General features: G+C 41.1%; 182 protein-coding genes and 1 pseudogene (2 of these 183 only partly in view). 97 read left to right on the top strand and 86 right to left on the bottom strand.

The features are described 5' to 3' along the window. Both BVC89_RS07165 and BVC89_RS07160 read left to right on the top strand, forming a co-directional pair. Positions 1-142, top strand: partial view of a DUF1800 domain-containing protein gene (locus tag BVC89_RS07165; RefSeq protein ID WP_158657822.1) — the final stretch only. Its footprint begins 1,742 nt before the window's first position; only the last 142 of its 1,884 coding nucleotides appear in the window; its start codon lies off the left edge, out of view; its stop codon occupies positions 140-142. A 10-nt stretch (positions 143-152) separates the two neighbouring features. Next, on the top strand, positions 153-1,574 hold the full coding sequence (locus tag BVC89_RS07160) for a DUF1501 domain-containing protein (protein WP_086930530.1): 1,422 nt from the start codon (positions 153-155) through the stop codon (positions 1,572-1,574). A gap of 96 nt (positions 1,575-1,670) precedes the next feature. Here BVC89_RS07160 and BVC89_RS07155 read toward each other — a convergent pair whose 3' ends face one another. Then, complete coding sequence (locus BVC89_RS07155; protein ID WP_086930529.1) at positions 1,671-1,856, bottom strand: hypothetical protein; 186 nt, start codon at positions 1,854-1,856, stop codon at positions 1,671-1,673. 716 nt (positions 1,857-2,572) lie between these two features. On the opposite strand from BVC89_RS07155, the gene BVC89_RS07150 reads away from it, so the two are divergent. The 8 genes from BVC89_RS07150 to BVC89_RS07120 all read left to right on the top strand — a co-directional run bounded on the left by BVC89_RS07150 (position 2,573) and on the right by BVC89_RS07120 (position 16,263). Beyond that, a complete protein-coding gene (locus BVC89_RS07150) occupies positions 2,573-2,821 on the top strand; it encodes a hypothetical protein (RefSeq protein ID WP_086930528.1) in 249 nt (82 codons plus the stop codon). A 105-nt stretch (positions 2,822-2,926) separates the two neighbouring features. Then, positions 2,927-3,868: an RHS repeat domain-containing protein gene (locus tag BVC89_RS07145; protein WP_086930527.1), complete on the top strand. Its 942-nt coding sequence runs from the start codon at positions 2,927-2,929 to the stop codon at positions 3,866-3,868. After that, positions 3,865-4,191, top strand: coding sequence for a hypothetical protein (locus BVC89_RS07140; protein ID WP_086930526.1), 327 nt, complete (start codon positions 3,865-3,867; stop codon positions 4,189-4,191). Before BVC89_RS07145 ends, BVC89_RS07140 begins: the two co-directional genes overlap by 4 nt. 411 nt (positions 4,192-4,602) lie before the next feature. Then, positions 4,603-4,839, top strand: a complete 237-nt coding sequence (locus tag BVC89_RS29605) for a hypothetical protein (RefSeq protein WP_158657821.1) — start codon at positions 4,603-4,605, stop codon at positions 4,837-4,839. A 510-nt stretch (positions 4,840-5,349) separates the two neighbouring features. After that, entirely contained in the window at positions 5,350-5,601 is a 252-nt protein-coding gene (locus BVC89_RS07135) for a hypothetical protein (protein ID WP_086930525.1), read from the top strand. Positions 5,602-5,759: 158 nt separating this feature from the next. Then, complete coding sequence (locus BVC89_RS07130) at positions 5,760-14,147, top strand: RHS repeat domain-containing protein (RefSeq protein ID WP_103654240.1); 8,388 nt, start codon at positions 5,760-5,762, stop codon at positions 14,145-14,147. Between the two features lie 107 nt (positions 14,148-14,254). Next, positions 14,255-15,586: a polymorphic toxin-type HINT domain-containing protein gene (locus tag BVC89_RS07125; RefSeq protein ID WP_086930523.1), complete on the top strand. Its 1,332-nt coding sequence runs from the start codon at positions 14,255-14,257 to the stop codon at positions 15,584-15,586. 2 nt (positions 15,587-15,588) lie between these two features. After that, positions 15,589-16,263, top strand: coding sequence for a hypothetical protein (locus tag BVC89_RS07120; protein WP_086930522.1), 675 nt, complete (start codon positions 15,589-15,591; stop codon positions 16,261-16,263). Positions 16,264-16,295: 32 nt separating this feature from the next. Here BVC89_RS07120 and BVC89_RS07115 read toward each other — a convergent pair whose 3' ends face one another. Continuing rightward, positions 16,296-16,568, bottom strand: coding sequence for a hypothetical protein (locus tag BVC89_RS07115; RefSeq protein WP_086930521.1), 273 nt, complete (start codon positions 16,566-16,568; stop codon positions 16,296-16,298). Between the two features lie 199 nt (positions 16,569-16,767). On the opposite strand from BVC89_RS07115, the gene BVC89_RS30130 reads away from it, so the two are divergent. From BVC89_RS30130 to BVC89_RS07095, 3 genes and pseudogenes are all read left to right on the top strand, one after another. Beyond that, a complete protein-coding gene (locus BVC89_RS30130; protein WP_216825105.1) occupies positions 16,768-17,700 on the top strand; it encodes an RHS repeat-associated core domain-containing protein in 933 nt (310 codons plus the stop codon). Continuing rightward, positions 17,697-18,041 (top strand): hypothetical protein, encoded by a 345-nt coding sequence (locus tag BVC89_RS07100; protein WP_086930520.1) that lies wholly within the window; start codon positions 17,697-17,699, stop codon positions 18,039-18,041. Before BVC89_RS30130 ends, BVC89_RS07100 begins: the two co-directional genes overlap by 4 nt. Before the next feature lie 127 nt (positions 18,042-18,168). Then, positions 18,169-18,594: pseudogene (locus BVC89_RS07095) on the top strand (RHS repeat-associated core domain-containing protein); the annotation flags it as partial. Positions 18,595-19,096: 502 nt separating this feature from the next. Here the strand turns inward: BVC89_RS07095 and BVC89_RS07090 are convergent. Beyond that, on the bottom strand, positions 19,097-19,591 hold the full coding sequence (locus BVC89_RS07090) for a DUF3237 domain-containing protein (protein WP_086930518.1): 495 nt from the start codon (positions 19,589-19,591) through the stop codon (positions 19,097-19,099). A gap of 247 nt (positions 19,592-19,838) precedes the next feature. Between BVC89_RS07090 and BVC89_RS07085 the strand changes: the two genes are divergently transcribed. Next, complete coding sequence (locus BVC89_RS07085; protein ID WP_086930517.1) at positions 19,839-23,339, top strand: di-heme oxidoredictase family protein; 3,501 nt, start codon at positions 19,839-19,841, stop codon at positions 23,337-23,339. 5 nt (positions 23,340-23,344) lie between these two features. Here BVC89_RS07085 and BVC89_RS07080 read toward each other — a convergent pair whose 3' ends face one another. Next, complete coding sequence (locus BVC89_RS07080; RefSeq protein WP_158657820.1) at positions 23,345-24,259, bottom strand: hypothetical protein; 915 nt, start codon at positions 24,257-24,259, stop codon at positions 23,345-23,347. 151 nt (positions 24,260-24,410) lie between these two features. After that, positions 24,411-25,583, bottom strand: coding sequence for a hypothetical protein (locus tag BVC89_RS07075; protein ID WP_086930515.1), 1,173 nt, complete (start codon positions 25,581-25,583; stop codon positions 24,411-24,413). A 796-nt stretch (positions 25,584-26,379) separates the two neighbouring features. On the opposite strand from BVC89_RS07075, the gene BVC89_RS07070 reads away from it, so the two are divergent. Further along, positions 26,380-27,207, top strand: a complete 828-nt coding sequence (locus BVC89_RS07070) for a cellulose binding domain-containing protein (RefSeq protein WP_086930514.1) — start codon at positions 26,380-26,382, stop codon at positions 27,205-27,207. A gap of 251 nt (positions 27,208-27,458) precedes the next feature. Here the strand turns inward: BVC89_RS07070 and BVC89_RS07065 are convergent, their stop codons facing one another. Further along, positions 27,459-27,890, bottom strand: coding sequence for a hypothetical protein (locus tag BVC89_RS07065; RefSeq protein ID WP_086930513.1), 432 nt, complete (start codon positions 27,888-27,890; stop codon positions 27,459-27,461). A gap of 1,491 nt (positions 27,891-29,381) precedes the next feature. On the opposite strand from BVC89_RS07065, the gene BVC89_RS07060 reads away from it, so the two are divergent. Then, a complete protein-coding gene (locus BVC89_RS07060; protein ID WP_086930512.1) occupies positions 29,382-30,209 on the top strand; it encodes a hypothetical protein in 828 nt (275 codons plus the stop codon). 128 nt (positions 30,210-30,337) lie between these two features. Here the strand turns inward: BVC89_RS07060 and BVC89_RS07055 are convergent, their stop codons facing one another. The 4 genes from BVC89_RS07055 to BVC89_RS30520 all read right to left on the bottom strand — a co-directional run bounded on the left by BVC89_RS07055 (position 30,338) and on the right by BVC89_RS30520 (position 32,493). After that, positions 30,338-31,477, bottom strand: coding sequence for an FAD-dependent monooxygenase (locus BVC89_RS07055; RefSeq protein ID WP_086930511.1), 1,140 nt, complete (start codon positions 31,475-31,477; stop codon positions 30,338-30,340). 232 nt (positions 31,478-31,709) lie between these two features. After that, entirely contained in the window at positions 31,710-31,895 is a 186-nt protein-coding gene (locus BVC89_RS30530; RefSeq protein ID WP_281260994.1) for an SDR family oxidoreductase, read from the bottom strand. Next, entirely contained in the window at positions 31,847-32,311 is a 465-nt protein-coding gene (locus BVC89_RS30525; protein WP_216825104.1) for an SDR family NAD(P)-dependent oxidoreductase, read from the bottom strand. The genes BVC89_RS30530 and BVC89_RS30525 overlap by 49 nt, the downstream gene beginning before the upstream one ends. Continuing rightward, positions 32,284-32,493, bottom strand: a complete 210-nt coding sequence (locus BVC89_RS30520; RefSeq protein WP_216825103.1) for an SDR family NAD(P)-dependent oxidoreductase — start codon at positions 32,491-32,493, stop codon at positions 32,284-32,286. Before BVC89_RS30520 ends, BVC89_RS30525 begins: the two co-directional genes overlap by 28 nt. Positions 32,494-32,728: 235 nt before the next feature. On the opposite strand from BVC89_RS30520, the gene BVC89_RS30515 reads away from it, so the two are divergent. From BVC89_RS30515 to BVC89_RS07035, 3 genes are all read left to right on the top strand, one after another. Next, complete coding sequence (locus BVC89_RS30515) at positions 32,729-34,051, top strand: methyl-accepting chemotaxis protein (protein WP_086930510.1); 1,323 nt, start codon at positions 32,729-32,731, stop codon at positions 34,049-34,051. A gap of 183 nt (positions 34,052-34,234) precedes the next feature. Further along, complete coding sequence (locus BVC89_RS07040; protein ID WP_158657819.1) at positions 34,235-35,797, top strand: methyl-accepting chemotaxis protein; 1,563 nt, start codon at positions 34,235-34,237, stop codon at positions 35,795-35,797. Positions 35,798-36,489: 692 nt separating this feature from the next. Further along, complete coding sequence (locus BVC89_RS07035) at positions 36,490-37,761, top strand: FG-GAP repeat protein (RefSeq protein WP_086930508.1); 1,272 nt, start codon at positions 36,490-36,492, stop codon at positions 37,759-37,761. Between the two features lie 74 nt (positions 37,762-37,835). Here the strand turns inward: BVC89_RS07035 and BVC89_RS07030 are convergent, their stop codons facing one another. Both BVC89_RS07030 and BVC89_RS07025 read right to left on the bottom strand, forming a co-directional pair. Next, positions 37,836-38,285 carry an NfeD family protein gene (locus tag BVC89_RS07030; RefSeq protein ID WP_086930507.1) on the bottom strand — a complete coding sequence of 150 codons (450 nt, stop codon included), beginning with the start codon at positions 38,283-38,285 and terminating at the stop codon, positions 37,836-37,838. A gap of 1 nt (position 38,286) precedes the next feature. After that, positions 38,287-39,192: an SPFH domain-containing protein gene (locus tag BVC89_RS07025; protein WP_086930506.1), complete on the bottom strand. Its 906-nt coding sequence runs from the start codon at positions 39,190-39,192 to the stop codon at positions 38,287-38,289. A gap of 138 nt (positions 39,193-39,330) precedes the next feature. Here BVC89_RS07025 and BVC89_RS07020 point away from each other — a divergent pair, with 138 nt between their 5' ends. Continuing rightward, entirely contained in the window at positions 39,331-39,600 is a 270-nt protein-coding gene (locus BVC89_RS07020; protein ID WP_086930505.1) for a DUF6471 domain-containing protein, read from the top strand. 139 nt (positions 39,601-39,739) lie between these two features. Here the strand turns inward: BVC89_RS07020 and BVC89_RS07015 are convergent, their stop codons facing one another. Then, on the bottom strand, positions 39,740-40,042 hold the full coding sequence (locus tag BVC89_RS07015; protein ID WP_086930504.1) for a hypothetical protein: 303 nt from the start codon (positions 40,040-40,042) through the stop codon (positions 39,740-39,742). 157 nt (positions 40,043-40,199) lie between these two features. Continuing rightward, complete coding sequence (locus tag BVC89_RS07010) at positions 40,200-40,565, bottom strand: hypothetical protein (RefSeq protein ID WP_086930503.1); 366 nt, start codon at positions 40,563-40,565, stop codon at positions 40,200-40,202. A 284-nt stretch (positions 40,566-40,849) separates the two neighbouring features. Between BVC89_RS07010 and BVC89_RS07005 the strand changes: the two genes are divergently transcribed. After that, positions 40,850-41,209 (top strand): hypothetical protein, encoded by a 360-nt coding sequence (locus BVC89_RS07005; protein ID WP_086930502.1) that lies wholly within the window; start codon positions 40,850-40,852, stop codon positions 41,207-41,209. Positions 41,210-41,295: 86 nt separating this feature from the next. On the opposite strand, the gene BVC89_RS07000 is transcribed toward BVC89_RS07005, so the two are convergent. From BVC89_RS07000 to BVC89_RS06975, 6 genes are all read right to left on the bottom strand, one after another. Beyond that, positions 41,296-41,997 carry an SDR family NAD(P)-dependent oxidoreductase gene (locus BVC89_RS07000; protein WP_086930501.1) on the bottom strand — a complete coding sequence of 234 codons (702 nt, stop codon included), beginning with the start codon at positions 41,995-41,997 and terminating at the stop codon, positions 41,296-41,298. A gap of 119 nt (positions 41,998-42,116) precedes the next feature. Next, entirely contained in the window at positions 42,117-42,812 is a 696-nt protein-coding gene (locus BVC89_RS06995) for an aspartate/glutamate racemase family protein (RefSeq protein ID WP_086930500.1), read from the bottom strand. A gap of 117 nt (positions 42,813-42,929) precedes the next feature. Then, entirely contained in the window at positions 42,930-43,181 is a 252-nt protein-coding gene (locus BVC89_RS06990; protein ID WP_086930499.1) for a hypothetical protein, read from the bottom strand. A gap of 1,035 nt (positions 43,182-44,216) precedes the next feature. Continuing rightward, positions 44,217-44,831, bottom strand: coding sequence for a LysE family translocator (locus BVC89_RS06985; RefSeq protein WP_086930498.1), 615 nt, complete (start codon positions 44,829-44,831; stop codon positions 44,217-44,219). A 144-nt stretch (positions 44,832-44,975) separates the two neighbouring features. Further along, positions 44,976-45,311, bottom strand: a complete 336-nt coding sequence (locus BVC89_RS06980) for a hypothetical protein (protein WP_086930497.1) — start codon at positions 45,309-45,311, stop codon at positions 44,976-44,978. Positions 45,312-45,505: 194 nt separating this feature from the next. After that, positions 45,506-46,357: a LuxR C-terminal-related transcriptional regulator gene (locus tag BVC89_RS06975; protein ID WP_086930496.1), complete on the bottom strand. Its 852-nt coding sequence runs from the start codon at positions 46,355-46,357 to the stop codon at positions 45,506-45,508. A gap of 969 nt (positions 46,358-47,326) precedes the next feature. On the opposite strand from BVC89_RS06975, the gene BVC89_RS06970 reads away from it, so the two are divergent. The 3 genes from BVC89_RS06970 to BVC89_RS06960 all read left to right on the top strand — a co-directional run bounded on the left by BVC89_RS06970 (position 47,327) and on the right by BVC89_RS06960 (position 51,963). Continuing rightward, the gene (locus tag BVC89_RS06970) at positions 47,327-48,685 is read left to right on the top strand and encodes an MATE family efflux transporter (protein WP_086930495.1); all 1,359 of its coding nucleotides are present in this window, start codon (positions 47,327-47,329) and stop codon (positions 48,683-48,685) included. A 212-nt stretch (positions 48,686-48,897) separates the two neighbouring features. Further along, complete coding sequence (locus BVC89_RS06965) at positions 48,898-50,664, top strand: two-component system response regulator (protein WP_158657817.1); 1,767 nt, start codon at positions 48,898-48,900, stop codon at positions 50,662-50,664. A gap of 408 nt (positions 50,665-51,072) precedes the next feature. Continuing rightward, positions 51,073-51,963 (top strand): hypothetical protein, encoded by an 891-nt coding sequence (locus BVC89_RS06960; RefSeq protein ID WP_086930493.1) that lies wholly within the window; start codon positions 51,073-51,075, stop codon positions 51,961-51,963. A gap of 63 nt (positions 51,964-52,026) precedes the next feature. Here BVC89_RS06960 and BVC89_RS06955 read toward each other — a convergent pair whose 3' ends face one another. Next, entirely contained in the window at positions 52,027-52,896 is an 870-nt protein-coding gene (locus tag BVC89_RS06955) for an alpha/beta fold hydrolase (RefSeq protein WP_086930492.1), read from the bottom strand. A gap of 249 nt (positions 52,897-53,145) precedes the next feature. Between BVC89_RS06955 and BVC89_RS06950 the strand changes: the two genes are divergently transcribed. The 3 genes from BVC89_RS06950 (at position 53,146) to BVC89_RS06940 (ending at position 54,848) form a co-directional block, all read left to right on the top strand. Continuing rightward, positions 53,146-53,400, top strand: a complete 255-nt coding sequence (locus BVC89_RS06950) for a hypothetical protein (RefSeq protein ID WP_086930491.1) — start codon at positions 53,146-53,148, stop codon at positions 53,398-53,400. A 249-nt stretch (positions 53,401-53,649) separates the two neighbouring features. Then, the gene (locus BVC89_RS06945) at positions 53,650-53,901 is read left to right on the top strand and encodes a hypothetical protein (RefSeq protein ID WP_086930490.1); all 252 of its coding nucleotides are present in this window, start codon (positions 53,650-53,652) and stop codon (positions 53,899-53,901) included. 344 nt (positions 53,902-54,245) lie between these two features. Continuing rightward, a complete protein-coding gene (locus BVC89_RS06940) occupies positions 54,246-54,848 on the top strand; it encodes a hypothetical protein (protein WP_086930489.1) in 603 nt (200 codons plus the stop codon). Positions 54,849-54,976: 128 nt separating this feature from the next. Here BVC89_RS06940 and BVC89_RS06935 read toward each other — a convergent pair whose 3' ends face one another. From BVC89_RS06935 to BVC89_RS06925, 3 genes are all read right to left on the bottom strand, one after another. Continuing rightward, positions 54,977-55,669, bottom strand: a complete 693-nt coding sequence (locus tag BVC89_RS06935) for a cupin domain-containing protein (protein ID WP_086930488.1) — start codon at positions 55,667-55,669, stop codon at positions 54,977-54,979. A gap of 55 nt (positions 55,670-55,724) precedes the next feature. After that, a complete protein-coding gene (locus tag BVC89_RS06930) occupies positions 55,725-56,024 on the bottom strand; it encodes a carboxymuconolactone decarboxylase family protein (RefSeq protein ID WP_086930487.1) in 300 nt (99 codons plus the stop codon). Between the two features lie 492 nt (positions 56,025-56,516). Next, positions 56,517-56,900, bottom strand: a complete 384-nt coding sequence (locus tag BVC89_RS06925) for a hypothetical protein (RefSeq protein WP_086930486.1) — start codon at positions 56,898-56,900, stop codon at positions 56,517-56,519. Positions 56,901-57,268: 368 nt separating this feature from the next. Between BVC89_RS06925 and BVC89_RS06920 the strand changes: the two genes are divergently transcribed. From BVC89_RS06920 to BVC89_RS06910, 3 genes are all read left to right on the top strand, one after another. Continuing rightward, the gene (locus BVC89_RS06920) at positions 57,269-57,958 is read left to right on the top strand and encodes a response regulator transcription factor (RefSeq protein WP_086930485.1); all 690 of its coding nucleotides are present in this window, start codon (positions 57,269-57,271) and stop codon (positions 57,956-57,958) included. Beyond that, a complete protein-coding gene (locus BVC89_RS06915) occupies positions 57,927-59,297 on the top strand; it encodes a sensor histidine kinase (protein WP_158657816.1) in 1,371 nt (456 codons plus the stop codon). Before BVC89_RS06920 ends, BVC89_RS06915 begins: the two co-directional genes overlap by 32 nt. A gap of 232 nt (positions 59,298-59,529) precedes the next feature. Continuing rightward, positions 59,530-60,471 (top strand): surface lipoprotein assembly modifier, encoded by a 942-nt coding sequence (locus BVC89_RS06910; RefSeq protein ID WP_086930483.1) that lies wholly within the window; start codon positions 59,530-59,532, stop codon positions 60,469-60,471. 20 nt (positions 60,472-60,491) lie between these two features. Here the strand turns inward: BVC89_RS06910 and BVC89_RS06905 are convergent, their stop codons facing one another. Together BVC89_RS06905 and BVC89_RS06900 are read right to left on the bottom strand one after the other, a co-directional pair. After that, positions 60,492-61,619 carry a DUF2855 family protein gene (locus BVC89_RS06905; RefSeq protein ID WP_086930482.1) on the bottom strand — a complete coding sequence of 376 codons (1,128 nt, stop codon included), beginning with the start codon at positions 61,617-61,619 and terminating at the stop codon, positions 60,492-60,494. Between the two features lie 53 nt (positions 61,620-61,672). Then, positions 61,673-63,151: a S8 family serine peptidase gene (locus tag BVC89_RS06900; RefSeq protein ID WP_158657815.1), complete on the bottom strand. Its 1,479-nt coding sequence runs from the start codon at positions 63,149-63,151 to the stop codon at positions 61,673-61,675. Positions 63,152-63,372: 221 nt separating this feature from the next. Here BVC89_RS06900 and BVC89_RS06895 point away from each other — a divergent pair, with 221 nt between their 5' ends. Then, positions 63,373-63,864: an RNA polymerase sigma factor gene (locus BVC89_RS06895; protein WP_216825102.1), complete on the top strand. Its 492-nt coding sequence runs from the start codon at positions 63,373-63,375 to the stop codon at positions 63,862-63,864. A gap of 1 nt (position 63,865) precedes the next feature. Next, positions 63,866-64,642 (top strand): anti-sigma factor family protein, encoded by a 777-nt coding sequence (locus BVC89_RS06890; RefSeq protein WP_086930480.1) that lies wholly within the window; start codon positions 63,866-63,868, stop codon positions 64,640-64,642. Between the two features lie 311 nt (positions 64,643-64,953). On the opposite strand, the gene BVC89_RS06885 is transcribed toward BVC89_RS06890, so the two are convergent. From BVC89_RS06885 to BVC89_RS06870, 4 genes are all read right to left on the bottom strand, one after another. Next, positions 64,954-65,616: a hypothetical protein gene (locus BVC89_RS06885; RefSeq protein ID WP_086930479.1), complete on the bottom strand. Its 663-nt coding sequence runs from the start codon at positions 65,614-65,616 to the stop codon at positions 64,954-64,956. A gap of 258 nt (positions 65,617-65,874) precedes the next feature. Further along, a complete protein-coding gene (locus tag BVC89_RS06880; protein WP_086930478.1) occupies positions 65,875-67,326 on the bottom strand; it encodes a carbohydrate-binding protein in 1,452 nt (483 codons plus the stop codon). 1,192 nt (positions 67,327-68,518) lie between these two features. Further along, a complete protein-coding gene (locus BVC89_RS06875; RefSeq protein ID WP_086930477.1) occupies positions 68,519-70,048 on the bottom strand; it encodes a lytic polysaccharide monooxygenase in 1,530 nt (509 codons plus the stop codon). A 306-nt stretch (positions 70,049-70,354) separates the two neighbouring features. Next, complete coding sequence (locus BVC89_RS06870; RefSeq protein ID WP_245929357.1) at positions 70,355-72,148, bottom strand: cellulase family glycosylhydrolase; 1,794 nt, start codon at positions 72,146-72,148, stop codon at positions 70,355-70,357. Positions 72,149-72,740: 592 nt separating this feature from the next. Here BVC89_RS06870 and BVC89_RS06865 point away from each other — a divergent pair. Then, positions 72,741-73,916: a helix-turn-helix domain-containing protein gene (locus BVC89_RS06865; protein WP_086930476.1), complete on the top strand. Its 1,176-nt coding sequence runs from the start codon at positions 72,741-72,743 to the stop codon at positions 73,914-73,916. Between the two features lie 397 nt (positions 73,917-74,313). Here BVC89_RS06865 and arfB read toward each other — a convergent pair whose 3' ends face one another. The 8 genes from arfB to BVC89_RS06825 all read right to left on the bottom strand — a co-directional run bounded on the left by arfB (position 74,314) and on the right by BVC89_RS06825 (position 90,187). Next, entirely contained in the window at positions 74,314-74,727 is a 414-nt protein-coding gene (arfB, locus tag BVC89_RS06860) for an alternative ribosome rescue aminoacyl-tRNA hydrolase ArfB (RefSeq protein WP_086930475.1), read from the bottom strand. A gap of 277 nt (positions 74,728-75,004) precedes the next feature. Continuing rightward, complete coding sequence (locus BVC89_RS06855; RefSeq protein WP_086930474.1) at positions 75,005-77,578, bottom strand: glycoside hydrolase family 3 protein; 2,574 nt, start codon at positions 77,576-77,578, stop codon at positions 75,005-75,007. Positions 77,579-77,886: 308 nt separating this feature from the next. Continuing rightward, positions 77,887-79,716, bottom strand: coding sequence for a glycoside hydrolase family 9 protein (locus tag BVC89_RS06850; RefSeq protein WP_086930473.1), 1,830 nt, complete (start codon positions 79,714-79,716; stop codon positions 77,887-77,889). Positions 79,717-80,667: 951 nt separating this feature from the next. Further along, on the bottom strand, positions 80,668-82,209 hold the full coding sequence (locus tag BVC89_RS06845; protein ID WP_086930472.1) for a tryptophan halogenase family protein: 1,542 nt from the start codon (positions 82,207-82,209) through the stop codon (positions 80,668-80,670). A gap of 4 nt (positions 82,210-82,213) precedes the next feature. Next, positions 82,214-83,767 (bottom strand): tryptophan halogenase family protein, encoded by a 1,554-nt coding sequence (locus BVC89_RS06840; RefSeq protein ID WP_086930471.1) that lies wholly within the window; start codon positions 83,765-83,767, stop codon positions 82,214-82,216. 2 nt (positions 83,768-83,769) lie between these two features. Further along, positions 83,770-85,329: a tryptophan halogenase family protein gene (locus BVC89_RS06835; RefSeq protein ID WP_086930470.1), complete on the bottom strand. Its 1,560-nt coding sequence runs from the start codon at positions 85,327-85,329 to the stop codon at positions 83,770-83,772. A gap of 109 nt (positions 85,330-85,438) precedes the next feature. Then, positions 85,439-88,396, bottom strand: a complete 2,958-nt coding sequence (locus tag BVC89_RS06830) for a TonB-dependent receptor (RefSeq protein ID WP_086930469.1) — start codon at positions 88,394-88,396, stop codon at positions 85,439-85,441. A gap of 615 nt (positions 88,397-89,011) precedes the next feature. Next, a complete protein-coding gene (locus BVC89_RS06825; RefSeq protein WP_086930468.1) occupies positions 89,012-90,187 on the bottom strand; it encodes a helix-turn-helix domain-containing protein in 1,176 nt (391 codons plus the stop codon). A 670-nt stretch (positions 90,188-90,857) separates the two neighbouring features. On the opposite strand from BVC89_RS06825, the gene BVC89_RS06820 reads away from it, so the two are divergent. The 4 genes from BVC89_RS06820 to BVC89_RS06805 are packed head-to-tail and all read left to right on the top strand — an operon-like array spanning position 90,858 to position 97,325. Continuing rightward, a complete protein-coding gene (locus tag BVC89_RS06820) occupies positions 90,858-92,357 on the top strand; it encodes a Wadjet anti-phage system protein JetA family protein (RefSeq protein ID WP_086930467.1) in 1,500 nt (499 codons plus the stop codon). Positions 92,358-92,387: 30 nt separating this feature from the next. Further along, on the top strand, positions 92,388-93,053 hold the full coding sequence (locus tag BVC89_RS06815) for a DUF4194 domain-containing protein (protein ID WP_086930466.1): 666 nt from the start codon (positions 92,388-92,390) through the stop codon (positions 93,051-93,053). Continuing rightward, a complete protein-coding gene (locus tag BVC89_RS06810; RefSeq protein ID WP_086930465.1) occupies positions 93,043-96,681 on the top strand; it encodes an ATP-binding protein in 3,639 nt (1,212 codons plus the stop codon). Before BVC89_RS06815 ends, BVC89_RS06810 begins: the two co-directional genes overlap by 11 nt. After that, positions 96,678-97,325, top strand: a complete 648-nt coding sequence (locus tag BVC89_RS06805) for a DUF488 domain-containing protein (RefSeq protein ID WP_216825101.1) — start codon at positions 96,678-96,680, stop codon at positions 97,323-97,325. The genes BVC89_RS06810 and BVC89_RS06805 overlap by 4 nt, the downstream gene beginning before the upstream one ends. Before the next feature lie 27 nt (positions 97,326-97,352). On the opposite strand, the gene BVC89_RS06800 is transcribed toward BVC89_RS06805, so the two are convergent. Continuing rightward, entirely contained in the window at positions 97,353-98,048 is a 696-nt protein-coding gene (locus BVC89_RS06800) for a hypothetical protein (protein ID WP_158657814.1), read from the bottom strand. A gap of 258 nt (positions 98,049-98,306) precedes the next feature. Between BVC89_RS06800 and BVC89_RS06795 the strand changes: the two genes are divergently transcribed. Beyond that, a complete protein-coding gene (locus tag BVC89_RS06795; RefSeq protein ID WP_086930462.1) occupies positions 98,307-98,780 on the top strand; it encodes an NYN domain-containing protein in 474 nt (157 codons plus the stop codon). A 377-nt stretch (positions 98,781-99,157) separates the two neighbouring features. Next, on the top strand, positions 99,158-101,353 hold the full coding sequence (locus tag BVC89_RS06790; protein ID WP_086930461.1) for a M3 family metallopeptidase: 2,196 nt from the start codon (positions 99,158-99,160) through the stop codon (positions 101,351-101,353). A 194-nt stretch (positions 101,354-101,547) separates the two neighbouring features. On the opposite strand, the gene BVC89_RS06785 is transcribed toward BVC89_RS06790, so the two are convergent. Continuing rightward, positions 101,548-102,243: a HupE/UreJ family protein gene (locus BVC89_RS06785; protein WP_158657813.1), complete on the bottom strand. Its 696-nt coding sequence runs from the start codon at positions 102,241-102,243 to the stop codon at positions 101,548-101,550. A gap of 484 nt (positions 102,244-102,727) precedes the next feature. Between BVC89_RS06785 and BVC89_RS06780 the strand changes: the two genes are divergently transcribed. Together BVC89_RS06780 and BVC89_RS06775 are read left to right on the top strand one after the other, a co-directional pair. Further along, entirely contained in the window at positions 102,728-104,920 is a 2,193-nt protein-coding gene (locus tag BVC89_RS06780; RefSeq protein WP_086930459.1) for a serine/threonine-protein kinase, read from the top strand. Between the two features lie 22 nt (positions 104,921-104,942). Beyond that, entirely contained in the window at positions 104,943-105,647 is a 705-nt protein-coding gene (locus BVC89_RS06775) for a hypothetical protein (protein WP_158657812.1), read from the top strand. Between the two features lie 7 nt (positions 105,648-105,654). Here BVC89_RS06775 and BVC89_RS06770 read toward each other — a convergent pair whose 3' ends face one another. Both BVC89_RS06770 and BVC89_RS06765 read right to left on the bottom strand, forming a co-directional pair. Further along, positions 105,655-106,446, bottom strand: a complete 792-nt coding sequence (locus BVC89_RS06770; RefSeq protein WP_158657811.1) for an HAD family hydrolase — start codon at positions 106,444-106,446, stop codon at positions 105,655-105,657. A gap of 168 nt (positions 106,447-106,614) precedes the next feature. Next, positions 106,615-106,956, bottom strand: coding sequence for an ankyrin repeat domain-containing protein (locus BVC89_RS06765; protein ID WP_086930456.1), 342 nt, complete (start codon positions 106,954-106,956; stop codon positions 106,615-106,617). Between the two features lie 198 nt (positions 106,957-107,154). Between BVC89_RS06765 and BVC89_RS06760 the strand changes: the two genes are divergently transcribed. Continuing rightward, on the top strand, positions 107,155-107,922 hold the full coding sequence (locus BVC89_RS06760) for an exodeoxyribonuclease III (RefSeq protein WP_086930455.1): 768 nt from the start codon (positions 107,155-107,157) through the stop codon (positions 107,920-107,922). Positions 107,923-108,255: 333 nt separating this feature from the next. Continuing rightward, the gene (locus tag BVC89_RS06755; protein ID WP_086930454.1) at positions 108,256-111,204 is read left to right on the top strand and encodes a hypothetical protein; all 2,949 of its coding nucleotides are present in this window, start codon (positions 108,256-108,258) and stop codon (positions 111,202-111,204) included. A 23-nt stretch (positions 111,205-111,227) separates the two neighbouring features. On the opposite strand, the gene BVC89_RS06750 is transcribed toward BVC89_RS06755, so the two are convergent. Beyond that, positions 111,228-111,842, bottom strand: coding sequence for a DNA-3-methyladenine glycosylase family protein (locus tag BVC89_RS06750; RefSeq protein ID WP_086930453.1), 615 nt, complete (start codon positions 111,840-111,842; stop codon positions 111,228-111,230). Between the two features lie 159 nt (positions 111,843-112,001). On the opposite strand from BVC89_RS06750, the gene ptsP reads away from it, so the two are divergent. Further along, positions 112,002-114,524, top strand: a complete 2,523-nt coding sequence (ptsP, locus tag BVC89_RS06745; RefSeq protein WP_086930452.1) for a phosphoenolpyruvate--protein phosphotransferase — start codon at positions 112,002-112,004, stop codon at positions 114,522-114,524. Positions 114,525-114,542: 18 nt separating this feature from the next. Beyond that, a complete protein-coding gene (gene ptsG, locus BVC89_RS06740) occupies positions 114,543-116,363 on the top strand; it encodes a PTS glucose transporter subunit IIBC (protein ID WP_086930451.1) in 1,821 nt (606 codons plus the stop codon). A 197-nt stretch (positions 116,364-116,560) separates the two neighbouring features. On the opposite strand, the gene BVC89_RS06735 is transcribed toward ptsG, so the two are convergent. From BVC89_RS06735 to BVC89_RS06725, 3 genes are all read right to left on the bottom strand, one after another. Then, the gene (locus BVC89_RS06735) at positions 116,561-119,158 is read right to left on the bottom strand and encodes a hypothetical protein (protein WP_086930450.1); all 2,598 of its coding nucleotides are present in this window, start codon (positions 119,156-119,158) and stop codon (positions 116,561-116,563) included. A 200-nt stretch (positions 119,159-119,358) separates the two neighbouring features. After that, complete coding sequence (locus BVC89_RS06730) at positions 119,359-120,216, bottom strand: SDR family oxidoreductase (protein ID WP_086930449.1); 858 nt, start codon at positions 120,214-120,216, stop codon at positions 119,359-119,361. Positions 120,217-120,226: 10 nt separating this feature from the next. Further along, a complete protein-coding gene (locus BVC89_RS06725; RefSeq protein WP_245929356.1) occupies positions 120,227-121,465 on the bottom strand; it encodes an MBL fold metallo-hydrolase in 1,239 nt (412 codons plus the stop codon). Between the two features lie 139 nt (positions 121,466-121,604). Here BVC89_RS06725 and BVC89_RS06720 point away from each other — a divergent pair, with 139 nt between their 5' ends. Continuing rightward, positions 121,605-122,216: a TetR/AcrR family transcriptional regulator gene (locus tag BVC89_RS06720; RefSeq protein ID WP_086930448.1), complete on the top strand. Its 612-nt coding sequence runs from the start codon at positions 121,605-121,607 to the stop codon at positions 122,214-122,216. 77 nt (positions 122,217-122,293) lie between these two features. Here BVC89_RS06720 and BVC89_RS06715 read toward each other — a convergent pair whose 3' ends face one another. Then, entirely contained in the window at positions 122,294-123,343 is a 1,050-nt protein-coding gene (locus BVC89_RS06715; RefSeq protein WP_086930447.1) for a 3-deoxy-7-phosphoheptulonate synthase, read from the bottom strand. A gap of 208 nt (positions 123,344-123,551) precedes the next feature. Between BVC89_RS06715 and udk the strand changes: the two genes are divergently transcribed. Next, entirely contained in the window at positions 123,552-124,178 is a 627-nt protein-coding gene (gene udk, locus BVC89_RS06710) for a uridine kinase (protein WP_086930446.1), read from the top strand. A gap of 123 nt (positions 124,179-124,301) precedes the next feature. Here the strand turns inward: udk and BVC89_RS06705 are convergent, their stop codons facing one another. Further along, positions 124,302-125,471 (bottom strand): endonuclease/exonuclease/phosphatase family protein, encoded by a 1,170-nt coding sequence (locus BVC89_RS06705; protein WP_245929355.1) that lies wholly within the window; start codon positions 125,469-125,471, stop codon positions 124,302-124,304. 448 nt (positions 125,472-125,919) lie between these two features. Here BVC89_RS06705 and BVC89_RS06700 point away from each other — a divergent pair, with 448 nt between their 5' ends. Next, a complete protein-coding gene (locus BVC89_RS06700; RefSeq protein WP_086930444.1) occupies positions 125,920-129,069 on the top strand; it encodes a TonB-dependent receptor in 3,150 nt (1,049 codons plus the stop codon). 89 nt (positions 129,070-129,158) lie between these two features. Here BVC89_RS06700 and BVC89_RS06695 read toward each other — a convergent pair whose 3' ends face one another. Further along, positions 129,159-130,067: a hypothetical protein gene (locus tag BVC89_RS06695; protein WP_086930443.1), complete on the bottom strand. Its 909-nt coding sequence runs from the start codon at positions 130,065-130,067 to the stop codon at positions 129,159-129,161. 385 nt (positions 130,068-130,452) lie between these two features. Further along, positions 130,453-131,967 carry a threonine ammonia-lyase, biosynthetic gene (gene ilvA / locus BVC89_RS06690; RefSeq protein WP_086930442.1) on the bottom strand — a complete coding sequence of 505 codons (1,515 nt, stop codon included), beginning with the start codon at positions 131,965-131,967 and terminating at the stop codon, positions 130,453-130,455. A 389-nt stretch (positions 131,968-132,356) separates the two neighbouring features. On the opposite strand from ilvA, the gene rpiA reads away from it, so the two are divergent. After that, positions 132,357-133,034, top strand: coding sequence for a ribose-5-phosphate isomerase RpiA (gene rpiA, locus BVC89_RS06685; protein ID WP_086930441.1), 678 nt, complete (start codon positions 132,357-132,359; stop codon positions 133,032-133,034). Positions 133,035-133,040: 6 nt separating this feature from the next. Here rpiA and BVC89_RS30510 read toward each other — a convergent pair whose 3' ends face one another. After that, positions 133,041-133,175: a hypothetical protein gene (locus BVC89_RS30510; RefSeq protein WP_281260986.1), complete on the bottom strand. Its 135-nt coding sequence runs from the start codon at positions 133,173-133,175 to the stop codon at positions 133,041-133,043. A gap of 49 nt (positions 133,176-133,224) precedes the next feature. On the opposite strand from BVC89_RS30510, the gene serA reads away from it, so the two are divergent. Then, positions 133,225-134,460, top strand: coding sequence for a phosphoglycerate dehydrogenase (serA, locus tag BVC89_RS06680; RefSeq protein WP_086930440.1), 1,236 nt, complete (start codon positions 133,225-133,227; stop codon positions 134,458-134,460). 54 nt (positions 134,461-134,514) lie between these two features. Here the strand turns inward: serA and BVC89_RS06675 are convergent, their stop codons facing one another. After that, positions 134,515-135,495, bottom strand: a complete 981-nt coding sequence (locus BVC89_RS06675) for an alpha/beta hydrolase (protein ID WP_158657810.1) — start codon at positions 135,493-135,495, stop codon at positions 134,515-134,517. A gap of 79 nt (positions 135,496-135,574) precedes the next feature. Then, positions 135,575-138,625, bottom strand: coding sequence for a MutS-related protein (locus BVC89_RS06670; RefSeq protein ID WP_086930438.1), 3,051 nt, complete (start codon positions 138,623-138,625; stop codon positions 135,575-135,577). Between the two features lie 265 nt (positions 138,626-138,890). Between BVC89_RS06670 and BVC89_RS06665 the strand changes: the two genes are divergently transcribed. Then, positions 138,891-139,886: a cytochrome-c peroxidase gene (locus BVC89_RS06665; RefSeq protein WP_216825100.1), complete on the top strand. Its 996-nt coding sequence runs from the start codon at positions 138,891-138,893 to the stop codon at positions 139,884-139,886. An 8-nt stretch (positions 139,887-139,894) separates the two neighbouring features. Continuing rightward, positions 139,895-141,502, top strand: coding sequence for a methyl-accepting chemotaxis protein (locus BVC89_RS06660; protein ID WP_103654239.1), 1,608 nt, complete (start codon positions 139,895-139,897; stop codon positions 141,500-141,502). A gap of 68 nt (positions 141,503-141,570) precedes the next feature. Here the strand turns inward: BVC89_RS06660 and BVC89_RS06655 are convergent, their stop codons facing one another. The 4 genes from BVC89_RS06655 to BVC89_RS06640 form a co-directional block, all read right to left on the bottom strand. Continuing rightward, positions 141,571-142,641 carry an aldose epimerase family protein gene (locus BVC89_RS06655; protein ID WP_086930437.1) on the bottom strand — a complete coding sequence of 357 codons (1,071 nt, stop codon included), beginning with the start codon at positions 142,639-142,641 and terminating at the stop codon, positions 141,571-141,573. Positions 142,642-142,763: 122 nt separating this feature from the next. Further along, complete coding sequence (galE, locus tag BVC89_RS06650; protein WP_086930436.1) at positions 142,764-143,780, bottom strand: UDP-glucose 4-epimerase GalE; 1,017 nt, start codon at positions 143,778-143,780, stop codon at positions 142,764-142,766. Positions 143,781-143,816: 36 nt separating this feature from the next. Beyond that, positions 143,817-145,301 (bottom strand): glycerol kinase GlpK, encoded by a 1,485-nt coding sequence (gene glpK, locus BVC89_RS06645; protein ID WP_086930435.1) that lies wholly within the window; start codon positions 145,299-145,301, stop codon positions 143,817-143,819. Between the two features lie 76 nt (positions 145,302-145,377). Beyond that, the gene (locus BVC89_RS06640) at positions 145,378-146,991 is read right to left on the bottom strand and encodes a glycerol-3-phosphate dehydrogenase/oxidase (RefSeq protein WP_086930434.1); all 1,614 of its coding nucleotides are present in this window, start codon (positions 146,989-146,991) and stop codon (positions 145,378-145,380) included. A gap of 300 nt (positions 146,992-147,291) precedes the next feature. Between BVC89_RS06640 and BVC89_RS29595 the strand changes: the two genes are divergently transcribed. From BVC89_RS29595 to BVC89_RS06630, 3 genes are all read left to right on the top strand, one after another. Next, the gene (locus tag BVC89_RS29595; protein ID WP_158657809.1) at positions 147,292-147,585 is read left to right on the top strand and encodes a hypothetical protein; all 294 of its coding nucleotides are present in this window, start codon (positions 147,292-147,294) and stop codon (positions 147,583-147,585) included. Positions 147,586-148,045: 460 nt separating this feature from the next. Further along, positions 148,046-150,175 (top strand): alpha-galactosidase, encoded by a 2,130-nt coding sequence (locus BVC89_RS06635; protein ID WP_086930433.1) that lies wholly within the window; start codon positions 148,046-148,048, stop codon positions 150,173-150,175. Positions 150,176-150,329: 154 nt separating this feature from the next. Beyond that, positions 150,330-151,256, top strand: coding sequence for a hypothetical protein (locus tag BVC89_RS06630; protein ID WP_086930432.1), 927 nt, complete (start codon positions 150,330-150,332; stop codon positions 151,254-151,256). A gap of 35 nt (positions 151,257-151,291) precedes the next feature. Here BVC89_RS06630 and BVC89_RS06625 read toward each other — a convergent pair whose 3' ends face one another. Both BVC89_RS06625 and BVC89_RS06620 read right to left on the bottom strand, forming a co-directional pair. Next, positions 151,292-152,749 (bottom strand): SLC5 family protein, encoded by a 1,458-nt coding sequence (locus BVC89_RS06625; protein ID WP_086930431.1) that lies wholly within the window; start codon positions 152,747-152,749, stop codon positions 151,292-151,294. Positions 152,750-153,237: 488 nt separating this feature from the next. Further along, the gene (locus BVC89_RS06620; protein ID WP_086930430.1) at positions 153,238-153,957 is read right to left on the bottom strand and encodes a FadR/GntR family transcriptional regulator; all 720 of its coding nucleotides are present in this window, start codon (positions 153,955-153,957) and stop codon (positions 153,238-153,240) included. 534 nt (positions 153,958-154,491) lie between these two features. Between BVC89_RS06620 and BVC89_RS06615 the strand changes: the two genes are divergently transcribed. The 6 genes from BVC89_RS06615 (at position 154,492) to BVC89_RS06590 (ending at position 160,312) form a co-directional block, all read left to right on the top strand. Then, on the top strand, positions 154,492-155,244 hold the full coding sequence (locus tag BVC89_RS06615) for an SDR family NAD(P)-dependent oxidoreductase (protein WP_086930429.1): 753 nt from the start codon (positions 154,492-154,494) through the stop codon (positions 155,242-155,244). Then, on the top strand, positions 155,241-156,170 hold the full coding sequence (locus tag BVC89_RS06610) for a 2-dehydro-3-deoxygalactonokinase (RefSeq protein WP_086930428.1): 930 nt from the start codon (positions 155,241-155,243) through the stop codon (positions 156,168-156,170). Before BVC89_RS06615 ends, BVC89_RS06610 begins: the two co-directional genes overlap by 4 nt. Further along, positions 156,160-156,798: a 2-dehydro-3-deoxy-6-phosphogalactonate aldolase gene (locus tag BVC89_RS06605; RefSeq protein WP_086930427.1), complete on the top strand. Its 639-nt coding sequence runs from the start codon at positions 156,160-156,162 to the stop codon at positions 156,796-156,798. The genes BVC89_RS06610 and BVC89_RS06605 overlap by 11 nt, the downstream gene beginning before the upstream one ends. Before the next feature lie 484 nt (positions 156,799-157,282). Next, a complete protein-coding gene (locus BVC89_RS06600; RefSeq protein ID WP_086930426.1) occupies positions 157,283-158,326 on the top strand; it encodes a UDP-glucose--hexose-1-phosphate uridylyltransferase in 1,044 nt (347 codons plus the stop codon). Positions 158,327-158,338: 12 nt separating this feature from the next. Beyond that, the gene (gene galK, locus BVC89_RS06595) at positions 158,339-159,496 is read left to right on the top strand and encodes a galactokinase (protein WP_086930425.1); all 1,158 of its coding nucleotides are present in this window, start codon (positions 158,339-158,341) and stop codon (positions 159,494-159,496) included. 489 nt (positions 159,497-159,985) lie between these two features. After that, the gene (locus BVC89_RS06590) at positions 159,986-160,312 is read left to right on the top strand and encodes a hypothetical protein (protein ID WP_086930424.1); all 327 of its coding nucleotides are present in this window, start codon (positions 159,986-159,988) and stop codon (positions 160,310-160,312) included. Positions 160,313-160,682: 370 nt separating this feature from the next. On the opposite strand, the gene BVC89_RS06585 is transcribed toward BVC89_RS06590, so the two are convergent. After that, positions 160,683-160,919 (bottom strand): hypothetical protein, encoded by a 237-nt coding sequence (locus BVC89_RS06585; RefSeq protein ID WP_086930423.1) that lies wholly within the window; start codon positions 160,917-160,919, stop codon positions 160,683-160,685. A 533-nt stretch (positions 160,920-161,452) separates the two neighbouring features. Between BVC89_RS06585 and BVC89_RS06580 the strand changes: the two genes are divergently transcribed. The 4 genes from BVC89_RS06580 to BVC89_RS06565 are packed head-to-tail and all read left to right on the top strand — an operon-like array spanning position 161,453 to position 165,055. Then, on the top strand, positions 161,453-162,154 hold the full coding sequence (locus BVC89_RS06580) for a DUF2306 domain-containing protein (RefSeq protein WP_086930422.1): 702 nt from the start codon (positions 161,453-161,455) through the stop codon (positions 162,152-162,154). Between the two features lie 33 nt (positions 162,155-162,187). Beyond that, positions 162,188-162,904: an AfsA-related hotdog domain-containing protein gene (locus BVC89_RS06575; RefSeq protein WP_086930421.1), complete on the top strand. Its 717-nt coding sequence runs from the start codon at positions 162,188-162,190 to the stop codon at positions 162,902-162,904. A 16-nt stretch (positions 162,905-162,920) separates the two neighbouring features. Continuing rightward, positions 162,921-164,027: a LytB gene (locus tag BVC89_RS06570; protein ID WP_158657808.1), complete on the top strand. Its 1,107-nt coding sequence runs from the start codon at positions 162,921-162,923 to the stop codon at positions 164,025-164,027. Continuing rightward, entirely contained in the window at positions 164,027-165,055 is a 1,029-nt protein-coding gene (locus BVC89_RS06565; RefSeq protein ID WP_086930420.1) for an NAD-dependent epimerase/dehydratase family protein, read from the top strand. The genes BVC89_RS06570 and BVC89_RS06565 overlap by 1 nt, the downstream gene beginning before the upstream one ends. Positions 165,056-165,709: 654 nt before the next feature. Here BVC89_RS06565 and BVC89_RS06555 read toward each other — a convergent pair. Then, positions 165,710-166,885: a phosphoglycerate kinase gene (locus BVC89_RS06555; RefSeq protein WP_086930418.1), complete on the bottom strand. Its 1,176-nt coding sequence runs from the start codon at positions 166,883-166,885 to the stop codon at positions 165,710-165,712. Between the two features lie 259 nt (positions 166,886-167,144). Beyond that, positions 167,145-169,148, bottom strand: coding sequence for a transketolase (gene tkt / locus BVC89_RS06550; protein ID WP_086930417.1), 2,004 nt, complete (start codon positions 169,146-169,148; stop codon positions 167,145-167,147). A gap of 263 nt (positions 169,149-169,411) precedes the next feature. Here tkt and BVC89_RS06545 point away from each other — a divergent pair, with 263 nt between their 5' ends. The 5 genes from BVC89_RS06545 to BVC89_RS06525 all read left to right on the top strand — a co-directional run bounded on the left by BVC89_RS06545 (position 169,412) and on the right by BVC89_RS06525 (position 174,745). Then, entirely contained in the window at positions 169,412-170,389 is a 978-nt protein-coding gene (locus tag BVC89_RS06545) for an ArsR/SmtB family transcription factor (protein ID WP_086930416.1), read from the top strand. Positions 170,390-170,459: 70 nt separating this feature from the next. Then, on the top strand, positions 170,460-171,614 hold the full coding sequence (metK, locus tag BVC89_RS06540; RefSeq protein WP_086930415.1) for a methionine adenosyltransferase: 1,155 nt from the start codon (positions 170,460-170,462) through the stop codon (positions 171,612-171,614). A gap of 60 nt (positions 171,615-171,674) precedes the next feature. After that, positions 171,675-173,090 carry an adenosylhomocysteinase gene (gene ahcY, locus BVC89_RS06535; RefSeq protein WP_086930414.1) on the top strand — a complete coding sequence of 472 codons (1,416 nt, stop codon included), beginning with the start codon at positions 171,675-171,677 and terminating at the stop codon, positions 173,088-173,090. A gap of 62 nt (positions 173,091-173,152) precedes the next feature. Further along, positions 173,153-174,004 (top strand): methylenetetrahydrofolate reductase [NAD(P)H], encoded by an 852-nt coding sequence (metF, locus tag BVC89_RS06530; RefSeq protein WP_086930413.1) that lies wholly within the window; start codon positions 173,153-173,155, stop codon positions 174,002-174,004. A 3-nt stretch (positions 174,005-174,007) separates the two neighbouring features. Continuing rightward, the gene (locus BVC89_RS06525; RefSeq protein ID WP_086930412.1) at positions 174,008-174,745 is read left to right on the top strand and encodes a 16S rRNA (uracil(1498)-N(3))-methyltransferase; all 738 of its coding nucleotides are present in this window, start codon (positions 174,008-174,010) and stop codon (positions 174,743-174,745) included. A 31-nt stretch (positions 174,746-174,776) separates the two neighbouring features. On the opposite strand, the gene BVC89_RS06520 is transcribed toward BVC89_RS06525, so the two are convergent. Next, positions 174,777-175,184 carry a hypothetical protein gene (locus BVC89_RS06520; protein WP_086930411.1) on the bottom strand — a complete coding sequence of 136 codons (408 nt, stop codon included), beginning with the start codon at positions 175,182-175,184 and terminating at the stop codon, positions 174,777-174,779. A 276-nt stretch (positions 175,185-175,460) separates the two neighbouring features. On the opposite strand from BVC89_RS06520, the gene BVC89_RS06515 reads away from it, so the two are divergent. From BVC89_RS06515 to BVC89_RS06500, 4 genes are all read left to right on the top strand, one after another. After that, positions 175,461-176,714 (top strand): hypothetical protein, encoded by a 1,254-nt coding sequence (locus BVC89_RS06515; protein WP_086930410.1) that lies wholly within the window; start codon positions 175,461-175,463, stop codon positions 176,712-176,714. A 117-nt stretch (positions 176,715-176,831) separates the two neighbouring features. Next, complete coding sequence (gene bamJ / locus BVC89_RS06510) at positions 176,832-177,449, top strand: BamJ family beta-barrel-assembly machinery protein (protein WP_086930409.1); 618 nt, start codon at positions 176,832-176,834, stop codon at positions 177,447-177,449. A 163-nt stretch (positions 177,450-177,612) separates the two neighbouring features. Beyond that, the gene (gene rdgC / locus BVC89_RS06505) at positions 177,613-178,530 is read left to right on the top strand and encodes a recombination-associated protein RdgC (RefSeq protein ID WP_086930408.1); all 918 of its coding nucleotides are present in this window, start codon (positions 177,613-177,615) and stop codon (positions 178,528-178,530) included. A gap of 32 nt (positions 178,531-178,562) precedes the next feature. Continuing rightward, complete coding sequence (locus tag BVC89_RS06500) at positions 178,563-178,919, top strand: nucleotide pyrophosphohydrolase (RefSeq protein ID WP_086930407.1); 357 nt, start codon at positions 178,563-178,565, stop codon at positions 178,917-178,919. 86 nt (positions 178,920-179,005) lie between these two features. On the opposite strand, the gene BVC89_RS06495 is transcribed toward BVC89_RS06500, so the two are convergent. Then, positions 179,006-179,497: a VOC family protein gene (locus tag BVC89_RS06495; protein WP_086930406.1), complete on the bottom strand. Its 492-nt coding sequence runs from the start codon at positions 179,495-179,497 to the stop codon at positions 179,006-179,008. Positions 179,498-179,817: 320 nt separating this feature from the next. Between BVC89_RS06495 and BVC89_RS06490 the strand changes: the two genes are divergently transcribed. Then, the gene (locus BVC89_RS06490; protein ID WP_245929354.1) at positions 179,818-180,138 is read left to right on the top strand and encodes a hypothetical protein; all 321 of its coding nucleotides are present in this window, start codon (positions 179,818-179,820) and stop codon (positions 180,136-180,138) included. A 70-nt stretch (positions 180,139-180,208) separates the two neighbouring features. Here the strand turns inward: BVC89_RS06490 and BVC89_RS06485 are convergent, their stop codons facing one another. From BVC89_RS06485 to bioB, 9 genes are all read right to left on the bottom strand, one after another. Then, a complete protein-coding gene (locus BVC89_RS06485) occupies positions 180,209-180,955 on the bottom strand; it encodes a hypothetical protein (RefSeq protein ID WP_086930405.1) in 747 nt (248 codons plus the stop codon). Positions 180,956-181,343: 388 nt separating this feature from the next. Then, positions 181,344-181,520, bottom strand: coding sequence for a DUF3094 family protein (locus tag BVC89_RS06480; RefSeq protein ID WP_086930404.1), 177 nt, complete (start codon positions 181,518-181,520; stop codon positions 181,344-181,346). 136 nt (positions 181,521-181,656) lie between these two features. Further along, positions 181,657-183,438 (bottom strand): acyl-CoA dehydrogenase C-terminal domain-containing protein, encoded by a 1,782-nt coding sequence (locus tag BVC89_RS06475; RefSeq protein WP_086930403.1) that lies wholly within the window; start codon positions 183,436-183,438, stop codon positions 181,657-181,659. Positions 183,439-183,660: 222 nt separating this feature from the next. Further along, on the bottom strand, positions 183,661-184,527 hold the full coding sequence (locus tag BVC89_RS06470) for a putative metalloprotease CJM1_0395 family protein (protein ID WP_086930402.1): 867 nt from the start codon (positions 184,525-184,527) through the stop codon (positions 183,661-183,663). Positions 184,528-184,596: 69 nt separating this feature from the next. After that, a complete protein-coding gene (locus BVC89_RS06465; RefSeq protein ID WP_086930401.1) occupies positions 184,597-184,893 on the bottom strand; it encodes a hypothetical protein in 297 nt (98 codons plus the stop codon). A 155-nt stretch (positions 184,894-185,048) separates the two neighbouring features. Then, positions 185,049-185,753 carry a dethiobiotin synthase gene (gene bioD, locus BVC89_RS06460; RefSeq protein WP_086930400.1) on the bottom strand — a complete coding sequence of 235 codons (705 nt, stop codon included), beginning with the start codon at positions 185,751-185,753 and terminating at the stop codon, positions 185,049-185,051. A 21-nt stretch (positions 185,754-185,774) separates the two neighbouring features. Further along, positions 185,775-187,373 (bottom strand): malonyl-ACP O-methyltransferase BioC, encoded by a 1,599-nt coding sequence (gene bioC, locus BVC89_RS06455; protein ID WP_086930399.1) that lies wholly within the window; start codon positions 187,371-187,373, stop codon positions 185,775-185,777. Continuing rightward, on the bottom strand, positions 187,360-188,529 hold the full coding sequence (gene bioF / locus BVC89_RS06450; protein WP_086930398.1) for an 8-amino-7-oxononanoate synthase: 1,170 nt from the start codon (positions 188,527-188,529) through the stop codon (positions 187,360-187,362). Before bioF ends, bioC begins: the two co-directional genes overlap by 14 nt. Positions 188,530-188,583: 54 nt before the next feature. Beyond that, a complete protein-coding gene (gene bioB / locus BVC89_RS06445) occupies positions 188,584-189,639 on the bottom strand; it encodes a biotin synthase BioB (RefSeq protein WP_086930397.1) in 1,056 nt (351 codons plus the stop codon). 652 nt (positions 189,640-190,291) lie between these two features. Here bioB and BVC89_RS29590 point away from each other — a divergent pair. The 5 genes from BVC89_RS29590 (at position 190,292) to BVC89_RS06420 (ending at position 194,462) form a co-directional block, all read left to right on the top strand. After that, positions 190,292-190,657, top strand: coding sequence for a ComF family protein (locus BVC89_RS29590; RefSeq protein ID WP_158657807.1), 366 nt, complete (start codon positions 190,292-190,294; stop codon positions 190,655-190,657). 46 nt (positions 190,658-190,703) lie between these two features. Beyond that, positions 190,704-191,687 carry a serine/threonine protein kinase gene (locus BVC89_RS06435; protein WP_086930395.1) on the top strand — a complete coding sequence of 328 codons (984 nt, stop codon included), beginning with the start codon at positions 190,704-190,706 and terminating at the stop codon, positions 191,685-191,687. Positions 191,688-192,151: 464 nt separating this feature from the next. Then, complete coding sequence (locus BVC89_RS06430; RefSeq protein ID WP_086930394.1) at positions 192,152-192,394, top strand: hypothetical protein; 243 nt, start codon at positions 192,152-192,154, stop codon at positions 192,392-192,394. Between the two features lie 414 nt (positions 192,395-192,808). Then, positions 192,809-193,699: a DUF3014 domain-containing protein gene (locus BVC89_RS06425; protein ID WP_086930393.1), complete on the top strand. Its 891-nt coding sequence runs from the start codon at positions 192,809-192,811 to the stop codon at positions 193,697-193,699. 31 nt (positions 193,700-193,730) lie between these two features. Next, entirely contained in the window at positions 193,731-194,462 is a 732-nt protein-coding gene (locus BVC89_RS06420) for a DUF3108 domain-containing protein (protein WP_086930392.1), read from the top strand. 12 nt (positions 194,463-194,474) lie between these two features. On the opposite strand, the gene BVC89_RS06415 is transcribed toward BVC89_RS06420, so the two are convergent. Continuing rightward, positions 194,475-195,053 (bottom strand): outer membrane beta-barrel protein, encoded by a 579-nt coding sequence (locus tag BVC89_RS06415; RefSeq protein WP_086930391.1) that lies wholly within the window; start codon positions 195,051-195,053, stop codon positions 194,475-194,477. Positions 195,054-195,461: 408 nt separating this feature from the next. Here BVC89_RS06415 and BVC89_RS06410 point away from each other — a divergent pair, with 408 nt between their 5' ends. The 4 genes from BVC89_RS06410 to BVC89_RS06395 all read left to right on the top strand — a co-directional run bounded on the left by BVC89_RS06410 (position 195,462) and on the right by BVC89_RS06395 (position 198,916). Beyond that, positions 195,462-196,049, top strand: a complete 588-nt coding sequence (locus BVC89_RS06410) for an RNA polymerase sigma factor (protein WP_086930390.1) — start codon at positions 195,462-195,464, stop codon at positions 196,047-196,049. Beyond that, entirely contained in the window at positions 196,016-196,768 is a 753-nt protein-coding gene (locus BVC89_RS06405; RefSeq protein ID WP_086930389.1) for an anti-sigma factor, read from the top strand. Before BVC89_RS06410 ends, BVC89_RS06405 begins: the two co-directional genes overlap by 34 nt. Positions 196,769-196,905: 137 nt before the next feature. Continuing rightward, positions 196,906-197,667 (top strand): leucine-rich repeat domain-containing protein, encoded by a 762-nt coding sequence (locus BVC89_RS06400; RefSeq protein ID WP_086930388.1) that lies wholly within the window; start codon positions 196,906-196,908, stop codon positions 197,665-197,667. Next, positions 197,654-198,916, top strand: a complete 1,263-nt coding sequence (locus BVC89_RS06395; protein WP_086930387.1) for an alginate export family protein — start codon at positions 197,654-197,656, stop codon at positions 198,914-198,916. Before BVC89_RS06400 ends, BVC89_RS06395 begins: the two co-directional genes overlap by 14 nt. A 144-nt stretch (positions 198,917-199,060) precedes the next feature. On the opposite strand, the gene BVC89_RS30110 is transcribed toward BVC89_RS06395, so the two are convergent. Then, the gene (locus BVC89_RS30110) at positions 199,061-199,999 is read right to left on the bottom strand and encodes a hypothetical protein (RefSeq protein WP_086930386.1); all 939 of its coding nucleotides are present in this window, start codon (positions 199,997-199,999) and stop codon (positions 199,061-199,063) included. Positions 200,000-200,484: 485 nt separating this feature from the next. Between BVC89_RS30110 and cysE the strand changes: the two genes are divergently transcribed. Further along, a complete protein-coding gene (gene cysE / locus BVC89_RS06385) occupies positions 200,485-201,327 on the top strand; it encodes a serine O-acetyltransferase (protein WP_086930385.1) in 843 nt (280 codons plus the stop codon). 54 nt (positions 201,328-201,381) lie between these two features. Here cysE and epmA read toward each other — a convergent pair whose 3' ends face one another. Both epmA and efp read right to left on the bottom strand, forming a co-directional pair. Continuing rightward, complete coding sequence (gene epmA, locus BVC89_RS06380; RefSeq protein ID WP_086930384.1) at positions 201,382-202,320, bottom strand: EF-P lysine aminoacylase EpmA; 939 nt, start codon at positions 202,318-202,320, stop codon at positions 201,382-201,384. Positions 202,321-202,425: 105 nt separating this feature from the next. Beyond that, complete coding sequence (efp, locus tag BVC89_RS06375) at positions 202,426-202,995, bottom strand: elongation factor P (RefSeq protein ID WP_086930383.1); 570 nt, start codon at positions 202,993-202,995, stop codon at positions 202,426-202,428. Positions 202,996-203,067: 72 nt separating this feature from the next. On the opposite strand from efp, the gene epmB reads away from it, so the two are divergent. From epmB to BVC89_RS06350, 6 genes are all read left to right on the top strand, one after another. Further along, entirely contained in the window at positions 203,068-204,075 is a 1,008-nt protein-coding gene (gene epmB / locus BVC89_RS06370; protein ID WP_086930382.1) for an EF-P beta-lysylation protein EpmB, read from the top strand. A gap of 126 nt (positions 204,076-204,201) precedes the next feature. Next, positions 204,202-205,929: a hypothetical protein gene (locus BVC89_RS06365; RefSeq protein WP_086930381.1), complete on the top strand. Its 1,728-nt coding sequence runs from the start codon at positions 204,202-204,204 to the stop codon at positions 205,927-205,929. A 114-nt stretch (positions 205,930-206,043) separates the two neighbouring features. Then, positions 206,044-208,137: a GGDEF/EAL domain-containing response regulator gene (locus BVC89_RS06360; protein ID WP_086930380.1), complete on the top strand. Its 2,094-nt coding sequence runs from the start codon at positions 206,044-206,046 to the stop codon at positions 208,135-208,137. Between the two features lie 152 nt (positions 208,138-208,289). Beyond that, a complete protein-coding gene (locus BVC89_RS29580) occupies positions 208,290-208,463 on the top strand; it encodes a hypothetical protein (protein ID WP_158657806.1) in 174 nt (57 codons plus the stop codon). Positions 208,464-208,466: 3 nt separating this feature from the next. Continuing rightward, positions 208,467-208,880, top strand: coding sequence for an AHH domain-containing protein (locus BVC89_RS06355; protein ID WP_086930379.1), 414 nt, complete (start codon positions 208,467-208,469; stop codon positions 208,878-208,880). Between the two features lie 11 nt (positions 208,881-208,891). After that, positions 208,892-209,497, top strand: coding sequence for a hypothetical protein (locus BVC89_RS06350; RefSeq protein ID WP_086930378.1), 606 nt, complete (start codon positions 208,892-208,894; stop codon positions 209,495-209,497). Between the two features lie 21 nt (positions 209,498-209,518). On the opposite strand, the gene serB is transcribed toward BVC89_RS06350, so the two are convergent. Then, positions 209,519-210,733, bottom strand: a complete 1,215-nt coding sequence (gene serB / locus BVC89_RS06345) for a phosphoserine phosphatase SerB (RefSeq protein WP_086930377.1) — start codon at positions 210,731-210,733, stop codon at positions 209,519-209,521. A 90-nt stretch (positions 210,734-210,823) separates the two neighbouring features. On the opposite strand from serB, the gene BVC89_RS06340 reads away from it, so the two are divergent. The 3 genes from BVC89_RS06340 to BVC89_RS06330 all read left to right on the top strand — a co-directional run bounded on the left by BVC89_RS06340 (position 210,824) and on the right by BVC89_RS06330 (position 215,019). Then, positions 210,824-211,951, top strand: coding sequence for a hypothetical protein (locus BVC89_RS06340; protein ID WP_086930376.1), 1,128 nt, complete (start codon positions 210,824-210,826; stop codon positions 211,949-211,951). 237 nt (positions 211,952-212,188) lie between these two features. Further along, on the top strand, positions 212,189-213,919 hold the full coding sequence (olsF, locus tag BVC89_RS06335; RefSeq protein WP_086930375.1) for a bifunctional ornithine lipid synthase OlsF: 1,731 nt from the start codon (positions 212,189-212,191) through the stop codon (positions 213,917-213,919). A 530-nt stretch (positions 213,920-214,449) separates the two neighbouring features. Beyond that, complete coding sequence (locus BVC89_RS06330) at positions 214,450-215,019, top strand: SRPBCC family protein (protein ID WP_086930374.1); 570 nt, start codon at positions 214,450-214,452, stop codon at positions 215,017-215,019. Between the two features lie 99 nt (positions 215,020-215,118). Here BVC89_RS06330 and BVC89_RS06325 read toward each other — a convergent pair whose 3' ends face one another. Continuing rightward, the gene (locus BVC89_RS06325; RefSeq protein ID WP_086930373.1) at positions 215,119-218,007 is read right to left on the bottom strand and encodes a S8 family peptidase; all 2,889 of its coding nucleotides are present in this window, start codon (positions 218,005-218,007) and stop codon (positions 215,119-215,121) included. Positions 218,008-219,248: 1,241 nt separating this feature from the next. Here BVC89_RS06325 and BVC89_RS06320 point away from each other — a divergent pair. Beyond that, positions 219,249-219,512 carry a DUF4404 family protein gene (locus tag BVC89_RS06320; RefSeq protein WP_086930372.1) on the top strand — a complete coding sequence of 88 codons (264 nt, stop codon included), beginning with the start codon at positions 219,249-219,251 and terminating at the stop codon, positions 219,510-219,512. 61 nt (positions 219,513-219,573) lie between these two features. Here BVC89_RS06320 and BVC89_RS06315 read toward each other — a convergent pair whose 3' ends face one another. After that, complete coding sequence (locus BVC89_RS06315) at positions 219,574-220,455, bottom strand: DMT family transporter (RefSeq protein WP_086930371.1); 882 nt, start codon at positions 220,453-220,455, stop codon at positions 219,574-219,576. A 378-nt stretch (positions 220,456-220,833) separates the two neighbouring features. Between BVC89_RS06315 and BVC89_RS06310 the strand changes: the two genes are divergently transcribed. Both BVC89_RS06310 and BVC89_RS06305 read left to right on the top strand, forming a co-directional pair. Continuing rightward, positions 220,834-221,745: a radical SAM protein gene (locus BVC89_RS06310; RefSeq protein ID WP_086930370.1), complete on the top strand. Its 912-nt coding sequence runs from the start codon at positions 220,834-220,836 to the stop codon at positions 221,743-221,745. A 111-nt stretch (positions 221,746-221,856) separates the two neighbouring features. Beyond that, complete coding sequence (locus BVC89_RS06305) at positions 221,857-222,912, top strand: methyltransferase domain-containing protein (protein WP_086930369.1); 1,056 nt, start codon at positions 221,857-221,859, stop codon at positions 222,910-222,912. Positions 222,913-222,935: 23 nt separating this feature from the next. On the opposite strand, the gene BVC89_RS06300 is transcribed toward BVC89_RS06305, so the two are convergent. The 6 genes from BVC89_RS06300 to acs form a co-directional block, all read right to left on the bottom strand. Further along, positions 222,936-224,537 carry a phosphodiester glycosidase family protein gene (locus tag BVC89_RS06300; protein ID WP_086930368.1) on the bottom strand — a complete coding sequence of 534 codons (1,602 nt, stop codon included), beginning with the start codon at positions 224,535-224,537 and terminating at the stop codon, positions 222,936-222,938. Positions 224,538-225,013: 476 nt separating this feature from the next. Beyond that, a complete protein-coding gene (locus BVC89_RS06295) occupies positions 225,014-225,331 on the bottom strand; it encodes a hypothetical protein (RefSeq protein ID WP_086930367.1) in 318 nt (105 codons plus the stop codon). A gap of 100 nt (positions 225,332-225,431) precedes the next feature. Further along, entirely contained in the window at positions 225,432-227,981 is a 2,550-nt protein-coding gene (locus tag BVC89_RS06290) for a DNA polymerase II (RefSeq protein ID WP_086930366.1), read from the bottom strand. 68 nt (positions 227,982-228,049) lie between these two features. Continuing rightward, positions 228,050-228,625: a DNA endonuclease SmrA gene (gene smrA / locus BVC89_RS06285; RefSeq protein WP_086930365.1), complete on the bottom strand. Its 576-nt coding sequence runs from the start codon at positions 228,623-228,625 to the stop codon at positions 228,050-228,052. A gap of 15 nt (positions 228,626-228,640) precedes the next feature. After that, entirely contained in the window at positions 228,641-230,005 is a 1,365-nt protein-coding gene (gene ppnN / locus BVC89_RS06280; RefSeq protein WP_245929353.1) for a nucleotide 5'-monophosphate nucleosidase PpnN, read from the bottom strand. A gap of 359 nt (positions 230,006-230,364) precedes the next feature. After that, positions 230,365-230,686: the end of an acetate--CoA ligase gene (acs, locus tag BVC89_RS06275; protein WP_086934539.1), read on the bottom strand. The gene runs 1,616 nt beyond the window's last position; the window shows 322 of its 1,938 coding nt (coding positions 1,617-1,938); its start codon lies off the right edge, out of view — the gene reads right to left on this strand; its stop codon occupies positions 230,365-230,367.

Raw genomic sequence — 230,686 nt, 5'->3', positions numbered from 1 at the left:
AGACGAAAAAAACGATATTACTGAAGCGGTTACCGCAACAGTGTTGCGCGATGACAGCAATCGTCAGGCAGATATCACATCTCGTGTTCAGCTCGCGGTTAACCTTGTGATGCTATCACCCAATTATATTATTATTCGTTAAAGGTAAAGATATGAAAAAATCAACACGTCGCGAGTTTATTAAACGTTCTGGCGCAGCCCTCGCTCTAGGTGTTGGAACCAGCGTCGCGGCTGGATTGGGGTTTAGTCGTCAGACTTATGCTCAAACGCAGCCTTATCGAGCCACGGTGTTTATATTTTTTAAAGGTGGAATGGATCACTTAGAAACTGTTATTCCATATGACACAGAGTCTTTTAATGAATTAGTCGGACATCGACAAGACATATTTGCTGCCTATGAAAGTGACGCAATCGGCGCGAGCCGTCGTCGTTCAGACTTACTGCCGTTAAACCCCTTGAATGCTTCGGACTTTGGTGGCCGGGAATTTGCGATGCCACGAGAACTTGCTCCGATTCATGAGATGTTTGAAAATGAAGACCTCAGTATTATAAGCGGCATTGGTCCTTTAATTGAGCCTGCGACACGCTCTCAAATTCAATCTAAAACGGTTCGTACACCTACTCGACTTTTTTCCCACAATGACCAGCAATCAGTTTGGGGAACGTTAGGCACTGAAGGCACGCGATTTGGCTGGGGCGGCCGCATTCTCGATGCACTGGTTCCGTCCAATTCTCCAGGGTCAATATTTGCGTCCGTCGCCGCCGGTTCTGGCTCTTCCGACTCATTTTTATATGGTGAGAATTTTTCTCCAATTAGCTATAACGGCGGCGTACCAAGTGTACCGAATATATTACAGGGGCGCTTTATCGGTTTTCGTAACAATGACGCGATGGCTCTGACCGATCAATACATGCGTAAGACTTACCCATTAGCAGATGGTTTGTTCCAACACGATTTTAAAGAAAGGCTTAAAACAAGCTTAGCAACTAGAGATAGATTGCGAGAAGAGCTGTCAGATGTGCCGGCACTAACAACCGAGTTTCCCAACAGTAATTTAGGTAACCAGCTTAAGTCTATTTTAGAACTTATTTCTATTCGTTCAAAAGTGAGTATTGGGCATCAAATCTTTTATGCAAATATCGGTGGTTTTGATACACATGCAAATAATGTTACGCGCGTTCCTGCACTACACCAATCGTTTGCCTCTGAAATAAAAGCCTTTCGAGATGGATTAGTCGCTATTGGAGAATGGAACAATGTCACCACATTTACAGCCTCTGACTTTGGCAGAACGCTGGTAGGCAACGGTTCAGGAACCGATCATGCGTGGGGCAGTATGCATTTTATTATGGGAGGGTCAGTTCGAGGAAAACGTATTGTTGGCCAAGCACCAAGCCTCGATACGAGTTCGCAAAGATACCTTGATAAACGAGGTAGTTGGATACCAGAAATTTCGATCGAACAACTAGGCGCAACAGTCGGTAATTGGATGGGCGCGAAAGGAGTTGATCTGGAACAGATATTCCCTAATTTATCAAATTTTGACAATAGCACCTTAGATCTTTTTACCTAACCGATCTTAGCTTTAGCGGTTTGAAATGAGTAGCTCCTCATTCGAGCTACTCTCATCTAACAGTTCACCGCCCGCTATAACAAGTACCACCACTTACTAGTGTTCTGTTCGGCGATTCAAAGTAATGACAAGACTTGTTGTAATTTCTATTTTAATTTTTGCCATCATCAGCTTGCCATGACCACCCTTAATAATTCTATTACTTGAAAAAATGGGATTAGCAATATCAAATTCGATAAGGTTCACAGCGATTTGAGGCGCTTTAAATTTCCCAAAATCCATTCTCCTGAAAACATATTGCAAATAAAAATTTTCTTTAATGTAGCAACCACCCAAAAATCGTATAGAGATTAATACAATAATTTCCTAGGGCTTTATTTTTATTAAATTTTTAAGGGTACCATTTTACCTGAGAAGCATTGCCTTTAATGACACATTTTATCTTCATCGCCGCTAGATATGTCGAGCAAGGTCGCGTATCAAAATTAAGGCGAGCACACTCAATGAAGAACCATACTTAACAAAGAATGTTTTTTAGGCATTAGAACTATTAGATATGACTACTAAATTAAGGATATGTTACATACTAACCATCTATTAACATGGTAACAAAAAGGAAGACCTATGTAATACACCTCATCAATTATGACATCTAAACTAATATTCAATACACAACAGTGTGTTAAAATGATCGACAGGAAATCAACCAGGAGAAGTAACACACAACTGCAGAATTTTTTATGGACGCGCCAGGAGCAAATAATTCAACAAAATGCAGCCCCACCTGTCTTGCGGCCATTTGTCTTTCTTGCTATATCTTACTGTTGCTGCGATAAAAGACAACACACACTGTTTTTGTATCTGCGCATACTAGCACTCACTATTTTAGTGGCTTGCTTTCGTGTGCGTGTTGTTTTTCGTACCTATTATTTTCCGTGATTTTTTTCATGACTATTGTTGTTCACATGAGGTATCAAAGAATTAAAGGATGTAATCTTATGAAAATACTTAACTCAAAATTATTCTTACTTTTATCGTGTATTATTGCACTCGTATTTATTTCGGTTCAAATATCGTCATTAAATGACCACCTATGGAATTCCGCAAGTAAAGAAGGCTATACATCGAATACAGACATACTTGAAACTGAAAACAATAAAAAAGTGAGTACAGCGATACTATCCAACACTAATATGACGACACAAGAACAGGCGCAGGTAATCAACTTTAGCTCCCCGCTTCATTAAGGGAAAAGTGCAAAAAAATCACTAGAAAATACATAGCAGACACGCCGCCACATCAACATAGATCGAACAGATGTGGCGGCCTTCTATATACGAGTAACAATGATCATGAACAGAATACGTACCAACAACAGCCTACACCTTGTGTTATTCACACTGCTACTGTGGATCACCACCGTTACCGCCACCGCTACTGAGGTAGAAACCCTCACCTTTTTTCACCACGACGCTTCCGGCTCCGTCGTCGCCGCCACCAACGACGCCGGCGAAGAAATCTGGCGCAAAAACTACCGCCCCTACAGCGAACAACAAGCGGGCAGCAACACCAGCGAACAAGTGTCCTACACCGGCCACACCCACGACAACGCCCTGGGTCTTACCTACATGAAAAACCGCTACTACGACCCACATGCAGGCCGTTTTATGGGGATAGATCCGGTACAGGTGGAAGACAGTGTGGAAAGTAATCCGCAAATGTTTAACCGCTATGCCTATGGCAATAATAATCCGTATCGCTATGTTGATCCCGATGGGGGCAACCCAAAACTTATTCTAGATTTTGCGCTAAACGTCGGATTCAATTATATGACAACAGGAAGTCTTGGTTTTTCTACAGCACTACTCAATACCGCTAAAGATGCTGTTAATCCCTTGGCAACACTTAATAAAATACATAAACTAGGCAAGCTGGCAGTAGCGGTTCAAAAGGTTAATAAAAAAATTGCGGCGGCGAAACCGGCGGGGAAGGTGCAAAAGGGAGGAAAGCCCACTTTACCCGATAGTGCGTGGCATAAAAATTCACCTCATCAAGTAACACCTGGTACAAAACCTACAACACATCAAAAGTACAACCCTAAAACGAAGCAGTTAGAAACATCAAAGGTTGAATATGATCAATATGGTAGACAAGTAAAGCGGACTGATTACACTAATCACGGCTATGGTAATACTGATAAGCAAAAAGAGTATCACTCTAACCCTCATATACATACTTACGAGTATGGCCCTGGTTACGGTCCAAAAGGTAAAGAAACGAGGATAAATCAATGATTGATTTGGATGTATTGAATGAAAGGCTAATTCATCATAATTGTGTTATATCTTTGCGCATGGATATGCAAACTGAGTCGTTAAAATATAATTTGCTTTTAACTTTATCAGAGTCTGAGGATACGACTAGCAATAAATTAACTTTATGTTTTTACGATATTAGTGATTTGCAAATATCAGAATTTGGTGGTGGCTTAACCCAATTTATGCACTTAAGTATCACTTGTTTAGATAGTGGATTTGATAGGGTGAATTATGTTCTTAAAGATAAAGAGCATGAAAAAATATCCTTTAATTTTGCTTCTGTAGATGATTTTAGTTAAGAAAAGCCCGAAAAAATAGCGGCCTTTGTTATATTTACTCAGCCGCAACCACTAAGCCTCCCTCCATGCACCTAACCTTTACAGGTGGATTTTACCGGTGAGTATACGTTCAAGGGAGTTTTGGTTTAGCTGATAGGAATGGTAAGCCCCCCTAACTTTTAATTATCGCTGGCGGGCTTTAGTTTTGGGCAAGTACAAAGCTTGTGTATGATGCTCGTTAGTCACTGCCAATAGTCTCGTATTGGTTGTAACGTCCCACTTTACCCTCATACTCTAAACCAAGTTATTCATCATATGATTGCGGTATAAATACACAATATTACCCAATTATTTCAAGACAGCTAACGATCACTGGATGTAAGCGCCAAAGCAAAGCACTGCGATATGGCTCCACAAATACATTATAGCTGAATGACTACAAAACACTCAACAAAAAATGAATATGACTACGTCACCACACGGCACTTTATTAAGGAGAAGCTGACACATTTACCCCTATTTAAATGTGAATCCGATAACTATCTCGGGATCTATTGCCGACACGATTTTAGAGAGACGTTTATGCTTCATAACTTGCGCGGCATTGTTTTTGAAGAAAATATTGCCCTCTCATTTCCCGCTGACCCGGCAGTTTTGGCCGAATACTAATGGACAATAATCAATAATTAATAATCTATGGGGGAGCAAGACCAAGGAAAGCTAATACTCAGCAAGGAAACTTTTTTATCTGTTACACATTATTACTAAAGTCGCATACGCGGCGCAAATCATCACAATCTACACTTATTGTTAACATAAACATTATTCACATGTTTATGAGTTCTTCATATTTTTGTGTGTAAGATGCCATGTTGTATGAGAAAAATCATATAGGTAATCTGTCATCTAAAATACTGTATTTTAATACACCCTATGTTAAAATTTTCGACAGGAAATCAACCAGGAGAAGTAATACACGATTGCAGAATTTTTTATGGATGCGCCGGGAGCAAACAACTCAACAAAATGCAGACGCATCTGTCTTGCTGCCATTCGTTTTTCTTGTTATATCCACACATACTCGCACTCACTATTTTAGTGACTAGCTTTGGTGTGCCCGTTGTTTTCTATATCTGTTTTTTTCACATGAGATATCAAAGAATTAAAGGATGTAATCTTATGAAAATACTTAACTCAAAATTATTCTTACTTTTATCGTGTATTATTGCACTCGTGTTTATTTCGGTTCAAATATCGTCATTAAATGACCACTTATGGAATTCCGCAATTAAAGAAGGCTATACATCGAATACAGACGCACTTGAAACTGAGAACAATAAAAAAGTGAGTACAGCGGTACTATCCGACACTAAAAAACCTACCCAAGCAAAGGCTAGTCAAGGATTTTTAATGACGTCTAAAGCGCAATAATATTCACCCACTTTTCACCATAAGGTACAACGTTGTTGTACCTTATGGTGAATTTTTTTCATTTTTATCACGCACCACATTTAATAAAAATGCGGGAGGCTTTGTTGTGCCTGCATTTTAATAACACTTACACACGCTACCATAGGAGTATGGATAATATGGCGATTGGAAAATATAAAGGAACATTCCTTCATCACATGATGCGACTGTTAGGAATGCTCACATTACTCTCTCAGGCAATGGCGGTGCATGCCGACACCGCTATCCGGGATTATTATGCAGAACCAGGCCTGCACCCTTATAAAGGAGCAGCTAATGATATTTTAAATGAGCACATCGACCCTTTTTCTGGAACACTTCAAATTAAATCTACCGATATTTTAATTCCCGGTAATGGAGGAATGGATATCGCGATTAATCGTGTCTACACCAGCCAACAGATTGATAGCTTACCTAATCAATCCACCTATGGTGTCGGTTGGACAATCCATTTTGGCCGGGTGTTAGCCAATGAAGATATGGTAGAACGCGCGTGTAATCAACGCAATTTCCAAGTGCACACGGGGGACAATCCTACCTTAGAAATGCCCGATGGTGGCAGAGAATTATTAATTTATAACACTACAGAAAATGACAATACCTTTATCACGCGAGGACAATGGCGTGCGAGCTGCTCAACGGCAGGTAATGGAGGTTTTATTGTCACCAGCCCTAATGGTACACGTTACACCATGGATCAATTTGCCAATGAAGGTCAGGGCACCGTTTCCTGGTATACCACGCACATTGAAGATGTCCATGGCAATGCGATCGCGATTAATTATCTTTTTAACCCGGTGGGGCTTTTATATATCGACTCGGTCGCCCGTTCTGAAGAAGGTTTACATACGCCGGTTGTAACATTTGCCTACCGCAACCTCAATAGTGCGCAGATTTCATTAGAATCTATTACAGCCAATAATCGAACATGGCAATATTTCTATGAACCTGTGGCAGGATTAGGCAATGAAAATGTGGCGCAGCTTACACGTGTTGTCCGGCCCGATGGTGAACAGTGGCAATTTAAATATTACCCTTTACTTGCTGATCCAGATCCCAGTGATGGACACGACCTTGCAGGCCCAGGCTCTTTTTCGCTGCATAAATTGACCTACCCTACCGGGGCCGAAGTTACCTATGCTTATCAGTACGTAGACTTTGAACGAACGCCCGTTAGTGATGCGTTTCAATTTCCAGAGTTAACAGCAAGCTTAGCGACAAAAATATTAACCAACCCTGACGGTACAGATGGCACTTGGACATATGAATTTAAGCCGCAAAGTGTAAGAAGTAGTGACCCCCGCTATGGCTCATATTATAAAGATGAAACGCGCATTACTACACCTAATAGTATCGAGGTGTATGAGCATTATGGTAAATGGTTTGAGTTACAAACCAACGGCGTGTATTTACATATTCGACCTAGCTTTGTGGGCTTATTAGAGCAGAAAAGAACCTATAGCCTGTCGAATCAATTACTTGAAGTGATGTACTACGCCTGGGAATTACAGAAAATTTCTGATGAGAATTTCTGGCATGGTAGTGAGCACCGTAACACTTGGTGGCGAGAAGACGCCAGCTATCTGCCTATTTTAATAGGTCAATATCGCAAGCGCGGCAGTGCCTTAACTACTTCGGGGTACTCTGCGCGTGTGGAATATTTTAATCACGATCGCTTTGGCCGTCCTCTTAGCCAAATTGAATATATTAACCGTGCTGGCGAGCCGAATAAACGCACCCGTTTTCGTTATAAACACGATACAAATAAATGGATTATTGGTTTAGTAGAAGAAGAAATTGTGGAAGCGCTTGGTGTTGGTGATAGCAGTAATTCCAAAGTGATTGGGAAAATTATTCGCAAGTACGACGATAATGGCAATCTTACCTCGGAAAATACATATGGCATTAAAACCGGCTATACCTATTCAACAGAAGGCGATGTAAAAACAGCGACTGATGCCTTAGGCCGTACCACGCAATACCTAGAATACCGTCGAGGTATCGCTCAACGAGAAGAATATGTCGATGGTACATTTATCGAGAGAAAAGTAAATAATAATGGTTTAGTTGTCGAGCAAACCAATGAGGAAGCTCACACCACACATTTTAAGTATGACGATCTGAATCGAATAGAGAACATTACTTATCCTATTAAAGCCCCTGTTGTTATTAATTACACTAAAAACACACGAACATTAACCCGTGGCACCTATCAGCAGGTGGATACCTTTGACGGCCTCGGGCAAATGATCAACTCAACCAAAGGGCCACTCGCCTTCACCACGGCATATGATGCGTTGGGACAAGTCATCTTTGAATCTTACCCCAGTTCCACACTAGGTATGCATTTTAAGTTTGATGCCTTAGGGCGTGTTGTACGAGAAGAACATGCCGACGGTGAATTTAAGCAATACATCTACAATGACCTTATCACAACGGTCACCGATGAGCGCGGTAACGAGACCCAATATCATTACAATCAATATGGCCTCGACGAAGGCAGTAAAGCTCTTTATTCCATTATTGCCCCTGAAAATGTCGCGACTTTTTTTTCACGCAATATTTTTAATCAACCTGAAAGTATTGTGCAGGGTAGATTTAGAAATAATAGGGTTTCAGGCCCGCAAAGAAGGTTTTCCTATGATCAACACTTCTATCTTGTGGAAAAATTTGACGATGAAGTGGGCACCACCACCTATATAAATGATGCGCTGGGCCAAACACGCCGTACCTTTGTCAATGGTCTGCCTGAGATTACCTTTCATTACGATACACGTAACCGTTTGGCCTTAGTCGACTACCCTGATGCGACCCCCGATGTGGAATATAAATATTACTCTGATGGTTTGGTCGAGCGTGTAAGTCGTGGCGATGTTGCCTGGAATTATTCCTACGACGAAAACAATAACTTGTTAAATGAAACACTGAATATCACTGGCACTGTAGATCTGACGTTACCACTGAGTTATACCATCAACCCACTGGATCATGTGGCCGATGTCACTTATCCCAATGGTTTAACGGTAGATTACGCCCCAGACGCGCTGGGTCGGCCAACTCAAGTCGGTAGTTTTGCTCATACTGTCGGCTTTCATCCCAGTGGCCAATTACATACCTACACTGCCGCCAATAATCTTGTCACCACCATTACCTTAAATGATCGCCTCTTCCCCGCCAACATTACAGCGGGTAATAGTGTGGATCTCACCTATTCTTATGATGCCGCAGGCAATGTCACAGAAATAAGTAATGCTGTGGAAGCAGCCCAATCCTTATCTATGCTCGATACCAACAGTTATGATGGCTTACACCGTTTGCGTCGTGTCAGCGGTTCCTGGGGAAATGGCACGTTTGACTATGACTTTAACGGCAATATTGAAAACAAAAATCTTGGCGAGGAGCATTACTATTACTATGCCGGTCAACGCTTAAATAGTATTACTTTCGGTAATGGGCGGCGTTCGCATCAGTACAGTTATGACCAGCAAGGAAATGTGAATCATAAACAGACTGTCGTTCGAGGCCTTAATGGACAGCGCCAAGTCACCGATCGTTACTATACCTATAACCGCGCCAACGAATTGAGCTATGCCAATGTGGAAGATGTCAAAAGACTCTATACCTACGATTCGGCAGGTATGCGCGTCATTGCGCGCAGAGAAAAAGGCTACGACATCACCTACAGTGTTTACAGTGGTATGGGCGAGTTAATGTACGAGCATTCACTGCTTGAGTGTAAAACCACGGTACATCTTCATCTGTCTAATTTAACCATCGGCACCTTAGATAAAGGAGAAGGCGACGCTAGTATTGATGAAGACGGCGATCAAATTCCCGACTGTTTAGAAACCCTGTTAGGCCTCGACCCCACTAACGCCAATGATGCCTTAGCCGATAGCGACAACGATGGCTTATCCAATCTCCAGGAAATTCTCGCCGGCACATCCATAACACGGGTGGATACCGATAACGACGGTGTTGAGGATGGCGAAGAAGTCAATAACCTCAATACACATCCATTATTACGCGACAGTGATTTTGATGGATTATCGGATGGTTATGAAGTGACAATGGGCTTCGATCCAAACTCTGGTAGCGATGGCCTCGCCGATAACGATGGTGACGGTCTTATTAATATGCTGGAAGAAAACTATGGATCTAACGCCTTACTTGCAGACAGCGATGGCGATGGACTCAGTGATGCATTTGAAAACACCTATTGGTTTTCGCCCGAAGATAACGACGCCCAGGCCACCGCCGACAGTGATAGCGATGGCCTTAGTGATCTAGAAGAACAAAACCTTGGCACGTCGCCCATCCATCATGATAGTGACAATGACGGTTTATCTGATCATGAAGAAACAAGTCTTTATATGACCAACCCAACCGTTGCCGACAGTGATGGCGACGGCGTGGACGATGGTCGAGAGGTGCTATATGACGGCACCGACCCCAATGATCCTCTCAGCTTTTTTACTGAACAACAAGAAATTACCTTAAGCAGTACACTCCCGTATGACATGACCGATGGCGACGGTTTTACTTGGTCCATAATTAATCGTGGCGCTGGCCTGCAATGGCAAATCCCTGATATTGCAGAAAATCAGCTGTTCGCCGCGCTTGATTATTTCCCGAGTCCTGACCGTCCCTTCGACGGCACTATTCGATCATCGAACACCCATAAGACCGCCTTCCTTGAAGATAATGGCCGCGAGTTTGCCACACCGCAAGCCGCGCTAGAATATTTCGACTTCCCTCGTAGGTATCGCCTTGGCTATACCCGAAAATACTATGTATCTGAAAATAAAAGTTTTGTCCGTATCCTAGACATTTATACCAATGTTGGCGACGAAGTGGTGTCATTTTCTGCTGATAATATGGGCTTTTTCAAATATCAAGAAAATACGGAATATGTGGTGGAAGCCAGTTCTTCTGGCGATAAAGTATTGGCTGCAAATGATGATTTTGTTGTATTAGAAGCACGCGCTATTCAGGATACGCAAGCCCACTACTCAGTATTAGCCTTTGGCGATGCGCGAGATAATAAGGTCGACAAACCCCACGATGCGATCAGTTACGCAGGCAAAGATACCCGTGTTGCATACACAGGTTTTACCACGGATCTTTTGCCGGGCGAAACCAAAATCTTTATGCACATGGTGTCTCGTCACAACGACCGTGATGCCGCGCTCACTGCTGCCAAAAATATGGTACGTATTGATGAGGAAGAGCTTTTTGGTATGACCTTATTTGAACGGCAACATGTGGTCAATTTTGACTTAGTGAATTATCTCGATTCTGATAACGATGATTTAAAAGATATCTATGAAAACCAAGCCGGCACCAATATCACCTTGGTCGACACCGATAGCGATGGTATGTCTGACTTTTATGAAGTTCGCCAAGGTTTAGACCCGCTGTTTAACGATGGCGCTGCTGATCCTGATAATGATGGTTTAACAAACCTGGAGGAGTTTCAAGCACGTACTGATGCCCAAGCCAGAGATACAGACCAAGATGGTTTGTCAGATTTCGACGAAGTGCGAAAGTATGGCACCAACCCATTAGCCGAAGATAGCGACAATGATGGGATGGATGATGCTTTTGAATTACTCATCAATAATAGCGACCCCCTGCAGCCCGATACCGGTGACGCGTTGCCTCCTGGCGAAGATCCCCGTGGGGAGTTCTCGCTACGAGCGACGAATCAACAACAGTGGGTATCCACCGCTCGTGGCTGGTTTGCCAATAACCCGTCGCGAACGGCATTGAGTGACGTTACCAACGGCAACTACTCTGCGGGCTTTTTTTACCGGCAGAATAATAATCGAGAATTAGTACTGACAGGTAGGTATCCCAATAATCAAGGAATTATATTTACACGCAAAATGTACCTGGATGAAGAGCGGCAATTTATTCGCATCCGAGAAATTTTTCACAATACCAGCGACCGCGTTGCAACAGTCAATCCGTTTATTCAGGTAAATTCGCAAATACCCGACAGTGATGTGCTGGACTCATCGAATAACGATAACGTGTTAACGATTGATGACCGCTACGGAATTTTGGGCAGTGAGAATCCCGATGCGCCTGCTGAAGCGTATGTGATCCGAGACATGTCATCTGATGCGTTAAAGCCTAATGCCCTCGAAAAGCAAGTTGACACAAACTACCCCGATAGAAGCCATATGCACTATAACTATGGTTTTTCTATTCCTGCCGGTAGCACACGCACCCTTATGCATTTTATCGCCTATGGCGATAATCTTGAACAGACCCGTCGCCATGCGCAATCCATATCCCGTCTATCTGCTGAACATGTTAAGGGCATGACCCTACGTGAGCGCCGCGACGTGATAAATTTTGACGCCGACTTTATCGACAGTGATGGCGATGGTCTGGCAGACAGCTACGAACAGCAGTTGGGAACCAATGCATTTGCAAAAGATTCAGACAATGACCAATTACCCGATGATTTCGAACTGCGCTACGGTTTTGATCCCACCGTTGCCGGCGACCAGTTAGAAGATCCCGACAACGATGGTTTAACTACCTTAGTGGAACAGCAGCTGGGTTCCAACCCGACTATAGCCGACACCGACCGCGATACCTTAAGCGATGGCGATGAGGTGAATATCTATAATACCTCGCCTATTAACGCCGATACCGATAATGGCGGTGCGCGAGACAATATTGAAATTCAACAAGATTTAAGCGATCCACTCAACGCTAGCGACGATCGTGCTGAACTTACTCTATGGAGCGGCAATAGCCCCAACATTAGAAATGCGAACGGGGAACCTTGGTCTATAAGAACCCTAAGAGGTAAGTGGAGGGGCGGTTATATCAATAACTCAACAGGTAAATTTTACCCCTTTGAATACCGTAATAGCAGCACTAGCACCCCAGGCTTTGTGGAGAATAATCGACGTGAATTCCAGAGTATTACCCACAGCCAAAATGGTATTGAAGCGTACCGTAAAACCTTTGTCTCAGAAGCCTTAAATGTGCTTCGCCATGTGGACTTTTTTACCAATACCAGCACACAAGAAGTAACCATTAAAGTGTGGCTGGATACATCCGTATATCAACTTGTCACATCCTCCGATGGTAACCGCCATATCTCCATAGATGATCATTATTTAATCTTTAATAACGGATATTACCTTAATGGATATGTGTTTGCTGGTAAAGGATTTAACACACTGAGACCCAGTGTGAGTAGCAGTGATGGTGGTCGTTTTATTTATAGCCTCAAGATAGCCCCTGGCGAGACCCAAGCGCTGATGCATATTTATCTAAGGAGCGATGATGGTACAGAGCTGCAAGGCACCGTCGATAAAGTGTTAGCCTTGAATCCGGCGGTATATGAAAGTCTCAATAACCAAGAGCGTGCGCAGGTGGTGAACTTCGACTTGGTCGATACCGAAGATACGGATGGCGATGGCTTACGCGATCAATGGGAAGTGGCACAGGGTTTAATGCCCGATCATCAAGACAGTGATGGCGATACCCTGCGCGATGGTTTTGAAATCCGCTACGGCTTAGACCCACTGGTGGTTAACCTGTTAACCACTGATGAAGATGGCGATGGTCTTTCGGTGTTGCAAGAGCAAGAACGAGGCACCAGCCCTATTCAAGCCGATAGCGATAACGATGGCCTTAACGATAACGACGAGCTAAACCAATACGCCACCGATCCGGCCAACGCCTATTCCGATAGCGGCCTGCTGCACGATGGCCATGAAGTCTTGCGTTTAAACACTAACCCTAACGACGGCAGCGATGACATGGATGAGAACATCCGGAGGGACTACCTGAGTCTGGGCACGCCCTGGCTCGCGCGAGGTCGCAATGGGCTCGACTTTGCCAGTAATACCTCGACGGTGTTAATTGGCGATAACCCCAATAACACCCGCTACGCCGAGAGTAACTACCCCGGCACCTGGAGCGAGCCGTATTTTGTGTCCATACATACGGATAATCGCGAGCTTGAATGGCCCACCGTGCGCATGGACAAGGTCGAACATCGCCGCCGCGTTTACGTACCCACCTCCGGCAGTTTTGGTCGTATTTTGGATACCTTCACCAACCCACTGCCCCAAGTGCAAACCTTGACGGTGACCTTAAGCCTCACTAAACCAGGCGCTAACTACATCATTGAAAGCACCTCCAGTGGTGATGCCACGTTAACCGCCGAGGACACTCACTTTATCAGTCGTCCCAGTCACTATGAGTTTCTGGTGCATCACTATGGGCAAGGGAATACCACCCAAAGTGGCATACAAGGCTACGATCTCGCAGGTCGATCCATAGCCGTGGACTACACCCTCACGATACCCCCAGGGCAAACCCGCAGCATTATGCAATTCTTTGCGTATGCCGGCACTCTGACCGAGGCCACCACCTTGCAAACAGCCCTTGTCCCGTTAACGTCTGAGCACTTAGAAGGTATGACGACACAAGAACAGGCGCAGGTAGTCAACTTTAGCCTGCCGCTTCAGTAAGGGAAAACGCCCACAAAAAATCACTAGAAAATACATCACAAACACGCCGCCACATAAACATAGATCGAATATATGTGGCGGCCTTCTCAATACGAGTAACAACGATCATGAACAGAATACGTACCAACAACCGCCTACACCGTGTGTTATTCACACTGCTACTGTGGATCACCACCACCGTTACCGCCACCGCTGCTGAAGTAGAAACCCTCACCTTTTTTCACCACGATGCTTCAGGCTCCGTCGTCGCCGCCACCAACGACGCCGGCGAAGAAATCTGGCGTAAAAACTACCGCCCCTACGGCGAGCAACAAGAAGGCAGTAACACCAGCGAACCCGTTTCCTATACCGGCCACACCCACGACAACGCCCTGGGCCTTACCTACATGAAAAACCGCTACTACGACCCTCACGCAGGGCGTTTTATGGGGATAGATCCGGTAAGTGTGGAAGACAGTGTCGAAAGTAATCCGCAAATGTTTAATCGTTATGCCTATGGGAATAATAATCCGTATCGGTATGTTGATCCGGATGGGGGGAACCCAAAACTTATTGCCGATTTTGCGCTAAACGTTGCCTTGAACTACGCCACAACCGGAAGTTTAGGCTTATCCAGCGCCTTAGTAGAAACCGCAAAAGGCGCGTTTAATCCCTTGGCAACGGTGAGTAAAGTCAATAAACTCGCCAAGGCTATTCAGCAGGTGAATAAGAAGATTGCTGCGGCGAAGCCGGCGGGCAAGGGTGCAAAGGGTGCAGACAAGCTTTGCTTTGTAGAAGGTACGCTCATTCATACTAAAAACGGCTTGAAACCCATCGAAGAGATACAAGTTGGTGATCTCGTTGCTTCGAAAAATGAGTTTACCAATGAAACTAATTGGAAACCTGTTGCTGATTTATTCCGTAATTACGATAAAGAAATTCTAAATGTTACTTTAGCTGGCACCGAGGATGAGGAATTACTGGGTGTTACGAAAGAGCACCCATTCTGGGTTGAAGGTTTAGGGTGGGTAAAAGCTGGAGAACTTCGGGAAGGCTATGAGATATATAGTGTTAATGGCAACATTTTAACGGTTAAATCGATTGTTCTTGATGAGCAACTACATGATACCTATAACTTTGAAGTTGCTGATTACCACACTTATTTTGTAGGCGAGCAAGGTGCATGGGTTCATAATACATGTAAAACTATAAGTGCATTACAAGACCAAATTACTAGATCGGGAAAAATTCACGGAGACTTAGACGCAGGTATTGTCGATAAAATTCGAAATAATAAAAGTAGTTTAGAAAGCGCAGCTTCGATTTTTAGAACAAGTTTGAAGCAGCGACGAAAGGAGTTTAAAGAAACTTTCGGAGGCGGAGATAAAGGTCACCAGAAACGTATTAAATCAGAGCAAAAAATCCTAGATAAAATAGATCGAGCTTTACGAGAGTTTTAGAGATGAAAATAATAGATAATATGACAGAAGCAGAGTTGATAGATGGTTTTTTGTTTGAATATTGGGAATACAATTCTGAGGATTATGGAGAAGCTCTAAATCAGCTATTATCTGTTCTCTGTAAAAATGTCTCCTATAATAAGGTATTGAAGCTAGTTAATTCACAAGTTGAATCAGCGAAAGTGGCTGGCGTTTGGCTCGCTGCAATGCTTGGTAAGAAGGCCGTTTGCATATTTGATGATATCAAATATTTAATTCGTTCTGAAAACGCAAAAATAAGATATGAATTGATGGAATGTTTTTTAGAGTGTGCAGCTTCCGGGGAGGTAGTGCTCGATCTAGTGAAATGTTTAGATGATGAAGAGTCTGCTATTAGGCTCAGAGCTTTGGACTATTTGAAATTTTTATCCGATGATCAGATTATTTCTGCATATGAATATGCTTTTGGTAAGGGTGATACATACTATAAATACCTTTCAATATTGAGGAGTCAACTTAAGTCAGAGATTACAATAGCTGAAATTGAAGATGGCATTGTATCTGAGGACGTTTTTTGTAAGAGATTTTTTTTTATGGCCGCCGTGCGAGGTGGTAAAGATACTAAAGTGCTGAGTCATTTAGCTCAGATTTCTGATGATACTGATATAAATAAGTATCTTGAGTCCTTTATTAAATAGGATAATTAGTCCCGTAATCCGGGGCTAATTATTTAAACTATAGTAAATACCAACTTATTGTCGTACGCCTCAATTTTACAAGAGCCACCGACAACACCCACTTTATCAGTCGCCCCCGATCTAATCCGTTTGTGGTGCATCACTACGGACAAGGGGATACCACCCAAAGTGGCATACAAGGCTACGATATCGCGGGTCGATCCATAACCGTGGACTACACCCTCACGATTCCCCCAGGGCAAACCCGCAGCATTATGCAATTCTTTGCTTATGCCGGCACCCTGGCCGAAGCCACTACCTTGCAAACAGCCCTTGTCCCGTTAACGCCTGAGCACTTGCAAGGCATGACGGCGCAAGAACAGGCGCAGGTAATCAACTTCAGCCTACCGCTTCAGTAAGGGAAAAGCGCACAAAAAATCATTAGAAAATACATCACAAACACGCCGCCACATCAACATAGATCGAACAGATGTGGCGGTCTTCTCAATACGAGTAATGATTACCATGACTAGAATTCGTACCAACAACCGCCTACACCGTGTGTTATTCACACTGCTACTGTGGATCACCACCAGCGTTACCGCCACGGCTGCTGAAGTAGAAACCCTCACCTTTTTTCACCACGACGCCTCCGGCTCCGTCGTCGCTGCCACCAACGACGCCGGCGAAGAAATCTGGCGTAAAAATTACCGCCCCTACGGCGAACAACAAGCAGGTAGCAACACCAGCGAACCCGTTTCCTATACCGGCCACACCCACGACAACGCCCTGGGTCTTACCTACATGAAAAACCGCTACTACGACCCTCATGCGGGGCGTTTTATGGGGATAGATCCGGTAAGTGTGGAAGATAGCGTCGAAAGTAATCCACAGATGTTTAATCGTTATGCCTATGGCAATAATAATCCGTATCGCTATGTTGATCCGGATGGGGGCAACCCTAAGTTGGTTATAGATTTTGCTTTAAACGTCGGATTAAATTATATGACGACAGGAAGTCTTGGTTTTTCCACAGCACTACTCAATACTGCTAAAGACGCTGTTAATCCATTGGCAACACTTAATAAAATACATAAACTAGGCAAGCTGGCGGTAGCGGTTCAAAAGGTTAATAAAAAGATTGCGGCGGCGAAACCGGCGGGGAAGGTTGCAAAGAAGGGAACCTTGCCTGATGAGGTATTTAAATCGAAGGCACCAAAGCAAACGACTCCCGGCACGAAGACTCTCGAAGGGCAACATATTAACGACAAAGGCAGAGTTGAACCGTGGAAGGCTCACTATGATGAACATGGTCGTCAAATAGGTCGAACAGATTACAATGCTGGAAATAAAACTCAGGGCATTCCAGATACTCATCACCATACTAGAGAATATAATGCTAAATTCCCCGTTGGGCGTAGTACTGGTGATCATATTCCAGGAGAATATCAACCGTGATATACAATAATATTGAAGAATTCCTTGCTTTAAAGCCTCGTCATTATAGATTTTTAAAATCTATAAATTTAAAGAGAAATATCAGTGAAGATAATTGCTCTTTGTATGAAGTTGAAATTGTCTTAAGCAATCTCGGCGATAGCGCCCCTACTGATTTACTAGTACGTTGCACGAATGCATTTGATATTAAAATTGCAAGTGTTGAAGGGATGCCAGGCTTGTTTGTTGATATAGAAGATGTTCGTATCCAGCAGCTTGAGGACGGTGCATATAGAATTGCGGAACAAGAAGAAGGTGCATTTTCTTTTTATTGCGAAGAATTTTTTGCTGAACTGATTTAGCTGTAGTGGATAAAAATTAGCCCCGCAAATACGGGGCTAATTATTTACACTACGGTAAAAATCATAAACACTCACGTTTCCTAACCACGACGCTTCCAGCTCCGTCGCCGCCGCCACCCACGACAACGCCCTGGGTCTCACCTACATGAAAAACCGCTACTATGACCCACATGCAGGCCGTTTTATGGGGATAGATCCGGTAAGTGTGGAAGGTAATCCACAGATGTTTAACCGCTATGCCTATGGTAATAATAACCCGTATCGCTATGTTGATCCGGATGGGGGCAATCCAAAACTTATTGCCGATTTTGCGCTAAACGTCACCTTAAATTACGCAACAACCGGAAGTTTAGGCTTATCCAGCGCCGTAGTAGAAACCGCAAAAGGCGCGTTTAATCCCTTGGCAACGGTAAGTAAAGTCAATAAACTCGTCAAGGCTATCCAGAAAGTTAAAAAAAAGATTGCTGCTACCAAATCCAATAAAAAATTTGCAAAGCAAACGGACTTTGAAATTGTTGATACCAATGACAAACTTATAGGACGTATTGAATGACCTCTTGACTCTCTGAGATCGCCCAAAGCGAACATAGATTTAAGTAGCTCACAGGCAAGCATGGATAGTAGAAAATAGCAATTTATACGAATTGACGGAGGGACAATTGCGTAAGCCCCTCTTGGGATCTGGTTCTTCGGTACCAAAGTCATTAGGCGTGTTTAAAGTTCAGGCAGGAAAATTAATTCTTGGTTCCGACGGGTTGTTTAAGTATGCAAGAATAACAGATATAGCTTCAATAGTACGAAACTACTCCCCAAAAGAATGTATTCCTCGCTTATTAAATTTAGTAAGGCTTCCATCAGGGATGTACTCAGATGATGTTGCAGCCATTGTCTGTGATATTAAATAAAGTAACAAGCCCTACAATCGCAGGGCTTGTTATTTACACAATATTAAAAATCAACTTCTTGCCATACACCTCAATGGTGTAAGGCGCAGCGATCACAAATCCCGCTACCTCAAATTTTAGTATCACCTCTTCTTATTCTGCACATCCCTATTACTTGATCGCATAGACAGAATAAGCGACTCCACCATCAATGAATCGACCTACACCAATTGCAATAGTATGATTCAAGTAGTTGTATTTTTTAGATGATGTTTCAAACACGGGATTAGCTCTAAAATAAAGTGTTCCGTCGTTATTGGTGTGAATATATCCATTATAACTTGAATAAATAATATCACCTTCATCTGTTTCGATTACTGCTCTAACATCTATCTTTGATGTTCTTGCATTGAGCCTCAGCAACCAGTCTCCACCATTTGGAAGTACTCTTCCATTTATTCTAGGCCCTTCTACGACGCCACCACCAATAGGAAAGATTGTTCTACGGCCTAAAGGTGTCTTCCCAACTTCTATTGGTGTGGCTAAGGAAGCTTTTATTTCAAAAAGATACTCATACTCAAGTCCAAACTCTTGTGCCAAAGATGCCTGGCTTAAGCTAAATGATAATATTAAAGTTAGTAATGACATGTATCTTGTGATCTTCATAATCCTGCCTTTTGCTTTTAGCTTGGACGTATAACAATTAAAAATGAATATTTTTGTAATTATACGAACACCTTCAATCTGATATCAAATGAACATGTTAACATTATACAAATTCAATAAACTAGATTTTTATTAAAAACGAACACCTTACTTTTATCACCAAGTTGAATTCAACGACGGAGTTTATCTCAACCTCTTGCATCGCCCTATTATATTGCAACCAACATTAATCAATGTGAGGAAATTGATGTTAAATATCACTCTTTTTTCAAGTAAACGAAGTACTTTGTTTTTACTTATATTCATCATACTTCTACTAGTTAATACACCTAGCCACGCGATTATAGAAAGTGCAGTAAACCTACCTGCGAATAATAAAGTATTATTCATTATGGGGCAGGATTCGTCGACATTGGAAGATTATAAAAACGAAGTTCTTGATCAGAACGATAAAATACCTGTACCTGGAGGTGTCACACTTTATACCTCCATCCTCCCTGTAGCGCTCGATCCTGATAATAAAGCACCTCAAGATGCTGCGATGTATGTATCGGGTATTGAGGGTGCTCCAGTTGATAAAAGTAATGGAGACGTTGATTTTCATACAACACTAGCTACCTACGATGCCGCTAATGATGGCAAAAAAGTAGCTCTCTCAGTCGGCCTTTATCTCTCGGATGAATGGGCGAATTGCAGTAATCAACCGTTACGGGCAATTATTGGTGGTAGCAGGGCAGTACAACTATCAGGGGATCTCAATGCGGGGCAGGATGTTGGAGAAATAAACCAAGTGGATTCTATTTCATATTCATGGAATAATGCAATTAGAAGGATGATCATTTGGTTTAAACATCAACAACGCCCGGTATTTTTGCGTATCGGTTATGAATTTGATGGGCCGTGGAATTGTTACAATCAGGATTTTTATAAAGCGGCCTTTATCCGTATTAAAGATATTATTAATAAGCAAAATGCTAAAAATGTCGCCACCGTGTGGCAAGCTGCAACTTATCCTGATAACGGTGATGCTCAATTTAATTTTGATCCATTTCCTAGTTCAACTAATGTTAATCAAACGCCAATCGCTCACTATAATACCTGGTATCCCATCCGTGAAGACGGCACTGATAATGTAGTAGACTGGATAGGCCTTTCTTATTTTGCCGGGCCTAATTATCTTGACTATCAATGGATGTGTCAGGACTCAACTAAGCCATGGACCATTCCAGATGGTTCACCACGCCATTTACAAAATACCTTATTACAAATAGCTGGTGACCGTGGTAAACCTATATTTATTGCCGAGGCGGCACCACAAGGTTTTGACTTGGTCAATAAGAACTGGAGTTGCATAACATCAAGAAAGGATGATTTGCCAGATTATCAGTTTGACAACGGCCAAGCTATTTGGAATGCATGGTATGTTGATTTTTTTTCATGGATTGAAAGCAACCGTGACATAGTTCGAGCTGTTTCTTATATTAATACCGATTGGCAATCCCAAACTCGTTGGCATTGCACCTCAAAGGCAGAATCCTGTCCTACAGGTTATTGGGGTGTTACGTCTATTCAAGACGACGCTACGGTGTTGCAGAATTTCACATCGGAGCTTAGAAAATCTTTTTATATTAACGGTAGTACACCCAGCTCTTCGCCAGCACCTATCAATAGTTGCCCACCGAGCCATCCTTTTATTTGTGATGGTTTCTGTTATGTAGACCCGTCTCAAGCGCGGTCAGCTGGTTGTACTGCTTCACCGTCTCCAACCTCAACGCCAACTGCTAGCCCTATTCCAACGCCAATACCTATTCCAACGCCAATACCTAGTCCAACGCCAATACCTACTCCAACGCCAATACCTACTCCAACACCCATTCCAAGTACTATGCCAACACCTAGCTCTACGCCGATCCCTACCCCCAGTCCAGATCCCTCAGATACTCCTACACCAGTATTCGTTGACACAACTTGGATGACGTCTGCTGTACCCGCATGTTCTAACCTTTACACAGCAGGCTCGGTACCGACGTGGGGATACCATATTTACACGGAGGGAAATATACTTCAATTTGTAGGTGGGGAACTTTTCGCACGTAATACCTGGGGAAGTAATATTCGGGCAGTATTTTTTCGCAACAATGCTAATGGCCGATTACAACATTTAGGAACCCTTGAGAATAAACGCTCTGGGAATACCGCGACTGTGACAATTCCTGATGATTGGATGAAAGGCAATACTGTTTATTATGTTTCATATGAACGTGCCGTAACACCACTCAAAACGACTCTGGGAGATGCATTGGCCTATCACGACTCCAGTTTGTTTGGTTTTAATAAAGGCTGCATTACAGATATCTATACGGGCACTGCCGAAACATTTGCAGGTTGGATGCGCCTTCAGCATCCACAAGGTTTTTTCAACGACCATAACGTTTTTAATGAGCGTAACGACCCAACCAATAACAGTGCAGGTCATTTCAAAAATGTACCAAGGTTTACAATCACTCTTATTCAAGATCAACCACAAAAAGACTTATTATTTCAGGTTGATTTGCATTATGAATCTTACTCTACTCTCAGTACCACCATCGATATTACGTGGTCAGGAATAGAAGGTGTTGAGGCGCGAGCAGGGGGCAGCCCGAGACACTCTCTAAGTGAGCAATGCGCGCCAACAGACACCTCGGGTAATACTGCCATTTGTAACCTCGGCTCCAATTTTTCTTACGGCCAAAATATCGACTGGGAATTGCGTGTTATCCCAGATCAAAGCGCAGGTTTTAATTTATACTCCCAAATGCTTTACTATATTAAAGGCCAGGGTTGGGGAAAAGAGTCGTCGGACCCGCGAGCATTACTTGGCGGTGAGACCAGCGTCGATACTTTTGGAGCTAACCAATATGAGCGCGCAGCACAATTCATGCAGCATTCAAATACTTCTTCTTTAAAGATTGTTAGGGATTTCGTCGAACAACATGAAGATTTTCGCTTACCTATTGGTACAGATATTACACCAGGTTTTCAAACGTGCGAGAGCTGTCATATTAATGATGGCCGTAGCCAACGTATCTTCAATATCCCAGGTAAAGGTTTGCGGATAGCGCCACCTTTAATAGGTCTTGGTTTACTCGAACGCGTACAGTTTAACGGAAAAACGGGTTTCGGTTGGGAAGGTGACAACAACAGCATTGAAGATTCCGTGCGCTTTGCGTTAAAAACCGATTTTGGTTTGACATTTCCGAGTCCGAAATTGGTAGAGCGACTCACTCACTATTCACAATTCGTCGCGGTACCTCAGCGGGATAAGAGTAAACTTTTTGAAAGAGATGTCATTGCAGGGGAAATTTTGTTTAACGGTCAAATGCTATGCTCATCTTGCCATCAAGAATCTCAAATTATGAATAATGGCGATATTATTCGCCCCTACTCTGATTTATTACGTCACAATATGGGCGACGGCGTATTTCGAACGTCGCCTTTGTGGGGACTAGGGCGAACAGCGGAGGTCGTCGCTTTCAGTATGGATATGATGGTCGACGGCAAACGCAATGCGCAGCATGCCGTTGCTCAGCGTCAGTCTTTACCTGTTGATGAAAGTAAAACTCTATTTATGCACGATGGTCGCGCCAAAGGATTAGATGAAGCAGTACGGGCCCATGGGGGTGACGCAGCTTTAGCACGAGATGCATATATCAGCGCGTCTCAAACTCAACGTAATCAATTGTTGTTATTTTTGCGTTCGCTATAATTTATTTACTGTCTTATTTGCGGGCCATTCAACGCTCTATACATAGTCATTGCACGGCTATCTACAGGCTTTCCTTCTATTAATAATGCTCCAACCTCAGCGACAAACTCCGAAGGGTTTGTCGCTGCGTACGAACTCACACCGCGTGCAATTTTTTTAGCTTCAGGCGTAAATTCCTGCAGTTGGTACTGAAAACCTTGTTCTCGCCCTACCTTTTTGAAGTGAGCAGCATGCATTAATTCATGTGCCATTGCACTTTCTATGGAAGCGCTTACTGTACCTGGAAACTGTTTGTAATCCTCAGGCTTGGTATTTTCGATTAACACTACTTTGGCAGAAGGTAAATACTTCCCTTGCATACCCAACAACTGGCTTTGTACGATATCACCGGAATAAATTGCGGTGCCACTGATGTCAATTTTGTGATGCAAAAATTTTTCTAATACATTTTTCATGGCCAAATTTCTCGTTGCTGATGCTGGCACATGGACAGTAACGCCTAGTTGATTTGCAAGTGCTTTTAGTTGCTTTTTAGCCCTAGTAGCCTCATTTGAGGCTACTAACCTTTCTGAAAGTCTACTAACTGGCTTAGCAATAGACGATTGATTTCTGATAGCCCTGATAGTGCTCTGGTCTATTTGATTTGTGATTCGAATTTTATTGTCTATCTCTTTCTTACACAAAGAGAACGTCAAGTAATTCTTTATAGTGTTTTCTGGTTTTACTAAAGCAGCTCCCACTGTAGGAACATCAGCAGCCGTCCTTGTCCTTGATCTCGACTGGGTCATAACAGGCTCAGTCGCATTTACATAAGAAAGCCATTTTTTGGGCCTATCCTCTTTATCTAATCGCCGATTTAAATGAGCTGATCTAATGCTAAATATTCCAACACCATCAGTGGCCATTAATATATCCGTCACCCGTATTACTAATAATTTTCGCTACTAAATAATTCTACTTATATGTCACAAAAAGTTGATTAAAGTTCGACCGAAAATATGATTATTTTAATCTAGAACAATGAAGCCTAAAGAAGAAAGGGCTCGTATCTGATTATGATTTGATACATATTTAACTTATTGTGCTTGTTACATCTGTGGAATTTTTAACTACCATAGATGAAGGTTTAAATGTAATTTTTTCGCATTGAGAGCCTTGAGTATCGTTATAAATTTGTAAATATTTTTCCGCACCTCGGTAACTCTTTGGCGCTGAATTGGCATAATCATAAACTTCAGCCGTGCTCCGTATAACAGGCTTATCATTTTTCCCCTCTTCTATAGAGAATGACGCACTTACTTTATTCTCGGTTGCACCAATTAACTCGATAACCGAAGGTGCAGAAAAATGCGTCAATTGATTGTGCTCTGGATTTGGGAGCCGAACCCAAGTTTGGTCTTGAGCTTTTTTTATAAATGAAGCACATTTAATTTCTACAGCCCCAGTTTTGGAACATATGTAATCCACAACATCTTGAGCATTACTTGTTTCTGACGCTTGATAGTTTAACGCTTCTTCGGCAAATTCTCTAAGAGCGGCATTTACAATAGTATGAGGCACTGAGATATCTACACCATTATGGCGAATGACGTCACGAGATTCAACTGCCCCCCCTGTGGCTTTATATTTTGATGATTTACTACTCCCATCATCTCCTATTTTTAAGAAAATATTTAACTGCTTCCCTCTTTCCTGAAAGAGAACTTGAGCACCTCCATTGACAAGTTTTCCTCCTAACGTAAATACTTCTTTAAGTTTTGGCTTTAATGTCATTTCGTCTAATGACTTAGGGGTAATCTCTATCATTTTCTTATGTCCATCTTTTGGCACATCATCAGAGATGGAAAATTTACCATAAGAATTTCTGTGTAGAAAAAAAGCTGGAGCCGTAATTGAATCTTGATCTTTTGAAAATGCTTTATTTACTTCACCTTTTGGTGTTATGTCATACTTTTCTACGACAAATATAACATCCTCATCTCTTGTATTGGCCAGTAACCTATCAATATTATCTTTAAGATGGTGGTTTTTATTGATAGCATCTACAACAGGTTGCCTAACTAACGATTTTAATTGTGACATATCATCAATGGAGACATCTGGTTTACGTGTTCTTAAACTCTCCACAGCTTGTGTTTTGTTAAGTGGTAAATCAGGAGCCCAACTGTCTTCATTTTGGTTAGCATTTGCACTTTCAATAGAGTTATTTACGTAAGTGCCTACACTTCTCGATTGGACAAACATATATTCATAAACCTCTTAGTCTAGTGCTGAATTGGTTAATCCAATAAGAATTAAGTTCGATTTAATCGCTTTAAAAGGCAAATCGCGCCTATTGGGCTATTAAGACGTAAGGCATGCCCTCGGTGAATTTTTATCAATTACCGGAGGGATAATAAAAATCATGCTTAATTGGTATTATTTATTACTGATGTCTAAACTGTCTACTTAATAAATAGGCCATGTCAATATACACCTGCTGATTCCACGTATTTCATAAAAGTTAATTTATGCTCAAAATTAACATTTAGTAGATAAATTTTATACTTATTTTTTGTATGTATAATATATGAAAATCCTAAAAATATTTTGTTTAATAAATCTAAATCAATTTACAATACCTAAGATTAATGTAGTTTTAAATTTTTCATTATGTATCCCTTTTACTAGCAAAACTTTGATTTAAAAATTGTTATATAAAGTTCTGGCAATAGAAAGGGCTTTCAGTGCGTATATTTTTTAAATTCTTAAGAAAATTAAAAAATGGGTATAAAAAGACTATTTCAACATCTATTTTAGGTAATATAGTAACCAATGGTATTGAGATAATTTTTTGCACTTTTTAGATAAGCATCTTTAAGCCGTACCATGGTAACCATGTATGGGTTAAATTTCCCCCTTTTGTCACTGTTTCTATTTTAGAACTAGAAAACTATCGCTAGAAAAAAAATGGGAACTTAATACCAACTACGAATACATACGGCTATAGATTTTTTTCGCACTACGTTAACGTGCTTTCTAATTTTCAAAAGGAAAATATATGAATAAATTTTTACACCTAATTATTGCTTTTACTTTTCTTGTTACTAGTAATTCTCCAATCGCTATACCAATTAATGACGTTAATGAATTAGATCGTGGCCATACGAGAATTAATTTTAATGAGCTTCGACCGGATATTATTGTTTCTAATCAATATCAAGCTAGTGGTGTTATCATTAGTGGTTCGCGGGGAATGGATGGAAAAGGAGCTCCCACCGATGTATTTTCTAGCTCTTTGTTTGATTTTACAACCATTGGAATACGCGATAGCCAACTAGACAGTAGTATCATTCTTGACTTTTCTGTGCCTGTTACTCAATTTGCGGCATTTATTATCGACCCAAAACCGGGTAATTTAACTGTTTATGATGATTCGAATAACCTCATTGAGAGCCTTTCACTCACCGAAAATGTAATTGAAGGTTTTGCAGGCGTTAATACTGGAGATCGTTTTATAAGTCGCGCCATCATTTCTGGAAACCGCTTTAGCTTGAATGAGATTCTATTCAATACAGCCAAGCTTAGTACAGGGCTTGAGGTTGATATATCCGTGACATCAGATTGGGGGGAAGGGTATTGTGTAGAACTATTGATCAGCAATACCAGTAGCGACACTATTTCAGAGTGGAGTATCAGCCTAGACACTAATGCTGCAACCCTATCTGAAAGTCGTTGGAACGCGGAATTTTCAGATGTGAGCGGATCTATAATAATTTCAGGCCTATATTGGAATAACACAATTGCGGCAGGAGAAACTGATAACACTATTGGCTTCTGTGCCTATAGAGACAACCCCGATAGCACAACATTACCATTGATCGAGTAAAGAAGAGAATATAGCTACTCTAGTTGATGTCTTCAATTCTTATATCTAGAATAGATGATTTTTGAAGCGTTTTGATTATCGTTAACTATTGTCACGATTTTTCACATAGTCTATTTTTTTAGTAGTAATGCAGACTTCACTAGCGACCAACAAATTCGCCTGATATATTTTTATATCAGGCGACCGTTATTCTACAAAGTCAGCCTATTATGAAGTGGCTAAAAATAAATATCGCTTATAGATTAGAAATGTTACATTCTAAAGTCGACTAACTGGCCACCTGTACAACCTTGTTTGTCGTAGCCAATAACACGCTTACCTTTTCCCTTATTTATCTTAATACTCGCTTCAACATTTTGCCAAGTATGATTATTAGTACTGCCACCTTCAGATATTCCTTTATGATAACCAACATTATTACGCGCAATAACGTCCCCCTTACTATTAAGCACAGCAAAGCAATCAACATGCACAAAGTTTTGGCAATTTGCTAAGTAATTTCGGTTTATGTTGTTACATGATTTATCACACATCCGACCATTATCTCTTAATGCATGTTTCTTTTTTAAAAAAAGTTTGCTCCCAGATGATCTAACACATTGGTCGTTAATAGCGTAGCTGGCACTACTGAACATTAAGGTGCTTAGAATAACGCCACACAACAAAGTAATATTGCTTTTCATAAGTTAGACTCCCACTTTATTTAAGGGTTGAGTGTTAATAATACAATCGGATATATGATCATTTTGTGATTAGCACGACCAAAAATTAATTTTTCTCTTTATTTTCTTACGAAGCTAATTCCATAAAAAAATAAATTCTTTGATATCACCTTAGTTTACTCAACCAAGGGGCTATGATGCTCTGAACTACGGAGAAGGATTATAAATTAAATTAAGTTAATTAAAATAATAGAATGTAGACAAAATATAGAAGAAAGCCGACTTAAATCAAAACCTAAGCCTCGTAAAATAATTATCGCGACAAAACTATGCAAATATGATTTTAAATAGACGTAGGAAAGAACCAAAAAAAAATTATGAATTAGTACTTATCAGTACAACCATAAAGTAATCTACTTATAGTACAAATATTTATATATTTTTTTAACAGCATGAATGATAAGAGTTTTAACTAGTCCAATCATTCCCATCTATTAAAACAAACACTAAATGATGATTTATATGCCCCAAAAAATAATAAACTAACATATTTAGGCACGACACATACTCTTTGCTTATATTTTCAACCAGCCATTGAAATCGAAAATTAAATCTAATAGAGATTTTGATAGTGATGAAACCCAGTAGAAACTCTCCCCTTCCATATGAAGCTTTAACAAGTTTCATAAATGCATAATTTTCGAAAGAGAAAAAAAACTGTAATTATTATTAAAATAAAAACGTAGATGACACCAAAAACAACAACTGTAAATCGGTCTAAAATCTTATTTTATAAGAACCATAATTATGCGAGCAAATAACATATATTTTATTGAAAAGCTCCGGCATTTTAGCTCAACTAATTAAAGTTCATATTAGCAGATATTCCATATGTTTTTCACATTGTGGCAATTATATAAAATTGCCTGCCGGCCATATATTATCTAGTAATATAACGACTTGTTTTATAAAAAGTCATCTCAACTGGTACTATTAATTTTCGGGATTAATTAGTGATAGTCAGAATCTCTACACTTAAGTTTTTTAATAATTTTTTAAAAAAATATTGCTAACGGTTATCATTTCCATAAAGACCAGCGACCAATTACTACATGACTACTAATTTAATAATCAGCAAATGTATTACAATGCCACAATATTATCTCTCAAGACTTTTTCGGTTGATGTACTAGCACAACTCTACTTTAAGCAAATATAATGAACATCTAGATAAAAAAAGATACACACGTGAAAATAAAAAATTGTTTTATAAATAATTTATTAACACAACTAAAACTTCACCCGGAATAATATGAAAGAAAACTAACACTGTTAATACTTTACAGAAACAGAATTTACTAAAAACTTATTTATCAAGATATATTGTGACAAATAACATCAAAAATTTAAAATTAATTTTTCTTAGAATTTATATTTTCTTAAATAACATCCGGCCTAATAAATATTTTTTAGTTTAGCCACCTAAATTTAACATCCCAAATAGGAGAAAATGTGTACAAAAATATTATATTTATCTTATTCATAGTTTTTATTTTCAATCAAGCTCATGCGCAAACCACATTTGGTTCTGAGTTGATCAGCCATCAAAAATTTGGTGATGGGCTTATGGTTGTATCCAGCAAAATTGTTCCGTTATCAGGCACTGTTAGCAATATGTTTTTCTATAACCGGGAGGATAAGCCCTGGGAAGGAAATAGGTGGTATGAGTATGACTGGGAAATTCGCGGTAAGCTCCCGCGAAATGGCTGGTCGCAAATCCGAGTTCGAAACCATCGTGGAGGCCCGCTACGAGACGCACCAGAGAATACAAGAATGGATGTAAATCTTGGCCAAAAATTCTACAACTATATATTAATTCGTAGAGGGGATACCTTAATTTATGATATTCGTTATAACTTTGATCATAAAACATATGATTACATGAATCCATTTAAGCATGGAAAGAACTCAAGATCGGTACTAACTAATGGACCACGATTTTATAAAACCGGAAAGAATGTAAAAAATATTCCCACAAATAAACGTCTAGACTTTAATTTAGGTATTACTGGATTCAATAACAATTGGGCAGGAAAACTACCAAAAGGAGCATTTAGTAGAACATTCCAAATTAAATATGCGAGATTTTACCAATTTAAGTCATCTAATTCACATAAATTAAAAGCAAGACCTTTCTGGTTCGATGAATTTAATGGCAATCATATAGACTATAGCAAATGGCAAGTTGCTAACTGGTTTTCAGGTAATACTCAATTCAGGCCAGAAAATGTCAGTGTATCTTCAGGAAAATTACACTTAAAGATAAATAGAGGTCTGTAAGTTTAATCCGTGCCTGTCGTTAAAAGAGGATAAAATGAGCAGGCACAAATACTATCTAATACAGATTAACTAAAATCTGACGACGATAGCGCTATATAAGTAGTATTATGAATCATTACAAAAAACTTTTAAGAAAAAGAATCTTCTGCTAATTTTTTCCAACCATGAACATTGAGTGGACCTAACTTTCTGACCATAGTGTTGCGAAGCATAGAGCCTAGAAATGATTGGGTAGCTTTTATCTTTTTCAATGGTGCATCGGAAGTATTTAATACCCAGGTATTTTTCTCCTCGCGTCGCAGCTTATAGGCTTCTGCCACTTCTGATATTGGCGTCGTTGCCAATACATCAGACAAACACATAACATCCTCAAAAGCACCGGCAGCTCCCTGTTGGAGCAATGGAGAACAAGCATTCCCTGCATCACCTATAAAAATAACATTACCTTTATTGAGGTACGACCTAGTGACAGATTTCAATCTCCCTGTGACTATATCTTCATTAGATAAAGTAGTTAAAAGTTGAGGTACACCATTGGCATAATGTTGAAAAATAAGTTTAAGGTTTTCAAGCGACTTACTTTCAGTTGTATATATTTTTTTAGGATCGTATATATGTGCATAACAATAAAGTTCATCAGTGCTGATTGGGTACATCATAAATAAATCTGTGCGACCAAGCATATAAATGGGGTTTATCCCATGACAGGGAGACCTGGCGATAAAACGCCAATTCGTCATACCATAGTCAACAATGGTTTCCTCTTCGGGGAACGCCTGCTGGCGTAATAAAGAGTTTATGCCTTCTGCAGAAATTAGTAAGTCAAATTCATCATTGATTTCATTATCGGAAAAGCTAACATGTATTGTACTGCCTTTTTGTGTAGCATTCTCAATTACTGTACCATAGTGAATATTTTTCTGAACATTCGAAGCGAGAGCGTCAAGGAGCTTCGAGCGTGTAAGAGCTACAAACACTTCATCATTAAAAGGATATTCATTTAAGTTACTGGACGCCAAAATTTTACCATTTGGCTTAGAGTAAGTAATTTTCTTTACCTGGTGAGCCTGTTCAAGAACTACATCTCTACAACCGAAATGCTCCAATAGCTTTACCGCATTAAAAGGTAAGGCAATTCCTGATGTATTAGTTCGCATTCGATCTTTTTTTTCCACAATGACATAGTCTATTCCCGCTATGTCTAACCTTATTGCTAAGGCTAAGCCAGCTATTCCTGCACCAGAAATCAAGATCTTGGGTTGCTTCATGATAAATTCTCTATCAAAAATAGTAAGGCAGGAGGATACTAAGATATACACCTAATGGAAAATCTATAAATTGGGTATATAAAAAACATCAATGTTTTAAACAAGTATTTATCTGAATTACGTGAAAATGTCAAAGCTTGCTCACATATTCATATCATATCAGCTTAATAACTTTGCAGAGCTGAATTTGATGCCTATAAATGTCAGTATAATAATAACTTGGTTGGCGCTATCACTTCGCTTGAAAACCTCCATCAATACTTAGAATATGACCTGTCACAAAACTCGCCTCCCCTGATAACAACCATGCAATTCCATTGGCAACTTCCTCAGGTTTACCGAGCCGATTCATGGGATGAATTGCACTTATTATTTCTTCATTATAATTTTCATCATCGCCATCAAGTTGTTTGTCAATAATATCAGTTCTGATAGCGCCAGGGGCTGCCGCGTTAATACGAATACCTTACTGCGCATGATCAATATAGCTGCCGATTTTGTTAAACCTACGACTCCGTGTTTAGTCGACGCGTAGGTAGCGGCCCATGGTATACCGTTGAGACCAGCAACGGATGCTACATTGACAATAGCGCCCTGCTTTTGTTTTAGCATCTGAATAATTTGATGTTTCATACAATAGTACAAGTCTACAAGGTTAGTGTTCACCATGGCACTATAATTATCGCTATTTGAAGCATCAATAGACACTACTTCACTGGAAATCCCCGCATTGTTGACTGCCATATCCAGCTGACCAAATTCTTTAATAATCGTTGCTATCAAACTTTTAACGTGATCTTCATTAGTCACATCATTTTGAATGTATTGAGCCAATGTATTGAACCTTGCCCCCCCCCCCGACAAGCCGCGCCACAAATTTCTTTAGCCGCTGCCTCTCCCACATCTCGCCTTCGACCGCTAATCACAACATGGATACCTAAACTCGCAAGTTTAATGGCTGTGGCTTTACCAATACCGCTGGCTCCGCCGGTAATTAATGCTACTGTATTTGTCACTAAATTCTACCTCGATTAATAAAGATAGAGGAATAATATGAGAAAGCTGCAGATAAAGTATTTCCAGATTACGCCTAGAAAATTGCATCTCTCGCTCGTTTTTCCAGGCACTATTAACACTACCGATAAAACGTTAGGTAGTTGAAAGTAGGAAATTTGGTAGCAAGTGACGACATTGAAATTCCCTCTTATCCAGCTAATATTTATTAGATAAATACTATGGAAATCATGTGCAATGTCTCTATTTAATTTTGGTAATAAAAAACCGGTGGATGATAACCAATCTACCGATGAAAGCCAGGCACTTTTAGCGGCGATCAACAAATCCATGGCAATGATTGAATTCACTGTTGATGGCAGAATTATCACAGCAAATAACAACTTTTTAGATACTGTTGGCTACCAACTCTCGGAAATACAGGGACAACATCATCGGATGTTTTGTCATGATGATATGGCCAACAGCATGGAGTATAGAGACTTTTGGGAAAATCTAAAAAGAGGCAAATATCAGTCGGGTGAATTCAGAAGACGTAACAAAGCAGGCGATGAACTATGGTTAGAGGCTTCTTATAACCCGGTTAAAAATGATCAAGGCGAGATTGTAAAAGTTATTAAGCTTGCCTCAGATATAACTACACGACGAAAAGACGCAAAAGATGCACAAAGCCTTATCAGCGCCCTTAACCTCTCATTGGCTGTTATCGAGTTTAACTTAGATAGTACAATAATTAATGCCAATGATAACTTTTGTAAAACCACGGGATACAGCATAGATCAGATTAAGGGCAAAAGTCATAAAATGTTTTGTAAACCTGATTACGCCAATAGTTCAAACTACAGTAATTTTTGGGCGAGGCTAAATAGAGGGGAATCCTTTGGCGGTCGTTTTGAACGTGTATCCGCTTCCGGTAGTACACTCTGGTTAGAAGCAACCTACAATCCTATCCGTAACGAAAAAGGTGAAATATATAAAGTAGTAAAATTTGCTTCCGACATTACTAAAAACGTAGCTAAACAAATAGCAAATACCGAGAGTGCTATTAAGGCTCATCAACTAGCTCAGGGTACAAATGCATCAACTGAGGAAGGCGCTGAGGTAATCCATCGCGCTACTTCTGAAATGTCGGCAATATCGCAAGCGGTCACGGAGTCATCAACTGTCATTGATGATCTTGCTAGTCACTCAGAGCAAATTACTAATATTGTAAATACTATACGTGGTATCGCCGAACAAACGAATTTACTTGCACTAAATGCGGCAATCGAGGCAGCACGCGCGGGAGATCAAGGGCGCGGCTTTGCAGTAGTTGCCGACGAAGTGCGTCAGTTGGCTGGTCGAACCGCCGAGTCAACACAAGAAATTTCCACCATGATCGATAAAATTCAGGCGATTACGCAGTCGGCTATATCGAGCATGCAATATTGTAAAGAACAAGCAGACAGTGGTACGGAACTAGCTTCACAGGCAGGAAATGTTATTACCGAAATAAAGACAAGTATCTCAGAAGTGGTTAACGCTGTCAGTGTATTTACAGAAAACATTGAGGAAGGATAAATCAAATAAAAATCTTAAATTTTTAAAATATACGATTTACACATTACCTCTGTAGTGTTGTTGATTACTAGTTTTTTGACTTACCTCATATACACTACTTATCTTATTATTTTTTTTGAAGCGACTCGCCGCGACCTCTTACTGATGAGCTACATTTATAGTAAATCATTAGTAATGTTGCGCATGAGAACGAATTTACCTGTAACCCAAAAAAATGTCGACCTAAGACATGATACACGAATTGTCTCAACTACAAATGAGGCAGGCCAGATCACTCATGTCAATCAAGACTTTATAGACATTAGCGGCTTTAGCGAAGACGAACTGTTACTAAAACCTCACAATGTCATTCGTCACCCGGATATGCCCGGGGAAGCTTTTGAAATGATGTGGGATAGTTTAAAAGCTGACAAATCGTGGATAGGTATTGTAAAAAATCGCTGCAAGAACGGCGATCACTACTGGGTAGATGCCTTGGCCACTCCTCTTAAACTAAATGGTAAGACTGAAGGCTATCAAAGTGTTCGAATGAAGCCTTCAGAAGCACAGATAGATCAGGCCGAGAAAGTATACAAAAAAATTAATGAAGGAAAAAATAGCCAACCTATTAATCCTAGCCTGCTAATACAACTTTTGATGCTCATTATCGCTACAGTAATAAGTGCAATCATTCCGATGACTCTGATAGATGAGCAACTTCTTCAAAGCCTGGCGAGTCTTGTGGTAGCTTCTATTGTAGGATGTGCTGGCGCGTTTTGGATAGCGGCTCCTTGGCAACGTGCAGCGGCGGCAAGTAAAGCAATTATTGATGATCCTGTAGCAATGGCCACTTACACTAATCGTTCAGATGAATTGGGGCAGCTACAACTGACCCAACATATGCTTAATGCCAAATTGCAAACCGTGATCTGGCGGCTCAGTGATTCTGCCATTAGCTTAGAAGAGGTATCAAACAAAGCCGTCAATGTCGCCCAAGACACTGCAAATAGCATGAGTCGTCAGAAAAACGAGGTAGAACAAGTTGCAACCGCAATTACGCAAATGGCAAGTAGCGTCGGTGAAGTGGCACAAAATGCATCGGCTGCCGCAGGGGCTACTGAAAATGCAAAACACCAAGTGGCTGATGGTAAAAATGTGGTAGAACAAGCAATTACGACTACGAGTAAATTAGCCAGTAGTGTACAGGAAGCTTCCGGAGTAATTTTAGGACTCGCCGATGTAACAGATGCTATTGGTGGCGTTGTAGAAATGATTAGAAGTATTGCAGAACAAACTAACCTATTAGCCTTAAATGCAGCCATTGAAGCCGCCCGGGCAGGAGAACAAGGCCGAGGTTTTGCCGTTGTCGCCGATGAAGTTCGAAGCCTCGCTAGTAAGACGCAAACGTCTACTGATGAAATTCAGACAATGATTCAGAAGTTACAAACAGCAACAGATAAAGCCGTTAAAGCAATGGAGCAAGGTAAAGAAGTGGCTGAAAATAACGTCGCAAATTCAATCTTGATGGGTGAATCTTTTGATAGTATTGATCAAGCTGTGGATCAACTGTCATCTATGGTGGTTCAAATTGCTAAAAGTAGCGAAGAACAAGGAGCTTTTGCAGAAGAAATTAATCGTAACGTTATTAATATTCACAGCCTAAGTGAAGAAACACAGCAATCGACTCAGGAATCTCATCAGAGTATTAATGAACTACAACAACAGATCCAGCGACTACGGGGAATTGTTAATCAATTTTCTGGTTAATAGATTTAAGTTATAAACTATCCTTCTAGCATCTCATAAATAGACCTTCGTGAACTACTGGAGCGCTCATTTATTACTGGTATACCCGAGATTTTATTCAGCTCATTTGTGGCTGGAACGGCTACCTGATTCTGAAGTCCGAAAGCTTGATCTATCTCAGCCAGGGCTTTAGCAATTGTCGGGTTCACTATCGTTTTATCGGTGTGGACTCTTCGCCTATGCACAGTAACATCATATCTTTGGGTAAATGATTTTTTACAAGTAGGACACATAAAAGGCCGAGCATTTGTTGTATGTTTTATTCGAAAATGCCGTTTAGCAGTATATGGCCTAGCGAATGTTTCATAACAGCTAGAGTAAAGGCATTTATATCTTCCGTTTGGTGTACGTGATGCTCGCATAAAAAATCTTCACTATAAAAGTTAACAAAAGTAGTAGCATAATGTTTATGTGGTATTTTTATACATAAAGTTTTCTAAATAAAAAATTTTATGAGTATAGTCAGCAAACATTTATCGCTCTAACTTCTAAGGTAAATATACAGGGTCACCGTTAGACCATAAATAATCAATTTATGGGATGAAGTGTATATATCTTCAGTTAGGCCGAGTGGCAAGTACAATACTAAGGGTGACAACTTGGTTAAGATGAGAATAATTTTGTAACTAGCCACAGCTATAACAATTAAGATTATGATAAAAATACCACACCGTTTTTTTACATTAGTACAAACAAAAACCCTGTTAGCCATATTGTTTTTGTTTGCTTCTCAAGCATCCTCTGCAAAACCAGCCTTTCCTCAACAAAAAATTGTGGCTAGCGATGGTGCTACTGAAGATTTTTTCAGTTTTAGCGTTGCCATTCACAAAGACACTGCGTTAATTGGGGCTTTTAAAGCCGATAGTAAAAACAAAGAACGTGATACGGGCGCAGCCTATGTTTATACTCGCAAGGCCAATACTTGGCAGCAGCAATCAAAACTAATAGCTAATGACGGTAAACCGGGGGATACCTTGGGGGGTAATCTTGCTATATATGGAAAAGTAGCGGTTGTTGGTGCGATAGGCCATGATCAAAATGGCGAAAATGCAGGCGCAGCTTATGTTTTTGAGAATAGAGGCTCAAAGTGGCAACAGCAAGCTAAACTGATGGCCAGTGATAGTAAACAAGGTGCAGCATTCGGCCAAAGTATTGCAGTGAATGAGGATACTATCGTTATTGGCGCTCCTCACGATAACACAAAGGGCAAAAGTTCAGGCGCAGTATATATATTTTCCCGCACATCTGAAGGTTGGCAACAACAGGCAAAACTTATAGCCAAAGATACTGCAGCGGGTGACGTATTCGGCATCAGTGTTGCTATCTCAGGCACTACAGTACTTGTAGGTGCCGATTTAAATGATGAAAAAGCCAATAATGCTGGCGCTGCTTATGTATTTATTCGAACTAAATCTGGTTGGCGACAGCAGGCCAAACTGATGGCCAATGATGGTGGCGATACTGATATTTTTGGAGTTCGAGTAGCGCTTTCTGGCGATACAGCTTTAATTTCAGCTCGCAGGGACGATCATGGCGCAAAAGGTGTAGATAGCGGTTCGGCCTATATCTTTACTCGATCAGCAAAGACTTGGCGGCAACAAGCAAAGCTTATTGCACCAGACGCTAAGGCGGACGATAGGTTTGGTCGTGATGTGGCGCTGGTAGGCGACACTGCAGTAATTGGGGCAATGCATCGTGATGAAAAAGGTGAGAATGCGGGGGCAGCCTACCTTTATACTCGCTCACACAATTTATGGAAATTCACAGACAAACTCATCGCAGATGATGGCGCAGCAGGGGATTTATTTGGATGGAGCGTAGGCTTGAGTGAAAACTCAGCCGTTATCGGCACTCCTCGCAATGATGATGCCGGCAGCGAATCTGGCTCAGCTTATATATTTGACCTTAGCGCTGAGGATAACTAAGGCTTAAACGAGTAGAGCCCCAGATAGAAAGTAAATTATTCTGGGGCCGACTCTTAACAGGCGAAACAAATATACTAAGGTTTTTGTACAAGCAGAACTATCCCGGTAATTTCAGCGATTACAGCATTTTCTCCTTTTTGCAAAGGCTCGCTACTACCAACAAGTTTTGCATCCCAAACAGCGCCAGACCAAGTCACCTTGCCGGATTTGGCTTGTGAGATCTCTTCTAGTACATTTACATGCTGACCAATAGCATCATTACCCGGCATAGCACCGGGCTTTTGTTGCCATCGCCTAAGAGGTTTATAAAGAGCGATAGATGTTAAAGCTGAAGCGATTACAAAAGTAACGCTAGCATACAACCAACCTACACCAGGTATAAACCAAACGACAACAGCAGCAATAAGAGCCCCAATACCGACGAACAAAAACCAAAATAGGCTCATGTTAAAAATCAATAACTCAGCGGTGATAAGGGCAACACCTGCAATAATAAAAAACAAAAAAGGTGAGGACTCGGCCATGCTATGCTCCTTGGGTGCCTACTTTTGTTTTCAATGTATCAAATGCAGTAAATGCCTTGGCAACGGTACCTGAGATGTCTGTACTATCTGCTGGAATTAAAGCTACGGTGCCCTCTTTGGCTAACTTCTCGAAGGCTGCAATATATTGCTCAGACAATTGTTGAGCGACAGCGGTTTCGCCCCCGTCCCTAATCGCATTGGCAATAATTTTAATAGACTTAGCTCTTGAAATGGCTTCAATTTCGACAGATCTAGCATCGCCTTCAGCACGGAGAATTTTCGCTTGTTTGTCTCCTTCAGCCTCATTGATTTGGGCTGTTTTGTAGCCTTCAGAGGTAGTCACTGCGACTCGACGCTCCCGTTCAGCTGACATCTGCTTCTCCATTTCATCAAGAATCGACTTAGGTGGAGAGATATCTTTCACTTCATAACGCAGCACTTTAGTCCCCCATGCATTTGAAGCTTCATCTATGGCACGGGTAATTTCACCGTTTATGTTATCCCGTGACTCAAAGGTTTGATCCAAGGTAAGTTTACCAATTTCTGCACGCATACTGGTTTGGGCGAGTTGGGTGATCGCAAAACTCAAGTTTTCAACACCGTAGGATGCGGACTTGGGATCCATGACTTTTAGATATAGAACACCATCAATGCCTAGAGATACATTATCTTTTGTGATCGCCTGCTGGGAAGGGACATCAATCGCGAACTCTTTTAGCGAATGTTTATAGGCGACTCGATCAACGAAAGGTACCAACACATGAAAACCCGCTTCGAGAGTCGTCGCATACTTCCCCAAACGCTCTACGATGTAAGCTTCATTCTGTGGAACAATACGTACAAGTTTGCTGAGTAAAACAATACCTATGGTGGCGGCAGCAATAGTAAAAACAAAACCAAAATCCATATATGTCTCCTTATCAATACATATAGCTAATAATTACCACTTTTGTCTAATATAATAGACTTTTGCATTATCTTTGCATATTGATAAAAAGTCAACATTTGTCTAATATTGCAGACAAAAATAATACTTGGATATCACATGGTCGAACGTTACAAAGATCCAGAAATGCAAGAAGTCATCAAACGCTATATACGAGCCGCGATGGCAGAAGAAAATGTCAGCTATAGCAAACTTTCTGAGCGATTGCGTCAAGTTGGCGTTATACAGAATGAGAGCACATTAAGGACAAAGGTGTCCACTGGCTTAATGACAACCTCACTGTACATTCATATTTTAAATGCACTGGACATTGATAACTTATCGATAGCTGATCTTATGCAGCGTTATTCTCGGCTAAGAAGTGAATAAGACTTAGGGTAATTTAAATGCATCTACGAATAGGCCAGGAGTGATATCGAGGGGATTTAGCAAATGGTCTATAACGATCTTTGCTCCCCCCAACATAAAGAAACAAGTTCTTTTATCAAACTATAACATTGCCCGTTGCTTAAAAAGAAATCGGACTATTATTCTTAGGTGATTCTTGCGGAGCATCCTCTACATTACGATTTTTTATCGCGTTGCCTGCCGCACCACCGACGGCACCGGCCGCTGCAGCCCCTAGTACGACAGGTGCTGATATTGGCGCAGTTGCTATACCTAAAGCACCGGCTCCAGCCACTAGCGCACCTTTCTTAAGAACACCCATCGCAGCGCCCTTGGCAACATCACCTCCCAATGATGTACGTTCACCGTTTTTGCCATTTCCGTCGATAAAACTCCTAGGGCTCATAGCTATATCTGTAATCATGAATAATTTCCTCGTGAATTTAGCATTATGTTCGCACACAGGCTTAAGAAAAGCGCCTGGTACGTAGGAGATTGGTGGAAGAGACCGCGGCTATGTTCGATTTAAATTCTATATTTATATGATTTTTATATCTCTTATTAAATGGGAGACATGGAATTCAGTCGACACATATAACGTCATCAACTTTTTCTATCACCCCTGCTTTCATATGAACTTTAAAAAAACAAAACCATGAACCCCACACTGGCGACGTAAAATTATTAGTATGCAGGCTAACTTGTATAGTTTTCCCACTATCATATCGATCAGTTATGACTTGGTGCTTATCTATCAAAGTCTTTACCTCAACTTCTCTCATACCAACGCTTATCAACATTCGCAACTCTAGCAGTGGTACCGCAGCAACCCGGCTACCGATATCATGCATAACCATTGATAAGGCGATAGTTACCAACAAAAAAATGGAGGTATATTTCATCAATAGTTTTAAAGGTATCTTTAAGGAAGTGACTTTAATTTTCATACCCTATTTCGTTACATAACTTATTTTAAAAAAGTGAACTAAATATAGTCACAACATAAAGATTAACGCGCCAAACCAGTGATTAAAAGCCATAATTTTCATTTTCAACATAGAGTTTTCTGATAGAAATTAACAAGAGAAATAAAGTAAACTTAATTCAAACAGTCAATTTATCCTTAGCCATACCTTTTACAATCTGTCAGCACCAACCTGCTCACGCGTAAAGTTAAACAGTAAATTTAAGCAAAAAGAAGATATTAAATACTAGATAAAGGAGTCATAGTATGAAAAGAATTATTTTTGTCATTATTTACAGTATATTCTCACTACTAGTATCCACGCCTATCCATGCGTTGAATTTATCCAGTGGCGACACAATTAGCGGCTATCTTTTTTCAGAACATAGTCACTCTCATAGTTTTATAGGTAATGCAGGAGAAACTGTGACATTAATTGTGGATGAAGCAGTATCTAGTGCAGGACAAATCTCGTTGCATCACCCCAATGAGGCCTATTGGACTTATGCGAATAACTATATCATTGCAACCCTGCCAGATACCGGCACTTATACTGTTATTGTAAACTATTCGAGTATACATCAGTCAGGCCCCTATTCCTTAAGTTATTCAGCTGCACTTCCGTGATAGGCACTCCGCCGTTAAGCGATTTTTTCAACGGCGGAAATTAATCCTGACACTAAAGGAGTTAGTAAGTTTTTGCCACGTACTCTTTACCATGATTCGTGTCGTGGGCGAAGATCTACTTCAAAAGTCCAAGCGCTATCACTCTGTTGTGTCAGGCTATAATATGTTTCGGCAATAGCATCTGGCTTCATATATAGATTATCAGGAAGATCAGGAAACATTTCCCTTGTCCTTGGAATATCGACAATACCATCAATAATTATCAGGGAAACATGGATACCTTGATTGCCAAGTGAGCGAGCTAAAGACTGTGCAAGATTGCGCTGCGCAGCCTTGGCAGAGCTAAAAGCAGCAAATTTGGCACCGCCACGCAGAGACGCAGTTGCACCTGTAATAAGGATATTACCTCCTCCGTTCTCTATCATTGAAGGAGCTATTAACTTACAAACACACAGCAAGCCTAGCGCATTAATCTTCCAAGCACCTTCAAAGTCTTGTAGTGAGGTTTCCAGCGGCGCTGAGAATAAACCAGAACCGGCGTTATAAATTAATACTTGGGGCACACCTAGATTATCAATAATACTCGAAAAGGTAGCTTCTATTGAATCCGGATTAGACAAATCACACGCATAAGGGAAAATATCCTCTGAATCTTCAGCATATTCTTCCATACGTTTAAGACTTCTCGCAACTATTGCAACCTTATAGCCTTCCTTAACAAATTTTTTGCAAAATGCTAAGCCATTCCCTGGACCTACACCAGCAACAATACATAACGGTTTATTCATGGTAATTGACCTCACAATGAAAAATATTAATGGTTGGGAAAGCAATGAAGAGGTATTAGGAACACACCTATCAAAAAAATATTACATATGTATCAACAAAAACTGTAGACGTTAATAAATCACTTAGATATTGCTAATTTGATGGCCTCTTGCGCATGAATTTGCGTCGTGTCATAGAGGGGTATAAAGGTATGCTGCTGTTGTACAAGCAGAGCTATTTCAGTACAGCCTAAGATAATAGCTTGAGCTCCTCGCTCGTGCAGTTGAGTAATAATATCGAGATACTTCTCTCTTGATTTTTCAAGGATCTTACCTAAACAAAGCTCAGAGTATATCACCTCGTGGATCACCTTTCTTTCTCCACTTTCGGGGATCAAAACTTCAATACCATAGTGATCAGATAAACGATCCTTATAAAAACCCTGCTCCATAGTAAACTGTGTACCCAACAACCCAACACATGTAATATTATCGTTTTGGAGGTGAGATGCCGTAGCATCGGCAATATGTAAAATTGGGATACTAATCGCTCTTTCTATTTCAGGAGCGATTTTGTGCATAGTATTGGTACATATTAGCAAAAAGTCGGCACCTCCAGCTTCAACCGACTCGGCAGCTTTAGATAAAATTGTTGCAGCTTCTTCCCACTTTGCTTGATGTTGTAGTTTTTCAATTTCTTCAAAATCTACACTGTACATACAAATTTTTGCTGAGTGAAGTCCGCCCAGTGAACGCTTAACACCTTCGTTCAAAGCCTTATAGTAGCTAACCGTTGACTCCCAACTCATTCCACCTAGCATTCCTATGGTTTTCATAGCGGTCTTTTTATGCTCGCTTGCGTGGGTACAATTTATAAGTGCATATATTTATTATATTCTATCTAATTTCTAAATAGAGATAAATACTCTTAGCATTGGCTAATAAAATATTGTTTATTCTTTTACTTCAGAGCTCATCAAAAATTCCTGACTACTTTCTCTGTTAGGGTTTTGCTGAACAGAGGTAGCGGCACTTCTTGCAGAGTTTATATCACTTTGCTGAGATGTAGTTTGAACAACACCTCCATTGTATTTTTTCGAGGTATTCCACAACATATCCCTCACAGAAAAAAACTGTATAGCTATTAAGATTGCTGCGATAGATAGAGAAAAAGAGAGAAATAGCTTCATATTAAAAGACTGCACTTTTGTACTCCCTACAATAAGTTATTTTAAATATATGACTAATATGCATCCCTATTCAATAATGAAATATGGGAACCTATGATTCACTCAAAGGTTTTAGTTACGTAAAAATGTGCCGCCATACTTAATAACCTTAGGCCATTAACTATATAAATGAAATAAAAAATACATTTATATTTCACGCACAAAAATTAGTTTGTAACTTAATTACTCTTAGTTTCCTGTAAATGTTAAGTGGCACTTATTACAAGCAGCTCAAATAAACAGTGAGAGGCGCAATCTTGGGATAAATAACATTACTCATGTAATCCATTAGACTATTCACTCCCTAAATGTTTCTTAATTATAAAAATTTAACACGCTATCTATACATAAAAATCTACCGAAAGCCTAAATAAGGGCAATACATAAAGTTATGCCGTATATTTTTATGCCACCTGAGGACTTACTGTCGAAAATATTAACACAGCTTGATATTAAAAAAACAGTCCTAGATGACAATTAGTTATTACTCACTATCTTTTGGTGAACTTTTTATCAGAAAAGCGATATTAGTATTTTCATTCGCCATCAGATAATGACTTTTATCAAGCTAAGTATAAAATATTCACTGAAGCCTGTTGCTACCAAAATCTTTCAATATCAGTCTAGAAACAATAGCTAAACGGTATGAAATAAATAAAAATAAATCGGACAAAAATAAGGATAACGAATACAACTGATTAGGGCCAACAGCTAGGCACTACTATTCTAAATAATGAAAAAACATCTATTACAATTTTAGTGAGCGTCAAAGTCAGTACTCGCTATAGGAACATCACTAGTAGCACTCTATTGACCAACAAGAAAGGTATTAGTTACTAATAGATATTAGCCTCATACACCATACCCTATTACCGGGGTAACCTATGGCTATAATGGCTCTACTATTACCCCAAATCGATATTGGACAAAGTGATATCGCCACTCACTCATCATGCAAGAGCAGATGAAGCTTAAGATTATTTCATAACGACTTAAATGATGAAGCACTTACTAAGACTTTACAGCGAGCAATACACCACTGCATGCCATAATGCAGCTAGCTACACGATTTGTACTTTTCTGCGCTCGAGGGCTAGAGATAAGTCGTCGAGTATTACTCGCCACAAAAGCATAGCCGAGCTTGACACTCCCAATAGCAATTGTTGCAATAAAGAGTATGAGTGATACATCTAGTACAGAGATAGTCGATAGATCCAAGAATGTAGGGAAAAAACCAATATAAAATAAAATCGCTTTTGGGTTTCCAAGTGTGGTAAATAGCCCCGTTAAGAAGTTGGACATAAACGAAAAGTCTTTAACTCCTTGAATATCACCAGAATGCACTTCGGCTCGCCAAAGGGAAATCGCTAGCCAAAGAAGATAAGCAGCACCCAAATATTTTAAAATAACAAAGAAACTTCCCATAGTATTTGCAAGGGCAACTAAACCCGATACTGTCAAAACAATAAAAACATAGTCACCAGCGACAATTCCTAAGGTAGTAATTGCACCATGGCGAAACCCCGACGACATTGAACGAGCAACAACAGCAAATACACCAGGCCCTGGAATAAGGGCCAATACAAACATAGCGCCAAATAGAGCAAAAGCGGTTGTTAGTGTCATAATATGATCTCTTAATAGTAGTTATAGGCTGCTGTAAGCAACAATCTATCGCGTAAATCTGTTTTATAAAGGTGCGAAAAATAGCTTAATCAATGAAAATAACTGTTATTCACAAAGTCCCATGAATGAGGCCAACTAACTCCCTTATAGACTTCTAATCCAGGCTATATCTTCCGTACTCGCATGGGAACAAGTGCCAGAGCCGTGAATAGTGATAGCTTCCGAACTTCTCTGTGCCGCCAAAAGTGCCGAATAGAGTTTACCACCTATGTTAGTGCTTGAATCAAAAGAATAGTCAAAACCTGCTCCATTATTAGAACAGGTAGTTTGATTATCATTTACAGTATCGACAAAAATAATATTGCCATGCTGTGGGCCAAACTCAATCTTAACTATTTCAGAGGTAACATCAGCATGTACGTAACCGTACATAAAAAATACAACAATAGTCAGAATGAATTTTAGATGGCACTTAAGCATAATATTTACTCCATTAATTACAAAACCAGATAGCAACTAGAACCATTTTTAGGAATGAGCTTCCACTAGCATCCTGGTCAAAAAAGACACTATAACACACTTTTTTGATACGATAACAAGTAGCTATTAAAGTAATGATATACAGCTTAAAAGCTGCTTTTTGTATACGAAGGCGGGGCTTTCGAGCAAAAAGCTTATACCGAGATAATTTTGAGAGCTAATGCCTTGGCTACCGCATGGGTTATATTTCTCACGTTCAGCTTTTTTCTGATATTCTTTAAGTGAGTTAATACGGTGTTTTCAGAGATACCTAATTTGTCGCCTATATAAGAAGGATTTTTGCCGCATGCAATCCATTGTAAAACTTCTATTTCTCTCGGCGTAAGTACAATTGCAAATTGCGAGTTAGCCTCCATAGCTGGCATTAATAGTCGGCAGTTTTTCTCAAAAATCATACTGCAAAGAAGCGTGACTTCCGAAGTAAAATTATAGATTTCTTTATTATTCATCGGCTCGCCATACATACGTATAAACCTAAGAAGACCATTACTTTTAGTTGGCGAATGAAAAGGGATATTCAGCGCTTGAATCATACCGAAATCAAGGGAGTCATTAACAACTCCTCGCTCATTGATACTAAGATCGCTCTCCAGCTTATCTCTATAACTGTGAGCGTTCCACACGAAGGGAATGGTGTTACAACGCGCAAGTCTAATCATCGGGTCACACGAAAAGTAACCTTTAGCACGATAGTGCATCATGTAGTCCAAATTTCCCTGAGCAATAGAATGTAAGTGTAAATTATTGTTAAGGGAAGTCATTGCTGTAAACATCGAGTAATAGTGAAAACCATGCTGATAAGCAATAGTAGCAATAGCCTTATCTACTGTATCCAAAGAATTGGCGCGAGTGACTTCTTCCATAAAAGAAAAAGAATCTGAAGAGTCATAAGAAAAATGACTTTTCACCTCAGCGCCAATACTAGTCGAAACTTTGAGCTTATCTAACAGTGAATCGGCTTGTCCTTTTACAATATTATGACGCATAAAAACTCCTTTAGTATTATCGACAAATTATTTAGCAACACATTAAGACTTGAGAATGCTCTCAATTTTTAAGTCACTGTATAAAGGCATAGAATTTTATAGATAAGGGGATAACAAATTCAAGTTACGCCAATAAAAACTTTGTAATTACTTTTTAAAATAGAACTTTTATCCAAATTATAAAAAACACACAAAAGTTAACATAGCCGCCAGCTTAATTGCAGAATAAACCGCTTTATAATTAAGCTATAGTGGCGCTATCGATATGTGTGAATATTTACCCATCGTCATTATTTAGAAAAATATTGAGTTAGAATTTTTAAATTCGAATTAAACTTTCAGTCATAACGCAAAACTCAAAAATATATGATTTTGATCATACCAAATTGTTAGCATTGGAATATTTGAGGCTAGAATATTTGAAGCCGAGAGCTTGTTAGCGATTAGTACTTTTGAGCAGAAACAGGACAAATTAAATGTACATCAACAGACGCTAAAACTTTTCAAGTAGCGTTACAGGATAGAAAATATTCTCTACAAGGGAGTTTAGACAAGCATATAACTGATCAACAAAGATGCACAAAAAACACTCGACCGATCAAAGATAATGTCACTGCTAATGGTTGTCCGCTTGTCAATCTTGAAGAGCATAAAGCTAGGTACACAGCAAACCAAGAGAGATCAAAAAACGAACAATCCTGAGCAATTGTTTGGTCATTATTCAATATTATGGTAGTTTGTATAAATAATCGTGAATTTCCATTCAAAAATGCTCGTAAAATGTTGGGTGCCAACCAAAATACTTGCAACCAGTCACCTTATTTGGGGTCAAACTGATCGCATTTAGTTCGCCAACCCAGTCCAAAATGGTAGGCTCTCGATCAAATGCAACTCCAGTGCTTTCACAACTATAGATGAGCGTTAGCGCGTAGAAGAATTTATCGGCTCTAAAATCGTAGATAACAATTAATGGTTAGTAAAACAAACACCAACTCACAGAAGGCCAAGCTTGTAGAGGGTTCAATACCACGCCACGTGATAGAAATGTCGTTAATGGGCTCAGTGGGACTTATTGGAATTTTCTTAGTGGATCTTCTCGATATGTACTTCTTGAGTTTACTGGCCGATGTAGAGCTTACAGCCGCTGTAGGATATGCAAGTTCAGTGACTTTCTTTACTACCTCGGTATGTATCGGCTTATCTATTGCCACAGGCATTATACAGGCAAGAATGATAGGAGCTGATGAACACTTAAAGGCTAAGGAGAAATTTCTAGGCTCGATATTACTAAGCTTTATTGTATCCCTCGTAGTTCTGCTTATACTACTACCGAGTATGCAATATACGCTTGAGGTTCTGGGGGCATCAGGTAGGACCTTGCTCTATGCCAAGCAATACATAGAGATAGTCATGCCTACTTTGCCGTTTTTAGCACTGGCAATGTGTTTCGCAGGAGTATTACGCAGCCTTGGTGCAGCCAAAAGTTCTATGTGGGTTACTCTATGTGGCAGTATTGTTAACGGTATACTCGATCCCATTTTTATTTTCTCTTTGGAGTTAGGTATCGAGGGAGCAGCCCTAGCATCAGCTGCTGCTAGAATAGCAATGTTTATAATGGGAAGCGTCCTTCTCATCAAGCATTATCATTACTATACCAGCACTACGTCGACAGAGTTATACAACAGCGCCTTGGCAACGTTTAAGCTTTCAGTTCCAGCGGTTTTAACTAATTTTGCGACTCCGGTAGGTAACGCCTATGTAGTTTCTGTCATGTCCAACTATGATGATGGTGCGGTTTCAGGCTTCGCGATTATTGGTCGAATAATACCGATAGCATTTGCTATTGTATTTTCTTTATCTGGTGCAGTTGGGCCGATAATTGGCCAAAATCTTGGTGCAAAAAATTATCATCGCATCCAACAAACGATTAGTTTCTCCTATTTATTTGTTAGCGTTTATGTATCAGTAACTTGGCTATTATTACTAATCATAGCGAACTGGTTAGTGGATATCTTTGGCGCTACTGGTGAAGCAGCAAATTTACTTTTACTGTTTTGTAATATTGCCTCCCTATCTTTTATCTTTACCGGTATAACCTTTGTAAGTAATGCAGTATTTAATAACTTAGGTAAACCTCATTATTCCACTGTTATGAACTGGCTAAAAGCAACACTAGGAACAGTTCCTTTTGTTTATATCGGCAGTATATATTCTGGGAGTCAGGGTGTGCTTATTGGACAAGCGATTGGCAGTATTGTCTTTGGTATCGCTTCATTTTTGTTTTTACATTACTTTTTTAATTCATTCAAACAGACAAATATTGAGTAAAGTTTAATTTTACTACTGCGATATTACCCGTCAAATACCATAAGCAATTGCAAGATTAGCTGTCTAGTTATCTTGAGCGACGTGAAACTCTAATATGTGTTTATGACTCTATTGCACCAAAATCAACATTTTAATGAATATTAATCACTATGATTAATTTTAAAACCATCTATGCTTAATATTCCACCAGATTAAATATGAGCATCATATATATGTCTGCCCAGGATGACTATCGAAATAAAAGAGCGTTACTTTTAAAAGATAATGATCTTAATTTCCATGCCATTCATGGTGCAATTAGTAGCGCGGATCTTCCACTAAAGTTTGACCACGCTCCGGCTATGATCAGGGCAAAAGAGCTCATAGAGCAACAACAATATGATGTTATTCTGACAGATATAGATTTACCTGATTCTGCCGGCGTCGAAACCATCACCACACTGTTATCATTGGCTAGCAATACCCCAGTAGTTGTTATATCTAACACAGATAGCGATATGCTCGCTATAGAAGCAGTTCATCTAGGGGCCGACGATTATATACCTAAGCACTATATCTCTGATAGCAGCCTAGTAGGACGCATACTGCGCCACGTAGTCGAGCGTCACCAGTTTAAACTAGATATGGCAAAAGTGCGTGATAGAGAGCGCTTTCTAGCACACTATGACCAGTGCACCGGCCTGCCCAACCGCTTACTTTTTTTAGATCGCCTGCATCAAGCCGTTATGCAAGCCCAACGCAATTCATATCAGTTCGCCATATTTTTTATCGACTTAGATCGCTTTAAATATACAAATGATACAGTAGGTCACACCGCCGGGGATGAAGTGTTACGATGTATTGGCAAACGTATGAAAAAACTAATACGTGATTCAGATACCGTAGCGCGTTTTAGTGGTGACGAATTCGTGTTAATACTTCACTTTAGTCATGACAGAGATGCGATGACTCATCTTGCAGAAAAAATAATTGAAGAAATAAATAAGCCTATCCCCTTTGGCCATAATCTGTGTCATGTGGGTGCGAGTATTGGTATTGCATGCTATCCAAACCATGGCAACTGCCCCGAACATTTAATTAAAAATGCAGATATGGCGATGTATGAAGCCAAGAGTCGAGGGCGAAACCAAATACATTTTTTTACTCAAGAATTATATGAAAAACGTAGTCACTATTTTATTTTGGAAAAAGCACTACGAGAAGCACTACATGAACCAGAAAAAAACTTTGAATTACATTTTCAACCTAGAGTAGATTTAACATCAGGCAAGGTTCACTCGGTCGAATCATTGCTACGTTGGCATCATCCTAAGATCGGGGATATTCCACCTAGCCAATTTATTCCATTCGCAGAAGATGTTGGACTCATCGAGCAAATTGATGCTTGGGTATTAGAAACCGCTTGTAAGAGAGCTTATCAATGGCGTGAAGTAGAAACTAATATCAGTATTGGAATCAATATATCAGGGGTTTCATTTAATCAACCTTACTTCGTTAATGACATAGTTAAACCTTTATTAGAAAAATATCATGTTAAGAAGCATCGTATTGAAATGGAAATAACTGAAAGTGTATTACTAGACGATACACAGCAGATTATCGAACATCTCAATGCATTAAAAGCCCTGGGGGTTGGTTTAGCTATCGATGATTTTGGCACTGGGTTTTCATCTCTAAGTTATCTTAATAACTTTCCTATCGATACATTAAAAATTGATGGTAGCTTTATCTGTGACAAAAACAGCACAAAAAGTGAAAAAGCTTTATTGAAAGCTATTATTGCTTTAGGCAATGCTTTGGATATGAAAGTTGTAGCTGAGTGTGTAGAAACGGCAGCCCAAAAAGAGTATTTACATAGTCTAAATTGTAATGAAGGACAGGGCTACTATTGGTGTAAACCGAGAGCTGACTGGACGCCTGAAAAGAAAGATAACATAATTAAAATGCAACAAAGAAAACATAAGAAAATATCTCACTAAGCTAAATAGAGTCTGTTTTCACAGGCTTTTAAGGCTATAAAGCCCAACCTGAAAGGCATGAGTTTAATTTACAGGTAGAAACTTCTCGCAGCGCTCAAAGGCTCATTGCACTTAAACCTTGAGTAACTATTGCGAATTTCGACGCCAAAAATCTTGTGCATGTAAACTCTAATTGAGATAGATAGGTCTATCACTATGTTTAATTGTTAAAAACACCATGTTTTACTTAATGCATTCAGGCTCTAAGGTTGTCAACCTTAAGGTAAAGATTTCAGTTTCTGATCTGAGAAAAAATCGGTATCATACCGCCGCTTATACAAATGATTAATTTTGAGAATGTTTGCATTGTCGAATACATGTTACAAATAGTGTGAGCGGACTCATCAAAAGCATGCAATAGAATAAGTGATGGACAATATAAAGCCAGTCAGTGATAGCGAATTAGAATACATTAATTCTGAACTTACACAGGTAAATATTAATGTATCTATGTCTATGGCCTATATTCGTAAGACGCAAGGATGGAGCTACACTGATTTAGAACGGCATTTCACTAAGATATCTGGTGGAATGTGGAAGCGTTATTTGCAACCCAGTTATAACAAGATGCGACCGATACATGTTGTTGCTGCATATAGTTGGCTGACTATGGTTCCTATGCCCTCTTTTTATAGGGGTTTAAAGATAAAAGAATCCTATAGAGGTATGGATAATTATTCGGTCAAAGCATTAATTCACTGCGGTATCCTACCAAAAAAACAATTCTCCCTTCTCCTAACCTATATTTACGATATTTTAAACTCATCGCAAAAAGCAAGTGTCGATGCATTGATAAGTGAAGTTCGTCAAAAATATGGCTCCCTTGATGATTATGATGACAACCAATTTTTGTTTCCTGAAGTCTTAGACATGGATATGTTTGCTTATGATTATTATCGCTCTATTGCTTTAGCATTCAGAAATTTCAGAGAGCAATACAATTTGAAAGCAAGCACAGTTGCTAAAATCTTAAATTTGTCTAAGCACCGTTACGCCCAGTGTGAAGATCCAGATAACCCTGTTGTTCTTCCCGTGGAAATTGCAGCTCGACTAAAGTTAGGCTTTCATCTAACTGATGCGATGTCGTTCACTTCTTACATGGAAAAATACCCTCAGTTTCACACAGTGAGACTTGTGCAACATATAAGAGAAACTAAGCTTGTCGAACTAATGAGTCACATTACACGAGATGATAAAGACAGGGTTGTCGCAATAATTATCAATATGGCACAGATATATGTAAAGAGTTTACAAAAGTAGTTTTACCAAAAATTTAGTGCAAAAAACCACTCTATATATACTCACCCATATAGTTTGAATTAATTAGCAAATAGCCTCAAGATTCACACCTGCATTTATATGCCCCTTATTCAAAGGGTAATAGTTAACATGATCGTTAGTTAACTTGAGCATTAACTCAGCAGTCCGTTCAGGGTGCTCTAGGTGAACAAGATGATCAGCATTTTTAACTACAGAGAATTCGCAGTTAGGTAGCGAGTCCACTAATTTTTTTGCATTTGCAACTGTAACATATGGGTCTTTTTCACCAATGAAAAGAAGGCAAGGTATTTTTAAACCTGAAATATCGGAAGGCTTGTATGAAAGTATACGAACAGTATTTTCACAAAAGCACAAAACTTGCTTTTCGCTATATCGATGCACCTTTTGCCTAGCGCTTCTGGCAATAACTTTTCCCCGTGGTATTAGTTCATCCGCACAAGTTAAGCGACTAATAAATTCATCGGCAAACTTTTTTTTATCACGTATTGCATCGCTCAGTATTGCCATAGTGGCGAGGCGGGATTCTGTAGGTATGCCGGCCATACCGCCACACATTGTTAAAGTTATCGCCCCTGCCCAATTAACGCACAATTCTAGTGCGATTGGTGTTGCATACGAAAAGGCTAAAACATGGGCACTATCAATGTTCATTTCTTCGATAAAATCTCTAAGCAAATTTGCCTGCTCCTGTATATTAAATACAGCAGGTAGAGGATTTGTTAGCCCAGTACCGGGAACTTCTACAACAAATAGATTTAGCGATTCTGAAAATTTTTCAGAAAAAAATTTTACTGATTCAATTTCCTGCAAATTACCCATAAGAAAAATTCCAAATGGAGCATGTAACGAATTATTTCTGTAAAAAGCATAACGGTATTCATGACCACCCAAGAAGACATTATTAATTTCCACTGAAAACCTCTTTTTATATTTGGTTGAATGTTGAGATTTAAATATATCAGAGTGGGAATGACATTATTGTTGGGTAAATTTGAATTCAAAAAAACATATAAAACAGACATATCAAATTTGATATTTTTTTATGTCAAGAACAAAAGCAATTGAATATATTAACACTAAAAACTGGCGAATAATTTACAACTAAACATGGTAAATGTTCATAATAAAAACTAATTTCAATATAATTCTATGGTAAAGATAATGCTGCAAAAAAAGATTGTAAAATGTAACCCAGAAAATGAACCATTTGATAACAACATTGAAGGGAAAGATTATTCAACGACGGTTATGCACTATGTTGTTGACGATTTACTAGAAGAAATTGCCGATGGTATCGAAATGATAAATAATGGCCAATATTTTCAGTGTAAGAAGCTTCTTGAGCAGATAAGAAAGGATATGCAAATATCTATTTCAGACAACAATAAATTGTCTACAGAGAATTCGCTTCAATAGAATTTAAACGCTTAAAAATATTTCGGAGCACCTATCAATATAGCTTTCGTAGTAAATAACGGTGCTTTTCATCAAGACAAAATATCAACACCGTTTTAAAACTACTCGAACGAAAAATTGCTGCTGTATTATTTTAAAAATTAATGGCAACTACTCCCACTCGTAGCATATCTAGTTTTTTTATTACGAAAGTAGACCTGCATCAAATAATCTAATCGAACTCTGATTTTATATAGCCAAGGTAGACCTGTGATAAAAGTTTTTGGTAAAGATCAAATGACTTACTATGAAAAACTCCGTCTGAGAAGATTTTGTAGCGAACTAGGAGAGATCTCAAAAAAACATGGTGTTGTGATAACATTAAGTGAATACGAAGCCACTATCGAAGTCGTACCTATGGATAATAGGATGCTTAAAAATATCCAATATTATATTGAGTATTCTTGTAGGGGACTTATACCTAAAAACTGGCGCTGGTCATTTATCAATTCAGATTCATAAGCTTTATATAGCCTCCCCTATTTGATCCAAATAAACTAATATAGAAAAGCCATAATACCCCTAATGCTATTGCGAAATAGCCTATATAACATAGGCTGTTTACATACACAGTTGTACGACACATAAACCTCAATCTCTGGCGATAAGTTAGAGAGCTCGGTGGCCAATAAAATACTATTTTTAGCTAATAAAACCTGTTTTTTGATAACCTAATTCTAGTGAAAGATATCTAGCACAAGAGTACAATATTTGCTCAAGCATTTTGAGAGCAGAGAATTTCATACAGTATCTGAAATCTGTCTGAGCAGATTTAAGTAAAGAATACGATAAATGAGGATGTGCATATGTACACAGAATTCGATTTTAAAGAAGAAATTTCACATTACCTCCCTGATGAGTTTAACAATAATCAACATAAGGATGCCTGCTGGATAATTTATAATAATGCGTACCACACAGATAATAGACGCTTGATTGCCGGCTTAATGAAAGATTTGGACATTGCTCTGGATAGGTTAGGAAGAACCAACTTACACCAAAAAGGCAGCGTGCTGCGCTCCTCTTCGTGGTCAATCATTCTCAATGATTCTTGGGTACTAGGCGGTATACACGGCCATATTAATTTTGAATTAATTTCAAAGCCTTCTAGTAGTTCCATAATTAACAGCAGTTATAAATCTGGTGAACCTATCGATAGAATATTTAGAGTGACCGGGCGCGAACTTATTGGTTTAACAAGTTTTGGCTATGCTCAAGTCTACGGCCCTGTGGAAAAAATTAGCCACGATATCAATCCCAACCGACTTGAACACTGCAACTCACTTATTCAATGTATCAATAAGTCACTTGCAAGCTCTGCAACCTTTACAGCCTACCATCAAGCTATTTACGCTAAGGCAGGTAAAGTCCAAGATAAGGGCTGGAAAGTGATTGATGGTTTGCTATAAACAATGAGTTTAGCCACGCTTATTCCGTTTAACATCGCTAATTTCTATGGCTCAGCATATTGAGCACACGTGTCATCACAAAACTACAGAGAAGTGATGACACACATTAGCTCTTACCTTTAACAAACCTAGGCATTAGTGACACGAGTAATTTCCTGATCAACACGATCAAGGTGTCTGGTCTTCATCCAAACTTTCGCACCTTTTCCACCAGCTTTTGCTTGTATTTTCTCATTTTGTGGCACTCGTAACCAACTATGCTGCACAAGCAAATCATCACCCTCTTTTACTTCGCCTTCTAATACAAGTATTTCTGCCCCATTTTTTACATCAAGATTTAATTCGGCATTAGCATCAAAATCCATCACAACGACATCCTCATATTCATCGTTGTAAAGAGGAGCAAAAGAAATACCTTCAAATGCTTTGTGAGGTATGGTTTGCATATAGTTCATATTAAGGCGTACATGAGTTCTATCTTCTGGCTGAAATTGCCAAAGCTTTACAAAAATAACGCAACCATCATCTGAGCCAGGCTTATGTTTAGACTCTGGAGGATTTCGAATATAGGAGCCCGCAGGGAAGTCTCCATGCTCATCCTGAAACACCCCAGAAAGTACGATAAACTCCTCGCCGCCAGTATGAACATGGGGTGAAAAGTGGCTGTTAGGTTCATATTTTACAATAGTTGTCGCCCGGGCAACCTCCCCCCCCACACGGTCAAGAGCGCGTCTTGATACGCCAGGCATCGGCGATTCTACCCATTCCATTTCCTGGCTATGGACGACAACGCGCTGGTCAAATTCCGCATTAATTTTCATAATAAGATTCCTGTTAGTAAGCATTAACGTTTCAAAATAGAATATAGATATACACTTATACTAGGTGTGTACCATGAGTAAGTGCAGCACCCGCTCGAAGTGCAACAGCCACAAAAGTGGTTTCTGCCAACTCCTCTTCAGTTGCGCCCGCTTTTAATGCTGCTTTACGGTGAACCTCAAGACAATAACCACACTGAGTTGTCAGCGCTACGGCAAGCGCCATCAGTTCTTTGTATTTCTTAGGTATAGCACCTTCTTTCAGGGCTGCTTCATCCAATGCCAAAAATCCAGCCATTGCCTCAGGGGCATTCTCTTTCAAATTAGCAATCTTCTGTAAGTTCTTCATATCAAACATAATTAGTGCTCCTGTTTCAAACCAATTTAAACAAATCAAAATATATATCTATCTACTGATAGATATATATTCACATCAAACTCTTCTGTTGTCAAGAAAAACCTACCTAGTGATAGACAATTTACGCATGCCTGCTCGGAATTTGCTTAGATGCTGATATATGCCCCATTTTAGGCAGTAGAGGCAAAAAAGAGGGATAGCAACAATACAGGGGTGTATTTAGTGGCTATTAGTGCCAAGCTCTGACCGCAGCATACCCCCCATAACCATAGACCGGATTCTATAGTTTGCGATAATACAGCGCAGAGCTTGCTTAGGACGTTAGAGAACATGAGACCGCTAATATGTTCTCATTTATCACATGCATTCAAATGCACTAGAAAGTATGTTTTGTATTAACCCTTTTCGCAAAAATTTAATTTACGTTTGAACATCCGTGTTCTCAGTAAATACCCTGCAAGCTCATTAGCCCGATATAGGTGCCTACTAAACTCAATCGTTCAGATGAACATCATAATTTGCCAATTTTTCGACCTGCTCGGGACGTAACATACGCTTAAACTTTTCGAGAAACTCCATTTCCCCCATAACAATATCTTTATCCAACTCAGCGAGTTCAAACTGCAATTCAAGCTGCCTAAATAGGCTAACCGAGCTCTGTTCCAGAGCTAAGAATAATTTATCTTGTTTTTTGCCTTTTTCTAATACAAATTTTTGCCACTCATCCAATAGTTTTTGCTGGCTTGAATTTAAATCTAGATCGCTTAAGAATGGCTCTACTATAGTTTGCCTTTCATAAGACACAAGATCCTCGGATGAATCATCAATAATAAAAGTTTGGTTATCATCAAAACAGCTACTTGCATGATATGTCATGCAATATTCCATTTCTTGTTGACACTGATTGTTATTGGCCAAGACGCTTGTGCTACAAACTGTTACAAAACTAATTAGTCCTAGATACATTTTTTTCACTTTACTTTCTCCAGAAATTTTATTAAAACACTATTGCCTTAGCTTCTATAAAAAAGAAGAGCAAATTCAAGACCTTGCATAATCTTATTTACCGCACTCAAGGCTCTTTACCCATTAACATCAGGCTAAGAATAAAAAACTAACGGGTAGTAAACCCATAGTACGCAATGTCGAATTACCAAATACTTACCTAAACATTAATTATTTTTAATATTTTGTAGATGGCCAAAAATGTTATTCTTCTGCGAGCTATGATGAAGGTTTAACATATGAAAGTACTAGTAGTTGAAGACGACGGCGAGGTATCATCTTTCATCCGCTCAGGACTTGAACAGGCAGCCTATACCGTCGATGTATGCACCTGTGGCAAAAGTGGCCTGTTACAAGCTTCAAGTGAAAACTATGACGTGATTATTCTTGATCGTATGTTGCCTGGAGTGGACGGAATTGCTGTTACTACAACATTACGCACCACAGGGGTCAATACACCTATTCTAATACTCAGTGCTCTAGGCGAAGTCAGTCACCGTGTTGAAGGCCTTAAAGCCGGTGCCGATGATTACCTAACCAAACCTTTTGCCTTTTCTGAACTGCAGGTGCGCCTTGAAGTACTATCGCGTAGAAAACGAGACCCTGTAAAACAATGTACAGAGCTTTACTGTCATGACCTGCGCCTTAATTTACTGACACACGACGCAATACGTGCTGGAAAAATTATCAAACTTCAACCACGTGAGTATCGATTACTGGAATATTTATTGAGGCATCAGAAACAAGTTGTTACACGTACTATGCTATTGGAAAACGTGTGGGATTATCATTTTCATCCTCAAACAAATATTATTGATGTTCATATATCTCGTTTGCGCAATAAAATCGATAAGCCATTTGAGAACCACCTAATACATACTATTAGAGGTTATGGGTATGTTCTTGGCCCAGACAAAAAAGTTAGTTAGCAGTTCAAATTTCCGTTTTACCTTTTACGTGATGGGAAGTGCATGGTTAATATTTACTGTTGTATTAGTTATGTTATATCAAATTTCCCTGGTAACACTGTGGGAAACCAGTGTGATGGAGAACCAGGAGTTAGAAGCAATAGAAAATGTATTATACAGTAAAGATGCACCCGACTCCTTTGCAGCAAAAGAAAAAGCCTTACAAGAAATCAAACAACAAAGAAATTTACAATTCACGATAATTAATTACGACGATCATGCTCTGAGGGATATCGAGGGTGCTATTTACGTAGAAAACGAAGTAGTTGAAAATTATGAGCCATCGTTCTTTCACTCGTTCTTATCTCGCTTTATTTTGCCAGAAAGCTACAACTTTGAATTCCCTATAGACGACACCAAATTAATATCCATCACTATGAGTGACGAGAGCTTTCTCAGAGCAAAGGGAGTTCTTAAAAGCGCACTTATTTCATTTATTATTGCAACATTTTTATTATTCTTACTGGCTATGTTTTATTACACGAAACGCACGGTTAACCGTATCAATGATATTAATCAAACGTGTAATAATATTATTCAGGGGAACCTTGGCAAAAGAGTTCCTCTTACTCGCCATAATGATGACTACGATAGTTTAGCTGAGAATATCAATATTATGCTAGACAAAATACAAAGCTTATTACAAGGAGTTCAGCAAATCTCAGATAATATTGCCCATGACCTTAGAACACCATTAACACATTTGAGAAATAAACTTGAGCATTTGGAATACGAAGACGAGGAGAAGCAAAAACTTATTGCCAGTGCCGACAATATATTATCTCTATTTAACAGTATCTTAAGTATTACTAAGCTGGAATTTCATACCATGGAAGTGACGAAGCAAGAGGTAGATATGGATACCTTGATATACGACCTAGTAGAGCTATACGAACCTATCGCAGAAGAGAAAAACATTAGATTACTAAGCTCCCTTAACCCACTTGTAGTAAAAGCTAATAAAGACCTAATCTTTCAAGCACTGTCAAATCTTATCGAGAATGCAATAAAGTATTCTCGCAAAGATGGAGATATTAGTATAAAAGTTGAAAAGCTTGTTGATAATACTCATCTTATTACGATACAAGATTCAGGCGAAGGAATACCAATAGAAGAACAAAAAGCCGTGTTTAGAAGGATGTATCGTGCAGAGAAACACCGTGGCAGTGTAGGCCACGGCTTAGGTTTAACTATGACAAAAGCTATTCTTGACCATCACCAGTGGAAGATACAACTACAAAATATAGCAAACGGGTTACAAATAAAAATTCATATCCCTCCTACTCTCATGAAGACCTAACATTTATATCAGTTTGTATGGAATAAAAACTCAGGTTTAAACGTATATCTTATATAGCGATAGACGTTAACATGCACGTGCAAAAATGCAACAAATAGGCTCTAATATTAACCTGGCAAACTTGTTTTCATATTTTCCAGGTTGATCAGCTAGGGCTAAGATCAACTATTCGATTTCTATGTTGATAGCACGCCAAACACACAAATTTATTCAAAACGGTTAGGTAATCAATATGATAGGTTCGGCCCTAATAAAGGTTTTCAGAAAGACTTATCGCCTATTAATACCTGCAATAACGGTAATTATCTTATATTCGCGGAGTGAAATAGCCTTTGCTAAATCCCCATTTCAGTTTAAGGCCAGTGTTGGCGCTGAACACGATAGTAATGTTTCAGTAAATGAATTGGACTCAAATACAGCTCAAGGGGATAACCTTGCCAGCCTAGGCGCAGACTTGAGCTATAAAACACGGTTAAACAAAAAGTTCACAATATCAGCCAATGTGGGTGTGGATCAAACATTACACCACACCTTTGATAACTTTGATCTGCAAATTCGCAAAGCCTCCTCCGGACTATCATACAAACAAGATAAAACAACTTTTGGGCTGACGGGCTACTATATTGATATCACTTTAGGGAATAACGACTTCCTGACTATACGTAATCTCTCTCCCTCTATAAGCCATAATTTCACATCGCAATCCTTCATCAGAGCAAATTTCACCGCTGCCGATAAGTCGTTTAGTGGTCGCTCAGAGCGGGATGCAGAATCAGGTGCCGTGGGCCTGGATTACTATTACTTTATGAGTGGAACCAATCACTACATATCTCTTGGCATCAAATATAAGCAGGAAGATTCCCTATCTTCTATTTTTGATTATGACGGCAATACCTTTAAGGTACGTTGGATAAAAAGTATTGAAGCATTTAACAAAAAAACCAAGCTTCGTATCGGCTGGAGTTTCGAAAACAGAGACTATAACGATGCTTTTTCTGCTGGAGATGAACGACGTCATGACGACAGAAATAAAGCATTTATTGCATGGAAAGTTCCTTTTAATAAAAACACAAATGTTACATTTAAATATGAATACGCCGATTTTACCTCGACCTTACAAGCTGCAGATTACCTGCAGCATACAACCAGTATTACCTTTGATTTCGCATCCTGATATTCTTTTAGTAATGTTGATCAATCAAACTTCAGTACATTAAGTTCAGCATTACTTAAACTACCCTGCAAACCAAATTGGTAAACTTTTTGAATTGCCTCAGCGCCACTATAGCTAGCTACTTTGAGATTATCACCTAGCTGGGTAGCAAAACCTTGCCACGCTTGAGCATACTTAACAGAAAAACCTTCCTTCCCCCATTCGTGCATCCGTTTTTTCACTTGGCTAGGAGCGAAGAAAAATTCACTATTCAGGTTACCATCAGGTTTATCCTGTTGCGCTTCAACATCAGTCGAGCCAATTAATAACAATTTACCTAACTTATCTCCCAACAGCACCTGTAGCTGTAATAGCAATGATTTATTGCCAGCAAAATCTAACACCCATGAGTTTTGCTCAAAGGACAAGGCATCTACTTCATCATAAGCAAAAACTTTATCGTAGCAGCCTAAGCTAGAAGTAAACTCCTTATTTGCAGGAGAGGTCAGTCCAATGACTTGATAACCCAAATCGCTCTCGGCCTTATGTTTTAAAAGTAGATGGGCTGCGCCGTAGGCAGTTTTACTCGAAGCACTGGTTAGTATCACCTGCCGAACATCGCTACTGTTTTGTTGGGCTTCACATAAACCTTCGCGTACAAAGTCATCTAAAACGAAAGAAGTCATAAATAATGGGCGATAATTAAGCTGCCACGGCTCTCGATCCTCCCGATACCCCGGATCAGCCGCGCAATAAAGATAGTTATCGTATACAGGCGAAATACTTTTGCGCTTTGGATGAACATCGATAAAACCTGTAGCAGATTCCTTGCCGACTTGCACAATCCAATGTGAAGCCATTGGCAAATAACCGTACATTCTTTCGCCTACTTTAAGAGCAGGGTGAGTAGAGGCTATCACGGTAGCAAAACCCCATACCGGTACTATCCCCCATTGTTCATTGGCGGGGAAAAAGCCCCAATACCCCATTTTATCTCCGAACATTGCATAAGTAATATTATTAGCCGAAAAACCAAAGCTATCAATTTTTAGCAATACTTCTCCCTCTGAAAGATTTTCCACAGCAAGTTCTTGCTCCACAATTTTACTATTGGCGACATTGGTTTTTTCAACCCATATTTCTGTCGCTTTAATTAGTTGCTCGGTCATTCATTGATACCTTTGGCTATGTAGAGTTAATTAAATATAAATAGAGTTTAAATTTATGGTAATGCTTGTATTAAACCATGTCCATAGATGGGATCTGGTCCTGGTACGCCTAAATCTTGCGCTCGCTCTAATACACTTTTCAATATTGCTTTGGGGTTTTGCTCCTGCAAAGAAAGAGTCGCAAGTAAAACACTTACGAAAGGAGAGGCAAAAGAAGTTCCCGAAGACTGCCCAAATAGGCCTCCCGGGACGGCATGAGAGATATCGACACCTGGCGCGGATAAATCGATATGATTTCCGCGATTGGCGAGGTAATAGGCATTTAATTGATCATTAACTGCAGTAACAGCAACCACTCCACGATACGCCGCCGGATACAAAGGTGCACTTGCCGGCCCTGCATTACCAGCAGCAGCGACGACAAGAATGTCTTTCTCAGTAACTTTTTGAATAGCTGCCTGCAATACACGATTAGGGGGCCCTGATAAACTCATATTAATAACAGGCACCTTAATTTGAACAAGCCAGTCTAAAGCAAGTACTAAGCTGGTAACAGCTGCTTGCTGACCAAGAGCTGCATGATTGTAAAACACGCTCCCAGCAAACAGCTCCATTTTTGGTAGTAATCCTTGATATTCCTTGCCTGCACCACACATAATCGAAGCGACTGCAGTGCCATGATCCACTAACACTTTGGCACTAGGCTCATAAATAAAATTTTTAGCGTGTATGTTACAGGTATTAAAAACAGAGTGAGAGGCATCAATTGCCGAGTCTATCAGGCCAATTTTAGGAGAAAGTTTACTGGTATTGCGAATTTTCATAAGTATACCAGGATGGCTACTCACCGGGCCTGAGGGAACATTAGGCTTTACAATATTACGACGTTTAAACACGCTGTTAGGACGATATAAATGGTTATAATCAATTTCCGTTTCGGCAGAAAGTACCTGTATTTGTGTATTGCGAATCACCGATAAATCAACACCTTCAGGCTCAATTACCTCAGCTAAAATATTACCTAGCCCCTTTAAGGGTGTTTGCTTATCGATAACGTAGCCACTATTTTGTAAAAGCTCAAGTGATTGTTTGTCTGTAAAAATAATCAGGCGATCTCGAATACGATAAAAGCCATTCTGATCCTGCTCATAATTTTCCATAATACTATCTTCAACTTGTTGAATATTAGCTTCCAACTCTTCATCAATATCATCCTGCTCCTCATCAGTATCTGTATCAGTATCCTCATCTTCGAGTTTCTCAAGATGTTCATCTATCGTATCCTGAGTCTCATCTTCTGCTTCGTCTTCTACATCTTCTTCCAAATCATTTTCTACTTCGTCCTCAACATCCTCCTCCACAGAATCTTCCACATCTTGCTCGATTGCATCCTCTACCTCATCTTCGATGGAATCTTCCACCTCCTCTTCAATAGCATCCTCGACATCTTCTTCGATCGCATCTTCCACATCTTCTTCAATCTCTTCTTCAACACCTTGAGCCCAAGCGCTTGCATAAGGCAAACTGAACATAGCGCCGTTGAAAATGGGGAAAAACAACAGTGCTAAACAAAGCAACATAGAATTTGTGATACGTTTACAGAGCATTAAAACCTCAGGTGCGGAATAATCGAATATATTGTGTACTTTATATATACGTGCAGAGACTTTCTATCATTCCAAAAAATTATTTTTTTATGGAATAAACCTCGAAGCCGAAACGTCTACACAGCGAAACCATAGAAGAGATTGCCGTGAAAGATATCAAACAGATTATAGAGCAGGAATTTGTTCGCTTACGGAGATTCGCGTATTCCCTCACGGGATCCAAGGCTGATGCAGAAGACTTAGTGCAAAACCTGATTGTGAAGCTTCTCAAATCGGAAATTCCAGATAATAGAGAGCCGATTGCTTGGATGTTCACTGTATGCAAAAACTTATGGATAGACGAAATTCGAGCCAGGGGTGTAAGAATGAAAGCAGCCAACGACGAACGTATCATCGTTCCCAATGATGACAATAACGAGCAACATGTACATGCGCAAATGGAGATGTCAAAGGTAATGGAAAAAATGTCGTTATTGTCCGATAGCAATAGAATTGCGTTAAGTTTAGTTGCCATAGAAGGTATGAGTTACGCTGAGGCTGCAGCAGTAGCAGGGGTACCAACAGGGACAATCATGAGCAGAGTTGCGCGGGCAAGATCTAGCCTTGCCAACTTATTAAACCGCAAAGGACACGAATAAAATGAATACAGAGATAAACGACGATATAGCTATACTTAGTGCCTATATTGATGAAGAATTATCTGCTGACGAACGTGCAGCCTTCGAACAACGTCTAACAGAATCGGCAGAACTTAGGGAACAATTGGCAGTATTAAAAAATAATGACCGTATTTTACAAGCAGCCGCTAGAGAACTAGACAATGAACCTATGCCCGACAATATTCAACGTCTTTTAAACGATGATAGGGCGCTACTAGAGCAGCTCGATAAACAATATACGGAAACGGAAAACGCTGTGCCTGCTCCTCGTCAGTCATGGTGGAACTGGCAACGCTCACTCGCCGCCAGTATTACTCTAGCTATTGGAATATTAGGAGTTCAACAATATTTAACCTACTCACCATCTGAAGCCGAGTTACTAGTGAGCGATACCCGTGAGCCTTTGCCAGCTTTACAAAAAGTGCTGAGTACAACTCTATCTGGTAATACTATTGAGCACCGCGATACTAAGGTTACACCGGAGTTAACATTCAGCAGACAAGACGATGTACTGTGCCGCCAATATCGCATTCAAAGTCGTCACGATTCTATAAGGGGGCTTGCATGCTTGGAAAATAACACGTGGAAAAATAAAGTCGTTGCTTCGATTCATATTGCTGACGAAAGTAGCAATAACAGCTATCAACCTGCTAGCAGCAAAACTGAAAAAGATATTAGTCGTTATATACAAGACGAAATTAAGGGTATCCCTTTAAATATCGAGCAAGAAACAGAAGTCTTGAATTATGAACAATAGAACAAAGACTAAAAGTTATGTCATAACAGCTGCACTTGCCGTTGCCGCGTTAAAAGTCTCCTCTCAATGCTCATTAACTTTATGTAAACTCCGCTTTTTCGGCTATTTTTGACTAGTCTTGTCTACACTGACAAGTTATGAAACAGCTGCTTGTAAGCTTTCTATGAAACGGGGGAATCCCCCGCTTTAATAAAAACTGTTATTATATGTAAAAAATTTAGACATCGAATCAATCAGATACCACGTTTTTGTCGTCGACAAACTTTACAAGCGGGTAATTGGAATACCACCTTATGAAAGTAGCTATAGGCTTATACCGACTTCATTTTATCCATTAACAGCTGTACAACAACATCATGCTCTAAACCAGCCATGATATTCATCTCCTCTTCACTGTAGAGCTCTCCTACAATCGAATCTGCCAGTAAGCAGCCGCCTCGTAAAAAATGTCGAGCAAGCACAGTGGAATAATATTCACGGTTTTTACCAGCTGTTCCTTTTGCGTATTTGTAGACTTTTTTCAGCGCTGCGCGAGTCACCTCGATATTACTATAAAGCCCTGCTGTACCTGCTACCGCTACCTTTCGATGAAGTTTAGTGCGCTTTTTCTCAATAATATACGGTAATATCGTATGTACTAAGCAGGTGTGATCATGGCCATGTTTATGGATACAAGAATAGCCTGAAGCATCACTTTGGATTTGTTTTAAGTTATTGATATGCCTGTTCGTCTTCGCGGCAGACACACCTGCTTGAATGGCATAGCCTGTGTACATTGCAGCAGTGCCAACCAGCAGTCCCACACCTGTAGCACCAACAGCTGCGCCTGCTGCAAGAGCAGAAACCGTGGCAGTAGTACTAGTTTTGGTGGCGTAGCCGGCGACAGATAAACCGTAAAATGCAGCGTTTGCGCTCATATTAGCCGCAAATTTAGCGTTACGATTTCGGCGTTTGTATATTATTTTTGCTGACATAGTATTCCAATTTCTGTTATCACAATAAATAGATCTAACTCTAGAACATAGAGCTCAATATGTTATAGCTATCATCTTGCATCAGTTTGGGGAGGTAGATGATAACGTGCACTATGACAACACAGCAATTATCGCGCCAAAAAGAGAAAGGCTATTGTACAGAGTAAAGGAATGGAATAATTCGTTGGCAGATAGTAGCGCGTTAAAAATCTTCGTGGATAATTAGTCCACGAAGATTTTGTAATAATTTACTAGAACTTAAAAACCAAACTCATCAAAGAAAGCTTTAACATTACGCAAATTATTAAAGCCAGTGAAAGAGGCTAATTCAGCGCAGTCGGAAAAATCCATTCCGCCGTCAGCCATACCTCGATTTCGTGTTGGATTGCGATTAACCTGATTAGCATAGTCACGTGACAATTTCCAAACCTCACCGATACCAGGCTTGGCAATTGCCCGCGCCCACTGACTGCTATCACCGTAATTATTGAAGCCTGGAGAACTGTTGTTAGCACTATTACCGTCGTCAATTTTTCTATAATCTGTATTATTGCGAACGTAGTTCAAGTCGTTGGGTGTGGTTTGATTTTCATTCCAATTACTGTGTTGCACCACATGAACTCGATTGACGGTATTAATAGCTGGTCGCGCAGCCTTCACACGACGCAACACGTCGGCAGTAAAATCGGATTGGCCACCCTCTGCTACCCAGACATCACCACCTCGATCTAAGGCTGTTAACATTTTGTTGACTATGCGGGTCTCTGTAGCGGCTTTCACCGCCGGATTTCGACCAGGCCCTGTGCCATTACCTCTGATCGCAGCATCTGACCAATTATTACCAAAAGCCAAATCGTACAGAGGCTTGGACCATTGAGCCCATCCTCCCTGACGACCATTCACACCTGTAACGGCATGATAATCAATGCCAGCAAAGCGAGGGTCACGAACCATAGTAGCACCACAAGCATTGGCATGGTTGTCGTCTGGATCCATCGTGTGATCATAATGAAGTAACAGTAGATCCTTGCTCAGGTCAAACTCTCCTAACATACCGACGCCGCCACCACCACCGCTAGTACTGGCAAGCTCGATCCAGTTGAGATTAAAATTACCCGCCTGTACCTGGATTCTCAAGGTTTGATTACCTGGATTTAGCTCTCCAAGGTTAATGGACTTAGTCTGCCAATTTTGCCAGCCTCCGGTGGGGTTAACTGTGGTTGCAGAGCCATGAGTTATGCCATCTATTTCTAACGTAAACATACCATTACCAGGTGCCGACGCCACACGGAAATCTGCACGATATTCGCCAGCAGCCGCGACATTAATAGGATATTCCAGCCACTCATTCGCCGCAATCCAACCGACATTAAAACCGCCACCAACATCCGTCGTCGGTTGAATATCTACATCATCAGTACGATGGGCGTTACCCGCATTTCCTGGTGAGGTATCATAAAAACCAACATAATCTTCAGCCTCTATTTTTCCTGGAATATTTACACCGCTCGCGCCCCCACCTAATGTGTCACACTGTTGAGAACTGCACATGCAGATACTGTTATTACTAGCACTATTAAAACAATCCGTCGCAGCTGACCATGTTTGCCGGCATTGTGCAGTGGAGTCACATTGATCTAGTGCACTGGCTAATGGAGAAAGAGAAAACTCAAACGCCAAACACGTTATTACGTACATTATTTTTTTCATAGAACCACCATTTAATAAATTTAACCAAGAGAATATAAAAATTAAATCAAGTTTTTTATTGGCACATTAAAAACCCAGAAATACAAAACGAATTTTTAAGAAAATATTCTTTTTATATACCTTACTTTTATTATCCTTACATCCTAATCTTCAATATTTTTCAACTCTAATTTTCTTAAAAAAACCCGAAAGATAAATTTGAATTAACTTTCAAAAAATTAACTATTTTAAAAAACATCAATCAAACCAAAACATTAAAAATAAGGAATTTTTATTCTTAAAAAATGAAAACTTAATTAGCCAGAAGAATTTATCGCTCTCATGTTAATTCTCACACTAGATATTTGATTGATAGTGCTGCAAAAATCTGCAACACAACTAATTTTCAATAGACGTTATTAGTCTCCCGTAAAAAATGAACATATGTAAAGATCTGTTAAGTTGTATTTTATTTTTTTGCTTTTGTTTTTCCCTGCACAAAAAGACGGATTACACCGACTTAATAAAGCGAGTTAATTTAATTACAATTAATTAGCTGATTCATTGATGAGATTCACATATATAACCGCACATTTTATAAATGTCGTGTGACACTGCTGGTAACGATTACAATTAAATATTTAATTAAAACGAAAATATCGCATCAACAAATTTAATTGCTTTATAGATTTTCCAAAAAAATTAAAACAAATGATTTAAATAAAATTTAATATTATTTGGAAGAATATTAAATTTTTAATTTTGGCACACTTGTTACTAAAAGTTATTTCTTGAGAATGAATGAAATTAACCCTACTGAACTTAATTTTGACACAAATCAAAAAACATTAAGTTATAGTCGTTAGGATAGAATCATTTAAAAAATCGACAAAATCAAGTAACACCCGACTCAGACTTTATAATAAGGCGCTAACCATCAATTACAAAAAACTAATGCCACAATTATTTTTTTGAGAATTCTAATGTGAGATTTTCACACTAGAAAATTAAGAATAAAAAGAAAAATGTGCTTAAAATAATAAACCACAATTGGAACAGAAAGTTCGAACTCGTTTGAAAGAAGGGTATTCTACTATAGGTTAACAAATAGATATAAAGCTAAAATGACTCTGTGGAAAAAGTAACTGCATAAAAAAAGCCGGCCCATTGGGCCGGCTTTTCAACTACGAAATGTAATTTCGACTACCTTAGCTTAATTACAAACAGAACCACTAATAGTGGGTATTTCTGGTGAGGCACCATTAGGCAGGCTACCTTGAACACCAAACTCTACCATTTCTCCTGGTGCAATTGTACCATTCCAATTTAAGTTCTCAGCGCTATAAGGGCCACTACCTGCGACCGTTGCATTCCACGAGCTGGTAACAGTTTGATTGCTTGTATAATCCCAATTAACAGACCAGCCGTTTATCGCTTCGGTACCGGTATTAATAATACGTATAGAAGCAACGAAGCCACTACTCCAACTATTAGCAACCACATATTCACACTTACCACCACCAGGCGTAGGAGTAGTAGCATCTGCCACAGCAAAAGTAATATCGGTACTGGAACTAAGTGCACCATCGCTTACAGTTAAAGTCGCCGTGTAAGTACCTGCTGCCGCATAAGTATGAGAAACCGTTGCACCTGATCCTGTTTGGCCATCTCCAAAATTCCATTGATAAGTTAAACTGTCGCCATTAACATCACTAGAACCTGTAGCATCAAAACTCGCCACCAAGCCATCAGCGATATAAGTAAATGACGCTTGAGGTGCAACATTACCGTCCAATACATTAATATTAACTGTCGCAGGTGTCGATACTTGTCCGTCGTTATCAGTAACAGTATATGTAAAGCTGTCGTTGCCAACAAAGTCTTGTGTTGGAGTATAAGTGCGATCAGCACCAGTACCAGCTAATACACCATTTACGGGGGCATCGACTATTGTATAACCTGTTACTTGACCATCGGCATCAGTGCCGCTCAAAGTAATTGCTAGATTCGAATTTTTCTCAAGATCATAAGTTTTACTCTGAGCACTCGGTGGTGTCGGCCCAGTATTTCCATAGGTAACATCAATACAGCCATGGAAGCGCTCAAAGGTAAAGCGGTTACGTCCCCATTCACCGTAAATTACATGACGACCTGAACGCGCAGGCAACTCACATTTTGTGGTAAATAGTGTATTTATTTGATCCGGAATTACATTAGGATTTGCATCAGGGTTTTTATCATCGTATTTTAAAACACAAAATTCTGTACTTTCAAAATCATCCCAAGTGAGTTCTCGGGTAGGATCAAATTGAAAATCTGGTTTGGTAATCCAATAACGAAATTCTTCAGTATCGTCATAATGGGGCCCCCAGGAAATATTCCAAACAATATCTAAAGGCCCTGCAGAAACATTGCTTGTCGGCCAATCTGTAGGGGTATCCCAAGGTGTTGGCCCACCCTGGAAAGTTTCGCTACCGAAACCACACACGTGAGGTGGTAAAGGATCGACGCCTGTACGACCGACGTCATGAGTTAATACACTCATGAATTGATAACCACCATTAGAGTCTTGGGCAAAGGCGTCAATACAACCTTGGGTAGTAGCATTGTGAGGTTTTTCATTTAAACCGCAATGAGCATTTCTTGAAGGTGGGTCGACCATTAACCCGTGGCCGAAAGTAATACTTGCAGTAAGCAATAAAGGTACTGCACCTAAATACTTGAAGTGTTTATTAGTTAACATTTTAAATTATCCTGTATTTTAAAAATAAGAATCGCAAGATAAAAATGCGATTAATAAATATTATTAGCGAAAGTAATCTTCGTATAATTAAAGGTCGATATTGCTGAGATTAAAATAATTTATTTTAGTAATTTATAGCTCATTATATATATCGACGATTAAAGAAGGTAAACCCCAATATAAAAAGTCTAGTTAAAAGCTACATTTTTTTATTTTATTATTATAATAATTAAGTAGAGAATGCCACTACTAGCATTCCCTACTTAAAAAACTAAAGACTTAAAAACCGATAAAGATTTACGATTTTTACAAACCGATAGGCTCTAGTCCTCCATTAGCATAATGCTCAGAAACGGTTATACCATTTGCCCCCAACGGTACTTCATGATCCAAGCCAATATATTTTCCTTCACTGTTTTGCCATAACACAGCTTCGAGAATATTATATTTCTCTTCGTCCCAGGTAACCCAGTCATGCATTAGCAGACCACCAGTGTCACCAGAATTTGGATTAAGCGTCCAGAAGGTATGGTGAATTTTATATTCATCCATTAGCTCTCTAAGCGCTAACATCCATTTTTGGTTATCGCCGCCATCGAGGAAACCTCCCCATTCTCCCATTAGAAGTGGTGATATTTCTTCTCTATGAATATAGAGCCAATTTTCATCCCAAACATCAGCAATAAGCGTATCTTTATTAAATCCAGGATAAAACCAAGTCTGCTGGAAAACCGCAGGGCCATAGTCATGAGGCGAGTACATGATTTGATTTTGGTGGCCTGGCACAATAACAGGGTAATCTTTGACACCACGTAAATTTCCTCCCCACCAAGTAAAGTGGTAATCCTTACTATCTTTTGAAGTCCAAGTGACACCATCGGTAGGATAGACCTCAATACCTTCAACAAGGATGAGTAAGTTAGGGTTTACCGCAAGAATGCGCTTTGAAGCTTCTTCAGCAACACGCTTCCAGTTGTTGGCATCACTGGAATCATCCCACTTAGCAAAGTTGGTATCAGAGTGTGCCTTGCCATGAGGTTCATTCTCTAAATCAAAGCCAATAACGGTATCATCATTTTTATAACGCTCGGCTAACCACACCCATGTGTTATAGAACACTTCTTCAGTGATATCACCCCTTGTCCAGGTTGGGTAAACATGGCCTGAGTTATCGATATGAGGAGAGTGAGCATCAAGTAATACTTTCATACCATGACGTTTGGCAGATGCGATAAATGCATCAAATATTTCTAGGCTATTCTTACCAACCAAATCAGGATTTGTGAACTCGTTAAAACTAACAGGTACGAATTCGTTATTCATCCATTCGTCAATTAACTCTGTCGCAAAAGGCACACGAATTAAATTAATACCTCGATCAGCCATAGACTTGATTGTGTCGTCTAAATTAACACTCCAAATACCGTGGAAAATTCGCTCTGTGGTATTGAAGCCGAACCAGTTAGCACCGGTTAACCAAACAGCATTACCTTCTTTATTAATAATGGTATTACCTGAAATACTCAGCCAGTCATCACCAGGAAGTGCATTGCCTGGATTGGGATTAGGTGTTGGGCTTGGTGTCACTGTAGGTATTGGCGTAGCTGTAGGTGTTGGAATCGGTGTTGCGGTAGCAGTGGGTAACGGTGTTGTGGTCGGTGTCGCTGTGGGTGTTGGCGTAGCTGTAGGTGTTGGCGTAGCTGTGGGCGTGGCCGTGGGTGTTGGCGTAGGGTTGCCTCCACTACTATTCTCGCCATTGAAAGAAAACATTGTTGGCAGCATGGAATTACCAGGAGATGCGATAAAACCAAAGTTAATTTTTTCTCCTGGATTGATCACACCCGTATGGTCTAAGCTTCCTAATACATAAGTATCGCCGATGTGAGAAATAATCTTAGCATTCCATATCTGATCGATTGTGAAACTCGCTGCAAACTCTAGAGTCCAGCCTTCAACTGTCGACGCTTCGTTATTAGTGATATCAGTACTGGTTTGAAAAGCACTATTCCAGTCACCGGTACTGGTCATTGAAACCTGAGCTGCATTCAGCCAAGGAGCGAAAATTAATGCCATCGCTGAAACTAAAAGTTTTTTCTTCACTGCTGTTCTCCTATCAGAATCTTCGTTTATTACATATTTGAAAAATTACTACTGAAAAGTGGAGAAAGAGCGAGATATTCATAAGCGAAAATCATAATATTAATTGGCTTCACCACATTCCAATTTCCAGGTTAAAAGAGACGATAAAAATGTACTTGGGAATAATATTGTGGTCGTCCAATTTGAGGGGTTGCGTTAAACAAAACTTGTAAATACACGCAAATTGGTTCTACATCTCGCATATTTGGCGTGAATTTTCGCGTCAAATATATCTTTGTCGCAAATTTGTGACGCTTTCTACAAACATGTAATGCTCTATTTTCCTTGTCACAAAAACGAGATCAGTAGCAGGAAAATCATTTGAAAAACTACCCGGATTTGCCTTATAGTCTCTCACATGCAGTGACCATCCAGGAAGCATGTTCAAACATCGCAAGACGCTGATTTTTTTGTATAGCGAAAAGTAACTATTTTGCAAATAAACACTTTTTATTCGTACAAGATTTCGGCTGCATAAAAAAATAATAAAATAATAAGCAAGTTAAAAAACTTAAAAAGCAATAAGCAATTTTGTGTTATAGAGGTAAGCTTTATGGATGCAGTATTATTTAATACCCATGATGTCGTTTTATTGTTGACAATGAGCTGTTGTTTTATCTCGATATTTATTTTCCTGTTGCAACGCAGCGATAAGAGATATTACAACCTGATCCTAACGTTATTTTTTGTATCTTCCGCTTGTATCCCGCTTGACACACTCATTAATTATGGCGCTGCCGTCAGGCCCTGGGCACTGCATAACCTGCCGAATATATTCTTTGTTTTTGAATTCGGTACCTGGATTCAAGCTCCATTAGCCTATTGGCTTATAAAAAGTATCGTTGAGAAAGATTTTAGTTTTAATCGTTTTGACTACTGTTTGGCGCTGCCTTTTTTGTTAGCTGCGTCACACCAATCTATGGCCTATCACTCGTTACCAACAGAAACTAAAATCGTAATCTTACAGACTTTAAATATTTCTAATGAGTCTATCACTGTGTTTTTTGTGCAATTTTCTCGTGACGCATTCCGCACTTACGTCGCATGGCTATGTGTAGTTACAGTTCGCACTTACTTCGACTCCGTACACCCTCGCCAAAACAATAAAATTGTTGCAGGTTATGAGTGGTTGGCGTTGTTTGCTGTAGGTTTTTTAGTGATGAACGTGTGGAGTTCGCTCATATCGCTAACGCTGTTAACTAATGCATATTTGGGCTTTAATATTCCTGTTGCGATTGTAGGGCTATTACAAAACTATGCAATCTTAGTGTTTTTCGCCAGCGTCATTGTTTTATATTCCCGCAACGGCGTTAGGGTGAAGGATATCAAACCTCTTACTAAAAAGGCGCATAAACCTCAGACAACATATGCAATTAACCCTGCATATATAAGTTCTTTAGAACCATTAATGGAGAAAGACAAAATCTTTACAAACCCTGACCTGACACTAGACTTACTTGCAGAAAAAATGGGTATATCACCGAGAACCTTATCGGGCGTAATTAATGGTCACTATGGATGTAATTTTTTCGAATATGTTAATAAACATCGTATTCAAGAAGCGAAGCGCTTACTTGAAAGCCAGGAGTTTAATAAAACTTCAATGTTAGACATCATGTATGAAGTAGGCTTCAACAGTAAAGCAACCTTTAATGGATTTTTCAAAAAAATTGAAGGTATGACACCGTCTCAGTATAGAAAACAAAACCTTGAAAGCGCTAAGGGTTAATAGGCTGTAATTAACTCTGGAAATAAAAATTATGCGATCTAATAGCGATTGTATTGCTTTTTATTTCCAGAGCCATTTTAAAGCGAATAGTTTTATGATTTAGCAATATAATTAATAGACATTTTTATGAAAACGTTTATTTTTTATAAAAATTTTGCACTACAAAAAAGATAACTAGGGTTAGTCTAAAGTTTTCTATATAACCCCGCGGCAGTATATATCGTGTGAATAGTAACTGCAGCGAGTACGATTTGCTGCAAAAACATAAGCTAAATCACAGCACAAATTTACTATACAACTAACAAAAGTCTAATGGATAGCGAGTAATAAACAATCATATATAAGTCAATTGGAATATGGCGTTTATAACAATATTACGATTTATAATGACCATAGATTAGTAGTCTACTTTACCTCTCAGACTTTTAGTTTTTCCGTGCCGCGTTTTTTTGTCCATACGTTTCTTTTGCGAAGAACGGCTTGGCTTGGTAGCTCGTCTAGTTTTTTGCACCACTGTTGCTTCTTGAATCATCTTCACCAAACGTTCTTGTGCGACCTGACGATTCATATCTTGACTGCGATACTCTTGCGACTTGATCACAATAACGCCTTGCTGAGTCAAACGATGATCACGCAAAGTGAGCAGTCTCGATTTATAAAAAGAAGGTAATGAAGACGCATGAATATCGAAGCGCAATACTACCGCTGAGGAAACTTTATTAACGTTCTGTCCACCAGGCCCTTGGGAACGAACAGCAGTAAACTGAATTTCACTGTCGGGTATAGAAACATTATTGGAAATAACTAGCATAATAATTGGTCATACATCATCTTGGCGCCAAAATAGATATTATTATGAGACCTCGATCCGACTATAGCAATCTTCTGCACTTTTGCAGATTGAAAAATGTATTTGGCTAAACGAGTCTAAATAAAGAATAAAGATGACAAAAGAAAAACGAATGAAAAATAGGGAACGGAAAAATAAACGACAGCGAGACGGAAAGTGTTATAAACACTAATCATTATTTGCCCACATCCTTGCGGGCAATAAGTATTGGGGGGCTGCTAACTCTATGAGTGAGCCGTTATAGTGCGCAACTAGCGTCCCCTTGATTACTGACAATGTTAATGGAACTTATCTGTAGTTGCATATTTCCTGATACTTTAAAAATGACAGGAGAGCTTACTTTCGTCATATCTGTTCCTTTGTCAGCAAAACAGCTCAATTTTAAACGCGTTTCCTGCCAACCCTGACCGCGCTTAGCTTTTAATCCTTCTGTAATATTCATTGAGCCTAAGCAATCTTCACCGCAGCCAATGCTGAGAACCGTATCTGCAACTGCATCACCGACAACCTGATATTGAATCTCCATCGCCATATCACCATTAGACTCTCGAGATATATCAATCGGCTCACCTTCAATGGTTAATATAGCATCGCCGGAGAATGCAAACAGACGAGTATCCTCCTGGGCTTTATGGTCAAGCGCCGTCATGGTCAATGCGCCAGCAGCACTCACAGCTTTTGAGTTTGTGATTTGTACAGTACCTCCAGAGTCACGCATAACTAGGCGCCAGGGAGAAACAGGCTCACCAGCTTTCAAAAAATTCTTACCTTGAGATTGCGCCCGATCTCCAAGCTGTGGGTCTTCTGATAGAGCTTTGACACTGGTCTTATCGCTATATTTAAGTCCATAACCATAGGCAAAGAGAGGGTCATAGTCGGCATCACCGACGTTGACTGCCGTTTGAATGCCTGTTTTAGGCCATGAAAAAGAAAGCTTACCATGGAAGTCATATTGAATATCACCACTAGCCTTGCGCAGTATTACATCGGCAATACCACCGCCTTCTGAACCGGGTAACCAAGCAGCCACAAAGGCATCAGACGCATTTATTTCAGGATTCATCCACATAGCGCGCCCAGAGAGAAAAATGGCGACAGTAGGAATATTCTCTGCCTTAAATTTGCGCAATAAATTTAGACCATCTTCAGATTGAAAATCGACATGAGGTCTATCACCTTGAAACTCAGCATAGGGATTTTCACCAAATACTACGATCGCAACGTCAGGTTTGCTTTTATACTCACCCTTTTCACTCAGTACTGCTTTTCCTCCCGCAGCATCCACTTGTTCTTTGATGCCATCAAAAATGGACATGCTATTTGGAAAATGTTCTTTACTGTTTCCTGTGCCTTGCCAAGAAAGTGTCCAACCACCAGTTTGTTTACCAATATTATCAGCGCCATCACCTGCCACCAAAATATTCATTTTTGGCGAAAGGGGTAAAATTTGCTTTTCATTTTTAATCAGGACAAGAGACTGACGTACAGCTTTACGAGCAACAGCTCGATGTTCTGGAGCACCGAGAAGTTGGTAACGTCCCGCGTGCTTACGTTTCGATGGTAACCCAGCTTCAAACAAACCAGCACGTATTTTCACACGCAAAATACGACTTACAGCCTGATCCAGCCGCTGCATTGGAATCTCACCACTTTTTACCTGTGCCAAGGTATTGGCGTACAATTCCTTCCAGCTATCAGGTGCCATAAACATATCCAGCCCATTATTAAATGACGCCGCACAGGAAACATTACTACAACCTTCGACCTGACCGTGCCCGTTCCAATCCCCTACAACAAAACCACCAAAGCCCATCTGATCAACTAAAACATCACTTAATAGCTCTTTGTAGCCATGCATTTTTCTGCCGTGCCAACTATTAAAAGATGCCATAACAGCTTGCACTCCGCTGCTAATCGCCACAGGATAACCCGCGCCTTGAATATCACGCAGTTCTTCTTCAGAAGAAATATTGTCACCTTGGTCACGCCCCCCAACAGTGCCGCCATCACCAATAAAATGTTTTGCCGTTGCAATAAGGTGATCGTCATTTAAAAAGGTATCATCACTAAGCTTGCCTTGGATGCCTTCCACAAGATATCCCGCATACTCTCTTACAATGGCAGGATCTTCGGAGTAGCTTTCGTAGGTGCGTCCCCAGCGATCATCACGCACAACGGCAATGGTAGGAGCAAAAGTCCAATCTAAGCCCGTTACCAATAACTCTTTTGCCGTCACTTTACCGATTTCATGCATTAGGTCTGGATCATGAGCAGCACCAAGCCCAATGTTATGTGGAAAAATGGTGGCGCCGACAATATTGTTATGGCCATGCACCGCATCAGTCCCCCACAAAGCGGGAATTCCATTATGGCCATCTGTCGTATCTGTCGATGCTCGCCAAAACTCATCTGCAAGTGCAACCCACGCTGCTGGGGTTGTGCGATTGTCACCACCTGGAGCAGAGTTACCACCATTTAATATTGAACCTAAATGATATTCTTGTACCTCTTTCGGCGTCACAGAAGCGATATCAGCTTGAATGACCTGTCCGACTTTTTCTTCCAGGCTCATTTTGCCTAATATAGTAGTAACACGTTGCTCTAATTTTGCGTCATGAGCAAATGGAGAATCTTGCTTAGGCCAAATTTCTGGATGGATTGTAGCGGCCTTTTTATCCGTCTTATTATCTTGTGTTTCAACAGTCGATTTATCTTGTGCATCAGCGCGGTTATTGTCGACGGAAGAGCCAGAGTCACAACCGGCAACTATCGATAGCACTAACCCCGCAATCAAGTAATGTGGAACATTCATTAAGAAACTCCATTCGTTATAAAAAATAATTTATCGTTTATTTCTGCTTACCAATTAGTAGGTAATGAATTAAGGCCGACACCAGGCTCCTAATTCATCACCAACATCCGACCGCACGCTAATAGCTGTTTGGCCGCCCCAATTTAAAAAGAAATCTATACCTATTAATCCGCTAAAACTGCAAAGGCAAAAAGAACCAACAGCATACAATAGATTTTAACTTTCATGCTTTCAATCTCCGCCTATAATAATGAGCTTGCCGCCAACAGCAGTAATTAAGCATAGATAAAATGAAATATGAAAATGCATTAAAAAATGACCTCTAAGGCACCGCTGACATAAACCAGAGGCGCGTTCCAATTAATAGCAATTTCGTTAGTACTGTAACTACACCAATCATCAAGATAAGATTTTGCCGGCAACGCCGATGGATAAGAACAACCATCTTGTTGTCCTGGCTGCGGACCACCGGCAACAAAACCCGGTATCGGTGCCGCGACACTATCGGCAGCTGATGGTCGGTGGTGAATAGCAAGTGGGCTGCGAGTACCGAAACCTGTAACAAAACTGATACCCACACCATTGCGTCCCAAAATGTAATCCATATTAGTCAGCGCAGCATCGGCATAACTGCGTTCACCACTATCACGAAATGCTTGAATAAGCATCATACTTTGATTGAGGGCAACGGCGTTACTTCCCCATACAAACTCAGAGGCTTCACGTCCCATTACAATCCCAAAAGCAGAGGAGTTGACGCCGTTACGCAAATCATCGGCAAAAGATAAGAAGCTCGTGCGGATAGAGGCTATATCAGCCACACCGCTTAAACGTTGAGCATGATGTAACAGTGACATATAACCTAGGGCCACGGTATAGCCCCAGCTAGGAACTGAGGGTTCAGCCCGATATTGGGTAAACTGTTGATAATAGCTATCATCATTTAATGTAATGTAGAGCTCAGCTGCAGCCCAGGCAAACTCATCGCGATAACCAGCAGAGGCATACTCGCCAGTAAACACATCTGAAGGCTGACGATATGCTACTTCTGGATTATTTTTTGCCCACTGCCATGCATTTAACGCAGCGGTGCGGCATTGTTCTGAAAGACCTGGCAGGTGTGTTTCGAACTCAGAAAATATGCGGCTGGCAACAGCCATAACCGCAGCAAAATTGAGCGCCGCAGCAGTAGATTTTTGCACAACATAACGCTGCGCATCAGCGTCTTGTGGCAGGACCTGGCCACTGAATCTTAGGGTCGTTAGTTTATGATATACGCCACCATCGTTAGGGTCTTGCATGGTGAGCATCCAACGTAGATTCCACAATACTTCATCGAGAATATCAGGTAAGGGATTACCACTTTCAGGGATATTATTATTTTGCGTGCGATAGTAATCTGGGTAATGTTCATACGCGGCAAGCAATGTGTAAGTTGAAATCCCTGAGTTTACGATATATTTATTATAATCCCCTGCATCATACCAGCCCATCGGTGAAGTAATACGTGTACCAGTAGGACGTAGTTCTGAGGCTGCTGAAGCATGTATTTTTACTTCTGTATCAGCATGTCCAGCTGTGCGGCTCCAGTCACCAGCATAGGGTGCCGAAATTGCCATGCCAGCACGATTGTAGTAAAAAGCTTTTAACGCTGCACTATTTAAAAGGCGATGAACATTGTCGTCAATCTTAAATGTATCGGAATCAGGTATTCCGTCGATGCGCAAACGATAGTTGCCTGCTGTGTTAAACCCGGAGAAGTCAGCCAAACGAACAGATTCATCGCTGTGGGGCCAGGTGTTTACAGTACCTAGCTGCCCTTGAAAAACTTGCTCGCCATTTTCGTTAAACAAGGCAAAGTTATTTGTAGCATTAGCTGGTACTACAGCAACTTTGTTAGCGTTGGGATAAAAACCCAACTGGTTTAGTTTAATTAACCCATTACCTATATTTGCAGCAGGTGTACTGCTGGGTGTTGGCGTATTAGTTGATGTAGGTGCGGGTGTAGATGAAGTTGCGCCCGTTTCGGATGAGGCAGTGTCTCTAGAGTTACCGCCACTGCCACAGGCATTTAACAGCATACTAAGCACTACGCCCACTAAGTATAAACACAATACTCGTAAAAATTTAACCACCATTCTTTATCCTGTTCATTTTTAGTATTAGCTTTTAATTCTAGTGCCAATAACACGAATTAGTATTACTAGCACCCTAGCTGCTGTTGAATTCTGTTAGCCATTTTTATATTTATATTTTTTGCACATTTTTTCTTATACATCATTTGTTATTTTTTGTGCTTGGGCATTTTTTATGCCTTCTTTTTCTATGTTCTGCTTCTGTATTCTATTTCTATGTTCTGCTTCTGTATTCTATTTCTATGTTCTGCTTCTGTATTCTATTTCTATGTTCTGTGCTCTATTTCTGTGTTCTGCGTTCTGTGCTTTTTATTGTTTGTAGTATTTTCTGTCTTTGATTTATTTATTTTTTTCTCTTTACTTTTTATTTCTTTACTTTTTGTCTCCTTATATTTTTCCTTTTTAAGACTTTAAACCTTCGACACATCAAAGCTTTTAGAAAATTTTTGGTTTTTAGAGTCTTTACTTAATTTTCCCCTCGCTTTTGTTTCTACTATAACTCTGTTTTATTGTAACTCTATTTTATTGTAACTCTGTTTTATTATAACTTTGCTTTATTTGCTTACATTTACCACACAAGTGAAAAGCGATTTAGCTGCCCCTCTCTACTTCGCTCATCACTCTTACAGAATCAATTAGCTTAACTCTTATTAATATTCAACTCTTATTAACATTCAACTCTTAACGAAATCAAGTATCAATAATAATTGGCAACACATCTGGTTAGTTTTTAATTTAAAGAGCCTATTGACTTAAACAACTTGAGATTTTGCTATCTATATAAACCTTCTAAACCACTTAGCATAGTAACAAGTCAAAAAGCCTTTATTAGCACTAACCATAGATATGAATAATTTTGTCCACTTACCGACAAAGTAGTTGTCTTATGAGGACAACTACTTTTCTATATCTAAGGTGACAACATAGCAGAAATCACCCTATTTTTTCTAGCAATTATTTTTCTGAGGCGCAGTTTTTCATAATAAATTGGTTATGACTTGGCATAGAACTGGCGCATCTTTCTAGTGTCTTGCGTATATGACTTAAATCTTTTTGAATTGAGCCTAGATCATGTGTATCTACTAGTGGATGATAACTATCGGCCATAATGTTTTGACCATGAAAAACTGCTAACCAGCTACTGGTAGAAAATAGTTCATCATCTTGCCGATAAATTCGACCGCTCTCTTTGTAAAGTCTAACTTTCTCCGCCAAATAATTGGGAATTGGTATTTGTTGACAAGCAGACCAAAATTGCTCATCGGATCGCTGATTGGCCCAATAATGTAAAATCAGAAAATCTCGAATACGTTCATATTCTAACGCCAATAGCTGATTGTATTTATCACTATTAGCAGCACTAAAGCTTTTGTCGGGAAATAACGCCAGTAATTTTGAAATACCAGATTGAATAAGATAAATACTGGTAGACTCTAGAGGCTCCATAAAACCCCCAGACAACCCCAAAGCAACACAATTTTTATTCCAGAATTTTTTCCTACGACCAGTATTAAAAGCTAAAGTCTTCGGCTCAGAAATAGCATCACCATCTAAGTTATTTAATAAGGTTGCCGTCGCTTCATCCTCACTCATATATTGACTACAGTAGACATGGCCATTACCAGTACGATGTTGCAAAGGAATTCGCCATTGCCAACCAGCTGTTTGCGCTGTCGCTTGAGTATAAGGCAAAAGCTCGCAAGACGACTGGCTTGCAACCGTAACAGCACGATCACACGGCAACAGATGACTCCAGTCGATATACCCTGTATTTAGCGACTCTTTAATGAGTAATCCTCTAAAGCCGCTACAGTCAATAAATAGATCACCTTCAATACTTTGACTATTTTCTAAAGTGACACTCTGAATAAATCCTGTATCTTCTCGTAGCTGCACACTGACAATTTTACCTTCTATACGATGAACACCATGATTTTCAGAAAACTTCCGTAAGTAAGCTGCATATAAGCCAGCATCTAGATGAAAAGCATAGGCAATTCTTGCAAGAGGTGAATTTTTAATAGATAGAGGCCGGGAAAACTTACCTTGCTTACAAGCTTGTACTTCCATCGAATAGTGAAATAAATCTTCATTATTACTTTGAAAAAGCTTAAGCCAATAATGGTGGAATGGAACACCGTTGGGCATATCGGAACCAAAATCTCCAAAGGGGTGGATATAGGACTCCCCTACCTGTCCCCAGTTATTAAACTTAATTCCAAGCTTAAAAGTCGCTTGCGTTTTTTTTACAAACTCATTTTCATCTAAGCCAAGAATATTATTAAATGATCCAATATGTGGGATAGTTGCTTCTCCCACACCTATAGTACCGATATCATCAGACTCAATTAAATAGATATGACTAAAGTCACTACCTAACATCTTAGCAAGCGCCGAAGCCGCCATCCAACCGGCAGTGCCGCCACCGACAATAACAATCTTCTTAATACGATTATTATATTGCTTATTGTTAATATTCGATGAAGATTTCACCATACTACTATTTCATTCCTCTATTAGCTTTTAAGCCTATATGTGTACTTTCAAGGGAGTTTCTGTCGTCACCGCAGTATTGAGCTAAATATTCCCAATGGCTTGGCATTTGCTCAGCTACCTGGGAGATAACCGATGTCATTTTTTTTGCGTGTTGACGAGCATGAATATGATTACTTAGCGGCACAAGTTCATCGTAGTGCTGCGGCCAGTAATTTTGGCCTAGCAAAAAAGATATCCAAGTTTTGCTAGAAAAAGTTTCTCTTTCATAGAAAGGAAAACGACCAAATTGAGAAAATAAATGTATTTTATGAGCTAGCGAAGCAGGCAGACTTTTTCGGTGATAGGCATCCCAAAAAGGGGAATGTAATGCTCTGGCACAGTCATAGTGAGCTGTGTGAAAATCCAAGATACGTGCATATTCTTCAGTCGTAATACGATTATATTCTTCGGCTATAAAAGAAGAACATTCGCGATCCGGGAACATGTCGAGAAAACGCAGAATAGCACTTTGCGTTGTGTGCACACTTGATACACAAAGGCTACCCAAAAAACCTGCAGTCTCACCCAAAGCTAAACAGTTCTTGTACCAAAATCTTTCTCTTCTACCTATATTAAATGCTTGTATTAAAACATCATGCATAGGCTTATCAGCCGTATAGCGCTGCAAATACTGTAAAGCATCGCCATCACTTAAATAGTTAATATCGTAGTAAAATTCATAACATTGACGGTTGCGCAAAGGAACTATTCGCATCCAACCATCTTTATGTAACGACATCTTCGTCGCAGGAAGAGGATTTTTTATTGCATCAGAGCTAAAAATAATACGACGGTCACAAGGTAAATAATCCGACCAATCCATATAACCGACACCTAGAGCTTGTTCGATTAAACGTCCGCTTTTGCCGCTGCAATCAATAAATAAGTCACCTTCTATTTGCTGATGACCACTCGTTACCAAGGCATCGATAAAGCCGTCTTCTGAACGAACAACAACATCAGAGATATTCTCTTTGATTAAACGCACCTGTGCTTGCACTAGACTTTTTAAATAATCGAGATAGTGTTGTACGTCAAAATGTAAAGCATAAGAATAAGGCGCAAGAAAAGCTTTAGCGTTAGTTTTGGGGTGAGCAAAGCGACCTAGCCTAGCTGCACTTGCGCCAAGAGAATATGCATCAAATGGCGTATTATCTCCATCTAATTTAAATTTAGCAGCAAAGTGCTGAAACTCAATGGATTGGATCATAGCACCATAAGGGCTATGAGAATGAAAAAAGCTCTGTTCGGGGAAATTCCACCCATAAAATGCATTGGCTAACTTAAATGTCGCTTCAGTAGCAACCATCACCTCTCGCTCACGGATACCAAATTTACGATGAAAAGAAGACAGAGCGGCAACACCTGACTCCGCTAGAGGCAAGCTTTCCTTTTGCTCACAATCTATCATGGTAATGTTTAAAGAATTCGCATTAAATTGTTTTGTAAGCGCTAAGGCAGCAAGCCAAGCAGTGACTCCTGCACCCACTATAACAATGTTTTCTATATGCTCAGACATAACTAGCGCCTACCATACAAATTAAGTGTTGCTGGTGGCGGCTGGTAGCTACCATGGTTTTCTGTCGCGCAATGCTTAGCGATACTCTTTGCATGGGCAGGTAAACTCTGTGCAGCTTGCGCAATGTGTGTCTGCATACTGGCAAGATAATTCGCTAATTTTTCAAGATCAAAGTCTTCCACTCTGGGATCATAATTCTCAGGCACAATACCCTGCCCTAAATAAACTGCCAACCAACTTGCTTTTAAAAATAAACCTTCAGTATAAGGAGACACATAGCCTGTTTTACGAAACAAGTTAATTTTATGATCCAAACCATCGGGCTTGCTCATATTTTTGCAATAACGCCAAAATTCTGTATCGTCTCTTTCGGTAGCACAGTAATGCAGTACTAAAAAATCACGCAAGCGTTCAAATTCTAGGGTCATCATACGATTGTATTCATCACGCAATACTGAATCACAACGCTTATCTGGAAAAAACTCAATTAACTTCATAATAGCCAATTGAATAAGATGAATACTGGTAGACTCCAATGGCTCTAAAAACCCTGCTGCTAAACCGATAGCAATACAGTTTTTGTTCCAAAATTGTTTACGCATGCCTGTAGTAAAACGCAGATAATTAGCCTCGGTAATTACCTGGCCATCCAGATTATCACGTAGTATAGATTCAGCTTGTTGATCACTCATAAATGAACTGCTATAGATGTGACCATTTCCTGTGCGATGTTGCAAAGGTATCCGCCACTGCCAACCAGCTTCATGAGCGATCGCTTTGGTATAAGGTAATAGCTCGCCCTGACTTTTAGTGGCCATTGCAATCGCTCTGTCGCAAGGTAACCAATGACGCCAGTCGATATAACCTGTTTTTAAATGTTGTTCGATAAGAAGGCCGTTAAACCCTGTGCAATCAATAAATAAATCACCTTCGATATGTTGACCGTTATCCAGTCTAACAGCACTTATAAACCCATCGCTTTGACGTAAATAAACTTCTTTAACTTTACCTTCTTTACGCACCAAGCCCCGTGTTTCGCAGTAAGTTCGCAAATAACGAGCAAACAAATGGGCATCCAAATGAAAAGCGTAGGAATAGGTAGATAAAATAGAACGTGGATCACTGCTGGGATAATCAAAGCGGCCATATTTTGACGCAACAACAGGCAAGGAATAATCACCGATACTGGTATCATCCCCTAGCTGCCTCAGCTTTAGCCAGTAGTGATGAAAGTCAATACCGTTAATACTTTGGCCGAATTCACCGAACGGGTGAATATAAAACTCGCCAATACGCCCCCAATTAATAAACTCGATACCTGTTTTATAACTGGCATTGGTAGCGCGCATAAATTCGTGTTCGTTCAAGCCTAAAGTTTGGATGAAATAACGTAAATGAGGCAGCGTTGCTTCACCGACGCCAACCGTACCTATTTGATCTGATTCTAAAAGCTCAATCGCGCAATATTCTTGCCCAAATAAACGTGTTAACGCGGCAGCGGTCATCCAACCGGCCGTACCACCACCGACAATCACAATGCGTTTAACACGATTCTCATGCATAAACAGCCTCAATATTTTCTACAGACAATACACAAGGGCTTGCGCGTCTATAGAGCTAATTAACTAGCGTTAATTAGCTCTAACAAGCCTTGCAATACATCGCTCTAATTTACAAGCTAGCTCTTATTATAAAAGAGAAGCGTCTATCATTGACAAAAGAAGAACGGGTAACTTTTGTACCTTCTTGATCCACTTGCAATAACGTGTTGGTTTCTTCATTAGTTAAGTTGGATGCCTGTAAACCTATTGCCACAGTTTCGTTAATATCATAGAAGATGGAACCATCCAATTGTCCTCTATCTTCAGCAAATACAGGCAAATTTAAGTTAACATGATTAATGGATAACAGATAATCATCCCGCCAGTTATAAGCCAAGCGTGCTGAAACACCGTGATTTTCATAGATCCCCACAAGATTGTAACTATGCTCAGAGAGCCCTTGTAAAGGCAACCCTTCAAAACGTACAGTAATATCGTTAATATCTTCTTCAGAGGTTAAATCAGTGGCACTGGTATTTTGGTTCGGCACACCACTTTCACTTAAATAGGTATAGTTAAATTGCACTCCTAAACCATCTAAAACTTGTGGCAAGCCTTTAAAGAACTGCTGATAAGCAAATTCAAAACCACGCAACTTAGCTTGGCCGATATTAATCGGTTGGCTAGTTTCTACTGTTTGGGTAACACCGTTGTTAGACACTTGACGATTAACGGTATCAATTGAAAAGAAATTTTCAATATCCTTATAAAAAAAACTTCCAGTTAAAGAACCAGACTCAGCAAAATACCATTCTAAGGAGAGATCCAGATTATCCGCTTCCATGGGTTCTAAGAAGGGATTACCGCTTATTTGTTGGAAACGTTCGAGCCGATCTGGAACAGTATCATCACCGACTGTTTCAATATCTGCAGTAATATTAAAGTTATATCGTAAATCACCTAAATCGGGAAAAGCAATAGCCGCTGAATAGCCAAAACGTGCAATTAAATCATCAACAATTTCATATTTAACATTAAAGCTTGGTAATACTTTTGAGAAATCACTTTCGGCATCCTCGGTATTACTCGCTCCATTGGCGAATGCACGCTGCTCTGGCGTGAGCGGCTCCAACCTAGCTTCATCAATCGGATTAGGGAACACTAGACCACCTTTTACTGTGGTATCCACCTGTACATAGCGCAATCCAACATTAGCGGAAAAACGGTTTTCATCACCACCACCGAAGTTTAAACGCACATAGACGGCTGTATTTTCTTCAGTCACCTCATTTATTTCCGCAGGTAAATAAGGTGTTCCAGGAATCACACCAGGACGCGCAAACAAATCTAGCGGGCCTTGGTTAAAAGGAAAGGAGCTTAGGCTAGCAATAAAATCACTATAATTTTGCACTAAATTAGTCGATGGAAAAAGCGCTGTAAGACCACCACCGGCGTCGCCGCGGAAAAAGTTATCAAAGACAACAGGCATAGAGTCCGGAGTCGGGGCCTCAGTTGAAGTACCTGTTGCATCAACATCACCATTTTCAAATTGACGACCGGCAAAAGTACGAAAGCCTTCATTCCAAGATTCAGAAAGATTTTGCCAATTGAAATTCGCATAACGCGTTGTTTGCTCACGCTCAGCAAAGCGTACTCCCGTTTCAACAGACTCAAAAATTCCCGAATTAATTTCATAATCTACATCAAAACGGATGGCAACTTCGTCCCCTTCATTTTCATCAATATGATCAAGGCCTGCGCGCCAAAAATAATTACTGGGGTCGGAAAAATATTCCTCATCACTTTGATTGGCATTTTCTGGAGCATGGAAGTCAACAATAGGTGAACCGCCATTTGCATTAAATTCTGCGTCAACACCACGCACCAAGCCACCAAATACAGTAAGATCTAAGTTTTCACTCTCAGCATCTACATATTGAAAATCGGCTTCTATACTTAGTCGATCAGTTGCTTGAAATTTTAAATTAAGGGATAGATCTTGAACCAATTCATCAGTGGCATTGCGTCTTGTTTGTGGCCCTAAACCATCACCAATCGTAGATAAACGGCCACTTTGAACCGTATTACCACTAATGATTGCGCCATCATCTAAAGTGCCTTGTGCATCGTCAGAGAAAAAGGCAAATTCATTCCAAGCGATATCTGACTCAGAACGAATGTACTCTAGAGTACCTTCAAATCGGTCATCAGCATCGCGAAATTGGAGTGATGCCGTAAGCCCTTCACGATTACGCTCAGTTCTGTTGGTACGAATGCCAGCATTAATAGGGGCAAATACATTGCTGCCATTTACCATAATCTCATTATGTAAGCCTAGTTCGGCACCATCGGAACGGAACTCTAATTCTGAATCGGCATAACTTAATAGCCAACCTAATTCAGCACCGCTACTAAATTCAAAACGGTCGCTGTATAAGCCTGAAAAAGTTGGCGTAGTCTCTTCTACCAGATCATGATAGTTCGCTTGCGCCGATAGTTTTATCACACGCTCATCAGAATCGAAGGGTTTACGTGTTCGTAAGTCAATAGTGCCTGAAATACCACCTTCGATCATATCGGCAGTTTGATTTTTAAAAACACCAACACTGCCCAGTAATTCCGGCGAAACATCTTCAAAACTCAAACCTCGGTTACTAGTAGCTGAGAAAGTATCACGGCCATTAAAAGATGTTCGTGTTTGAGGTAAGCCTCGCAAAGTCGCGCCGCTACCCTCGGTCGAAAAATGATCGGAATCTCGCGGAGATGCAAATCGCTCAATAGAGATACCTGGCAAACGTTGTAAGGCCTCTAAAACACTGACATCAGGCAGTGAACCTATATCCTTTGCTGAAATCGCATCCACAAACGTGTCCGAGTTACGTTTGATATTTTGAGCGTTTTGAAGGTTGCCTCGAATGCCCGTGACAATTACAACCTCTTCTTCTAGAGCATTAACAGAACCAAGTTCCTCTGAGGAACCTTGTGCAAAAACATAACTGTGGGCACATACACTAATGGATATCGCTAACAGCGTTTTTTTAAATTGGGGGCGAGTTATTTCATTATTGTCACCTTTAAAAATGACCATGCCTCTCTCCTAATTACATACTATTATTTTTAAGATATTTTTTAATGATGAATATGTCGTCACAACAACCTTTTTTTATTCATAATTTATCTGGCATTGCGTACATAATTTATGAGCAAGTGAACGAAGTGTTTAAGTGCTGTCAAAAAATCGACTAAATACTGTGAGTTATAAACTTACATTTTGTTTATTAACAATCCGGCTAGTTAATGTTCATATAGAAACGTGCATCTTGCTTTTATTCTGGTTATCGCAAAATCAACAAACTTATGATCACCGATTTTTGGTATCACAAAGACGAACAAATCTTGAACATACTAGTCATTGATAATCTTATGGTCGTCCCAGTATTTGAAAAACACTTAAACTGGGGCGCTTAAATAAGTGGCACTCCACGTCAAAACCAGAGCTACCAAGGGATAGAGCGCCTCTAATGTTGAGCTGTCTGAACATACATCAAAGTCACAAAAGGTAAAAAGTGATCACAGAACCTAAGAGAAATGAAAGCAAGTTCATCAAGTGCAAGGAAATATATAGTAAGCGAATTACGATTTTTACTGACTTTTCATGAGTGTAAAGTCTGTCTAAATAATAATATTCAAATTGAGATTGAGGCTAAGGTTTTAAATGCATTTTCCGATATTCAGAAGGAGATACACCGGTTATCCGTTTAAAAAAACGATGAAACGCAGATTTGCTGTTAAAGCCCGACTGATAAAGAATATCCAGGATTGTCGCATCTTTGTGCTCTTGTGATGCTAATAAAAACTGCGCTTCCTCGACACGATACTTATTGATAAATTCGAAGAAATTAGAATTAAAATGAGTATTAATTGCATGAGAAGCATCGCGGCTACTGAGCCCAACACGCTTAGCAAACTGCTCCACTGTAATATTTTGCTCGAGAAATAATTTATCGACAAAAATACCATTTTTAACAGAATTGATAACAGCATCAGAAGGTTTGTTATCAGCCACACTTTTCTTGCCACTTACTTGTGCATTCGATGCAGCGGTTTCTTCTTTTACATCCGTTTGCAAGGTAGCAGCGATTAGCTTACGGGCATAAAAAATACTGTATACGAAAAGCAAGTTGACCATAATAAAAGATAAATAATTACCGATTATACCGAAGCTATCAGAAAGCTCGGTGTCAATATTGTTAATGCCATGGATGTGGGTAAAGAGCGCCCAGGACCAATGGAGCATATAACCGATAACCAGCAGATTAGCCCATACCACTCCCATATCATCATTGGAGTAATGGTTCATCAGAGTAGTACCCACATGCCTTATCGTGTAAACACATACTAACGAGTAAACTACCGGAATCACCTTAAAGCTATTCCAGAAATACAACACCATAGTGCTGCTTACTCCAGTATTTGGGACACCCAGTAGTGCTTCACCGCTGACGTTGAAGGCTAAAATCAGTATCGAGGCAATCAAGGCAGGAAGTAAATGGGCACTATGCTTCAGTTTGAGTTTAAACTCCGGCTCACATATTGAGCGTAGGTAAAAATACAGAATTGGCCCCTTAATTAAAGAAGAAGCACTCAGAATCAGAGGAAGCAGCACCCCTTCTCGCAAGCTGAAACGCTGTAAAATCTCGTTCCAAAGCAGCAAAGTCCCTGCCGTATTGATAAATATAAGGACAAAAAAAGCCGTAAGAATGTGGTGGGCAACACGTTTTTGAGTGGGTAAAAGGCCTTGGAAGAGCGCCAATAAAATGCATTGGCTCATTGTCATGATAAGTACAACATCATGCACATTAAACAGGTGGTTTTTCATCCAAAATCTCAGGCAAACATACTCAATAATAGCTCTACGCACTATTATGGTCAGATAGTCTACCTAAGTAAAGGCACACACAAGGCCTACTCAATACCCCCAACAAGCGCTCATGGTAGTAGCCCAACCCCGTATAAGCACCTAAATGAAACTGGGATTTTTCTATACTAAAAAGGGCACCCATAAAAATATGGGCGCCTGCTAAAAATGAAACGCCCAAATCAAGAATGGGTCATCTCGATACATCGTTCAACTAGCCCGTTTAGCTTATACAATTGCTAAAAAAAATCGTCCCAGTTTCCATAAATTTTATAACTAAAAAGTATCACTTTACGTATAGCGGAATAAATAACTTAAGACTTCCTTTATATTTACCTTGCGAGTATTAGGATAAAGATATAAGTGCCTCACCTGTATTTATATTGTGACATAAACCCTAAACACTAGAGGATTTACTATCAATGACTATTGACACCACCGCTTAAGTGAGAATGATCGGTATCAGTTGCACAAGGCACAATGATCCATCACAATCTCGACCGCATTATATATTGCAGCACTGCGATGCATGAGAATACTAAGTAAGAGATACTTAAACAGATAATTCTGTGTAAAATATGCTCAGAAAGGCTGTATTTTTATTATCTAATTGGAGTTATCTTTCGCTTTTATGTTTTTCAGCGATGAACGTTTTCATTTTTTCCGGCCACTTACCAGTAAGTATCGTGAGCAAGCTGTTCAATGTTTGGGCTTATTTTACCAACGCCAATACAGCTCTCACGCGGACTATGGGCAATCTTTGAACAGAGAACAGGTGATTGAGATTTTTGAAGAAGCTCTCACCCTGTCGGCCAATCAAGTATTGGAGAACAATGACGACGACGATCAAGAACAGCGTTTCAAAAATACTCGTGAGCACTCCACTTGGATGCTCAAACAGTTTCTTGAATGTGGTTGGATAGAGCGCCAAGTAGACTCTGCGACGCTGCAATCCACTTTTCCTTTTACGCGGATGGGCAGAGTCTTCTCACAGGCGTTAATAGAAAGTAGTAATACCCAAATCCGCACGCGACATCGCAATACTCGTAACACTTTAAATGCCCTAGAAGCATTTTTATCCCGTGGAGAAATTTACGATCTACTCGATGCTTACGAGTATTCTGAGCGCATTATTACCGACTTTACCGATGTTATTTCAGAGTTAGAAGAACGCAAACGTGAACTTGTCCGCGAAGTGGAGTCACAACAGTTGGTACACCAGGCAACTGACCAATTTTTTGACTTTATGGAAAAACGTTTTCAGCCCGATATATCCGTGCGCTTATCCGCCGATAGTGTCGAGAAACATCGGGCAGATATTGATCGTGCTATTAACAAAATTCGGCGCAAGCAAAAAAGCTTTAAGCGTGATATAGAGAAAGAATTACGACGCACAGTGCCGGGAATTTGCAGCGATGAGAAATCTTATCTGTGGCATATCCTTGATACCATCGAGCGACGCATGCGTAATGCCGCCGAAGTTATGCTGCCCGCCCTTCGCAACGCTTTGCACAGTTTCACTAAACGCGCCGATATTATTATTCGCCAACTGAGTTACTTATCGAGCCAAGCAGACAGTGACTTGGTGGAAGTATGCAAAGAGTTAGCTGATTTATCAGACCAGGATTATAATTCGCGTTTGCAAAAAGCTGCAGCGGAAATGGCAGTGCTTAAGCTGCAACTTATTGACCCCAAACAGGTGCGTTTGCAAGAACGAAGACAACGAGAAAGTGTCGACAGCAGTGTGGGTGAGCAACACTCAGTGGATCAGGGCGCCCAACGAGAGTTGATGGCGCAACAACTTTTAGATCAAGCTTTCGTTATCAACAATGAGAAAGTTAGAGCCTATCTCATTAAGTCTCTGCGAGACGGCCAAAGTATATCCACTAAAGATCTACCCATCACCAATGCTAAAGATCTTTTAGCCTTAGCTCACGTAATAGAGGTGGGTGCAGTCAACACGATGAGTTCGGATTTTATATTTAAAGTAGAGCCCACAGGCAATACGATTACCGAAGGCGAGTTTTATCACTCGCGCGATGAATTCACTATCGAGCTAATCGATAACACATCGCCAAAAGCAGACAAACGAGCCTCCGCTGACAGCGATTTAGCAGCGGAATCAAAATAGGCAAAAGTAAAAGTAAAAACGCACGACTTTATGTTTGAAAATACCCTACAAGAAGCATTAAAAGATTTACATATTAACCAAGATGAGTTTTCAGAGTTAATCATTCGCCTGCTCGATTACGGTGTAATTAATCGTGATGAAAGTCAGGTAGAAAATATTCTTTACGATCGTTATGTACAATGCTCACAATTGGTAGAAGATTATCTATCTATTATGAAAGTGAGAATTTTACACGATAGAAAATTTTGTTTTGTCCGTGTATTTCCCCCAGGATCAGAGGTGCCAGGCTTGGTAGACGACGAACATAGCGCGTTTAACAGTGGCTTTCGTGCCAAACCTACACAGCAAGAAATCGCCGTTATATTAGCCCTGCGAGTGGAGTATGAAAAAGCCTTGCGCGAGGGATTAGTGGACGACAAAGGCTGTGTTATGTTGCCCTTAGAAAGTTTAGCCATTGCACTTAAAAACCTGCTTAAACGTTCACTACCTGAAATCGCAGGTGAGCGTAAACAAATATTTAAACGCCTAAAACAGCTGCGGCTTATCCAGTTTAATAATGAAGTAGATTTAGATTCTGCCGAGAGTTGGATAAGTATTCAACCAAGTATCACAAGTTTTGTTACCGAAGCAGTGCTAAGTCACCTTTATCCACAAGAGCCATCACAGATAAGCCAAGGAAACACAGATGTTTTGTAAGCGCGGTATTTTTGTTAACTGGGGGAACGTGCCTCATTTAGAGTTTGATTTTGGCCCAGTCAATTTATTTTCTGGTGGTAATGGCTCAGGCAAAACCACTGCTGCTGACGGCATACAATCATTGATGACTGCCGCCCATGAAAATTTATTCACTTATAACCCAGGACAAGATGAAACCACTCAAAGAGGTCGAGGCGGTAAACAGGTACGTACCCTAGCCTCGTATGTATTGGGTTGTGATGACGGCAGCTATTCTCGGTTACGCCCAACAGATGGTTACGTAGCAGGAGTCTTTCATCCAACCGAGGGCGAAAACAGCGATGTCTTTACTGCGGTTATGTGCGTGCGTGCGCGATTAGACAACGCATCCACACCGCGCCAAGCACGCCAGGATGAATTATTGTTTTTAATTATTCCGGGCAAAGAACTCCAACTAAGCCATTTCGTGCGCGAAGATAGTGGTGGTAAATATGTGGTTCCTATTAACGAAATCGCTCTGCGCCTACAACAAGAGTGTGGTAAAAATAGTGTCGAAAGCTATGACAAAAAAGGCCCTTATTTACGCAGGCTTTATGGCGCGCTAAGGGGTTTAAAAGGGCCGATAGCAGATAGGGAGGCCAAACACGCTGCTCGAACTTTCTCAAATTTTATGGCCTACAAGCCGGTTAAGAGTATCACGGAATTTGTTGCCCGAGAAATCCTTGATCCGAAAGATCTGAGCGAGGATATTCGTCAAGTTTCAGAGCTGATGAAAACCATCCATAATATGGACGAAGATACACGTCAATTAAAAGGTGCTATTGAGAATCTAGAAAACGCTCAGAACTTATCGAGTCACTATATTAATAACTGGATCGAACATCGTACCGGTGAATACTGCGAAATTACTCGTCAGTTAATCGTCAAACAACACGATTACCTAAAACAGAAAAACGAAGTACGCCTTAATAAAGATAGCATTAGTGATATTGAGAGCCAGATACGGCAAACCGCAGAAAAGAAACAATTATTACACGACCAATTAATCGATCTGCAAGCACAGCGGCAAGGTATCGACGCCCTTAAAGATAAGGACCAACTAGAACGAGACATTAGCCATAATAAAGATGTGTTGGTACAGATGGTTACACCTTTATTAGAACAAGATCAACAGTTCGGCAAAAACCACCACGTAGTTTCTCTGTTGCAGAAAAAACTTAGCCAAGTGTCGATAGCTGTAGATATTCCTGCACTAGAAAGTAAAGCCTTTCAAAAGGCTATTAAAGCCCTACTCGCTACACCTCAGGATACAGGCTTAAATACGCAAGAACTGTTAACCAAAGACTGGGTGGGTATAGCAGCGCTGGAAGATAAACTAGAGCAGGTATCGCAACAGGAAAATTTACATACTGAACTTGTTAGGCTGCTACAAAACGAGGATAACTTAGATAGCATAAGCATTCGTGATCAAGTTTTTGCATGCACTAATAAACGTAAAGACTTGATGGAAAAAATACAATTACAATGTAATAGCAAACAACTGGATATCCAACGTTTGCAAAATAAAAAGGCAACATATCCGCCTCATGTTGAGGCAGCTGTTAAGGCTATCATTCAGCAATACCCTCAAGCTCAACCTTGTGTTTTATGTGATTTTATAGAAATTACTGACCCGAAATGGCATATGGCGATTGAAGGTTATATTGGCGGTGCTCGATTTTCTATTATTGTCGAGCCTGAGTACGAAGCTCAAGCTATTAGAGTTGTCCGCGGGCTTAAAGGCCACCGCAACAGCGCTCGAGTGATACAGGGCAAAAAAGCTCAGTACGAAGCCTCGAAATTACCTGCGCTGCCGCGCCACTCAATATTTGAGGTAATGGAGTTTGAACATAAAATTGTCGAGTACTATATCAAAGCTTCTTACGGTAATGTGGTTCGCGTAGAAGACGAAGAAACCTTACGTAAAACCGCGCGAGGTATTACTGCACAAGGCATTGGCTCGGGCAACTACAGTATGTTTCGCTGCGATATTGACGATGCTCAATTAGTATTTGGTCAGGGAGCAAGAGAACGAGCACTCATTGCCCAGCAGCAACAATTAAATGCCCTACAAGAACAAGCTCAAAAAGCACATGACGACTACCGCGATAGTCTTCAGCTACACGAATATATCAGTCAGGTGCGTCCTATTTCTTGCAGCAGTATTATTGATAACATGCTAAATGTTTATCGAAAGCTACAAAAGTATGAAGCTCAGCTCGACGACCTTGACTTGAGTGATCATGCTCGTTTGGAACAACGACTAAACGAGTTAAAAGAAGAGTTTAGCGCTACTGAAACTCAAGCAAGTAAGTTAAGCGAAGAATTAGGCGCACTCAACAGTAGAAGCCTACAGCTGGAACGCACGGTAGATAAGCATGCAAATGAGCAGGAGGTATTGCAAAGCCTACAAGAAGAACACGAAGAATATGTAAGCGATATAAGCAGTATTTATAGCAGTTTTAATAGTGAGCAAGCATTAAAAGATGCTGACGCCAAAGCACAAAAAGCGAAAGATGATTTCAATTTTACTCAAGATAATCATGACTGCCTTATTGGTTTAGATAAATACGAGCGTCAACTATACGATACCGTCACTTTCCATAATCAAATGAATAGCGCATACAATAGCCTTGTATACCAGGTGAGTGACAGCGAAAAAAATGACATTAACTGTTTCAAACATATTGTCAATTTATCAGAACAAATAAAAAGCATTCATAATCGTCTTAAAAATAATGTGTTAGTCGGCAAACACGAAAAGTTAGCCAGTTTAAAAGAAAGTTTTAATACGGCCTTCGTGACAAACTTATGCCACTCTATTTACCAGTCGATTAATCACGGCAAACAAATTCTCGATGACCTCAACAAAGAACTTGAGCATCATCGCTTTGGTGCCGATCGAGAACGCTTTTACTTTGGTACCGAATGGGTACCGGAATACAAGGAGTATTGGCGTTTTTTCAAGGAAGTCATCGATATCCCCAACCTCGGTGACGGCAGTACCCTATTTGACGCAGAGCTCAGTCAAAAATCTCAGACCGTACGCGATAAGCTATTGAGCATGCTATTAGATAAAGACGAGCAAACTGCACTTAGAGAATTGCGGCGGCTAAGTGACTATCGCAACTATCGTCACTATGAAATTTATAAAGAGCCTCTGGATAAACAACCTATAGCATTGAGCACCTACGGCACAGGCTCAGGTGGACAGTTGGAAACACCAGCCTACATAATACGCTCTGCTGCCATTACTTCTGCATTTCGTTTTAACGAAGGCAGTTCTCATTGCCGCATGGTCTTGGTTGACGAAGCATTCTCAAAAATGGACGAGAACCGCTCGCGAGAAGTGATCGATTATTTAACCAAAACCTTAGGCCTACAGCTTATCTTTATTATGCCGACAAGTAAGTCGGGGCCATTTATGGATCTGATTAGCCATCAAGTTATCTTTAGTAAGTGTCCCGCTTCAAAAAATATTGGCGAACTTAGCACCCGCGTTTTGGTTGATAGAAAAGTCTGTAATCAAGAGAAAATCAAAATACTCTGGAGCAACCATCGTAAAACAATTCGCCAACAAGCGATGTTAGATTTTATGGAAGAGATATGATGGCCTCACCTCCTACAACACTATCTTCTAAGCCAATATACTCGATAGGCTATGCCACTAAGCCTATCGAGACTTTTATTGCTCAGCTACAACATTACCGGGTTGATGTGGTGGCAGATATTCGCTCAGTGCCATACAGCAAGGTTTTTTTTGATTACCATAAAGAGAATATTTACCAGTACCTTAAACAACATAACATTCGCTATGTCTACTTAGGTGATGAATTCGGGCCTCGCTCTAAAGACGACGCCCACTACAATGAAAAAGGACAGATTCAATTTGATCGTCTTATGCAATCATCACTTTTTCAACAAGGGCTTAAGCGGTTACAAGCAGGAGTAAATAAAGGCTTTACTGTAGCGTTAATGTGCGCGGAGAAAGACCCGGTAACCTGCCATCGCAGTCAACTGGTAGGCTATTATCTAGCTCGTCACGGACTTCATACTGAAAATAAACAAACCCAGGATACTCTTAACCTGCTTCATATCCTGCATGATGGTGGTATTGAAACACAGGAACGCTTAGAAGTGCGGATTATGGAAATTCACGATCAAGGTGATGATTTATTTATGTCCTACGACGAGCGGAAACATCGAGCTTATATGACACAATGCGAACAAACGGCCTACTGTAAAGATTGCTAATGCTCAAGCCTGTTGACACCAGTCAAATCAAGATATACTTTCTTTACTGCCATCATTCGATACCAGTGCAGCCTCATATATATCACACTCGTCTACAGCAAATACTAAGGTAGCATTTATAGGTTTTTGATACGCATACTTGTTTAGGTGATCGGATAAACTCCGGCAAAAAAACTCCGAGCAAACATTCGCACGTAAATGTTCAGGCAAAGCACACCCAAAGCTGCCGTGATAAATACAACTACCAATAGTTGCACTCTCAGGGACATAACTCAGATAAATGGAGACTATCTCATCCTTAGAGATATCACAATTCTCAAGCACGCGCACAAAAGTAGAATGTTGGATAAATGCGTGATAATCGCCACCTTTTTTACAGCATCTGCCCCGGCACATGGCACAAATGGTAGCAATATTATCACTATTGGATACCGTCATTTGTGTTTGCTGTGGTGATTGAAACGTATGCTCTTCCGTAAGATCATTGTCAAGGGTGGATAAGAGACTTGTCAGATAACGTTCAAACTCCGCAACTCGGGAGGTTTCTACAACTTCGTTTTTCAATTTGTAATGGGGGATTTGTAATACATCTATAAGCTCCTTCTGTACCTCACTATTGCCATAAATACGATTGAGTATCGACAGTTTCTGTTTATCCAACTCAAGCTCACGATTTCTCCAATACGCTGCTGTTTGATCTTGTTTTTGCTTATGCCAACGCATTTTGCACTTTAAGCTTCCACAGTATGGTTGCACCGAACTAGGTGATAAAGTTCGTTCACAATAAGCACATGTTTTTTCGTGTTTACCACAGAAACCTTTGCTACCTACCATTTACACTTTGTCCATTGATCCCAATAAGTATAATTTATACTTTAGTTGTAAAATTAAATGAGCGCGAACACACATTTGCCGATAATGGTTTCAATGAAATCGTGCTATGATGTTTGCTCTTTATTAACTAAATAGCCAACCTCCTCTGTGAAAAAAATAGCTATCTTCGCTGATGTACAAAATATTTATTACACTACTCGCCAAGCTTATGGCAGACAATTCAATTACCGCAGGCTATGGAGTACAGTCGCAGCGCAAGGAGAAATAATCAGTGCGACAGCTTATGCCATACATCGCAGCGATCAAAAACAACAGAAGTTTCAAAACGCACTTAAAGAAATAGGTTTTGCCATCAAACTTAAACCCTTTATTCAACGTAGCGACGGATCAGCAAAAGGCGATTGGGATGTGGGGATTACTATTGATGTCATGGAGGCGGCAAAGGATATAGATATTGCGGTGCTACTCTCTGGCGATGGTGACTTCGACATACTAATCAACAAAATTAAGCGAGATTATCATGTGGATGCACATATTTATGGTGTGCCTTCACTTACAGCGGACTCTCTTATTAATGCAGCAAGTAGCTACCATCCTATTGAAGACACCTTGCTTTTGTAAAAAATCAATACTGAAACTTCAGGAAAGAGTACACACAACCTAATCATTGCGCATAATATAGGCGCTCACGGTAACAGTGGCTCGTTTTTAAGGATTTAGGCTTTAAAGTTTTAGTTATGTGGTTTTTGAGACTTAAACAGAATAATAAAAACTTATCGTGATACCTTCACTCTCATATTTTTATCCTCTCTACTATCCATTCGTCGTTAAAAAACTCGCTTTATCGTATCGATGCTGAAGAGCTTTGCTCTTACTTCGTTTTAGTATGAGACTGTACGTCCAGTAGATTTTATTTTTTCGGGGTAATGTGTGTGAACAGAGCCTCGTATGAACTATATTTTGCACAGCACAAAAACAACAAATACCTTGGGGGATGTATGCAAAAACCATTGATGCTAGGTTTAATAACACTTTCGCTTCTCAGTGCATGTTCGAAGCAGGAAAATAATGCCGTGAAAAATGATCCAGCTGCAGCCACAACTGCAGAGGTAGCTGAGACTGAAGTCGCAGCAAATATAGACAACAATCCTCTGTTACAGGATTGGCAAACCCCCTATCAAATTCCACCCTTCTCGAAAATTAAAGATGAACACTATATGCCGGCGGTGGAAAAAGCCGTGCAAACGATGCGCGAAGAGATAGCAGCAATTACGAGCAACGAGAACGACCCCAGCTTTGAAAATACAGTGGTTGCTCTAGAACAGAGTGGTGAAGAAATCACCAAGGTGTTCAATGTCTTTGCCAATGTCGCAGCAACGGATACCAATGACGAGTTAAAGAAGCTACAGGTAAAAATCTTCCCCATGTTGACTCGTGAGCTGGATGCAATGCTGTTAAATCAAGAGCTGTTTGATCGGGTTTCTCACGTCTATGAGAATCGTGACCCACTCAAACTGGATGCGCAAGACTCACGTCTACTAGAGCTTACCTATCTCGAGTTTGTTCGTGCAGGTGCGGCCTTGAAACCGGAAGCCAAGGCCCGTTTAAAAGATATTAATGCTGAAATTTCTTCACTAACCACTCAGTTTGCGCAAAACCTATTATCAGAAACGAAGTCTTTTGAATTGGTGATCGATGATGCAAAAGATCTTGCCGGCCTCCCCAAAGACCTTGTGGGTGCGGCTAAGAAAAAAGCTGAAAACAAGGGCAAAGACAATGCTTGGGTATTTGGCTTAGATCGTGCCAGCTTCGAAGGTTTTATGACCTACTCGGAAAACAGAGAGCTACGCAAAATTATGCTCGATGGCTATCGTAATCGTGGTATGAATGCTAACGAAGCCGACAACAGTGAGCTGGTGCTAAAAATTTCGCGTTTACGAGCAGAGCGGGCAAAATTATTAGGCTATGACAGCCACGCCCACTACCAACTTGAAACACGCATGGCAAAAACACCAGAAATGGCAGAATCTTTCTTATTAAAAGTATTGAAGCCAGGCCTTGCGCGAGTGCAAGAAGAAAAACAAGAAATGCAGGCCATCGTTAAGAGTGAAGGTCATGATTTCCAACTGGCCAGTCACGATTGGTGGCACTACGCAGAAAAACTGCGTACTAAAAAATACGCCTTTGATGAAAGCCAAGTCAAGCCTTACTTTGAATTAGAAAATGTTCTACAAGGCGCTTTTCACGTAGCGGGAGAACTATTTGGTGTTAAATTTAAAGAATTAAAGGATATGCCAGTATGGCATCCTCAAGTGAAAGTTTTCGATGTCAGTGGCGAAAAGGGAGAACACTTAGGAATATTCTTAATGGACTTTTATAGTCGCGACTCAAAACGTGGCGGCGCTTGGATGAGTTCTTATCGGCAAGCCTCAGCTGTCAACGGCAAGGTTATACGCCCACTGATTACAAATAACTTAAATTTGACCCCCCCAGCAGAAGGCGACCCTACCTTACTGAGCTTTGACCAAGTTAATACTTTATTCCATGAATTTGGCCACGGCCTCCATGGTTTAATGACCACCGCCCGTTACGAGAAGTATGCCGGCACCAGCGGCAGCCCACGAGACTTTACCGAATTTCCTGCACAATTTATGGAACACTATGCTTCTGCACCTGAGGTACTGCCCATTTATGCCAAACATTATGAAACCGGAGAAATTATTCCAGCAGCCCTTTTAGAGAAATTACAACAGGCCTCTACTCACAACCAAGGTTTTAAAACAGCGGAATTTATCGGCGCTTCTCTGTTGGATCTAGCCTGGCATAAACTCGATAGCAAGCAATTAAAAGATATCGACAATGCTCAAGAATTCGAAGCTAAGGTACTAACTGAATACGGTCTCCCCAAAGAGATTTCACCTCGCTATCGCAGTACTTACTTTGCTCATATCTTCTCATCTCCCATAGGCTACTCAGCAGGCTACTACGCCTACCTTTGGTCAGAGATTCTCGACGCCGACGGTTTTACCGCCTTCCGCGAAGCCGGTGATATATATGATAAAGAATTAGCACAACGCTTGGCCGACAATGTCTACCGCGCCGGCGGCAGTGCCCCAGCCGATGAGTTATATCGTAGGTTTAGAAAGAAAGATCCCACTATCGAGCCACTATTAAAAATTAGAGGCTTGAATTAAAGGTTTATTCGTATTTATGGATTGGCATTTCACTCCATTGTTTTAATAGAGTGAAATGCTGCTTTTAAAAAACTGTGATAAATTAGAGTAAAAATACTAAGCTATTAGTTTTCCATAACACTACTACATATGCTCACTCGACTTTTGTTTCCAAACTTGATAGAAACCGCTATCTTTTATAAGATTTTTTACAGCTAAATCCGCGTATACACCCACCAACTGCCAATCAGTGAAATAGCAACATTTAAAGGAATCACTATTCTTTGGCGATACCACGATTTTTTCATCCAATAAGCAAGTGCGGTAAATACTACTAAGGCAAAGCCCACCTGGGCGATTTCAACACCTAAGTTAAAACCGAGTAAGCCTGTAAAAAAATATTCATCGGGCACGTTCAAATCACGTAGGGCGCCAGCAAAGCCCATACCGTGCAACAAACCAAACAAGAAAATAATAACGACTCGCCACATAGCGGAAATATTTTTTAAGAAAATATTTTCGACAGCAACAAATACAATCGACAGAGCAATTAATACTTCTATCCACGGCCCGCCAATGGTAATAATATTGGCATAACTTAGGATTAAAGTGATGCTGTGAGCGAGAGTAAAGATGGAGATGTAAAGCAACAACCGAGGAAGATGGTAGGTCGATAATAATAAAGCTAAAACAAATAGTAGATGATCTAAGCCTAAAGGCAGAATATGTTCCATGCCGAGCTTAATATACAAGAGCAAAGTTTGTATGGGTGAGCGAGCAATATCAATATTTATCTGGGCTGGGTTATTGGTCGCAGTTTCAGAGTCCAAGGCTGCCAGTTCTGCACACAGTAGCGGGTCGAGACCGCCATCATTACAAAAATCGTCTTCAGGATGAGACCATGCGCTCATACTGATACATAAAAGAAGAAAAACAGAGCAGCTAGTAATAAAAGTTTTAATGCAATACATGGATGGGTATATGCCAAGGTAATTAGAGGTAAACATTATCTCAGATAATAACGAATAAATAGAGTGTCATATCAATCGTCTTATCTATAAAAATACACACCTAGACCATCCAAAGGATGTAAGAAAGATGGCGCTTTTTTATACAAAAATGAGCGTTATGATAGGATTTACAGCACTCAGGCTTATGAAGCGTATTCGCTTATCCCGGTAAATAAATAAGACCATCTTTATCGGTCAAAAATAACCAAATAGCCGGCAGAAGTTGATAATTGTGCTGTATAATAGTAATTTGCGTCATTGAGTATAAAATTAAGATAGGGAGCCAAACTCAGCGCTGTAATACCTGCCACGACAGTACAAAAGCGGGCAGAAACAGAGAAGTTGGCGGTAAATCAACATATATTGAACAGTCGACATTAAGCATATGAGCTCAGGGAACTCTAATAATAAGAACTCTCCTACCCGCACCAAGAGCGTTGCGACTGGCCAAACAAAATCACGTACACAGGCCCAACAGAACCAAGTAAAACAAGGGCAAGATAATAAAACAGTATTTAAACCATCTCGCAAGCCTTCGAGTGCAGATAATAGTGCGCCTGAAAACGTAGAGCAGAGAACTGTTATCAAAACACCAACACAACAAACTTCTACTGCTACCGTATCTGATAGTGAAAGTGCCACCCAACTCTCAGTGGGTAGCGCCCCCTTAGGTGACTCATCTGTAAGTGACTCAGAACAAGATCTGCAACATGACTATGGTGCAGCACTTACTCAAATTCAAAAATCTATTAGAAATCAAGATAGCAGCACCGGGTTTTTAGAAGCTAAAGAGGCCGCCAATAAGGCGCTGGCTGAAGACAAGATTATTCTGAACAAACGCTTTGTACTGGAAGAGACGCTAGGGGCTGGTGGCATGGGTACGGTATACCGGGCCAGAGACCTGCGCAAAGTAGAAGCCAATGACTTACAGCCGAATATTGCTGTAAAAGTATTAAATGAGGAATTCAAGAACCACCCTGATGCTTTCGTTACCTTACAGAGGGAGGCAAGTCGCTCACATACGCTGTCCCACCCTAATATAGTCACAGTTCACGACTTCGATCGCGATGACGATATTATTTATATGACCATGGAGCTACTTGAAGGTATGGGCCTTGAAGTCATGATGCGTCAGAATCAGCCAAAAGGTTTGGGGAAGAAAGAGGCTTTTAGCATTATCGAAGACGTGTGTAAGGCCCTGTCTTATGCTCATGAAAAGGACATTGTCCACAGCGATTTAAAACCAGGCAATATTTTTATCACCACGACAGGGGCCAAGGTATTAGATTTTGGTATCGCTAGAGTGGCTAATGAAAGCTCTCTCGATGACTTTGACGCAGGCTCTCTCGGCGCGCTCACACCAGCCTATGCCAGCTTGGAAATGATCAACTATGAAGCACCAGACCCTCGCGATGACATTTTTGCAGCGGCCATTATTGCCTACGAGCTACTAAGTGGTAAGCATCCCTATGATCGCAAGTCGGCAGATGTTGCACTGGAAGAAAACCTACGCCCAGAGAAAATTAAAGAGCTTAGTAACAAAGAGTGGAAGGCATTAGAAGGTGCACTTCAGCTCGAACGGAAAAATCGCACAGCTGATATCAAATCTTTTGTCGATGCCTTAACCCATAAAAATAAAATTCCTATTTTTAAAATATCCAGTGCTATTTTATTTTTAGCTGTCTCAGCGCTTGTTTATTACAATGTGTATGTACCTGACTCGTTAGATAAAGTCATACAGCAAAACTACGCGCAAGCAGAGCTTTGCTATAACCAGCAGCAGTATGAATGTGCAATCGAAAATAGCCGCGCCATCATCAAAATTTCGCCAGACCATAGCGCTGCCCAAGTATTATTAAAAAAGGCAGAACGAGCCTTACAAAATCAGAATATCAATACACTAGCAACAGAAGCTGAAGCATGCTTAGCAAATAAAAATATTTTATGTGCTCAAGAAAAGCTACTAGCACTAAAGCGCAGTAGCCCTGAGGCAAAAGAAATTAACAATATTTCTCAGACGATTGAAAAACTTAAACGCGAGGCAAGTATTGCGGATTTTTTTCAACAAGCAAAAACATGTCTAAGCAACAAGGACTATGAATGTGCGCTAGAGAAAAACAAGGCCATATTAGCCATTGCTCCAGATAATACTGCAGCTAAAGAACAGCAACTAAACATACAAAATATTATCAAGCAACAACAAGATGCTATCGATGAAAGTAATCGCTTGTTCATACAGGCAGAGAAACAAGCCAATGCTTGTTTTAAGAAAAAAGACTATGACTGTGTTATACGGCAAACCCAAGAAGCCTTGAAACATCGAGCAAACGATAGCGCCATGCTAGCACTAAACCAAAACGCTATATTTGCTCAAAAAGAACAGCAACAAAACTTGAAAAAAGCTGATAGGTTATTAGCAAAAGCCAAGCAGTGTTTTGCTAGAAAAAATTACAGCTGTACGATTGCTAATGCAGAATCAGCGTTAGAATTCGTACCGCAGTATTCACCTGCTATTAAATTGCGTAATAAAGCAGAAAAAGAAGTCGAATCATTGAAAAGCAGTTTTAATATAGAGTAGAACGTAGAAAACAAGGAGTTATATGATGATAAAGAGAAAGTTATATGTTGTGTTATTTACACTTTTTTCTTTTACCTTACTGACAGGCTTTGGTTTAAAAGATTTAACAGATAAAATCAAACCCAATACAGATAAATGCGAGAAAAGCTCAAACAAGAGTCGCTGCAAACGAGAAGAGAGGCTAAAATCAGCCGCGAAGGTTGTCGCTATAGGTGTTGCGGCAAAACTTCTTTATGACCTCGTAGTAGAATATACCTCAATTGGCGTCAAAGGTGACCATGAGATCGTCGAGGTATATCTCAATAAAAACAAAACACTACCCCCTAACCCCAAGGTGCTCACCTATACAGCAAATATGAGTCCGACTAACCTTGTTAAAGTAGGCAAAAAAGTTACCGTAAAATCTTATGTTGAAGTAGTACCGAGCAAAAAATCACGCAAGGTAAAAATAGAAGAAAAAATTGATATCTACGACAATGAAGATACCAAGAAAACCATTAAGTCATTGGTTAAAACTGTGAACGATGAACAACAAAAAGCGGGAGCTTACGAAAATCAATTTAGCTTCACTTTACCCAAAGGCATGCCCCAGGGGGTATACCCAATTAAAACTGCGATTTTAGTTGACGGCAAAGCCCATCCCGCGGCAAACAACGATATGCAAGTAGTACTCAGAGTTAACCATGACCACAGCTATCAACTGGCCTATGCAAATGTTGAGAGATAAAAGCCTGTTACCAAAAATACTCTTCTAAATAACGTGCAACACCGTCATCGGTATTAACAGGTGCGGTGTTGTAATCGGTAATAGACTGTTTCACTTTTGGGTGGGCATTATCCATGACCACCGCATGTCCTACCGCTTGCAGCATTTCTAGATCATTTAACCCATCACCAAAGGCCATCATCTTATCGAGGGAAAACGACTCTCGCTGGCCAAATACACCCAAAGCGCTGGCTTTAGATACGTCTTTTCCCATTACCTCAAGAATCGTATCGAAAGAAAACGTAATACTCAGTTGATCAACGTATCTATTTTTCAGATCCAAGCAAAGCCGTTGCAACTGTTCATGTTGGCCACAGAAATAGATCTTAAAAATACCCTCAAGGCTTATCTGCCTAAAGCTCACTTGGCGATAATAAAATTTAGAATCGTGGTGCATGGTTAGAAGTCTTTCGTTTGGCTGCTCCACATACCACGCATTTTCAGAATAAACGTTGACCTGAACATCATAGCCACGACTAATAGTGATCACTTCATCGACTAAATTTTTAGGTATGGTAACGGAATGTACTAATGCACCATCTCTATCGTGAACCTGAGCTCCGTTTGACGTGATCAAATATATATTACCACCCAAGGCCTCAACAATATGATTCAAATCACAGTAGTGACGACCTGTGGCAATCAAAAACTCAATATCACGCTCTGCTAACTTTTGTATACGTTCGCATGTATAAGATGATACGCGATGCTCGCCGTTGAGCAAGGTTCCATCTAGATCAGATACAACAACTTTTACCATAGTTTTTCTCGTGAGATAACTGTAATTACAAGTATTACCTGCCATCATAGCATGAACATATGACGAGAATATGTGCAATTAAAGCTTACGACTGAACCATGAATCAGAAGGCGTGTACTTTTCCTTCCTGTTTAGAAAGTATCCTATGATACGAAAAGGCTGAACAATTTACTTACCTCCACGGCTCTTCAAAAACTTTATCACCTCTTGTTTTTTATGGGTGGTGGCCAGTCGCAGAGGAGTAGAACCTTTTTTAGTGGCAGCATTGACATTGGCGCCATGACGCAATAAAAGTTTTGCCGCAGGCAGATGCCCTTTAAATGCAGCCCAGTGCAGTGGCGTCGCACCCTCACTATTAAGACTATCTACAGAGACGCCTGATTTTATTAATTTTTTCATTTCATCCACATCGCCACGATACGCCGCTTGATGTAAAGGCGGTTCACCCACAAGACCCGCGTCACAAGCAACAATAAAAAAACAAAAAATAATGAGCCTATAGAACCACATCCGAGCACCTCACAGCGTTTGTTGTTAATACTATAGATCTCTACCGTTATAATTGCCCTGATAATAGGGTATGCCCTGGGGGTATTTATGCCCTGGGGGTATTTATGCCCTGGGGGTATTTATGCGTGTTTAATAGTATAAATATCCATAAGCCTGATAGAATTATTGCTTTATCATTAACAAGATACAGGCTCAGTTATGAAACTTATTTCCTGGAATGTTAACGGCATTCGCGCGGCAATCAAAAAGGACTTCTACCAATCACTCCAGGCAATGGCAACGGATGTGTTATGTCTGCAAGAGACAAAAGCTCAGCCAGATCAAGTTGTAGAAGCCTTAGCAGACGTTAATGGATATTATCTATATACCAATTCAGCGGTTAAAAAAGGGTATTCCGGTACCGCCATTCTCTCCAAAAAAGAGCCTTTGAGTGTATACACCGATATAGGTATTGAAGAACACGACCAAGAAGGACGTGTTATCACCGCCGAATTCAACGACTTTTTTCTGGTAACGGTTTATACCCCTAATTCTGGCAGTGAGTTAAAGCGGCTCAGCTACCGCCAACGTTGGGACGCCGACTTTTTAAGCTACATTAAAGAATTGGAACAGACCAAACCTGTGGTAGTTTGCGGCGATCTCAATGTTGCTCATACAGAAATAGATCTTGCACGACCAAAACAAAATTACAACAAATCAGCGGGTTATATGCAGGAAGAAATCGATGGCTTTGACAACTTAATCAAGGCAGATTTCATCGACTCATTCCGCTATCTAAAGCCTGAAGAAATCAAATACAGCTGGTGGAGTTACAGGGCAGGCGCACGTGGTAAAAATATTGGCTGGAGAATCGACTACTTCTTAACGTCTAAAAGTTTAGCCAATAGTATTCAGCAGGTGGACATCCTCAATGAGGTTATGGGATCGGATCACTGCCCTGTGCAGTTAGAGCTTGATGCCAATTAAAACCTACTTGCAAACAATTTAACGACATCGCCATTATCGGCGATGTCAGTCCAAAATTACCACGTCATATCAATCCGACTTTTAGGCATCTTATCCATGCCTGGACACATTCCTCAGCACATTTATCAACAAATACCTCAACACCATACTCAACAAGCTCACGCCAACAGCTAAAAAAACTTCAAAAGAAACAAGAAACACTCAAGCCGGTATAAAAACGAACCAAAATAGCAATTATTGTACTCATATCACGCACATCGATTTAATTGCTTTTCCTGTAATTGAACGAATAAAAATAAAAAATCAATTTAGACAAGAGAGGAAGGTATATCTATGCCCCCGTTTTCAACTCCGTCCCTTGCTTCGCGGCAAACGCAGCAAACCCGCTCCATTTCTAGTAATCATATAGAACAAAGCCAACAAAATAGTACACTGGAAAGATCACGTTCAGAACCTGCAGTCATGGGGTCAAGTAGCACCTCGATCACAGATAGTAAGGCAGCCAGTACTTCCGCCCCTCCCCCATTGGCACCACAAAGCAATGTCCCACCCCAAGCAGCCCCCCAAACAGTGACTAGCGCTAGTTCAGAGACAAGTTCTCAACAAGTTGATAGTGAAACTACTGATATTGAAGTTATTGATATAAGACCAGCCCCTTCAAGGAGGCGCTCATCAAACAGCAGCCACTCAACGCGCAGAAGTAGAGCCAGCCAAACAGAAACACAAAATACCGAAAACCCCCGCCGCCCCCGCCTTAGTACCCTCTCAAAACTTACATCCCTCGCTTTACTGGGCATCAATGCGACACAGGGTGTATTTAGTGCCTACCAAATTGCTCGTAACGCCCTCACGGTTGGCAACCATATTAACCAAATTATTCAAGATCCAACTATCGTTCGTGATGCGGCGATAGACGGGCTAGATAAAGCAAACCTCGCCGCCAATGCACTGTGGGCTGGCTTGTCAGGCAAGCAAATGAATGAGCGCGCCACACAATACGTTATTGATGGCTTTGGTGAAGCAGAAAAAGCCTATATTGAGAATGAAGAAAAGCTCATGGACTATGCTAGCGAACAGTTAGGATACGACGAATCAAAAGATGGTGACTTTCGACAATGGTACAAAAAGAATATGAATCTTTTCGCCACCATCGCCACTGCGGATAAAGACATTTCTACCGCGGCACATAATGCTATTGGTGAAGTGGTGACCATTGACCCGACCAAGCTAGGCCCAGAAGTGTTCGGTATTGATATTAGCCGTGGAGAAGTATCCCGCCCCACTGGCGCTGAAAAAAAACAAGCGAATGAAGCAAGAGGGGTAACAACGGCTGACACTGAAAGTACAAGAACGCCCGACCATGAAACCAAAATGTGGTTATCAAACGAGCATCGTTATCGTGCTGTATTGATGCTAGACCCTGTCAGCTTAGCGCCTGGTGTAGACCGAGAAGCCATGCTTATATTAAGGGCTCAAAGCAGCGTAGGCTGGAAAGATTTTGGTACAGAGGCCACCAGCACAGTATTTGGTTTTAATGCTGCATTTCCCACCATGGCACAAGAATATCGCTTGCCTCTTAGAATTACTCCTGTAGACACTAGCAAAACCAAAGCCGCCATTGGCCAAGCTAATAATAATAATCAAACCCAATTGGCAAAAAACCTGGAGGTTATTCAAGATAAAAAAGCTGTAGGTTTTGGTAAGGTCACTATGAGTGTTCAAGTGGGCGCTGGCGCCGGCACTATTATTTCGTGGAAAAATGCAATCAGCCGTAATATCCAAGACTATGCTAATGGACAAATTAGTGACATGGAGAAAAAAATTCGCGAAAAACTAGGCTTGCCCGAAGGTACGCCAATAACTCGTGCCGCAGTAATGAATAACCCTGAATTAAGAGCACAAGCCAATCACCCCACAAAGCGCACACTAGAAGAAATGCGAAAAGAGCAAATGGAAGAAGAACGCGGCCTGCTTAGCGAAGAGCATAGCGATACCAGCCATAGTGCTCCAAACAATATCCGACAAGCCCTAGAAAACAGAATGTGGCAACGCCAAGTAGAGCAACACCCTGAAACAGAGAACCCAGAAGATACCATGCCTAAGGATCATAAAGAGCTTATTAAAATGATAGATTCCGATCATAAAAAAGCCGATACCTGGATAAACCTTATGGACCCCACCATGAAAAGCATTGCCAATATCGAACGGCTTACTAACTTTTTTGAAACATTAGGTTCTTTCGTTCCCACAGCTGGAGGCACTATCGATATTACCTTTGATTTAAGCAATATTGAGAAGGAACTCGGCCCTGAGGCGAAATATATGTTGCCAGCATTAAGTAATGCTGTTGCGTGGCTAGCATCTGAAGGCGCTGGTGCGGGTGTAGCTGCTATGCAGGGGCGAACCCCTATGGGAATAGGAAGACAGGCCGGCCTACAATTTCTTGGCATCGCACCAACCAGTAAGCAAGAAGCTATGGAACTGGCAGCGCGCAGAGCAACTTATAATTTAGCAATGGGAGCTTCTGCAGCCACAGCCTTAGCACACCCTAAAATACGAGATAATGCTCGTGTCACCGTTTCGCCCTTGAGTTTTAATGTCAATGTGGTTTCGCTAAAAGGCTTTCCCAACTGGTTTTCACCCAGCGCAAACAATGGCCCACTAGAGCTAAAACAGGATGATTTCTATTACAAGCAAGATGTGGAATCGCAGGAGCGGAGTACTAAATATACTTTATTTAATGCACGAAAACCGGGCGATCGAGTTCCCGACGGCGCACCAGAGGCAGAAAAAGGCAAAACCAAACCACTTGAGTTCCAACCTAAAAACCAAGTACGACTGCGCCCTTATTCGCGTTCATTCGCTATTTTTGAACCTAAGATAATTCACAAGGGCAAACATTTTGGTGATCTATCCCATGCAGACACAGGGGAATACCTGAATATTAATCAGCTGGCCAATGAAGCACCTCGCCACTTGTTAGGGCCAGAAATGAGAAATATGATAAAACAGTCATTAGCTATTGTTCGGGCAGCTACGCAAACCATCAACTTTTCTGGTGGTGATTCACCACAAGCGAATCCTAAGAATAAAGATATACCGCCTACAGGAGAATATGTGAGTGTTAACAAACTAGAGCAGCTTGCGGCTTCACCGGCACCACAGCAATCAGCAGAACAGTCGGCAGCAGCACAGTACTTGCTCGACACCTTAGATGCACTGGCCGAAAGCAGCACTAAGACTAAAAGGCCAGATGCAATGAGCGCACAGCAAAAAACATAATGGCAAACTCATACTTACTTGTATTATTTGCCCTCTAATGTGTGATAAAAATGCCATAGAAATAAACTGCCAACACTGCGATAGGGACTCCAGTGCTTGGCTAGTTCGCGTGCTTTTTTAGGTGTGAGGTCTTTGCGTTTACGTTTAAGTTTTTTTAGAGAAGCTCGGATAATTAAATCGTCAGCGGGAAAGACATCCGCGCGCCCCAGTGAAAACATCAAGTATATTTCTGCACTCCAAATACCAAAACCGCGCAAAGCGGTGATATGGGCAATCGCATCCTGGTCGCTCATATCCTGCAAAGCATCTGGATTAAATTCTCCACCCACAATTGCGGCAGATAAGCCTCTAGCATATTCCACTTTTCTCTGGGACATACCTGCACCGCGTAAAGCATCATCTGGCAAAGTCATAAGCGCATGAGCATTAATTTCGGGGAGTAAAGCAAACACCCGGCCTTTTATAGCATCGGCCGCGCGGTTAGATATTTGTTGACTGATAATCGTACTTAAGAAAGCTTCAAAGCCTACCGGCCGAGCTCTCGGAGCAGGATAACCTACTTTACTCAGACCATCGGCAACGTGCTGGTCACGTTCAGCTAAGGCCGCTAAATGCCTTTTTATAGTGCGTTTATCCAAAAAATTCCCCCAAACTAAATGCTTATGCTAGTAATTGAAGACACAAATGCACTTGCCACTTTTAAAATATGCCAATAGTGGGGCATGCCAAGTATTGCTCAAGGGCTAATCTGACGGTAATGTGTCTTGCTTTCTAACAACAATAAAATAAAGACTCTGATGAGTATATCTTCTCTGGTTTTAAAAGCGCCCCTAAGTGGCCCCTTGATGCCCCTTGAACATGTTCCGGACCCTGTTTTTGCTCAAAAAATGGTGGGGGATGGCATCAGCATTGATCCTGTCAGTGAATGTCTCGTAGCACCTTGTGATGGCAAAATCATTCAACTACACCGAGCATTTCACGCCATTACCATAGAAGCGGACAATGGCCTTGAAATCATGATCCACATCGGTATCGATACCGTCTCACTGGAAGGGGCTGGGTTCTCTCCGAAGGTAGCCGTAGGTGATCAGGTCTGTTGTGGCGATCCGTTAATAGAGTTTGATGCGGATTTTATAGCTACGAAGGCCAAAAGTTTGTTGACGCAAATTATCGTCCTCAATAGTGACAAGGTAACAGAGTTTCAATACCAGTCAGGCTTTGCGACTAGCACACAAGATCCGGTATTGATGTTGAGCTGTGAATCATCCCAAGAAACCCGTGAACATCACCACCATGAAACTGTAAGATCCGATGATATCGCCGTACCCAATCCCACCGGCTTGCATGCACGCCCCACCGCCGTGCTGGTGGCGGAAGCGAAAAAATTTGATGCAGTCATTCATCTCTACAAAGGGGGAGATCAAGCCAATGCTAAAAGCTTGGTGAGTATCATGAGTTTAGAGGTTAATTGTGGCGATCACGTCAATCTCACCGCCGCAGGTAGCGATGCACAGCGAGCTATCGAAACGTTAGCACCACTAATCGCCGGTGGACTCGGGGAAAGCTGTCCAGAGATCTCAGCGCCAGAAAAACAAGAGGCGCAAGCATCGCAAGAGCAAGACGAAGATATTCCACTCAGCACTGATCCCAAAGTAATTCTAGGAGTAAGTGCTTCACCGGGACTTGCAATAGGGAAAATTTTTCAGCTTAAGCGAGATGAAATCAATGTTGAAGAACATGCAGATAATATCGATCAACAATTAACTGTACTACAAGATGCCTTGAAAAACGCTTCCAAGCAATTACAGCATCTGCAAACAAAAGTAGAAGATGAAGAAAAAGCCGCTATTTTCGAAGCGCATCAGGCACTGTTAGATGATCCAGAATTATTGGACAACACAAAAAATATGATCGCCGATGGGAAAAGCGCTGCTTTTGCCTGGAAAACAGCGTATCAATTGCAAGCCAGTTTATTAGCTAAATTAAAAAATGAGCTCTTAGCCGCGCGCGCCAACGACTTGCGAGACGTCGGGCGTCGCGTGTTGCAATCCATTTTGGGATTAGATGCAGATGACACTGAAGTACCAGACAATACCATTCTTGTAGCACAAGACCTCACCCCCTCTGATACGGCAAACCTCGACCGTAAAAAAGTATTAGGATTTTGCACCATGACGGGGGGCGCCTCCTCCCATGTGGCTATTTTAGCAAGATCCATGAATATTCCCGCTGTCGCAGGTATCGAAGCCAGAGCACTGCAGATAGAAAACGGTACCCCAGTTATACTAGATGCCGGACGTGCGGTACTGAAAGTAGCACCACCAGAGGAAGAAATAGAGCGCGTTCGCCAAGCACAAAATATTGCCTCTATAAAACAACAGCAAGACCTCAGCAACGCCCACCTAGCCGCCACCACGGCGGACGGTCATAATCTGGAGATCGCAGCCAATATTGGTGACTTAAAAGATGCTCAGGAAAGTGTTCGCTTAGGAGGCGAAGGAGTCGGCTTGCTGCGCTCAGAATTTTTATTTATGAACCGAGCCAGCGCTCCCAGTGAAGAAGAGCAATTTGAGGTATATCGCGATGTTGCCAAAGTCTTAAGAGATCATCAGCGCTTAATTATCAGAACACTAGATGTAGGTGGTGATAAACCCCTACCCTATTTACCCATCGACGCTGAAGAAAATCCCTTCCTTGGCCTACGCGGTATTCGCGTGATGCTGCATAAAACAAGTGTCTTTAGAACACAACTAAGAGCTATTTTGCGCGCATCAGAATTTGGCAATGTGCACATTATGTTTCCTATGGTCACCACTATTGAGGACCTGCGCGCAGCGAAAAAAATTGTCGAGGAAGAGCGAGAAAAACTCGGTGTAAAGGCCGTTCCTGTTGGCATAATGGTAGAAGTTCCCACGACAGCTATCTTGGCCGAACAATTTGCGCCGGAAGTCGACTTTTTCTCGATTGGAACCAACGACCTTACCCAGTACACCCTTGCCATAGACCGCGGCCACCCAACCCTTGCGGCACAAGCGGATGGACTCAATCCTGCGGTATTAAAGCTTATTGGCAACACCATTGCCGGTGCACATAAACACAATAAATGGGCCGGCGTCTGCGGCGGCATTGCCAGTGATCCTGCCGCAGTCCCTATTTTGTTAGGCATGGGAATCGATGAGTTAAGTGTAAGTGTGCCTAGTATTCCCAGCATTAAAGCTCAAATTAGAGAACTTACTTTGGAGGATTGTAAAACACTTGCCAGTCAAGCTTTACAACAAAATAGCGCTGCCGCAGTGCGTGAATTAACTGACAATAACTAATATAAAATAGGCACGTAAATGAATATTTTAAATTCCACGTTTGGTGCACTTCAGCAACTCGGTAAAGCACTTATGCTGCCGATTGCTCTTTTACCGGCAGCCGGCCTTCTACTGGGTATCGGCGCAGCAGGTTTCGCTTTTATACCCGACACGGTATCGGCCACCATGCAGGCAGCCGGAGATACGGTATTTGGCTTCTTACCCTTAGCTTTTGCTATCGGCGTTGCTCTTGGCTTTGCTAAAAATGATGGTGTTGCCGCTCTGGCAGCGGGCTTAGCATTCGCTGTGATGTTGGCGTCATTGGGGCTTTTTGGCAAATTACTCGGCCATGAAAATCTCTTAGTCGAACATCCTAATACACTCAATATAAAGTCGATGAACACTGGTGTTTTTGGCGGCATTTTATGTGGAGCTATGGCGGCATTTCTATTTAATAAATTTCACCGCATTCAACTGCCTACATACTTAGGTTTTTTTGGTGGCAAACGCTTTATACCCATTATCTCTTCATTCTCAGCGATTATTCTGGCAGGAGTTTTAAGTATTGTATGGCCACCGGTTGGCAATGCCATCGATAGCTTTTCCCACTGGGCTGCAGAAAGCAATCCTACTCTAGCTTTTGGTATTTACGGCTTGGTAGAGCGCCTACTGATACCTTTTGGCTTACATCATATTTGGAATGTGCCCTTCTTTTTTCAGGTGGGGGAATATATTCATCCTGAAACACAAAATGTGATTAACGGTGAAATTCAACGTTTTATTCAAGGCGATCCTAGCGCAGGTAATCTTGCCGGTGGTTATTTATTTAAAATGTGGGGGCTACCTGCAGCAGCCATTGCAATCTGGCATTCGGCCAAACCAGAAAATCGTGTCAAAGTAGGCGGCATTATGATTTCAGGCGCACTCACATCTTTTTTAACAGGCATTACCGAACCGATTGAATTTACTTTTATGTTCCTGGCACCGGTTTTATATGCCTTACATGCGCTGATGTGTTCTGCAGCTTTCGTTCTATGTATCGAGCTTGGCATTAAGCATGGAACAACTTTTTCGCACGGGCTGATTGATTATTTAGTGCTATTTAGCAAGTCAAATAACGCCGGTTGGATGTTGATGATAGGGCCAATATGGGCAGCACTTTACTACGGCATATTTAGATTCGCCATTGCCAAATTTAATTTACTTACTCCAGGACGTGAGAGTAATGAGAGCTCAGGTGAGAGCACTAGTAAAAATGATAGTGCTAGTGAAAATGGCAGTAGTACAGCCCGCGATCTTGTACTCGCTTTTGGGGGTAAAAGTAATATTCATACTCTCGACGCTTGTATTACTCGTTTGCGCGTTGGCGTTAATGATATCGCCAAAGCAGATCAAGCTCGTTTAAAAGCACTAGGCGCATCGGGTGTGCTTACTGTGGGCAATAACCTGCAAGCGATTTTTGGCCCATCCTCGGAAAATCTAAAAACGGATATGGAAATTTATCTCAAATCCGCAGGTGACGATGCCGAGCTAACTGCAGCCGCAAAGCAAAACCTAAGTAGTAATCTGCCACCCCAACAACAAACCTCAGAAGAAAAAGCACTCACACAAAGTGATATTGAAAATATCAGTTCGATAGTGAAAGGTCTTGGTGGGGCCAATAATATCAAGCGTGTTGACGCTTTCGCGCAAACACGTTTGCGTCTCGAGCTTATCGACGCAGATACTATTAATGAAACATCGTTAACACAATCTGGCGTCAACGGCGTGATGCGTTTAGCGGGAGATACTGTGCATTTAATTGTTGGTTTACAAGCTAACCAATATGCTGATGAAATGGCTTTACAATTAAACGCTTAACATCTGAGTACCTTTAGAAGCTGTTTCATAACTCTAGAACACCGTATTGGCAAGCAAAGCAGTTATGAAACAACTTTTAGCGTAGCCTGCTTATTTTAAAGTAAGCTACGCTGGGTTCATCTCTTAAAACGCATTTATGTAAGAGGCTTAACGATCTTTAAATACTTAAATTTCTTGGCTTAAGTAGCTGCTTTTTATTATTTCTCTTTCTTCAGCTCTTCTTCAAGCTCTGCCAATAATTCATCATCTGATAGGGTGTATGCGTTATTCGCATAAGCAGCGAACATATCGTTAACCTTCTGTACATTGGCCATGGCTTTGTCAGCATCTTCATAAATAGCTGCTGCTTCGGGATCATGGGCAATCGCCGCTTGCTTGGCCCTTTCCAACATAGCGTCTTTTCCTGCTTCATCCAAAGCCAACTCCTCTTCCAACACTCGGTTTTGCTCTTCAGGAGTCATTTTTGCAAACGCCTTAGCTGAGGCTTCAGCAGCAGCTTTGTCTTGCTCAAGCTCATTAAACAGCGCCGACAGTTCTGAACTAGTCTCTTCTGCAGATGCACTATATCGCGATGCCAAATCCCAGTTTTCACTATTATCATTCGAGCTTTGAGTATCAAACGCTACATTTGGTGTTATACGTGGTGAGGCTTGTTCTGCATTCACGCTAACATTATCACCTGGAACTTCCGCTCTGCTATTGGGTGATGTTGTATTCATTCCTTGATTACTAGTAGCAGCGTGTTGAGCCTGTTTATCATTACTACTGTGTGTGACCGACGAGAAGCTAGACTTCATTCTCTCCATAGCACCTGCGATATTGGCCGGCACTGTAGGCTGCTGTTGTCGATGAGCGGGAGTTTGCTGAGTAGGCTTATCACTATCATCATTTGTAACCGCCGACGTATTTGATTTGGCTTTGCTCAATGCACCTGGATTATTAGCAGGTGTTTCATTGCGCTCCTGTATTTTCTCTTCCTCTATCAATGAGTCGAGCACAATATCATTTATGGATTTACCAGCCTTTAATTGTTTAACTTCATTATCATCGAAAAGGGGAATATCTTGTTCGTCATCTACTGTTTTTATAGCGTCATCAAGAGCCGTTATGTCTAGACCATTAGCCTCTAGCATCTCTTGAGTCTCTTTGCCTATATACCTATACCCTAGATATTCAAATCCATCTAATTGCTCGTCAGCAAAGCGTTCAAGCTCATCGTCCAGTGCTTTCATCTCTTCAGGAGACATATTTGGAGTACTATAGTCCCTATCAAACTTAGCGGCCTTACTAGCCGGCTCTTCAAGGATCGTGTCCGCCCGACGTTTAGTCCCTGATATATTGGCACCTTCACTGGATTTCGCCACTTTGCTAGCAGGCTCCTCAAGCATTGTGTCCGCTCCACGCTTAGTACCTAATATATTACTAGTAACTTCACTGAACCTCGGCACTTTACTAGCAGGCTCTTCAAGCACTGCGTCCGCTCCACGCTTAGTACCCAGGACATTGCTAGTACTTTCATTCAGAGCTGTTTGTTTAGCCGGCTTCGCAGCGGGAAGATCAGCTGGTTTAGCAACAGACTCTTGTGCTTTCGTAGCAGATTTTGGCTCAGCAGTTTTAGCGATTGGCTCCCGTGCTTTAGCAGCGGGTTGTTGTTCAACTGTTTTTTGTGCCGACGGCTCGGTTGATGGCGCTTGCTTAGCTAATGGCTCTTGTTTAACCGTCTTCGCTGAGGGTTCTGACACAGGCTTCTGTGATACAGCCGCCTTTGCTTTAGCGGCGTTCCTTGCGGCGACTAGCTCTCTTTTAATATCACCTTTAAATTTACTAAACTTCTGTTTACCCAACATCTTATCAATTTCCTTACCCAGCTCTTGGTGCAGCTTGGGGGGAGTATTCTCATATATGTTATGTAAATCTTGAGCAACACCTTTGATCGAAATTGTTCTTTTGCCTCCATCAGACTTAATAGCTTGTGCAAAAGCACTATCTACATTTTTATGCATGTCGATCTTGCTATTAATATCACTCTTTTGCTTGTTGGTAAGCTGTCCTTTTTCGTGCATTTGGTTAACTGCAATTTGCGCGTTCACTAAATACAGTTGTTTTGCTTTATTTGCCACATCTCGGGCCGGTGCTTTAGCTTTCTCGGAAGCGGCCATCATTGATAGCCCCTCTTTTCTGAAACTCTCAAATGCTCTTTGCTTGGCGGAATTGTATTCTCGATTTCTGTGAGTGTCAGCTCCTCTCAGTAGGCTATCGGCCACAGAATCCGCAACTCTAGCTTTATTAGACTCAGTGCTAATAACAAAACCGATTTTCCTGTGAAATGCCCCATTTACCGAGTTAGACTTCACTTTAGAAGGCTGCGCGGGAGTTTTTGAGGCGGCGTTTTGCGTTTTACCTGAGTCTTTACTACTTGATTGGCGTATTCTCACTTCGGCTTCATTTGCCGGTGGTTGATTTACCGTATCAGAATTCAACCTTGTAGGTGTTTGAGATTGAGGTTTTGCTGCAGCTGCGGAGGATTGGTATTGAGCTTTTGCTTGAGGTGCAGAAACAGACGCTTGACTCCGTGGCGTAGCCACAGGTCTTTGTTGAATAACACCGGTGTTAGCGGATTTATCGCCAGCTCTTTGTCTGCCGGTAAGCATACTGCCAATATTTTTAAATACGGCCAACGCAGGATTTCTGGGAGTGGCTCCGCGATATTGGGGCTTGGATTGAGCCTCTCTGGCAGAGTCGTTCGCCTGAGCTCGTCTCGCTCGGTTAAAACCTACTTTCGCAAACATACCCATTATTTAGTGCCCCAAGATATCGATTTTCATTAGCTCTACACATTTTGTCTACTATGCTACTACTTAGTGCCAATATGATTTTTTAGGTTCGCTTTGCTTTTATATGGCGTAGTTCTCTTTATAAAAGAACGTGTAGACACTACTTGAATGACAACTTCCACAGAGTATTTTCAACTAGTGTCAGAAGGTTCTAGGTATGACTAGAGAATGCTCTGTGCAACACGTTTTTGTTGCTCAATACCTGTTGGATCTGCTTGGGTTTTTAACTGCGTAAAACTTTCGGCCCAGTCAGAAGTTCTCGTACGTATCGGGGGTTGCGGATTTTTGGCGACAGAGATAATAACATCGGCCACTTGCTCTGAACTCTGGTAGATACCCTCATCACTCGCCGCTCGGCTTTGAGCATTGCTTATATATTTTTGTAAAACAGGTAGGTAGTCATCCTCTTTCATACCGCCGGTGCTTTCAATTTGTTGGAGTACTGAGTTGGCAAATTCAGAACTAATGCCACCCGGCTCCACTAATGAGAAATGGATACCAAACGTGGGCTGGATATAAGTGGCTAGAGATTCGGTATAGCCTTCCACTGCAAATTTTGCAGCACAATAAAATTCATTAAAAGGCTGCCCAACCAAACCGCCAACGGATGTCACATTAATAATATGACCACTGCCTGCTTCGCGCATATGAGGCAATACCGCTTTAGTACAGCGGACAACCCCCATGTAGTTAACATCAGTCACCCAGTTAATTTCTTCTTCGTTCGCATGTTCGGTGGTTTTAATAAAACCCGCGCCAGCGTTATTAATTAAAATATCAATCCTATTTACTGAGCTAATAATCTTTTCAACACAGTCATGGATACTTTGAGTATCCTGAACATCGAGAGGCAATATTTCTATAGATAAATTTTTATCTATGATTTGCTGTTTTAATTTTTCAGCTTTAGCTAAATTTCTCATGGTAGCAAAAACTTTGAAGCCTTGTTCAGCCATTTTTACTGCTAACGATAAACCGACTCCAGTAGAAGTACCGGTAATTAAGACAACTTTACTCACTGTGCTTTCCTCATTTATTTAAAGTCAAGGATTGATCAAAAACATTTAGTTTATTATTTGTTACTTTATTAACATGGCTGCTATTAATTTGGCTGCTACGATTATCTGATTGCCTATTGCGCCACCAAGCAATATTGTTTCTTGGACTATCAAGAAATACTTTTTCACCGATGATAGGCGTGGCAATTTCAACACCATTTTTCTCAGCAGAAGCGGCTAAGCGTTCTAGAGGTTCGTACCAAGGATGTAGAGCCAAGTCGAAGGTACTGTTATGAATTGGCATCAACACCTTACCTTGCAAGTCAATATGGGCTTGCACACTTTGCTCGGGCAGCATATGAATATCAGCCCAGTTGCGATCATAAGCGCCGGTTTCCATTAAGGTAAGATCAAAAGGCCCAAAGCGCTCGCCAATTAATTTAAAGCCGTCGAAGTAGCCACCGTCACCACTGAAGAAAACACTGTGTTTATCGGTTTTAATTACCCAAGAAGCCCAAAGGGTGTGGTTGCGATCAAATAAACCTCGCCCCGAAAAGTGTTGGGCTGGAGTAGCTGTCAGGCTCACATTTTTAATATCGATGGTTTGCCACCAATCTAAAGCATGAATTTTTTGCCCAGGTACTCCCCATTCAATAAGGTGCTTATCTACTCCTAAAGGTACGATAAAATGTTTAACCTTGGTGTGAATGCGTTTTATGGTAGCTTTATCTAGATGATCATAATGATCATGAGAAATAATCACCCCCTCAATATCGGGAAGTGCATCGACCTCCAGTGGAACCGGGTGGAAACGTTTTGGGCCAAACCACTGAACAGGAGAGGCCCGTTTTGAAAAAACGGGATCCGTCAACCACAAGCCACCATCGAGCTTAAGCAAAACACTTGAATGGCCTAGGCGATGAACAAAGGCATCCTCTTTTTCATTTTGTAAGTCTCTGTGATCCACTTGAGCCAATGCCATTTTTTCTGGTACTGGATCTATGCGTTTATCAAAAATATAACGTTTTAAGGTATTACCAAGGGTTGACATATCGGGTCCAATCTCAGGGTTTGAATTAACATAACCCTCGCTATCGCGGTGGCTACGGTATGGCCATTCAACGGCCTTTTGTTCAGCATTAACGGGTTCTGCATGAATTAACTGAGTTTCAGCAGCATGCAGGGGCGTGGCCAACGCTCCCCACAAAAGACATATAAAGTAATAGGTGCCGAACCTGACACCAGAGCGAACATTAATGTTGTGCGTCATATACATTACCTCTAAAAGCCGCCTATACATCGACTCATGTAAACTACACTGTGCAGTTTACATTTTTATTGGAAAAAGTAAACTGCTGAGTGTAAAATATTTAAAAAAAACCTGTACCGAGCTTTATTTGAGTAGATATATGACAGAAAAACGTACCTTAAGTGATCAGAAAAGAGAGGATATTTTGGCTGCAGCCATAGCAGAGTTTGATAAGCGTGGCTTCCAAAAGACCAGTATGGATCAGGTTGCTAAAGTAGCAAATGTATCAAAGCGAACGGTTTACAACCATTTCCCAAGCAAGGATTCTCTGTTTCGAGAAATTATCATTATGATGCGTGATCAGGGAATTGAAGCAACTAACTATGAGTACCGCAGTGATCAACCCTTAGACCTGCAACTAACGACCATGGCTGAAAAAGAAATGAAGCTTTTGCAATCCAAATCTTTTATTAGTCTATCGCGCTTAATCTTAGCCGAATGTCTTCACAGCCCTGAGCTGGCTGAAAAGGCATTAGACCAAATTGCTCAAACAGAAACAGGGCTGAAAAGGTGGTTAAAAGAAGCCCAGAGTGATGGTCGCTTACAGATGGAAGATGTGGAATTTGCCTCTACTCAATTTCTAAGCGCCATAAAAGCTTGCGCTTTTTGGCCTCAAGTCATTGGCTATGGTAGTTTTCCTAAACAAGAGCAATCACGCACGATTATCGACTCCACAGTGGCAATGTTTTTGTCCTACTATCAAAAAGCTTAAGTAGAAAGCTATTTGATAGTCAATCAGCTATAAAAAAAGCGCCCGATCAGGCGCTTTTCTGCAGCCTAAAAAGCTCACTAGCTAAAACGCTTGTCCACATCATCAGCCAGCATAGATAAAAGCTCAGTCGTATGATCCCAGCCCAAACAAGCATCGGTGATGCTCTGACCATAGGTTAACTCTTTACCTGGTACAACATTTTGCCGTCCCTCGACTAAATGGCTTTCGATCATAACACCGGCAATTTTATCCTGACCGTTGACGATCTGTTGTCCCACCTCTTTACCCACAGTTACCTGCTCGGCAAATTGTTTACGACTGTTGGCATGACTAAAATCAACAATAATACCGGTATCCACACTTTGCGCACGCAGTGCATCAACACATTCTTCGACACTCTTGGCATCGTAGTTAGGCTGTTTACCGCCACGTAAAATAAGATGGGCATCATCATTACCACTGGTTTGGTGAATAGCGGTGAAGCCTCGCTGTGTCGGCGAGAGGAAGATATGCGGGTTAATGGAAGATTTGATCGCATCAATAGCAATTTTTATATTGCCATCTGTCCCATTTTTAAAGCCTACAGGACATGACAAGCCAGAAGCTAGTTCTCGGTGCACCTGACTTTCTGTAGTACGCGCACCAATGGCTCCCCAACTGATAAGGTCGGCGTAATACTGACCAGTGACAATATCTAAAAACTCGGAGCCAGCGGGCACACCCATGTTGTTAATATCTAACAGCAGCTTGCGCGCAAGACTAAGACCTTTATTAATTTTGAAGCTTTCGTCCAGATCAGGGTCATTAATAAGCCCCTTCCAGCCGACCGTGGTGCGAGGCTTTTCAAAATATACCCGCATCACAATTTCTAATCGATCTTTTAGCTGCTCACGCACAACGCTTAATTTTTCACCGTACTCTTTTGCTGCATCAGTATTGTGAATAGAGCAAGGCCCTACCACAACCAGCAAGCGCTTATCCCGGCCGTGCAGTATATCGCTAGCGGCACTTCTGCTTCTAAGTACTAAATTTTCTAGAGACGAATTCGAAGGATGCTCCTCCATCACCTCATGGGGCGTCACTACGTTTTCTATTTTTACCATTCTTTTATCTGAGGTATTTGGCATTTGGCACCTTGATTAACACTCGCAAAATTTTGTTTAGTATATTTGATCAGCATAACATTCACAGGCAACTGGCGCATATCTGCTGTTACTTCTTTATTGTTTTAAATTACTTTAATGACAGACAACCTATCTGTGCAACGGTTGCTTTTGCCTAGTACAACATTCGTATATTATAAGCGCCCCATCCATCTAACATAAGACGACTAACGTGAGTGTAACTTTTATTGCCATCTCTGGTGCCTCAGGATCTGGAAAAACCTTATTTGCCAACACTATCATACAAGAACTCACATCGGCTGCCTCTGGCAATACCATTTCAGTGCTCCATGAAGATGCTTACTATAAAGATCAGTCACATCTCCCCTTGGACGTTCGTGCGCAAACAAATTTCGATCATCCCAATGCTTTTGATCACGACCTAATGGCCGAGCATCTCAGTTTGTTGGGGTCATCGCAGGCGGTACAAAGCCCTATCTACGATTACACCAACCACACACGCTCGGAAAAAACTCAGGAAGTAAAGCCATCAAAAGTGGTTTTGGTTGAAGGAATTTTATTACTTAGCCATGCCGGATTACGCTCACTTTTCGATACCCGCGTTTTTATCGATACGCCCTTAGATATCTGTTTGATAAGACGTTTACAGCGCGATATTAAAGAACGCGGCCGCTCAATGGAATCCGTTATCGAACAATATGAAAAAACCGTTCGTCCCATGTACCTCGAATTTGTTGAACCGAGCAAAATATGGGCAGATGTGATTATTCCTCAGGGTGGACTAAATCGTGTGGCAATAGACCTTGTGAAAAATCGAATAATATCATTGCTCATCTAGTGCCTGTTGCAAGTTTTTGTGGATAACAAATAAAATCAGAAAAATAGACAGAAAGGAAAAGGTATTTCGAAAATAAGGATAAATTTTAATACATCTTTTCATAAATACCTTTGCCTCCAATCACTACTTTTTAATCTTTAACTGCAGCCATACTAAACGATGGTCTGAGCTACTCTTACGACTATCAACAAGTCGGTAGTACTCAGAGTTTTTGCGCGGCCAAAAAATACCAGATTTTTCAAACTCAAACCCAAAGATTGATGGCAATACATAGTCGGCGAGCATTCCCCACTGTGCGGTATGGCTTTCTGAGTGGAGACTGTCAGGTTTATTTTCTTTGCCCGCTACACTTTTAGGTAGCACACTTGCCATAATTTTTTCATGCTTTATTAGTGAGCGAATTCCTTCATGAATACCATCGCCTTCGAACATAGACGCATTGAGATCACCCATAACTACAAAGCGCTTGCCTTTACCCAGGCCACCGTACTTCTTTTTATCGTCGTAAATGTAAGCACTATCTTTCTCTTCTTCACTTATATAGTCAGTCCAAAATCGTATCTCATCATGATTGCGCTTGCCGTTGCGATTTTCTGGCCCATCAAACACCGGAGGAGTCGGATGACTAGCTAAAATGTGGATAATTTCGCCATTAACATTAATTGGTATATCCCAATGGGATTTAGAGGATAATCTAAATACGTCCCAGGCAGCATCGGAATAGTAAGGCTTACCATCTTCATGTTGAGGTTTTTTAGCGCCGGGCATATCACGCCAGAGAAACTTTTGAAATGTTCTGACTTCTGCTCTGTTAATTGGGAACTGGCTAAGAACTGCCATACCGTAATGCCCTGGATAAAAGCCGAAACCAAAACCATCACCCGGTAAGCTAACATTGTCATCATTATTCAAATCGACGGGAGCAAGTACGCCGGTATTCACAGGAGCAATATAAAAATAAGGATAGCGAATAGGTTTAGCTCCTTTTTGAGACATCGCTAAATACTTATTTTGAAAGGCAAGAATACCCTGCTTAGGATTTTCAATAAAATCAAACTCGTTTAGCAAAACAATATTCGGGCGAACACGTTGCAGTATCTCTGCAACATTTTTTATTTGCATATGCTTACCACTCATTAGTGCGTTTTTCAATAATTGCGCACTTAATGGGACACTGGCTTGGTTTGATGAACTGTGATTTTCACCTTCTTCGGTATAGTTGCGTGCTTCCATACTAACATTAAATGTAGCAACTCTAATTGAAGTAGATGCGCTGGCAACGAGTGAAAGCATTGAGAGGGCAGAACAACAGAACAAAATAGAAAATAGGGTTTTATACATAACTAATAGTCAAGAATTATTAAAAGTTTTTCACCAATTTAACATGAATATTGCACTTAAAAGCTATTCATATTTGAAGATATTTAAGACCTATTGACAGTGATAAATTTTCCACAACTAATGAAACTGGCTGGAAAGTCAATTTTTTTACAAAAAGCGCCAGATACTGTCATAAAAATGTCTTATTTCTCTTTTATATTGCTCAGGCATCAAATATCATACGATTGTTTTACAATAAGATTACAAAACAACCAGTTGGCAATAGCGGATGGTTACCAACAATAGAGCTGCGGCTTGCGTTTATCGCGACAAAATAAGTAGCCTTGGGCAAGATGCCCAGCCTAATTTCATTAAATTATCTCAACTATAGATAGGCAAGTCCTCAAAGGGGAAAGAACAAATGTACACTCGATTTAAGAAAAGTTGCCTGCACCTGGCAGTGGTGGCGGGGCTAGGATTAGCCGTGCCTGCAGTTGCACAGAATACGTCGTCCGGTATTAACGGCCAGCTCGAAGATAGCACAGGACGTCCTATAGACAGTGCGACTATTACAATAGTTCACACACCATCCAATAGTGTTAACGTAATCAGCTCTAATGAAAACGGTCGTTTCAGTGCAAAAGGCCTCCGTGTTGGCGGTCCTTATACTGTTACTATTGAATCTTCTGCAGGTAAACGAGTCGTTGAAGATGTTTTTCTCACCTTGGGGAAAGATTTTTCTCTTAACTTAGAAATAGGCTCTGATAACGTAGAAGAAGTCTTTGTCGTTGGCAACTTTGTACAGGCTAAGACAGCAACCGGGCCTTCCTCAACCTTTAATATCAGTGACTTACAAAATGCGCCTGCGGTTAACCGTGATATCAAAGACGTTGTGCGTCTAGATCCTAGAATCTACATCGATGAAGCTAACGCAGACGATATTACTTGTGCTGGTGCCAACCCTCGTTTCAACAGCTTAACTGTTGACGGTGTGCGCATGAATGATAACTTCGGTCTAAACAGTAACGGCTACCCGACTGAACGTATTCCTTTCTCTTTTGACGCTATTGACCAGGTGGCAGTAGAGCTGGCACCTTTTGATGTCCAGTACGGCGGCTTTACTGCATGTAATATCAACGCAGTAACTAAATCTGGTGACAACGAATTCCACGGCTCAGCATTTTTTGACTTCACCAGCGACTCTTTACGCGGTGACAGCTTAGAGGGCCAAGACATTGATCCAGGTAATTTCACAGAAAAACGCTACGGTTTTACCGTAGGTGGCCCAATCATCAAAGACAAACTGTTCTTTTTTGTTGCTTATGAAGAACTCGACGGCGCAGAGCTGTTTAACCGCGGTCCAGCTGGTTCCAATAGAGCAACACCGGTCATTGGTGTATCACAAGCACAGGTAGATGAAATTCTCAGCATCTCTCGCGATTTGTACGGTTATGATCCAGGTGGTTTACCCGCATCACTTCCTATAGAAGATGAAAAACTGTTGGTAAAAGTCGATTGGAATATTAATGACGATCATCGTGCAGCATTCACTTATAACTACAACGACGGCTTCAGTATTGCTGAGGCAGATGGCGACTCTAACGAACTAGAATTTTCGAACCACTACTATGAGCGTGGTGCTGAATTTACTAACTATGTAGCACAAGTGTTTTCTGATTGGACTAGCAACTTTTCTACAGAAATCAAAGTTGGCTACTCTGAATTAGAGAATCGCCAGCTTTCTCTTGCAGGCACAGATTTCGGTGAAGTTCAGATTCAAACGGAAAATAATGGTTCTCGTGCAACTGTTTACTTAGGTGCTGATGACTCACGCCACGCCAACAGATTGAGCTATGAATCAACTATTTTAAAGCTAGCGGGTACTTATTTAGCAGGCAATAATACCATTACTTTTGGTTACGAATATGAGGCATTCGATGTATTCAACCTCTTTATTCAAGAAGCCGAAGGTGAATACCGCTTCAACAGCGTCGAAGATTTCCGCAATGGTATACCTGACCGTATCACTTATGAGAATGCTGCGTTCACCAATAATAAAAACGACGCTGCGGCTGAATTCAGCTATGCCATCAACACCTTGTATGTGCAAGATGAAATCGCTATCGACTCCGTTGATTTAACTATTACAGCCGGTTTACGCTACGACTGGTATACCACTAGCGACAGCCCTACTCTTAATCAAGGCTTTGCTGATGCATACGGTTTTGATAACACCTCTGATATTGACGGCCTCGATTTAATCCAACCTCGCTTAGGTTTTGATTGGCAAGTCAACGATGCTATGGAAGTACACGGTGGTATTGGCTTGTACACTGGCGGTAACCCTAACGTATGGCTGTCTAATAACTACTCTAACGACGGCGTGACCCAAATCGAAGTGCAAGATCGTTCAGGCAGACCAATCCTTGGGGATGGCGCGATTGCATTTAATGGTAATGGCGATCCTATTTTCGATATACCACAAGAATTATTCGATCAAGTAGCACGAGGAGAAGGTCGTACAGGCGGTGTAAACCTGCTAGATCCCAACTTCGATATTCCTAAGTCATGGAAATACGCTATCGGAACCAGCTACAACTTTGAAAATGGCATCTTGTTAAGTGGTGACCTTCTTCATAGTGAGAATAAAGACGCTGCCATCGTGCGCGATATTTCACGCGAAAGAGTGGGTACTGCACCAGATGGTCGTCCTATTTACGGTAGCTCCAATGGTCGCCAGCAAGACTTCATGTTAACGAATGTTATCGGTGACAGTGGTTCTTCAACCGTTATTTCTTTAGGTGTTGCTAAGTCCTTTGACTTCGGTCTCGACGTTGCGTTTGGCTACGCTTATACCGATGCAGAAGACGTCAACCCAATGACAAGCTCGGTTGCCTTTTCTAACTACGCAAACTTAGCCACTGCCGACCCAGAAAATCCTGGATTAGCTACAACTAACTACCAAATTCAACATCGTTTCACTCTCAAATTGGATTACGGTATTGAATTCTTTTCTGGCTACGAAACTCGCTTTACCGTGTTCGGTTCAGCTAACGAAGGCCGTCCTTACTCTTATGTATTCGATGGTGAAGACCGAGACGACGACACCATCTTTGGTGATTCTGTAGGCTTTATCGACCGTCACCTTCTTTATGTTCCAACCGGTGTTAACGATCCTAACGTTGTATTTGGACCAGACTTTGACACTGCTGCATTTTTCGCTTGGGCAGACTCTGAAGGTCTTAATCGCGGACAGATCCTAGAACGTAACTCGCTAGAAAGTGATTGGTGGATTAAATTTGACGTGCGTGCTGAGCAAGAATTACCAGGTTTCGCCGACGGTCATAAAGCATCCGTGTTTGCAGTCATTGAAAACTTCGGCAATCTGTTAAATGACGACTGGGGTGTACAATACGAAACGTCTTTCCCACGTGCTCAAGCAGCAGTCGATACGGCCATTAACGCCAATGGCCAGTATGTGTTCAACGACTTTATCTTACCAGCGGGCCAGACTCGTGTAGGTGATGCATCACTTTGGGAACTTCGTATCGGTTTCGATTATAAGTTCTAATATTTATAAGTGCTTGTATTAAAATGAAAAGGCGAACCTATGAAGGTTCGCCTTTTTTTACTTTCAAATCTTGTAATTTAATTTAAGTTTTAAGAACCATTACAGTTGTATATAGCTCCGCAAGTAGGCAAGTTATTGCCACTGGGTAAAACCTCTAAATCACGATCCATTTCATTTCCAGTAATCACTAAACGTGAACCGTAGTAACGGATATAGTTTGTGTTATTAAACTTTAAATTTATTTGGCATGAAGAGCCAGGAAAGAAAACTGAAGGGCAATTATCAGACATCGAAAGCACATTATCATTTTCATCTACTAAGAATACATCTAAATTAGATACCGAATAGCTGCCTGTATTTTGTAAATTAATAGTAGAATACCCTCTCGTTCCCGAATCAGTTTGCGACACCGCGGCAATATGAGATGTTCCTCCAACAGAGCCTCCAGCTTCTAGTCCATCTCCACTCATTGTTAATTGCGCAACAGGATCAAAGCTACGACCATTACATTTAAACTCTGCTCCGCAAGTAGGTAAATTATCCCCACTTGGAAGTACTGTAACATTACCCATTTTTTCAATAATTAAACGCTCGCCGTAGTAACGTATATAATTAGGGTTATCGAAACGTAATCTAAAGTAACAAGATTCACCCGGATCTAATGTTGTTGGTGTGTCACATGAACCGCGAGTAATAGAAAGCTGAGGATCAACGTTTTCTAAGCGACCATAAACTCCATATACAGGCGTATTGCCAATATTATGAATCCAAATGTATTTATCACATGAACCTTCGTGTCGCATACAAGAAGAGACGCCAGCGATATGTGTCGTCCCCCCCACAAAAGACCCATACTCCAAGCCTGTTACCAGAAGTGTTCCAGTGGCACCACCAACAATCACATCGTCTTTTTCTTTTTTTCCAAAATCGGAAGCGAGAGCTTGGGGTAAAAATATAAAAAAACTAACAACACTTAAAAACAATTTAAAACGCATCATAAATATTCCTCTTTCATGAAAACATTGTTGTTACTTAGGTTTAAATTAGCGATGAAAAACTAGCTATAAAAGCAAGTTCAAACAAAATCAGCGTAGTTAAGTTTTATTAATTCAAGCAAGCCGTTTGTGGTGAAATATACTTTTTACACGGTGAGAAGTAGCTACAGTGAGACGAAAAAATATTGTGGATATTTAACGGGAATATTTAAAAAGACAAAAAGAAATTTTGTGCGACACACAAAAATTAATACTACATCGATGATGTTAGCCAATACCTATTGATCACTAGCAAGTGATACTAGCAGCCATTTCATAACCGCAGAGCTTATCGATATAACATTTGCACGTTATGAAATGGCTTCTAAATAAAAAATAATAAGACGAGTTATTCCAAAAATAACTGATAAGCTTGGTTGTCTGTTTCTTCCCAATAATTAAAATGCAACTCATCAAGAAGTTTTTCCAATGCCAACTTTTCACTTTGTTGCACTTGCATACCCACCAGAACTCGGCCAAATGCGGAACCGTGATTGCGGTAGTGGAACATAGAAATATTCCAACGTCCTGCTAGTTTCGTTAAGAAAGTTAGCAAGGCACCTGGTCGTTCTGGAAATTCGAAACGGTAAATAATTTCGTCTTTTACATTTACACCATGGCCGCCTACCATATGACGAATATGATTTTTTGCCATGCCGTTGTCTGTCATGTCCACTACGGCATAATCCGCTTCTTGCAATGTATGAATAATATCTTCGCGATCACCGTTTTCAGGCGACACCTGTATTCCTACAAAAATATGGGCGTCTTTATTGTTACTATAGCGATAATTAAATTCGGTGATTGAACGTTTGCCCAACACCTGACAAAAACGTTTATAACTCCCCGCCACTTCAGGGATGGTTACCGCAAGTACTGCTTCTCGCTTTTCACCAATTTCAGTGCGCTCAGATATATAGCGCAAACGATCAAAGTTGGTGTTTGCCCCACTATCGATAGCCACCAGAGTCTTACCTTGCAAATTGTGTTGGTTGGCATATTTTTTTAAACCGGCAAGAGACAAAGCACCCGCTGGTTCGGCAATAGATCGTGTATCCTCAAAAATATCCTTAATGGCAGCACACATTTCATCGGTATTGGCCGTAACCACACCATCGATGAGATCTTTCATCACACGAAATGTTTCTTCGCCAATTTGAGCGACTGCCACACCATCAGCAAAGATACCCACATGAGGCAATGTCACCCGCTCACCAGCCTCCATTGCCGCCTTTAAACAGGCAGAGTCTTCCGCCTCCACGGCGAAAACTTTGATCTCGGGACGCACAGTTTTAATATAGGCCACCATACCTGCACACAAACCGCCACCACCAACAGGAATAAACACTGCGTCTATATCTGCAGGATGTTGGCGTAGAAGCTCCATAGCAACAGTGCCCTGTCCTGCAATGACATCGGGATCATCAAAAGGAGGGATATAGACCATGCCGGTTTCGATCACCAGCTTGCGGGCGTGGGCTGAAGCTTCGTCAAAAGCATCCCCCATGAGCACGACCTCAGCTCCTCGGCGGCGCACGGCATCCACTTTAATCGCTGGCGTCGTCTGTGGCATGACGATAGTTGCCTTAATATTGAGATGTTTGGCTGCTAAGGCCAAACCTTGCGCATGATTGCCAGCCGATGCCGCAATGACACCAATAGCTTTCTGTTCATCGCTGAGATGAATGAGCTTGTTGTAGGCACCGCGAACTTTAAAAGAAAATACGGGCTGTAAGTCTTCTCGCTTAAGCAATACCTGGTTTTCAATTCGACTTGAAATTAGCGGCATTGGATCTAAAGGTGTTTCAACGGCGAGATCATATATACGCGCATCTAGAATGCGCTTCAAATAGTCCTGGGGCATGGTAATAAGGCTGTAGCTCTGTCTAATTAGTGTCTATACCAAAACACCCATCCTGGGTTGATTTGGTTGTCGCAAACCGCAAATTAAAAAACATACGATCTTGCAATATTGTAAAACAAGTAAAATAAAGAGGCGCAATACTAATCTATAGCAGCCCACAAGTCATGGTTGCATCGCGAACTATACGTAAATAGGAATGCCTATAATACGTTATCGCCAAAGTGCGTAATGTATGTTTATGAAATACCCCAAAAACTAAGGTAGAATGTGCGCCGAATAGGCTTTGACCAATACCACAACAACGATAACCTTTAGGATCTGCTCACACTCCAAGTCAAATATTATTGAATAAAAGTGTTGGCAGCTCCTAACGCAGTATGAGCTTTACCATGACACAGGATGAATTGAAACGCGCAGTCGCTGCAGCAGCCATTGAATATGTTGTCCCAAAACTGGGCCCAAACGATATCCTCGGTATCGGTACTGGCTCGACAGCCAATTTCTTTATTGACTTGCTGGCGCCATACAAAGAACATTTCGCAGGCACTGTCGCCAGCTCACAAGCGTCAGCAACGAGGCTTACTAGCCACGATATACCTGTATTTGACCTCAACGAGATGAGTTCTATTGCAATTTACGTAGACGGCGCGGACGAATCCAATCAGCAGCTGCATTTAATAAAAGGGGGCGGCGCAGCCCTAACACGAGAAAAAATTGTCGCAGCGAACGCCAAAGAGTTCGTTTGCATCGCCGATGAGAGCAAATGGGTAGAGACTTTGGGCGCCTTCCCACTGCCTGTCGAAATTATCCCAATGGCACGCGCTTACGTCAGTCAACAATTACAGCACTTAGGTGGTAAACCCGTATATCGCGAAGGTGTTGTCACAGACAATCATTGCCATATCCTAGATGTGCATGACTTGCATATAGATGATGCCATCACCCTTGAACAGCAAATAAATCATATAACCGGTGTGGTTACCAATGGACTATTTGCAATGCGCGCGGCTGACATCATGCTGCTGGGCACTAGCAAAGGCGTGCGCTCCATTGTTCCTACTTCATAGTGAACGCTATAATGCATCTATCCCCGATAGAAGAGCAGTCGATATTGGCCACAAGCCAATAGCACCACCAAACCTAAAGGTATTAATTTGCCAACGATACAAACCTTGTATCGGCGCACAAGCAATGTATTCCCTGCGCATAAACACTGGCATATTTTTAAGATCATATTTTTAAGATATAGAGACCATAATGAACCTAGCAAGAACCTCACTTGAAAAGGATAAAATTAAGTTCGTACTACTCGAAGGCGTTCATCAGTCTGCGGTTGACAGTCTGACCCACGCGGGCTATCGCAATGTAGATTATGTGAGTACGGCACTGACGGGAGATGAGTTGAAAGAGCGGATTAAAGATGCCCACTTTGTTGGCATTCGCTCACGAACCCAACTTACGAGCGATGTATTTGAAGCCGCAAACAAGTTAATCGCGGTAGGATGTTTTTGTATCGGCACCAATCAGGTCGACCTGAAAGCAGCTCAGGAAAAAGGCGTAGTAGTTTTTAATGCACCTTTCTCTAATACACGAAGTGTGGCCGAACTTGTCATTGCACAGGCTATTTTATTGCTACGTGATATTCCTTCTAAAAACGCGGGGTGCCACAGAGGCGAATGGAAAAAATCAGCCCAAGGTTCTTATGAAATTCGCGGTAAAACCCTAGGCTTAATTGGCTACGGCTCTATCGGCAGCCAAATCAGTGTGCTAGCCGAAAGCTTAGGTATGACGATTATCTTCTACGACGTGGTAACCAAGCTCACCATGGGTAACGCGATACAGTGTAAGTCACTTAACGAATTGCTTGCCAAAGCTGACATTGTTAGCCTACATGTACCCGAAACGCCAGACACTAAAAATATGATCAGTGAACGAGAACTGGCGAGTATGAAACAAGGTGCTGTTCTCATTAATGCCTCGCGTGGCACCGTTATTGATATTGACGCTTTGGCACAAGCCCTTGAAAGCGGGCACCTCGCTGGCGCCGCCATCGATGTATTCCCAAAGGAACCAAAGAGCAATAATGAAACCTTTGAAAGTCCTCTTAAACAATTTGATAACGTTATTCTTACGCCTCATATCGGTGGTTCAACGATGGAAGCACAAGAGAACATCGGTTATGAAGTGGCTGAAAAACTTATTAAATATTCGGATAACGGTACTACCTTATCATCTGTGAACTTTCCTGAGGTAGCGTTACCAACTCACAGAAATGTGCATCGCCTACTTCATGTGCATAAAAATATTCCCGGTGTACTAACGGCTATAAACCAAATTTTATCAGAGAATAATATTAATATTTGTGGCCAGTATTTACAGACCAATGACAAAGTAGGTTATGTGGTTATCGATATCGACAGCCAGTACAGCGAAACGGCACAAAAGCATTTGAAGGAAGTAAATGGCACAATACGTTGTCGGGTGTTGTACTAGTAATAATCCTAAAAAGTATTACTTTTTTCAGACAAGGGTGATGCCATATCACCCTTAAGCCTCATTAAAGAAGTCGATAATTTTAGTAAACATAGGATTTCGTATCTCATCCCCTTCATTAACAAGGTGATGTTTTGCTGAAGCGAGCATCTTCACTTGGCAAAAAGGAAACCTAAGTTGGATACGAGGGATGTTTTTTTCCCAGCCGACGGTACCATCATCATCCCCTTGTATAATCAGGGTTTCTGTTTTGGAGGTGGAGAAGGTATCGAAACGATTAATCCATTGCCTCATTGCACCTATCCATTCCACAGAAATATTGCGAGGTTGCAAAGGATCGTGTGTTTTAAGAAATTCACAAAACCCTGGACGACACGAATTTTCGGTAAAACTTCGCCCGACAAAGCGCACAAACTTATGCAAAATTAAATAGGCGATATTGATCATTGGCCAATTGCGCGGCTGAATCAGTGGTGCCAGTAAAATTAACTTAGAAAATTTCTCACCCTCAATTGCCAATACATAATTAAGCAGTGCTGCGCTTCCCGTGCTTTGACCAATGGCATAAATAGGCTTACTAATTTCACTATCTAAAGCCATTAATACATCTCTAATAACAACAGCATATTCAGTAAAACTCCCGATGACTGCCGGTTCGCCCTCACTTAAGCCATGCCCTGGAAAATCAATAGCAACCACACAATAATTATCCATAACTAGCAAGTCGATAAGATCAAGATATAAACCTACGTGATCAAATAATCCATGAGCGACAAATACAGTGCCTTTTGGTTGATCAACAGACCAATAATGACAAGCAACCTTGTGACTGACTGCCTTGAGAAAACCAAGAGTGTAACGGGCCTTATCAGCAGCCTCCATTGAAGCAAAGCCATAGGTTTGAAAATAACAGTCTAGATCAGTATCAACATCATCAAATGATACAGTGGAAGTAGAGTCAAACTGAGGGAGCTTGTGCTCGACAGCTTTGATAATATCCAACGTCAGTTTGTTATCAATTTTAAAATTTGGCATATGCATTCACTCTAAAGCTTAAGCTTATAGCTGTTAACCCTAATACTAACTAAGCTTATCAGCAAGATATATTTGTCTACTAACTAGACCCAAAATGCTGATGTTTAGCATCATCTACAGATAGCATAGGGAATCCTTTGCCAACCAGAGCTTTAATAAGAGTAGATTCCAGCCTTCGAGCTGCGCTCTTTCCAAGAGGAATCGCCACATAAATAAATTCACAATCTTTTTTCAATTCAACTTTCCTATGTGCTTCAATGCGGGCGTTAATATTATCTGTTTCACCTACGTAATAAAAACCGAGAGAAGTCCGTAAAATATAAAGTGTACTAAATTGGCTATCAACAGCAGGAGCATAGGTTTTAGCGGCGATAGTTTTCACTGTTTCGAGAGGTTCGCCGGTGATATCACTCATTAAATGTCGGGCAGCAGATAAGGAATATATCTGATATTTTTCTACTGGTTCATTGACCTCAGCTATTGCGTCTTGCCGGAAATCTTTTTTTCCAGTAACTGTTTTGTACTCGCTAGTATATGCAGTGGCAATATATGCGGCTTCAATTTCTTGCGCTCGCGCAATAATTTTTTCGCTAATGCCAAGCTCAGATGCAGTTTGATACGCGGCAGAACTTAAACATCTACCGGCCGCTATTTTATAGCTGGGCTTGTTATTATCCGTTGCCATATAAATAAGTTGCATAGCGTCAAGCTGTACTGCAGGATTAACAAAGAGTTCATGCCAGTGAGTTGAGAAAATACCAGACACATTTTTTGCCTGTAAATGCTCAAGTATACTGCCAGCGATTGCGTGACCTGAGCGAGTTTCAGTACCTTTACCTAATTCATCAATTAAAACTAAAGTGTTTTTCGATGCATCACGCAGGGCAATATTAATGTCATTCATCTCCACCGCAAAAGTAGATAAGCCCGCGGCAGGATCATCGTAACTTCCAGTTCTCAGATACCAACCGTCAATCGGCTTTGAAAAACTAATACGTTTTGCCGGAAACATAAACCCAGAGGAAGCCAGTAAGGTGACAACAGCAGCAGAACGAATAGTGGTAGACTTTCCAGCCATATTATGGCCCGTTAATACCGCCATGCCGTCTAGTTTCAAAGAGTTTTTAACAGCAGTATGTTTGCCCATCCAATAAGGAAAAAAACCTTCCAAATGCAAGGGCAGTGAGTCATCATAATTGACAGCTAAACTCCATCCCTTAGGTCTGCATGCTTTGCTATGCAACATTAACATGCGCATTAAATTAGAAAAAGTAGCCAAGTGCGCAATGGAAAGACTATGAGGCGCTAGCTTTTTAGAAATATCCGTTAACAACGAGGCAATACTGAGACGAGCTTGTTCCGCAGCGAGCTTATACTCCTGTAAATACTTCTCAGCTCGTATACTTGTCCAACGATCTTTAACGGTTTTACCATAACGATCCACCGGATGATGAAGATTATAGATATTAGCTTCTTTTTGGGTAAGTGGCCCTCGCATCCAAATCGCCTTGTTATGAATATCAAAGGATAATGCCCAAGGCTTAATCTTTTTATTATCTTTGCGAGTAACTTCACGCTGCTCAATTAATGGAATTAACTCTTCAGTCAGTACTTTTTCATAGCGCAGGGCTGCCCGCTTGACACGCTGATAACATTCAAAAATTTCCTCCGAAGAAGTTTTAGCAACATGCCCTCGAAAGTCATATTCAATATATTCAAATAAATGTTTAGAGATCAAATCATGCTTCGGCACATAAACATGATCATCGCCTTCAGGTAACACCGTCGTCAAGGTATCCAGAATAAGTTGACTGACATAACCAAGCTTTTTCACATCGATGCCAAAATTAAGGTTGTGCGCTACCACTCGTAAAATATGTGTCAAAGACCAAGTCTCAGCTGAGCTATAACAGGCTAAAAAACTTTCGGCCACTTTAAATAAGTCTTTTAAAATATCAGGACTTGCTTCATGTTTCTGCAAAGTTTTAACGTAGCGTGCTGGATTGGCAACCGGAAATTCGGGAATTGCAAGTGCTATCGTGGTCAGTGTTGTTAAAGCTTGCCTTATATCTTCTGCAACAGATTTTGGTGGTGGATTTAATAAAAAACTTTTTAATAAATTACTACAGGTCACCGGGCTGCCTTTTGGCAACATATATTCTATTAACTTCGGGACACCTCGCTCGCGTAAAATACCCATTTGTTGAGCACTGCTAAGATATAAAGGCGCTGGTGTAAGCTCATGGTTATGATGGATAGGATATACATGAGTAAAAGAGCAATCTGCAGACAAATTCAAATCGATTTTAATTAACTCCTCCATACGACGAGCAAAATCTTTGGGCAGGTAGACATCAATACGTATTAGGTGTTCATGTTGTAAATGGCCATCAATGATAAACTGTTGATCCACATTTTCATGGCAGAATACATGGCCAAAACGTCCGGCATAACGAGACAGTCGAGCTAAAGCAGCTTCCTTGGTTAAACCCTCCATAGTTAACACAGTTCGCAAGTCTGGATTAATCTCAACTACAGTGATACCACGCTTGTCCATTACAATGCCGAACTCAGGTGGAGATTCGGGAAATAATAGATCACTACGAGCTTTGTCCATAGCTAAGCCGTGGGTATAAATTGGTGAAGAAGGTGTGACAATTTCCGCGATAAAACGTGTTTTACGCCCGCTTTTTGTTAAATCTTCAGCTTGTTCACAAATCACTACCGAGAAGCCAACAGAAGTGAGATCATTCAACACTTTTTGAATATTTGCCAGAGGAGTACCTGCGCGAACACCACGGCGCCCCATACGGTTCAAGCCACAATATTCCACCAAGAATACAGAATCGATGCCCCAGGTTTCATAGAACTCACCGATTTGTACGATAACAATTTTTTCCGGGTGCTGCTTTTTCACACAGATCAGGAAATCGATATTCGATTCCTTCTTGCCGTCACTGTGCTTGAACCCCTTCCAGAAAGGGTTATCTGCATCACCAATACCTAAAGGTCTATTAGCATCCAGGTCGTCGGCCATGCGCGCGGCAGAAGGATGGGAGATAGAAGCCAATTTCTCTAACCAAAACGGCGCATTAATCAACAAAACATCATTATTCGTACTAAGTGTCATAAAACATATAGCTTTCTTAGGAACATAGCCACCTATTATACCCCGAAGGCTCCAACATCTGACCACCGGGGTAAACCGCCTACTTAGAGGCAACAAAAGCCATCATCGCTTATAGTTATAGATGCCTACTCATTTGCAGGACATATTCCTGAAATCACTCAGAGTTATCTAGGCCTCAACACCCTTGAATTTAATCAAAATCCAACTAATCTTTATTCTTAAGAGACATTGTAAATCCATCTTATTTTTAAATATGTACCTAAACATGATGATTAAAAGTATACTTTTTCTGTTTTTAGTCATCTTCGTTAATGCTTCTCAAGCAAATGACATAGATCGCCTAAAAACCCAATATCAGAGGCCATCAACAATTCCCTTCCCTAAGGATAATCCCTATAGCGCAGAAAAAGCTATGTTAGGAAAAATGCTGTTTTTTGATCCTCGCCTTAGTAAACATCAAAATTTAAGTTGTGCATCTTGTCATAATCCTTCTTTTGGCTGGGAAGGGGCTCTGGCTAGATCTGTTGGCACTATGAATACTGAACTGGGCCGCCATAGTCCGACATCACTTAATATGGCTTGGGGCAAGACTTTTTTTTGGGACGGTAGGGCTAAAACTTTAGAAGAGCAAGCATTAGGCCCGATACAAAGCGATGTCGAGATGGGACTAGAACTAACAGAGTTGGAGTCTCGTTTAAAAAATATAGATGGATATAACAAATTATTTAGTAAAGTCTTCAACGACGGAATCACCTCTGACAATGTTGCCAAAGCTATCGCCACTTTTGAAAGAACCGTTGTATCTGGCGTATCACCGTTTGACCTCTGGATTGAAGGTGATGAAGGGTCAATATCAGAAAGTGCTAAAAAAGGCTTTGTTATTTTTAATAACAAGGGGCGTTGTGCTAGTTGCCATCAAGGTTGGAATTTTACAGATAATAAATTTCACGATATAGGAATCGATACCGAAGATGAAGGAAGATATCTTATTGATTCATCATCTGAAAAAAACCGGTATGCATTTAAAACGCCAGGCTTAAGAAACATCGCTCAACGTTCACCGTATATGCATACCGGGGATATCAAAACCCTACAAAGTGTTATTAACCATTACATTATGGGCGGCGAAAAAAGGCCTTCTCTATCTAAAGATATGCAGCCCATTATGTTATCTAATGAAGAAATAGAACAACTGACTGATTTTCTAAATACACTCCAAGGGGATGATCGTCCCATGTCACTACCCATCTTGCCTTTGTAGGTTACGCTTTGAAAATTACCACCAAACTCATACTAAGCTTCTTATTTCTGATTTTAATTTACGATGCCACTATTCTTTTCTCCGTAAAATACTTTGACAAGAATAATTTAAAAACCATAGAAATGAGTGAAGTTCAACTTACTTCTGTCAACAATATCAGAGCGTCCTGGGAATCCTTTATACATGCGCGAGACTTTAGCATGTCAATTTTGGAAATGACAGACATGGAAGAAAAATCAAAGATCAAAAAAAAGTTCAATCAATATTTCGATGAATTTTTAATGCGGCTAAATAGGGTTAAAAAGTTATACCCTCCTAACTCACAAGAGCACACTGAAATACAGAAAGCTGTAGATCTTGGTTTACGTTGGAAAGAAAATAATATCACTTTATTACTATCAGATAACAATCTAGCTATCCCTTCTATGCTTGAGATCGACAATATTACGCAAGCTCTTGAAAAAGACCTAAATAATTTAGTCGCTAGTATTGTCAAAAAATCAGAACAAGGTTTTCTAAGAATTAAAGCGGAACAGAGTAATACATTCGATAAGATAATGGCGATAGCTCTATCGATTACTATATTTACTTTTATCTTATCCTTATTCTTATCGCTCAATTTAGCTAAAAATATTAAATCTATCAGCCAGTTGATGTGCTCTTTGGCTAGAGGAGAAACAGATATCACTATTCCATTTCAAAAAAATCAGAATGAGATTGGTGAAATGGCGAGAAATCTCGAAGTATTTAGGAAAAATGATGAAATCCGTCGATCTATTAATAAAAATGTAGAAGATACTGTACACAGCCTTGCAGATAGCGCTTCAAAAATAAATAGTTTCTCTTCTGATATCAGCGAAGACCTCGACAAACAGAAAAGTACTATTCACTCCGTCGATGAAAAAATTAAAATATCGTCACAAGAGCTGAAAGAAATGAATGCTCAGTCCGAGGCGACGCTAGAGAGCATTCAAACAGCTTCGAGTTCTACAGATAACATTAACAACCAAATAAAACGCTCACAAGAAGTTACTGCGACCTCAGTACAACAAATTGAATATGTGTACACTCAAGTATCGACACTTGAGAAAGACAGTGTAAAGATTGATGAAGTATTACAAGTTATTACCACTATTGCTGAGCAAACGAACTTGCTTGCACTCAATGCCGCTATCGAAGCCGCTCGCGCAGGGGAGCAAGGCAGAGGCTTTTCTGTTGTTGCCGATGAAGTGCGCAATTTAGCCACTAAAACACAAGAGTCGACACAAAATATCCAGGAAATCATTTCTAACATTCAAGTGGGCACTAAAGACGCTGTAGATGCTATTGGAAAAAGTAAAACCCTCACCTATGAAAATCAGGAGGTGGTTTCTGAGGTGCATGAGGCCATGAAAGAAATTGATAAGGCAATAGCTATTGCAGCAGAAAATAACAAGTTAATCTATCAGCAAGCTAACAACCAACACGAACAAATGCTACAGATGGAGAACAGCATGGTCGAAACCCAAGGAATTGCACAGGCATCCCTAGATAGTGCAAGATCACTAGTGGAGATTGCACAAGGCTTAGATGACCTAAGTACTAACCTCACACAAACGGTTAAAGGTAGTGCTTAGGAGCGTCTCTATTAATAAGTTTTAGCACTGCTCCAGCCTGGCGCCCTTTCAAGCAAAATAGCTTATCATTACTCACTAAACACACCGGTCTTCCATTCGATCACATGCTTATAATCCTCACCAGGCTCAACCCAGCGAAAAGGAAAATGTGATTTGTTTGGGCTGTCGGGGTAAAACTGAGGCTCCATACAAAAAGCATTATAACGAATATGCCCTTCACCATCGATGTAATTACCGGTATAAAATTGCATACCAGGCAAAGTACTATAAATTGACAGCATACGGCCACTGTCTCGATCTCTCACATTAGCACGAAGCTTGATATCTGATACATTTCCGGACCAAGGTTCGAAGCAATAGTTGTGATCATAGCCCTGTGATTTCTCCAGTGCTTGCGCGAGAGGAAATAAACTTGCCGATAGAGACTCATATTCGCGAAAATCAAAAACACTATTTTCTACATCTTGATACTCGCCAGTAGGCACTAGTGTATCATCGGCAACTAGTATTTTATCGCTGAAGATTTGAAACTCGTGAGAATCTAACGCTCGCGCTTTTTTATTCATCGCATCGCATGACAGATTAAAATAGCCATGTTGCGTTAAAGACACGGGCGTCTTTTTATCGCTCTGTGCGTGCATACTCAAGCGCAGGCGATTATCATTAAATAATTCAAAGGTAATTTCCACTTGAATATTTCCAGGAAAACCTTCGCTGCCATCGGGAGAGTTGATTCGCAAAACTAGCGTGGGGACATCATTGACGATTCCTGCATCTACAATATCCCATACACGATAAGCAAATGTAGATGGCCCGCCATGTAATAAATTGTCGCCGTGATTTTTTGTTAGCGAGTAATGCTTTCCATCCATGTCAAAACCAGCACCGCCAATTCTATTGGCAAAACGCCCTACAACAGAGCCGACAAAAATACCTTGTTGTTCATAATCACTTAGAGAAGGATAACTAAGGCAAATATTGCCAATATCTCCTCTGCGATCAAAACAATTAAGAGCGACTAGGGTTGCACCAAAGTTTGTTATTTTTGCTTCCATTCCCGCATCGTTGCGCAGGCAAAAAAGAGTGCAAGGAATATTGCTCGATGTTTCACCAAAAGAATGTTGCGTTAGAGATGCCATTAAGTTTCGCTCACTGTAGCGGTTTTTATTAACCCAACACAATTAAATATTACACTAGTACTTAAGTGCGAATAACCAAATGCTGGGTTTATAAGGCTTATTTACTTAAATATATGGGAAGCCTATTCATAACCTTTGGGGTTTTGGGACTGCCAACGCCAGGTATCATCCACCATACGATCAATATCAAATTCAGCTTTCCAACCGAGGTATTGTGCTGCATAACTAGGATCTGCGTAACATTCGGCAATATCACCAGCTCTGCGGGCCACAATTTCGCAGGGAATTTCCTTACCGCATGCTTTTTCAAATGCTTTCACTATTTCCAATACACTATACCCCTTACCTGTTCCCAGATTGGTGATATAGCTACCCGCCTGTGCATCGATTAATTTCTGTAGAGCTTTGACATGCCCTTTAGCCAGGTCAACCACATGAATGTAATCTCGCACACCTGTACCATCAGGCGTTGGATAATCACCACCGAATACTTTTAGTTGTGGTAACTTACCTACAGCTACTTGAGCAACAAAGGGCAAAAGGTTATTGGGTATGCCTTGAGGATCCTCACCGATTAATCCACTTTCATGAGCACCTATCGGATTAAAATAGCGCAAAATCGATACTTTCCATGCAGACTCAGGGGTTAAACATAAGTCCTGCAAGATTTCCTCAAGCATTAATTTACTGCGACCATAAGGATTAGTAGCACCGGTGGCAAAGTCTTCTTTTATAGGCACTGTTTCCGGATCACCATATACAGTGGCCGATGAACTAAACAAAATTTTATTAACGTTGTTAGCCTCCATCACTTGGCACAAAGAGACCGTACCACTGATATTATTTTCGTAGTAACGCAGAGGGAACTCACAAGATTCGCCAACAGCTTTTAAGCCGGCAAAGTGGATAACTGAATCAATACTATGCTCAGCAAAAATTTTTTCTAGCGCAGCTTTATCGCGAATATCCGCTTCTACAAAAGGGACTTTTTTACCGGTAATTTTTTCCACGCGTTTTAAGGCTTCAGGCTTACTATTACAAAAGTTATCAATAACTAAAATATCAAAACCTGCATCAAGTAATTCAATACATGTATGGCTGCCGATATATCCCGCACCACCGGTTACTAATACTGTCATAAACTTTTCCTAAAATAAGATATTTGGATGTAACACCTAGCGCAATACTCTTTGCACGGCATCTTTCCATCCGTCAATATTTGATTGTCTGTCACTAGCACCCATTTGCGGTGTAAACGCCCGCTCTATCTGCCAAGTTTTGCTAATGTCCTCTAAATCTGAATAAATGCCAGCCTTCAAACCTGCCAAGAACGCCACACCCAAAGCCGTGGTTTCTGTAATACAAGGTCGATCGATCTGTATATTTAATGTGTCGGATAAAAATTGCATCAACCAGCTGTTAGCCACCATACCACCATCTACTCTCACTCGTTGAGGCAATGAAGCGTCGGCCGACATGGAGGAAATAAGGTCATAGGTCTGGTAACAAACAGACTCTAAACTAGCCCGCACCACTTCAGCTCTGCCGGTACTACGAGTAATACCAAATAGTGCACCTCTTACATCCGGCTCCCAATATGGGGCTCCGAGCCCCGTAAAAGCCGGGACTAAATACACACCGCCGTTATTATCAAGGTTTTTTACCAGCTCTTCTGTTTGCTTAGCATTATCAATCAAGCCCAGCTCATCTCTTAACCATTGCACTGCGGCACCAGCAATAAAAATTGAACCTTCCAGTGCATAGGTGGTTTTACCTTCTAGCTGATAGGCCACTGTAGTGAGTAGACGATGCTCAGAATTTACTGCTTCACTGCCAGTATTCATAAGTGCAAAACAGCCTGTTCCATAGGTACTTTTAGTATCCCCAATATCAAAGCAGCATTGTCCAATAGCGGCTGCTTGCTGATCTCCTGCTACTCCAAAGATAGGGATCTCTCTCCCCAAAATACCACTATCGGTGACACCAAAATCAGCGGCACAATCCAACACCTCTGGCAATACTGAACGCGGCACACTGAAAATATCCAGCAAAGTCTCATCCCAATCGCCTGTATGGATGTTGTAAAGGTTAGTGCGACTGGCATTGGTGGCATCGGTTACATGCTTTTTATTGCCTGTTAAGCGTGAGATAAGGAAGCTATCGACAGTGCCGAAAGCCAATTCACCGGCATCGGCCGCAGAGCGAGCGCCATCAACGTTATCGAGAATCCAGGCTACCTTTGTTCCAGAAAAGTAAGGGTCAAGAAGAAGGCCAGTACGTTCATGCACACTATCTTCAAGGCCTTTTTCTTTTAGAGTTTGGCATACCTCTGAGGTCCTGCGATCTTGCCAAACAATAGCATTATATATGGTTTTACCAGTGACTTTATTCCAAACTAAAGTGGTTTCTCTTTGGTTCGTAATACCAATGGCCACCACCTTATCACCGCCTTTCTCAGCTTCTGCCAGAGCTTCTTTGGCCACCCATACAGTAGTAGACCATATGTCTTCTGGATCATGCTCAACCCAACCGTTGTTAGGATAGTGTTGTGGAAATTCTTGTTGCGCCACGGCCACAATGTTTGCTTCATGATCAAAGACTATTGCACGACTACTTGTAGTACCTTGATCCAGTGCAAGTATCAGTTTTTTTTCACTCATCTCCTAACCTCACCAACGTTCAATACTTTTTATTATTCTGTTTAGCCCGCATTAACTGTGAGCTGCAGTGTGTATATTAATACACAGGCTGTGTCGATTGAATATATTCCTCAAGCTTGGCTTGTGCTTGCTCACCAAAAAGAATGGCACAGGCTTCTTGTAGCCCCTTTGCTTCTAGCAACTCTTCGCGGCGCACAACCAGAGATATTTTTGAGCGTCTGCGCAGAAAGTCTTCTAATTTCGTAATCATTTCATGCTTGGCAGCGTATTCAATTTCACAGCGAATGTACTCTGCGTTCTCAATCAGCAGTCTTGCTTGATCTCTATCTTCTCGTATTTTTTCTAGTAAGCCGATAGCATTGGCACCATAGCGACGCCAGAGTCTCTCAGAAAGCGGTTCTGCAGCCTTCTCCCAGGTCATCGCGTCAAGATCCATGGATTTAGCTTCATGGAAAAATTGCTCTTTGATGACATCGTCAGCTTCACCATACCACTTCTTATTGGGATCACTCAGTTCTATTCCCATACTGGAAATAATTTCTGCTACTTCATCCCCGACATTAATACAATCGGTCAATTTGCCACCAAAAATACTCATGTACTTCTTCTCGGGGTTGGTATCAATGGCGTGTTTGCGTGATAGCTGTACCCAGTTCGCCTCACCATCGCGCCCCTTGATAGCTAAGGGACGAACACCACAGCGCTCGGCAATAATATCATCTTTAGTAAGGGGCTTAGGCAGTTCGAGCAGTTGATTAACATTCTCCAAAATGAAATTACGATCTTCCTCTGTTACTTCAGATAGGGGGCTTTCCACCTGGGTATCTGTAGTGCCAATACAGGTTTTACGCCCCATAGGTATGACAAAGAACAAACGACCATCGCTGGCAAAGAAAGCTAGTACTCGCTGGCTATCAGTGATCTGATCAACGATCAAATGCACCCCCTTGGAGAACAAGTGATGGTGCTCGGTAGTTTCCTTGGTCATATCATTAAGTTGATCAACAAAGGGGCCGGCAGCATTAATAATCGCCTTAGTTTTAATCTCGAACGACTCTTCGGTAATCTCGTCTTTGGCTTGTACAGTCCAGACTCCGCCCTCGTACTTGCCTCCCTGAGAGCTGATATAATTACTGGCAATGCAACCATAATTCATACTTGAGCGAATAAAATTAAACACAAAGCGTGCATCATTATCGAATAGATAGGCATCAGAGTATTCAAACCCTCCACTGGAATTTTTAACATCGATAACATTCTCACGCTGCTTGATTTTTGCCGCCGCTAAGTAATGCGGCATCTGAGTAAAAAAGCGGCCAAATAACCAGTATAAAAGTGTTCCCATGTAGATAAATAAAGGGGGAAATCTAAAACCCTTTTGGATACAGGTAAGAAAACGAATTTCTTTCACAGTAGAAGGATAACTGCTCATTAAGTGATTGCGGCTTTTGCATAACTTATTAACAAGTAAGTATTCATGACTTTCTAGATACTTAATCCCTCCCCACGCCAAGTTTGAAGAGTTGGAGCTGGTAAAGCCTGCAAAGTCACCTTTGTCAATTAGGCCCACTTTCGCGCCTTTAGCAGCTAAGGAGGCAGCGGCAACAGCACCGTTGATACCACCGCCGACGATGAGTACGTCGAACACACCTTCTTTTAGCTTACTGATATTACTTGTTCTCAATGACATTTAAATTATCCTGATTAAATCAAAAATTTTGCTCAGCGACTGTAAATAACAGCTTACGTGCTTGCTACTATGTAAAACTGCTTGTTGGTACTAAATTAATGTTAGCTCTTACACATTCGGTCTACATACGTAGAATAATCCAATAAAAATCAATTACTTATTAATTACTTTTATTCTAAATATTTGGGCTTGTTAACTTTATGCGAGCTACTGCTAAACAAACCTTCTACAAATGACCGCTTTCTCCCTACTTTCTATGTGTCCCAGCACTAATATTTACTCATTTATTTGTGCACACTAATGAGCGTTTGGATAGAAACTAAGAGCGTGGAAAGAAATACCCATCTAAAGAAATACCCATCTATTGCATTTATCACAGTATATTTGTCAGGTATAAGTATTGGAGACATAGCTGGAGAATCCATTAAGTTTAACTCCAGTCTATGCACGCGTGCTCGCTCGTGCAATAAGACAACAACATTGGATGGTATGGCAGAATATGAATCGTTAACTCCAGCAATGACACCGATATTTAGATCATGCAACGTATGCTTAACTTTTACTCTACTACTCTACGACTTGCTTTTGCTCTAGAGTGAGAGCAAAGACACTACCAGCAGTCTCCAGTCGCGACTAATTTCCAGACTTCGTCCCTCGCTTATTCTTGTAAAAATATCTAAATAACAAAAATCTATATGCAAACTACAATCTAGTTATTTTCAGGGAAGGTATTTCCTTAAAAATACCAATACTTACGAATTATGCTCCCCAGTTTGCGTTTAAAGCACTACAATGTATGGTTTTTATAGACGCCCAAAGTATATATATGATAAATATTATGATTAACTCCTAAGTGAGTCAACTACGTTGGGCTCTGTTCATATTAATTTAATCATCCCCGTAGAGATCCCGAATTGATTGTAGGGCATATCGAAAAATTAGAATGTCGGCACAAGGTTAAGACAATACTGGCATTGAAATTGTGTCAAAAGACAATTTTTAGATAGGCTCTATAGGTATACCACCCAAAAAATTAGAATTATAGGTTCACCTTATGACAACAACGCCTTATGTCGTATTACATGGCAGTTCAAGTAGTTTGATTCTCGACTGCACAGGCAACGCTCCCGCCATGCTTTACTGGGGCACAAAACTCAGTGCAAATGTCGACCCTGGAATGCTATCCATATTGGCCAAACGGCAAATCGCAAACGGAGCAGCCACCGAAGATTTAAGCATTACTTTATGCCCTACAGATGGCGAAGGCTTTATGGGGCAAACCGGCCTGCGAGTTCATCGCAACGGTCAGTCTTGGGGGGTATATACTCAGATCGATGCTATTGAGCAACCAGACGCTCAACGCGCAATTATCAGGTCTTCTGATAAAAACTCGCGTGTCAGTATGGTTCATGAGATACACCTTGAGCCCGAGTCTAATGTTGTCAGTACTACCACTAAAATCATCAATGACTGCGAACAAGAGCTGACTGTAGACTGGTGTGCAGCGGCAACCTTCGGTATTTCGCCACAATATTCGGACGTTATAAGCTACGAAGGTCGCTGGGCAAAAGAATTCCAGCTACGCAGACAAAAGCAGTTTGTCGGCACCCACGTTAAAGAAAACCGCAAAGGCCGTACATCCCACGATAGCTTTCCCGGACTCTTACTTGCCGAGAGTCAGTGTGATGACCTAAGCGGACAGGTCTATGGCTTTCACTTAGGCTGGAGCGGCAATCACCGCTTGTGTGTCGAGCAGCTGTACGACGGGCGCGCCCTAGTACAAATGGGAGAGCTGTTGTTCCCTGGAGAAATCATACTCGGCGCCAATGAGAGTTATGAAAGCCCTATTATCTATGGATTACACTCTCAAACAGGCTTGAATGGAATATCTCAAGGCTACCACCAGTTTGTTAGAAACCATATCTTGTCAACGAAGCAACAACAAAAAGAGCGCCCCATACACTTTAATACATGGGAAGCCCTTTATTTCGAACACAGTATGGAAGCCTTAAGTAAATTGGTAAAGCAAGCGGCCGATGTAGGGGCAGAGCGCTTTGTATTAGATGATGGTTGGTTTCGCCATAGAAGAAATGATGACGCTGGTCTAGGAGACTGGTATGTGGAAGAAAGCATCTACCCTGAAGGTCTGGGCCCACTCATCGAGGAAGTGACCTCCAGCGGTATGGAATTTGGCTTGTGGGTAGAACCAGAGATGGTCAACCCCGATAGTGACTTATATCGTCAACACCCTGATTGGATCTTACAAGTTCCAGGCACAAAGCCGGTAGAGTTTCGCAATCAATTTGTTTTGGATTTTTCCCGCGAAGAGGTAACGTCCTATCTGTTTGAACGTATTGACGCATTACTTAAAGAGTATGATATCGCCTATCTTAAATGGGATATGAACCGCGATATTCATCAGCCAGGCAATCATTTAGGACGTGCCAGTGTCAACGCACAAACATTAGCTTTATATAAGTTAATTGAGCGTTTGCGCACAGCTCATCCTGATGTGGAAATTGAAAGTTGCGCCTCTGGCGGAGCTAGGGCTGATTTCGGTATTTTACGCTATACCGACCGCTTATGGACATCTGACAGTAACGATGCGTTAGACAGGCTCAGTATACAACAAGGTTTGTCATTATTTTTCCCGCCCGAAGTTATGGGTTCCCACATAGGTCCAAAATTCTGTCACATCACCGGGCGGCAATTGGATATAGACCTAAGAGCAAGCACTGCATTTTTTGGCCACATGGGAATGGAAGTAAACTTATCAGAGTTTGATGAGGCGGAGGTTATTCAACTGAAAAATGCCCTCAAGCTACATAAGAAGTTTCGGCCACTCATTCATAGCGGCAACCTAGTGCGCTTTAAACTAAATGACTATTCTCATAGCTTTGGCGTTATCTCCGAGGCACAGGATCAAGCCTTGTATTCCTATACAGAAACAGGTGGCTACCCCAAACATCTGCCCGGCCAATATATATTCCACGGTCTTGATGAAAGTGCTGAGTATCGCCTGGAAATAATATGGCCTTCTAAACTTAAAGTGCCTATTTATAAAGATGTTATGGATCATATTAAAGACAAGGTATTCTCCGGTGAAGTCTTACGTCACTTTGGTCTCCAGCTTCCTATCTTAATGCCAGAAAGTGTCATTATTTTTCATGTGACTAGAGTTTAAATGCCTAAAATATAAATACTGATTTATATTTTTAATCAACATAAGTTAGAGCCTATGACTGGCTCTAACTCTCTTCAAATTATTTTTTAAAAGAACCATTTATTTTTCGTATTCACTAAGTGGTAAGACAGGTACCACTATAGAGAGCAATACGATGACACAATCTATCGGAAGTAATGCTACAAGACATGTTCAAGCTCGACCCAGTTCTGATATTTCATCAACAAGTCCCGCAAGTTCACTAGCTAGCGCACGCTCTCATGCTCAAGTGTTTCCCTCTAGCGGTACACATTTAGCAGTTCCTATAGAAAGAGATTTCTTTTCCGCCATTAGAGAGTTTGTCAAACTGCCTTCGGCTTATCATCAGAGAGAAAGAATGATGCTGGACAATTTGCGATTGGATAAATTCCACAGGGATGAATTAGCGACTATCGCGGCAAAAACGCTAGACCTAAAGGGAAAAACACAAATATTAAAAGATCGATTCGAGAATCCAGCAGATCGCGCAGCAAAAAACGAACTGAAAGCTTTCGCAAGAAGCATCGGTGTAGATATCCATCTACCGGCAGAAAAAGAGAAAATTTCTTCCGTACGCGATGCCCTAACAATAGTAAAACAAAAGCAACTAGACGTTAGCGGTGTGCAAATAAGAATGGGAGTAGACCCTGACAGCGCCTTAGTTGAAATCATTCCCCCCAAGAGAGCCACAGGCAAGCCCAAAGTACTAGCGTCTAATGGCAAATATGCACCATCACCTAAGACCGTGTATCTAAAAAATGTCAAGCCTAGAGAATATAGAACTATTCCAGGGAGTCTATCGACGAATATAACTGAAACACTCTTACATGAACTCGTGCACGCAGCGCACACAAAAACAGCGGGAGAATTAAATACATTTGGTATGTCGCAAGCGAGTTTTACCAATAGAGGTAAAAAAATAGCAGGTTCAGTTAGCATGTACGCAAGCCAAAGTCCCGCTGAATTCGTTGCGGAAACAGGAACAGCTTTATTGCTAGGTCGAAGTGTCAACCAAGAGGCTATGTCGCTATATAAAAATTTAGGCGGGCCAGAAATTTTATAATTTACCAAGCCCGACCCAGTGCCAAAATGTGTGCTCTAGGCTTGAGCTGCTCGACCAAAAATAAATGTTTCTTTATTGCCAAAAATAACACGGTTGGCAATTAATGCAATGGCAATACAAACAAATAAAGTGACAAACATCATGTGAATGAAATGCGCCCACGAATTGACAAAAATAAAGTAACCGTAGAGGCAAGTGCCCGATATTACCGCAATAATGGCCGCTCGCGCATCAACATTGCGAAATAACAAACCAACAATAAAGGTAGATAAGACTGGCATACTCAGTAAGCCATACAGTTGTTGAATCAAATTAATAATACTTTCAGCCTGTGAGTAAATAGGTACTAAGGCAACTGAGGTTACAACTAGTCCAAAGGTGATAATGCCACTTAAAACCGGAACGTTAGGTTTATCATTGATGTAATTTTCATGAATATCACACACATAAAGTGCCGCAGAAGAATTTAAAAGACTATTAAAACTTGTCAAAACAGCAGCAGCAATCGCAGCGGCAAAAACTCCCGCTAAACTTGCAGGTAAAACATCCCCAACAATTCGGCCATAGGCGGCATCACCAATATCACCATAGAGTTTGTAAGAGACAATACCGGGGAGAACAATCATTGGTGGCACAATAAGAAAACGCACAGCAGCTGCACTGAATACACCTTTTTGGGCCTCTTCAAGAGATGGCGAGGCCATTGCCCGCTGCGTAATAGTTTGATTAGTACTCCAGTAATAAATTTGAATAAAAATCATCCCAGTAAAAAGGGTGTGCCATGGTATCGGCGAATCGTCATCACCAATTAATGTCAGGCGATCTTGCGGGATACCAGAGAAATCAAAGTTTATCGCCACTAATGCCAAAACAACGACTAACATGCCCATACCAAGAAGAAGAATTCCACTGTAGGTATCAGAGACGGCAACAGCTTTTAGCCCACCAAAAATTGCATAGGCAGCACCGATAACGCCAAAGGCAATAGCAAGGGTAATCAAACTAATGTCCACATTAAACATGGACTGCATAAACAAAGAACCCGTATATAAAACACTGGGTAATAAGATAAAAATATTGCCTAATAAAAATACGCCCGCAATAACAGCACGTATGTGTCGGTCGTTATATCTTTTTTCTAACAGCTCAGTAGTGGTGGTACATTGATTTTTATAGTAAACGGGGAGAAAAACCTTGGCCAAAATAATAAGCCCGATAACACCTGCTAACTCCCACCAGGCTAACAATGCCATCTGATTGCCGTTCATGCCCACAAGCTGCTCAGTACTGAGATTAGTTAAGGTGATGGAGCCGGCTACGTATATCCAAGAAAGGCCACCGCCAGCCAAAAAATAGTCTTTATTTGAAGCACTTGTATCTGAGCTATCGCTAGCTGTTTTCTTTCTATCCTTGGCGCATTTGATAAAGGTTAAAACACCTATCAGGGCAGTAATAAAACAAAATACAATAACTTGAATAACGGTGTCTGACACAAGCAATCTCCACTAATCTATGCGCTCTATCTGGTTACTTAAATCAAAATCGTACTTTGGGAGGGAGTAAGTGGTTATTATTGTTTGATCAATAGACACTCAATTAGAATCACAAACAGACAACACGTCTGCTGATCAAATTCCCCTACAGCGTACGTTTTATTTTTCTATAATCCGAATCATATGTCGTTAATTCTAATCGAGGCTCTTTTAAATATCTTTCGATATCAGAGTCAAAACCTTACTTAGGTTTCATCGCATACAACCATTCTAGCTTCAGTTTGAGTCGACTTGTTATTAAATATTTATTATTCAGTGTCTATAGAAATTTTTTAGGCTTTACCAAAAAGTATAATATATATGATAATTAACAAAAAAACACGCCCTAGACGTTAACGCCTCAAAATAAGCAATAAGTTTATTGTCGAGCAGGGCTAAATAGGTAATTAACAATTTAAAACGTTTCCTTTAGTAACATTCTGGTTTCTTTAATTACTCTCTTCTGCTCTCTCAGCTTTCGCTTGGTACATAAGATCCATGGCCTCGTCGAGCAGGGCTGACATATGGCGGCGCGCAGCTTTCGGTTTATGATCCGCAATAGCATTGGCAACTTTCCTATGATCCTCAACATCTGCCAGAGGCACACCTTTATATTGGTTAGTAAAGCGAATACTGATTTTTAAGGCTGTAGTGGTAAGATCTTTAAGTTGGTGAAAGAATCGATTACCACTCGCATCGAGAATGGCTACATGAAATGCGATATCGGACAACAGTGGGTCGTCATCTCCTCTGGCAGCAGCTTCCATCCTAGAGATAGCATGGTGTATCTCGGCAATAGCTTTGTCGCTGGCGCGCATCGCGGCATGCTCCGCTGCCTGAGGCTCCATCACTCGACGAACTTCAGTAAACTCAATCAGCAAATCAATAGAGAATTTGCGATTGAGCAACCAACCTAATACTTGGGGATCGAGCAAATTCCAGCTGGATTCAGGTTGCACCCAAGTCCCCTGTCTAGGCCTAGCCCTAAGTAGGCCCTTTGATGTCAGCATTTTAACGGCCTCTCGCAAAATACTTCGGCTTACGTCATATTGCTCACACAATTCTGCTTCAATAGGAAAAGGATTAGCATCAGAATAAGTACCACAGACAACAGCCTGTCCAAGCTCATCGACAATGGTTTGAGTTAAACTACGATTGTTTCCGGCCATAAAGAACTACGCTCAATATAAAACTTATACAATTTATGTCATGCAACGATATACAACTAACTATACATCTTGCACCTTCGCAATGGTAGGCAATATCGCTTGCACACCATGATACAGCTGACTTCAACTCACGTTCATAAGCATGTGAGAAACATTGACAAAACCTTAGTACATTTAAGTATTTAACTGAATTAGAGAGCTAAAATTTGCTCAACTTTATTGTTGTTCACGCTATGCAATACTTATCAAAAGTGAGTGCGTCATTTTTAACTTAAGTGCGTTATTTTCAGAGTTAGCCTCAGATTAATACAAAGAATCCAGTCAGATAAGATTAAAAGTTGACAATCTATCTAAGGTTTTGCTTATATCAAAGTAATATCTTAATTTTCATCTTTCGCTTTGTGATGAATGACACACCAGGTTGGCCGAATAGAAAGTGTCTTATGCTAATGTCTAAACTCTAAATAGACACCTATTCAACTGGGGCTTATTATGCATCATAAAATCTGAATAATCGAAGGCCGCTTTATAAATATGATCTCTCAATATACGGATCTTAAAAATACAGTAGTTTTTATTACTGGTGGTGGCTCAGGCATTGGTGCAGCTCTGGTCAGGGCTTTTGCATCTCAAGGTGCGAAAGTTGCCTTTGTTTCAATACAAAAAGAGCATTGTGTTCAGATTGAAGAAATAAACCCGCAGCAAGAGCCGCTCTTTATTCAGTGTGACATCCGGGATATATCAGCGCTCAAAAAGGCCATTAGAGAAGTAGAAGATACTTTGGGTGACGTTGACGTACTTATTAACAATGCCGCTGATGATAAACGCCATAGCATAGAAAATTACAGCGTCGATGATTGGGATAATTCATTAAATACCAATTTAAGGCCACACTTTTTTAGCGCGCAGGCGGTATTATCAGGAATGAAAAAGAAGAAGAAAGGTAGCATCATTAACCTGGGCTCAAATTCCGCCCTTCTCGGTCTACCTGATTACCCTTCCTATGTCGCTGCCAAAGCGGGCATTATCGGCCTTACCAAAGCTTTAGCCCGCGAAATTGGTAGGCACAATATTCGAGTCAACGCATTAATTCCAGGTTGGGTCATGACAGACAAACAGAAAAGAGACTGGGCAACGCCTGAAGCGATAAAAGAATGCCTTCGTAGCCAGAGCCTTAAGACATTAATTACGGAAACAGATATCGCCCACGCAGCACTATTTCTAGCCTCTGACGCGTCATCAATGATGACAGGACAGTCTTTAATTGTTGATGGTGGACGCGTTTGATCATACCTAAACGAGTACTAGCGATTGATTGGGGCTCCAGTAAGTTCCGTGCATTTTTGCTGGATGAAAATTATCGCGTTCTTGAAAGTATAGAAACTTACGAAGGCGTCTTACATTCGCAACAAACACCGCGAGATATATTCTATAAACACTGCCAACCATGGCTGTCAGAATATCCTGATTTAATTGTTTTAATGTCTGGTTCGGTGGGCGGTAATTTGGGCTGGATCAACACCCACTATATACCCTGCCCCTTGACTATTGATGACCTAGTTCATCAAGCGGTTGATGTTGAAACCCCCTTTAATACTACAATTAAAATTATCCCAGGCGTATCGGGAAAAAGTCCTTCAGGTATACACGATGTTATGCGAGGCGAAGAGGTACAAATTTTTGGTGCACTGAGCCTCATCAATAAAAGTGGTGGACTCGTGTGTTTACCTGGAACTCACTGCAAGTGGGTTAATACAAGCGCAAATCGTATTATTGATTTGACATCGTTTATGAGTGGCGAGCTTTATCAAATAGCCTGTGAAAAAAGCTCGATCAGCAATATTATTAATCACAGCGAGTTTGATCAACATTCATTTCTTGAAGGGATATCAACCGTAGATAAGCAAGGAGGATTTTTACACCACTTGTTCTCTGCTAGGGCAAATTCGCTGGTAGGGAGCAACCAATATAAATCTGTTTCCTCATACGTTTCTGGTGTAATTATTGGCAGTGAAATTAAGGCAGCTCTTAAAATATTTGACAATTTTTCTCATTTGATTTTAGTGTGTAACAAAAGCTTGGCTGTAAATTATTTATGCGCTTTTGAGCACTATGGCATTAGCGCACAGAATATTACCAGCGAAGAAGCTTTTGTCGCCGGAGTATCGGCTATCAATCCACTGAAAAGTTTCGGTTATTCCAATGCAAGCTAATTCTATTTCTGCCCTGCAAACGTTCCCACTAATCGCAATTTTACGAGGACTTGAAAGGCATCGAGCGGTGGATGTGGGCGCGTGTCTAATTGAACAGGGCTTTACAACCCTAGAAGTACCTTTAAGTACAGAAGATGCGTTGGCAGCGATAGATGCGCTTGCACAAAACTTTAGTAACAGTGCTGCAATAGGTGCTGGCACCGTGCTCAATACACAACAAGTGAAACAAATTACGGACGTAGGTGCGCAGTTTGCAATATCGCCTAATACCAACGCCGAAGTGATACGGTTAACAAAGCAACAGCAACTACTTTCTATTCCTGGATGTATGACGCCATCGGAAGCTATTTTAGCAATTGAGTCGGGAGCAGATGCACTAAAACTATTCCCTGCACATAGCCTTTCAGCCGCCGCCTGCAAGGCGATTATTAAGATTTTGCCGAAGTCTCTCCCTATTTTTGTTGTCGGCGGTGTTGCTAACTCAGGCATGGCAGACTACTTAAAAGCTGGCGCCTGTGGATTTGGTATCGGTGCCTCTTTGTTCACGCCAGATATGAATTTAGCGTCTATTGAGCGGCAAGCAAAGTTGATCATTGATGCCTTTAAATCCGCTGAGGGCAGTATCTAAAATTTAGCCCAAATCATAACATTGAACGTGACATGATGATTTTTTCCCTCACTTTTTCCATTCCTATGAGGCAATGTAACAAATGGCATAAATAACTTTTCGTTATTAAGCTGCCGGCTCATGCATTGCTCCTAACCATAGCATCCACAATCTCTAACAAACATTATAATAAGGCGTATTTACGTGATATTGGTGCTAAGATTCAAGTTGTTAGCCTCGTGCGACAACATCAAGCTTGCTAACAGACTCTTATGAAGTGAGAGCATAAGAGATTCGGGCAAGTGACAGTAAATGATCATATTTATTGGAAATTTATATGATTTATATTATTATAAAAAATTCCTTGTCTTTTAGATGAAAAATACAATAAATTCGTTCGTCTATACAAAGCCCAGGAAGATCACATAAGGCAGCTATAAGTCTGTCAAAAACTGGGTATAAAACCAATAGTCGTATCAATCATCAACGTAGCTCTGTTAATCCTATGGCCAACACATTCGACCCTAAAGATCATGCGCACCGACGCTATAATCCACTCACAGGTGACTGGGTTCTCGTTTCACCACACAGATCAAAACGCCCTTGGCAAGGTCAATCGGAAACTCCGGACAATGTTCAACGCCCATCGTATGATGAGAGTTGCTATCTGTGTCCCGGTAACAAGCGTATTACCGGTGAAGAAAACCCCGAATACAGCAACACCTATGTTTTTAGTAATGACTTTGCTGCGATAAATCCTGATACGCCAGAAGGCCACAGTTCGGACCCACTGTTCACCTACAGTGCAGAACAAGGAGCCGCGCGAGTTATATGTTTTTCTCCAGACCATAGTAAAACGCTACCCGAACTTAGCGTGGACGAAATCAAGCAAGTGGTCGACTGCTGGTCAGAGCAAATAGAAGACTTGGGAAAAACATACCGCTATGTGCAAGTGTTTGAGAATAAAGGCGCAATGATGGGATGCTCCAATCCTCATCCTCACGGACAAGTATGGGCACAAAATAGCTTGCCGACCATTGTCGAGCGCGAAGATACTCGCCAGAAAAACTACTACCAAGAACACCAAGTCCCTCTATTGCTCGATTACGTCAATAGAGAACTGGAAAAGAAAGAACGCATTGTAGTTGATAACGAAGACTGGGTTGTGATGGTTCCCTACTGGGCTTGTTGGCCATTCGAGACACTTCTTGTGCCAAAGTTTCATGTCACTAAGCTACCAGATCTAAACAACAGCCAGCGCACGTCTTTAGCGGATATCATCAAAAAAATTACGATTCGCTATGACAACCTGTTCAAGACCTCCTTCCCTTACTCTATGGGCTGGCATGGTCAACCGGATATTGGTAACACAGATAATCAACACTGGCAGTTACACGCGCACTTTTTCCCACCTCTACTGCGTTCGGCAACTGTAAGAAAGTTTATGGTTGGTTACGAACTAATGGCCGAGAGCCAGAGGGATATAACCCCCGAGCAAGCAGCCGAGCGCCTGCGAGAATTATCGGATATTCACTACCAATCTGTTTGAGGATAGAAAACGGTGGAAACTATTGTAAAAGAAAAATTTACTGAGTTATTTGATCAGCAACCCGATGGCGTCTTTGCGGCACCAGGGCGGGTCAATTTAATTGGCGAGCATACTGATTACAACGATGGTTTTGTACTGCCAGCGGCAATTAATTTTAGTACATGGATTGCAGCATCTAAACGTGATGACAATATTATTAAGGCTATTGCCTTAGATGAATTGGATGATCAACAGCAGCCGACACAGACGGAGTTTGAAATAAACAGTGATTTAGCTAAAGATCCAAAAGCGCCGTGGTCTGATTATTTACGGGGTGTTGTGATCGAGCTATTAGCAAAAGATTTTAATCTCTGTGGGGCAAATTTAGTCATTCAAGGCAATGTCCCAAGGGGTGCTGGCCTCAGTAGCTCTGCTTCTCTTGAAACAGCCTTAGTACTGACTCTGACCCAGCTCAGCCAAGAAAATATAGATGGTATTACCGCAGCTAAAGTAGGCCAAGCGGCGGAAAATAACTTTGCCGGCTGTCAGTGTGGCATCATGGATCAAATGGTATCCAGCCTAGGGAAAAAAGATAATGCGGTACTACTTGATTGCCGCTCGCTGGAAACCGAATTAATTCCAATTCCTAGCGACTCTTCTTTGATAGTGGTTAACTCCAATGTCAAGCGTGGCTTGGTTGATAGCGAATACAACACTCGCCGCCAGCAGTGTGAACAAGCCGCAGCGCACTTTAATGCCGACAGTCTACGCGATGTTAGCCTTAAGCAGCTGCAAAGCGAACGGGATAATATGGATGAAGTTGTCTACCGGCGCGCACTGCATGTTATCACCGAGAACCAACGTACACTCGATGCAACTGAAGCGCTAAAAAATAACAACTTTAGTGAATTAAGCCGTCTAATGTTCGAATCTCACGAGTCCATGAAAAATGACTTTGAGATTACTGTAAAACCCATTGATGACTTAGTGGAGATCATTCGCAAGGTAATAGGTGAACAAGGCGGTGTAAGAATGACCGGCGGCGGTTTTGGGGGCTGCATCGTTACCTTAGTACCTCAAGAATTGAAAGAAAAGGTATTGACTGCAGTAAACAGTGAATACAATAAAATAAGTGGCTATGAGCCAACTATTTTTGTTTGCGAAGCCAACAATGGTGCTTTTACCCTCTAAAAACAATGGCTAGTCAAGACGATTAACCTAGAGGCTAATCGAACAATCCAATAGTTCGTCCTGAACTATTGGATTAACGCCATCAAAAATCCTCAGCACTGTCCGAGGCCTCTCACGTCAGAGATGTGCTAATTTTTCTAAAGTCTGTCAATTGATTAACTTAGTAATTCTATTTATCAGCAGAATGGCATAACAATTATGCTACGCACATTGCTTGAGCGTTGTGCGAGTTTGAAAAATAACTCGTAGATTAAAAATATAGCGCGCTACTCGATACTTCTCCTATTTCCTATCCCTTATATATTCATAGCGGGTTCAGAACAAAAATATAGACTGTAGATAATCCATGTAATCAAACATTTTGTAGCGGAACTTATTACTAAAACTATGCATGTTTGGACTTCTTATAATTCTTTATTAGAATAAAGAACTATCTCTGTTATAACACTACAAATAGATAAATACATCACCGCGAGACATATATATACTATGAGCACCCCACGCCACACCGCATTTTCATCAGACAAGTCCCACAGTACCTACTCTACTGTCGTTAAGACGAATCGCCTGAGTGTATACACTGTAATCAAGCAAAACATTACAGATATACGTCGGTACCTTGAGGAAAATATTCGAGACAAAGGTGAGGTAGAAAAAGCGGTAAAAGCAACTCTGCTAGAGACTATTCGCCTGTATCATAACTTTACCGGAGAGGTTCCCATCAGAACATGGCTGTTCAATATAGCATGCCAAATACTTGAAAACGGCTCAAGGAGAAACGCAAAAATTACAGCAAACCAAAATAAAATGAGCTAGAAGAAAGAATCGGGGCAATATTAAATCACAAAATCGCTGCCACAAAGTACAGTGAATTTTTTAAGCCGCCTTATAGAAGGATACCAACCGTGAACAAAAGTGACCATACACGAGAGCTTTTATGTGGATATAGATTGTATGTATCTTTACTTATCGGCAGTATTCTGTATTTATTGACGGGGTTTGCATGACTCAAACGAGACTAATCACATTACTTATGTGGATGCAAGAAGTCGCTTAGGAGTCTTGTTTGAGCACTTAGACTATTTTGTAACTTTATATATCTTTTTATTCACCAAATGAGGTATTAATGCTCATATGATAATTTAAAATACTGTCGAAAATAGAAAAAAAGTTCTTATCTCTATCATTAACAATTAAAAATTTCGCTCGTTAGAATTCCTCTCTGCCCGAGACAGGCATTAGAATTACTACCGATGTCGCAATCTGCATTAAGTAAATCACTCTCAGCACCATTAATAATTTTCAATTTTCCCCATGGCGCGCCTCTTTTCGTAATTTCATTAATACGCAACCATAAAATTATTTTGATTTTTGTGACTGAGTTAAAGCTCATAACTACATTTTTCTCATTATTACTTTTCATTTAAAAATAAATCGCCGCTTTTTTAGGAAAATTTATTTTTATTTATAAACCCAGGGGAACCAAAGGATCAATATAATATTTTTCTTTAGAAAATTAAAAACCACGAGAAAAAATAAAACTTAAGGAATATTTTGCCACATTAAAGCCAAATGAAAATCATTATTATAACTGGCAGATAAATTATTTCAGAATTTATTTACACTTATATATACATTAAATTTATAGATACTCAACATATCCTATACAATTAGGAGATACATAAAAACTCACCACTCAATTAAATATATATATTTTATTAAGCATACCCCACCCCAATTAAGTCAGCTAACGTTACCGAATAGAAATGAAAAAATATAATAAATTTCATGAATTAAAATTTGGCATGAATAAACTATCTCACCGTAAGATGCGGAGGGTATAATCCTTGAAATTCTCAGATGCGAATTTAATAAAGCACACGCATCGCCCCTTATAACTCTAATGATTCAATAATACTTTTTTCGAGAACACACAAAAATCACAAGATATATTAAATGATATATAGCAACAAACTTACTTTACATGAACATCTAAGGTTTACTGGATGGCTTACCGTCATTATTCTATCAGTATTAGCAATTATTTTTTCATTAGCACAAGCGTTGCAACCATCATTCGGAATATTAAACTCTTATCAAATACACAAATTTACAGAAGCTATAATGGGACGCGCTTTTGCAGAACAAACACTGATATTTCAAGAAACCCCTGTCGTTTTGTTGACACATATGATACCTGGTATCGTTTACTTTATAATTGGCCCATTACAGATATGCAGAAATTTTCGTCGCGATAATATTACTCGTCATAAAATATTCGGGGTAATGTTGGCGTTTGTTTCAGTGCTAACCATAACAAGTGGTTGCTATTTTGCTATAAATGTTCCACTAGGTGGTTCATTTGAAATAATTCCTGTTTTGTTTTTTTCAATTTTACATGTAGGTTTTTTTAGCCTTGGGCTGAGATCAATTATAAGAAAAGATATACCTTCTCATGGAGAATGGATGCTTAGATGTTTTTACATCAATATGGGAATCATCATGACGCCATTATGGTATATCCTTCTTACTAATAGTATGGGCACACAGGGAAGTAATACTTTCAATTCTGCCATTTGGCTGAGTTTGACAACCAATGTTATTAGCGTAGAACTCTGGATAAAATTCCGAAATTCAATTGAAACTAATAATTATTAAATAGACTATTAAGCTAAAAAATTACAACTTTTTATGAACATAGAAAAACTATACATTATTGGTAGCAAATTCAGAGACTTTTCAAATGGAAAAAACGTCATTACATATGAAGATTTCTTAAACTTTAGCAGTAAGAATTTAAATTCACATTCAACTATTATTATTGGTCAAGGCGTTAGTTTCGAAAAAGTGAAAAACATAAAGCGCTGTCTAAGCAACCTTAACCCTAAGCACAGTTTCCTAATCTTGGAAAATTCAAGCCTCAAAGTTGAAAAAAATAGAGTTCATAAGAAGTTTGATCGTAATGTTTTTATATCCAACTTGATTCGGGTTAATAAAAATAGCTTTACCGCCCACTTAGCGGTTGACGATGGCTGTGATGAAATGTCTGACCATCAATCAGGAGCTCATGTTCAGGGCATGCTATTAGTTGAAGCTGCGCGACAAATGTGTATGGCATGTACGGACTTTATCGTCGATAAAGCAACAGAAAGAATGGGATTTGTACTAAAAAACCAAAGAGTCACTTTTAAAAACTTTGTATTCCCAGTTGATGTGTCTATATTCCTTGAGTTTAATGCGATTGACATAACGGCAAAAACCGGCATAGCTTCTATCAATTTTGTACAGTTTGACAGAGTGTGTTGTGAAGTAACTTGGGAGTGGAAAGGTGCAAAGCAAGACGTATTACGCACGATGGAGCAATACAATGTAAAAAAAGCAATATCACAATTAACTAAAATAAACTAACCAGAAAATTTATATTATGGAAGTTGTTTTACTCGAGAAAGATGGCCGTTGTTTATGGCTTGAAAATAAAGTTTTAAATGACATACTCCCTAAAGCTATCAAAAGTGCCGCCAATCCCTTTGCTAAGAAGCTTTACCTTATTATAGACTGGATTTCTAATGATTACGGTAAAGTTGGCGTTGATTTGAAATGGCTCAGAGGCTTAGGTGTACCAACCGTAAGAAATATCTCTGAGCTGCCTCACTCAAAAAATATCAAAGTTGTTAATACTGGCTATGACTCAATTTACAACGAAGAAAAGTTATTAAGTAAAAAAGGCTATGATATTTTAGACAAACCATGCCCTTATATTAGGCGAATCCGCGATATTTTTGAATCCAACGACGATCAATTTCAGTATGTTTTACTCTGCGAACCAAATCATATCATCATAAAAAACTTCGCTACTCTATTTCCAGACGATCTAATTGTATTGCAAATGGAAAACTATAAAGAAATACTTGAAAAAAATGCTAATAGTAAACCTAAAAGGCTAGTTCCATATGTAACCTTTCTTCGTTCAGATGTTAGTGAAATAATGAGTTATATAAATAACAATTTTCCCGAAACAGAGAATGACTTAATTGAAACTAGCTGCCTCTGGATCAAAAGCAAAGCAAGCCCTATTATTGAAATCGAAAAATTATCAAAGCTCGTACTTAAAAGTATTTCAGATGCGGTGTTAATTACCACGGCAAATTCAACTAACAAGTCACTTATCTCTCTAGAAAAATCCTTACAAAAGAAAGGTCTAAGAGTTGTTCAAATCAGCTCACTTTGGTCGTTCTTAAATTATAAAATTAAGCATGAAAATAAACGCGTTCTAGTGGTTCGATCACCGATACCGAACAATGCAGAGGGAGCAATTATGAAATATATTCAAGGAGGCATATTTTTAGGGCTTTTGGAGCTTATCAAACGATCTTATATAGTTAAAAAAATTAAGATGAGCTCTTTATTCTTTTTCTTCAAACTGAGATATTGCGTTTTAAAATCTAGTGCTTACCTGGAAGCAAAAGAAATGGGTTTGCTTAGAGATGAATACGCTAGTGATAAAACCATTCCGCTAAAACAAATAGATTGATGACCTATAATAAAAAAGCGCAATCGAAGTCTAAATTGAATCCGTGTTTGACGATCGGTATAACCGGATGTACTGGCTCCCTAGGCCAGCGTCTACTTTTTACATTACTTGAGTCCAGTGCCGTAAAGAAAAATAAAACAACAATCAGATGCTTAGCTCGAACTCCCTCTAAGCTTGAATGCTATAAAGGAAAAATAACAATTATTAAAGGTTCTCTGAACGATAAGAAAGCTATCGATACTTTTGTGCATGGTTTAGATGTATGCATTCATCTAGCTTCACAAGTAGGATATGGAACTATAAATGATTACCACCAAACTAATGTTATCGGCACTCAAAATATCTGTAACACGATACTAAAAGTACAAGCAAACTGTAAGTATATTCACTGCTCTAGTATCACTGTATTAAATAGAAACCAATGGGTTCCATTTCTTAACAGTGATTATGCTAACAGTAAGTTTCGTGGTGATAAAATTGTTGAAAATCTTATCAAGCATCAGAATTTAAATGCTACCATTGTCTATCCAGGCTTAATTTACGGCCCACAAGATAACAACCTTCTTCCACAGGTTTTGCAATATCTAGGCTCTAAAAGAGCCTTCCTCATTAGTGGAGGGGAAAGTAATGCCCCTTTAATCTACATCGATGACCTATGTGGTTTATTTATAAAACTTATTAATGACGATAATACTATTTCCCGGTCACTTATCGCTGTTGGCCCACAAGAGGTAGGGATACATACATTCATAAAGAGTATCGCAAAAGAGCTAAATTACCCAAGTCCGACACTAAAACTGCCAAAAGTGCTGCTTTTTCCACTGGCTGTTTTGACTGAGCTAATTTACAGAATATTAAGAATAAAAAAACCGCCTTTCTTATCAAAGAGAATAGTAGGATTCTTATCAGGAAATTTTAATCCGAGTCTTGTCAAGCTATATAACCAAGATTATTGGAAAGCTCATACGGAAATAAAAGACGGCCTACCAATAACTATTGACTGGTTTAATTCCAACAAAAAGAGTTAGCGATGCTAAAAATAAAATCCGATTACTATCCATTAGGTATTTTTCTCCTGGCTATCGCAAATGCGATTTCAGCTATCTTACACTTATTGTTTACTGCTGTGTTAATTCAAAATGTGAGTATTTATCGAGAATTTCTTCTAGTTGAAAATACATTAGTTACTAGTTTTTTTGCTTTCTCAGCCTACAAACTTTTTACGTGTGAGCAACAGTTACAAAAGATTATATTGCAACTTCAAATATTTTTGTGGCTAATTTTTACGGTGTGCATAGGACTGAACTACGGAAGCATGACTTCGACATTAAGTATTTTTTCTGACTATTTATATTTTTCTGAATCGAGCATTTTGATACTATCAGGTTTTTTATCTTTTGTACTAGCAATTATATGTTGGCTTGGGCCAAGGCCTATAGTAGTAAAATAAAATCTAATAAAGCAGTAAATATAATCTGTAACAGCCGCCTTTAGCGCTCATGTTACAGCTTAATTAGTACATCGTTAACTGTTGCCCCCATGGGGATAGATACTAGTTTATTAGTATTAGAACTTATTAGCACTAAAAAGGGGCCAAAGTTTAACTTTAGCCCCTTCTATACTCAGTGATTTTCTACACTTAATGGTTTTTGCTATTTTCTATACGAGATAAAAATGCTTAATTAATCGTTCGCTCGCGTTTTTAACATCGCAACCGCCGGTAATTCCTTACCTTCTACATATTCCAAGAAAGCACCTCCACCGGTGGAAATATAAGAAATATTATCAGCCAAACTAAACTTATCAATCGCAGCTAGAGTATCACCACCACCGGCAATAGAAAAAGCATCACTCTCAGCGATTGCACGGGCAATCACCTCAGTGCCTTTGGCAAAGGCATCAAATTCAAAGACGCCACACGGGCCGTTCCAGATAATCGTCTTGGCATCTTTCAAAATAGCAGCCACTCGCTGCTCCGTCTCGGGGCCGTAATCAATAATCTCTTCGTCAGCATCAACCTGTGTAGCACTTTTCTCTTCAACTGCAGAAGTATGACTCCAAGTATCAAAACCTCCCTTAGTCGTACGCACATCTGTAGCAAATTCAACTTTAGTTTGTTCGCAAAGACGCTGGGCTTCGGGAATTAAATCTTTTTCGTACAGAGAATTACCCACTTCGTTACCTGCAGAAGCAACAAAAGTATTTGAGATCCCCCCTCCTACAACGAGAGTATCGGCGATTTTAGACAAGGCATCTAAAACAGTTAATTTAGTAGAAACTTTAGAGCCGCCAACAACCGCTACCATTGGTCGTGCTGGATTAGCCAAGGATTTCTCTAAAGCATCTAGTTCACCGGCTAAAAGTGGGCCCGCGCAGGCGACTGGAGCATATTTAGCCACGCCATGAGTTGAAGCTTGTGCACGATGGGCAGTACCAAAGGCGTCCATCACAAATACATCACACAAAGCAGCGTAAGCCTTAGCAAGGGATTCTTCATCCTTCTTTTCGCCTTTATTAAAGCGGACGTTCTCCAATAAAACCACCGCACCGTCATCGAGCGTGATACCTTCTTGCCACTCTTTAATCAAGCCAACCTCAATATTCAATAACTCAGAGATACGCTTTGCCACAAGCTTTAACGAATACTTCTCTTCATATTCGCCTTCTGTTGGACGACCAAGGTGTGACATGAGCATTACCTTTGCACCCTGCTCTATCGCTTGTTTGATAGTGGGCAGCGAAGCGCGAATTCTTGCATCAGAGGTAATAACATCATCCTGAATAGGGACGTTTAAATCTTGACGAATCAAAACGTTTTTACCTTTCAGGTCGATATCCTTCATGAGTTTAATGGACATAAATCTCTCCGAGAAATTGACGGGTTATGGTCTAAACAAAATAACAAGTTGACCAAGAAAATTTTAAGAAGCACTATTTTAGCGGATTGTGGGGTGAGAACCTATAGATTCCAAGAGCGTTTAAGAAGTATATTTTCTAATACCTAAATACAAATATTAGATACACACATTTAAGTATTTAAGAAGCATTTAAGTATTGTAAGAGGTATGTTGTGTCAGGCATGCTAATAGTAGTATGCCCGACACAAAGATAGTCATATTAATCTTCTAGTAATTCACCGGCTACATTTACCACGTGATCCACAGTGAAACCAAAATGTTCCATCAAGACACCTCCAGGCGCTGATTCGCCAAAGGTCGTCATGCCAATAATACGTCCATCAAAGCCAACATATTTATACCAGTAATCAGAGTGAGCTGCTTCGATGGCAATTCTAGCTCCAACTTCAGCAGGCAATACTGCCTGGCGATATTCGGCATCTTGCTGATCAAAGGTACTGGTACTGGGCATAGAAACAACACGTACTTTATGGCCTTTTTCAGTGAGAGCCTGAGCTGATTTAACCGCTAAGCCAACTTCCGAGCCGGTGGCGATTAAAATTAACTCTGGTTCACCTTCACAATCACTTAAAATGTAAGCACCTTTAGCGATGTTAGCCACCTGCTCGCCATCACGCTGCTGAGGCTCTAGTCCTTGCCGGCTGAAAACAAGCGATGAAGGACCATCGCGGCGCTCAATAGCAGATTTCCAAGCCACCGCTGTTTCCGTCGCATCGCAAGGCCTCCATGTATCCATATTAGGCGTCATACGCAAGTTAGCCACCTGCTCGATTGGCTGATGCGTAGGGCCATCTTCACCTTGACCAATAGAATCGTGGGTATAAACGAATATATTTTGTATGCCCATGAGTGCCGACATACGCACCGCATTACGCGCATATTCCATAAACATTAAGAACGTCGCACCGTAGTTAATGAAACCGCCATGCAATGCTATACCGTTCATAATGGCACTCATACCAAACTCACGCACACCGTAGTATAGGTAGTTGCCACCCGGCTCCGCGGCAGTAATAGCTTTGGCGCCAGACCACAGTGTTAGGTTAGAACCTGCCAGATCTGCAGAGCCACCAATAAATTCAGGAATAAGCGCACCAAAGGCCTCAATAGCATTCTGCGACGCTTTCCGGCTGGCTATCTTTTCACTTTTATCTTGGCACTGTGCGATGAAGGCCTCAGCTTTCTCCGCAAATTCTGCAGGCAACTCTCCTTTAATAACACGACGCTCATATTCTTGTGCAAGCTCAGGGTGAGCCGATTTATAGGCGGCAAATTTTTCAGACCAGGCCTGTTCTTTGGCAACGCCATTTTGTTTGGCATCCCAACCGGCATAAATATCTTCCGGGATCTCAAACGGAGCATGAGACCAATTCAACGCTTCACGGGTCGCTGCAATCTCCTCGTCACCAAGAGGGGCGCCGTGCGCTTTTGCCGTACCCGCTTTATTGGGCGAACCGAAACCAATCGCAGTTTTTGTACAAATAAGTGTTGGTTTCGAGGTTTCGGCACGAGCGGCATCGATAGCCGCAGCAATGGCGTCACTATCGTGACCATCGACATTGGGAATCACATGCCAGCCATAAGACTCAAAACGCTTGGGCGTGTCATCAGTAAACCACCCTTTGACATCACCATCGATAGAAATACCATTATCATCCCAAAACGCCACCAGCTTATTCAGGCCCAAGGTGCCAGCTAAGGAACACGCTTCATGGGAGACGCCTTCCATCATGCAGCCATCACCGAGGAAAGCATAGGTGTAATGATCGACTATTTCATGACCATCACGATTAAATTGCGCGGCCAGCGTTTTCTCGGCAATCGCCATTCCCACCGCATTACATATACCCTGACCTAGCGGCCCCGTGGTGGTCTCTACCCCAGGAGCATAACCGTATTCAGGGTGACCTGGTGTTTTAGAATGCAGTTGGCGAAAGTTTTTGAGTTCTTCAATAGGGAGATCATAGCCACTGAGGTGTAACAGTGAATAAATCAGCATAGAACCGTGGCCATTGGATAGCACGAAGCGGTCTCGATCAGGCCATTCGGGATTTTGTGGATTATGGTCAAGGTAATCACTCCACAGTACTTGAGCGATATCTGCCATACCCATGGGCGCTCCAGGGTGACCACTATTCGCTTTTTGCACTGCGTCCATACTCAAGGCACGGATAGCGTTGGCAAGATCTCTGCGAGATGGCATTGTTTTTCCTCCTCTATAAAATGAGAGGCGTATTCTCCACTAATGCATCTATTGAGTAAACTCACAAAGCCATTTGATATCACTATTTCCCCGGTTTTTATGCTTTAAATGAAGACAAATGTTAAGGCTTATTCGCGTTTTAGTCATGGCAATTAGGCAATATTTGACGCCACAACCCGCAAAAACTCAGCGCTAAACATTTCCTCTACAGGCTATATCAATATTTTTTGATATAGCCTATTAAGTTTGCTACACTCATTAGTATGTCGAATTTACAAACTCAGGAATCACACCCTATACAGGACTTCAGCCAGCTACTTAAGGCTGCTGGAGATATCTTACGGCTGGATATTTTGTGTGCACTGGCAAAGGGCTCTTTTGGTGTACTTGAACTGTGCACTGTTTTCGACATTAAACAGTCTGGTATGAGCCATCACCTAAAAGTATTAGCCAATGCAAATCTCGTGGTAACCAGGAAGGAAGGCAATTCCATTTTTTATCAGCGAGCGACGGTTAAACCAGAAGACCCAGCGGCAGAAATAAAAAGTGCTATATTTCAAAGCATAGATAAAGTTGAGCTAGCTGATAATGTGAAAGCTAATTTACAGAAGATTTATCAACAGCGTTCACAAGCCTCAAATGCATTTTTCTCGGAAAACTCAGAGCGGTTTACACAGCAACAGGATCTTATTGCCGCCTACGATGTATACGGTGTACATGTAGCACAAATGCTCGATAGTTCGAGCCTTAAAGATTTTGATGTGGCATTAGAAATTGGCCCCGGAGCTGGAGAATTTTTAGAAGTATTATCGGATAAATTCAAGTATGTTTCGGCAGTTGATAACAGCAGCGAAATGCTTGCCAAGGCGACTCATTACTGCCAACAAAAAGGACTATCGAATATTCACTTTATCTTAGATGATTCCGGATATTGCCGCCGCGTTGAGCACTCACTCAACTGCATTGTTCTTAACATGGTTTTACACCACATTCCATCGCCAGAACAAACGCTCGAAGATATTGCCCTAGGCCTCAGAAAAGGCGGAATTGTCATTATCTGTGACCTTTGCCGTCACGATCAAGATTGGACACACAACGCCTGTGGTGATTTATGGCTTGGATTCGAGCCTGAGGATTTAAACGCCTGGGCTAAGAGCAACCAACTACACCAGGGGCAAAGTAGTTATTTTGCTTTGCGTAATGGCTTCCAAATTCAAATACGCGAATTTATTAAAAACTAATTAACCATCAAACAAACACACTATTGAAGTTATTTTTAATATAAGGCTTTGATACAACAAGGTACTCAATATGTCTGAATATACTACGTTTACATCTGAATCTGTTTCAGAAGGTCATCCAGATAAAATGGCGGATCAAATCTCCGATGCCATACTCGATTCTATTTTGAAAGACGATCGCAATTCACGCGTTGCTGTTGAGACTATGGTAAAAACAGGCATGGTTGTGGTTGCCGGTGAAGTGAGAACATCTACTTATGTTGACCTAGAAGACCTGATCCGCGATGTGGTCTTAAATATTGGCTACAATTCAAGTGACGTAGGATTTGATGGTGCATCTTGTGCGGTATTAAATGCAATTGGTAAACAATCTGCAGATATCGCTGTAGGCGTTGACGAAGCAGCCGACAAAGAAATGGGCGCCGGTGACCAAGGTTTAATGTTTGGTTATGCAACGAATGAGACTGATGTATTAATGCCTGCCCCTATTTATTACTCCCATCGCCTTGTAGAAAAACAAGCCGAGCTTCGCAAAAATGGCACACATCAATGGTCGCGGCCAGATGCAAAAAGCCAAATCACATTGCGCTATGAAGATGGTAAGCCCGTCGCTATCGACGCTGTTGTCTTATCTGTACAACACAATCCAGATGTATCACAAGGTCAAATTCGCGAAGCAGTAATGGAAGAAATCATTAAACCTGTACTGCCGGAACAGTGGTTGCACGCCGATACTAAATACCATATCAACCCAACAGGACAATTTATTATAGGCGGCCCTGTAGGCGATTGCGGTTTAACAGGCCGAAAAATTATTGTTGATACTTATGGCGGCATGGCACGTCATGGTGGTGGCGCATTTTCTGGAAAAGATCCATCTAAAGTGGATCGTTCAGCTGCATATGCCGGCCGTTATGTAGCAAAAAATATTGTTGCCGCAGGCCTGGCTGATCGCTGCGAAATACAAGTATCTTATGCCATCGGTGTCGCAGAGCCAACGTCTATTTCTATTAATACTTTCGGCACAGGAAAAGTAAGCGATGACAAAATCATTGCACTTGTTAAAGAGAATTTTGACCTTCGTCCGAGGGGAATTATTGAAATGCTGGACTTACTTAAACCAATTTACCAGCAGACTGCAGCCTATGGACATTTTGGACGTGAGCAATTTGGATTCACTTGGGAAAAAACAGATAAGGCAGACGCATTAAAAGCAGCCCTTTAAATAAGAGCTTAAACGATTTGCACTTTATTTAAATACTCAATTATTTTATTGGAGAACAGCATGAACGCCGTTGTTAAAGCATTAGAAAATTTTACCGATTTTAAAGTTGCAGCAAAAACGCAAGAACAATTTGAAAGTGATGCTGCATGGGGTCGCCGTGAAATTGAAATTGCTGAAGGTGAAATGCCAGCATTAATGGCATTACGTAAAAAATATAAAGACTCTCAACCTCTTGCCGATGCACGTATTATGGGTTGCATCCATATGACAATCCAAACCGCTGTTCTAATTGAAACATTAGTAGAGCTAGGTGCAGAAGTGCGCTGGTCATCGTGTAATATTTTCTCTACACAAGATCATGCCGCTGCCGCTATAGCTGCAGCAGGTATTCCTGTTTTTGCATGGAAAGGCGAAACCGAAGAAGAATTCGACTGGTGTATTGAGCAAACTATTTTATTAGATGGCAAACCCTGGAACGCTAATATCATCCTTGATGATGGTGGCGATCTTACCGCAATGGTACATGATAAGTACCCAGCCATGCTCGATAGTATTCATGGAATTTCCGAAGAAACCACAACAGGTGTACATCGCTTGTTAGAAATGCTCGAGGAAGGCAAGTTAAAAGTACCTGCTATCAATGTTAACGATGCTGTTACCAAATCAAAAAATGATAACAAATACGGCTGCCGTCACAGCTTGAACGATGCAATAAAGCGCGGCACCGATCACTTGCTATCAGGTAAAAAAGCCTTGGTTGTGGGCTATGGTGATGTCGGTAAAGGTTCTGCTGCATCTCTACGCCAAGAAGGCATGATCGTAAAAGTAACTGAAATTGATCCTATCTGTGCCATGCAAGCTTGTATGGATGGATTCGAAGTAGTATCCCCCTATAACGACGGCAACAATACTGGCAAATTGGAAGATGTTAATACTGCTCTTCTACAAAACACCGATTTAATTGTTACCACTACAGGTAATGTTAACGTGTGTGATTCAGCAATGTTACAAGCCCTTAAGAAAAGTGCGGTGGTATGTAATATTGGTCACTTCGACAATGAAATCGACACGGCTTACATGCGTGAAAACTGGAAGTGGGAAGAAGTTAAGCCTCAAGTGCATAAAATTTATCGTAACGAAGACGATAAAAGTGATCACTTAATTTTACTTTCTGAAGGTCGCTTAGTGAATCTAGGTAATGCGACAGGCCATCCATCTCGCATTATGGATGGATCTTTTGCCAACCAAGTACTCGCTCAAATCTACCTTTACGAAAGTAAATTTGCCGATTTGCCCGCTGACAAAAAGCAAGATGCCCTTTATGTAAAAGTGCTCCCTAAAAAGCTTGATGAAGAAGTGGCAAAAGACATGGTAGAAGGCTTCGGTGGTGTATTAACCAAGCTCACTCCAACACAAGCAAAATATATTAATGTAGAAGTTGAGGGCCCTTTCAAGCCTGAGTCTTACAAATACTAATCATAACTCCTCTTGTAAAGTTCGCAGCTTATTCTGCGGACTTTACGTAAAAAGGAAACACTATGAGTGACTTACAAGAACTGCGTTTGAGTTTTGAATTCTTTCCCCCTAAAACCGATAAGGGAAGAGAAAAACTCAAAGATGTCAGCAGCCAACTAAATAATTTAGAGCCCGACTTTTTCTCGGTTACCTACGGGGCCGGCGGTTCCACTCGCGACAATACCTTTAATACCGTCACCACAATGAAGGAAAACGGATTATCCGTCGCGCCCCACCTTTCTTTCGGCGGTGATAACGAAGAGACAATGCTGGCGCTGCTCAAGCAATACCAGCAACATGGTATCGATCGTATTGTTGCTCTGCGCGGTGATAAACCCTCTGGCATTGGCGGTGCGTCACAGATGACACACGCTGATCAACTCGTTACATTTATTCGCGAAAACTGCGGTGATCACTTTCATCTTGAAGTGGCTTGCTATCCAGAAATTCACCCGGAAGCCAATACCTACGACGACGATATCCGCTATCTTAAGAATAAATTTGACGCCGGCGCAAATAGTGGTATTACTCAGTATTTTTATAATCCCGACGCATACTTTTATTTTATGGAGCAGTGCGACAAAATCGGTATTGAGCAAGCCATCTACCCTGGTATTATGCCAATTACCAATTTCAAAAACCTCGCTCGTTTCAGCGACAGCTGTGGTGCAGAAATTCCTCGTTGGGCGCGTAAACGTTTAGAATCTTTTGGCGATGACATCGAGAGCATTACCGCTTTTGGTCTCGACCTAGTAACAGAACTGTGCGAGACTCTGCTGGAGAATAATGCACCTGGCTTGCATTTTTACAGTATGAACCAAGCCGAGCCTGTTACCAAGATTGTGAAAAACTTAGGCTTGCACAACCGTAAATAGCACGTGAGAATACCTAGAATTTACACCCCGCAAGAATTGCACTCCAACGCAGAAATTGCGTTGGAGGCGGCTGCCTCCCATCACCTCATTAAAGTACTTCGAATGGCACAGGGGCGGCCATTGGTTTTGTTTAATGGTGACGGCCATCAATACGATGCCTCTATCGTTCGTATTGAAAAAAAAACCGCAATTATTAAGACCACAAGCAGCTTATTACAAGCAAACGATTCTCCCTTAACAAGTGAACTAGCTATCGCCTTATCGAAGGGCGATAGAATGGATTGGGTTTTGCAAAAAGCGACGGAGCTTGGCGTTAGCCGCATTGTTCCATTGTTTAGTGAGCGCAGCGAAGTAAAACTATCTGGCGAACGCTTACAGAAAAAGCAGACTAGCTGGCAGCAGATTATTATTAGCGCTTGCGAACAATGTCAACGCAACGTCTTACCGCAATTGGCAAGTGCGCAAACACTGGAGAGTTATATAGAGCAGTGCAGCAGCGAGTTAAAATTGGTTTTACATCATCGCAGCGACAAAACACTCTCCAATTACACCTCTGTAAAATCTGTCAGCTTACTTATTGGCCCTGAAGGCGGCTTATCTGATACTGAAATAGCCATGGCGCAAGAACACGGATTTTCGCCCCTAACATTGGGAAAACGTGTATTAAGAACAGAAACAGCCCCTCTGGCCGCGCTCTCGATTATGCAATATCTATGGGGTGACTTAGAATCTATGGGGTGATGTTAGAAACAGCTCTTTAACCACTGTTACATCAACGTTGATCTGCAAAATTTTTCTTATTCAAGCCATAAAACAAACAGTTGGCTGCAAGGCTCCCAGTGAAGATATTGAGCAATATAATAACAATTTGCATATAGCCTTCTACATGTTGTCCGGTGAGTGGGAACCACCCCCATAGAATCCAAAGTTCGGCCAACTCTTGTTTAGAAAGTACAATATCAAAGGAAGCAATGGCGCCAAATAAAACCAAACTAGCGCCAATAAGCAAATAGTAGGATTGTCGAGTCGCTTCATTTAAAGCGGCAAGTAATAAGCTAATAATTATGCCATAACCAATAAAACCCGTTCCTGGAAAGTATTCATAAAGCTTTAACGAATAGGTCACTACAGCCAATACAGCGTAGGCCGCCCAACTACCTAGAAAAAGTAATTTGAACATACAGCCCCCTTTTTAGAAGCACATTTATACCGTATCCATTACCAAATCTTGGTGGAAATATGGCATGAATCTCATCACAAATAATAATTGATGGAGAACCACACAAAATGGAATACTGCACGCCAGCACTGACATTTCGAGAGTGCCAGCTCATCTTTAGTTCTCATTTTTTTATTAATATCTTAGATTTGAAACACTTTTTTCACAGTCTTTTCCTCTACTTGCTGTAGTATTACAATATGAAACCGTAAAGACACACTGGCAAATGACCGAATAATGAACCTTAAACTGTTAAAAACATTGATCACCAACGTTAGCGTGGCGCTTATATTAAGCAGCTGCGGTGGTGATACTGACAGTAATGAGGATCTTGCCGATACTCGTGTTTACAAACAGAATAGCCCGTACAGCAATGTTATTGCCAGCTGCACCCGGGCAATTGAGGAAACCAGCTCCTGTGCCTTAGAGACTCTGCCCGTATTAGGTATGGATTTCAACGACCCCGGCATTCCTCAGATCATGGATCGAGTCGTGGTATCACACGACTGGATGGGTGAGCGTTTTGAAGAGCTTCTCTATGAAATGCCCCCACAAATGTTGAGCTTGTTTAAGGGAATCACAGCCATTGTTATTGATGCAGATATACGACCTGCATATTATACAGTCAATACTGGCGCGATTTACCTAGATCCTGCGTTCTTATGGTTAAGCGTAGAAGAGAAAAGAACCATAAATCCGAAAGCCGATTATCGTGCAGACTTCGATGACCCGCTTGCATTTCGTCATCTGCAGCGTTACGTAAAAAATGGTGAACCAGCTTATCAATGGCTGTCGCTAACCGATAACAGCAGTCGGGAAATGGAAGATATCGTATTGTTAGTGGCCAGATTACTGTTCCATGAGCTTGCTCATGCCAATGATTTCATACCACCAGATAGCTACGATAATCTCGATCCATCAAATACTGTGTCAGCTGCTGTGCGCAATACTAGTAAGCGCTGGTTGTCCTCACAGTTAACAGATCAGACTCCTCTCACTTCAGAGACAATGTTTTCACTCGCTGAAGTTATGTATTCCGGCGGCACTCCCAGTATTGATGACCTTGAGATAACCGCCAGTGAAGCAGGCCGTGCGTTTAAACCTGATGGTGCCGGAGACGATTACGGCTACACAAGTCAATTTGAAGATCTTGCCATGTTGTTTGAAACGTCAATGATGAAGTATTTTTTCGATGCTGACTATGAACTAGCCTTTACCAGCGTGCCTGAAAACTCTGATTTTTGTGACGATTACCTTATTGGCTGGGGTGTCCGTAATCGTTTGGGCGATGCCTCGGTTAAAGATAGAGCACGCTTTACTGCCGAGAAGATTCTACCTAATGAAGATTTCAGTGATTTCTTCGACAACCTAGAGCCGCCAACAGAAATATCGGGGGATTGGTGTATGCCAGAGGTTAATCCACAATTTGATCAGCAAAAACCTCGCAAATACATAGTTGATCACCTCGATATGTTTCGCCCCTACTTGTAAAGCGTTTCTAGATAGTTCCTACCTGCATTAGTACCGATTTCTAGATGTGCACTAATTAGTGCATGTGTTAGACTGCGTCGCTTTTTCATACCGACCACTTTCATAGGCAAATAAATTATGTCCGACAAATATAAAACAGCTGGTCAGCGTGCCAGTTATGGTATTGGCCGCCAAATGGGCTCACAACTCGCCGCTCAATCATTTGACGGTGTTGACCCAAGCGCTGTTGCAGAGGGCGTTATCGATGCGCTAAAGGGCAATGCAAGTGTCCTTAGCGAAGACGAAATAAATACCGCCTTTGGTGAAATTGAGAAGCAAATGCAAGCCAAAGCCCAACAACAAGGCGAAGTTTTATCAAAAGAAGGGGCAGCATTTCTAGCCGAAAACGCTAAGCGAGAGGAAGTGACGGTCCTCGATTCAGGCCTACAATATGAAGTTATTACAGCCGCTGAAGGTGACAAGCCTAGCTTACAGTCGACTGTGAGAACCCATTACCACGGCACCTTAATTAACGGTGAAGTCTTTGATAGCTCTGTTCAGCGTGGTCAGCCTGCGGAGTTTCCCGTAAATGGTGTTATTGCTGGCTGGACTGAGGCTTTGCAACTTATGGCAGTTGGTAGTAAGTGGCGATTATTTGTACCCTCAAACCTCGCCTATGGTGAGCGCGGTGCAGGCGGCAAGATTGGCCCTAATGCCACATTGGTTTTCGAAGTCGAGTTATTGGCTATCGTATAACCCCAAACTCCACTGAGCCATTTGTAATCCATCTATTTGCAATCTTGCGCAATGGCTTGGTGGAACCCTAAGTACGCTTTCTATTTCTGATGTTATCCCTGTTCGAGTATGGATATCGACCTGTTTTAACTCGGAGCGATATTACTACCAAGTAAAAAATATTATGTGGTTTAAAAACCTTCGAATATACCGACTTACGGAAAAACTGCACTACTCTCCAGAAGAACTCAACGATGCTTTAGAGGCTTTTGCTTTTAACCCCTGCGGCAAACTCGACCCGATTAAATACGGTTGGGCCTTTCCATTAGGCAGAGAAGGTTCACAATATGTTCATGCTGCTAACGGCTACATGATGATTTGTGCAAAACGCCAGGAAAAAATCATCCCCAGTGCAGTGATAAAAGAAGCTCTAGAAGAAAAAATAGCGGAAATTAATACTTCAGAAAGTCGTCATGTCAGCCGCTCGGAGCGGGAAAATTTAAAAGATGAGATTATTTTCAGTCTATTGCCGAAAGCTTTTGTAAAATCATCATTCGACTATGCTTATATAGACACTCACGATCAACTGATTGTGGTTAATAGCAGTTCAGCAAAACGGGCAGAGGAACTACTGTCAGCGCTGAGAGAAGCTGTGGGCTCATTGAAAGTTATACCTTTAACGCCACTGAAAGCTGCGCCTGACGTTATGACCCACTGGGTTCGCAGTGGTGAATTGCCAAAAGATCTTGAGCTGGGTGAAGAGTGCGAGTTACGCTCAGCAAAAGAAGATAGAGTAATACGTTGTAAATACCAAGATCTCGGCGCTGATGAGATTCATAAACATATTGAATCCGGCCTACATGTTGCCAAACTAGCAATTATCTGGAAAGAGGCCATTGAGTGCATGGTTGACGAAGAGCTCTCATTAAAGCGAATTAAGTATGACGATGCTATTCATGAAAAAGCCGACGATAGCAATGCCGAGACAAAAGCCGAACAATTTGATATTGATTTTTCGATTATGACATTGGAAGTGTCGGCTTTTATCCGAGACATATGCAAGGCATTTGGCGGCGTTGAAAAAGATATGAGTAGTTTCTAGAGGCCGCCCCAACCCTATACAAGGCAGAGTCAATGGACAATACTATCGACAAATTACAAGACAAACTCATCGCTTTCGCACAACTAAGAGACTGGGAAAAATTTCAGTCGCCGAAGAATTTGTCTATGGCTCTGGCAGTAGAAGCTTCAGAATTGATGGAGCATTTTCAATGGCTATCAGAAGAAGAGTCTAGCAATTTAAATACTACAAAAAAACAAGACGTCGCTTTTGAACTGGCCGACGTATTCATGTACACATTGTTGCTCGCTCGTCGAATGGAGATTGATATTGTGCAAACTGCTGAGAAAAAAATAGAGATTAATAATCAACGTTATCCCGCAGATATCGTGAAGGGTAGCGCCAAGAAGTATAACGAGTACGACCGCTGAAAACTTGTTTCTGCGGCGCCACCATCACTCGCCAGAATTTTTAAGACCGTGGATAAAACTATAAGCCACTGCGGCTAAACGACACTTTACTTCTTAATCCTACCTGTTTTTGAACGGTGAATAAACTCAAGTCGGTTGCCACTCGGCTCTCTAATCATCATGTGTTCCGTCGGCCCGTTACCGAGGGTCTCTGGGGCAAACTCAATTTTCACACCAGGTACTGTTTTTAGTTTTTCATGAAGGGCATCCAAGGCCTCGAAACTTTCCATAGTGAAAGCAATATGGTGTAAGCCTACATTGTTTTTTCTGTCAAATTTAATGGCTTTTTTAGGATCAGATACTTGCCATAGAGTAATAAAAGCTTCGCCATTAGAGAGAAACGAAGAGGGATAGCTCTTATCGCGCCCAGAAACCGAAAAGCCCAAAACAGATGTGAAAAAATTTTCAGTAGCATTAAGGTCAAGCACGGTTAGCCCGGTATGGTTAATACCACCAACGCCACTATCGTTAGCCAGGGCCGGGTGCTGTACCAACAAAGATAAATATGAAAATACAGCAATGAAAAGAAGGTTTTTCATAAATCACACTCGTAATAAATAATTATACTGAAGACAACAGGGTCGTTTTTCCAACGCGATAGTGCCGGCAGCAAGCGCTATCGCTCGCAATCACAGACAATTGAGTGTTAGCAAAATTCAACTTATATCTAAAAAACTGTTTTTTTTGCTAGAGTATGTAGGTAACCTCTAATTTAAGTGCGCTTCTTAGCCAAGATGTATCATCCTCCATTTTATTGAGTATGGTTAAAAACCAGACATCAAGGTAAAATGTTTTGAGGCCACTTAAGGTCTAATTTAGCTCAACTATTCTATTATTTATTGTTATGACAGAGCGCCAGATGATAAAACCTACCAAAACCAAAGCTCAGGCAAGTGACGAGCTAGCTGAGGAGGTTAATAAGTTTTTGTCTTCTGGCGGCGCAGTAGAAAACATACCTACAGGTATTAGCGGAAACGATAAGAACGTTAATCTATTTGCAACAGCAACACACTTTGAGCCCAAGAAAGATCGCACATCTGTGACAGAAGTGGTGCAAGAACTTGAAGCACGTAAGAAGAGTAATACGTCAAGTGGTGTCAAGAAATCTAAAGGCCCAAGAAGAAAGCTAATTACTGATGATTTCGGCGAGCCTATACGCTGGGTATGGGAAGAAGAGTAAAAAAACGCCAGAAAAGGAACAAAAAAAAGCGACATTAAGTCGCTTTCTTTACTTCTACTAAGGCTAAATATTAACGAGAGCTCACCGCTTCACCACTCTCACCACCGTAGTTAATAACCGCAAGATAACCCATTGGCACGGGTCGACCATCGACAAACCCTGGAATGAAACGAGATTTTTTCAAGGCATTCTTAACAATCTTTGTATCGCGTCGATACGCTCTTTGATTGTCTAGCTCTCGAACCACATCAGTTTTGCCATTTTGATCCACAGTAGCTGCCACACGAGAAAGAGGTCCATGCCCAAGAAAAGCCTCGCCATTCACCCAGCTATTCCTGTTATAACGATCGTACCAGTCAGAAACATCTAAGCGTTCCTGCGGAGCAACGTAATCTCGACCATAACGCTCATGCATTGAGCCTAGGTTGGGGATAAGCGCTGCGTGAATTTTACCATCAATCTCGTTAAGACCAACGCGATATGACATTCTCACGGGAACGGTTTTATCATCAACCGAAGCGGGAGTAAATGCCAGTTCTGCCATTGCTTGCTCAGTGGCAGACACTAAGGAATCGCTATTTTGTTTGTCATAACAACGTGTCACTTTGGCAACACCTTGAGGGTCAATATCAGATTGACAGTACAGCACACTGCCACTGCTACCTATATTTAGAACCTGTGATTCTTGCAACGTATCAATGAGTTGTTGTTCAGAAAAATTAAACATTGCGGATTTGTATACGGTGTCCGCGAATGCTGGAACTGAAAATATCAAAGCAAACGCAACACTTACTAGGCTAACAGATTTTTTATTCACACTTTTTCTCCTGACCATTCTGTGCACAGCTTTTTAAAATGCTTTTCAAATACAAAGGGAAAAGCCAAGCCAACAACATAGTATTTAATAGTTTTGAGTTATAACAATAGCAGACTTGCTAACATCATAACATTAAATTTTTATTACAGTTAAGTTATTTTTATGTAACAAAGCAAAAAAAATGTTTATTTAATCATCGAAAAGCGGAAATAAATGTCAAAAAGAAATAAAAAAATGCCATGGGAGAATTTTTTATAATTTTCCCAACAAATTTAATATAACTAAAAATAATATAAAAAGGTTAGTCTGGCCAACAAAGAGTGTCTTAGGCTCAAAACATGGAACAACAAAAGTTAAATAGTAGGTAAGAAAAGAGAGAAATATGGGGTTATACAACCCCATGAGAAAGGGCTAAGAGGTAGCTTACAACTGTAATTGCGGCGAGTACGGCAAAGATTACCCCAAGGAGAGTAAGTACCTTAAATGGGCTTCTTTTAACTTGATGAACACTACTGGCTAAATATTCATCGACTTTTTTTTGATCTTCAGGGTACAAATCAGGCATAGCGACAAACCATAATTTTAATTATCTTTACACCTAGAGACGTTCAAGACTAGTGTTAACAAACTCTAAGTAAGTCTGGCAGTATACATTAAGCATATGCGCCGCACACTGCCAGACAATTGTCACCTGATCTCTATTAAAAAAGCGCCTCATCCAGAAGCATGGTACTTTCAGAGCCGGCCTTAATTTTCATCTTCAATGCAGCTACCTGAGGCAGTAACTTAACGTAAAAGAATTTTGCTGTAGCTAATTTCGCCTTAGCGAAGTTATCATCATCACCTTTTTTAAGGGCCGCAACCGCCATTCTGGCCCACATATAGCCATAGGCAACGTAACCAAATAACTCCAAATACTCTACCGCCGCACTACCGGGCGCAAATGGATCTTGTGCCGATTGAGTAATCACTTCATCTGTCACTTCCACGAGATCATCGACACGGCTCATCAGCTCAGTTAAGAAATACTCACTTCCAGCCACTTCTTTTGCATTATTGACGAATTCTTTCACATCTTTAATAAATAGATGCAACATCTCGCCCTTGGTACTTACTGTCTTGCGCGCCATTAAATCCATGGCTTGAATACCATTAGTGCCTTCATATATTTGAGTAATACGAATATCGCGGATATGTTGTTCCTGCCCCCACTCGCGCACATATCCATGACCGCCCAGAACCTGTTGCCCGTGAATGGCTGTTTGCAAAGCCATATCCGTCATGAAAGCTTTGGCAACAGGAGTCAATAAAGCGCCCATATGATCGGCATAAGCTCGAATTTGTTCATCTGGCGAGTATTTCGCTAAATCTAGCCACTGAGCAAGATAGATGTAAAAAGCACGGCTACCTTCATTAAAGGCTTTCATGGTCATCAACATACGGCGCACATCAGGATGAACGAGCAAATTATCCGCTGCTTTTTCCGGTTGTTTGGCACCGTCAGCGCTGCGACCTTGTATGCGCTCTTTAGCATAGGCTAAAGCTGTCTGATAAGAAGCTTCAGCGACACCCACGCCCTGTATACCAACACCGAGACGCTCATAGTTCATCATAGTGAACATGCAGGCTAAACCTTTGTTGATATCGCCAACAAGCCAGCCTTTAGCACCGTCAAAGTTCATGACACATGTAGCCGAGGCCTTGATTCCCATTTTTTTCTCGATGGAACCGCATGTCACATTATTTCTTGCGCTTTCAAGCCCACTCTCGGTCGGTAAAAATTTAGGCACTAGGAAGAGCGAAATACCTCTAGAACCTGCCGGAGCATCTGGTAACTTAGCTAACACTAGATGAATAATATTATCAGCCATAGAGTGCTCGCCCCAGGTGATAAATATCTTTGTTCCAGTGAGGGCATAACTACCATCAGCTTGCGGAATAGCTTTGGTGCGGATTAAACCGAGATCAGAACCGCAGTGGGGCTCTGTAAGATCCATAGCACCTGCCCACTCACCACTATACATCTTAGGCAAGTAGCGCTGCTTTAATTCTTCTGAGGCATGAGCATTGATAGCCAGAGCAGCACCGGCAGCCAACATGGGACAAAGGCCAAATGAGATATTGGAACCTTGTATCATTTCTTCAACAGCACAAGACAAGGTTTTTGGCATTCCCATACCATCATATGCAGGTTCGCCAGATAAGCCATTCCAGCCACCTTCGCTGAAGGTCTGATAGGCTTCTTTAAAACCAGGAGGTGCAATGACTTCACCTTCGTCCCATCGGCACCCGTGTTCGTCAGCTTCGCGATTAAGCGGTGCAAGTACCTGTTCACCCAGTTTTACCCCTTCGTCAAGGATTGCATCTGCGGTCTCAATATCTATTTCAGCAATACCCTCAAGAGTCTTCCATAGTTGGTCAACTTCAAAGACGTCCTTCATGTTAAAACGGATATCGTCTAATGGTACTTTGTAGTCACTCATTGTGGCTCCTTACTAGGAATAATAGTTATTGTGAGTATTTAACTAAGGTTTAAAAATTAAAACAAGCGTTTGAATCATAATATTGTGATTATTACGGCAGCAATTTGCAAATGGATCGCCCTGTTTTTCGCAAGATTACATAACAAAAAAGCCACCGAAGCGGTGGGGCTCGCTGAAATTCTCGCCATTAAATATGGAATTCGTCACCAACCCAATAAAAGATCAAGCTATTTGGTTCAACAACGCACCAGGCTGTTTAGGGTCTATTTGAGTATTAGCAATGGCTTGGGATACACGAGAAGATATTGAAGAAATAACATTTGAAGCTTCTGGTGACGAAGCTCCGCCGTCACTTTGGCCTCGGATCAATGCGTCGCTGTTATCTTGCTCTGAAGAATTTGGGGAAGACTGGTTTGGGTTACCGGCAGATGAATCAGCAGCGTCAGGAGATTCTTGTTCTTGTTGTGCTGCAGCTTCCACTTGTTCAGCCACCAACTCAGCCCTCGCCTGGGCTTCTAAGCGTGAAGCTTGAGCTGCAACATTGCGATCTTGTGGTGAAGGCTCTGCTGGCGCCAATGCTGCGCGGCGCACAATCTGGGCTTTTTGTATAGTTGCTTCAGGTGTGGCAGCCCTCCCTATATCAATGGAGACCTCTCCGCCTACAGCGTAGTTGACGCCATCCGGACCACGTTGATATTCATAAGACGGTGCTCCAGCATATTGCCCACCAACGGCGGCATGAGCCTGTTCGTGAGCACGCACTTCTCGATCTCTTGCTGCCAATTCAGAGATAATACGCTGATCCCTAAGTTGTTGCTGCTCCTGCACTTCTCGCTCTATTCTCTCATCCTCAAGCCGCTGTTGCTCAACGGTCGATCGCTCACTATCGGCAATATTTAAATCAGTTTTCTGCCCTGGGGGCGCAGCAGAAACAGGAGTGAATAGAGACTTTTTATCTGAAGAAATAGTGTTAGAAGTATTAGGTACAATAGAGTTGACGGATAAAGAACGATCCACCTGTCGTTCCGAGATCGCAGGGAAAGCGAGAAAGCCATTGGCAATATTTTGAGAAAGGCCATTTGCTATCATTACAGAATGTCAGCACTCCTCTGAATCAGCTATTTCAATTACTCTTCTATAACAGCAGCAATGGAAACATCAAGATTTAATGTCGATCAGGCTACCTAAATTTTCATTGGCAACAGAAACAACCTGGGCAGATGCATTAAATAGCTGCTCTTGGCGCCTTAATTCAATCAAAGGCTCTTCTATGCCTCGCTGAGTGCTCTCCTGAGCTTCATTAATCGGTGGTAATGTAGTATCAGTGCTACGATCAACTTGCTCGTTTGGGTTCTCTCGAACATTCGCACCAGCGATTTCATTGGCTGATCTTTGCAATTCACGCTGGCTTGCTTGGATACCACGCAAACCTTCATTAATAACAGAACCTACCATCGCTCAACCCTTCTTTTATTACCTCATCTTTCGTAATGATCGCAAAAGACAATATGAAATGTGTATTCAGAATGTCTATTTTACCGAAATATCGAACAAAAAACAGGCAAAAATAGAAGAAAACACCCTTGGTATAAGACGGATTTGTATTAATATTAGACTGTATTCAAAAGTTTGTTTATATCGATGTGTTGCGCAGCCTCATCTATTGAGACCTCAGACATATAAGGTATCACTCCCAGCATCGGGGCCGGCAGCATGCGCTGTAAAGTCGCGATATTCTCTTCTACGGCCAGCATGTCAACATCCACGATATTCGCCACCCAAGCCGCTATTTTCAGGCCATCACGCTGTATTGCTTGCGCCGTTAATAAGGCGTGGTTAAGACAACCCAGGCGAATACCGACCACCAGTATGACCGGTTGCCCCAAACCTTTCGCAATATCCGCCATCGTCTCCCTAGGGCCGATGGGAGCCAACCAGCCGCCAGCACCTTCTACTAAGCACAGGTCGAATCTATTCATCATAGCACCGCGGCAGTAGCCAACCACGCGATCGGCAGATAAATTCTTGTTCTCTCGGGCTGCTGCAATATGAGGTGAAACCGCAGCTTTAAGGGTAATAGGATTAATTTGCTGATAATCCAGTTTGACACTGGCCCACTTTGATAGCGTTAATGCATCTTCATTGCGCAAACCATCGGGTGTTTGCTCGCACCCAGCCGCTATAGGCTTAATTGCCAAGGTCGCCAAGTTTTTCTGTTGTTTTGCAGCTTGTAACAGGGCTGCACTAACCACCGTTTTGCCGACGTCAGTATCTGTACCTGCGATAAAAAAAGTCTGTTTTACAACTGCGTTCACTCTATCTATACCCCTTAAAAATTAGCTGCTGGCTTTTGCTAAAAAATAATGTACCTCATAGCTTGCAGGTAGAAAATCATCTATCCGATACTTTTCATAAGCTGCTTCTAGTTGTTGTAATTTATGACGAGTTGTCAGGCCTTTATTCTGTCCAGAATTAACATTATGAGCACCGATACCTTTAAGCTCCCGCATCAAATGTAATACTTTCTGATATTGCAAAACTTCTATTTGGCAGACATGCTGCTGGATAGTAAAACCCGCTTGTTCTAATTCAAAAATAACATGTTCAATATTTTCAAAGTGATTAATATGAACATATTCGTCTACCTCGTACCAAGCATTGCGCAGCTCGTACAAGGTGTCGGGACCAAGCGTAGAAAATAATAACCATCCCTGCTTTTTAAGCACCCGCTCAGACTCCCGAAATAACGCAGCTAAATGATCACACCATTGAATACTCATGCTGGAAATAATACCGTCGACTGAAGACTCAGCCAGCGGCAATTTTTCAATGTCGCCACAAATTAAACGCCGCTGCATATAAGGTAATTTACTGCGGCAAAACGCTAGCATACCTTCAGCGATATCGAGGCCCCAAACGTCATTATCTTGGTTATTAATAGCATCGATACAAAAACCTGTACCACAACCTAAGTCAAGAATATTTCCACAGTACTGTTTCTTAAATGTCTTTAAATGAGCAACAACTCTACGCTGTAAATCGGCAATACCATCATAGTTTTTAGCGGCATGACTAAATGATAAAGCCACTTGGCTTTTATCACGCACACAGCGTTTTTCAGCTCTATCAAAAAACTCCCGTAATACACCTGCGACTTTATCTGCCTGCGAGATATGAGGCGCATGGGCTGTATTTTCCAGCACAAGATTTTCCGCATTTAGGCCTTGATTAAAAAATGTTTGCGCCACGGCACTTGGTACTAATGTATCGTTTTCACCAAAGATAGCTAAATGAGGTAGAGCCAATTGTTTTAATGTATTGCGGTTATCAATACTATTTAACCAAGTTAACGCATGCAACCACTGTTCTGTAGTATCCGCATCAGGCAATGGCTGTGTATCACGAATATATTTAACCACTTGTTTGCGAAAGCCATCTCCTTTGGCTTGAAGTTGGGCGAAACGTTGTAATGTTTGTTGTGCTTGTAGTTGAAACCCCTCATAAAATGCCTCGTAAATATTAACATCGCAGGCAATGGGCCAATCTTTTGCCACTGTAAATTTAGCATTGCTAGCAATAGTCGTCAGCGAACAAACCCGTTCTGTTAACTGAGCTGCTAATTGGGTAGCAATCATTCCTCCCAAAGACCAGCCAATAAGATGGAATTTATCAGGTACAAGTGCTTTCAACTGCGTTAAAAAGTCATCGAGAGAAAAATTTGGACTGTGTTTATTAGTTCCAAAGCCAGGCAAATCAATAAGATATACATCACGTTGCTGCTGCAACCCGCCAAGAAGCGGTTTCCATGCACGACTGTCATTTCCCCAGCCATGAATAAACACGAGAGGAACGGGAAATAAATTATTTGACTGACCTGAAATATATTGAATGTTTATGTCTTTTTCTGAGCTTGTCACATTATTATTCAACAGCATTAAAAGCCTCTGCTAACGCATTTAAAAGTGATGCCACATGCTCAATAGTATGATTGGCAGAAAATGTTACGCGTAATCTCGCAGTATCCGCCGGCACGGTAGGCGGCCGAATGGCACTCACCCAGAAACCTTTACTTTCTAGTAAGTGGGAAATTTTCATCGCCTTATCAGCACTGCCGACTAGGACAGGTTGAATCGGTGTCGTCGACACCATAATGTCGAGCTTTAAATCTCTGCAACCCTGACGAAAGAAATCTATTAGCGACGTTAAGTGCTCACGACGTTGAGGCTCTTGTTTGATAATACCTAAACTAACTCTGGTTGCCGCAGCAACTGCGGGCGGTAAGGCAGTAGTATAAATATAGGTTCTGGCAAACTGTATAAGTGTTTCAATCAGCGTTGCACTACCTGCAACGAAAGCCCCGAAGGTACCAAAGGCTTTACCTAAGGTACCGATAAGAATGGGCACATCGGAATGACCAAGTCCAAAATGCTCGACGCTACCATTGCCATTTTTACCAACACACCCGAACCCGTGGGCATCATCAACCACTAGCCAAGCATTGTATTTTTCCGCTAATACGCATAGGTCAGGTAATTTAGCGAAGTCGCCATCCATGCTAAATACGCCGTCCACAACTATCACTTTACGTATGCTATTGGATTGACTTAGCTGCTGCTCAAGGTGTGCAAGATCATTGTGTCGAAAACGCTTAAAATCAGCGGCACTAAGCAAAGCACCATCGATAAGCGAAGCGTGATTTAGACGATCTTCAAAAACAGTGTCACCACGCTTAAGTAACGCATTAATCACTCCCATATTCGCCATATATCCCGACGAAAAAAGAAGCGCTCTGGATCTGCCGGTGAAATCGGCAAGCGCTTCTTCTAAGGCATGATGCTCATGGGAATGACCACAAACTAGATGTGAAGCACCGCTACCAACGCCATATTTTTTTGCCGCCAGATTAAATGCTTCGATAACTTTAGGGTGATTTGCTAAGCCCAGGTAATCATTACTACAAAAAGATAAATAAGATTTACCGTTACGAACAATTTCAACCCCCTGAGCAGATTCAACACATGTTCGCTGTCGGTATAGAGACTTGGCACGACGCTCGCGCAGAGCATCTTGTAAACTATTATCCAAATTCATATATAGAGCGCTTTCGCCTGTTCACAAACAAAAGCGTTTAATGATAATTACTAATTAAGAGCTAGAAGCGTCGTAAAAATATTTATCGGTTTGCGCTTTCTTAAGATCATCGTTTAACGATGCTTCCAACACTTCGTCAGACTCTCCGGCATGGTAAGCTTCAGGGCTAATGCCTAAGCGATTGAGCAAGGCCATATCCTTGTTCTTCTTAGGGTTAGGAGTGGTCAAAAGTTTTTCGCCATAAAAAATAGAATTTGCTCCAGCAAAGAAAGCCAACGCCTGCATCTGCTCATTCATACTTTCTCTACCCGCAGATAAACGAACGTGAGACTTAGGCATCAAGATTCTAGCAACAGCAATAGTGCGAATAAAATCAAAGGGGTCAAGATCTTTCTCATTCTCCAAGGGCGTTCCGGCAACTTTCACTAACATATTGATAGGTACTGATTCCGGATGCACCGACATATTGGCCAGCTGCTGTAGCAAACCCGCTCGATCACTTGCTTCTTCGCCCATTCCGACAATACCACCACTACACACTTTCATACCTGCATTACGCACATTGTCTAACGTGTCTAGTCGATCTTGATAAGTTCTTGTGGTAATAATGTCGCCGTAGTATTCAGGCGATGTGTCGAGGTTGTGGTTGTAATAATCGAGGCCAGCGTGAGAAAGTTGCTGAGCTTGTGCTTCAGTTAACATCCCTAAAGTCATACATGTTTCCATACCTAAGGCTTTAACACCTTTAACCATATCAACCACATAAGACATATCTTTAGCTTTAGGCGAACGCCAAGCAGCTCCCATGCAAAAGCGAGTCGCTCCTCCAGCCTTAGCGGCTTTGGCTTCTTCGATAACTTTATCCACCGCCATTAACTTTTCACGCTCTAAGCCAGTATCATAGCGAGCACTCTGCGGGCAGTAGGCACAGTCTTCAGGGCAAGCACCTGTTTTCACTGAGCAAAGAGTACTAATTTGCACAGTATTTGGATCAAAGTAACGGCGGTGTACAGTCTGCGCCTGAAATAATAAATCATTAAAAGGAAGTTCAAACAACGCTAAGATTTCTTTGCGTGTCCAATCATTTCTAATATCTTCTACTAAGTGCATACCGTCGTCGCTTCTCTTTACTTTGTTTTATTCTGTTGTATTTCTTGGTTTTGCTGTATTAGCTTTTTGAGCCTACGCTAGTTACTCACAGTTCTAGCTACCCAAGCCCCAATTAACCATGTTCTAGTTACATCTGTACTAGTTACATCTGTTTTAGCCACTTAGCTAATGTAAGCCCATAAACCCCTTGCATCTTATTTGGAGTTCATAGTAAAACATGAACCTTAGTCATCAACGACCACCTCTGTCAACCAAAAAAGGATTTTAGGTTTACAAGTATATGATTCACCTCACTTTAAGTACCAGATTAAGCCTCGCAATTGAAAAGTGTGCTGAGTGGTTAATACCCAGCTTTTGCACACTCTGCCTAACAAAAAGTAAACACCAACTTTGCCCAGACTGCCTTGGTTCACTGCCATTGAACAATGGTCAAGTGTGTGCATGTTGCGATATTCCGCTACTGACAAATGCTCAACTTTGTCCGGACTGCCTTACAAGATCACCATCGTTCGACAAAGTTATTACTGCTTTTAAATATGCGTTTCCAGTTGATAATTTAATTCTGCAGTTTAAAAATCGGCACGCACATCACTATTTAACATTGCTATGTGACCCACTAAAAACGCGTATAGAACAGAACAAAGGAACACAAATGCCAGATATTATTAGCCCAGTTCCTTTGCATTGGAGTCGCCAGCTTATCAGGGGCTATAACCAGAGCGCGCTACTGGCAAAACATCTGTCATCAGAGTTAGATATTCCCTATCTTCCCGTCTTGAAAAAAATACGGACAACACCGTCTCAGCAGAACCTAAATAAATCTCAACGGTTTAGTAATCTAAAATCCTGTTTTAAATGCACAACCAATGTAAAAGGTAAATATATTGTGCTGGTAGATGATGTGGTCACTACAGGGGCAACTGCGCAAGTCTTAGCCAAAACCTTGAAATTAGAGGGAGCCAAACGCATCGAAATATGGGCTTTAGCGCGAACACCTCAACCTCATGACACTCGATAGTTAATTTGCTCTATAATCTCCGGTTTTTATCAAACAGGAAATAATCTTGGATCTAGCCGATTACGCACGACTTAGCCCAGACTTAGTACTCGATGCCATTGAAAGTCTAGGTTATTTAACTGATGCAAGAGTGTTCGCACTCAATAGTTACGAAAACCGGGTTTACCAGGTTGGAATTGAAGAGGCAGAGCCCTTAATCGCTAAGTTCTATCGTCCAAATCGCTGGAGTGATAGCCAGATAAATGAAGAGCATCAATTTGCCCTAACACTTAGTGCGCAAGAGATCCCGGTTATTGCTCCCCTAGCAATTGATGGTCGCAGTTTGTTTGACTATCAAGGGTATCGCTTTGCGCTCTATCCCCGCCGTGGCGGCCATGCCCCAGAACTTGAAGATTTGGACACGTTGTTCACATTAGGCCAGCATCTGGGCCGTATTCATGCCCTAGGCAAAGTCCATCCGTTCGCCGCACGACCAGAAATCTCCATACAGTCATTTGGCCACGATAGTCGCCAATTTGTAATGGAATGCGGTCTTTTGCCGGACAGTTTAAAGGATGCCTACAGTACGTTGACCGAACACCTGCTCGATAAAATAGAAACAGTTGTCAGTACCATCGATTACACCCCCATTCGCCTGCATGGAGACTGTCACCCTGGGAATATCCTGGTTCGCTACGACCACCTTTTTATTGTTGACCTCGACGATGCGCGTAATGGCCCTGCAATGCAGGATATGTGGATGCTGCTATCTGGAGACAGAGCGCAAAAAACTTCTCAGCTATCTAGCCTCATAGAAGGCTACGAGGAGTTCTGCGAGTTTAATTATGCCGAGTTTGCCTTAGTTGAACCTCTACGAGCACTGCGTATGATGCACTATTGTGCTTGGCTAGCAAAACGTTGGAGTGATCCAGCATTTCCTCTTGCATTCCCCTGGTTTAACACCGAAAGATACTGGGCTGAACATGTTCTAGAACTGCGTGAGCAATTAGCCGAATTGGATGAAGCACCGCTATCTTTACAGGGCTTTTAAGACCAGTGAGTCATCACAAGTGTCGATTTTTTTAACGTACAAAAGCATTTATAAACGCCAAATCGATATGTGATAGACGAAATAAGAATTAGCAGATGGGACTACGGTAACACATCGCTTTTATCGATATCCAGAGCGAATATAGTATTCGTTTCTTAAGAATCATTTACTCAAAACGCCTCAAAGCTGGCATAAAAAACAACATTTTATGTCGGCTTGATTTACAAAAAATCCACAGCACACCTCTTTATCATATGCCAACCCGCGCCGTTAGTGACAATGCAAAATTGGCACTGTTCTAGCAAATGCTCTAGTCAATGCTTTAACAGTAACTCTGATAAATGTTTTAGCAATAGCGATAACCAGTACCCCAGAAATTGCTATCTCGATAAGTAACGACATAAAACACGGAAAAACATAAACCTTCAAGGTCGCATGTTGAGTATCATCTTACGGAGGCGGACATGACAAGAAAATATTTAGGTCTTATTTTATTATGTGTATCTTTTAGCTTCAGCAAGCACGGCTTTGCACTAGCAAATCAAATTGGCAATGAGCCCTCTTTTCAACTGGATCACGCGCAGACGAAGCAGATATCTCGCTCAAGCATAGAAAATACCTTGTCTACTAACCCTATGGATCAAATAGGACATGGATTTATCATATTGGCGGTTGTCGGATTGCTAGTTATTTGTCGAAAATCCTAACGTAAAAATTTAAGCGCCTTAAGTGGATGGCGCTTACAGCGCTCTTATAGCAAAGAGTGGGCACTACAAACAGACAATCCAACCATTATCGTCGCCCCATGTAATTTTTCTTCAGATCATTTATAGAAGCAATTTGGTAGGTAAGCAGGCGGCAAATGAACAAAAAACAATCTGCGCACCAAATTAAAACAACACCTCTTAAATCATAGATTCGGTCTAGATCACAATTTACACAAAAACATTTTTTTAGGTAAATGTTAGTGATAATTTCCATTCAGGCATGTGTAGAATACGAAACTAATCGACAGTTGGCATGTCTTTGTTTGTAGCTGTGTTTAATAATATAAATTTTATAAAAATTAATAACGCTCTCAGGCATAAACATTTGAAAGAACGAATAGAGAGCACATCTTTATGGAAAAAAAATTCCCGTTTATAGCGGTAATCGCTATTTTATTTAGTGCTGCTTTTCTCGGCTTTATCTATTGGTCTAGTGTACAAAAAGACCAAGTCATAGATGGAGAAACCGAACAAAATGCACCTGCAATAGACCTCGGTAGCATACCGGAAGAGACTGCCGCTCCTCTTACGGATTTAAAACCAGTTGTCCCAGACTTATCCGATAGCAACAGTAGCGGCGGCAACGCAGAAGATGCCCCGAAAGAAACACAACAAGCGACTCCCAAACCAACACCTGTACCACTGAATGACAGCGACGCGCACATAAAAACTCAGCTGAAGGAGTTTTCTGAAGGCAATAACATTATCGCATTACTAACTAATGAAGAAATTGTCCGTAAACTTGTACGTGCAATTTATGGCGTCAGCGAAGGTCGTATTGTGCGCCAATATCGCCCAATAAGTTCACCCAAAGGCAGCTTTGTTACCAATAAAATAGGACAACAAACTGCAGTTAGTGAACAAGAATTGTATCGTATTTCTCGCGATAACTATGCTCGCTATACTGACTATATTTCGCTACTTTCCATAGTAGATAAAGATGCGTTAGTGTCCTTATATTATCTCTACCTACCGACATTTGAAGAAGCCTATAAAGAATTAGGTATTGGTACAGGCGACTTTCACACAGTATTGTTAAAAGCCATTGACGTTATTTTGCAAGCCCCTGACATACAGGAAGCCATGCTACTAACACGCCCAAGCGTCAGATATAAGTTCAGTGATAAAAAACTTGAAAATCTACCACCAGCTCATAAGCTAATGTTACGCATCGGCGGTGAAAATAGCGAAGCGTTAAAATTAGAGTTGCGCGAGATTAAAAAGCGTTTAACTAAAGCTCGATAATATATTGATAATACGCGCTACGGAGTTCATTGTGTGTATCAGACTAGCTTTTTTTTGTTTAGTGTTTTTATTCACAACCTCGGTTGTTGCTAAAGAGAGACTGATTGAGAAATCGGTATACGATGGTAGTTATCGTGGCGTAAATATTACGATGATTCGCGAGCTGTACCATTTAAGTGATAAGCACTTTCGCTTGCAAGCCAAAGCTAAAAGTTTTTGGGGTACAATCAATGAAGAAGAAGAGTTTTATTGGTTTGAAAATGGTGAAATCCAGCCCGTCAACTATCAATATAGTCAGAGCGTGCTCGGCGTAAAACGCATCCGGTCGATAGCCTATAATTGGCAAGAGAGTAAAGCACTTAGTATAGATAAAAAAAAGCAAGTTTCACTGTCTTTGGAACCAGGTATATTAGGCCCGATGACCTACCAGTTAAAACTGCGACTTGACCTAGCAGCAAAAAAAGAGAATTTACAATATAAGTTTATTAATCGAGGGGCAATTAAAGACTATATTTTTAGCCCGGTGCATACCTTAAAGATAGAACATAAAAACTCCACCATCGAAAATGCCCTCTATGTAAAAAGAACAAATGAGCGTTCAGATAAACAGACCAACCTGTGGTTTGATGTGGACAAACACTTTGTTATTGCCTCCCTTGAACATATTAAAAAGGGCAAGCGACACCGCCTGTTTATTAGTTCAACGGAACTCTACCCTCCTCTGTCAGGTACACCCTATGCCGACTTTTCACAGGCTCAATAGGGCCTATGCAGATTAGAAGGTAAAGTAAAACCCAGCTCCGGCAAAGTTATTTTCAACCTTATCCGTCTTATATTGATTAATTTCTAGAGTAAAACCAAAGTTGCGAGCAAACTGATAGTCAAAACCAAAGCCTAGTGCGTAATCCCGTCCATCTTCTATGAACTCACTTGTGGGAGACTCACCATCGGGAACAGTTTCAAGTACGATGGAGCGTTCTACTTCCCACGCAAACAGACCTACACGGCCGAAAACAGAGAGGTGCTTAAAAATAGGCCACTTGCCAACAAAAGAAAACTCGGCCCCCATGGGGGATAAAGTATCTTCCAATTCATTGGCATCGGGCATGCCGTCGGCAGTCCCAACATCGTAGCTGCCTAGGTCAACATAAGCCACTTCAACAGAAAACTTTTCGGACAGTTGGTTGCCCAGGTATACACGAAAGCCAATATCACTATCGAGCTCTGGAGTAGGGTCGTCTTCACCCACATTGGGGTTACTCGCCCCTGCAGTTCCACCAAGATACACTTGCGCAAAACAGCAATTGCTTATCAGAAGCGCCGCCATTAACGCCAGTTTGACTACATATCTCATTTATCCACTCCAACTCGTCCTATACGCCACAGCACTTATCAATGAAGGGCGATTTTATATGATTACGCGCTATCTTGCGATTATCGCGGCAACTAGAGCCTGCTAACACTAAACAATCGAATTTTGGTCATCATTGCACATATATGCAAGTGGCCTAGTTCACATGTTTTATTGGCAACACACACCAATATTAATAAACCAGCATTTTCTAAAAGTCGCCTATTGTGGTAATTTAGGCCGCCCAAAAACGAGCAGGGATAAGGTATTTGGTATACCTTGAATGTAGGGGCTTTTGACCTTGCATTATCACTACTGATAGCGCCTAAGACCTGTTCATACTAACTGCAACTTTATGTGATATTACGTCGTATATTGATTAAACGACAAACACTGTTCATATGAGAGAATATGGATTCTAAAAACGAAGAACTTGTTGCGCTTATTGCACGATGTGCGATTAAGGATCAGGCTGCCCTCAAGCTGCTATACGAGCGTGTCAGCCCTTATTTAAACGCTGTTGCATACCGTATTTTAAAATCGGATGAAATGGCCAATGACGTGTTGCAAGAAGCCTTTATACAAATCTGGCAAAACGCAGACGCATATCGGCCCCATATGGCAAAGCCACTAACGTGGATGACCAGCATACTGCGCTATCGCGCGCTGGATCGTTTGGACAAAGAAAAACGCTATCAACAACACATTCAGAATGATGATGACAGCGAAGATATTTTTAGCACAATACCAGCAAACTCAAAAAGTGCGCCAGAGTCGACGGTTCAATCGTCGCAAGTGAGCCAACACATTATGATTTGTTTAGGGGGACTTAGCGAAAAAATTCGAGAGAGCATTAAGTTAGCATATCTTGAGGGGTTTTCGCGGGAGGAAATAGCTAATAAATACGACACCAACCCTAATACAGTTAAATCATGGCTCAGACGAGGATCTGAAAGGTTAAAGAAATGTCTAGAAACGAAGATAGAAATGACGGCATAACCACGACGTCCCTCGCCTTCGAATATGTCTCAGGCATTTTACGTGGCGAAGAAAGGGATCAAGTGCAAACACGTTTGCAAAGCGACGAGTCACTGCGCGCCGAGGTACGCTTTTGGGAGGAACAACTTATGGCAATACAATCTCAAGAGGAACGCCCTCCCATGCCGAGCAGCTGGGATGCCATTGTTGATAAGATTAATGCACCCAAGCATGAGCCAACACGGCAACAAGTAAGGGAGCAAGAAAGCCAGAAGACAGGTTTCAGCTGGGCCAATTTCTGGCAGTGGGGAGCACCGACATTTGCCGCCATAGCATTAATGTTCGTGATGTTCGGCTATAACCCTATCACGTCGCAAACATCAACACCGAATACTGACTATGTTGCGGTGCTTACTGATAATAGCGGCAAAGCCCTGCTTACTGCGTTAACTGCGCAGGAAGGTAAAAGCATGTGGCTAAAGTGGGAAATAGAGCAACTCGATGAGGACAGTGATGCTCAGCTTTGGGCAGTATCCAAACGGGACGGGGAAATTCGCCCTATTACCGTATTAGAAAATACTAAGATAGAAAAACTCGAGCTCAGCGAGGCTAATTGGCGATTAATAACAGATGCCTCCTATTTATTATTAACCAAAGAGGAAGAAGGCGGCTCAGCGATAGATGAACCTAGTGATATATTGCTGGCAAAAGGATTTTGCGTGAGGTTTAGTCAAAGCTAATAGATACATCTACATTGTAAATATAACAAATGGTGAGCGCTTGTTAACGCTATTGAGTTTATCGCGCCGCCTCCCTTGATCTTCAGCACACGCTTGTTGTAACGTAGGCCGCTCTATAATATTTTGAGATTTCACTTATGTTACCGGTGAGCCTACAGTCATATGTAAGCAGAGATAGCAAGCCGTATATTGATGTCGGCAAGTATGATTGTTCGATAAATAAAAACCTTGTAAGACTGCTATTACAAAAAAATGTAGCGGCATTTTCTGTAATTCTGAAAGTTGCGGTTGTCTGTCTTTTTGCTCAGCTGTCTTGGGCCGACGAGGCTGTCATTAAAGATGGCAAACTACGTCAGTGCCTTGAAAAAATTGGCAAAAAAAACAATTGGCAAACGCCCAGCCAGTTCACCGAAGTTGTCTGTCACAATAAAAATATCGAATCATTAGAAGGTCTCTCTCACTATAAAAACCTCGTTAAGATTTCGCTACATAAGAACAAAATTAATATTTTCGATGGTAACAATTTTTCTGCTTTACGCACTTTAAATTTAGGGCGTAATACTATTACAACGATAAATTTACAGTCTTTGCCAGAATTAGAAGAGTTATACCTGTTTAAAAATAAAATAACGTCCTTGAGCCTCAAGAATTTGCCAAAGCTAAAAAAGTTAAAAGCGAATTCTAATCTTATTACTGAGTTCTCCTATCAAGCGCTGCCTGAGCTCAATAAAATTTATCTATTCGATAATGAAATGGAACATATAGATATATACTCTTTACCCAGCATGAAATACATGGATGTCAGACAAAACCCAATGCCTGATGAGCTATATGAAGAGATGGACGAGTTAAACGGTATTACAATATTGCACGATGGTAATGCCGATGACTGGAATTAAGCATCTTTTCTCACCTCGTACTTTTTTACAAAGCACAGTCTATTTTATAGGCACGATGCTGATAGTAAGTGACATCCAAGCCGCTGACCATAAGCTCGACTATGGAGTGCGACTGCGTCATGCAGACCTAAAGGATGGCGAAGTAGACGGCCAGGCACAATCGGCGCTTATACGTCTTAATCTCGACTCTTCATGGACATCAAATCTGTCTACATTCATAGAGCTGGACTACGTGGAAACAGGCTCTGAAGATGAGCACAGCGATGGCGCTAGATTTAATGGTCAGCCAGCGATTCCAGATGTCCCAGGCTTTGATCTCAACCAAGTGCTTGTGCAATACGACTTTACCAACGGTCAAATCAAACTGGGCAGACAAAAGATTAACCTGGATAACCAGCGCCATGTAGGTGCTATGAGCTTTTGGCAAAATGAGCAAACCTTTGATGCTGCACGCGTAGACTTAAATTGGCTTTCCAGTTCACAGTTCAATTATATTTATATTGCTAATGCTAATCGTATAAGCGGAGATGATGCGGATGAGAATTTAGATCCTAGCGATATCAACTTCGCCCAATTCGCAGGTCGCAGACCACCGCCAGCGTTGGGAGATCACGAGCATAATACACATTTATTACGTGCAGAATTTAACGAATGGGACTATTCAAAATTAAACGTCTATTCCTACATTGTCGATAACAAAGACGTACCATTAACATCCGCCAATACAGTCGGTGCTAGTTACGCATTTAAATACAAGCCGACCACTTTCCAATACCGTGTAGAAGCTGAAGCAGCAATTCAAAAAAGAACCGAAGCCCCGACCGAACCAACGCTGCCTTATTATAGATTTGATATTGGTGTGGGAATAAAATCCTTCGAAGTCAGTTGGCGCTACGAACAATTAGCATCCAAAAATGGCATCCCTTTTTTTTCGGTGCTTGGTTCACTACATGAATTTCAAGGCTGGGGGGATAGACTTAATGCGCCACCAGCCAATGGCCTTGAAGACAAATCTTTTCGAATCACATGGCGAAAAGCCCCATGGAAAATCGACGCTCGCTATCACAGATTTGATGAAGAAAGTGGCTCACAGGATCTTGGAGAAGAATTTGATATGGATATTACATATAAATTTCTAAAGAAACATTCGTTTATGCTGCGCTTCGCAGACTATCAGGCAAATGAAAACACTAGTCTAGGTATTGAAGATAGACGCAGAGCCATTTTTAGCTATAGCTATAATTTGTAATAGTTACTTAAGTTGCAATAGTAGTTTATATGTGCAGTAACAACTATTGCTAAACAAAGCCCAATGGGCTTATTGAGCATTTCACTCACCAACTTGTAGCACGCTTTATACAAATGAAATGCTCTAAAAAAGAAAGTAACTAAACTATAAGTTACCTTTGAAAGTGTATATACCACCGTCAATACCATCATTATCGCCATCTAGCTGACGACCGAAAATATCCATAACAGATGAAATTGAAGGATTATTTATTTGCAGCTCGATACTATCAACGCTATTCATATCGCCCAAGTAGCTCACATTTAATATATTGCCAATAGCCTGCACTTGAATATCGCTGCTACCAGCAAGAGTTTTGTTGCCTCCGCTAACAAGATATAAAAGCACAGTGTGTTCAGATAGTGTAGATGCATCTAGTTCAGCACTGGTTTGTACAGAAAAGGTAGTGCTACCTTCAGTTTCGGACAACTGTGTACCGAACACTTTTGTGCTGGTAGTTACTGAAGCCCCCTGCATTGCGCCATTAGCAATCCAGCTGCGTATCATAGCAATTTGCGCAACACTCAGTGGCTGACGGCCAAGGGGCATTCTCCCACCAACAATATCAGGTCCACCTTCGACTTTTCTGACCAGATAACTATCGTCAGGATTATTGGGAGTAACTCTCATAAGCGAAGCCACCTCCCTTGAAGTCACATTTACCAGGTTGTTAAAGCTAGTAGTAGCATCATCCAAACCCAAACCTGCAGACGGAGAAGCGCCACCATGACACTCAGCACATGAAGGAGTGAATATCTGATCCTGTATCTGCGCTAAGGTAGCGACAGGAGTCGGGGTAGGCGTTGGCGTGGGCGTTGGAGTAGCCGTCGGCGTCGGAGTGGGCGTCGCGCTGGCATCAGGGCTGGGGCTAGGTGTCGGTGTTGCCGCGGGAGTTGGCGTTGATGTGGGGTTATCAGCAAATGCATCGCCATCATCGCCAGAGCCTCCACCGCAGGCAATTAATGTTGATACCGAAAGCGTAACGAGAACAACTTTCGTTAACCTTAAGTGATTCAAGATAGTACTGGTCAAAGAAGATTTCATTATTCTCTTGTCTCCGATTGATGATGAATTAACAAATAAAAAGAGATACGGAGCGCCAAAAAGAAAGGTTGCAGCCCACTATCTATCATACTTTACACGCGATGACATGTTACAAGCCTTAAATATCGCAAACGATAAAACAATACAAAGCCTTTAAAGTATTCATATGATGCACTGGAATGACAGACACGAAAACATCTATTAGAGCCAAAGCCTTGTCTGCGTCACATTTTGACCCAATTCTAATAAGGGTCTCGTTCCGGCGACACAAACACATATTACAATACACTGCTTTCATACAATTAATGCAGTTTTAAGCTTGCCTTAAACTTGTTCACAGATAACACTATGGTTATCGTATTAAAGCCATTTATGTTATTCAGCACGAAATAATCACTAAATTATATGAACTTTGAAATAACTTTCGGGTTGAAAAAGGCATAATGACCCTAATTATTATATGGTAATGATGTATTGGAGTAGATATGCAAACAGGTCAAAAAACCGCTGTTTTCAGGCAACAAGACTCTATTTGGCAAGCGATATGCGAGGAAGCTAAGCATCAGGCAGAAGTTGAACCTGCCTTGGCTAGCTTTTTCCATGCTACCGTACTTAACCATAATACCTTAGAGGATGCGCTAAGTTTTCATCTAGCAAATAAATTGGCGAATCCGGCTATTTCGGCGCTGCAAGTTAGAGAAATTATTGAAGAATCGATAAGACAATCAGGTGATAAGACCGACTGCCTCAGTGAAGCGGTAAGAGCTGATATTGCCGCAGTATATGAACGCGACTCTGCCTGCGATTCTTATTTACTCCCCTTCTTATACTTCAAAGGCTTTCACGCGCTACAAGCCTATCGTGTTGCACACTGCCTTTGGCAAAATAAGCGGGAATCTATGGCTTATTTTCTGCAAAGCCATATTACTGTCACTTTTGGGGTGGATATCCACCCTGCGGCAAAAATTGGCAAAGGTATTATGCTTGATCACGCCACCGGAATTGTCATTGGAGAAACAGCAGTGATTGGCGACGATGTGTCGATCATGCAGGGAGTAACACTTGGCGGCACCGGCAAAGAAGCGGGTGATCGTCATCCGAAAATTGGCAAAGGTTGCTTAATTAGTGCAGGAGCAAAAATCTTGGGTAATATCACCATAGGTGATGGTGCTAAAGTAGGTGCCGGCAGTGTCGTCCTCAACTCAGTTCCCGCCCATACAACAGTGGTCGGTGTGCCAGCAAAAGCCATAGGTACACCTACTAGTGAATCACCAGCCCTAGAAATGAATCACGAAATACAGTGCGACAAGAGCAATAACAAAGGTTAACACCAGAGATTAATCGAGTTTATTTTAGGGCCTTTTAAAAGGCCCTAATTGCTTTTATAAGTGTTCAAACGCAAAAGCAATTGTCTGGTCAATAGATTGTTGCCCTTGAAGGCACATAAATAATCGATCAACCCCTAGAGCAACCCCAGCACATTCGGGCAACCCCGATTCTAATGCCGCCATAAATTTAGAATCTATTTTTACTTCTTTACGTCCAAGGCTTTTTCTTGAAGTAACATCCTGCTGAAATCGCTTAAACTGTTCTTCTGCATCCGTTAATTCCCAATAACCATTGGCCAGCTCCAAACCACACCAGAATAGTTCAAACCTCTTTGCAACAGGCACGCCTTGCTGGTTTTCAGTGACCCGGGCAAGAGCACATTGGCAGGCAGGATAATCATATACCACTGTAGGTTTTTTTAAGTGGGGCTCTACTTGATGACTAAATAATAAATCCAACCACGTACTCTTATCATCACCTTGCCAATGGACATTAAGTTGCTCTGCCGCAACTTTCTCAAGTTGCTCCGCTGTCGCGTAATGAGGATCAATACCTACCTTTCGCTCAAATATCTCGCCATAGGAAACCCTGTCAACACATTCACCCGGTTTTAAACATTGGATTAACTCAATAACTTCTTCGATCAGTTCTTTATCCGTATAGCCTTGGTGATACCACTCCAACATAGTAAATTCTGGATTATGACGTTTACTTACTTCATCGTTACGAAACGCCTTGGCCAAGGAATAAATTGAGCCAGAACCACCTGCCAATAAGCGTTTCATAAAAAACTCAGGAGAAGTCTGTAAATAATAGGGGGAGCCATTAACATCTAAATCTAGCGCACAAAGATGCACATCCGTTACGGTAGAAGCTCCTATTGCAGGAACATCCACTTCTATGATCTTCCTGCTAGCGAAAAATTTACGAATATTAGATAACAGTTGAGCTCGCGCAATTAAGGCGTCTCTGTCTAGTAACGACTGCCACATAATTGAAAATACACGATTGAAAATATACTGAAATTTTACATGTAGGATAAAACTCAGAAAAATGCAGGAAGCACTTTTCTGAGTATCGCAAATAAAAATGCGATGTTATTTACTCGCTCGACCTAAATATTCTCCAGTACGCGTGTCTACACGCACCACTTCCCCTTGAGAGACGAACAGTGGAACTTTAACAACGGCTCCAGTAGATAAGGTCGCAGGTTTGGTTCCGCCCTGGGCAGTGTCACCTTTCAAGCCGGGATCAGTCTCAATAATTTCAAGCTCAACGTGATTAGGGGGTAATACCGCCAAAGGCGCACCATTATATAGAGTCACCACTACTTTATCTTGCTCGCGCAACCACTTAGCACTATCGCTAACGGCATTCTTGTCGGCTTGGTGCTGTTCAAATGTATCTGGCTCCATGAAATGCCAAAACTCACCATCGTTGTAGAGATATTCCATTTCGACATCCATAACGTCAGCAGCTTCAAGAGATTCACCAGATTTAAAGGTTCGCTCCCAGGTTCGGCCCGTTTTAAGATTTTTTAGTCGCACTCGGTTAAAGGCTTGACCTTTACCCGGTTTAACAAATTCGTTTTCAACAATGGAACAGGGGTCCCCATCGAGTAAAACTTTTAAACCACTTCGAAATTCATTGGTAGAATAGCTAGCCATTTTGTCCTCAAAAAACTTATTAGATACACTGGAACCTGTTAACAGCCCCTAGTACTGTTGGAAAAAGCGCTAATGATACCTCGAACGATCCCTACATGGCAGACTAAAAGTTGGCAAGAAGAGCTTTCTGACCTAATAACTCAGCCAGAAGAGCTATTTTCACTACTGAATTTGCCTGCCGAGCTCTTACCTGCTGCACAAAAAGCACACACATTGTTTCCTCTGCGAAGCACCCGCGCGTATGTCAGCCGTATACAGCAAAATAATCCCGACGACCCCTTACTCAAGCAAATTCTGCCCCTTGGTGAAGAGTTAATTGAAACACCCGACTTTGTCGATGATCCTCTTGAAGAAGAGGACTTCACCCCTGTTCCTGGCCTGATACACAAATATCATGGACGTGTATTATTGATTGCGGCAAACCAGTGCGCGATTAACTGTCGCTATTGTTTTCGTCGTCACTTTGATTACCAACAGCACGCCTTATCACGTCAACAATGGCAACAGGCATTAGACTACATAAGCAACAACAAAGATGTTGAAGAGGTGATTCTTAGTGGCGGCGACCCTTTGGCAGTTTCTGACCGCCAACTTTCTTGGTTAGTAGCAGCACTCGCTGAAATTCCCCATGTAGAGCGCCTGCGCATTCACAGCCGTATCCCAATTGTTGCTCCTTCACGCATTACCGAAGAATTGTTGGCAACATTAAAAGACTCAGGTCTATTGGTAAGCCTTGTCATTCACTGTAATCATCCACAAGAGATTGACGAAGAGGTAGCAGCAGCCCTTACCGCCCTAAAGAATAGCGGCATCATTTTGCTTAACCAATCTGTTGTATTAAAAGGTGTCAATGATACCTCGGAAACCTTGATCACATTAAGCAAGAAGCTTTTTCAATCGGGAGTACTGCCTTACTATCTACATTTGTTAGACAAAGTTAAGGGATCATCACATTTCACAGTAAATGAGGTCGATGTCCTCTCGCTAAATCGCACGTTACTTGCTAATCTACCGGGGTATTTGGTGCCGAAATTTGTAAAAGAGGTACCAAATGCGCCATCTAAGGTTCCTATCATCTAAAATAAATAATATTGAAACCTCAGAAACATCCAGCTCTGGAATATAGGAGTGTGTAAATTAGTTCAATGATTGATATATGGAAACTTGGCCTTAGGTGCTCATCGGTATTAAAGGGAATAGTAATAGATGAATGATAATGTAAAGCCTAGCCAGTTATTGAAAATGATCAATTTACCACCGGCCACCCTACCACGCTTAAATTTTTGTGGTAGCAATAAGGCCAGTGGCGTAAGGGAGTGGGTAGACAGTTTACTTGCGACCAAAGTTATGCATACCAGCAGTAAGTTGTATCAGGCAATTCCAGAGGTATCAAGGCTTAAAACAGACTTTCAAAATCGTTTCGAGATTTTAGAGATACTCCGCCCGAGTATCCAATACTCCATTTTAGGTTTGCAAAAGAGCTTTTTGAACCAGCCCCTTATTCTGCCAGAGAGCGCGCAGAAGGCTGTTCTTGTGGCTCAGTCACTGCAAAAAAATATGATCGATGGCTATGTTGCTACGGTAATGCAAATTGCCCAGAATGGCCGCGCCAATAAACCTACATTAGATTTACTGACTAAAACCATTCACCGTGCGATTACCGGCATAGGATTATTGTTTTTTCGCAATTATCAAATATATGCTAGCCCACCGGCAAATATGTGGTCGATACTCAATATCTTGTATCAGGTTGCCAGTTACTACGACCTCACCAAAACACCAGTAACAGATATCACCCTAAAAACTACACGGGCGTTGAGCATAGAAAATGCCTACAGCCGTGTACTAATGCTCGCTTGCGCCAAAACCAACCAACTTAGCCAAGCAGAGATCGAACAAGCATATACCGCTTTTGAAAGTTGGTGCCAAGCAGTGTCGATTAATGCAGGCTTGAGCGATGAGAGCGAAAACTTTTTTGCCGTTGACCTACTTAGCAGTCAAGGCCCCATTTTCAAATCAAAAGTACAAGCACAAAACAGCGGGCGCTTTATTGAGCTTGATTATACAAGCTTACTTAGCCAACTCTCTAAACAGTCCGCGGCCTCCGAGGAAAACTTAAGCGCTGGCACCAAAATCACCATAGCGAAGGATTTTTCACCGCCACTACTCAATCACCTTATACAAACTTGGAGTAATGTTGCACAAAGAAAATACGAACGAAAAAACATCGAATCTCCTGCCGACGTGTCTATCGGGTTGACCGACTGTCATTTCTTTATCTGCAACGGCCAAGATTTTGACTACTTTTTGCGCAGCTCGGGCTCTCATGAGCCTCAGAAAATCTCCCGTTTTTCGCAAGGATTAACACCTGCGTCTCATTTAGATAATTATCAAAACAGCTCTGCGCCGGTATATCGTGTATCATTACAAAATAGCAGTGCGGGTGGTTACTGTATTTTGTGGCAAGGTGACATTTCAGCCAAGGTTGTTGCAGGCGAAATTATAGGCATAAAAGAAATTGGTAAGCGCACTTGGTCAATAGGTGTTATACGCTGGATGCGTCAATTAAAACAAGCATCACAGCTTGGCATCCAATTGTTGGCAAATAATGCCAAACCTTACGGTGTTGCACAAAACTATGATATGGGCGGCTACTCTGAATATATGCGAGCATTTTTTATTCCTCCTTCAAAATTCGGCCACGGCAACCCTACGCTCCTTACCGCCTTCGCTCCCCTTCAAGAGTTCGATAAAATTAAACTTATCGATGGTGAGCGAGAGTGGACAGCCAAACTCGAACGAGTAGTTTTTTCTACTAAAAACGTGCAACAATTCCGCTTTAGAAATTTGGATAGTGGCGATGCTCAAAATACAGGCTCAAAAGACACACAAAAGTCTCACCAGCCCAAAAATTTTGATTCATCATGGGAATAAGATAAATCACCCTTATCTTATACCTTTGGATACACAGAGAATTTATATTCCGCCATGTATGTATTCTCTGTTTATAATTCGTATTTACTAAGGTCTAGTAGCTTTCTTTAAACAATGACAATCAATAGCGCAACCAGATTACTTATACTCAACGACTCAAGATCTGAAGCCGAACGCCTAATTAGTATGCTGCATAATGCAGGCAGACCTGTGCGCGCTCAGCATATTGACAGCCCGGAAGCTCTCAGCAAACTTTTACAGGAAAAAATTTGGGACCTTATGATTGGCATTGATAACTGTGCCAATGTTCCCCCCGTCGAAGCCATTCGACTTATTAAACGTTTGAATAAAGATGTGCCGGTTATTTTACAAACCGATCGCGATGGCTCCCTACCTATTGTAGAGGGTTTGAAGCTCGGCGCTGCCGATGTTGTTACGCTAGATGAAGATCAGCATTTACTCTATGTCATTCAAAGAGAATTATCTAATCGCTCACAACGGGAAGAGCGACGTTTTTCAGAGCGACGTTTTAATGAGGTAGTGCGCAACAATCAACAACTGCTAGATAGTTCGAGGGACTCAATAGCTTTCGTGCAAGATGGCATGTTTTTATATGCAAATGAATCTTTTGCTGAACTTTTAGGTCATGAAGCGCAAGATGATATTGAATGCATGCCCGTCATTGATATTGTTAAAGCGGAAGACCAATCAAAAGTTAAACACTTTCTAAAAGAGTTCATGATTAAAGGCAGTGATATTGAAGCCACTGAACTTAAGTTTGTCGCTCAAATGAGCGACGGCACAGACAAACCTTTGGCTGTTGATGTCTGCAAATCCACTTATGAAGAAGAAGCTTGCATACAGTTTTTAATACGAGCTAAAGCAGTCAATAACCAAGAACTTGAAGCTCAATTAGAACAAATTAAAAATAAAGATATGGCCTCAGGCCTATTTAACAAACACTACTTAGTAGACAACTTGGACAGTGTTGTTGGTGCCGCTATCAATAAAAAATACAACAGCGCGCTGTTCCATATAGGCATCGACAACTTTCTCGATACTGTGCAACAAAAGTTAGGCATCGCCTCGATTGACGCTGTTATCGCTAAAATAGCAGCATTTGCTAAAACCATGGAAAAAGACAACGAAGTTTTATGTCGTTTCAATGAAGATAGCTTGATCTTGCTAGTACCTAAAACAAGCGCCAGCAAAGCGCTGGAACGCGCACAGAAAATGTGTCAAACATTGCGAGACAATATTATTGATGTAGATGGTTCTACTCTACAATTTAATTATCATATTGGTATTGCATTAATTACTGAAACCAGCACTAATAGTGATGTGCCCATTGAGCACGCAGTAAAAGCGCTCGACCTTATTCGCACCCTATCAGAAAATGACGGAACCATTCTAGCCAAAATTTATGAGCCCGAAGCGAAAAAACAAACCAAGGATGACATCCAGCACATGGTGCAAACAGCACTTAGTGCGGGTCGCTTTAAGCTGTTATTCCAGCCTATATTAAGCCTTAGAGGTTCTAACAAAGAGCACTATGAAGTATTGCTGAGAATGATGGATGAACAAGGCAATGAAGTTTCACCCAATGAGTTTTTAAGCACCGCGGCAAAAATTGGTGCCACCACAAAACTGGATCGCTGGGTCATACTTGAGTCAATAAAAATTCTTTCGGGGCATCGAAGCAAGGGTAATAACACTCATTTAATTGTTAACCTCAGCAGGGAATCGGTTCTCGATGCTACCCTACCGCCCTGGCTAGGGGTTGCATTTAAAGCGGCAAAATTGCCACCTGATGCACTAATTTTTCAAATGCGAGAAATTGACGTCAACGATCATTTGAATGTGGCCAGCACCTTTACCCAACAATTAAAGAGCTTGGGATGCAGCACCAGCATCAGCCACTTCGGTTGCGCGCTAAATCCATTTAATGCTCTGAAGAATCTCGAAATTTCTCACGTTAAAGTTGATGGATCGTTTACTCAAGACCTACAAAATAACAGTGACGATGAAAACTCTCTCAATGAGCTAGTTAGCGAGCTTCACCAAAATGACAAAATAACCATCGTCCCCTTCGTTGAAAACGCCAGTATTTTATCGAAACTCTGGCAATCAGGCGTGCATTATATTCAAGGTTTTTATCTGCAAGAACCTACTGATCAGATGGATTATGACTTTGATATGGAGAGCTAGTGTAGCTCTCCATATCGAATTCCAGTTCAAAGTAATGAAGATATAGCTCTGTTTGACATCTTTTTAATCATGCTTTTTATAATGTAAGTTTGGTAACATAATCCCTGAATGCTTATTATGTTTATCCGCTTTCAAATTCAAAGGTTTCTGTTATGGCTCTCCTCCTCTCTGTGAACCACACGAAAAACCAGCTTGATATTGAAATAGACCGCTTTGCACAACTTGATAGCTTCACAATTTCAGATTTAAACCGCGTAGGCACAGCTGCCCAGGTACAAGAAGATATAGAAAAACAAAAGCTGGCACGGTTTCGACGTAAGGGCTAGAAAATGGATAGCGATGCGCTCTTAAATGAGCGACATTATTCCAGCCGTATGGCACTGCAGCTTAAACGTGCAGGCTTCCCGAGGCCCTCGAGCCATTGTGACGCACATGCAATCATATCTGGCTCACATAAACTCGCGGCACAAATGCGCGCCATCCTTGCATGGCTTAAAATGCGCATTGACGATCACCATAATGGTTGTTGGCTTCCTCGTAATATTACAGATAGGGTGCATATGCCTGCCTTTCTAAGGGATGCAGTGCCACATCAAAATGTTCATACAAAAGCATATTATCAGTGGCTAGAGCATCATATAAACCCCATCAAAATTACTAGCCTTGATGCACTAGTGAAAGCTTTTAGAAAAATACGTTTTAGCTTACAAAGTGGTATCGTCCCTAAAAACATTTGGTCATAGAAACGGAAAAAATGGCACTTTATACAATTTATTCAGACTTTGATCACTTTGCCATTATTGGTTTTGATCAAAGGCAGGTAATTAAGTTATGCGGTAATACACCGCACGGGCGCTTTGATTTCCTTGGAGTTCCCAAATCCTTTAAGGACATTATAACTGAGCCTCTCAATGTTAATTTTTCTGATGATAGTGACGGTATGGCAGGTACAAAGATTCCTGATATACAGGTGTTTCACGGACGAATGTTTTTGAGTAAAAAAGCTTATGCTGCTCTTAATGCTCTCATCAAGGACGACGGCGAGTTTTTCCCGGTATGCTATGAGAAAGGGGATGGGTATATCTTTAATCCCTTGAGTGTTGCCGAAGATGTGGATGGGCTGGATATATCCTTGTGCCATAAAAACGCTTGGGACGATATTGAAAACCTGGGGTTTCACGAAGATAGAGTAAGCAAATTCGCCATATTTAAAACTGCATTTGATACGTATATCAATTTCTACTGCCGCCAAGATATCAAAGACGCGATAGAGCAAGCCGGATTACAAGGCTTAAGCCTTACCTCCGAACTAGGAGCAGAGTTTGGGATGTCGCAAGATCAAAAACTCGCTCCGAGTTGAAGTTTTAATTGCGATTTAAAACTAATGCTGAATCTGACTATCCCTAAACCCCATCAGATACAAAATAGCATCAAGTCCCAAGTGAGATATAGCCTGTTTGGCTTCAGCTTTCACCAAAGGTTTAGCACGAAAAGCAATGCCTAAACCAGCAATGCTGAGCATGGGTAAATCATTCGCGCCGTCGCCAACAGCAACCACCTGCTCCAAGCTAATATTTTCTTTCTCCGCTAAGCTGCGTAATAGCTCAGCTTTGCGCTCGCCGTTAACAATGGTTCCAGATGTGTTGCCGGTAACCTTGCCATCAACAATTTCTAAGTTATTGGCAAAGACGTAATCAATGCCCAGTTTGCGCTGTAGGTACTCACCAAAGTATTGGAAACCACCGGATAGTATTGCGGTTTTATACCCCAACTTACGTAAAGTAGTGATTAGGTGTTCGGCGCCTTCGGTTAAAGGCAGTTTACTAGCAATGTCCTTGAGCACAGATTCATCCAAACCTTTTAGTAAACCCATACGCCGCCTGAAGCTTTCGTTAAAATCCAATTCTCCAGACATAGCAGCATGAGTAATAGCAGCAACTTCTTCACCAATACCTGCAGCCTTGGCTAACTCATCGATCACTTCTGCTTCAATGAGCGTCGAATCCATATCAAAACATACTAGGCGGCGTGTTCGACGAAACATATTATCTTCTTGAAATGCTATATCGATGTCGAAGGACGAAGCCACTTTAGCAAGCTGAGCACGAAGCTTTACAATATCGGTGGCCTGCCCACGCGCAGAAAACTCCACACAAGCTTTGGTTTGATGTTCGCTGTTAACAAGAGAGACACGCCCTGACAAACGACTAATGTTATCAATATTCAAGCCGTGATCGGCAACCACCCGAGAGAGTGCAGCGATATGCTCAGAGCTAATTTGACGTGCTAATAGTGTTACAATATGTCTAGGTTTACCCTGCTGTAAGACCCAGTGCTCGTAATCATCGGCTTTTACAGGCTTAAATTTCACTTGCATGCCAAAGTCATACATACGGTAGAGAATATCTTTGACTACATTACCTGAGTCGGTATCGTCTTCAAACTCTATCAGCATGCCCAGAGAAAGTGTTGAATGAATCACTGATTGGCCAATATCTAAAATATTTGCCTGATGTTTGGATAAAATTTCGGTTACGGTTGAGGTAACGTAAGGCTTATCTTCGCCAAAGATTGTAATAAGTATCAGTTCACGCACGGTAAGCTTCTATTTCGTTGAGTACTAAGCCATTATAGCGGCTATAGTCTCTAATACCTATTAACTATAAAAACAAGAAGAATTAATCTGTTGTTTATACACATTCGTTTTATAACACCTCTTGCTGCCACTTGCCTAGGAGGCCTAGCTGCTCTTTTCTTATGCAGCGCACTGTTTATCCCTGCGTCACACACTAATAATGAACGCTACATTGCCAATTACGGTAAAGCTTTATCTGCAATGGCTGCAAAACAGGCCATCGATGCTACCTTTAATCACGATTTAGTGCGCTTACAAGTTATTTTGCAAGATGTGGTAGAAAACCCCCATGCATTGTTTGCCACCATTCATGATGTTGAAAATAAATTACTCGTACAAGCAGGCAACGTACACTTGAGTTTGGGAAATAGTACTACATATACAAGCCCTATCGTCTTGCATGACAGTATCGCTGGGTATGTTTCTGTCAGTATCGACGCCGAACCCTGGTCATTACGCTCGATTATTACCTTATTGATTGCTTCAGCAATTTTACTTTTAAGCCTTGCAATATGGTCGTTGTATCGCAGCAAGGCAGTCACTTGGGATTTTTCAAAAATATGGCCTCAGCGAAGCCACGAAGGCAAGAGCGACGAGCTGGGCCAGGCTGAAAACTCTCCGTTAGAAACAGAAACACAGCCTGAACCTGCGACAACCACACTTGAAGAACCTCAAGAACAGGTATTTGCCGTTATTCATATAAAAAATCTCAATGTGCTTAGGCAACAGCTTAACGGCCAAAATTTCAGGGATACCCTGAGCCGTCTAGAAAAGATTATCAGCGATGTTATGGCTCTCTATGGCGGCCATCAATTCCAGCTGGTTGAAAACTACTATGTGCTGACATTCCATGTGCAGGACAGCAAAGGAGAAGCACTTTTCCACGCCATATGCAGCGCGCACTTAGTGCTAGAGCTAGCCAGTATTATAGACCGAATCCCACTTGATTTAGCTGCATTGGTATCGGCTAATGAGCATGACATTACACCAGAGAATATGACGTTCGCAGGCCTAATTGTGGAGGCTACGGCAGGCAGTGAAGCTCTGATCAATCGTCGCATCGAGTTTGTATCACTGGGAACTGATGATGGCCGCCAAGTAGTATCGGGCTTTCATCAACCTTTTCAAAGCCTATTAGAAAACCAGCGCAAGCAACTTGGCCAAATGTTATCTTGCTAGACCCTCTTGCTGAACAATGACACTGAACCATGCTTTCATCCCCTGGTCGAAGAATATTCAAGTTGTATTTCAACGTCAGCCTGTACTTGTGAAGAATTTGTGATTTACTTCATAAGTGAAAAGTGCGATTGTAGAAATACTGTAAAACATATGTCATTGAGCTTTCATAAACTAGTATTAGTCTGCGCGAATGCGTCGCATAGATTACTCTTTTGAGTCAAAGCTTAAGGTCAACTGATGATAAATATAGAACAAGCTGTACTCAATAAATTTCCAGGCTTTGCTGCCCAGCCCACGCTGATACGCAAGCCTGCTATATCCTTTCTTAAGCGCCTGATTCATGAAGACGAAATCAATGCCTTCCTGGAAGACAATAAAGATGCTTGGGGATTTGAGTTTATTGACCGAATTTTCGAGTACTTTAACTTCAGCTACGTTGTCAGCGCTAGAGATAGGGCTAATATCCCGGCGTCCGGCCGTGTGGTAATTTTTGCCAACCACCCGATTGGTTCCCTCGACGGTCTGGCGATCCTGAAGTTGGTGGGCGAAGTACGCTCCGATGTGCGTATCGTTGCTAACGACATGCTCAGCCATTTTAAGGCCCTAGAAGACCTCATCATACCTGTTGATAACATGGTGGGCAGCGGTGCCAGACGCAGCTACAAACGCGTCCTAGAATGCCTGGAAGACGAGCAAGCAATCATTGTGTTTCCCGCTGGTGAAGTCTCTCGTGCACACCCTACTGGAGTCAAGGATACACGCTGGCGTCCAGGCTTTTTACATTTTGCCCGCAAGGCCCAGGCGCCCCTGCTGCCAATTCGCATACACGCTAAAAACTCCCTACTTTTTTACGGCGCCTCGATGGTGTATAAGCCCTTAGGTACGGCACTGCTGGCAAGAGAGATGTTCAATAAGCACTCCCATGTAATCAAGTTCAGTGTCGGCGAAGGTATTCCCAGTCAAACACTTAAATCAGAAACTGTTCATGATAGAACTCTTGTCAGTCGGCTTAAAAAGCACCTATATAAGATAGGCAAGCATCGACGCCCTATCTTTGAAACAGAAAGAACCATTGCCCATCCAGAGGACAGGCGCCAGTTATTAGAAGAGCTTAAAGAATCTGAATGCCTAGGCGAAACACGAGACGGTAATAGAATTTATTTGGTGGATTACAAGATAGATTCTAAGGTCATACGAGAAATCGGACGCTTGCGTGAGCTCGCTTTTCGAAAAGTAGGCGAAGGTACGGGCAAAAAGCGAGATCTAGATCAATTTGATCAACATTATCGCCATTTAGTGTTATGGGATAGAGAAAATCTGGTCATCGCCGGCGCCTACCGCTTGGGAGAAGGCAAGAAGATCATGCAAAGTATGGGAGTAGATGGATTTTATACCCGCACGCTTTATACATTTCGGCCAGAATTTACCCCTTATCTCGAACAGTCCGTTGAACTTGGGCGCAGTTTCGTTAACCCAGATTACTGGGGCAAAGCTAGTCTCGACTATTTATGGCAGGGGCTGGGAAGCTACTTAGCCAAGTACCCAGAAATACGCTACTTGATAGGCCCTGTAAGTATGAGTGCAGAATATCCTAAAGAGCTTATGGATACACTTGCCTACTACTATCGACGCTATCACCCTACGGCAGAGACACTTGCCGATGCTTATCACCCTTACAAGCTGGATCAACAAATTATCGATAAGCTTGATAAGGAGTTTGGGGATCTTGAATCACAAGAAGCTTTTGACTTTATGCAAAAACACTTTGTCAAAAAGGGTCATAGAGTTCCCATCTTATTCAAGCAGTATACCGCGATTTTTGAAAACGGCGGCTTTAACAACATTGTATTCAGTGTTGACCCGGATTTTGGCGATTGTCTAGATGGTTTATGCTTAGCCGACTTACATAAACTTAAAGCCAGTAAACGTAAGCGTTATATAGAAGATCAAAAACTTAACCGAGTCTAGAATTTGTTATTACCCCTGCGGATTAATAACAAATTCCGGGGGTTTTCAAGTGCGCTGTATTAAAAGCGAATGAATAGTTTAAGATCATCTGATAACTAATTATTAAGCTCACACACCACGCAACTTATCTCCGTTATTAACTAACTCCCAGCCCTCACGTATTGCTTCACATTTTTGATTGGTGATAACAATATCTTATATTGTCCAGTAAAAAATGGGTTTACCCGAACAACACCCAAAGGAAATTTTAAGCTCGCAGCATTCGATTAAATGTTACTCTTAATTCACTAATTTATTAGCTCATAAACATGGCAAACTTGTCCGCCATCTTGCCCAGATTAATAGTTAACAAAGCACGAGACACATAATTTTCCATATTGTCGCAATATGACATTACCCCCAAGATCTGCAAAGAAAAACTCAAACTGCAACGACAAAAAATCCAAGCACTACTATCAAAATATAAAAAATTCTGTAGTCTCTGCTCCCCGTTATTTTTCCGTTTTTTTAAATAGTTTGGTAAAGATAGTATGATGATTAAAAAAATAAATTTCTTCCTCTATAGCTTATTATTAGTTATTTCAACAGGCGCCATTGCTGAAAATAAACACTACCTAGATGAAAATAGAGAAGTATCCTTTATTATTCCTTTTTCTCAAAACCATCACTATGTCCACACAGATATTGTAATCAATGCCACACGAGAGCAGGTATGGGAGGTTCTTACCGATTTTAATAGTATGCCAATTTGGAGTTCTAGCTTACTTGGCATCGAAGGTGATATTGAGAATGGTGCCCAAGTGATAGTGAACTTTAAGATCAGAGGTAATGTTTTTCAAGTTCCTCACACTCTTATTTATTATGAAAACTTAGGGTTTGGTTGGGCTGAAGAAATTGGTAATTTACCCGGGATTACAGATAATCATCGTTACATTGTAGGAAGAAGTGACGGCAGTAAAACACTCTTTATTCAATCCGACGAATTTAAAGGCATCAATAGTGAACGCACTACAGCTGACATCGCCGAGGGTGTTAAACAAGTGTATATGACATTTAACCGAGAACTTAAACAAGAAGTTGAAAGACGATTCTCACAATAATTATATTTATATCGCCCTCCTAAACATACCCAATACCACAACAACACCGACACTATAAAAAAGCCCGGCAACAATGCCGGGCTTTTTACATAGAACAAATTATCGAACTACTGCTCGACGATCGAGAGTACTTTCTGTTGGGCTCAACCACAAAGAACTTACACCGCCGGCAGTCACTTCTACTGGCACAGATTGCTGTGCTGGTACAGATATCGCTGGCGTATCAAAATTCACTTGTTTAGCAAGATCAATAACACCTGACTGCGTTCGAGTTTCAGAAGCGCCAAAAAGATCTGAGTACACTAAGCGGTAAGCAAAGCGCGTATCGCCATCTTGTAAAAATCCATTAGGGCCATAGGCCAAGGCTTGGAACTGTAAAATCGAGCTGTTGAAATCTGCTTGTGCGAAGAACAACAAAGCAGTACCAGCTTCAGGGTTAGAAAGATCAGTAATACCACTCACAATTCTACCGTCAGGATCATCTGGATCAGGATTGAAGAATTCAAGATCCTTAACCTCGATTCGATAATCATCTTGACCGTCTTCATCGGCATCAATAAACATGTTGAGGGTCTTACGTGAAAAGTTCGTCCAGTCAGCGCCAGCACTCAAACCAAAGGCAATAGCTGTTGGTGATGTAGAGCGGAAGCCCATAGCTTCAAGAGCCGTATCGGAAGGTGAACTCGTTTGCTCAGCCAAGGTATAAGCAAATACTTGCGCATCGCCGAAAGCATCGTTTCGAACATAGGTGGTGTCGCCTTGATTGCTAAAATTCAATCGCGACGCAGGGTCGGCAATCAGCTGGTAACCGACACGCATTGCTTCATCACCGCTGGTAACTACCAACCATCCGTCCATTTCTGTCAAATCTGTGTCAGCAACCATGTTATTAGCTTGCAGATAGATAGTAACGGGTATAGTTTGCGATTGCCCTGCCCCTACATATACCTCTGAATTGACACTGATTCTTGCTGCACCTTCAGGAAGCTGCTGATTCGGCTCATGAGTAATGCGATAACGCTTGCCTTCATTGGAGAAGTTATTAATGGTAATACTGCGAGTCACTTCTCCATTGTACTCAGGGTTTTGACGCCCAAAACCGATACCGCCGGGTGAAACGTAACTGGTAGCTTGTAAGGCTTTTTCAATATTAATGACACCGGTACCCTGTAAGCTTAATGGTGGAGTACCTGTTGCGTTAAATAAATCGACCGCAGGTGTGGATGTATTTTGAATAATCGCCTTAATACCAGCCACGCTCAGATCTGGAAATTTCTGCTTCAATAGCGCAGCCATTCCAGCTACCTGGGGAGCTGCCATGGAAGTCCCAGAAAGCACTAAAGAACCATCACCTGTGCCAGCTCTTGCAGAAGTAATCGATTGGCCCGGCGCGGAAATATCTGGTTTAAATAGCCCTGTTGCACCGGGACCTCTTGAACTAAAGACCGACATGGAATTATCGTTAGCAGGATTAGGGGCAGTATTAGAAGTCACAAACTCAGTACCAACGGCATTGCCAGCAAGTTCGCTCAATAACACTGTGCCTTCATCGAGGCTAATCATTGCCGCTTCGATGTTAACATCTGTCCCCCCCATAACGATGGCTGGCCCAGGAACGTTATTAACGACTATAGCGGCCTCAGCTCCAGCATCCAACGCACTTTGCAGCTTGGTAGTAAATGAACAGCCGCCGCGAGTGATCAACGCTATGTTACCTTGCGGGATAGCTGCAATGGGCGCACAAGCATCGTAAGGTTCGGCAATGGTTACGTCACCAATGATATCGGTCGTCAATGCTGGAGATATTGCTGCGTATTCAGCAAAAAACTCAAATCGTTCGCCACTTGCAGAGTTGAAAGGGATAAAAAACTCAGGCACGAATCCTGAAACAGAAGAGGCCACGGTAACCACATCTTCTGCAGCACCTGGAGAACCACTTATAAATGGAATTCCGTTACCAGAATTACCCGCGGAAGCCACCACTACGATACCCGCATCGCTAGCATTTTGCGCAGCGCGAGAAGTTTCATCGTTAGGGTTACCAAAGGGCGAACCAAGACTCATATTGATAACATCAACTTTATCTGAAGTATCACCATCACCGTTAGGATCCATCGCACGCTCAATCGCATCGGAAGTCACATTAGTTGAACCATCCGCGCCAAAAACTTTATACGCGATAAGGCTAGCATCTGGAGCAATACCAGTGCCGACAACACCGTCCACACCATTACCCGCCGCAATACCTGAAACGTGGGTACCGTGTCTGCCATCATCGAAAGGGTCAGCATCTGGTTGAGGCGTTGAAGATGCAGCAAATCTTGCGTCATATTCTCTACCCACAAAATCGTGTCCATCGATAACACGAGCAGTGGGAAATGAGCCGGGCTCCACGACAGCAACGTCATTATTGCTGTAGTCGCCACTGCCGCCAAAATCACGGTGAATATAATCGAGGCCTGAGTCGATAATAGCGATGCGTTGGCCTGCCCCAGTGAGCCCGCTAGAATGAGCAACACTGCCGCCAACCCAGGGGGTGCTGTGATCGCGATGGCGACTATGATTATGCTTTTTCATAATCGCAGACACACCTGAAACATTTGTCATTTTGCTAACTTTTTCAGAGGTCGCATAAACGGTAAAACCAACATCAGCTACAATCGAAGAACTGCCAGCAGTAAGGCCTTGGGTATTAAACGCAGCCATTGCTTTGGCAACTTCAGCTCTAAGACCTGCAATATAGTTATCTTTTTCTTGTTTGCTAACGCTCACACCTTGTTCTTTTTTGTTAGTTAGCCAAACACTGACTGGGACTAAATCAAGACGCACGAAGTATGCTTGATTGACCGATGCTTTGCTGGGCACCGTTTTATTAATAGGAGCAAAAGTTTGTTCGAGCACTTCTGCGCTGATAGGTTGATACGCAACTAATAGACTGCAGGATGCTATCGCAGCACAGAGGCGTTTTTTTATTGATGGAATAGACATAAATCATTTTCCTTAGTATTAGCCATATAATTAAGAGAGCTTGAATAAAATGTGTATCAATTACAGAAGTTAAAAAACACTTACGTGTGCAGAAATTATTACTGCATTATTAACTTCCTTGTAAGCATTTGCCCTAATGCTAAACATGTTAAACGAGCGTCGTTTAAAATCACTCAATGAATTTTTTTCAAACACTTTTTTTGCATTTAACTAACACTGTAAGCAGTCACTTTTTTGAACAAATCAAGCTAATATTTGTTAAGTTATTTAGCCTGGTCACACTTGATAAATATTTAATTTTTTATTAATTAACTAAGATATTTTTAGGAATTATTGTTTTGATCTATTATTTATAATTCGATTAAAAAGATGAATAAAAAATCATTATAAAAATAAAAAATGATAGAAAATTAAATTAAAACACTACATATAGCTTACAAAAGGGCTAACCAATAAATATCTATCCAATAAATCAGGAATTAAAAAATCAAACAGAGCTAACGAAATTATCGATTATTTTTTCCGTTAGCACGCACCGCAAAAATTAAATCTAATTTATATTTTAGAGGCTCACAAAATATTATTCGGCCAATTACGGACAGTAATATTTGTCACTGAGTCCCGGGGTCATTAGTTACTTAATTTCTACCAGCAAGATATAAATATGTTTATTTACTTATATTTTTTTAATGATGCTACGTAAAAATAAACGCTCAGCTGTGTAAGTAAAACTTGCAAGCGAAATTGATATACATAGTGAATAAAAAATTCATTATTTTGAGAAAAAATATTTCATATACTACTTTGGTAGTTATCTATAAATATAAAATTTAGTTATCCAAATTTATCTAACATTAAAAATATAGGGAGTTGTTTTTATCGTTTATTAGAAGTCGAGGGGACTAGAGCCGCGCATTGGATCCAGCCCAAATCTTAAAATACTAAACTTGTGACTGACAGAAATAATATTATAGATAAGCACTCACTCCAATCACAAAAAGAATATAGTTGAGGTTTTTGATAAAAACCACAAAGTACTACAGGTTATAATATTTACCTTTATTCCCCAATATAACCTTTCTTTTGGCTTCTTTTTTGACACTGAGCAATGCTTAGGTGGCACCAAATAACAGATAATATCTGGCAGCCATATGATTCAGTAGCGCTGATTGAACGCTTACTCTATCATTAGCAGAAGTGATTCGACCTTCTCAACCATATTGCGTTAACTGGAGACAGCCATGGGTGATACATCAATCAAGCAGTCACTGGAAAAGTTACAACACCTGCTTAACAGCAGTGGTGTTGACGGGGAAACCCTAGCCTTAGCGCAAAAGCTAGAGGCTGATATCCAGCAAACCCTCGATGAGTCAAACGGAGAGGAAAGTATAAATTCGTCGGTGGATTTAGCTTTAGCGCTTGAAAGCCGCTTTGAACTGGAACATCCTGTGGCAGCGGGCTGTGTCAGAGAGCTAATAAATGCACTACATAAGATGGGCATATAAACCAGATTGCAAGTTACAATGTCTATACGCAATATCTATTTATAGTATCTAACCCATCTCGTCAATTGGCTTTTTGTTTGGCCACAAGGAAGTTAAATGTGCCAGAGGTAAAACTGACACCTATCAACACAAGTATCCCGCCCACCACCATAATATGAGTAATACTCTCGCCGAGAAATAGCGCTCCCCACAGTACTCCGAACACAGGTATTAGATAAGTGACGGCAATACTTTTAGTCACACCCTCAGTCTGAAGCAAGCGAAAAAATATCACTAACGATAGCGCTGTGGAAAACACTCCCATGGCAAGGGTACTCCCCCACGCAAGGGCACCTGGCATTTCTGCTGGCCAAAATACTATTGCCATAGGGAACAGGAACGCTGCTGAAAAGAGCTGACTTCCCGCCGCTACTGTCAGTGGCTGTAGTTGGTTCATTTTCAACTTAACGTACACACTTGAGATGGAATAAAGGAAAGTGGCCACTAAAGCACTTACTACAGGCCAAATGCCAGCAGCATCAGACCCACCGTGACTAAAAGCTGATAGTAAATACACCCCCAAGAATCCGATAGCCAAACCTAGCCCCCCCATTACCCCTAGTCGCTCATTCAAAAAGTAAAAAGCCGCAACTGCCCCAAAAAACGGGGTGGTGGCATTGAGAATCGAGGTTAAACCCGCTGGCAAATAAAGAGAAGTATAAGCAAATAAAGTAAAAGGTATGGCGGTACTTGTTACGCCGAGAAAAACAAATTGCAGCCAGTGAGTAAGAATTAACGACATCTGTTTTGCCGCCAATACAAAGGGGATCAAAACCAGAGCGGCAATACCCGTGCGCACAAATATTAAGGCAATGGGGCCAAATTCAGGGCTACTGATACGCAAAAACAAAAACGAACCGCCCCACATGGCCGCCAATATAAGTAAATTAAAATACAGCTTCATAAAGAAAATTCAAACGAGTTGATAGGCACTTGCGTAAGTTTTGTCAGCCTATGGCAGGAAGACACGAGAATTTAGATGCAAGTTTAGCGTTTTTACAGGAGAAGGTGAACAGGCACTAGCTCCCTCCCGTAAAAACCATATGCCACATTGATACGCTAATCTCTCGATTTAGCGGCTTTTATTGTGTTTCTATAATATAAAATACAGTGAGAATCTTGTTCTGTAACTGCAAAAGTGCGTACATTTTGATCACTTTAGAGTTTTGGGATAATCTCCTCCCCTACTCACATCATAATAGGTTGCCATAATGTAACTAACGGAATGATATACCATCGAAAGCCATTACCCATTAAATTGACCCAAGCTTAAGTAATAGTAATGAATTTGATACAAACAAGAGATTGGACCCACACGGAAAAAGACGAGCCTCGCGGCTATATCCAACCGAAAAAACTGACAGAACTCTGGTTCCATACCGGCACAGCCTGTAATTTGTCATGCCCATTTTGCCTCGAAGGCTCAAAGCCTGGCGATGACAGATTGAATCGAATTAGCCTTGAAGATGTTCGAAGCTATATGGATGAAGCGGTGGAATTAGGTGTAGAGCAGTTCTCCTTCACTGGCGGCGAGCCTTTCGTAGTTAAAGATATTGTTCGCATCCTTGAGTATGCATCTAAGCTGAAACCATGCCTAGTACTTACTAATGGTACAGAACCTGTTCTTAGACGAGAAAAAGACCTTTTAAAGCTTGTAGGCAGCCTCCACCCTATTTCGTTTAGAGTCAGTATCGACTACGTGGATGAAGAACGTCACGATGCGGGTAGAGGTAAAGGCTCCTTTGCCAATGCCTTACAGGGTATGGCATTACTTGAAAACCTGGGTTTTAAAGTATCGTTAGCACGGCAGATGGAAAAAGGTGAAGATAGTAATGCCGTCGATGAACAGTTTCGTCAACTACTTGCAGCCCATGGGATTTCACAAGATATGACGATTGTTTCTTTTCCTGACTTTTTGCCCCCCGAATCCCTCGCCGATGTGCCGGCAATTACCGAACACTGTATGACCACTTACCAAACAGAAGCAAATAGAGCCGCCTACATGTGCGCGTTCAGCAAAATGCTCGTTAAACAGAATGGCAAAATGGTCATCTATGCCTGTACATTAGTGGATGATGATCCCCGCTATGGATTTACCGGCACCTTAAAGGAGAGTATTCAACCACGGGTTATGCTTAGACATCATCGCTGCTTTTCTTGCTTTTCCTTCGGCGCTTCTTGCAGCGAAATATAATAAAAGCTATGACTGACAATGTAGCGAAATTAGTAATGTATGTATTAGCCAAATCAGCATTAACTGATTTTGATTGATAGTAATTTTGAGTGATAAAGAGAAACCTAAATTATGTTAGATGAAGTCAAAAACTACTATGGTAACACCCTGCAAAGCTCCGACGACTTGCTAACCAACGCCTGCTGCACAGGCGCAGAACCACCCGAATATTTAAAGGGTGTTTTATCTGGCATTCACGATGAAGTCATGGCTAAGTATTATGGCTGTGGTTTGGTTATCCCTCAACAGTTAGAAGGTACTAAGGTACTAGACTTAGGTTGTGGCGCAGGTCGAGATGTGTACGCTCTATCACGCTTAGTGGGCGAGCAAGGACGTGTTGTCGGTGTGGATATGACAGACGAACAACTAAACGTTGCCAAGAGTCACCAATCTTATCATGCAGAAAAATATGGCTACCAAAAATCCAATGTCGAATTTGTTAAAGGAGAATTAGAAAACCTTGCCTCCCTGGGTTTAGAAAAAAATAGCTTCGACATTATTGTATCTAACTGCGTTATCAACTTATGTGTAGACAAAACAGCCGTACTGCAAGCTGCTTATGATTTACTTAAACCCGGTGGAGAAATATATTTCTCAGATGTTTACGCCAGCCGACGTGTACCTGAAAATCTTAAAAGTGATCCCGTTTTATATGGCGAATGCTTATCAGGTGCTTTTTATTGGAATGACTTTATCAATACCGCCAAAACCGTAGGCTTTCGTGACCCTCGCCTAGTAGAAGATTCCCCCATAATCGTTGAACGTCGTGATTTAGCAGAAAAGCTTGAAGGTATAGAATTTTATTCTGCCACCTATCGCTTATTTAAACTTGAAAGCCTAGAGCCTTATTGTGAAGATTATGGCCAAGCGGTTATTTACAAAGGCAGTATTAGTCATCACCCACACTTCTTTAAACTGGATAACAGCCATATTATTGAAAGTGGTAAAGTTTTCCCTGTGTGTGGCAATACCGAAAGTATGTTGCGAGAAACTCGTTTTGCAGAACACTTTGAATTTATTGGCGATCGCAGTCGTCACTACGGAATATTTGAGGGCTGTGGAACTGCGATTCCTTTTAATAAAGATGAAGTAACGCAAGCTTCCGATAATAGTACTGGATGCTGCTAGAACCTGCTCAACTTAACAATTTATCATTTAGGTTTAATAACTAAAGCTAAGGGAATAGGCCGGTTTCTTTTGTTTGGCAAAATATTGCCCTCTGCATCTTTTGCCACATCACTACCATAAGTGGTGACACTTTTTTTATCAGAAGAATACAGGTCTGTTTTTCCAATTTGAGTCATACTTGAAGAACCACTATTATCGAGATTAATTGCTGAAATACAGCCTTTTTCTTTAAAAAGCTGTGCGAATTGTCGTGCCGTGATTCCATGCTCGCGAGAATCGGTGGTCGCCACGACAAACACTAACTTACCATCAGGTTTAACACCGACACCCGTGCGGGAAACTGGCAAGTTCGGTTTGTTGTTCTCCGGTGTGTGTATATATCCGTCTGCGCCAAGAATTTTAAAACCATTAATAGTATGACTTTTATCTTCTAAATTTTTAGGCTGGTAACAGCTTGGATCTACTTGCATTTCCTCGGCAGTATGAATAACAGCGCCAGTATCTCGAAAAGTAATGGCATCCAGCCTCTGCCCTTTATCCCCTCGAGTGTGAGAAGCTAATACCTCACCGCCACTAACAGCAGGCCCCATTGGAAAACTTGCTAAAGATGTATGGGGATTTAATCGCTCTTTAGTATCTTGTCCACCCTCGCCACTTGGAAAAATATTAAACCAACCAGCGTTTATAACAACCATGTTACCGATAACTTCTTGGGGGTCAAAGTTACCGCCTTGCGGCATAACTGAGCGAGTAGCCCACTCCTCTGTTAACAACATAGGTGCATCAAAATCCGGGGCAGAATTTGCTTTGGTTAATGGATTTCTCGCATTAAGATCCATGCCCCCTAAGTAATCTGCAACCGTCCTTGGGTCCGGGACAAATATATCTATTTTGCTTGGGTCAACTTCTAAGATATTCCCGCTAAATGCTGGATGTTTTATTAAATCAGGGGCAATTTTGCTGAAAGTAAGGTCGTTTGCTAAATCATCCACCATCAAAAATTTTTGTATATCAAATTGTTTACGTTGCATTGGGGTTACATGTACTCTATCTACAAGTTTAGGATCATCTTTTTTATAAACATCCACAATTGCAGCTAAAATATCTTCTTGTTCGGGCGCAACTGCACGTAGAGTTAATCCTTTTTCCATGATTAAATTTACTTCAGACATAATCATGTCTTTGGCACTTTGCAGAGAGTAACCGGAGTTATTTTTCAAAAATACAGCCGCACTCTTAATACGATCCAATAATGTTCCTGGTGATACTAGCTGCTGATGAACTAGCATTTTATCTATCTGTTTTTTTGACTCTGATCCTTCAAGGGAGATAACCCCATTTGCAGGGACACTTGGCTTTTCCAAAGCATCCATAATTAACTGTCGAGTATGACAGTGGGCAGGAAGTAGTGGATCATGCCTGACTTCGTCAAAAACATTGTCAACTAAGCTTTTGTATTGAGTAGAATCATCACCCATTTTAGACCTTAAAAAAAGCCCAATATCATGACTCGGAACACCACTACTTATAAGTAGGCCTTTTAACGAGTTAGTGAGTTTTTTATCTTCAACTTGCGCATACAATTGATGGCGGCTCAGTAAATTAAAACAGCTTCTAATAAACATACTCTCTTATTGAAAAAACATGTACAAAAGGTTTTTGCCATGGATTATCAGCCCTAACATTGAATATTAATTATTATTTTTATTAGATAAAGGGCACCACAATTAACAAAGATACACCCATATATCTTGTTATTTTATCGTCGATAGATTTATCGCCAACTTAGAAAATTATTTTTTATTGTTAACTTTACAGCGTTAGTGTAGTGAAATTTTTATTTGTCCCTAATTTTTTGACTAAAAAAATAATACAGATCAAAAAAATTTATAATATAAAAAGCAGTATGCTGGACACTAATGTTTGAAAGGAATGCCCCCGCAATCAACTTCATAAAGTTAATTAAATGCAGGAGCCAAATGCATGACAAATTAAGATAGGAAATGTACAGGAAAACTCTTTCTATTTTAGCGACACCAAAGCAATTGATGTACCAAATTTATTAGCAGCGAAGTAAAAATTACTTCCAAAGCTAAAATGATTATAGGTCTAAGCCATCCCATCCGTTAGCGGTGTCAATACCTAGGCTGGCATCATCGGCATAGCCATAAATCACATGTTCAAGCTCAGGTATTTGGCTTACTAATTCACTGCCAGTAAGATTGGCCGCTAGCATATCACCCTGAATATTTTTAACCGTATACAAAGGTTCATGTTTGCCGGAATACATTTCTACAACATAGTGTCTAGACTTTAACACGCCCACCACTTCATTGTGTTCTGCTTGGGCGTTAAAACTATTACCCAGTGCAACAACAAGGCAAGCAAAAAGCATCGGTTTTAGTGTGCGAGAGATCATGATTATCCCCTTAAATTAAGCGATGTGTTATTTACTTAATAAGCATACTCCGTAACAGACGAAATTGTAAGCACTAACGCTGCAACTAGCGGTTGCCCACTTAAAATAAGCCCATTTGCCGCCCAGCAATCTCCTTAAAAGAGCTTCCCATAAACTGCACAATACCATCCACTATAGGCTCAATTTGGCGTTCTATATAAAGCTCGTAGTCTAAGGCTGAAGTTGTATACTCCAGGGGCTCCGGACCGTTAATTGTCATCACATATTGAATCCAACCGCCACGAGCATAACGTACAGGCTTATCTTCTCGCTGCAGCTTATAATCGGCGATGCGGGCTGCCTGCACATGAGGAGGTACATTTCGCTGGTAGTCATCCAGGCGGCGGCGGATACGTTTGCGGTAAATAAGTTTATCGTCACATTTACGAGCATACACATCGTTTACTGTCTGGCGGATAAATTCCTCAAAAGGTTCATCAAAAAAAACGCGACGATAAAGCTCTCGCTGAAAATCTCGCGCCAGCATGGTCCAATCAGTGCGAACAGTCTCCAGACCTTTGAAGACTAATTCATCCTTGCTATCTTCACTACCGCTCTCATTGTCATCCATAGAAACTTTGCGTCCAGCATAACGCTTTTTACTACCCGCATCTGACCCTCTTACAGTGGGCATAACAAATTGTGCAAAACAAGTTTCAAACTCTAATTCCAAATAAGAATTTAAACCATATTCCTCGAACAATGTTTTTTTCCACCAAGCATTTAAATATTCAGTAAGTTTTTTCCCAAGAGTTAGTAAATCTTTTTTATTAACATCAAGAGCAATATTTTTAAGCCATACAAATAGGGAGTCCGTATCGCCGTATATCACTTCGTAGTCTTGCTCTTCTACCAAGCGTTTTGTTTGCGTCAATACTCTATGCCCTCGCAAAGTGATGGAGCTGGGTAAGCGAGGATCGAAAAAACGGCAGCCTGGAGTGCCCAAGACACCGTAAAATGAATTCATAATAATTTTTATAGCTTGCGAAGTGGCTGAGTTTTTATCTCGCTTAGCGCGATCACGCGCTTGCCATAGTTCGTCGATTAAATTGGGGAGAATATTATTCTCTTTATCAAATACGGCACCATTAAAGCCAGGAACGATTTTCTCCCTATCGACATCCTGGGTTTCCTTGCCATTGAGTTCAAAACTTAAAGCAAGTGTTTGGTTAGCTGATACTAGTGCTAATGGGTCTATTTTGAACGTACGGATAATACTGGGATACAGACTTTTAAAATCTAGTACTAATACATTTTGATAAAGTCCTGGCGTTGAGTCCATCACATAACCGCCAGGGCTACCCACTCCTACTGGGCTTTTATTTAAAATAGGAGCCACAAAACCCTTACGATGTAACAGAGGCAGATAACGGTTATCAAATGCAGCTACCGAACCGCCAAAACGTTCAAGAGCTAAACCCGTCATATTACCCCGTTCAAGGGCAAATTGAATAAGGTTAGTGGTTTGAAATATCTCCCAAACAAGTCGACAGTCTTCCAAGTTATACGCAGCCAATGCCGGTTTATTGTGAACAAACAGCTCGGTAATTTCAGCACCGCGATTATCAACATCGTGAATAAGTTTACCGCGACCAAGCACATAGTTAGCAACATACTGTAAGGAAAAACTTTCGAAATTATAGGTGGCTGATTTTAATGTATCAATACCATCAAGTACTGCCCGGCCAGGGATGGTCAACGTAAAGTATTGATCATCATCACGCGCCTGCCTCCATTCGATAGTACTTTGTGCTCGCCCTAAAGTCAGAGGAATACGCAGAGCATCAGCCTTGCGCTGTAAAAAGCGTAAGTCGAAATTAATAACATTCCAACCAATAATAATATCCGGATCAACACCATTGAACCATTGCAAAAAAGCCTGCATCAAGGCCTTCTCATTATCATAATAATATATCGTATCATCTGGCTCTGTATTATCCCGACCTACCATAAACACCAGAGACTGTTTAGAAGAAGTATTCTTATCACTACCTTTTTTAAAAGTACTATTATTAGGAATAAAAGTATCAAGGTATACGCCTATGGAATAGAGTTGCTCACCCTGCATGGAGGTTTCAATATCTAACGAAACAATGGTTAATACCGGATACACAGTTTTTGTCTGGATAACAGGATCAACTAGTTCCAAGTAATTCTCATGAACAATAGCTTGCCCTTTTGCACACAGGCTTCCGGTAATAAAACGTTCCATTAAAAAGCGGCTGGTTGGTCGAATATCCGCTTCCAGTGGCGCTAAACCATGTTTTATTAATTCATCGCGGGCTAAGTACAAGCCTTTTTGCTGTAAAAAGTAAAAACCAGTAACAGGCTGGTATTGAAAGGACTTTAATTGCAGTTCTTTAGTATACCAGCTATCAGTTTTTAAACCGCGAATAGAACTCAGAAGCTTTTTAGCTTGTTCTAGGTCAGGTTCAGCAAGGAAAAATACTGCCTTTTGTTGGTTGATAACAAGTTTAACAGGGCCATTTGCTGTTTTTATCCAGAAAACAAGTTGCAAATGTTGGCTATGATTCGACTTGGAAGATCGAGGGTAAATATCTTGCCATTGCCGACTTAATATAAACCCTTCAAATATATCGTTATCAGACATTACTCTGATGACCTAAAGTAGAGATATGCAAATCATGAAAATATAGCGTGTACAGTCTTTACAAAAAATTATTTTTTACGTCGATTAAGTTCTTTATTTTCTAACTTTTTGTTATCGCTCTTTTTAAACATGACATAGGTCGCACCATAACTACCATGGTGCTTTTGCGCAGTGTGAAAAGCCAGAACTTCATCTAATTGAGGTAGCCAATGGGCAATACAGCTTTTTAATAGCGCAGGCGTCTCCCGACCTTCACCTTTGCCGTGAGTAATGAGCGCGAAGCGCACGTCGTTAGCAACGCAGTCCTTGACAAATTGATAGACTAGCTTGCGTGCCTGCTCAACGGTCATACGATGCAAATCTAAGCGTGCATCTAAAGCATATTTACCCAAACGCATCTTTTTATAGACCCCATGCTGCACTCCAGGCTTACGATAAGCCAGTAGCGCTAAAGGATCGACCATTTCTACCGGCGCCGAAGACAGTGGATCGGCTTGGCTTGCCTGTATGCTAGCAGCCGCCTTGCGGCGTTCGGATTTATCTACGCCCTGATCACGGTTTTTATTAACGGCAACACGCTTTTCGGTGACGATAGGTTCTACATCGTCACCGAGCATTTGCTTAAACAATTCTTCATCATTCATCGAGTCAATCACATACTACTCGATAACTTTATAGCAAGGTATATATTCATTGGTGGGAATTTTCATACGTTTTTGCGCAACAAACGCGCGTAGTAACTCCCCCAATGGTGCCGCTATTTCTTTATCACCGTGAATTTCGTATGGTCCTTTCTCAGCCACAGCACGAATACCGTGCTCTTTTACATTGCCATCCACAATTCCAGAAAAAGCTTTACGTAAATTAGCAGCAAGTTTATATGTTTCTTGATTTTTATGTAAATCAAGCGCTGCCATCTTTTCGTGGGTCGGATTGAAAGGCTTTTGCAAGTCTTCGTTTATTTTTAATACCCAGTTGTAGTAGTAGGCATCTTTGGTTTTCAGACGGTAATCACGAACTGTTTCCATATGCGCTGTCATTTTCTGTGCAACCAGCACCGGGTCATTAATAATAATTTCGTATTTCGATTGCGCCTCTTCACCAAGAGTTACACCAATAAACTGATTAATCTGCTCGAAATAACCGCGCGACTCTTCTGGCCCGGTAAAGATTAATGGGTAGGGTATATCTTTATTATCTGGGTGCAATAAAATACCCAAGATATAGAGAATTTCTTCCGCTGTACCAACACCACCTGGAAATACAATAATACCATGACCTGCACGAACAAAAGCCTCTAGACGCTTTTCAATATCGGGCATAATGATTAACTGGTTAACAATCGGATTGGGAGATTCGGCCGCAATAATACTCGGTTCTGAAATCCCAACATAACGACCTTCTGAACGCATTTTAGCGTGGCCAAAAGTCGCACCTTTCATTGGGCCTTTCATCGCACCAGGACCACAGCCGGTACAGATATCCAAACCGCGCAAGCCCATTTGATAACCCACTTCTTTAGAGTAATCGTATTCTACCTCGTTAATAGAATGGCCACCCCAGCACACCACTAAGTTGACTTCGCTATTGTTTTTTAACAGGCCAGTGTTGCGCACAATGTGAAATACACCGTTGGTAATACCATCGGGCTGAGAGAAGTCAATATCGCGATTCTCTTGCAGTTCATTGTTGATATAAATGATATCACGCAATACTGAAAACAAGTGCTCTTTAATACCGGTGATCATTTTACCATCAACAAAAGCATGCTCTGGCGCATTGTTAATTTTGAGCTTAATACCGCGCTCTTGCTCAATGACTTCTACAGAGAAGTCTGAGAATTGCTCAAGAATTTGTTTGGTGTCGTCGGTTTCAGCGCCGGTATTTAATACCGCCAAGGCGCAGCGGCGAAAATTTTCATGGATGGTTGAGCCCTGAGCTTGGGCGAGTCTTGCCACTTCTATTTGCGACAATACATTTAATGTTTTTTCTGGTCTTATTTTTGTCGAAATCTTTCCGTTCACTAGTGTTCCTATTACTAAATTCGTATTAAAAAGTATTTACTCGTCACCGCAGGTGTAATAAAGAATGGAACTAGTGTCATATCGAGCAGTTTTTTCAAACCGCCAAATGTGTTTTTGTATGTTTACCATTCTTAACGCCAGTTTCTCAATGTCGATAAACGCATCGATAATTACGATGTTCACTATAACTGGCGACGACCTGATCACGAGCGATCAGTATGCATCCTCTACTTGAAGCTTGCTTTCAGGCCTTTTCACACCTCTACAAAGCGTTTATGGCACTCGAGCAGATAAGCTCACAAAACCATATATCACAACGCGATGTTTCGGTGCATCGAATGGTGTCTAAACCTAAAATATCAGGCGTTCAAGCGATGCTCTATTAGCTCGTCCACTACTGAGGGATCGGCTAATGTCGATGTATCCCCCAAGTTTTCCAGCTCATTGGCGGCAATTTTGCGTAGTATACGACGCATAATTTTACCTGAGCGTGTTTTTGGCAGCCCAGGCGCCCACTGAATAAACTCAGGCTTAGCGATTGCGCCAATTTCTTTACTACATAGGGCAATTAGCTCTGCACGAAGTTCCTCACTTGGCTGGCAGTCGCTCATCAGGGTTACATAAGCGTAGATGCCCTGGCCTTTAATATCATGAGGATATCCCACTACCGCGGCTTCTGCC

It is taken from the genome of Agarilytica rhodophyticola, from assembly GCF_002157225.2.
GTDB lineage: Bacteria > Pseudomonadota > Gammaproteobacteria > Pseudomonadales > Cellvibrionaceae > Agarilytica > Agarilytica rhodophyticola.
This window is presented reverse-complemented; position numbering and strand designations above follow the sequence as displayed.

Coding starts and splice junctions, on each gene's coding strand:
- BVC89_RS06805 (WP_216825101.1), top strand. CDS start 96,678: ATGATGGCCTCACCTCCTACAACACTATCTTCTAAGCCAATATACTCG.
- BVC89_RS06620 (WP_086930430.1), bottom strand. CDS start 153,957: ATGGCCGGAAACAATCGTAGTTTAACTCAAACCATTGTCGATGAGCTT.
- BVC89_RS07055 (WP_086930511.1), bottom strand. CDS start 31,477: ATGAAGCAACCCAAGATCTTGATTTCTGGTGCAGGAATAGCTGGCTTA.
- BVC89_RS06320 (WP_086930372.1), top strand. CDS start 219,249: ATGGGTGATACATCAATCAAGCAGTCACTGGAAAAGTTACAACACCTG.
- BVC89_RS30110 (WP_086930386.1), bottom strand. CDS start 199,999: ATGAAATCTTCTTTGACCAGTACTATCTTGAATCACTTAAGGTTAACG.
- BVC89_RS07090 (WP_086930518.1), bottom strand. CDS start 19,591: ATGAAGATCACAAGATACATGTCATTACTAACTTTAATATTATCATTT.
- BVC89_RS06600 (WP_086930426.1), top strand. CDS start 157,283: ATGGCCAACACATTCGACCCTAAAGATCATGCGCACCGACGCTATAAT.
- epmA (WP_086930384.1), bottom strand. CDS start 202,320: ATGTGGCAGTCGTTACTAGACAGAGACGCCTTAATTGCGCGAGCTCAA.
- ptsP (WP_086930452.1), top strand. CDS start 112,002: ATGAGTATATCTTCTCTGGTTTTAAAAGCGCCCCTAAGTGGCCCCTTG.
- BVC89_RS06960 (WP_086930493.1), top strand. CDS start 51,073: ATGGACAATATAAAGCCAGTCAGTGATAGCGAATTAGAATACATTAAT.
- BVC89_RS07000 (WP_086930501.1), bottom strand. CDS start 41,997: ATGAATAAACCGTTATGTATTGTTGCTGGTGTAGGTCCAGGGAATGGC.
- BVC89_RS06495 (WP_086930406.1), bottom strand. CDS start 179,497: ATGAAAAACCTTCTTTTCATTGCTGTATTTTCATATTTATCTTTGTTG.
- BVC89_RS06480 (WP_086930404.1), bottom strand. CDS start 181,520: ATGCCTGATTTGTACCCTGAAGATCAAAAAAAAGTCGATGAATATTTA.
- BVC89_RS07025 (WP_086930506.1), bottom strand. CDS start 39,192: ATGGATTTTGGTTTTGTTTTTACTATTGCTGCCGCCACCATAGGTATT.
- galE (WP_086930436.1), bottom strand. CDS start 143,780: ATGACAGTATTAGTAACCGGTGGTGCGGGATATATCGGCAGCCATACA.
- BVC89_RS07030 (WP_086930507.1), bottom strand. CDS start 38,285: ATGGCCGAGTCCTCACCTTTTTTGTTTTTTATTATTGCAGGTGTTGCC.
- BVC89_RS06325 (WP_086930373.1), bottom strand. CDS start 218,007: ATGTCTATTCCATCAATAAAAAAACGCCTCTGTGCTGCGATAGCATCC.
- BVC89_RS06725 (WP_245929356.1), bottom strand. CDS start 121,465: ATGACGCACAACATTAATGTTCGCTCTGGTGTCAGGTTCGGCACCTAT.
- BVC89_RS06765 (WP_086930456.1), bottom strand. CDS start 106,956: ATGTGGTTCTATAGGCTCATTATTTTTTGTTTTTTTATTGTTGCTTGT.
- BVC89_RS06290 (WP_086930366.1), bottom strand. CDS start 227,981: ATGTCTGATAACGATATATTTGAAGGGTTTATATTAAGTCGGCAATGG.
- BVC89_RS06985 (WP_086930498.1), bottom strand. CDS start 44,831: ATGACACTAACAACCGCTTTTGCTCTATTTGGCGCTATGTTTGTATTG.
- BVC89_RS06720 (WP_086930448.1), top strand. CDS start 121,605: ATGACAGAAAAACGTACCTTAAGTGATCAGAAAAGAGAGGATATTTTG.
- BVC89_RS06935 (WP_086930488.1), bottom strand. CDS start 55,669: ATGAAAATTAATGCGGAATTTGACCAGCGCGTTGTCGTCCATAGCCAG.
- BVC89_RS07120 (WP_086930522.1), top strand. CDS start 15,589: ATGAAAATAATAGATAATATGACAGAAGCAGAGTTGATAGATGGTTTT.
- BVC89_RS06830 (WP_086930469.1), bottom strand. CDS start 88,396: ATGGTCATTTTTAAAGGTGACAATAATGAAATAACTCGCCCCCAATTT.
- BVC89_RS06975 (WP_086930496.1), bottom strand. CDS start 46,357: ATGCGTCATAATATTGTAAAAGGACAAGCCGATTCACTGTTAGATAAG.
- BVC89_RS29605 (WP_158657821.1), top strand. CDS start 4,603: ATGACTACAAAACACTCAACAAAAAATGAATATGACTACGTCACCACA.
- BVC89_RS07155 (WP_086930529.1), bottom strand. CDS start 1,856: ATGGATTTTGGGAAATTTAAAGCGCCTCAAATCGCTGTGAACCTTATC.
- BVC89_RS06775 (WP_158657812.1), top strand. CDS start 104,943: ATGATGATAAAGAGAAAGTTATATGTTGTGTTATTTACACTTTTTTCT.
- BVC89_RS06670 (WP_086930438.1), bottom strand. CDS start 138,625: ATGACACTTAGTACGAATAATGATGTTTTGTTGATTAATGCGCCGTTT.
- tkt (WP_086930417.1), bottom strand. CDS start 169,148: ATGCCATCTCGCAGAGATCTTGCCAACGCTATCCGTGCCTTGAGTATG.
- BVC89_RS06810 (WP_086930465.1), top strand. CDS start 93,043: ATGTTTTGTAAGCGCGGTATTTTTGTTAACTGGGGGAACGTGCCTCAT.
- BVC89_RS06845 (WP_086930472.1), bottom strand. CDS start 82,209: ATGGTGAAATCTTCATCGAATATTAACAATAAGCAATATAATAATCGT.
- BVC89_RS06890 (WP_086930480.1), top strand. CDS start 63,866: ATGAATACAGAGATAAACGACGATATAGCTATACTTAGTGCCTATATT.
- ilvA (WP_086930442.1), bottom strand. CDS start 131,967: ATGCCCCAGGACTATTTGAAGCGCATTCTAGATGCGCGTATATATGAT.
- BVC89_RS07065 (WP_086930513.1), bottom strand. CDS start 27,890: ATGAAAAGCAATATTACTTTGTTGTGTGGCGTTATTCTAAGCACCTTA.
- BVC89_RS06425 (WP_086930393.1), top strand. CDS start 192,809: ATGGAAAAAAAATTCCCGTTTATAGCGGTAATCGCTATTTTATTTAGT.
- BVC89_RS06360 (WP_086930380.1), top strand. CDS start 206,044: ATGACAATCAATAGCGCAACCAGATTACTTATACTCAACGACTCAAGA.
- BVC89_RS07135 (WP_086930525.1), top strand. CDS start 5,350: ATGAAAATACTTAACTCAAAATTATTCTTACTTTTATCGTGTATTATT.
- BVC89_RS07040 (WP_158657819.1), top strand. CDS start 34,235: ATGAGAACGAATTTACCTGTAACCCAAAAAAATGTCGACCTAAGACAT.
- BVC89_RS06465 (WP_086930401.1), bottom strand. CDS start 184,893: ATGGTAGGTTCTGTTATTAATGAAGGTTTGCGTGGTATCCAAGCAAGC.
- ahcY (WP_086930414.1), top strand. CDS start 171,675: ATGAACGCCGTTGTTAAAGCATTAGAAAATTTTACCGATTTTAAAGTT.
- BVC89_RS06300 (WP_086930368.1), bottom strand. CDS start 224,537: ATGTTTATTAGAAGCTGTTTTAATTTACTGAGCCGCCATCAATTGTAT.
- BVC89_RS06655 (WP_086930437.1), bottom strand. CDS start 142,641: ATGGCATCTCTAACGCAACATTCTTTTGGTGAAACATCGAGCAATATT.
- BVC89_RS29590 (WP_158657807.1), top strand. CDS start 190,292: ATGCCAGATATTATTAGCCCAGTTCCTTTGCATTGGAGTCGCCAGCTT.
- BVC89_RS06410 (WP_086930390.1), top strand. CDS start 195,462: ATGGATTCTAAAAACGAAGAACTTGTTGCGCTTATTGCACGATGTGCG.
- BVC89_RS06590 (WP_086930424.1), top strand. CDS start 159,986: ATGAGCACCCCACGCCACACCGCATTTTCATCAGACAAGTCCCACAGT.
- BVC89_RS29595 (WP_158657809.1), top strand. CDS start 147,292: ATGAGCGTTTGGATAGAAACTAAGAGCGTGGAAAGAAATACCCATCTA.
- BVC89_RS06585 (WP_086930423.1), bottom strand. CDS start 160,919: ATGAAAAGTAATAATGAGAAAAATGTAGTTATGAGCTTTAACTCAGTC.
- BVC89_RS06835 (WP_086930470.1), bottom strand. CDS start 85,329: ATGCATGAGAATCGTGTTAAACGCATTGTGATTGTCGGTGGTGGTACG.
- BVC89_RS06825 (WP_086930468.1), bottom strand. CDS start 90,187: ATGAAAAACCACCTGTTTAATGTGCATGATGTTGTACTTATCATGACA.
- BVC89_RS06355 (WP_086930379.1), top strand. CDS start 208,467: ATGGATAGCGATGCGCTCTTAAATGAGCGACATTATTCCAGCCGTATG.
- BVC89_RS06490 (WP_245929354.1), top strand. CDS start 179,818: ATGATAAAACCTACCAAAACCAAAGCTCAGGCAAGTGACGAGCTAGCT.
- BVC89_RS07020 (WP_086930505.1), top strand. CDS start 39,331: ATGGTCGAACGTTACAAAGATCCAGAAATGCAAGAAGTCATCAAACGC.
- BVC89_RS06330 (WP_086930374.1), top strand. CDS start 214,450: ATGATGATTAAAAAAATAAATTTCTTCCTCTATAGCTTATTATTAGTT.
- BVC89_RS06770 (WP_158657811.1), bottom strand. CDS start 106,446: ATGGTAAAAGTTGTTGTATCTGATCTAGATGGAACCTTGCTCAACGGC.
- cysE (WP_086930385.1), top strand. CDS start 200,485: ATGCAAACAGGTCAAAAAACCGCTGTTTTCAGGCAACAAGACTCTATT.
- BVC89_RS06995 (WP_086930500.1), bottom strand. CDS start 42,812: ATGAAAACCATAGGAATGCTAGGTGGAATGAGTTGGGAGTCAACGGTT.
- BVC89_RS07010 (WP_086930503.1), bottom strand. CDS start 40,565: ATGAAAATTAAAGTCACTTCCTTAAAGATACCTTTAAAACTATTGATG.
- BVC89_RS06615 (WP_086930429.1), top strand. CDS start 154,492: ATGATCTCTCAATATACGGATCTTAAAAATACAGTAGTTTTTATTACT.
- BVC89_RS06815 (WP_086930466.1), top strand. CDS start 92,388: ATGTTTGAAAATACCCTACAAGAAGCATTAAAAGATTTACATATTAAC.
- BVC89_RS06665 (WP_216825100.1), top strand. CDS start 138,891: ATGATGATTAAAAGTATACTTTTTCTGTTTTTAGTCATCTTCGTTAAT.
- BVC89_RS06630 (WP_086930432.1), top strand. CDS start 150,330: ATGACACAATCTATCGGAAGTAATGCTACAAGACATGTTCAAGCTCGA.
- BVC89_RS30130 (WP_216825105.1), top strand. CDS start 16,768: ATGACTAGAATTCGTACCAACAACCGCCTACACCGTGTGTTATTCACA.
- bamJ (WP_086930409.1), top strand. CDS start 176,832: ATGTCCGACAAATATAAAACAGCTGGTCAGCGTGCCAGTTATGGTATT.
- BVC89_RS06400 (WP_086930388.1), top strand. CDS start 196,906: ATGTTACCGGTGAGCCTACAGTCATATGTAAGCAGAGATAGCAAGCCG.
- BVC89_RS07145 (WP_086930527.1), top strand. CDS start 2,927: ATGAACAGAATACGTACCAACAACAGCCTACACCTTGTGTTATTCACA.
- BVC89_RS30510 (WP_281260986.1), bottom strand. CDS start 133,175: ATGCGCAGGGAATACATTGCTTGTGCGCCGATACAAGGTTTGTATCGT.
- BVC89_RS06850 (WP_086930473.1), bottom strand. CDS start 79,716: ATGGTGGTTAAATTTTTACGAGTATTGTGTTTATACTTAGTGGGCGTA.
- BVC89_RS06570 (WP_158657808.1), top strand. CDS start 162,921: ATGGAAGTTGTTTTACTCGAGAAAGATGGCCGTTGTTTATGGCTTGAA.
- BVC89_RS06760 (WP_086930455.1), top strand. CDS start 107,155: ATGAAACTTATTTCCTGGAATGTTAACGGCATTCGCGCGGCAATCAAA.
- BVC89_RS06865 (WP_086930476.1), top strand. CDS start 72,741: ATGGATGCAGTATTATTTAATACCCATGATGTCGTTTTATTGTTGACA.
- smrA (WP_086930365.1), bottom strand. CDS start 228,625: ATGAATGATGAAGAATTGTTTAAGCAAATGCTCGGTGACGATGTAGAA.
- metK (WP_086930415.1), top strand. CDS start 170,460: ATGTCTGAATATACTACGTTTACATCTGAATCTGTTTCAGAAGGTCAT.
- BVC89_RS06315 (WP_086930371.1), bottom strand. CDS start 220,455: ATGAAGCTGTATTTTAATTTACTTATATTGGCGGCCATGTGGGGCGGT.
- BVC89_RS06900 (WP_158657815.1), bottom strand. CDS start 63,151: ATGTTCAGTTTGCCTTATGCAAGCGCTTGGGCTCAAGGTGTTGAAGAA.
- BVC89_RS06415 (WP_086930391.1), bottom strand. CDS start 195,053: ATGAGATATGTAGTCAAACTGGCGTTAATGGCGGCGCTTCTGATAAGC.
- bioC (WP_086930399.1), bottom strand. CDS start 187,373: ATGCTGTTGAATAATAATGTGACAAGCTCAGAAAAAGACATAAACATT.
- BVC89_RS06365 (WP_086930381.1), top strand. CDS start 204,202: ATGAATGATAATGTAAAGCCTAGCCAGTTATTGAAAATGATCAATTTA.
- BVC89_RS06395 (WP_086930387.1), top strand. CDS start 197,654: ATGACTGGAATTAAGCATCTTTTCTCACCTCGTACTTTTTTACAAAGC.
- BVC89_RS07075 (WP_086930515.1), bottom strand. CDS start 25,583: ATGTTTGTCCAATCGAGAAGTGTAGGCACTTACGTAAATAACTCTATT.
- BVC89_RS06675 (WP_158657810.1), bottom strand. CDS start 135,495: ATGCCAAATTTTAAAATTGATAACAAACTGACGTTGGATATTATCAAA.
- ptsG (WP_086930451.1), top strand. CDS start 114,543: ATGAATATTTTAAATTCCACGTTTGGTGCACTTCAGCAACTCGGTAAA.
- BVC89_RS06470 (WP_086930402.1), bottom strand. CDS start 184,527: ATGATAGCAAATGGCCTTTCTCAAAATATTGCCAATGGCTTTCTCGCT.
- serA (WP_086930440.1), top strand. CDS start 133,225: ATGAACCTAGCAAGAACCTCACTTGAAAAGGATAAAATTAAGTTCGTA.
- efp (WP_086930383.1), bottom strand. CDS start 202,995: ATGGCTAGCTATTCTACCAATGAATTTCGAAGTGGTTTAAAAGTTTTA.
- BVC89_RS06520 (WP_086930411.1), bottom strand. CDS start 175,184: ATGTTCAAATTACTTTTTCTAGGTAGTTGGGCGGCCTACGCTGTATTG.
- BVC89_RS29580 (WP_158657806.1), top strand. CDS start 208,290: ATGGCTCTCCTCCTCTCTGTGAACCACACGAAAAACCAGCTTGATATT.
- BVC89_RS07085 (WP_086930517.1), top strand. CDS start 19,839: ATGTTAAATATCACTCTTTTTTCAAGTAAACGAAGTACTTTGTTTTTA.
- BVC89_RS06575 (WP_086930421.1), top strand. CDS start 162,188: ATGAACATAGAAAAACTATACATTATTGGTAGCAAATTCAGAGACTTT.
- BVC89_RS06545 (WP_086930416.1), top strand. CDS start 169,412: ATGTCGAATTTACAAACTCAGGAATCACACCCTATACAGGACTTCAGC.
- BVC89_RS07130 (WP_103654240.1), top strand. CDS start 5,760: ATGGCGATTGGAAAATATAAAGGAACATTCCTTCATCACATGATGCGA.
- BVC89_RS06430 (WP_086930394.1), top strand. CDS start 192,152: ATGACAAGAAAATATTTAGGTCTTATTTTATTATGTGTATCTTTTAGC.
- arfB (WP_086930475.1), bottom strand. CDS start 74,727: ATGCTAGTTATTTCCAATAATGTTTCTATACCCGACAGTGAAATTCAG.
- BVC89_RS06605 (WP_086930427.1), top strand. CDS start 156,160: ATGCAAGCTAATTCTATTTCTGCCCTGCAAACGTTCCCACTAATCGCA.
- BVC89_RS06790 (WP_086930461.1), top strand. CDS start 99,158: ATGCAAAAACCATTGATGCTAGGTTTAATAACACTTTCGCTTCTCAGT.
- BVC89_RS06695 (WP_086930443.1), bottom strand. CDS start 130,067: ATGATGCGTTTTAAATTGTTTTTAAGTGTTGTTAGTTTTTTTATATTT.
- BVC89_RS06785 (WP_158657813.1), bottom strand. CDS start 102,243: ATGAGCGCATGGTCTCATCCTGAAGACGATTTTTGTAATGATGGCGGT.
- BVC89_RS07005 (WP_086930502.1), top strand. CDS start 40,850: ATGAAAAGAATTATTTTTGTCATTATTTACAGTATATTCTCACTACTA.
- BVC89_RS07015 (WP_086930504.1), bottom strand. CDS start 40,042: ATGATTACAGATATAGCTATGAGCCCTAGGAGTTTTATCGACGGAAAT.
- BVC89_RS06855 (WP_086930474.1), bottom strand. CDS start 77,578: ATGAATGTTCCACATTACTTGATTGCGGGGTTAGTGCTATCGATAGTT.
- BVC89_RS06950 (WP_086930491.1), top strand. CDS start 53,146: ATGCTGCAAAAAAAGATTGTAAAATGTAACCCAGAAAATGAACCATTT.
- BVC89_RS06565 (WP_086930420.1), top strand. CDS start 164,027: ATGACCTATAATAAAAAAGCGCAATCGAAGTCTAAATTGAATCCGTGT.
- BVC89_RS06980 (WP_086930497.1), bottom strand. CDS start 45,311: ATGCTTAAGTGCCATCTAAAATTCATTCTGACTATTGTTGTATTTTTT.
- olsF (WP_086930375.1), top strand. CDS start 212,189: ATGATAAATATAGAACAAGCTGTACTCAATAAATTTCCAGGCTTTGCT.
- BVC89_RS06295 (WP_086930367.1), bottom strand. CDS start 225,331: ATGATCTCTCGCACACTAAAACCGATGCTTTTTGCTTGCCTTGTTGTT.
- bioF (WP_086930398.1), bottom strand. CDS start 188,529: ATGAATTTGGATAATAGTTTACAAGATGCTCTGCGCGAGCGTCGTGCC.
- BVC89_RS06820 (WP_086930467.1), top strand. CDS start 90,858: ATGTTTTTCAGCGATGAACGTTTTCATTTTTTCCGGCCACTTACCAGT.
- BVC89_RS06965 (WP_158657817.1), top strand. CDS start 48,898: ATGTCTGCCCAGGATGACTATCGAAATAAAAGAGCGTTACTTTTAAAA.
- BVC89_RS06305 (WP_086930369.1), top strand. CDS start 221,857: ATGTTAGATGAAGTCAAAAACTACTATGGTAACACCCTGCAAAGCTCC.
- BVC89_RS06875 (WP_086930477.1), bottom strand. CDS start 70,048: ATGTTAACTAATAAACACTTCAAGTATTTAGGTGCAGTACCTTTATTG.
- BVC89_RS06310 (WP_086930370.1), top strand. CDS start 220,834: ATGAATTTGATACAAACAAGAGATTGGACCCACACGGAAAAAGACGAG.
- BVC89_RS06635 (WP_086930433.1), top strand. CDS start 148,046: ATGACAACAACGCCTTATGTCGTATTACATGGCAGTTCAAGTAGTTTG.
- BVC89_RS06580 (WP_086930422.1), top strand. CDS start 161,453: ATGATATATAGCAACAAACTTACTTTACATGAACATCTAAGGTTTACT.
- glpK (WP_086930435.1), bottom strand. CDS start 145,301: ATGAGTGAAAAAAAACTGATACTTGCACTGGATCAAGGTACTACAAGT.
- epmB (WP_086930382.1), top strand. CDS start 203,068: ATGATACCTCGAACGATCCCTACATGGCAGACTAAAAGTTGGCAAGAA.
- BVC89_RS06405 (WP_086930389.1), top strand. CDS start 196,016: ATGTCTAGAAACGAAGATAGAAATGACGGCATAACCACGACGTCCCTC.
- BVC89_RS06905 (WP_086930482.1), bottom strand. CDS start 61,619: ATGACCGAGCAACTAATTAAAGCGACAGAAATATGGGTTGAAAAAACC.
- BVC89_RS06930 (WP_086930487.1), bottom strand. CDS start 56,024: ATGTTTGATATGAAGAACTTACAGAAGATTGCTAATTTGAAAGAGAAT.
- BVC89_RS06840 (WP_086930471.1), bottom strand. CDS start 83,767: ATGTCTGAGCATATAGAAAACATTGTTATAGTGGGTGCAGGAGTCACT.
- BVC89_RS06350 (WP_086930378.1), top strand. CDS start 208,892: ATGGCACTTTATACAATTTATTCAGACTTTGATCACTTTGCCATTATT.
- BVC89_RS06940 (WP_086930489.1), top strand. CDS start 54,246: ATGTACACAGAATTCGATTTTAAAGAAGAAATTTCACATTACCTCCCT.
- rpiA (WP_086930441.1), top strand. CDS start 132,357: ATGACACAGGATGAATTGAAACGCGCAGTCGCTGCAGCAGCCATTGAA.
- BVC89_RS06555 (WP_086930418.1), bottom strand. CDS start 166,885: ATGTCCATTAAACTCATGAAGGATATCGACCTGAAAGGTAAAAACGTT.
- BVC89_RS06755 (WP_086930454.1), top strand. CDS start 108,256: ATGCCCCCGTTTTCAACTCCGTCCCTTGCTTCGCGGCAAACGCAGCAA.
- BVC89_RS06705 (WP_245929355.1), bottom strand. CDS start 125,471: ATGCTTTCACTCGTTGCCAGCGCATCTACTTCAATTAGAGTTGCTACA.
- BVC89_RS07140 (WP_086930526.1), top strand. CDS start 3,865: ATGATTGATTTGGATGTATTGAATGAAAGGCTAATTCATCATAATTGT.
- BVC89_RS06970 (WP_086930495.1), top strand. CDS start 47,327: ATGGTTAGTAAAACAAACACCAACTCACAGAAGGCCAAGCTTGTAGAG.
- metF (WP_086930413.1), top strand. CDS start 173,153: ATGAGTGACTTACAAGAACTGCGTTTGAGTTTTGAATTCTTTCCCCCT.
- BVC89_RS07125 (WP_086930523.1), top strand. CDS start 14,255: ATGAACAGAATACGTACCAACAACCGCCTACACCGTGTGTTATTCACA.
- BVC89_RS07160 (WP_086930530.1), top strand. CDS start 153: ATGAAAAAATCAACACGTCGCGAGTTTATTAAACGTTCTGGCGCAGCC.
- BVC89_RS06715 (WP_086930447.1), bottom strand. CDS start 123,343: ATGCCAAATACCTCAGATAAAAGAATGGTAAAAATAGAAAACGTAGTG.
- BVC89_RS06880 (WP_086930478.1), bottom strand. CDS start 67,326: ATGAAAAAAATAATGTACGTAATAACGTGTTTGGCGTTTGAGTTTTCT.
- BVC89_RS06920 (WP_086930485.1), top strand. CDS start 57,269: ATGAAAGTACTAGTAGTTGAAGACGACGGCGAGGTATCATCTTTCATC.
- bioB (WP_086930397.1), bottom strand. CDS start 189,639: ATGCACTTAGTAGAAGATATTAGAAATGATTGGACACGCAAAGAAATC.
- BVC89_RS06885 (WP_086930479.1), bottom strand. CDS start 65,616: ATGTCAGCAAAAATAATATACAAACGCCGAAATCGTAACGCTAAATTT.
- BVC89_RS07070 (WP_086930514.1), top strand. CDS start 26,380: ATGAATAAATTTTTACACCTAATTATTGCTTTTACTTTTCTTGTTACT.
- BVC89_RS06475 (WP_086930403.1), bottom strand. CDS start 183,438: ATGAGTGACTACAAAGTACCATTAGACGATATCCGTTTTAACATGAAG.
- BVC89_RS06800 (WP_158657814.1), bottom strand. CDS start 98,048: ATGCGTTGGCATAAGCAAAAACAAGATCAAACAGCAGCGTATTGGAGA.
- BVC89_RS30515 (WP_086930510.1), top strand. CDS start 32,729: ATGTCTCTATTTAATTTTGGTAATAAAAAACCGGTGGATGATAACCAA.
- BVC89_RS06915 (WP_158657816.1), top strand. CDS start 57,927: ATGTTCTTGGCCCAGACAAAAAAGTTAGTTAGCAGTTCAAATTTCCGT.
- BVC89_RS06780 (WP_086930459.1), top strand. CDS start 102,728: ATGAGCTCAGGGAACTCTAATAATAAGAACTCTCCTACCCGCACCAAG.
- BVC89_RS06700 (WP_086930444.1), top strand. CDS start 125,920: ATGTACACTCGATTTAAGAAAAGTTGCCTGCACCTGGCAGTGGTGGCG.
- BVC89_RS07150 (WP_086930528.1), top strand. CDS start 2,573: ATGAAAATACTTAACTCAAAATTATTCTTACTTTTATCGTGTATTATT.
- rdgC (WP_086930408.1), top strand. CDS start 177,613: ATGTGGTTTAAAAACCTTCGAATATACCGACTTACGGAAAAACTGCAC.
- BVC89_RS07035 (WP_086930508.1), top strand. CDS start 36,490: ATGATAAAAATACCACACCGTTTTTTTACATTAGTACAAACAAAAACC.
- BVC89_RS06735 (WP_086930450.1), bottom strand. CDS start 119,158: ATGGGTATGTTTGCGAAAGTAGGTTTTAACCGAGCGAGACGAGCTCAG.
- BVC89_RS06500 (WP_086930407.1), top strand. CDS start 178,563: ATGGACAATACTATCGACAAATTACAAGACAAACTCATCGCTTTCGCA.
- BVC89_RS06640 (WP_086930434.1), bottom strand. CDS start 146,991: ATGTCATTGAGAACAAGTAATATCAGTAAGCTAAAAGAAGGTGTGTTC.
- BVC89_RS06910 (WP_086930483.1), top strand. CDS start 59,530: ATGATAGGTTCGGCCCTAATAAAGGTTTTCAGAAAGACTTATCGCCTA.
- BVC89_RS06925 (WP_086930486.1), bottom strand. CDS start 56,900: ATGACATATCATGCAAGTAGCTGTTTTGATGATAACCAAACTTTTATT.
- BVC89_RS06515 (WP_086930410.1), top strand. CDS start 175,461: ATGAACCTTAAACTGTTAAAAACATTGATCACCAACGTTAGCGTGGCG.